This is a genomic window from Flagellimonas meishanensis (assembly GCF_019880545.1).
Lineage (GTDB): Bacteria > Bacteroidota > Bacteroidia > Flavobacteriales > Flavobacteriaceae > Flagellimonas > Flagellimonas meishanensis.
Genome location: NZ_JAINVW010000003.1, coordinates 173015 through 403700 on the forward strand (window position 1 = coordinate 173015; position 230686 = coordinate 403700).

A 230686-nucleotide genomic window follows, 5' to 3' on the forward strand; every position below is an offset into this window, starting at 1 on the left:
GTCTTTTCGGAAATCAGTTTATTTTTCTGAAATTCAAAACTTCTGATGTTCCCAATTAATTTTAGGTTCACGTTGTGATGAAATCCAAATTCGATGTCCTTAATTAATCTGCCTTTTCTATCAAAAATTTTCGTTTCTTTTCTTTCAGGCTCTTTAAATTCCGAGTGGTCAAAAAACCATTCTTGCGTTATTTCAACCGTGTTTTTTTGTCCAAATAATTCTTGAGAAAAGGATTTATTGAAAGTCGATAATATTAAAAATATGTAAAGAAGTTTTCTCAAAAAGTTCAATTTTCAAATTGGCTACAACTTAGGAATATAGATCATATGATCTATATATCTTTTATGTGTGGAACTAAGATAGGAGATCTTTGAGGTTCTTGAATGAGGTTTTGGTCACTGGGATTTCACGAAATCAAATGTTGTCGCGGCACCGGCTTGCCATGCCACCCGCTCGTGTCTCCGATTGATCAACAGCGGTGATTTCGAAGAACGGTAACCTTAGCTAACGGCACTCGATCAGAAAAACGACAGGGGAAAATTCCAAAACCCTGTAGGCGTAATAACCACTGGAGAGATCATCAACAGAATGGATGGTCTTAATTTAGATCAAACGGTAAGTCCTTAGACTTTAATTGTTGAATATCACTTGGTGATATTCCTTTCGGATCCAAAACTATGGAATGGAACCTCATTTCATGGATCAATCCATCGCGCGTGGGCAAATATCCCAAACGGTGCGCAAAGGGGACCACAATGCGATCTACCTTTCTAAAATCGTCGAAAACAACAAATCCGGCAGCTCTGGGATCTACTACTCTTACGGTATACTGTACAATCTCCAAAAGCTTGGTCTTCTTGTTTATCCAGTAGATATACTGGTCAAAATTGTCATTGGCCTTCAAGGTCTTCCAAGTGCCGAAAACCAAATGATAGGTCTTGTTGTTCAGCACTGTATCCTTCACATGGACAGCTATTGGCACCTTTTTTATCCAATAGGGTAGCTGTATGAAATATTCTTTACCCACCAATGCCGGGATCATGTTCGGATCGTCCACTTTGCCGATATCTCCATTTATTATCTTGTAAGGAACATTATTGTGGATGCCCCAAACTTCATCTTTGGCAGTGCCCTTGAGCAATGTTACTTTTGAATTACCGAGCCGAAAAGACAGAAAATCGTGTTGTAATTCTTGTTTTAAATTGGGCCAGTTGTTGTATGGGCGAAGCTGCTCAGGCGCCACGGACCAGTCATCGACATACTTTGTGGAAACTATGCGCGAACTTCCCCTGATCCATCCATGGGCTTCGGAACATTGGTTTAGAACTTGCCTTCCTTTTTGTTCCCTATCGGAGATTCCCGTGGTTACCCCATTGCCCATATGCATGATTTCCACAGGCCTAATGTCCACTGGTTCCGGAGGAGATTGCCCTTGGGCATTCATCAAAGCGCCTACGAACATCAGAAATATGACACAAATAGCTTCACTTTTCAATACAGTATTCTCCATTTTTATTGTTTGTGATTGTTGAACAAAGTTTTTAGCCCCCTGGGCAATGCACGGTTAAAATTGGTCACATGTGTTTCCTCGTAGAGCATCTCGCTCGTGAAGATGATTCCTTCGGGCTTGTTTTGACTGAAATAAGATGTCAATTCGACCCATTTCAGTAGCATTACTTGGAACGATTCTTCGGACCCAATGGCCGTGTAAATGGATATGGGCTTTTCGTTTTCCTTCAGTTTGATGCTTTCCATTTTTGGCAACGGTCCATCATACCACCAAAGCGAGGGACTGGATATCAGGTATTTATCAAAATTTTTAGTGTGTTTCAAGGCTACGTAGGTTGCAAACAGACCACTTAGCGATAGCCCCACCAGGGTTTCGGAATCTGTGTTGACGCGATAGTTTGTATTTAAATGATTTTTGACTTCGGCCACAAGAAAATCCAGAAACTGGTCGGCCCCTCCCGAGTCGTGCACATGGTTTACCCCGGAAATCTCAAAAATCTTCTGGGCAGGCCATTTTGTTGGCGTGAAATCCCTAAACCTGTTATTGTGGATGTTTTCGAAATCTTCCGAATAGGATATTCCCACTAATATCAATGGGGGAATCTCCTTCCCAAAGGACATAAGAACACGTGTGTTGTATGCAATTCCAAAGGTAAGATCCCCGTCCAAGATATATACCACGGGGAAGGTATCTTCCGAAGCGTTGTATTCTGGGGGCAAGCTGATGTATATTTCGTACTCTTGACCATATTTTGACTTCATTTTGACCACATCTGTCAATGGAAGGGTTACCTCGCTGTTGGACTGGCCCTGTGCAGTGTATTGCAGCAGTAGAAAAAGAGTCAATATATATTTGGCAAAATATTTCATGGGATTTTATGTTATGAAATCCCCTTTAATGATTTTCGATATTTAACCATCCCTATGGTTTGGAAAGTGGCAAACAACGCAACAAGTAGATTGGTAACTATTATCAGTACCGTACCACTAGCACTTAGTTCTGAATGCACCAATGACAGATTATAGAACCCAAGCAACACATACAGAATATCCAAAACAATGATTATCCATACGAGAACAACAGGCACTTTTTTTCGATAGGCCGCAATCAGTACCAAAGCCCCAAAAATGAACAACTGGATTGAAAAAACCGTGGGTTGGCCATTGGCCATTTCGTTGATGGCCAAAACCGAACTCCCCAGCAACAGGGTAAGCATTGCGGTAGCCAAAGAAAATAAACCGTTTGCTTTGAGAGCGGTTCTTAGTATTGTCAGTCCTTCCATATCAATTTTAGTTTGATTCGGAACAAGGTTAAGCCAAATAGTGGTGTTTATCGTACCCATAGATTGAGAGTGACCCATTTTATGGACCAGGGCGAGGTTATGGCCTCGAGTGCTTTAAATTTGTATCCTTAAAAAGTATCTTTGGGTATGGAACATATTACACTTGATATTTGGTCAGCGCTACTGGTTTTTGGGCTATTGCAGGGTTTGTTCCTAAGTATTGTCCTAATCACAGGTTTTACGAACAAAAAACCAAAATACTTTTTGATTTCCCTCATTGTGATCGTCTCCCTGAATTTGTTTAACTACCTCATTATCATTTCAGAGCTTTATGCGAAGGTTCCCCATTTGTCGTATCTGAGCCTCCCATTACTGTTTCTGATAGGACCTTTCTTTCTTTATTATATAAGGTCAATCATAGATCCGCGATTAAGATTGAAACTCTCCGACCTTTTGCACGCTTTACTATTTTTACTGGCTGTTGTGTTTATGCTACCTTTCTTTATGCTGCCTGGAGACATTAAGATTGAGCTACTGCGAGCCCAAATCCATCCAGAGGGTCAGACTTTTGATTTGGGCACTCAAATACTCACCCTGGCCCAAATTGTCCAAAGCTTTATCTATGTGGCAGTTTCGCTAAGAATACTTTCCCGGAAGATCGCTGGGAATGTGGACAGGGCCCAGGAAAACAAGCTAAGATGGATGAAAAAGTTTGCCATTGGATTTCTGGCCTTTTGGTTGGTTGATTTTTTGGCTGCACTGTGGTATCTCCAAAAGGGGTTTATAGATATTAGGGTATACTACCTTACCATGTTTTGTTGCGCCCTTGCAATAAATTTTTTGGTGATTCTTGCTATTACGAACAACAGAACATTCAAGGAAGTGTTCTTGGGAATGACAAGGATGAGGTACAAAAGTTCAAATCTTCTGCAATCCGATCTAAAAAGGCATCTTTCGGAAATAATAGCCCATATGGAAGATGAAAAACCTTATCTAGATCACGAACTGTCCCTGTCCAAACTTTCCAAAGACCTGGACAAACCCAAATATTTGATATCACAGGTATTGAATGTAGAACTGGGCAAAAGTTTTTATGAATTTTTGAGTGAATATCGGTATGAAGAAGTAAAATCCCGTTTGACCAATCCACAATATCGCAATCTTACCATATTGGCCATAGCTTATGACTCCGGTTTTAGCAATAAAAACACGTTCAACAAGGTGTTTAAAAAACTTTCTGGAACTACGCCCACGGAGTTCTTAAAATCGACTTCAAAAAGTGCATGATCGAACTATGTAAGTTTGGCCATTCCCAATTTGATGTGGTTTTCTTGTCACGCTCAACGCATCATGACGATTCCGAGCAATTCATACCATACATTTATCCAGGATAGGGGAGGGCGCATTAAGGCACTTTCACAGGAAAACTTAAGGATATATCACAAATAACATGATCAGCTTATATATAAACAAGGGAATGAAAAAAATGGGATTCGTCTATATGACGGGCTTTTTAATGTGTCTGTCAATAAGCCATGGGCAAAAGAACAACCTTCAACCTCCCGGAGAACTTGTGGACCTGGGCGGGTACAATCTACATTTTAATGTACAAGGCGATTCAAAAACTACAATGGTCATTGAAGGAGGTACCGGGTCCTGGAGCCTGCAATGGTTGGATTTTCAAAAGGAAGTATCCAAACAATTTAAAGTAGTTACCTATGATCGCGCAGGTTACGGTTGGAGTGATGGCTCACCATATTCAAGAACTGCGAGCAACATTGTGGAAGAGCTCAACAGTGGATTGGAAAAGCTGGGGATAAATTCATCCATAATTCTCATCGGGCATTCGTATGGAGGTATGATTTTAAGGGCATTTGCCAAAAAGTTCCCAGAGAAGGTAAAAGCACTCATTCTGGTTGATTCCGCTTCCGAATATCAATTTGACCATTTGCCCCCAATGATTTCCGCCATTTTGGAAGCGGGAAAAGAACAATTCAAAAAAACTGGAGCAATGGCCCGAATGGGACACCTTAAAGCGGATCATATCCCAATAGATTCCACCATAAATTCAGAATATTGGCAGGCCTATAGGCATAATTCAGCGAAACCTTCCTATTACGACGCGATGTACAACGAAATGGACCTATTACCAGTGACCTACGAACAATGTGAAATAGAAAAACCAATTGATATTCCACTGTTGGTCATCTCTGCCGGAGACAGTTTTGAAGCATTTTCCAAAATACCAAACCTGCCCAAAGAAGAGAGCAACAAAGTTTGGGCAACCCTTCAAAAAAAACTGCTGAACATATCAACAAAAAGCCAACACCATATTATTGCAAAAGGAAGCCACGATTTACTGTTGACAGTACCTGACGAGCTAAGAGCTATTATAATAAGCTATGCTTTGAGCCTGGAGTGACCTTTCTGGACTCCTATTTTTTAGGTTAATTGGGATGGATTTTTCGGCTTTCCTTCTACTCATTTCAATATGGGTTCTTGCAACTTCCCTCACCTTTTTATTCAGAGAATTGTATAAGATAAAAAAGGGAATCATAATTTAACCCAGAAGGTCCCGTTGGATCGAATCTCCAAGGAATAGTATTTTGTTCTGTCTTCAAAGGTTTTCACTAAACTTCTGTTAAACAAAGCAATAATTGGCAACATTTTGTAGTTTTGTAGTCGAATGCAACGATTTTTTCATCAAATAGTATCATCCCTGATGGCCCTTTTGGTGCTGGTTTCCACCGTATCATGGACAGTGGACAAGCACATTTGCATGGGCAGGGTGATGGATATTTCCCTTTTTGTACATGCCGACGATTGCGGGATGTCCCAAGACATGGAAAGCACCTGTTGTGACGATGAAACATTCACGGTCAAGGGACAGGACAACCTTAAAATATCCTTTGATGACTTTAGTTTGGATCACCAATATTTTGTTGTAAGTCTGATCCAGACATACCTATACCTTTTTGAAAGTGACAGAAAGGAACCCAGTTCATTTAATGATTATTCTCCACCCCCTCTGATACGGGACGTCCAAGTGCTCGATCAGACCTTCCTTATTTGATTTAACATTATCCGGTATACCCGACCATCTAGGTTGGGCCGACCCTATTGTGCAAAATTTTGCCCACAACTAATGTTTAAATCAAATTCAAATGCTCAATAAAGCAATAAAATTCTTAATAGAGAACAAACTTGTAGCAGTCCTTATGCTGACCCTCTTCGTGGGTTGGGGCATTGTACACGCACCCTTTAAATGGGATACAGGGATATTGCCAAGCGATCCCATCGCAGTGGATGCGATTCCCGATATCGGTGAAAACCAACAAATCGTTTTTACCAAATGGGATGGACGTTCCCCACAGGATATTGAGGACCAGATCACCTATCCACTTACCACTTCCTTACTGGGTATTCCTGGAGTTAAAACCATACGCAGCTCATCCATGTTCGGATTTTCCAGTATCTATATCATTTTTGAGGAAGATGTGGAATTCTATTGGTCAAGAAGCCGGATCCTCGAAAAACTCAATTCCCTGCCTTCCGGACTTTTGCCAGATGGCGTAAATCCATCATTGGGTCCTGATGCGACAGGATTGGGGCAAATTTTTTGGTATACCCTTGAAGGTCGTGATGATGATGGAAATGTAACAGGAGGTTGGGACTTGAACGAACTGCGCAGCATTCAGGATTATTATGTGAAATATGCGCTCTCTTCGGCCAATGGAGTTTCCGAAGTGGCTTCCATAGGCGGTTATGTGCAGGAATATCAAGTTGATGTGGATCCCGAACTGATGCGTCAATATGGTATCCATTTAGGGGATGTGGTAAAAGCCGTCAAACAATCCAATCAAGATATTGGGGCACAGACTTTGGAAATCAATCAAGCGGAATATCTGGTAAGGGGATTGGGATATGTAAAATCCATTGGGGATATTGAAAACGCAGTGGTCGCCTCCGAAAACTTCACCTCCATTAGAATAAAAGACGTGGCCAAGGTCAGCTTGGGTCCGGCAACCCGTCGTGGTTTGTTGGACAAAGAAGGCGCCGAAGTGGTCGGTGGTGTGGTGGTGGCCCGTTATGGCGCCAACCCGTTGGAAGTCATCAACAACGTAAAGGACCAGATTGCAGAACTTTCATCAGGTTTGCCTACCAAGCAATTAAAGGATGGTCGCACCTCTCAATTGACCATTGTTCCCTTCTATGACCGGACCGAACTGATACAAGAGACCTTGGGAACCCTCAATGAGGCCCTCACCCTGGAAATCCTCATCACGGTTCTGGTAATAATCGTTATGGTGTTCAACCTGCGCGCATCAATTTTGATTTCGGGATTGTTGCCGGTAGCGGTCTTAATGGTGTTTATTTCAATGAAGTTGTTTGGAGTGGATGCCAATATTGTTGCACTATCCGGTATTGCCATCGCCATAGGCACTATGGTCGATGTAGGAGTCATTCTTTCTGAGAATATTATAAGGCATTTGGACGAGAACAGCGAACGAGGGGAGAAGGAACAGCTTGCGATAAACGCTGTAGTGTACAATGCCACGGCTGAAGTTTCAGGGGCAATATTAACGGCGGTACTGACCACCATAATTAGTTTTATACCCGTATTTACCATGATTGGTGCCGAAGGAAAGCTGTTCCGGCCATTGGCATTCACAAAAACAATGGCGCTTACCGCATCCATTATCGTGGCGCTTTTCTTGATACCGCCTTTCGCCGCATACTTCTTTAGAAAGCAAAGCATAAAATCTTTATATAGGTATGTCATTAACGCTGCCCTGATTGTCTTGGGCATCTTGGCCATAATTTTTGGCTTTTGGCTGGGACTGCTATTGATTGCTTTTGGTGTTTTGGCCATTCTTTCCATGCGAGGTACACTATCGAAAAAGCAATACAACCTTGGCACTATCGCGGCCTCTGCCATTGCCATAGTCTTCCTATTGGCTGTGTATTGGCGACCGTTGGGTTTTGACCGAAGTGTGTTCATGAACCTCATTTTTGTGGGAATCATAAGCTTTGGCATCCTGGCCACCTTTTGGGTTTTCCGAATGTACTACACCCGTATACTAAGGTGGGCGTTGAGAAACAAGCTTGCTTTTCTGTCAATACCTACTGTAATTGTTGTTAGTGGCATACTGATTATGCGCAATACCGGCAAGGAATTTATGCCCTCCCTCAATGAAGGCTCCTTCCTATTGATGCCCACCTCACTGCCACATTCTGGGGTGGAAGAGAACAAGAGGGTACTGCAACAATTGGATATGGCCGTGGCCAGCATTCCCGAGATAGAGACCGTGGTTGGAAAGGCGGGAAGAACAGAGTCTGCCCTTGACCCCGCGCCCTTATCCATGTATGAAAACCTAATACAGTATCGCTCGGAATATGAATTGAACGCGGAAGGAAAGCCGCAGCGTTTCCGCATCAATAAAGATGGCCTTTTTGAGTTGAAAAATGGTAAAGTGGCCGCCAATCCCAATCTTGATTGGAGTAACGGCAGCGATTATGCGGGGAACAGCGTTCTTGATCCATTCCGAATAGACAGAAACCACTTGATTGTGGATGAAGATGGCGAATATTTCAGAAACTGGCGTCCCGAGATAACATCACCGGACGATATTTGGAATGAGATCATAAAAGTCACCAAACTGCCAGGAGTAACTTCGGCACCAAAATTACAGCCCATCGAAACCCGACTGGTGATGCTTCAAACTGGAATGCGTGCACCCATGGGAATCAAGGTAAAAGGACAGGATTTAAGGCAAATTGAGGCCTTTGGCCTGCAACTGGAAGCGATTCTTAAAACCGCTGAAGGCGTAAAGGAACAGGCTGTTTTTGCGGACCGCATTGTGGGAAAACCGTATTTGCTCATTGATATTGACCGGGAAAGATTGGCGCGTTATGGCATCACCATAGAAGATGTACAGCGTGTTATTTCCATTGCGGTGGGCGGGATGCCGTTGACACAGACAGTCGAGGGACGGGAACGGTATGCTGTAAGGGTTCGTTATCCCCGGGAACTCAGAAACAATCCAGAGGATATAAAAGGAATCTACGTTCCAGTGGCAAAGGGTAGCCCCGTACCCCTCGGGGAGCTGGTCACTATTAGATATGAACAAGGACCGCAGGTCATCAAAAGTGAGGACACTTTTTTGGTTGGCTATGTCCTGTTCGACAGTTTGGACGGTTTTGCCGAAGTTGACGTGGTCGAAAATGCCCAGGCTACCATTCAGGCAAAGATTGATGGCGGTGAGCTTGTGGTTCCCAAAGGAATAAGCTATGCCTTTACCGGAACATACGAAAATCAGCTTCGTGCGGAAAAAACCCTATCCGTTGTGGTGCCCTTGTCACTCATCATCATCTTTTTGATCCTTTACTTTCAATTTAGGAGTGTTTCAACTTCGTTGATGGTGTTCACAGGGATAGCCGTCGCCTTTGCTGGAGGGTTTATCATGATCTGGCTTTACGGACAGGATTGGTTCTTCAATGTCAATCTTTTCGGTGAAAATCTGAGGGGTCTGTTCCAAATGCGGATAGTCAATCTCAGTGTTGCCGTATGGGTAGGTTTTATAGCGCTGTTCGGCATTGCTACGGATGATGGGGTGGTAATGGCCACTTACCTAACGCAGACTTTTGACCGGAACAGCCCCGGCGACCTCCAAGGCATTCGGGATTCGGTGGTGGAGGCCGGCGAAAAACGTATTCGTCCCTGTTTGATGACCACCGCCACAACAATTTTGGCACTTCTTCCCATTCTCACGTCCACTGGAAGGGGCAGTGATATTATGATACCTATGGCCATACCAAGTTTTGGTGGAATGCTCATCGCATTGATCACACTCTTTGTGGTTCCCGTGTTGTTTGGATGGAAAAAGGAAGTTCAACTTAAAAGAGCCGCGAAATGAAAAACATGAAAATCATTATGAAAGTAGTCTTGGTTCTTGGCTCTTTGTTCTTCGTTCTCAAAAGTAATGCCCAACAATTGAGCAACTTTATTGAAGAGGCACAGGCGAACAATCCAAGTATCCAGGCATATGAAATACGCTACAATATTGCCCAAGAAAAAGTAAACGAGGCCAATTGGTTGCCAAATACCGAATTTGGGGCAGGGTATTTTGTAAGTGAACCGGAAACAAGGACAGGGGCGCAAAAAGCTCGGTTTTCTGCCAAACAGATGCTGCCCTGGTTCGGCACGGTTTCAATAAGGGAAAAGTATGCCAGGGCCATGGCGGAAACCGACTATGTGGACTACACCATTGCCAAAAGAAAATTGACATTGAATGTTGCCCAAGCGTACTACACCTTATATGGTCTGAAGGCCAGACAAGAAGTATTGGACCAGAATATCCAGTTACTCCGGACCTATGAACAATTGGCACTTACCTCCGTTGAGGTGGGCAGGGCAAGTGCTGTTGATGTATTGCGCCTACAGATACGGCAGAATGAACTGCAACAGCAAAAGGAGGTCCTGCAAGAGCAATTTTTGGCCGAACAGGCGGCCTTTAATGCTTTATTGAATAGAAGTGGGGGAATAGCGGTTGATGTTGTTTCAGAAATGGTCTTACCGGATACCGACCCTGTGGTGATGGATAGCCTGGAGTTGAATCCTGAACTGTTGCGCTTTGACAAAATGTATGAGTCCGTTGCCCAGGCAGAATTGCTGAACCAAAAGGAAAGTGCGCCAATGTTTGGGGTTGGACTTGATTATCTGCCCGTTCAGGAACGACCTGACATGACCTTTAGCGACAATGGCAAGGACATTGTGATGCCCATGGTGTCACTTTCCATTCCCATTTTCAACAGTAGCTTCAACTCCAGAACAAAACAAAATGAGCTTCGCAAACAGGAAATCGAATTCCAAAAACAGGAACGTTTGAACGCACTGGAGACCACCTTTGCCAAAGCGGTAGCGCAACGGAATGAAGCGAGAATTGCCTTCCGCACACAGGAGAAAAACTTGGAACAGGCTATGGATGCCGAGCAAATCCTGATAAAGAACTATGAAACTGGAACCATCGACTTTAATGATGTGCTCGATATTCAGGAACTACAGTTAAAATTTCAAATAAATCAAATACAATCGGTGCAGATGTACTACGTACAATCGGCCATAATCAATTATTTAATCAATTAATAAATCGTAAAAAATGAACACAAAAATCAAAACTTTCGTATCAATTGTTTTTGTAACATCACTTATGCTAACAGTATCTTGCAAAGGGAAAACAGAACAAAACAACAGCGCCCCAGCAGAGCAAACAGAAATCGCTGAAAAGCAGGGCAAGGAATACACTTCCGATTACGTTTGCCCAATGCACTGTGAAGGTAGCGGTAGCGACACGGAAGGAAACTGTCCAAAATGTGGGATGGCGTATGTGGCCAACGAAGACCACAAAAAAGATGGGCATAAACATTAAAAAAGCATTATGGTCAACAGACAGGCTTCAAAATGGATTCGAAAATCGCATAGATACCTGGGTATTTTTCTGGGCATTCAGTTTTTAATGTGGACAATCAGTGGGATATATTTCAGTTGGACGGACATTGATGAGATTCATGGAGACCATTTTAAAAATATGGACCATGAGCCACCTTCCTTTTCTGGATTGATGGCACCTTCCCAATTGAATGCCCCAAAAGGTATCAAATCGATGGAGATTCGAGACATTGGCAATGTTCCCTATTACTGGATCAATAACGACTGCTTGTACAATGCCCTGGATGGAAGACCAAAAACTTCGATAGACCAAGATGAAGCCCTGTATGTTGCCAAGAACCACATGACCGATGCACTGGAGGTGGAGGAAATAACACTGGTGGAAAAAGTGGACAAGCACCATGAATATCGTGAAAAACTCCTGCCAGCCTACGTGATTTCTTATAGTGGAGAGGAGAATTTAAAGGCCTATGTTTCCGTGGTGGATGGAAAATTTCAGACCGTTCGCCATAGGGATTGGCGCATTTTTGATTTTTTGTGGATGACCCATACGATGGATTATGAAGGCAGGGACAATTTCAATACCACGGTGCTCAGAGCTTTTTCCCTTCTGGGATTGATCACCGTTCTGAGTGGATTTTTGTTATGGTACATCAGTTCACCGTCCCTAATAAGATTTAAAAAACGATTAAAAGGAAAGAGATGAATAAGACCAATATTTATATAGGTATTGCCGCTGTTGTTGGACTTTTGGTGGGATACATGATCTTTGGTAGTGGCAGCTCCAAAAAAGATGCGATGGCTATCCATGACCACGCTACCGAAAAGGCCGACCAACTTTGGACTTGCTCCATGCATCCGCAAATTATGCAACCCGAACCCGGCGATTGCCCCATTTGTGGCATGGATTTGATTCCAGCCGAAGCGGGCTCCGATGGTTTGACTCCCGAACAATTCCGAATGACGGAGAATGCGCTGGCCTTGGCCAATATCCAAACTACCGTTGTGGGAGGCGCTATGGGGAGTACAGAAAATAGCATAAATCTTTCAGGAAAAATTGCGGTAAACGAGGAGGCGATTGCCATACAGGCCAGTTATTTTGATGGTAGGATAGAACAGTTGAAGGTGAACTATGAAGGACAGCAGGTCAGAAAGGGACAACTGTTGGCGACCATTTACTCACCGGAATTGGTGGCCGCACAGCAAGAACTATTGATGGCGGCTTCCTTGAAAGCATCGCAACCTCAATTGTACCAAGCCGTTCGAAACAAATTAAAGCTGTGGAAGCTGTCTGATGACCAAATCAACAACATGGAAAGCTCCGGAAAGATAAAGGAAAACTTCCCTGTGTATGCCACGGTCTCCGGTACGGTATCCGAGGTGATGAGCGCTGAGGGCGATTACGTAAAAAAAGGCCAGGCCATAGCCAAGGTCAGTAACTTAAACACGGTTTGGGCAGCGTTTGATGCGTACGAGAGCCAATTGTCCCAATTCAAGAAAGGGCAAAAAATAACCATTACCACCAATGCCTATCCAACTAAGACATTCAATGCCAGTATAACCTTCATTGATCCTGTTCTGAACAACGCCACCCGGACCGTCACAGTTCGAGCGGAGCTCAACAATAAAGATGGACTTTTTAAACCAGGGATGTTCGTTGTAGGCAATATTGAAACCGACGAAATTCCCAATGGTGAATCAAGATTGGTGGTGCCCTCCTCGGCGGTTATGTGGACCGGGGAGCGTTCCCTCGTCTATGTAAGGGTAAGGGCCGATGAACCCATCTTCGAAATGCGTGAGGTAATGTTGGGTTCAAGAAATGGAGAGGAACTGGAAATTATTTCCGGCCTTTCCAAAGGAGAGGAAATTGTGACCAACGGTACTTTTTCGGTGGATGCGGCTGCCCAACTCAAGGGTAAAAAGAGTATGATGAACAAAACTGGGGGTAGGACCATGACCGGACACGAAGGTCATTTGGGGATGCAGACCGGGGGTTCATCAGAAATGATGGAAATGAAGTTTCTGCCGGCATTCCAGGAAGGATTTGAAGAGGCGCTATCGGTCTACTTAAGGCTAAAGGATGCCTTGGTTGCCAGTGATATGCAGCAAACCATGAAAAACGCTAGCGAAATGTTGTCAGTCTTGGGAAAACTTCCTGTAGCTGGCCTAGGCGCAATGGAGAAAACCCATTTGTCCAAAAGTGTCGAGATGCTAGAGGCCATTGCCGCAACCAATGATTTAGCGAATCAAAGGGCACACTTTGTAGTCCTCAATGAAAATATGGTTGCCATCGCCGGAGGGCTGAAATCGTTGAAAAACACTCTCTATGTGCAGCAATGCCCCATGGCAAACAGCAACAAGGGAGCGGTCTGGCTAAGTGCCGAAAAGGAAATCCGCAACCCCTATTATGGCGATGCCATGTTGACCTGTGGTAGTGTAATCCAGGAGTTGTGAAAGCGGACTAAAAGTTGAAATGTTTCAAAAAGATTTCATCCTTGTTTATGGCTTGCTGAGCACCATTTGGAATATGCGAAATGTTTCTGAATAGGCTGGAATGCACTGTAGGTGCTCCAATATCAAAAACTTTTACCTATGCCGATAGCCTCCATAATTTGGTGTAACAACACCTAGTTACTAAAAGTCAGCAATAGACTTTGTATGAAATTGAGATTGCAACCTACTTATTTTCAGAATTTTGCATTTTATTCTGAAACTATGGAAAATTAAAGGTATCTTTGCACTATCAAAATTGGGAAAGCCCAGATTAATTAAGTCTTCTAAGATTCAGAATTCATTCAAGCTCTCTTCATTTTTTTAGTAATAGTGCAATAATAATTTTAAGCTAAAGGCAGGTACAACGACATCTTTTTAGCCGTTGTTCCGAAGAAGTGCAAGTTTTCTTTCTGAATATTCCTTGTTATCTCCGATCCTAGAACTTATTTGTAGTATTTGAACTATGCGCCAACAGGTTTGGGATAAAAAAACTATTCGTATCACAATCCTGGAGTTTTGAAAAGTGACAAATCCAAATACCCAATTATGGGGAAAGGGATGTAAACCGCCCTTCAAAACAAAAATCAAAGTAGAATAGTAAACAATAAACAGTAAGTAATGAAAGAAGGAACAGTAAAATTTTTTAATAACGCAAAAGGATTTGGATTCATCAAACCTTCAGATTCCGATGAGGATATTTTTGTGCACCAAAGTGGACTGATAGACGAAATTCGTGAGAATGACAACGTAAAGTTTACGGTCGAAAGAGGTCAAAAAGGTATGAATGCGGTCAATGTTGAATTGATTGACTAATTCACTTATTATAAAATGATCAAAAGCCATCTTTTTAAGATGGCTTTTTTTATGCCATTTTTTTTGTGCGTCAAACCCCTGAATTTTACCGTTTAAACCAATACGCTTGGCCAAAGAAGTTGGGGTCAAAATCGGTGTCGTTAAGCACCGGGTTGGTGTCAATATCCTTGTAGCGCTCCGTTTGTATGAGTTTGCCATCCACTTTGAACTCAATCCAAGTCTCTATCAAGTGCCCATCTATGTCCTGGTAATCGTCATAATTTACCTCATACAGGTCACCTTGTTTCCCTAGGCTAAATCGCCTCAGCACATACAGTTTTTCGGCATCCATCCATATTTGGGGCTTGTTCACCTCACCCGTTTTGGCCCCGATGATATAAATGGGCCTATCCTTATGGGTTGATTTACTTAAGACCGAGGTGTCTAACCCTAGTTTCTGGAGCCTGTTCAAGGTTTCCTCAATGGAATAATAGAACAAACCGCCCTCAAGGATAAGAAACTCCTGAATTTCGGGACCACTGTGCACAAGTTTGTTACCGCGATAGACATAGATGCTGTCGTTTCGGTTGATGTTGGCATTGCCATTCTGGGTATCACCAAAATCAATTCTGAAATCCTTGGGATACCGGATGGCCTCGTACCAGGTGGTCGTATCTGTGGGAGTGCCCCCATCATTGAACCTGATGGTCTCCTGAACAAAGGTGAACGCTTTCAAATGACCAGCGGAATGGTTTTCCTTTATGTGTGCGATAAGGGCTTTGGTATCCCCAAAATCGGAATTTTGCACTGTATTTTCCACTGAATCCTTAGGCTTTATAAGAAAATATACCGCTGCCAGGAAGAGTAGGATGGAAGCACCAGTGATTACAAAGAGTGATTTTGGTTTCATCTTGGATTTATCAATCATAAGGAAGTATTAAAAAAACCAAAAGTATGCACCGGTCCCTGTAACAAATTGTACTTTTTAGACACTAGTAAGGTTAGATAGGAACCGTATGCACCTAAAAGAGTATTATCCGGACGCTTTTTTCTCCAGATATATTGATAGCTACTTCACTGTGGATACTTCATTGGTGTACGAGGACATCACGGATCTTGTGGTCCCTGATGGCACCTTTGGACTTCTTTTTATTGATTCCCAGGATTCCATCAAAAGAAATGTGCCCACCCAGACTCCACCCATCACCTTGAAAAGGTCCAGTCTCTTTGGCCAAAAAACCAGACCGGTCAACTATTACTATTCTCCCGGTAAGACCCAATCTTTTGGGATCAAGATAAATCCTGAAGGGCTTCCCCTGTTCTTGAACGATAGCTCCAGGGATTTCAAAAACCTTTATGTTGAATTGGATTATATAATGGATAGGGGATTGAGGGAACTCGAGGAGCGTGTTTTGGACAAACCTCTTGTTAAGGAGAAAATAGCGGTTGTTGAAGATTTTTTGCTGAAACGCATTTCCAAGCTGAATGCAAACCCGGACTATCTTCTCTTTGTTGCGCTGGTGGAACACATCAAAGAGAAAAGGGGCGAATTGCGTTTCGATGCGCTTACCACCCGTTTTAACATGAACTACAAAAAGATAGAGCGGCTGTTCCAACATTATCTCGGTGTGAACCCAAAGACCTATATCCGAATAATTCGGTTCAATGCGACCATCCACCTCAAAAACCAACTGAAAGACCTCAGTCTTACCCAAATAGGCAATGAAGTGGGCTTTTTTGACCAATCCCATTTTATACGGGAGTTTAAATTGTTCTCCAATCTTACGCCAAAGGAGTTTTTTACCAAGGACCTATCATCCTCGGAGCAAATATTGATGGAGATGATTTCCAAACGCTGGATTGAATGATTGTCTAATTTTTACAATTATGCGTGTGGCACCTATCGTATTATTGGAGTTTTACAAACGATATCAATCAAAAATCAAAACAAAGTTTCTTTCATCACTCATGGAAGTCTTCCCAAAAGCTCAAAACATTTTCGGGGTTCTTCCAAGCCGTGGACCATCAATGGATAAATACCGATACAATTATGTTTAAAAAAAGCAGAACAGGCCTTGTGGCCCTATTTCTTGGTTTTTGCATGTTGAATGCACAGCAGGCGAAGGTTGCCCCTTCCGAAGATTTTTATACCTATGTGAACCAAGAGTGGATCAATGCCACACAAATCCCCGATGAGTATGGCTCATGGGGCAGTTTTCATGAAGTCTTTCAAAACAACCAAAATTACCTCAAGGAGATACTTTCCCAACTGCAAGCAGACAATTTGGACCCAGCCAAAGGCTCCGATAGGCAACTGGTGAAGGACTTTTATAATAGCGGAAAGGATACCATGGCGCTTGAGCAACTCGGCAAGAAACCACTTTTGCCCTATTTGGCGGAAATTGACAGTGTGAAGTCCATAGAGGATTATTTGACATTGCTCCCCAAGTTCTATGCAAAGGGAATACAGGCTCCCTTTGGAGTTTGGGCAAGTCCGGACGAAAAGAAAAGCACCGTATATGCGCTTTACATTGCCCAATCTGGACTGGGCATGGCCAACCGGGCCTACTATTTGGAGGACAATGACAACTATATAAACATTAGAAAAGAGTATGAGGCACATATTGCCAAAATGTTTCAGCTAGCTGGGCTCAATGCCGATAAGGAGAGCGAAAAGGCAAAGAAAATAGTTGAAATGGAAACCCTTATGGCCCGAGTACATAGAACACCTGTACAGGGGAGGGACAGTGAACGGAGTTATAACAAAAAGACCTTCGCGGAACTTGAAAACATGACGTTCAATATCAATTGGCCATCCTATTTCAAGGCTTTGGGCATTGAAAATGACGTGGAATATGTGATTGTCCAGGAACCAGAGTTCGTTGCCGTGATAGACCGGATGCTGGGCGACTACACCTTGGAAGATTGGAAGAATTATAGCCGATGGAAGCTATTGCAAAGCACTGGATACTATCTTTCCAAGGATTTCAGGGACCAGCAGTTCCATTTTTACCAAACCGTTTTTTATGGTACACCAAAACAACAACCCCGATGGAAAACGGTTCTGGGGGCGGTAAATGGCAACATTGGCCAGCCATTGGGCAAGCTTTATGTTGAAAAACATTTCCCAAAAAGGAACAAGGAGAAAATGTTGGACCTGGTGGCAGACCTTAAGGAAGCCCTCTCCACACGAATAGATGGTTACGATTGGATGTCCGAACCGACAAAAAAAGCCGCAAAGTTCAAACTGGAAAAAATGGGGATCAAAATGGGTTATCCCGACCAGTGGCTCGATTATTCCAATCTGGAGATAAGACCAAACGATTACTTTGGAAATATCATTCGCTCCGATGCGTTCAATTTTCATAGGGAAATTAACAGAATTGGAGGCCCAATAGACCCCAATTATTGGGGGATGACACCACCGACTGTAAATGCTTACTATTCGCCTACACGTAACGAGATTGTATTCCCGGCAGGCATTTTGAATCCCCCTTTCTTTGATTATGAAGCCGATGATGCTACCAACTTTGGTTCGGCGGGAGTGGTCATTGGACATGAAATCTCACATGGTTTTGACGACAACGGAAGTCTCTACGATGCCGATGGAAACCTAAAATCGTGGTGGACCAAGGAAGATCGGGAGAAGTTTGAAGAGCGTGCCAAAAAAATCGAGGAACAGTTCGATACGTATAAGGTGTTGGATTCAATCCATTTAAATGGAAAATTGACCTTGGGGGAGAACATTGGCGACCTGGGAGGTATGGCCATTGCCTTTGAAGCCATGAAATTGAACCAAAAGCGGAAGGGTCCAAAAATTATAAATGGGCTTACCGATGAACAGCGTTTTTTTATTGCCTACGCCAAAATGTGGCGTATTAAATTCAGGGACAACGTATTGGCCAATCAAGTGAAGACGGACCCACATTCCCCAGGAGAGTTCCGCACCAATGGCACACTATCCAATTTTGAAGAATTTTTTAAGGCCTTTGATATTAAGAAAGGATCAAAAATGAGAAGGGAAGAGATCGTCGAAATTTGGTAACCCACAAAAACCTCCGTCAAACCAAAACCAACTTCATGAAAAAACAGAGAAGAATAATTACTTTTTTTTGGATGCTCCTGGCATTATGGTCATTTCAGACAACCGTTGCACAAGATTTGTACCAAGAACTGGAATCTGAACTTCAAAAAGAACTGGACTCCATCGTACTGGACAATGGATTACCTGGAATCACTTTTTCCCTGTTGTTTGACCAGGACCATCAAATCAATTTGGCAGCCGGACTACAGGATAGGGAGCAGGGACCATCAATGCAAGCAGACAGTAAAATGCTGTCTGGTAGTGTGGGAAAAATTTTCTTCAGCACCTTGGCATTGAAGATGGTGCAGGATGGAAAACTGGATCAAGAAGATCGCATATCCAAGTTTTTGGGTGATAGGAATTGGTTCACGACCTTTCCTAATCACTCAGAAATCAAGATCATCAACCTCTTGAACCATACATCGGGATTGCCCAGACATTTGTTTCAACCTGAATTTTTACAGGAATTTGTGAAGGACCCGCTCAAGAAAAGGGATCCAGAGACATGCATACAATCCATAGCCAATAAACCCGCAGTGCACCCTGTAGGGGAGGGGTGGGCCTATTCGGATACGAACTATATCCTGCTCGGGCTGATCATTGAACAGTTAACGGGTAAGGATATCTATACTTTGGTTGATACAGAGTTTATACAGCCCTTGGGCCTGGAGCACACTGTTCCTTCCATCGATCTTAAGATAGATGGTCTGGTGCAGGGGCATATCGGGCCACAAAACCCCTTTCAGCTTCCCGGAAAGGTAATGAACAGCAACGGAGAACTGCTTGTGCATCCCGCTTTTGAATGGACAGGTGGCGGTTTTGCCACCACTCCCTCGGATCTCACAAAAATGGTAAAGTTCATCCACGAAAGCGACTATTTAAACAAGAAGACGAAGGAAGCGCTTACCTTGGCTGTGAATATGGCCACTGGAATGCCCTTTGATCAAGGTTATGGGTTGGGGTCTTTTGTCTGGAGCAAAATGGAGGATATCCGATATGGACATTCCGGCTTTTTTCCGGGATATGTTTCCCACGTAGAGTATTCCAAAAACCGCCAATATGCCATGGCCATTCAAGTGAACAACGATGGGGCATATCCCTATCTACAACAATTTCTATTCGATTTGGAGCAAGTTGTGGAGCACTATTTGGACCGGATTGACGACTTCAAAATCAGAAATAATTTCAAGAAACAAGAAGAATGTTGGAACCGGGCCGATATTGAATGCTATATGCGGGCCTACGCCACATCGGAACCCATCCAAACGGCATCCCGAGGGGGGATTACCCACGGTTATGACAACATCATTGGCGATTATCGCAAGTATTTCCCAAAAGAACGAATGGGAAAATTGTACTTTGACAATATAAATACCCGAAAGCTGAGCGATGAACTTTATTTTGTGACCGGGAGGTTCAACCTGAAATTTCCGGACCGCGAAGATGAATCAAAAGGCTGGTTTTCCGTCAACATGAAACGAATTGATGGGGAATGGTACATGATAACCGATCATTCAAGTTAAAAACATGAAAGTCAGATTTTTTGATTATTTCCTAGTTGCAATGTTGTTATGTGGTTGCCAAGAAAATGAGCAACTGGTGGGTGATACTTTAATCACAAATGTCAACATTGTCGATGTTGAAAGTGGTAAAATTATTCCCGAACAGGATGTCTTGATAAGCGGGGAACGCATCAAAAGCATCCGGCCTTCTAAAAAGGCAAGGTACACAGCCCCAAATCAAATAAATGGGGCAGGGAAATACATGATACCAGGCCTTTGGGATATGCACGCGCACCCGGATGACCCGGAAGTATGGCGCATGGACCCCAAAACTGAGGAAAAGGACCGGCTACTTCCCCTCTTTGTGATCAATGGGGTAACAGGGATCAGGGATATGGGTGGAGACATCGATCTTGTGAAGCGTTGGAGGGAAAACTATGCCAGTGGTGAGTTGTTCGCCCCAAAAATTTTTGCCGGAGGGCCATTGTTGGATGGTCCCAATCCCATGTGGGATGGTTCGGTTGGTATTGAAGGTCCCGAACAGGTCAAAAATGTGGTTGATTCCCTGATCAATGCAGGTGTGGATTTTTTAAAGGTGTATTCCCTGCTTCCCAGGGAAACCTACTTGGAACTCAGCAAGTATGCAAATGAGATTGATTTTCCATTTGTGGGACACGTGCCCTTTACCGTTCCCCCATCCGAAGCGGCGGCCACGGGTATGAAAAGTCAGGAACACCTATTGGAAATTCTTAAGGAATGTGCTGCTGAACCCAATGAGGAATTCATGAATGCCTTAGGAAAAATGGAAAACCGTATCGACCGCTCCAACAAAATGAATGATTTTAGGCTCAATACCTTTGACAGAATCAAGGCAGATTCGCTTTATACCACATTCAAGAAGCATGGAATCTGGCACTGCCCAACCTTGAGCATGTGGCAAAAAAATGCATGGTATGAACAAGAATGGGAAAAAGACTTGGGGCATACCGAGCTATTGCCACCCTATTTAAGAGCCTATTGGACACCCGAACATAACGACCACCTTCAGAATAGGGACAATGAAGACTATATAAAAACGAAACAGCGGCTGTATGGGCTTTATCAGGAAATGGTCCGTGAAATGAACAAAAAGGGAGTGTTGCTATTGGCCGGCACCGATGTGGGCGCAAATCCCCTTTGCCATCCAGGGGTTGGGGTGCACAATGAACTGGAGGCTCTTGTGCAAGCCGGGCTTACCCCTTCGGAAGCCTTAAAAACGGCTACTTTGAATCCTGCCATATTTTTTAAGATCCAGAACGACTACGGTTCAGTCTCCGAGGGAAAAATTGCAGATTTGGTTTTGTTGAACGGGAATCCCCTGGAACAAATGGACAATACCCGAAAAATTGACATGGTAATACGGGAAGGCAACGTATTGGGTTCAGAAAGGATTGCGGAGATAAAAAATGGGATCAGAGCGGCAAACCTGGGAACATGGGAAGAGTAAAACGTTGAATCTTCAGTAGGATGCACCTGCCAAAAAAACATAAGAGCATGATAAAAAATATGATGTATTGGGGAATATTTCTTGTTTTTGGGACGCAAGTATTCTCCCAGCAACTATCTTTTTCCAATATGACCGATGCAAATTTGCCGGAAGTTTCAAAATCCCAAAGAAACTCCATGGATGCCAAGGTGGGCGATATTGATGGTGACGGTGACCTGGACCTGATTGTGGCGGTTGAGTTCGTCAAGAACATCATTCTAATAAACGACGGAAATGGAAAGTTCTCGGATGAAAGCTTCAGACTGCCCGACATACAGGCATTGGCGTCGACAAAACCTTACCCCTACTATCCCTATCACGATACCGAGGATATTGCCCTGGAGGATTTTGACAATGATGGGGATCTGGATTTGGTGTTCGTTACCGAAGATGACAAGGTAAACGAATTCTACTTGAACAAGGGTAATGGACATTTTGAGGATAGGACATCTGAATTTCCAGTTCAAGGGGTTTCCAATGGGGTTTTGGCAGGAGATTTTGATAAGGATGGGTGGATTGACCTGATTGTTGGTAACAATGGCCAAAACAATTATCTCAAAAATGACAACGGAAAATTTATGGACATAACTTCTGAAAGATTACCTCTTGTGGAAGACATTACCCAAGATCTGCAAGCCGTTGATTTTGATATGGATGGCGACTTGGATATCATCGTAGCCAATGAAAAGGCCAATAGATTTTTATTGAACGATGGCATGGGAAAATTCTCTCATGCGACCCCAATTTTCTTTGATGATGATGTTCTGGGAGAGGAAACTCGTGAGGCCACTTTTGCCGATATTGACGGTGATGGCGATTATGACCTCTATTTTGCCAACGTTTATATGTTTCAGCAGGTGGAACCCATACAGCGCTTGTTGGTGAATCAGGGTTTCGGGAAGAAATTTGTTGATGAAACGGAAAAACGCCTTGGGTTCACCAAGGAATATAGCATAATTGATGGCACATTTGCCGATTTGGATGCTGATGGGGACCAGGATCTGGTGCTGCTTACCCATCTTGGGCCTAAACTCTTCCAAAATGATGGTTCGGGGCATTTTAAGGACATTACTAAATCCGCCTTTGGAGAATTGCAAGGTGATGGAGTTGATACCGAGATTGCCGACTTCAACGGAGATGGCAAGCTCGATATTTTCATTGGCTGTTTTAGGGGGAGTGACATGCTGTTGATCCAAGATTGATGGGGCAAAGACCTGAACAATTGCTGTTAAGGATTGGTTAATGTCTAAATTATACAATTCGTGCCGGGTTTGTGGAGCTAAGTTCGTTTGAAACTAGCTGCAAAACCATGAGAAACTATTTTTTATTAGCGGTTGCCCTCGTTTTTTCCTTTTCTACAAATGCGCAGGACGCATTGGCAAACTTGACACCAAAGTATTCCGTGCAATATATATGTCCCCCTTGCGGATGTCCCCAAGATGGAAATCACTTCGATGCACCTGGTATTTGTTCAGATTGCAATATGGCCTACAACACACAATTGAAGGGCTTGGAAGATAAGCCTCGCATTCCATCGCCACGAAGAACGGCGGCCATAGTGCTTTTTAATGGTGCAGACATAATGGATGTAACCGGACCAATGTCCGTGTTCGAACATGCGGGATTCAATGTTGTTACCGTAGCAAAGGATGGGGAACCAAAGCGCATAGGTATGCACATGCAGCTTGTTCCGGACCATACTTTTCAATCCCTTCCAGATGTTGATGTCATTATGGTCCCAGGGGGAGGGCCCGCAGAAAGCAATCAGGATATGGATATCGTAAATTGGTTGAGAGAACGGGATTCCCGAACGGATACCATGTTCTCGGTGTGCAGTGGAGCCTTTTTTTTGGGATTGGCCGGTATTCTGGACAATAACGAAGCCACTACGTTCGCATCCCTAATACCAAATCTACGAACCCAGTTTCCAAAAGCCAAGGTTTTGGACAATGTGAAATATGCGAATAATGGGCATGTAGTGACGTCTTCGGGCTTGTCCTCCGGTATCGATGCGTCCTTTGAAGTTGTGGCCAAATACTATGGAGTGGGTATCGCCCAGGATATAGCCAACCGAATGGAATATCCCTGGAAACGAAAAAACGACTATGCAAGGTCCCAGCTAGCGGATAATTTTATTGCTACCACAGGCAACTTGGTCAGACAGTTTGCAACCAAATACCACCACTCCGAAGGAAATATGAATGCCTGGGAATACAGGTATATCCTCTGGAAGGGCACTGATATTGATAAATTCATGGATTTAATGGCCGAGGAACTTCAAAAGCTGCCAAATTTTGAGTTGAACGCAAAACGGGAAAAAGAATTGAGCGGAACCTACACCCATCCAGTGGTGGGAAAAGGAGAAGTGTTCCTTGAACTTGTAGAAAAAGAAGGCGCTCATGAAGTCTCCTTGAGTGCAAAAAGACTGGATAATTATTCCATTCAATAAAACCAAAGACTATGGATTTTTTAATCAACAGGGTCAAGATTTTTTCCATTGTTTTGATGGGCCTTGGTTGTATGGGAAAGGCGCAGAACAGCCCGGAATTTGCCAATGTTGATGATTCCGAGGATGTTAGGTGCGGTGAAAACATTGCAGTGCCATCACAATTTACCGGTTTCCCCATTGTGGAACCGACAATAGCCGCCAACCCTGGTAATAACAAACAACTTTTGGCCGCCGCAATGGTGGTCACTGATTCGCAAAGACCATACGAAAGCTGCAGACTTTCAAGTTTTTTTAGTGATGATGGAGGCAAAACATGGGAAGAGACCGCACATGATTATTGGGGTTACGACCCCTGGGTGTCCCTATTGCCCAACGGCAACACTGCCATGAGTTGGCTGGGAACACCTCTGAGTTTTAAACATCAATTCCCACTGCAGATTTTTAGGTCGGAGGATGCTGGCGGAAGTTGGTCGGGCACCATTCAGGTTTTCAACGGTTTTGGACATGGACATGATGGAACCAAACTTGTTGGTTTGAATGACTCCTTTTATTTGACCACAGTACGTTTCAATGCGGATATGGGTGCCGATGTGGTTTTGTATGAATCAAAAAAAGGGGATGCTTTTAGAGAGGTTGCTGTCATCGATGGCAAGGGCAAACGATTGAATTTCTGCGAACCGTCCATACTTACCGATGGTTCAGTGGTAATCCCCACCATGCATGGGAGTGGAAAAATATGGGTAAACATTTATAATCCGGAAACTGGTCAAATGTCGGAAACACATATCATTTCAGAAAACCCAAAGTTGGGCAGGGGATATGCCAGAATGGCTTCGGACACCTGGACAAACTCCAAATTCAAGGATAGAATATATTTTGTAAGAGCCGTAGCTGATGGAACCAGCTCCCAGGGCGTATGGTTAAATTTTTCCAAGGACAAAGGAAAAACGTGGACCAACGAAAAAAGGGTGGACCTTTTCAAAAATGATTTGCCCAGCAAGGCCAATGTACCGAGTGTGGCTGTTAACAAAAATGGCGTAGTGGGTATTTCCTGGGTTGATGGACAGCATTCCGAGGACCAGAAATCGTACGATGTTTATTTTGCCATTTCCAAAGATGGAGGTGAAAGTTTTCAACGTCCAATCCGTGTCACGGAGGTGAGTTCCAATCCCAGAACCGAACAAAATGCCGATGTAGCCAACAAATTTATTGGAGGAGGGCACTATTTGGGAATTACAGCCCGGGAGGACGGAAGTTTTCAACTGATCTGGAGCGATAGTAGAACATGGATTTTCAAGTTGCAAACTTGTCAGATAACCATCAACTGAGCAGCAATCGTTTGTATTCCTCCCTTAAAAAACCTTGGAAAGTCCATCATCAATTTAAGACGACATAAAAATGAAAGCAAAAAGTAAAAAACTATTGGTTGTTTGTTTGATTGTGATTGTTGCCCATTCACCACATGTGGATGGGCAATCCACTATGCTTCCCAAGGCCTACGTAGATTCTTTGGTAGCTAAAACCAGCGCGCTTTTTGTCGAAAACTATGTGTTTCCGGACAAAGGGAAGGAGGTGGAGCAATATCTTTCACAAAGGCATCAAAATGGACTATACAGCGGGTTTGCAACCACGGACAGTCTTACAGCCCAATTAAAAAAGGACATTTTGCATGTCACAAGGGATAAACATGTCAATTTCATTATTAAAAAGCCAAGTGAAAAATCAAACCAAGACGAGGACCCCATGGCAAGCTTTTTTAATAGCTTGAATAATTTTGGATTGAGTAAGGTTGAAGTTTTACCGGGCGATATCGGACTGTTGGAAATATCTTTTTTTTACCCAATCCGGATGAATCCTAAAGCGGCGGCAGCTGCGGCAGCTGCCATGGAACGATTTCAGGACTGCAAGTCCATCATTTTTGATGTAAGAAATTGTAAGGGAGGAGATCCAGAAATGTTGAACTACCTGATTACCTATTTGTATCCAGAAGACCGTAAGGTACACCTGAATACGTTTTATTTTCGTCCCCTGGATCAATACGAAAAGACTTATACCTTGGATAAGGTGCCGGGTAAACGAATGGCGGACATTCCCGTTTACGTTTTAACCAGCAGTAGCACATTCAGTTGCGGGGAAGAGTTTGCTTACGACATAAAGCATCTCAAACGGGGAATTTTGGTAGGGGAGGTCACTGGAGGTGCTGCGCACCCAGTCCAACCCATGCGGGTGAATGAAGAAATACAGGCACTAATCCCCGTAGGTAGGGCAATCAACCCCATCACAGGCACAAATTGGGAGGGGATTGGCGTAAAGCCCCATTTAGAGACCAGCGGGGACCGGGCACTTGAGAAAACTTTGGAGTTAATAAACGCCAAATAAAACCTAAGGATATGTTCAAAATATTGCTTAAAACCAATGCCAATGACGTGACCGCGTTAATTTTGAGAGTGGTTCTTGGACTGATCATTTTTGCCCATGGGGCCCAAAAGCTTTTTGGAATATGGGGCGGCCATGGCCCAAGATGGACGGTGGAGGCATGGGGACAATGGTGGGGAATACCTGCTTTGCTCACCTATTTGGTAATCTTAATTGAATCCGCAGGGGCAATTTTGTTGGTTTTCGGATTTTTGACTCGGATTTGGACAATCTTAATGGGCGGTGTCATGCTAGTAGCGGTTTATCTGGTCCATTTCAGATGGGGATTCTACATGAACTGGTACATGCAACCGCAAACTGGGGAAGGTTTTGAGTATCACCTGTTGGTTCTAGCCATCCTGATTGTCTTATTCATCAAAGGCGCAGGAAAGTGGTCTTTGGATGGGCTTTTATTCCAAAAATTTGGGTAAATAATGGTTGTGAAGCTCTCTTTATAACATTGGAACTAGGAACCATTTGGGGGCTATACAATTGAATCAAGACCCATTCTTTTGTAACTTGCGCCATGCAGTGGTCACAAGTCTTGCTTAGAATTTATCTCCTCGGAGCTCTGTTCCTATTACAGTGCTGTTCTGCGCAGAGCCAACTGGTAAGCGACGAAATGCAAACAACATTGCATGAAAACCTCAAGTACTACTTGTATTTTCCAAAGGAATATGCTGCCCAACCAGAGTCCGAATTTGGCCTGCTACTTTTTTTGCATGGAGGAGGGGAGTCTGGTGGTGATCTGGAGGACATCAAAAAAAATGGACCCCCCAAGCTTTTGGTGGAGGGCAAACAGTTTCCCTTCCTGGTTTTGGCGCCCCAAAATCCACACGCCAGAAAATGGTGGAATACCGAGGCTGTTGTACAGTTGTTGGATTCTGTGATAGCATCAACCCGTGTGGATAGCAAGCGCATATATCTTTCCGGACTCAGTCGCGGGGGGAGCGCTGCCTGGGAAATGGCCACACAATATCCCAACAAATTTGCGGCCCTCTCCGTGGTATGTGGCATGGCTCCATTACCCTACGCCCATTGGATAGATAAAGATATGCCCATGTGGATTTTTCATGGGGACAAGGATGAGGTAATTGCTGTTGATGAATCGGATAAAATGGTCCGGAAACTTCGCAAAATGGGTTATGATGTGCGCTATACCCGCTATAAGGATGTTGGCCATAACTCTTGGGAACGAGCCTATACCACAGATTCACTTTATACATGGATGGCCAATCAAAAACGGATGGATTAGGGCGATGAGACAACTACTACACCTATGCATTGTATTTTTCATCTTTGGATGCCGAGGGAAAGAAGGCCCAGTCCAACAGACTGAAAAACAATCCATCTCCATTGTTGAAATTGATACTCCAAAAGTGGCGAATAAGAAGAAGGAACTGAAAAGTTTTGAAGGGTTGTCCGATACTGTTTTTGTACGATTGGCGGATTTTAGCTATGATTTTGCCTACGACATGCGCTATGCCACCGACAACAATTTTCTAAAGGCTAAGGTGTATGACTGTGCTGAGTGCTATACCCGGGTAAAAACCGCCAAAGCACTCATAGCGGCGAATGCCAATTTCATGCAAAAGGGTGTCAAGATCAAGTTTTTTGATTGCTACAGGCCCAATTCGGTGCAATATAAGATGTGGAAGATTGTGCCAAATCCACAGTATGTGGCCAGCCCTGTAAAGGGCTCCATTCACAACAAAGGTGGGGCGGTGGACATTACTTTGGTCGATTTGGAGGGAAACGAACTGGACATGGGAACGGACTTTGATTTTTTTGGTAAAAAGGCTTACCATGACAACCTGGAGTTGCCTGAGCAAGTCTTGAAGAACAGGAGGCTTTTGAAGGAAACAATGGAGGCACATGGATTCTGGTCTATTAGGACCGAATGGTGGCACTATAATCTTTCAGCGGCATCCAACGACCCGGTGGCCAACTTCAAATGGGAATGTCCAGACTAAACCTTTTTGCATTCCAAAACTGTTAAACCATCATTTAGGTCCGTGGTGAAAAACAGATAAGCATCACCCCCATCCTTGATTTTATGTTTTTTCCGGATTGCGGCCACGGATATCGGAAAGTTCCTTGTGGTAATGTTGGCCTTCGATTTCTCAAAAAGCTTCAAATCCTTTTTGGAATATGGAAAAACCTTTAAAACCTTGAATATCCTTCCAGGAAAATCCATCAACATTGAAGATGTGTAAAGATGCGAGTTTGGATGGAGTTTTTTCAGGCCGAACTTTTCACCCACCACTTTGAAGCCTCCTGATTTCATAATCGCTGCATTGGGCTCATACAAATACTTTTCGGGAGCTCCCAGATTTGATTCCACCATCATTTCTTCCTGCCAACTGAAAGCAAATTCCGCAAGCTTTCCAGATTTCAGGTTGTTCGTTTTCACGACCACTTCCCCGGTAAAATTTTGTTCCAAAACGAAAAGCAGTTCCTTCACTTCGTTCTTAAGGGCAACACAATGGATCTCTTTTACACATTGAAGCTCTTCCAAACCCTGTTTAATGTCCAAGAGGGGTGAGGTCTTCACCAAAACGTTTCTTGAATGTTTAAAAATAAGTGGAAGCTGTTCAGGGAGGTTGGGCAAACAATCCTTAAGCAAAAAAACTTTGGCCTTTGAGTCATCTCTTCGAGATGGATCCACATAGATCCAATCAAAAGAAAGTTGGCTTTTCTTTAGAAATGCAATGCCATCTTCTGCAACGCATCTTATATTTTGCCTTCCCAGCGTATTGAAATTATGTGCGGCAATCGCACTGAGATTTGCATCTATTTCGCAATGTGTGACCTGCCCCAATTTTTTTGAAAAGAAGAAGGAGTCCACACCAAAACCTCCGGTGAGGTCCAATAGTGATTTTCCATCAACGAGTTCAGCCTTGTAATGGGCCGTGATTTCCGAACTGCTCTGTTCAATGTTCAACCTATTGGGATAATAAATACCTGGTGTCTTGAACCACGTGGGCAACTTGTCCCTGCACTTCTCCCGGGCTTCCAGCTGCTCTACCAATTCTTTTTGGGAAACACCTTCAAAAAAAGGCTTTTTTAATAAAACTGACAGTATGTCAGCATTCTTATAATTTTTTATAAATTCTTGAACACCAGTATTTAATATCAATTTATTCAAACTGATGCTATAAGTTTTTAGTCAATTTTTTTACAATGGAATATTCCGCCAGAAACTCCTTTAAAACTACCTTGATCGCGGTATATCCGGGAACGGCCACCACCATGCCCACCACACCAAAAAGCAAACCTGCTATGATGATGATCAAAAATATTTCAAGGGGATGCGATTTAACGCTGGTGGAAAAAATGAAGGGTTGTGAAAAGAAATTGTCAATCAACTGGCCTATAACCAAACCTATCAAAACATACAGGGCCTTGGGTAAAATTACGGCACTGAAATCCGCACCCAAAAAGCTGGTCATGGTAAGGGTAAGCATAATTGCCCCACCAATCAGCGGGCCTATATAGGGAATGATGTTGAACAAAGCACACAAGAAGGCGATGACAATCGCATTTTCAACACCAACAATCAAAAGCGCAATGGTATAGATGACAAACAGGATGAACAATTGCAACAAGATCCCGGCAAAGTACCTGGAGAGGAGCCCATTTATCTTATCGATGGATTTTACCACTCCGCTTTCCCTAGTATCTGGAATGAATACCAGCATGCCTTTTTGGAACAGATTGCTGTCCTTTAAAAAGAAAAAGGAAATGAAAAGGACAGAGAAAAAGCCTATGCTGAAATTGCTAAGCATATTGACAAACGAATTCAGGAAGTTGGGAATGAATCCCAGGTCCAATCCTTGGAGCATATTTTCTTCCAATTTGGAATCCTTTAGCAGCTCGGTCACATTGCCCGAAGTGGCACCGAAGTAGTCCAGAATTTCAACATAAAGGGTATTGATATCCGACTTTAGACTTTCGATGTCCAACAAGGATAGATTTTTGCTTTGCTCCGCAATCAAGGGTACAAACAAGGCCAAAATACCGACGAATATGCCCAGCATAAAAATCATTGTGGCAACCACAGCCAGGGTATTTGGAAATTTCAGCTTTCTCCTAAGAAATAGGACTATCGGTCTTCCCAATAAGGCAATAACGGCTGCGATGATCAAATAGGCCACTACGGACCTCACAGCATAAAGGAAGTAAGCCAACAAGGCCACGCCCAAAATGACGGCAACGGCCCTAAGAATGCCATTAGCAATGATTCTTGAGTTCATTATTCAGTTTTTAAATGCGTATTCTAAAATATTGGCGCCCATTTGCAAAGCTTTGAGCCTAATGTCCTCGGGGTCGTTGTGTACTGTGGGGTCCTCCCAACCATCTCCCAGATCACTTTCGTAGGTGAAGAGCAGCAATAGTCTACCTTCATCAAAGATACCGAACGCCTGAGGTCTTTTGCCATCGTGTTCATGAATCTTGGGCAATCCTGTGGGGAAGGTATATTTTTGACTGAAGATGGGATGGTCCGCACCCAGTTCTTCCAATGCCCTATCGGGGAAAACCTTTATCAGTTCTTTTCTGACATAAGGCTCCATACCATAATTGTCATCAATATGAATAAATCCACCCGAAAGCAGGTAGATCCGTAGGTTCTGTGCCTCTTCCTCTGAAAAAAAGACATTGCCATGGCCGGTCATGTGGATATATGGGTATTTGAAAATGGTAGTGCTCCCGGCTTCAACAGTTTCAGGTTTTGGTTCTATTCGGGTTCCGATGTTCGCATTGCAAAATTGGATCAAGTTGGGCAAGGCCGTAGGGTTGGAATACCAATCACCACCACCCCCATATTTTAGGACCGCGATTTCCTGCCCTCGGGTTCCATGAAAGGTTAAAAAAGTTAAAAAAAACAGAATGCAGGTAAGTTGTTTCATGAATCAACGAATAACCATTTAACCAAAAATACAGCATTCATGTTTAAAAAAATCATAATTCTCTCACTGGTATTTTTTGGATTATCGGTAATGGTAATGGCCAAGATTCATATAACAAGTGAAAGTAATGAAGTACTCGTTGAAAATAAGGAATTGGCTTATCCACCGGTGGTGGTCCTAGAACTTTTCACCTCCCAAGGTTGCTCCAGCTGCCCGCCTGCGGATGCACTCTTACAAAAAGTGAGTAAAGAACATCCTGAGCAGGTGTTTGCACTATCCTATCACGTGGATTATTGGAACTACATTGGTTGGAGAGACCCTTTTTCAAAGGCTGCCTATACCAAAAAGCAAAGTGAGTACAATAGAAAGTTTGGTTATAGTGGTAATTATACTCCAGAGCTTGTCGTTAATGGAAGGGAACATTTTGTGGGATCTAACCGTGTGAAACTCTATTCGAGCATTGAAGACCATCGGCTCAAGACTTCTGAAAACAGTGTGATGATTTCCCGGGTTCATGTTGAGGGTGGAAAGGTGTCTTTCCATTATGCCATAAACGGGCCATTTTCAGGAAAACAGCTTCGAACAGTTCTGGTACTGGATGAAAAAACCACTCAGGTCACCCGCGGAGAAAACCGTAATCGAGAACTGCGCAACACCCATATAGTAGTTGCCGAGGATTATGTTCCCTTATTCGCTTCTGAAGGGACTTCCTCCATTCCCATTCCTGAAATGGCCAAGCGGGATAAAATTACCTTGATGATACTTGTGGAGCACGAGAACCTTGAAATTGTGGGAGCAGCAAAGGTATCCGTCCCTTAGCTGTTGATTAGGACAATGGTTGTGCAGGCAACCACGGCAGCAGTCTCTGTGCGCAACCGATTTTTACCCAATGAAATGGGAACGTAGCCCCGTTCACGTGCCAAATCTATTTCGTACTTGGAAAAATCACCTTCCGGACCTATCAGGATGGTGATGTCCTTGTCCGCCGGAGCCCTTCTTCTCAATTCCATTTTTTCGCCATCAGCACAATGGGCAATGAACTTAAACCCAGAATTCTCCTTATTGACAAACTCTTCAAGGGTTACCATAGGGTTGAGTTTGGGAAGAATGGTTTGAAGGGATTGTTTCATAGCGGATTGCAGCACCCGGTCCATTCTTTCCTTTTTTACTGTTTTGCGTTCGGAATGCTCGCAAAGTACGGGGGTGATCTCATCGACTCCTATTTCAGTGGCTTTTTCCAGGAACCATTCAAATCGGTCGTTCATTTTGGTTGGAGCCACCGCTAGGTGCAGGCTATATCTTTTTGGGACAGATTTTTTGGAAGATACAATTTCTGCCTTACATTTCTGTTGGTCTGCCACTACGATTTCCGCTTTAAAAAGATATCCCTTACCGTTGGTTATGTGGACAATATCCTTTTCCTTTTTCCGAAGCACCCGCACAATGTGTTTGCTTTCCTCTGGCCCAAAATGGAATTGCTTATAGCTGTTGTCCAAAGATGGATCATAGAATAATTGCATGGGCTAAAGTTTGCTTTTGGCGTGTTCCAATCCCAATTCCATCCATCGGGACAATTGTTCTTCGGTGCCAAAACCACCGGGAGAAACAAAGATAAATTCTTTCATGGGTTTCCCGGTAAAATCCATTGGCCTTACATGGTCCTCTTTCAAGACGGAATCCATTTTTGCGCTCAGGACACGGACAACAAGATCATCCTTCACCACTCCAATGGCCATCTTGCCTTTATACAAGAAGGCAATTCCTCCGAACATTTTCTTTTCCGACAATTCTTCGGAAAACAAAGTGCCAGCAACCCTAATTTGTCTGGTTGTTTCTTCGTTAAAGGGCATAAATTTTCTATTGTACAAGTAAGGTACTAAAAATATGTAAAGAAAACCGTGATCAACTGCCAATGGCAAAACGGGCCTTGGCCGCTACGCGCTGGTTGGAAAAGTGTCCTTTTAAATACTTTAGATATCCGGTGATTCCTATCATTGCGGCATTGTCGGTGCAATATTGAAACTTTGGGATATAGGTCTGCCACCCCAATTCCGCTTCCGCATTTCTTAAGCGTGCCCGGATTCCGGAATTGGCCGCAACCCCACCCCCAATGGCAATTTGACTGATACCGGTTTGTTCTGCCGCCAACTGGAGCTTTTCCATTAAAATGTCCAATATGGTTTCTTGTACGGAGGCACAGATATCATCGATGTTCTCCGAAATGAAATCAGGGTTTCTTTTGGTCTCCCTTTGCAGGAAATACAGAATGCCGGTCTTAAGACCGCTAAAGCTGAAATTGAGGCCATCCACTTTGGGTTTTGGAAAATCAAAGGCCTTTGGGTTCCCCTTTTGGGCGTGTTTGTCCACAAGCGGCCCTCCGGGATAGGGTAGTCCCATAAGCTTTGCGCTTTTGTCAAAAGCCTCACCTACCGCATCATCCAAGGTCTCTCCCATGATTTCCATATCAAAATAATCCTTAACCAATACAATTTGGGTGTGCCCCCCACTTATGGTCAGGGCCAAAAAGGGAAATTTGGGCTCGCCGGAATGTTCATCATCATCAATAAAGTGTGCCAAAATATGGGCTTCCATATGATTCACCGCAATTAAGGGTATATCCAACCCCAGTGCCAGGGACTTGGCAAACGAGGTCCCGACCAACAGGGAACCCATAAGGCCTGGTCCCTTGGTAAAAGCTATGGCCGATAGGTCTTTTTTGTCGATATTTGCCTTGGCCAAGGCCTGGTGTACTACGGGAACTATGTTTTGTTGATGGGCCCTTGAGGCCAACTCTGGAACTACGCCCCCATATTGCCTATGGATGTCTTGTGTTGCCACCACGTTGCTCAGGACCTTTTTGTTGCACAAAACGGCCGCGGAAGTGTCATCACAGGAAGATTCAATACCAAGAATATAAGTTTTTTTGGTTGTCACGGGTTTTGGAATAAAAATTGGAGGTCAAAGGTAAAACATAAAGCCCTATCAAAAAACTGCGTAAAATACTGTTTCGGTCTATCATGGTCATCTTGTTGATCATGGTATTGGGCTCTTTGATCCTGTCATTGCCGATAGTGCAGACACGACTGGCTAAATATGCAACGGATAGCATCAACGAAGAGTTTGGCACCAACATTTCCCTGGACCGGGTGAGCCTTTCCCTTTTCAATTTAAATGCAGGGCTTCGGGGCATCTATGTTGAAGATTACAAAAACGACACTTTGGTCTACATCAGGAAGTTGAACACCTCCGTTTTGAACTTGAAGAATATGGCCAATGGGAAAATGGAGTTTGGCGATGTGGAGATGGAGGGCCTCTTTTTCAATCTAAAGACTTATAAGGGCGAAAGCGATACCAATCTTGATGTGTTTGTGGACAAACTTGATGATGGACAGCCGCGCCAGCCAGGAACACCACCTTTTTTCCTGTCCGCCGATGGGATACAGGTGTTCCAAGGAAGGTTTTTGCTCACAGATGAGAATCTTGAAAAGCCGGAAGTGCTCAACTTCTCAAATCTTGAGGTGCTCGCCAAGGATTTTCAGATCCTGGGCCCAGATGTGAGCCTTGCCATTGAAGATCTCTCCTTGGACGCTGCCCGTGGGGTTCGGTTACAGAAACTTTCCACCAATTTTTCCTATACCAAGGAGAAAATGCAATTTGATGCACTACAGCTCAATACCAGGGAATCGCAGATCAACGGTGACCTTCAATTCTCATATAACCGGGAAGATTTTGCGGAGTTCACGGACCGCGTTCAAATTAACGGAGAGTTTACAGAGTCAATCGTGGCCCTAAACGACATCAACACTTTTTACAATGAGTTTGGCAAGGACATAAAAGTGACATTTTCCAGCAAGGTCAGTGGGGTACTCAACAACTTGGTGACAGAGGACCTTCTAGTCCAAACCGAGAACACCGGTATTTATGGCGATTTTGAGTTCGACAATATGTTCAGTGCCGAGGCTCCCTTCATTATGCGGGCCGATATTGACAACCTTACTTCCAGCTACTATCAGCTACGGGCATTGCTGCCGAATATCCTGGGAAGAAACATTCCATCATCATTCCAAAAAATGGGACAGTTTACCATCCGTGGTGATGCCGAGGTCACCGAGACCTCCTTGGACGTCCAGATAAACCTGAACACGGCCATTGGAAAAAGTTACACCGACCTGCAAATGACCAATATCCAGTCCATAGATAATGCATCGTACATTGGTTTTATATCCTTGGTCGATTTTGACTTGGGCAATTTTACGGACACAAAAAATTTGGGGCTCACTTCCCTGGATGTAAATGTGGAAGGCAAGGGCTTTATTTCCGAAAACCTGAACACTGAGGTCATTGGAGAGGTGCACAAGCTGGAATACAATGGGTATGAGTACAACAATTTGAGGGTATCTGGTATTTTGAAGGAACAGCTATTTGACGGTTCCTTGGTGAGCAGCGATGAGAACATCAATTTTGACTTTAAAGGGTTGGCCGATTTTGGGGAAGACCAGAACACATTCAATTTTATTGCCTCCGTGGCCTATGCCGACCTAAAAAAGCTCAATTTCATCAACGACAGCGTGTCCATTTTTAAAGGTGACCTGAACATGGATATTGAGGGAAACACCTTGGATGACATTATTGGGCAGATCCGTTTTTCCAACACCACCTATCAAAACAAAAATGACACCTACTATTTTGAGGATTTCTCCGTGACCTCCTCTTTTGAAACAGATTCAGTGAGGACAGTGGAGATCAATTCCCCGGATATTATCACAGGGTACGCCAAGGGAAGATTTAAGGTGGCCGAACTGGGTAGATTGGTCCAGAACTCTGTGGGAAGTATTTACACCAACTACAAACCCTACGAAATATCCAGTGGGCAGCGCTTGAATTTCAATTTTAGGATCTACAATAAAATTGTGGATGTTTTCTTTCCAGAAGTCACTTTTGACGCCAATACCTTTATACGGGGGAACATTATCGCAGACGAAGGGGATTTCAAACTGACCTTCAAATCACCAAGCATAAGTGCTTTTGGCAATGAGTTTGATAATGTGGAACTGAAGATAGATAACAAAAACCCGCTTTTCAACACCTTCGTTTCAGTCCAGGATATGTCAACGGTCTATTATAACGTAAAGGACTTCAGTTTGATCAACACCACCCTGAAGGACACGCTATTTTTTAGAACAGAATTTAAGGGGGGCAGTGGGTTTGATGACAGTTATAACCTAAACTTCTATCACACGTTCAATAAGGACAACAAATCGGTGATAGGGTTGAAAAAATCCGACATCAATTTCAAGGGAAATACCTGGGTATTGAACAAGGATGGAAACAATCGGAACAAGGTCATCATCAACAGGACTTTGGACAGTATCCAGATTGAAGATGTGGTAATGGACAATGAAAATAGGGAGCAGATAAGGCTAAGGGGCGAGCTTGCCGACTCCACATACAAGGATTTGGACCTGCAGTTCAAGATTGTGTCCCTCAACAAAATCACCCCGGTCATTGATAGTCTCAGATTGGATGGCTCCGTGGATGGATTTTTGAACATTTTGCAAAAAGAAGGAAAATATCTGCCCACATCAAGCTTGAATGTAAGTGACTTTACTGTCAACAATATGCGGTTGGGCGATTTGGAAGTAGGCATTTTTGGTAACAACGACCTTACCCAATTTGGAGTAAGCACCTGGTTGAACGATAATGGAAGGGAAAAAATGAGCATCAACGGCAAGGTGACCAACATAAACAATCAACAAGAACTGGATTTGGCCGCCAATTTTACCGATTTCAACCTAGAACCCTTCAGTCCACTGGGAGAGGATGTGATATCCAATATTCGCGGTCTCCTGAGTGGCAGTGTGAAGATTGAGGGAAGGGCCAACAATCCTTCCATCAATGGCAACCTGAGCCTGAACCAGGCGGGCATTGGCATTCCCTATCTAAATGTTGATTATGACTTTGCCCCCTATTCAAGGGTTCGCCTTTTTGACCAAACTTTTTACTTTGAAGAGGTTGGACTATCCGACGTGGCCGAAGGAACAAAAGCCACTCTGGATGGGACTATCAACCACGTTGCCTTTGGGGATTGGTCACTGGATTTGGATGTCAACACAGAGAACGGACGTTTTATGATATTGAACACGGAGTATAACGAAGAAGCACTGTACTATGGAAAAGGGTTCATCAATGGAACCGGAAGCATATATGGCTCAACGGATGCGCTGAACATTACCGTGGATGCGGCCACAGCAAGGGGCACTTCATTGAAGATTCCCCTTAGCGATGTGACCAGTGTCGGGGATTATTCCTTCATTAATTTCATAGAAAAAAGCGGTGTGGAATCCTTCAGCCAGGAACGCGTCCTAAAAGACTATCAAGGATTGGAGATGGCTTTTGATTTGGCCGTGACACCCGATGCAGAAGTGGAGATCGTGGTGGACCAGAACACAGGCAGTTCCTTAAAAGGAACAGGGGAGGGGATCCTGTTGATAGAGATCAACACCAACGGAAAGTTCAACATGTACGGTGAGTTTGTTGCTGTGACCGGGGAATACAACTTTAAATATGGCGGCGTAATTGATAAAACCTTTAAAGTAAGGCCCGGTGGTACCATTTTATGGGAAAGGGACCCCCTCGCCGCCCAGTTAAATCTGGAAGCCGTGTATTCCCTAAATGCAAATCCAGCGCCGCTTTTGGATAACCCAGGATTTACAGGAAGGATTCCTACGGAAGTCGTGGTGAGGCTGGACGGGGAGCTTGAGAGTCCTAACATCAATTTTGACATCGACTTTCCCGGGACCAATTCCGTGGTTCAATCCGAGTTGCAATATCGTTTACAGGACCCGACCGTAAAAGAGCGCAACGCATTTTTTCTTTTGGCCCAGGGGACTTTCGTGAATGAACAAACTGGAATCAACCAACAAGCTGTTACGGGAAATCTTATACAGACTGCTTCGGGTTTACTGAACCAGATATTGTCTGGAAACAACGATAAATTCAATTTTGGGGTTTCCTACGAGCAAGGGCTATTGGACCCCAATGCGGATATACGCACGGAAAATAGGATTGGGGTTACCGTATCCACCCAGATATCGGACAGAATTTTGGTCAACGGCAGGGTAGGGGTGCCCGTGGGGGGTGTCTCGGAGACCGTTGTGGCGGGCGATGTGGAAGTACAGGTACTGCTGAATGAGCAGGGTACCCTCAGCGCAAAAATATTCAACCGTGAAAACCAGATACAGCAATTTTTGTCAGAAAGACAGGGATATACACAGGGATTGGGGCTTTCCTACCAAGTGGATTTCAACAGTTTTAAGGAGTTGATGCAGAAAATTTTCAAGAAAAAGGAAAAACAAAGTCCACTGACACCTGAAAAAGCATCTACTGAGATCATGGGGAAGGATAGTTTGATCCGGTTCCGTTCCAAACCTAAAATCACCGGAAAATCTCAAAAATGAGATTGAATTTTTATCGATTCCACAGCAAAAAAACTACGAAAACGTTTGCGAAAATCCCTGAAAACAAATAAGTTAATAAGGCATTCCAATTTTGGATAAAGTTTCCTAGTTTTGATCTCTTAAAATTTTTGAATGGCTTCAGAAATCAAGAAAATTGGCGTGTTCACCTCCGGGGGTGATTCGCCCGGAATGAATGCAGCGATTCGTTCCGTGGTGCGTACCTGTGCTTATCTTAACATACAATGTGTGGGCATCTACCGTGGGTATCAGGGAATGATCGAAGGAGATTTCAAGCAATTGGACGCCCGTAGTGTCAATAATATCATCAATAAAGGGGGGACCATTTTAAAATCGGCCCGATGCGAAGAATTCCGTACCCCGGAAGGACGTAAGAAGGCTTACGACCAATTAAGAAAGGAAGGCATCGATGCTTTTGTGGTTATTGGGGGCAATGGAAGTTTTGCCGGAGCGGAAAAATTCAACCAAGAATTTGATTTTCCGGTCATTGGCATCCCTGGCACCATAGACAATGATATTTTGGGTTCCTCGTACACCATTGGGTTCGATACGGCCATTAACACCGTAGTGGAGGCCATCGATAAGATAAGGGATACCGCAAGCTCGCACAACCGACTCTTTTTTGTGGAGGTTATGGGCAGGGATGTGGGCCATATAGCACTGAATGCCGGAGTAGGGGCGGGTGCCGAGGAAATTTTGATTCCCGAACAGAATTTGGGACTTGAGCGCTTGTTGGATTCCCTGAAACGAAGCAAGAAATCTGGGAAATCATCCAGTATTGTGATTGTTGCCGAAGGCGATAAGATAGGGAAGAATGTTTTTGAGCTAAAGGAATATGTGGAGCAGCACTTGCCCATTTATGACGTAAGGGTTTCCGTATTGGGACACATGCAACGCGGGGGAAACCCAACGTGTTTTGATCGGGTCCTTGCCAGTAGAATGGGTGTAAAGGCAGTGGAGAGCCTTTTGGAGGGAAAAAGTAATTATATGGTAGGTATTCGCGACACAAAGCTAATACTGACGCCGATACACGATGCCATTAAGGCGCATACTGAAATTGATGAGGAACTCATCAAGGTTTCGGACATAATGACAACATAAATCAACTTAAATATTTTTTAAAATGTCAACATTGAAAATAGGAATTAACGGATTTGGTAGGATTGGAAGACTGGTCTTCAGGGCTACCGTGAAAAGGGATAATGTGGATGTGGTCGCTATTAATGACCTTCTAGATGTGGAGCATCTTGCGTATTTGCTTGAATACGATTCCGTACATGGGAGATTTGACGGCACTGTTGAAGTAAAAAACGGCAACTTGGTGGTCAATGGCAAAACCATCCGGATCACGGCCGAAAGGGACCCTAAAAATTTGAAGTGGGATGAAGTTGGTGCCGATATCGTGGCAGAATGTACCGGTATCTTCACCACTTTGGAAACAGCACAATACCATATTGACGGTGGGGCCAAGAAAGTGGTCATTTCCGCGCCATCCAAGGATGCGCCCATGTTTGTGATGGGGGTTAACCATAAGGAAGTGAAGCCATCCGATACCATTATTTCCAACGCTTCTTGTACCACTAACTGTTTGGCGCCAGTGGCCAAAGTGCTCAACGATAAGTTCGGCATTGAGGAAGGATTGATGACCACGGTTCATGCCACAACGGCTACCCAATTGACGGTTGATGGTCCTTCAAGAAAAGATTATCGCGGAGGAAGGAGTGCCTTGTTGAACATTATTCCGGCCGCAACAGGGGCCGCAAAGGCAGTGACCAAGGTAATACCCTCATTGCAGGGCAAACTCACCGGAATGGCTTTTCGCGTACCTACAGCGGATGTTTCCGTGGTGGATTTGACCGTGCGATTGGAGAAGGAAACTTCGTATGAAGAGATAAAAAAGGCATTTAAGGAGGCCTCCGAGGGAGAATTGGCCGGTATTTTGGGTTACACGGAAGATCTTGTGGTCTCACAAGATTTTGTGGGCGATGCCCGAACCAGCATATTCGATGCAGATGCAGGAATTGAACTGAATTCCAAGTTTTTCAAGGTAGTTTCTTGGTATGACAATGAAATGGGCTATTCCAATAAATTGGTAGATTTGGCAGAGTACGCAGCAAGCCTTTAATTTATTATCTTGAACCAATCCCGGAGGGTCTTTGGCTCTTCCGGGATACCAACCTTAAAAAAACCGTACCTATGATATTGATTGTGGATAGCGGGGCCACCAAGTCCGACTGGATAGCCTTGAACAACAATGGTGACAGGATTTTCCTAACCCAAACGTTGGGGCTGAGCCCAGAGGTATTGACCAGGGAGGTCATAGAAGACCGACTTGCCAACAATTTTGAACTGTCCCAGAATCGCGAGGCCGTTAGTCACTTATATTTTTATGGTGCAGGCTGTGGTACGGACCGGATGAAAAGATTTCTGAAAGATATATTCAAGGATTTTTTTCCAAAGGCAAAAGCCGAGGTTAGGGAAGATACCTTCGCCGCAATCTACGCCACTACCAAAATAGGGCATCAGGGAATTGTGTGCATTTTGGGCACGGGCTCCAACTGCAGTTACTACGACGGGCATCAGCTTTTCCAGAAAGTAACTTCTCTTGGCTATATATTGATGGACGACGGTAGCGGCAATTTTTTTGGAAGGAAACTGCTCAGGGACTATTATTTCCACAAAATGCCTCAAGACCTTGGGATTAAATTCGCAAAGGAGTATGACCTCGATGCAGACGTGATCAAGGAAAACCTATACAAGCAGCCCAATCCGAACACCTATTTGGCCACTTTTGCCCGTTTTATCATAGAGAATAAGAGCCATCCCTATTGCAAGGGCGTCATAGAGAAAGGATTGCAGCAATTTGTGAACAACTACATCATGCAGTTTGAACTGGCGACCAAGGTGCCCATCAGTTTTGTGGGCAGCATAGCCTATTTTTTAAGGGACGAACTAGCCACTGTCCTTGAACGCAACGATTTGATCTTAGGCGTTATAAGACAACGACCCATTGATGGCCTTGTGGAATTTCACCGGGAGACTATTTGACGGCAATCATAGAGATTTCAACATTCACAAATTTTGGTAGATTGGCCACTTCCACCGTTTCCCTGGCAGGGGCGGTATCCGAGTCAAAATAACTGCCATACACTTCGTTCACTTCGCCAAACTGGTGCATATCCTTTAGGAAAATTGTGGTTTTTATCACATGGTCAAAGGTCATGTTCGCTTCTTCCAGGATAGCCTTAAGGTTTTCCATGCTCCGCTTGGTCTCTTTTCTAATATCGCCTTCCACCAATTTGCCAGTGGCCGGGTCAATCGGAATTTGACCGGATATATACAAGGTGTCCTTGACCAGCACTGCTTGGTTATATGGGCCTATGGGGGCTGGTGCGTTCTGGGTGTTGATTATTTTTTTCATGGAGTCTGTTTATTTAGTTCAATTTAAGGTATTAAAAAATGAAATTGTTAGCGCCTATTACTAAAAGGCTGGCTTCTGTTTTCCCATTTAAGATCGCTGAGTATGGAGCTCTTTATACCAATGAAGAAGTACCACCGCTCAAACCTTCCAAAAGGGGTCCAATCAAAACTCAACCGGAAGCTGTCCAAATCCCTTCTAAAATTAAAACGGGTATCTGCAAATCCTTTGTTCTTAAAATCATAGCCCGAGTTAAACCCTACTTCCCATTTGGGAGTTAGCTGCACATTACCCGAAAACATTAAAGAGTGGTTGGTTATTTCCTTTTCCCTGTTCCTGTTGCTATAGGTTGCCACGTAGGTCAAACGCACATCCCAGGGTATTTTGTTACCGTACAGTGCATTGTCTGCATCCTCTGCTTCTGCATCCTTGTTTTCAAAAAATGGCTGCGCGTCCCTGGCCCCTCTCAGTTCAAAAGGATTGGCACCATAATTGGGATCCTGATTCTTGCCGTCTTGTTTTTGCTTTGCGCCTCCCTTGGTAAACATATCACTGTTCAAGGAGAATCCCGTATTGATCCGTGCTGATGTCAATCGCACCAAACCCCCGCCATTGGATATGTTAAAGGTGTTTATTCTTCGTCCATTGTTGTCGATGGCATAGGGATCAAAACTTGCTGAAAAGTTGATGGGCACATTCTTTATTATCTCGGTACCCCCTGTCATGCTGATGGGACTCAGTTTTAAAGAATCGGCCTCCAGATTGTAACTGGTGGAGAATGTAAGGTTGCTCAATATTTTGACCTTTCTAGGTTCCAGCACCGTCGTGTCCTTGTCCCGCACCTTGGCCTCCAAAGAGTTTTGCAGGGAAAAACTGAGGGAGCTGCCCCGGTTTAGCGAGGGTCTTCCATAAAGGCTCGTCTCAAAGGGCGTGTATTGCACTTCTTCTCCATCACCATCCACGTAAGATTCGTAAAACTGCTCAAATGATGGCGTGTAAGAGTACCCGATGGACGGGCTCATTACATGGCGGATGGCCTGAATTTTTTTATCCTCCCCAAAATTGAACGTCCCATACAATGTGGTACCGACACTTGCGCCCAAATTGTACCTATTAAATCGGTCAAAGCCAGCTATGGTATCGGTGACGACGGCCTGTTCCTCCTCATCAAACCTTCTTCTTATTGTTTCCAGGGCCCAAATATCCTCATAGGCCCCGTTAAGGGACATACTGAGGTATTTTGCCACTTTAAAATTGGTGCCTATCGGGATTCGATGGCGTGCACCTATTCTGGCCCCGTCGAACATTTCACTGGTAAAAAAATCCTCTTCCGTAGTGGTTATGCTGTTCTGGGCGTTTACATCATATTGGAAGTTGATATTGTCAATCAGTCCTTTTTTAATGCCATCCCTTTTAACAAATGGAAAAATACGTTCCATGCTGGCCTGAAAAGTGGGGAGGGACATGTTTACCGATTGCGTCCTGGAGTTCTGGGTGTGACTCAAGGTCATACTGGCATTCACTGAGGGATAAGCGGGAAAAATCTTGGAATAACTTATGGACGATTGGAAAACGTTGGTCTGTGTATTGTTTCGGTTTATTTGGTTCAGCGAATTGGTAAAGAACTCACTACTTCCCAAGTTGACCGATGCCGAAAATCGTGAATTGGGATTGGCCTTGGCGTCCTGGGTATGCCGTATTTGGATATTGTAGTTGCTCGTCCGGCTAAAGTCATCAAATCCCTTTTGGCTTTGTATCAGGTTTTCATAGTTGAAGTTGATGTTGCCCTGGAATTTATATCTTTTGGCGTAGATGGACTGTCCTCGGAAACCATAGCTCCCATTGGTATAAAAGTCACCCGTAATACTTAGGTCCACATACTCGCTGATGGGCAGGTAATATCCCCCATTCTGTAGAAAATACCCCCGCTGGGGGTCGTTCCCAAAAGTGGGGAACAATAGCCCGGCTACCCTGCCAGTGGTCAATGGAAAATAGGCGAAGGGAAGTGCTATCGGGGTAGGGACATCCACAATGTACATGTTGCTGAACCCAGCAATAATTTTCTTTTTGGGCACAAATTTGGCCTTACGGACACGGATATAGTAATCGGGGTTCACCGTGTCCTTGGAGGTGGTGAGCTTGCCTTCTTTCAAAAAATAGACGGAATCGTTCTCCTTTTTGGTGATTTCGGCATATACTTTCATGTTATCACTGCCCAGCTGGCCCAATCCAGCCTGCTGCTCGGTCCTGGAATTCCAGATAAGGGCTTTTTGGGTATCAAAATTAAAGCGTATCGAATCGGGCCTCACCTCGTTCTCACCTTGTTTAAAATAGGGGAGTTGTGAATAATTGCCCAAGGTATCCTTCAATCGTCCGGCATACACTTCGTTTCTCACATAGTCCATGATGATCACTCCCGCCTTCAACTCAGTGTCCTGATAATAGATCTCCGCCTCGTTGTACAAATAAATTTTGTTTTCACTCTGACTGAGCTTTACATAATCTTTCGCCTTATATTTGATTTTATCCAGCAGTAGGGGTTCCTTTCCAGCAGTGGAATCTACCTCAGCGGAATCAACTACTATGGAGTCGTTCAGAATGTTTGCGGGCAGCAAGGGAGCGGTAATGGAGTCCTGCATGGCCTTAATGGGCATGGGCTTTATAAGATCCTCCTGAGCCACTGCACTAAATTTGCCACAAAGAAGAACAAATAGGAAAACTAAAAGATGTTTGTTTGATTGCAACGTGATAAATCCTATTTTTGTGCTGGTTTGGCTCGATTTTTGGATCAAACTTACATATATTTTTCGTTCTGTTACTTGGGGATTACAATATTTTTAACCAATAAGGAACACCATAAATAAACAGTTCTTATGAATAAAAGTTGGATTACATTTTTCGTTTTATTATTCATAACCCCAACGCTGATTTCATTTAATATTGCTGATTTACAAAGACCTCCCAAGGACAAATTCGTTGTTGTTCTTGATGCCGGCCATGGTGGGCATGACCCTGGAAACTTGGGCAATGGCTATCTGGAGAAGAGCATTGCGCTCGGTATAGTGCTCAAGGCGGGAGAAGAATTGGCAAAGAACCCCGACGTAAAAGTCGTTTATACCCGAAAGGACGATACCTTCGTGGATCTTTTCAAGCGGGGAGAAATTGCCAATCAGGCCAATGCCGATCTTTTTGTCTCGGTGCACTGTGATTCCCACAGTTCCGACGCCAATGGCGCAGGCACTTTTGTTTTGGGGCTGCATGCCAATAGACAAAATTTTGAGGTGGCAAAGAAAGAGAACTCCGTTATCTATCTTGAGGATGACTATGAGAAAAGGTACGCTGAATATGACATAAACTCGCCAGAATCCATCATTGGGCTGACCATTATGCAAGAGGAATTTCTGGATCAAAGCATTCTTTTGGGAAAGAAGTTACAGGACAATTTCACAAAAAAGCTCAACCGGAAGGACAGAAAGGTGAAACAGGCCGGGTTCATTGTGCTGCACCAAACCTTTATGCCGAGTGTGTTGATAGAAACCGGATTTTTGACCAATAAGAACGAGGGCAGTTACCTGAACTCAAAAAAAGGCCAGGCCGAAATGGGCAAAGCCATTGCCGATGCCATTCTTGCTTACAAGGAAGACTTTGCAAAAGGAATTGCCCTAAGCGAGACTCCCAAATTGGAAGATGCCGAGGTAACGGTAAGTGTGCCCATCGAAAAAGAAGAGGTGAAACAACCAAAAAATGAAAGTACCGTTGTTCAGGCAAGTACAAATATGGGTTCAAAACCAGCCTCCGATACCAATTCGGGCACAACCGCTTCCAGTAAAAAAGATGTTGTTTTTAAGGTCCAGTTGCTGGCCAGTGCCAAAAATATTCCCTTGAGGGCCGAAAATTTTAAGGGATTGGATGTTTTGTCAAAGGAGCCTTATAAAAACCTGTACCGGTATATGTATGGTGAGGCAAGCTCTTTAGAGGAGGCCAAAAAGCTTAAAAGCAAGGCGGACGCACACGGATATCCCACCTCATATATAGTCGCCTATAAAAATGGAAATCGGGTTACCATTTCCCAAGCACTCAAATAGGTTGGCGAGGGAAGGCTTGCTTGTGAAAAATATTCCTAATTTTGTTTAAACCATAAACCGAATCTTTTGAAACTATCCAGGGAAGTCAAAACTGGGATTATAGTGTTGGCAGGAATAATAGCCTTTATTTTTGGGCTCAACTATCTAAAATCATCACCCTTTTTTGAAAACGACCAAATATTCTACGCAATTTACGATCATGTGGGCGGGCTGCAACCGGGCACCCAGGTATCCATCAACGGCCTCAACGTGGGCAATGTCCAGGACATAAAGTTCAAGGACAACTCTGGCAAGCTGGTGGTCACCTTTTCGGTGGGCAAGGACTTTGAATTTTCAAAGAACAGCGTGGCCGAAATATACGATACAGGCATAATAGGGGGAAAGGGCATCCAGATCAACCCTGTGTTTGATGAAGCCCCAAGAGCTAAATCTGGAGATACCCTGATATCCAACATCAAACCGGGGCTCACGGAATTGGTGCAACAAAAGCTTACTCCCTTACAAATGAAAATTGAGGGAGCCTTTTCGCATGCAGATTCCCTTTTGATGAATGTGAACGAAGTGCTGGACGACCCAACAAAAAGGGATTTAAGGCAAGCCATAGCTGCGTTGAGCGAGGGAGTGGGTTCCTTCAAGGAAAGTGCCAAAGAGTTGAACGTGCTGCTGAGCAATAACAAAGAACAGCTTGACAATTCCCTTAAAAATGTGGACAAGATTACCGGTAATTTTTCAAAACTTTCCGATTCCCTTGCCAAAGCAGGACTTGGGGAGGCGGTCACGAACCTAAAAACCACCGTGGAACGATTGAACGGGATATTGGCCAAAATTGAAAAAGGAGAGGGTACTTTGGGCAAGATGGCCCATGATGATGCCCTCTACATCAATTTGACCGAGGCGTCAAGGGAGCTGGATCTGCTTTTGCAGGACTTTAGGTTGAACCCAAAACGATATGTCAACGTTTCCGTCTTTGGAAAAAAGCAAAAAGAGTACGAACTTCCTGAAAACGATCCTGCCTCCGAAAAACAGAACTAAAATATGGACTACCTGCCCAATATCATCTTTACCATTGCCCTGTTCGTCGGGATTGGTTTTTTTGCAAGGAATGTAAAAAAATTGATTCGTAACATTAGGCTTGGAAGAGATGTTGAGGTTGGCGACAACAAGCCCCAACGATGGAAAAATATGGCGAAAATAGCCCTGGGACAGACCAAAATGGTGGTTAGGCCCATTGCTGGCCTCATGCACATCATCGTTTACGTTGGGTTTATTATCATCAACATTGAAGTACTCGAGATCATATTGGATGGGATATTGGGAACCCATCGACTTTTTGCGCCCCTGGGCAGCGCTTATAATTTTTTGATAGGGTCCTTTGAAATATTGGCATTATTGGTCATTGTGGCCGTAGTGATTTTTTGGATCCGAAGAAACGTCATCAAATTGGCAAGGTTCATTAAGCCCGAAATGAAAGGCTGGCCGGAGAAGGACGGCAATATGATCCTATACATCGAATTGGTATTGATGCTGCTGTTTTTGACCATGAACGCTGCCGATTTTAGCTTGCAGCAAATGGGAGCGGAGCACTACGCAGCTGCAGGGGCCTTTCCCGTGAGCCAGTTCATCGTTCCTCTTTTTGATGGCCTGTCCATCCCCACAATAATCGGTATTGAACGTACGGCTTGGTGGCTGCACATTTTGGGCATACTGGCCTTTTTGAACTATCTGTACTATTCAAAACACCTGCATATACTGCTGGCATTCCCCAACACCTATTACGGAAAGTTGAAACCACAGGGGGAATTTGACAATTTGGAGGCGGTCACCAATGAGGTAAAATTGATGATGGACCCTTCCGCTGATCCTTATGCCGCTCCCTCCGATGGTGCAACAGAACCGGAAAAGTTCGGTGCGTCCGATGTGATGGACTTGAACTGGGTCCAATTGCTCAATGCCTATACCTGTACCGAATGTGGGCGATGTACTTCCGAATGCCCCGCCAATCAAACCGGAAAGAAGTTGTCTCCCAGAAAGATAATGATGGATACTCGCGACCGTTTGGAGGAGGTGGGCAAAAATATGGATGCCAATAAAGGGGAGTTCGTTCCCGATGGAAAACAACTCTTGGACGACTACATCAGCCGAGAGGAGCTCTGGGCCTGCACTACGTGCAACGCCTGTGTTCAAGCTTGTCCCGTGAGCATAGACCCACTTTCCATAATCATGGAAATGAGACGCTTCCTGGTGATGGAACAATCGGCAGCCCCATTGGAATTGAACAACATGATGGGAAATTTGGAAAACAACGGCGCACCATGGCCGTTCAATCAAATGGACAGGTTGAACTGGGCACAAGAACCATAAAATGGAAAGAAAATGGCAAACGAAATGAATGTACCCACCATGGCAGCCCTTTTTGCAGAGGGAAAGCAACCCGAAATACTCTTTTGGGTAGGTTGTGCGGGCAGTTTTGATGATAGGGCCAAGAAAATCACCAAAGCCTTTGTGAAGATTTTGAACAGGGCCGGAGTAAGCTTTGCCGTGTTGGGCACCGAGGAAAGTTGCACCGGCGACCCGGCCAAACGGGCGGGCAATGAGTTTCTGTTTCAAATGCAGGCCATGACCAATATAGAGGTGATGAATGGTTATGAAGTGAAAAAAGTGGTCACCGCATGCCCACATTGCTTCAATACCATTAAGAACGAATACCCTGGATTAGGAGGCAATTATGAAGTGCTTCACCACACCCAGTTTCTGAAACAGCTGGTGGAAGAGGGCAAGATCACCTTGGAGGGCGGAACCTACAAGGGAAAACGGATTACCTATCACGACCCCTGCTATTTGGGCAGGGCCAACGACGTATATGAAGCACCACGGGAGCTTATCCAAAAATTGGATGCAGAGCTCTTGGAAATGAAAAATTGTAGAAAAAGGGGACTTTGCTGTGGAGCGGGAGGAGCCCAAATGTTCAAGGAGCCGGAAAAAGGGGACAAGGATGTGAACGTGGAGCGCACCGAGCAGGCCATGGAGACCCAACCCGAAATTATTGCCGCTGCATGTCCATTTTGCAATACCATGATGACAGACGGAGTAAAGAACAAGGAAAAAGAGACATCAATCGCTGTTTTGGATATCGCCGAACTGGTGGCCAATGCGCAAGACCTTTAAAAAATGTTGGTAGACTTTTCAAAATTGCCGGACAACGCTAGAATATGGATTTACCAATCCGAGCGTAGTTTTTCAGAACAGGAATTGGATGAAATCGAACAATCTGTTACTGATTTTTTGAAGGAATGGACCGCGCATGGCAACCAATTGCAGGCAGGTTTTGAGATCAAATACGACAGATTTATCATAATAGGCTTAGATCAATCCCTTGCAAGCGCCTCCGGTTGTTCCATTGATGCCTCCGTACATTTTATCCAAGGATTGGAAAAAAAATACGAGGTATCATTACTGGACAGAATGAACGTTTCCTTCAAACAGGGAGATTATGTTGCCTATAAGCCCTTAACCGATTTTAAGAAAATGGCCAAGGACAAAGCGGTTTCCAAGAATACCATTGTTTTCAATAATCTGGTGGCCACCAAACTCGATTATTTGGAAAATTGGGAAGTTCCCGCGAGCGAAAGCTGGCATGCCCGTTTTGTTTAAAAGAACCTCAATTAACCCAAAATTAGGTATTTACCTCGATGGAATGCAATAATTTTGCAGGTGATAAGTTCATGTCCTAGACCAATTGTTTATGCGGATAAACCTCTACATCCCACTTTTTTTCTTATTTGTTTCGGTGGCGCAGGGCCAGGGCAATCCCTTGATTGCGAAAGATTCTGTGGACCAATTCACATGGGTGGAGGAAAAATACGCCAGCTTGTCGCTTAAGGAAAGGGTAGCGCAGCTTTTCATGGTTAGTGTGGCTTCTGAAGGAGACAATGCGGCAGCCGATAAGGTAGAACAGCTTATAGAGGAAGAACAAATAGGCGGAGTGATTTTTTCCCGAGGCGGTCCCTTACGTCAGGCTAGGTTGACGAATAAATATCAGGCAAAATCGAAGATACCCTTGTTGATTGGAATGGACGCCGAGTGGGGTTTGGCCATGCGCCTTGATTCCACGTATGCCTTTCCATGGAACATGACACTAGGGGCCATTCAGGACAATGCTACGGTGGAGCAAGTTGGCTATCAAATTGGGAAACATGCCAGGAGGCTAGGGGTCCACATCAACTTTGCCCCGGATATTGACGTGAACAACAATCCCAAGAACCCTATTATTGGTAACCGTTCCTTTGGGGAAGATCCTGCAAATGTTGCCCAAAAAGGAATGGCCATCATGAAAGGGATGGCGCGCGCAGGTGTCTTGTCCTGTGGCAAGCATTTTCCGGGTCATGGGGATACCGCGACCGATTCGCATAAGGCTTTGCCCACCATCAACTCCAGTAGGGAACGGTTGGACTCCATCGAACTGTATCCGTTCAAAGAATTGATAGACAGCGGTTTAAATTCCGTAATGGTAGCACATTTGAATGTGCCGAGTTTGGAACAGAAGGAAGAACATCCATCCACATTATCCAGAAAAATTGTCTCCGGGGTATTACAGGGAGAACTGGGATTTAAAGGCTTGGTTTTCACAGATGCCCTGAACATGAAGGCGGTTTCAGAATTTGCTGCGGAAGGGGAAGTGGAGCTGGAAGCTTTTTTGGCAGGGAATGATGTACTGTTGATGCCATTGGACGTTCAGAAAGCCAAATCGAAACTTGTAGAGGCCTATGAAAAAGGCATTATACCGGAGCAGCGATTGGCCTATTCCGTAAAAAAGATATTGATGGCCAAATATAAGGCCGGACTAAGCCAGTTTCTCCCGGTTGAAATGGAAAATCTGGTTGAAGATTTGAATCAAGTGGAGAATGATGTGGTGTATGAAGATGCCATTGAAAAGGCAATTACCGTGGCAAAAAACAATTTTTCACTGCTGCCGATAAAAAAATTGGAAAATAAGAGAATAGCCTACGTGCAATTTGGTGAAGACCCTGGATCAACTTTTTTAAAAACCCTTTCCAAATACACAACCATCACCAAGATTGATGCCAAGGATATCTCCGGTTACAAGGACGCCCTTGCACAATATAATCTGGTGATCATAGGTGTCCATAAAAGCAATGAAAGCCCATGGAAAAACTATCAGCTTTCCAAAAATGAGCTTTTCTGGCTCCAAGAAATCTCGAAAATGAGGACGAGCAATACCATTTTGACCCTTTTTGCGCGACCCTATGCACTTTTGGATGTTTTTGATTTTGCTTCGATTGATGCCTTGGTGATGGCCTATCAAAATAGTGATGTTGCCCAAGAGAAGGCCGCCGAGGCTATTTTTGGCGCTTTCGGGGCCAATGGAAGACTTCCCGTTTCAGCACATCCTGAGTTTCCTGTGGGCACGGGGACCAACCTTCAGTCGTTGCAACGTTTGGGGTATTGCGTTCCGGAAAGTGTGGGATTGAGCTCGCATAGCTTGGCCAAAGTGGACAGTCTGGTGCAGATTGGTCTTGATTCCTTGATGTTTCCGGGAGCACAGGTGCTGATTGCAAGAAGGGGAAAGGTGATCTATGACAAAAGTTTTGGCAAGCCTACCTACACTTCCAAAGATACGGTAAGCGGGGAGCATATCTATGACCTTGCCTCTTTGACCAAGATTTTGGCCACTCTGCCGTTGATCATGAAAATGGAAGAGGACGGCAAAATCGCTCTCAATGACACCTTTAAAGAATTGATACCAGAATATGAAGAAACGGAATTGAAGGATGTTACGGTACTCAAGGCACTTTCCCATTATGGCAGGCTGCCGGCATGGATAGCCTTTTATTTGGAAACATTGAACAAGGATAGGAAACCTTCTTCGGATTTTTACAGAAACCATCCGGCTGAGGGGTTTTCGAATAAGGTAGCGGACCGACTTTATATCACCGATGCCTACAAGGATTCCATTTACAACAGAATAGGCCGTCAGAGCCTTAAATCCAATCGGTATAGGTACAGTGACGTGGGTTATTACGTATTTAAAAAATACATAGAGGAAACCTATCGGAAATCGCTGGATAAACTTATAGACTCTTTTCTGTTCACGCCCATGGGCTTGCAGCACACCACATTCAATCCACTGGCCAAGTTTACCAAGGAGAACATTGTCCCCACCGAAGAGGACGATTATTATCGATACCAGACTGTGCACGGTTATGTCCATGACATGGGAGCTGCTATGCAGGGTGGTGTGGGAGGCCATGCGGGCCTTTTTGGCAATGCCAATGATGTGGCCAAGATCATGCAGATGTACTTACAGGGTGGGACTTATGGTGGAGAACGTTTTTTGGATGATCGAACCATCAAAAAGTTCAATACGTGCTATTTCTGTAACAAAAATGTACGAAGGGGTGTTGGTTTTGACAAACCCCAACTGGAGGAAAGTGGTCCAACCTGTGGATGTGTGTCCAGAAAAAGTTTTGGGCACAGCGGATTTACGGGCACCTATACTTGGGCCGATCCGGAGGAGGAACTCATCTATGTGTTCTTGTCCAACCGGACCTACCCAAAATCTTCCAACACCTTGTTGATCAAATCAGGACTGCGCACCAGGATCCAACAAGCGATTTATGATTCCATTATAAATTAGTCAACAAATATTGCGTTAGATTTGTTACCATGAAGATAGCAATTGTATGTTACCCCACATTTGGTGGAAGCGGTGTTGTTGCCACCGAACTGGGGATTGCGCTGGCCGGAAGGGGCCATGAGGTTCATTTTATTACCTACAAACAGCCTGTGCGACTGGAGCTTCTGGGAAACAATATTCATTTTCATGAAGTGCATGTACCTGAATATCCCCTTTTTCATTATCAACCCTATGAGCTGGCACTGTCCAGTAAATTGGTGGATACCGTAAAACTGTACGGCATTGAACTTTTACATGTGCACTATGCCATTCCCCACGCCTATGCTGGATATATGGCAAAGAAAATGCTACAGGAGGAGGGCATATTCATACCCATGATAACCACCTTGCACGGTACCGATATCACCTTGGTGGGCAAACATCCCTTTTACAAACCTGCGGTCAACTTCAGCATCAATAAATCCGATGTAGTCACTTCGGTTTCTGAAGCGCTGAGGCAAAGCACCTTACAGATTTTTGATATCAAAAAAGAAATTGAGGTGGTTCCCAATTTCATCGATATCTCAAAATACAGTCAAGAATATACCGATTGCCAGCGTTCCCTAATGGCCAATGAGGATGAACGTATAATCACACATATCAGTAATTTTAGAAAGGTCAAGCGCATTCCGGATGTGATCAAGGTCTTTTTTAAGATTCAAAAAGAGATTCCCTCCAAGCTCATTATGGTGGGAGAGGGACCGGAAAAAGAGTATGCCGAACAGTTGTGTGACGAGTTGAAAATAAAGGACAAAGTGCTGTTTTTGGGAAATAGCACGGAAATAGACCGAATTTTGTGTTTCTCGGACCTCTTTTTGTTGCCTTCTGAATCGGAGAGTTTTGGATTGGCGGCACTGGAGGCGATGATCAACAAAGTGGCCGTGGTCTCCAGTAACGTGGGGGGCATACCGGAAGTCAACAAGCAAGGCGTTTCCGGTTATTTGACCGAGGTTGGGGACGTCGCGGGAATGGCAGCTAAAGCCCTAGAAATCTTAAAGGATGATGCGACACTTGAAAAATTCAAGGAAAACGCTTACAAGACCGCTACTAAGTTTGATATAGTGCACATATTGCCCTTATATGAGGAGATCTACGAAAAAGCATACAAATCCCGTTACAAGAACACCTATTGAAGTGAAGCAAGCATTGGCCATACTTTTTATTTGCCTTTTATCCTGCAAGGCCCAAAAGAAAGCAGATTTGCAGATGTTGGAGAACATGGAGGGGATGACCCTGCTCACACATGATTACTACAGTGGGTTTCAGGAATATGAGGTCACGGTAATAAAGGATACCAAAACATTGAACAAGCTTTATTCCCAAATAAACAAAACAAGAAAGCCAGGCCTTCCGGTGCCCATGGTCGATTTTACCGAAAATCAAGTCATCATGCTTTGTCTTGGAAAACTTCAAGGAGAAAAGACGCCGGTATTGGCCAAATCTGAAGAGACCGAGGACCATCTCTTGGTTACAGTTTCCCTGATGGCGGAAAAGGAAGGGAATCAGGCAGATACGAGTATTGTTTCGTACCCTTTCTATATTTATAAAATGCCATATACCTCCAAAACCATGGATTTCAAAAAGGTGGATTGGTAACCTACTGGACTTCCCAATTTTACTCCTTGTCGAAAATTAGGGCACTTGAAAGTACAAAATTCGCCTTTTATGAGGGTTGACCTAGTTTTGTCCCAATAAACCTCAAATCTTGTTTATGAAAACTTCAAGACCTCTATTGGCGGCTATATTCTTTGTTTTTTCCATAGCCATTTCCGCACAAGAGATAGAATTGACCAAAAAGGACAGCATTGTCCAAAGTTTTTGGATGGTGGGCCTTGGGATAAATATTGTGGACGATTCGGGTGATGAATTTGGTGACCTACTGGATTTGAGCGATGGATGGAACATGGTACCCTTTCCATCCAGAATCAGTATCGGGCGCTATTTCAAGAACGGTTTGGGCGTGGAGGCCATTGGATCATATAATCGATATAAAGCGGGCAAGATTGTTGACAACAACGTCAATCCCGAGGATGTGGACTACTTAGGTCTGGACTTTAGGGTGAGCTATGACCTGAATATGATTTTGGGAGAAACGGGCTTTTTTGACCCCTATATTGGTATAGGTGCAGGTTATACGGATGCGAACAACCAAGGAAGGGGCACCTACAACGCAGTTGTCGGTTTCAGGACATGGTTTTCGGAGCATTGGGGATTGGATTTCAATTCCACCGGAAAGTGGACCATGAACACGGAGAACTCGTCCAACCATATCCAACACGCCTTGGGGGTTGCCTATCGTTTTGAAGTTGAAAAGGGACTTTCAAGAAAAGGCGAGGAAAAATTGGCTCTGCTTAAGGAAATGGAGAAAGAACAGCAACGTGTTCTGGACTCCATAGCTGCCAAAGAAAGGGCGGATGAAGAGGCCCGCTTGCTTGCTGAACGCCTTAAAAAAGAGCAGGAAGCTGCAGAACTTGCCGCCTTGGAGAAAGCAAAAAGGGATGCGGAGGATGCGGAAAGGAACAAAATCAAAAGCGAGATAGAGCAACTTTCCAATGTATATTTCAAGCTAAACTCGTCGTACCTCACCACGCAGGACAAGGCCATATTGGACAAATTGGTCAGCTTGATGCAGACTAACCCGGACCTTGTCATCGAAGTAAGTGCACATACCGATTCCAGAGGTACTGATACATACAATCAATGGCTTTCGGAACGAAGGGCAGAAAGAACTGTTGAGTATGTTTTATCTAAAGGGATTTCGGGGGACCGAATTAAACGGGAAGCTTTTGGAGAGACCAAATTGACCAACGAATGTGAGGATGGGGTTAACTGCCCAGAGGAAAAGCACCGCAAAAACAGGAGGTCTGAGTTTACCATTTTAAAAATATGATTTCCTAAAAAAAACAAAGAAGCCGGAGGTTGTTCCCCCGGCTTCTTTGCTTTGGCCCAAATCCTAAAGTTTTATGGGCATCATTTTGTCATATTTTGAAAACATCTTGCCAGCTTCAAACGTATTGAACCTATCCACATCTTTTTCACCTCTGAGCCATGCCACATAGATTGCTGGCGTGTTTATGCCTGCTTCATGCGAAAAGGGATAACCCCCTCCAAACCTTGGATTCATTTCCAGATAATAGACTTGCCCGTCCTTCACAAAAAAATCACAATCCATATTGCCAATATGCCTGGTATTCTCAGCGATTATCCGAGCTGTTCTTGAAAATTCAGCATTGATCACGGATATGGCCTTGTCCGTTTCTCCGGAACGCATGGCCATTTTCTTTCTGATGAACGAGCCATAATGGTTTCCCTCAAAATCATTCAAGATATCTATCCCATACTCTTCACCATCTATTTTTTCTTGGATTAAGATGCTCCTTTCGATATCGGCGGCACTGGCATCCTTTAAGATGGATTTTTTCACCTTTAGGGTCTGAAGTATATAAGCGAGCCTTAGCTCATCCTCATTTTCCGCAATGTCAATCGCAATTGAAGCGCTTCCCCATCTCGGTTTGATGATCAAGGGATACGTTACCTCACCTTGCTCTATGGCTTGGACGACTTCATCCACGGTTAGGTATGTTTTAGGTGTGCCAATCCCAAGGTTCTTGAAAAAGTTGAATGTTTTGTATTTATCGAAGGCAATGTCAATTACTCCTGTATCTGAAATAATCACCTTGGCACCTTCGGATTCCAATGCATCCTTGTGTTTTGATAAGATGGGCAGTTCAAGGTCGTTTAAAGAAATAATGGCATCGATTTCATGTTCACGGACCAACTTCTTAAGGATTAAAATATAGTCTTTATTGTAGATTGATGGAACTTGTATCGCCAGGTCGGCATCGACCAATGCAGGTGCGGTAAGTTGGCTGTCGGCCGCCATAACCATACCCTTGCCTTCAAGAGCTTCTTTAAAATAGTTGATCAAGTAATTGCGACGACCGGCGCAGGTAAAAAGAATGTTGGTTTTTTTCATGAAACAAGACTCCTAATGGGTTAAGGATTTTTCTTTACGATTGTCTTTGGGGTTTTCAAGAAGCAAATTACGGGTGATTTTTCGTTTTTTGGAATTTAAAAGCGGGATTTCATTCACGTGCTCAACTGTAACCATTGCATCATCACCAATGATTTCCTTAAAGGACCGCACGAGTTCCATCTCCCTTGTGAAGGTTTCGTCAACGTTGAGTTTAATGGTGTATCTATTCTTTTCATTTTGAACAAATTGCACTTGATTCAGTTCGGGGAACGAGGGCAGGAGGCTCATATACTTATAGGGACTGGTCATTTTTCCTTTGGTGTCCATTAAAATGTCCGCTTTCCTTCCCTCAACCGATTTCAACACCGGGAATGGGCAGGAAGGTACCGTGATGAGTGCACCCACATCGCCAGTATCATATCGAATCATAGGGGTGGCGTGGTTATATAGGTCAGTGATCACGATACGCCCAAGTTGTCCATGTTTTGCAGGTTTGTCTTCATTAAAATCCAGGATTTCCACAACATAGCTGGCCCAATTGATGATGAAATAATCACCATCTATTGGTTGTTGGGCAATAATTCCATTCTCAAAATTGGAATATCGGGAAACCATGGGCGTGTTAAAATAGTACCACATTTTGCTTCGAACGTGGTCGCCGAGACTTTCGGACATTCCAATTATGGATCGCACATTGCATTGCAATGGTTTTGAATTTGTTTTATCCAAATAATCGCAAATCTTCTCCAAACCAGAGGGGTAGCCCAGCCAAGCTTTGGGAGAGGGGTCCTTCTGAAGTTTTAGGAGCAGGTTTTTGATGTAACCCTCGTTTTTCAAGGCATCAATATTGATTTGGACTATATTCTGCAAGAAAGCAGGCAGTTTCTTTTTTTTCAGGTTCTTGTTCCACAATCGTACGTAAAGTAACTTTTCACCAATGGTATATCCTGCTTGCGACGCAAAGTAGATGGTATCTGCTGTATTCCTTTCTTTTTTTCGCTGGGTTTGGTAGACCATAAAAGGAATTCCAGTGGACCCGCTGGTAAACATTTGATGGATCCTTTCCTTGGAAGCGTTTTTTATTAGCGTGCGATCAAAATTCGTTTTGATGATATTTTTATTGGTGATTGGAAAATCTTCGAGTGTGCTGTAATTTTTCAGGTCACTATAGAATTCAGAATGGGTTACCGCTTTATCAAGCAATTCTCGTAAAGGCTTTTCCGTCCTTTTTTGCAAAGAATCAAAAGAATTTTCACCAAGGGTTTTTTGTATGTCCAAGAAATCATGCCGAATATTTCTACCTTTTATTCTATCCAAGGTCCAGAAGGCATGATAGCGCAAGTAGTTAAGGAGGCTACGTGTCATTAATTTGAGGTTAAGGGGGCATTGTGACCGATAAAATAAACCCACATGTTGAAATTTCAATATAAATACAGTTTATACCTACCGATTGATGTAAATATAAGCCATCCCTGGCAATTTGTTTTAAAATCTGTTTGTTCGTTAAGAAACTAACGTTGCATTCGAAAAAAAATTATTTGGAATTTAACACGGCGAACATTTAGGTAGTACTACTTTTTCTTGACACTTAAAAGAATACGATAATAGTTTTTTTTTGCATTTCATCGATAATTTATGCCAAAAATAAGTGAGACCCTTTAGGTGCTATAACTTTGTTATAAACACTGTTTCCGCTTCAGCCTTAAAGCCAGAATTAAATGATAAAAAAAATACTCTACTCCTTTGTTTTTCTTGGGACTTCTTTTGCTTTTGCACAGAACCTATATGATGATTCCAATGCCGCTTCCCCAGCAAATGAAGCCGATGCAACGACCGGTTGGGCAGGAACCGCCAATATTTTCTCAGATAATACGGATGTACAGTCAGGGAACTTTTCCTTGAGGGCTGTATCAAATGGCAACAATGGAACCTATGTTGCCTACACTTTTGATGCAGTTGTGGGCCAGGATTACAACATTACCATTTGGGCAAGGAGAGGTGCACAGTTCAACAATCCAGCATTTGCCAATTGGCAGGGAATGGCTGGATTTAGTACTACGCCCATAGGAACTGGTGTATGGACTCAATATAATTGGACTGTAACAGCGAATTCTGCCACACCTCAAATACGTGTATACGTTAGTCCATGGTCTGCACGGCTGGTTGCTGGGAACACGGTATTTATTGATAATATTACTATTGTTGCTGATGGGTCGGATACTGAGGCGCCTAGCGCGGTAACGGATTTGTCGTCATCCAATACTACATTTAATTCCACTGATTTATCTTGGAGTGCATCCACGGACAATGTAGGGGTGACCAATTACGAAGTTTTTCAGGATGGAGTTAGCATTGGTAATACGGGAACTACAACCTTTAATGTTACAGGCCTTGCTGAACTGACCAGCTATGATTTCACGGTCTTTGCCCAAGACGCTGCCGGTAACACTTCTCCCGTTAGTAACACAGAAACTGTGCTAACCCTTCAAGCTCCCGATACCGAAGCTCCTTCTGCGATAACAGATTTGGCCTCAGCCAATACCACCACAACCACAACTGACCTTTCATGGAGTGCTTCCACGGATAATGTAGGCGTGACCAATTACGAAGTCTTTCAGGATGGGGTAAGCATTGCCAACACGGGGACGACCACAGCTTTTAATGTCACAGGTCTTGCGCCTAGCACGAGTTACGACTTTACAGTTTTTGCAGAAGATGCAGCAGGGAATGTTTCAACTGTGAGCAACACGGAAACGGTTGTTACGGCAGGTGTACCTGATACGGAAGCTCCAAGTGCTGTTACGGACCTGTCTTCAGCAAATACCACTTTCAACAGCACTGACCTTTCCTGGAGTTCAGCAATAGACAATGTGGGTGTGACCAACTATGAAGTGTTCCAGGATGGGGTGAGCATTGGTAACACGGGAACCACAACCTTTAATGTTACAGACCTTGCTGAACTGACCAGTTATGATTTTACGGTTTTTGCCCAGGATGCCGCAGGTAATACTTCCTTGGTAAGCAATACAGAGACCGTGGTAACGCTTCAGGCTCCTGATACAGAAGCACCAACATCAGTTTCGGATTTAACTTCCTCAAACACTACCGCAACAACAACAGATTTGACGTGGAGCCCATCCACAGACAATGTAGGAGTTACAAACTACGAAGTTTTTCAGGACGGGTTTAGTATTGCCAACACTGGTACTGCCACAACACTTAATGTTACGGGCCTGACCCCGAGTACCAGCTATGATTTCACTGTCTTTGCACAAGATGCTGCCGGAAATGTCTCCCCGGTCAGCAATACAGAAACGGTTAGCACCCAGGGCGTTCCGGACACAGAGGCTCCCAGTGCTGTGACTGACCTATCCTCCTCTTCCACAACATCCACAAGCACAAGTCTCTCCTGGAGTGCATCTACAGACAATGTCGCTGTCACCAACTATGAGGTTTTTCAGGATGGGGTCGGCATTGGAAATACTGGAACCAACACCACATTAAATGTAACGGGACTAACTCCAAACACTAGTTATGACTTCACCGTTTTTGCGCAGGATGCGGCATCAAATATTTCAACAGTGAGCAATACAGAAACAGTTGTTACCTTGGCTGGTACAGGGATTGTGGATTATACTTCCGAAAATTCCAACATGACCACTGTGGACTGGACGGCAAGGGATTTGTTCGCGAATAGAAATCTGGGAATTGGAACCACGGACACGCAGGGCTATCGATTGGCAGTTGCCGGGAATATGATAGCAGAAGGTGTTAGGGTGGAACTTCAAGGTAATTGGCCGGATTATGTTTTTGAGCCCGATTTTGATTTGAAAGCATTGGAAGAGGTGAAAAAGTTTATTGAAGAAAATGGGCATTTACCCAATATTCCTAGTGCAAAGCAAATTGAAAAGGAAGGTATTGATTTGGGCACGATGAACGCCAAGTTACTCGAGAAAATAGAAGAGCTTACACTTTATTTATTGGCTCAAGATGCCAAGATTAAGCAACTGGAGTTAAAGAATGCCAAAATTGAAGATCTTTTGAAAAGGATTGAACAATTGGAGAGGAAACAAGAATAATTGAGAAGATTGTCAAGAACTATACACATGCCCACTAAATCTTATTTATTTCAGGTAAAGCAAATGAAAGGGATCTTTTTTTTACTTGGTCTTTTAATTCTGCAATCCGGTTTTGGACAGAGTATCCGAAAAGGCTTTGATGAGATGACCGATTACGAAATCTCAGAATTGGTAGATGCCTTTTACGAGTTAAGAAATGGCCCAGACCTATTTAATGATTTGGCGACCTTTCACGGAAATTTCTTCAATTTTGACAATACTGCAGATCCAACGCGCCCGGACCTTCATTTTAATCTTCCCGATGAGTCGGAAAGGGAAATATTCCTGGCCTGGCACAGAAGACAAATGTTTGAAATGGAGCAAGCGGTGCAGGAAATCAATCCAGAAATTAGCTTGGGCTATTGGAACTCCATTATCTATCAATCACCGACCGATGCTATTTGGGATGAAAGCTTTTTAGGTAGTTTTAATGCTAATTGGTCATTAAATAGAAATCTTGCGAGTAACGGACCAATGCCAACTGCTACCGATCTTGACAACCTCATAACCGAAACCAATTTTTTTACTTTTTCAAATAGATTAGAACGGCAGGCAATTCACAGGGGAGCCCACGTTTGGACCGGAGGAGCTATGCCTACACCACTTTCGCCAAGAGACCCGGTATTTTATTTCCACCATTCTCACGTAGATAAAGTTTGGCAGGACTGGGAAGAAATTCACCAAAGTTCTTCTTATATAACGACTTCCATGTTACGGTATGATGGAACCTATGTATTTAATGGGGAGACAATTCCATTGGTTGACCCCAATGATATAACTGATTCAAGGGTCTATGGAGTGTTTTATGCCGAGAATGGTTTGGCACAGTTGGACAACTATATTGTAAGTAACACCTACAACCCTGAAGAGATTTTTTACTATCAATTTAATATCGAGGCTGGAAACAACTTCATAGTTCCAGCGGGCACTGTGGCACGTTTTGAATCGGTTAACGAAATTAATTTGACACCAGGATTTGAGGCAGCCCCTGGTTCATCGTTTGAGGCGAGTATAGATGTGGTAAATGGAGGATTAAACAAGTCCTTAAGCCCAAGTAGATTGTTTAAACCCTATCCTTTCTCTGAAAAGCTTTTTGAACCCATTGTTTGGGAAGAAGGAGGTGATTTGCTGGAGGATAAGCCTGTTATAATCACTGCCCATCCCAATCCATTTACTGAAAAGATTACCATCAAACTTAGCAAACGAAGGGACTGTGTTATAGAGGTATTCAACATGATGGGCATGTTGATCAGGGAAGAAGCTTTTCAAAACACCGATACTTTGGTCATCAAAGATCTCTACGGACTATCCTCAGGATTCTATGTCATACGTGTTACAGATGCTGAGGGAAACCTGCTTGTTGTAAAGCGCTTGATAAAAATGTAGGAAGCAGAATAATAAAAGGGAGAGAGAAAATCGTCTCCCTTTTTTTTGCTCAATGCTTTCCATGGTCCATATGCATGGTATTTGGATCCCTGTATTTACAACATTCGGGAAGACTATCATACACCTTCTGGGGAGCGGTAAATCCGTCAGAATCATGTCCCACAAGGGCAATTTCTTTTTTGATGGCATCAATGGAAGATTTATGCTCATCGATAATGGCATGGAATTCCTTGGTTTCGGAGTTCCAAGAGGCAAATTTGACCCCCTTAATTTTTATGGCAGCTTTTTCAATTCTGTTCTTGCACATACTGCAATTGCCCTTTATTTCAAAATTCACTGATTTATTCTTGTCCTGGCCGTGGCCAAAAGCGACCGTTAAAATCGTCAATAAGATGAGAAACGTATTTTTCATAGCTAAAAGTTAAATTTTATATCTGAATCCCGCATAGCAGGCACTACCCAAAACCGGACCAAACAGCACGGTACTGTCAAAAAAAGTTCCGAAAGGATCATTTGGCGCAATAATAGGGGAGGACTGGGTAAAGTTATTGATATTTTCCCCACCAATATAGAACTCCAACTTGTTGGAGAAAACTTTGGTGACTTGGGCATTGATCAAAGTATATGATGGTGCCCATCCATCCAATTGAAATTCACTTGGGTTTGACGAGGTATCTGGAAGACGCTGCCTTCCCAAGGTATTGGCAGTGAAATCAAAACGCCATTGGCTTTCATTTTTCATTTGTGTTTCATAGCCCAAATTAATAAAGAACCGATAGGATGGTTGAAGTGGCCTGTCCAATGTGCCACTGTTGTAATCTGTGACCACATCAAAATACTTGTACGTGGCCCTCAAATAAAAATCTTGGAGTATTTCGTAGTTCAGGTCAACCTGGATGCTGTTGGAATAACTTTTCCCAGAAAGATTATAGAAAGAAATTGCCCTTGGATTTTCCCAGTCCACCACCACTTGGTCCTCAAAATCGGTTCTATAGTAGTCAATCGAGATATCCATGACCCGATTCCACAGATACAATTTTTGGATGAAGCTAAGCCCGTAGTTCCAAGCTTTTTCAGGATTCAGGCCATAGTAGTTGCCATTGGTGCCGTTGATTACAATTTGTCTTGAGGAAGCGAACAATTGTTGGTTCTCGGCAAAAATATTTGCCCCACGTTTGCCGCGACCAAAGGAAGCCCTGAGGCTTGCCTTATCCCACAAGGAATATCTCATATGGAATCGTGGTGTGAGAAAAGTGCCCAAATTGTTATGATTGTCCACCCGAAGCCCGGCAACAAGGCTCAACCCTTCCAAATTGTCATAAGAATATTCAAAAAAAGCACCAATTGCGTTGTCATTTCTTCTAAAAGGGATAGTGTTCACCATCTCCTTAAAACCATCATAGGTGAAACTTGCCCCTGTTTTGAACTTATTCTGGGTACTTCCAATGATACTGCTAAATATGAAATTGGAGTAAAAGGATTGGTGGTCAATGTCGTATTGGTTCAAGCCATAAAAGGAATTTTGGTCGTGGTTGCTGTAAGCAGTTTGAAATCCAAAACTTTGATAGGGCAGCTCGGGAAACACATAGCCCACTTTGGCGGAAAGGTCCAATCTTGATGTGGCGATCTCGCTTCCCCAAGCATTGGTGGTCAGCTTATCGGTTTCCAAATCAAAATCAGTTTGGCCAATTTCTTTGGTATCCGAAAGATATTGGATATTGGCGTAGCCCACCCATCCGCTCTCGGAATCCACAAATTGCCAGCGGTTCATTAGATTGACCTGTCTGGACAGGGGAGTGTCGAAAAAAGAATCATCATTGTTATCAATATACCCATTTCTTAGATTGGCGTGAACGTACAAACCCACGCCCAACTCATCGGTAATGACATGGTTGAACCTGGAGTTGAATTCATAGCGTTCAAAATTGTTCGCGTACATGTTCAAAAAGAACCGTTTGTCCGTCAAGGGTTTCACCAATTCACTATTGATGTGTCCCGAGATACTCTCAAAGCCATTCAAAACACTTCCGGCACCCTTTGTGATCTGTATGCTCTCGATCCACGATCCGGGAATAAAGGAGAGTCCAAAAACTTGAGATGCTCCGCGAATTGCGGGCATATTCTCCTGGGTGAACATTAAATAAGGGCTGGTCAATCCCAACATTTGGATTTGTTTGGCGCCAAGAACGGCATCGGAAAGATTGACATCAACGGACGGATTGGTCTCAAAACTTTCGGAGAGATTGCAGCAGGCGGCCTTGAGCATTTCCCGACTGTCCACCGTGACCACATTCTGCGCCTTAAAAAGCGATTTTTGAAGCGGGGCCACCTGTTTTTCAACCACTACTTCATCCAGAACCACATTGGATATCAAAACAATGTTGCCCAAGTTAGGGCGGTTTACCGGAATGGTATCGGAACGGTAGCCCACAGAGCTGATCACAAGTTGTTTTAAACTGGGCTGATAGGAAATCTCGAACTTTCCCATGGAATCGGTGGTGGTGCCAATGGTACTGGACAGCCAATAAACATTTGCGTTAGGTAGAGGTATGGTTTTCCCCTTATCGTTGTATTCTACCACCCTTCCGTTCACCTGAAATTGCGCCTGGGCCTGCGAAAAAGCAAACATTATTAACAGAAGCAAAGATAATCTCATTCCAAAGAGGCTTTGAAGGTGTAAAATTAAAGGTTTGCACAGTCAAGATTGAATTATTGCCCAGTATTTAACACAGGGATGCAGTTCATAGATTTTTTTGACCTTTAACGGATTTTAAAATCTCTCGGATCCGTTTAGTGGTAATTTTACTTTGGATACGTGGGAACACTTCTGTTCGCATTATTTTTGTGTGTGATCAAGAATATCATTGTTTTTCTGTTGTTGGGTTGCACGATTTTGTTTTGGTGTTGTGGTGCTCATTTGTTTCAAAAAGAGAAATCGACCCAGATACGTGTGATCAACAGTTCAACGAATAGTTTTACCCATGTTTCCATGTTCTCCATGCCATTTAAGGATTTGCAACCAGGTGACAGTTCGGAGTTTAGGCTGCTCAGATATGATTCCTTAAGGCATGACCCGTTGATTTATTGTGTAAGTGGGGGCGTCAACTACGGGCGCTATTTAAAAATTCCCGAGGAGGGAGTTGATAAATACACTTACGTGATCGACAGTATCGGAAATGGACTGTTGCATATAAGCTCACGGGAGGGATTATAAGTTTTGATTTTTGATAACCATGTATAAAATGTTTCCCCACAAGTAGTTATACCCAATATGATAAGAACATTGGAAAAACTTCGCAAAGGTGCTTTTTGGACCCTCGATTGGCTTAAAGGTGCTCGAGTGTGGAAGCATTACAGGGAAATTACATATATTCAGGGCAACCCACTTTCCCAAAGAGCCACGGCAATCCGACAGGAACACCTTTCCAAAATATTGGACCATGCGGTGAGGACGGTCCCCTTTTATTCAGCACTGGCCGCAAGGAAAATGGACTTGGCAAAGTTTCCAATCGTTGACAAACAATTGATACGAGAAAACTTTGAGGCATTCCGGAGCGATTCCTATAAAGACAAACACACCCATCAGGTGTTGACGAGCGGTTCCACCGGTAAACCTTTTAAAATCCTTCAGGACAAAGCGAAGCGTGACCGCAACACTGCGGACACTCTTTTTTTCGCCAAGCGAGCAGGATACAATGTTGGTGCACGGCTTTACTATTTGAGATTATGGGATAAACAGTACCAAAAAGGAAAAATCAAGTCCTTTGTGCAGAATATGGTCACTTATTCCGTTGATGAGCTTAACGATTCAAATTTGGCCAAGCTAGTAAGTGAATTGAACAAGGACAGGTCTTGCATTAACATCTTGGCTTACACCTCAGCCTTGCAGACCATCTGCGATTATTTGGAAAAAAACAATGCGGAACCTTTAAAAGGAAGGTTTTGCTCCATAATTGCCGTTGCCGAGGCACTTGGAAACGACGTACGGGAACAGATTGGCAAATACTTTGGTGTGGAAGCCATATCTAGATATTCCAACAGTGAAAATGGAATTTTGGCGCAACGGTTTCCCAAAACCGAATCCACGTCATTTGAGATTAATTGGGCCAGCTATCATGTTGAACTTTTAGACCTCAATGAGGATAAACCGGTGGAGTTGGGGAAACCTGGCAGGATCGTGGTGACGGATTTGTTCAACTACTCCATGCCCATGTTGCGGTATGACACTGGCGATGTTGGGATTATGGAAAAGGATGTAATCAGTGGCCATCTTACGTTCACCAAAATTGAGGGAAGAAAGATGGATATGTTCACCAATACCAAAGGCGAGTATATTTCATCACATATCATTCACCATATCCTTCAATTTAGGGGGATTGAACAATTTCAGTTCATACAGGAAGATTTTGATGAATATGTGATCAAATTGAAAGCATCAAAAAAGTTGGATGAGGAAGACGAAGGGGCACTTGTGAGGCAATATCAGGGATATTTTGGTCCTGAAGCCCATATCTCACTCATTTATGTAGAGGATATTCCGTTATTACCATCCGGGAAAAGAAAGCTGGTATGGAACAATGCCATCCTTAAGCAGAAAAAATTGACAGAAAGGAAATCGGAGGAATTATCCGGGTCTATCCCTGAACTCAACCCATGAAAACCATATGGAGGCTTACCGTATTAGTCCGAGAGCTTCCCCTTCCTGTAGGTATCGAAGTCCGGCATTCCAGATTCCGCATCCAACGCCACATCTTTACGTGTCAAGACTTTTAGGGCTGTTTTAAAAATGATTTTAATGTCCAATGCAAAGGAAAGGTTTTGGACGTACTCAATATCCTTTTGCAGCCTGGTGTCCCAATCCAAATTGTTTCTCCCGGAAATTTGGGCCAGTCCAGTTATTCCTGGCCTAACCGTATGCCTAATCTGTTCCGCTTTTGTATAATAAGGAAGATATCTGACCCGCAAGGGTCTGGGCCCAACCAGGCTCATGTCACCTTTTATAATGGAAAGGAGTTGGGGAATCTCATCCAAGGAAGATTTTCTGAGGAAAGTTCCAAATTTGGTCACCCGAAGCTCATCTGGCAGTAAATTCCCTTTCTCATCTTTCTTATCCGTCATGGTCTTGAATTTTAGGATATTGAAAATCTTTTCATCCCTACCGGGACGTGGTTGCTGGAAGAAGGGCTTACCATTGTTTACGAATAGCAATAGGAACCAAATCAATACAAAAATTGGAAAAAGGAATATGAAACCAGTGGTGCAAAGAATAAGATCTAAAAGCCTCTTGAAAAAAACCTGGTACATTCTGTTGGGTTATTAATTGGGTCGTGATATCTTTACGGTACTAAAGTAAAAACTAAAACTAATCTGGAGCCATTTCCGTAGGATTTATGTCAACAAATAATTGACGAGGGAATTGGGGCTTGGCTCCCAGAGGTTGTTAAAAGGTGTTAAATAATACTGTATTTCATCGATAAACTCACTTCGCCGAAAACTTTTTTGGGGATATCTGCGTAAAGTGAATGTATTTCGTCGAATAATTGCGTTTTTGAACGAATTTACTTTTGAGTTATAGTATTTTTAAGACCCAAATGAATTTAACAACCTTATGAAAATTTCATATCCCCACCTACCTACTATGCTTTTTATGGTCGTTTTTTTGCTCACTTTTGCATCCTGTGAAAAAGATAGCGACCTTTTTTACGAGGCGATCATAGAACAAGAAGAGGAAATTGAGGAACAAAGTGATTCTCAAGATGGTACTTCAGATGGTTCAGACAACGATAATGAAGCCAATGGCGGAAACAGTGGTTCTGATGGTCCTCCTCCTCCTCCAGAGGATCCGAATTTTGAAAATACCAACAAAATTTCTGGAGTCTACTATCCTAAGTCTGCAGCGGATATTTCGGACCCGAATTATGCCGAGTATAAAGCGGTTATTAACAATTCTTTCGATTGTTCAGGTTGTACATTTTCTGAAAATCAGACCATCGAACCTGCAGGAGGTATCATTACCGGAACAAATATCAATTTGAACGGAGCTTTTATTGAGACCGCTTACAAGCAGGCTTTTTCTCCTGAGGTAACGTTTACGGAAATATACAGCAAATCCAGATTGACTCCCGAAATTTTTGGTGGGAATGGAGGGGACAACATTGCTGATGATGCTCCAATATTGGCTATGATAAGGAATAGTACTTATGCTTTGGGAGCAACAAATGCTGTTTACATAAAAAATCGAGAAGACACATATAATAGAGCTGGAGAATTCAATTGGAACATGAATGGAAGTATCGTAAGAACTACCAACTCTTCTAATTTGAGTCATGGAGGTGACGTCAGTAATCAAACTAAGTACCTGTTTAAATTCCAGATTCCCGTACTCGTTTTATATGATGGTGAGTTTGACGGTCAGGATTTAGCTAGTAGAGCCATTTACATTGTCAACAATGAGCGATATGATATTAGAAACATTCATGTCCATAACTATCTTGCACCTGCAGGGGCATACGCACGAGGCACGGGGATTAAGTGGGAAATTGGAGATAATTTTGTGGAAGGGCAGTTTCATGGAAACGTCATTGAAAATATAGGTGCTACGACTGATGGAAATGCAAACAATGCGCCCTATGGAATAGCTAAGGCAATTTCGTTTCATATAAAGACAAACAACGAATCAAATCTGTATTTTTCCGGAAACAGATATGAGAACATCTATGGTGACGATGCTGAGGGATTCATCAATAATCGAGGTTCTGGTTATAGTTATGCTAATAATAAAACCAACTTTTACTTTGAAAACGATCAGTTTATTGCATGTCAAAGGCGAGCGGTTAAAGTAAATGCTTCAAATGTTCATTTTAACAATTGTCTTTTTAGAAGTGCTACAAATCCACCTATATTCAATGGTGCCCAAGCGGCGTTGGTAAATGTTTTTTCCATTTCAAGCGGTCAGGAAATACGTAATATAAGAATGACAAATTGTGATGTTGAGATTGTTGGTGAATCATCAAATAGCGCGTTCGCTGTCACCGATGCTACCGATGCGGTATTCGAATACAATACATTTAGTGCGAATTATATAAGAAGTAGCGGTTCAGTCGGTTTTGCAGCCAACGGTACCCAAAATGGATTGTATGATGGGTACTTGGACAATTCTGTAATCTTTAGAAACAACACCATTGAAAATCTCCGTATTAATCTTGGGGTAGTATATAACCCTCAGAATGGAGGCCCAATTGTTGAAAATAATATCCAGAACCTTACACTGGATAGAAGTGTAGGATTGTACTGGGCGGCATTACGTCTTGTTTCAACTTCGGGACAGAGCAACGACTTCACATTGAAAGACCATACCGTAAATGTTGACATTCAATCAACTACAGGCCTTAATCTATTTGGCGGTGTTCTAAATACGCAAGGATCGGAACCAAAAAACTTAACTTTTGATAACGTTGCCATCAACTATAGTGGAGGTTCTCCTGTTTATGCATTTGCCTATACGGGAAAGAATAATACTTCAGCAGATTTTGATAACTCAAATATGATAAAGGATTGTTCCATTTCAGGTGCAAGTGGAAATGGAGCTATTTTTGTCAAAGGTTCAGATAAATCGGTAGTAATTCAAAATAGCTTTGGGGACAATAATTCTGCAATAACTACTAATTAATTGTTCGATGTATTTTTGATACCATTTCTTTGGTATTCTAAAAATAAACTTTTAAAAAAGAACTGCATAAATTGCAGTTCTTTTTTTATCCAATTGAGATCTAGTCCTTTTATATCTTCAAAACTAAAACTGCTTGTTTTTGAATGTAGACTTGAATAACTTAATTCATTGCTGAATTTGGCACAAACCATTTTTATTGGTTCTCCGATTATTTCAACCAAATAATTGACCCTTTAAAGTATTAAACTTTGGATAATGCGGTTTAATAATCATCTTTGTGTCTCAAAACAAAACAAAACGTGACAAAAAAAGCATTGATTACAGGGGTGACCGGCCAGGATGGCGCCTATCTTAGCGAATTTCTTCTGAAAAAAGGATACGAGGTACATGGTCTTAAAAGACGTTCTTCGCTATTCAATACAGACCGTATTGATCATCTATACCAAGACCCTCATGTAGAAAACCGAAATTTTATCTTGCATTATGGGGACATGACGGACAGTACTAACTTAATTCGGTTGATTCAGGAGATTCAGCCAGATGAAATATACAACCTAGCTGCTATGAGCCATGTCCATGTCAGCTTTGAAACTCCGGAATATACGGGTAATGCCGATGGCTTGGGGACTTTACGAGTTTTGGATGCGGTTAGGCTTTTGGGATTGGAGAAAAAAACAAGAATATATCAAGCATCAACCTCTGAGCTCTACGGAAAAGTGCAGGAAGTACCTCAAACTGAGACGACACCTTTTTACCCTAGAAGCCCATATGCCGTTGCGAAAATGTACGCCTATTGGATTACGGTAAACTATCGGGAGGCCTACAGGATGTTTGCTTGTAACGGAATTTTGTTCAATCATGAGTCGCCTATTCGAGGGGAGACTTTTGTGACAAGAAAAATTACTAGAGCCACTTCCCGAATCGCCTTGGGATTGCAGGATAAGCTTTATCTCGGGAATTTGGACGCCCAGAGAGATTGGGGTCATGCGAAAGACTATGTTCGAATGATGTGGATGATTTTACAGGCCGATGAGGCCGAAGATTGGGTTATCGCTACGGGCAAGACCACACCTGTTCGAGAATTTGTGCGAATGAGTTTCAATGAGGTAGGGATAGAATTGGAGTTTAAGGGAAAAGGCGTGGATGAAAAGGCCTATGTTAAAGCTTGCAATAACCCTAAATATCAAATTGAAATTGGTAAGGAAGTGTTGGCGGTAGATCCCAAGTATTTTAGGCCAACGGAAGTGGACCTTTTGATAGGGGATGCCACCAAAGCCAGAACCAAGTTGGGTTGGGTACCTGAATATGACCTGCAAGGACTTGTAAGCGATATGATGCAGAGTGATGTAAAGCTCATGCAAAAGGAGCAATATCTCAAGGAAGGTGGATATCGAATTCTCAATTATTTCGAGTAAGTATGGAGGTCGGCGCCAAAATTTATGTGGCTGGTCATCGAGGTTTGGTGGGCAGCGCCTTGATCAATAACCTTAAGTCCAAAGGATACACCAACATTGTTACCCGGACCCACTCGGAATTGGATTTGACCAATACCTTTGAGGTTGCTGAATTTTTTGAAAAGGAAAAGCCCAAGTATGTCTTTTTAGCCGCAGCCAAAGTAGGTGGTATTGTCGCCAATAATACCTATAGAGCAGAATTCATCTATGAAAACTTGATGATTCAAAACAACGTGGTGCATCAGAGTTATCTTCATGGGGTAAAAAAGCTGCTCTTTTTGGGGAGTACCTGTATTTACCCCAAGCATTGCCCGCAGCCCATGCGGGAAGACTATTTATTGACTGATGTTTTGGAATATACCAATGAACCCTACGCTATTGCCAAAATCGCTGGAATAAAGCTTTGCGAAAGTTACAACCTACAGTATGGGACCAACTTTATTTCGGTAATGCCTACCAATTTGTATGGGCCCAATGACAATTTTGACTTGGAAAGATCCCATGTGCTGCCGGCATTGATTCGCAAAATCCATCTGGGAAAAGCACTTGAGAAAGATGATTGGGACACCCTTAACCAGGATTTGGATAGACTACCCATTGAAAACATTTCTGGTACAGCTTCCGAGGGCGCAAAGTTGAAAATTTTGGAGAAATACGGCGTGCAAAGAAATCAGGATGGGGCTGTCACTGTTGAAATATGGGGTTCGGGAAAACCTAAACGAGAGTTCCTTTGGTCAGAGGAAATGGCCGATGCTTGCGTCTTTATCATGCAGGAGCGGGATTTCTCGGATACCTATGGAGAAAATCAGAAGGAAATTCGGAATACCCATATAAATATTGGAACTGGAGTTGATATTTCCATAGGGGATTTGGCCAACGAAATCAAAGAACAAATTGGTTTTAAGGGGGCTTTTAGTTTCAATACCGATAAACCCGACGGGACGATGGTAAAGCGCACCGACGTAACCAAACTGAATCGGTTGGGCTGGAAACATTCCATTGATATTTCAGATGGGATAGGACTAATGTATGAATACTATCTGGCTCAATAGCCATTTACAATTAAATTCAATTAACCTCTATCTTTCGCTAAATTGATTGCCAAACTCTCATCGTATTTAAGGAACAACTCGGGTTTTACAAAATACCTAAAAAACACCTCCTGGCTAATGTCCGAAAAGGTAATACGACTCTTGATTGCCTTGAGTATTGGAGTTTGGGTAACACGATATCTTGGTCCAGACCAATATGGAATTTTGAGCTATGCACAGAGTTTTGTAGCCATTTTTGGGGCCTTTTCCTCTCTTGGGCTCAACGATATCATCATAAGGGAATTGGTGAAATCCGATGAAAAGGAGAATGTTATTCTTGGATCCTCATTTGTACTTCAAACTTTGGGTTCAACGCTAATTATTGTTATGATTATGATTAGCATAATGCTGAACAACAATGAGCCAATAACCAATGAAATAATTGTAATTCTAGGTCTTTTGACATTTGTGAAAAGCTTTGACGTTATTGGGTCCTATTTCCACAGTAAAGTCAGAAGTAAGTTTATGGCAATCACGGGACTTGTAGGATTATTGATTTCTTCGGGAATGAAGATATTTTTAATACTCAATGAATTTTCATTGATATATTTTGTTTACGTTCTAGCGTTTGATGTAGTTTTCTTGGCATTTGGTAAACTATGGTACTATAGGAAGTTTGGAAAGTCGCTGTTAAATTGGCGTTTTTCATGGAGCATTTCAAAATCCCTTCTAAATGATTCCTGGCCTTTAATTTTGAGCAGTATTGTAATTTCAGTTTACATGAGGGTGGATCAGGTGATGATTAAAGAATTCTTGGAAAATAGTGATGTGGGTCAATATTCTGCGGCAGTCCGCTTAAGCGAAGCCTGGTACTTCATTCCAACAATTATTTGTAGTTCCCTCTTCCCTGCAATTATTAATGCTAAAATGCGAAGTGATGAGCTTTATAAAGAAAGGTTTCAACGACTTTATAACTTAATGGTTGTGCTTGGGCTTTCGATAATTCTGCCTGTGGTTTTTATAAGCGATTGGATTATTCAAGTGTTATATGGATCAGCATTCAGTGAGTCAGCTGCGGTATTAAATATCCATATCATTAGCAGTGTATTTGTTTTTCTTGGTGTGGCCAACCAGAAATGGTTTATAAGCGAGAACTTTCAAGCGTATAATATTATCTGTTTGGGATTTGGAATGGTCGCCAATGTCTTTTTAAATTTATTTTTGATTCCAAACTACGGTATTATAGGAGCTGCTTACGCCACTTTAATTTCGCAATTCATTGCCTCTGTTCTTGGACCTTTGGTCTTCTCGAAAACAAGAAGTTCATTTTTTATGATGATACGGGCACTCTTTCTTGTTCAGGTATTTAAAGATAAAAGGTTATTGTGATTTAAACAATGAGGATAAATGATTATAGGCTTAGAATTGGTTTTAGGTTGTTAAGTTTGTTCAATTATAGATTCTTATAAACAAAAATTAAAGAAAACAAAATGTGTGGAATACTAGGAACGGTCCCCTCCTCAGAAAATGAATTGTTTGAGAATGCACTGAACACCATGACCCATAGGGGTCCTGATAGCTATGGAATTGAAAATATTGCAGATGAAGTCTCCCTAGGGCACAGAAGATTGTCCATATTGGATGTTTCTGCTAATGGACACCAGCCCATGTTCCATGAAAGCAGGCGATATGCAGTTATTTTCAATGGAGAAATCTATAATTTTCTGGAAATACAAAAGGAACTGCAGACATTGGGTCATATTTTCAGGTCAACCTCGGATACCGAAGTACTGTTAAAGGCCTATATCCAATGGGGAGAGGACTGTGTCCTGAAGTTCAATGGCATGTGGGCCCTGGCCATTTGGGACGCAGAAACAAAAAAGCTGTTCATGTCCCGGGATCGATACGGCAAAAAACCTCTGTTCTATGCCCATATCAACGGAAAGTTTGTCTTTGCCTCTGAGATGAAGGCCATTTTTCCCTTCATGGTCAAACTGGAAGTTTCCGATGATTTCCATTGGATGAAGAAAAATATCTTTTTCTATGAGGCGACGGAAAAATGCCTGGTTAAAGGCATAAAACGATTTCCCGCTGGACATAGTGGACACTATCAAGATGGAGAATTAAAGTTGTATAGATATTGGAACACCTTGGACCATTTGGTGGAGGTTCCTAAGAGTTATGAAGACCAGGTCGAACTTTTTAGGGAATTGTTTATGGATTCCTGTAAGTTGCGAATGCGTTCCGATGTCACCATAGGAACGGCGCTCAGTGGGGGACTGGATAGCAGCGCAACCATAGCGGCCATGGCTAATTTGGCCAAGAACAATAACAGTTATTCCAACGATTGGCAACATGCCTTCGTAGCTTCCTTTCCTGGCACACCCTTGGACGAGTCCCACTACGCCAAATTGGTCACTGACCATTTGGGAATTGGGGCAACGTTTGTGGACATTGATCCATTGAAGCATTGGGACAAGTTGGAGCACTATTTTTATCTTTTTGAGGATTTATATATCACTTCACCCTTGCCCATGATCATGTTGTACGGCACCGTAAAAGAGAACGGTACCACGGTGACCTTAGATGGTCACGGAGCGGATGAACTTCTTAGTGGTTATAAGCAAGGAATACTCGAAAGCCTTTGGGATGCAAGATTCAATTTGAAGGATACCAAAGATATCTTGAACATTTACCAAGGAACCATGAATGAAAATAAAGACCAATTCACTAGAAATTCTTCATCAAGATTGTATTTTGATTATATAATAAGGAAGATGGGAAAAAAGATTATGGGAAAAAAGATGACTTCTATGGATAATAGTCATCCTAATTTCAGCAAACTGGATAATCTTTCCCAGTATCTATATAGTATGTTTCATGAAAATATCTTACCAACTCTTTTAAGAAATTATGATAGATATTCTATGATCAATGGTGTGGAAATTCGAATGCCTTTTATGGACCATAGGATTGTAAGCTTTGTAAATTCCTTGCCTTATTCCAGCAAAATAGGCAATGGGTATACTAAAAGAATAGTGAGAGATGCCCTGGACCCCTATTTGCCCAAAGAGGTAACTTGGAGAAAGACCAAAATAGGATTTAGTTCCCCAATAGTGGATTGGATGCAAAACGATTTGAAAGAATGGTTTTCTGATACTATTCATTCCTTGGATTTTAACAGCTCCGACCTTGTGACCGAGCATGAGCTGATCAAGGCCGAAGCCACCAAAATATTGGATGGTAGTACAAGTGATTACACCTTGGCCACAAAAGTTTGGAAAGAAATCTCTGCTTATATGTGGGAAAAAGCGATTTTAAAGAGTAGAACAAAAGTGTAGTATAAAGCTTTATAGTAATACAACCAAGCACAAATGAAATCTTTCTTAAAGAAAATAGTACTATCTAATCGAATACTTTCATACTTGGCGGTTTCAATAAGAAAAATACAATTGAGAAGAACAAAGCAAATCGTTTTTAAAAAGGGAAGCTTCATTGGTTTTTCCGTAAAATGTGAGGGAAAGAATGCATTTGGAAAAAATAGTGCCATAGTTGGCTCAAAAATAGGGTTTGGCTCTTATATTGCAGAAGGAGCCAAATTGGCCAAAGCCAACATAGGAAGATATTGTTCTATCGGGCAGAACGTTGATTGCATATTTGGCAGACATCCTGCCAACACATTTGTATCCACGCATCCTTCATTTTTTGCCCTAAAAACCCCCGTAGGTTTCACCTATGCAGATAAACAGTATTTCGAGGAGTTTGCGGCACGCCATGAGGGAGGTTTCAGTATAACCATAGGCAATGATGTTTGGATAGGAGCCAATGTATCTTTGATGGATGGTATAATAATAGGCGATGGAGCCATAGTGGCCGCCAATGCGCTGGTAACCAAAGATGTAGAACCTTACACCATCGTTGGCGGAGTACCGGCCAAACCCATTAAGAAAAGATTTACCGAAAACCAAATAAAGTTTCTTTTGCAATTGAAATGGTGGGAAAAACCTGCTTCCTGGATTGAAGAACACGCATCATATTTCAGAAATATCGAGGCCCTGGAAGAACATCTAAATACATAGAGTTGTGAGCACTCCAATAGTTGTTGTCGCATATAATAGGCCGAGGTCGTTGTCCAGATTGCTTCAGTCAGTATCGGAAGCGATATATTCTCATAAGGAAATTGATTTGATTATTAGCATAGATAGGGCTGACAATAACCAGGAAGTTTTTAAAATAGCCGAAGATTTTAAATGGGAATTTGGCTTCAAAAAAGTGGTTTATCAAGAAACGAATCTAGGATTGCGAAAACATATTTTAAAATGTGGGGATCTCAGCTTGAAATATGGGTCGGTGATTGTATTGGAGGATGACCTATTCGTCTCACCAAATTTTTATCTATTTGCAGAACAAGCACTCAAATTTTCTAAAAGGGAACCTAGAATAGGGGGAATATCCCTGTATTGTCATCAACTTAATGTACACACACGCCAAAACTTTAAAGCTTTGGAAGACGGTTTCGACAATTGGTATTTTCAATTTGCTTCCTCATGGGGTCAAGCCTGGACCAAGGATCAATGGGAGGGATTTATGGCTTGGTATGCAGAGAATCCGGATATAGACAATATCGAAAAAGTACCTCGCTATGTCCGAAGTTGGTCACCTAAATCATGGCTAAAGTACAACATCACTTACTTGATTGAAAAAAACAACTATTTCCTGTATCCAAGAGTAGCCGTCGCCACCAATTTTAGTGACGCAGGTACTCATGTGGGCAATGATAGCACAATCTATCAAGTCCCTTTGGATTACGCCACAAATAAAAAGTATCGTTTTTCTTCACTCTGTGAAGCGAAAGCCATTTACGATTCATTCTACGAAAGTGAGGTGCTTTATGAATCTTTGGGCATAGGAAAGGATGAGGTTTGCATTGATTTATACGGGTGTAAATCGAATTCCCATGAGAGATATTTGTTGACCTCTAAGCTGCTGAACCATAAGATAATAAGGTCTTACGGCAAATCACTTAAACCTCATGAAGACAACGTTATTAGAGGGATTGAAGGTAATGAGCTTTTCTTATATGACACGGCCATAGATGTCCAGAACCCAAATAAGCACCGCTGGGATAGGGATGTAAGTTACAATTACAAACAAATACCTTTCAGAACTGTAAGAAAGCTGTTTATTGAGCAGGCATTTGGCAAAGTGCAAAACCTAAAACGAAAAATCTTCAAAAAGCGCCGAAAGTGATTTCCGTAATGCAAAGAATTGGAGTTCCTTATGTGGGGTTGGTTTTTCTTTACCTGTTGAACCCCTACGGTCTTCACATTTATCTTGGTTATCTCTTAATTGGTTTGTTGATTCTTAAGAAAGATTTCTTAACAAGAAATCTAGATACGATTTTTTTAGTTTTACTGTTGTTTTCCATAACCTTCGCTGCTTTCTTTTCATTTGAGCCCAAAGCTGGAAAACAATACATTTTGGTTTATGCCCTGGTTCCCAGTGCTCTCTATTTGATGGGCAAGTATTTCGCCGAAAAACTTGAAGGCAATAGGAACCATCTTTTCTTCTTGTTACTTTTTGCCGGTTGTTTATTTGCTGTGACTCCTATTTTATCTGTCTTCTTTGATATACTTCGTAATGGTTATGGTGTGGTGGACCGGAATTTACCGAGCTTTTGGACCGGTCAGGTCATTTTGGCAACAATTATGGGGTCCCATTTTGCAATAGTTATGACCATACCGGGTTTATTGATACCTAAGGTTAAGAATCTAAGATTGATTTATCGCTTAGCACTACTTGGCATATTTGCGATATCGGTGGCTTGTGTGCTTCGCATTGGAAGTAGGACACAATTAAGCATTTTTTTTATTACGTTTCTTACTGCGTTGATTTATGTAATGCCGAGACAATCTTTCAGAAGAAATCTATTCATGTTCATGATGTTCTTCCTTTTGGTTTTTTATGCCATCAATACCATAAGCTTTGATTTGGATCAAGATTGGTTGTCAGCATTTGCCAACAGAATGGAAGATGGACAGGACTTTGCTTCTGGAGGTGGCCGTACAGACAGGTGGATGAAATCATTGGAGAACCTATTTGAAAAACCTTTGGGATGGAGTGAACATGAATTTGGTCATTCTCACAATCTTTGGTTTGATGTGCTCCGAGTGGGTGGTTTTCTTTCTTTTTTCCTGCTTATTTTTTTTACCACTAGCTCCTATATATCTGTATTCAAGTCTGTTATAAAAAACAAGAAAGCATACGCGCTCAATAACCAGATTATTATTTACACCTTGGCTTTTACCATGGTTTTTATGGTAGAACCAATAATGGAAGGCATGTTCAATCTATTTGCCTTTTTCTGCTTTTTTGTCGGTGTGGTCAAGAAGTATGGTGCAGATAATCCCGTAATTGAATAGTATCATCCAAAATATGCATGGACTTTAATTGTTTACTGTACTTTTGTGGCGGTAAAAAACGCATTTTTCAACCATTGACCAGTCCCCAACATATGAACAAACTTGCGGTTCTTCTTACCTGTTTTAACAGGCGGGAAAAAACAATAGCAGCACTTTCGGCTTTGTTCAAAGCCTATGAAAATTCGGGGAAGAACTGGAATATTTCAGTGTACCTTACGGATGATGGCTCTTCTGATGGAACTTCTGAAGCCGTGAAAACCAACTTCCCAGATGTAAATATCTTGCAAGGTGACGGGTCTCTCTATTGGGCCGGCGGTATGCGCAATTCTTGGGGCCAAGCCGTAAAAGGCGACTACGATGCCTACCTTTTGATGAATGATGATACAAATATCTATCCCCATGTATTTGAGGCAGTAGCGCAGACACATGAGTTTACAGTATCCAATTATGGTCAAGGTGGTGTTTATGTCGGCACCACGGTAGACTCAGTAACCAAAAAAATCAGCTATGGAGGCTCTGTGTTTAGAAACCGCTTTATGGCAACAATGAGACGTGTGAAGCCGGAAGACAAGCCCGTTCCATGCCAATTGGGTAATGCTAATATCATGTGGGTGAGTAAAAATGTTGTGGACCAAATTGGTATTTTATCTGAGGGTTATGTACATGGAATGGCGGATTTTGACTACACTCTAAAAGCTGTAAAAAAGAAAATTCCGGTGATGATTATGCCTGGAATCATTGGAGAATGCATCAATGATCATAGCAATAAATATCTTAAATTCTTTAAACTACCGTTAAAAGAAAGATTTAGGATGCTCTATAACCCTATTGGTTTTGATTTTATTTCCCAAAGCCACCATATGAGAAAGCATTTTCCCCTAAGATTCCCCCTTTTTTTGGCGACGGGATATTTTAAAGTACTGTTTCCACAATTATATTATAATCTATTATATAAAAATCGAAAGCGTTAACATATGTTGAAAAAGAACCTGATTGTATTCGGGACCAGGCCAGAAGCTATTAAGATGGCGCCGCTGGTCAAAGCTTTTCAAAAGACGGAGGAATTTGAAACCAAAGTATGCGTCACAGCCCAGCATCGGGAAATGTTGGACCAGGTTTTGGACTTTTTTGAGATTACGCCAGATTATGATCTTGACTTGATGAAACCCGGGCAGAATTTGTATGGATTGACCGCTACCATTATTACCAGTCTTCAACCTGTTTTGGAATCGTACAAACCAGATTTTGTATACGTGCACGGTGATACCACAACCACCATGGGTTCAAGTATTGCGGGATTTTATTCCGGTGCTAGGGTTTGCCATGTGGAAGCAGGGTTACGGACTTTCAATAAATGGTCACCGTTTCCGGAAGAAATCAATAGAAGAGTAACCGGCCATGTGGCAGATTTTCATTTTGCGCCAACCAATACTTCGCATCAAAACCTTAGGAACGAGGGTGTTCCTGACAAAACCATTACAATTACCGGGAATACAGTTATTGATGCGCTACATGAAAGTGTTGAACGGGTTAAAAATTTGGATTCCGAAGAATTGAACACACTTAAGGAAACCATATCTACGGACAAGCGAATAATTTTGGTTACCGGTCATAGAAGGGAGAACCATGGACAGGGCTTTATCAATATCTGCCAAGCGTTAAAGGAAATTGCTGAAACGTTTGATGATGTGGAAATCGTTTACCCTGTGCACCTAAACCCCAAGGTTCAAAAACCCGTATATGAGCTTTTAGGCGACATGGACAACATTAAATTGATAGATCCCTTGGCCTATCCGGAATTTGTTTGGTTGATGAACAAAAGCCATTTGGTGATAACAGACAGTGGAGGAGTACAAGAAGAAGCCCCAAGTTTAGGCAAACCGGTTTTGGTGATGCGGGATACTACAGAAAGACCGGAGGCGGTGGAAGCAGGAACGGTTATTTTGGTGGGTACTGACAAAGAAAAAATTGTTTCCGAGGCTTCAAAACTGCTTACAGATGACGAAATATATAAAAAGATGAGCAGGTTGCACAATCCTTATGGGGATGGGCAAGCTTGCAAAAGGATTGTAGAATACATGAAAAAGCAACAATAGTGGCAAATAAAAAAGTAACTATGATGGGCTTGGGCTATATTGGTTTGCCCACTGCGGCCCTGATTGCAGGGAAAAAGACCATGGTAAATGGAGTGGATGTTAATCCCAAAGTGGTCAATACCATAAACCAAGGCAAAGTGCATATAGTGGAGCCCGATTTGGAAGAGGCCGTATCAAAGGCGGTGGAAGAGGGATTTCTTAAAGCACATCTGGAGCCTAAGGAAGCTGATGCATATCTAATTGTTGTGCCTACCCCATTTAAAGAAAAAAACGAACCAGACATTTCGTATGTGGAGGCGGCGACAAAGGCCATTTTACCCCTTTTAAAAGAGGGTGATTTGTATATCATCGAATCGACATCACCCATCGGGACCACCGAAAAAATGAAAGACCTCATTTTCGACGCCAGACCTGAACTTGATGGTAAAATATATATGGCATACTGTCCTGAACGGGTACTTCCAGGAAATGTAATGTACGAACTGGTGCATAACGACCGGGTAATCGGAGGTATTGATGAAGCATCCACACAAAAAGCTGTAGATTTCTACTCAGAATATGTACAAGGTAAACTACACCATACCAATGCGCGAACAGCAGAAATGTGTAAATTGGTTGAAAACTCTTCCAGAGATGTTCAAATTGCGTTTGCCAATGAACTTTCCTTAATATGTGATAAGGCCGGCATCAATGTCTGGGAGCTTATTGAATTGGCCAACAAACATCCAAGGGTCAATATTTTACAACCCGGCTGTGGAGTCGGGGGGCATTGTATTGCAGTAGACCCCTATTTTATTGTTTCAGACTATCCCATGGAATCCAAAATAATTGGTACGGCCAGGGAAATAAACAACTACAAGTCCTTCTGGTGTGCTGAAAAAGTACAAACTGAAAAACTGAAGTTTGAATTGGAACATGGCTACAAACCAAGGGTTGCCCTAATGGGTCTTGCTTTTAAACCAAATATTGATGATTTACGGGAGTCTCCTGCAAAATACATTGTTCAAAAAGTTTTGCAGAATGTAAACAACGAGGAATACTTTATTGTGGAACCCAATATAGAGTCACATCACATATTCAAGCTTACCAACTATATGGATGCATTTGAAAAGGCAGATATCGTGGTCTATTTGGTGGCTCATGACGAGTTTAAGGAACTGCCGGGGAATACCTCAAAAAAAATCTTGGATTTTTGCGGGGTTTTAAAATAGAATCATTCTAGAAAATGAAAGCAGACCCAATCATATTTATCCACTCTGGAAAGCAAAGGCATCTGGAAATTGCCCTTGATCATTTAACCAGAAACAACAAAGAAGCGGAAATTATTCTTCTGGGAGATGAGTCCAATAAGGATATTACAAATGTTTCCCATCACTTAGTAAAGGACTACTTTAAAAGTGCTAAAGAATTCGAAGAGCTCCATTACATCCACATGTCAAAGAACACGTATCAGTTCGAACTTTTTTGTTATCAAAGGTGGTTTGTGCTCCAAGAATTTGCAGAAAGAAATAAGATCGAATATTTCTGGTATTTGGACAGCGATTTTTTGGTGTTTGACGATCTTACGGAATATCTCATGGAACAAGTTAGGGATTCTTCCTTGGATGTAGTTGGTTTTGATAGCACTAGATCGGGAGATGGAGATAGTTTCATGCCCTGCTTCAACAGAATGAGTTTAAAGGCAGTCAAAGAAATAACCCGTTTTTTTATCTGTTCCTATGAAGACAAGGAAATACTCTCAAAACTGCGTGCAAAGTGGAAAAACCATCACATAAAAAAACTTGCTGGCGGTATATGTGATATGACTCAACTAAAACTTTTTTTTGACTTATACAACACCTCATTAACCGTATTTGACTCTTACGATTTGAGTTTGGGTTCCGTTCCCGATGGAAATATCAATTCAGAACTAAACTATTTTCAGAATGGGGAACGATTCAAAACCTTTTTGGGGATGAAGTATGTGGAAATAAAAGACGGTAAGGCGTTTGGTTTTTTGGAAAATGGCAATCAAGTTCGATTTTTAGGAAGTCATTTCCAGGGAAGAGCTAAGGGGAAGATGGTTCATTATTCCAAAGAAAATTATACACCTAAGAATTTCTCCAATATCGCTACTTCTTTGTTCGAGAACTGGTATAAGAAACTAAGGATGTCCATGATAAAAAAGGCCAAAAGAATTATGGCAAGCTAAAAGAAGAAGCAATGATATTAGAAATGGGATTAGCACAATTGTTATTACGTGAAAGCGTTAAAAAACACAACCCTATTTCTCAAAGAGTTTTCAATCCAAGCTGAAATAGAATGCGTAGAGTCCTTTTCATAACATATAAACTACAAAACTATAGGATACCCATATTTGACCTAATAGGAAAAAGTGGAAATATTGACCTGACTATTGCTCATTCCGCTGAAAAATCAGACTATCGAGGAGAGAGTTTTGTGGAGACCATTGTGGACTATAAGAAGATTGGAAGTTTTACGTATTACGATAGAAAGTTTCAAGAATTTATCGGACAGTTCGATGTTGTAGTATGCATGTTCTATTTGTTTAACCTTTCCTTTTTGAAGCTGGCACTTAGAAGAAAAGTAAAACTGATTTTCTGGGGAATCGGTGTGCGTGCATCATATGATGAAAAATTTGATTCACCTACTTTTATGAACAACATCAGATATTTTTTGGCAAGGCGTTCGGATGCCATGTTATTCTATTCCGATTATGCCAGGAACAAGTACATTAAAAAAGGAATTCCCGCCGATAAGCTTTTTGTGATGCACAATACCGTTGAGGTCCTCCCTGCGGACAGCAAGGCTATTAAGGATAAGCTTTTGTTTATTGGGTCTTTATATAAACAAAAGAAAATATTCGAATTACTGGATTCCTATAAAAACGCCATGGGTAAGTTCGATGGGGAGCCCAAAAGTTTGCATATTATTGGAAAAGGTGCAGAGTTTGATCGAATAAACGAATGGATACAAAATCATCAACTACAAGAGCATATTATTTTGCATGGGGCCATCTTTGAAGAACATAGGTTAAAAGAACTTTTTTCATCGGCATTAGCCTGCATTTCTCCTGGACAGGCAGGTTTATCTGTACTGAAAAGTTTCGGTTACGGAGTACCATTTATTACCCACGAAGATGCTATTACTGGAGGGGAAAGATTAAATATTGCCAATAACCATAATGGAATCCTATTTAGGGAATATATAGTGCTGGATGACATCATCTTAGAAATATTCAAAAACCCGAACAAGTATGTAAGGATGGGAGAAAATGCAAAAGAATTCTACGACAGTCAGAGAACTCCTGAAATTATGGCAAAAGGGTTTGTCGAAGCGGTAAACTATGTAATGAAATAATGCGTTGAACTAAGTATACTTAAAAGTAAGACCTATGAGAGCTTATTTGTCCTCGTTCCTTTCTGCCAAAAAAATCACATACCCGTTAGTTTCTGTCTTTGCTTTCTGGACCAGGGACTGTCAATTCACTAAATCCTCAGAAATAAGAAGCTTTGCTGTACTTAATCGTTCAAAGGTGGGAAAGTACTCTAGAATAAATTCCAACTGTAAGTTGGTGCTTACCAAGGTCGGAAATTTTACAGCTATAGGCAAAGATTCCATTTTAGGATTTGGAAGACATCCGCTTAATTATGTGTCTACCAACTCTATCTTTTATAAAAAGGGTAGAATGCGAAACGATTGGTATACGCCTATCGACTTCATGACCAACCTTCCTATAACTATTGGCAATGATGTGTGGATAGGGCGAGATGTAAAAGTAATGGATGGGGTAACCGTTGGTGATGGCGCTGTAGTGGCCGCTGGAGCCATAGTGACTAAAGATGTCCCTGCGTACGCTATAGTAGGTGGTGTCCCGGCAAAGGTCATCAAATACCGGTTTGATGAGCAAACCATTCTAAGGTTGTTGGAATTACAATGGTGGAACTTTTCGGATGAAGAAATCACCAAGCACAAAGATTTTTTCAATGAGAAAGATTTGACACCTGAGAAAATAGATAAACACTTTAAGAAAGTATAAAGCCAGAAAGTTATGTTCAAAGGCAAAACATTGTTGATTACAGGAGGAACGGGGTCGTTTGGCAATGCCGTGTTGGATCGCTTCCTCACTACGGATATTGGTGAAATACGCATCTTTAGTCGTGATGAGAAAAAGCAGGACGATATGCGGACCCGATTGAAGAACCCCAAGATAAAGTTCTATATTGGTGATGTTAGGGATTTCAACAGCATCAATCACGCTATGCGAGGTGTGGATTATGTCTTTCATGCTGCGGCCTTAAAGCAGGTCCCGTCCTGTGAGTTTTTTCCCATCGAAGCAGCAAAAACCAATGTGTTTGGAACCCAAAATACCATCGATGCCGCGGTAGCCAACGGAGTAAAGCGCATTATTTGTCTTAGTACAGACAAGGCGGCTTATCCAATCAATGCTATGGGTATCAGCAAGGCTTTGATGGAAAAAGTTGCTGTGGCAGCTTCACGGAACATTGCCGAAAACTCTACCATCGTTTGTCTTACGAGATACGGCAACGTAATGGCTTCTCGGGGGTCGGTGATTCCTTTATTTGTTAACCAAATTAAACAAGATTTGCCCTTGACCGTCACAGATCCCAACATGACGCGTTTTTTGATGTCCTTGGAAGATGCGGTGGATTTAGTGCTTTTTGCTTTTGAGCACGGAAATCAGGGAGACCTTTTTGTGAACAAGGCACCCGCCAGTACCATTGGAGATTTGGCCAAAGCCCTAAAGGACATTTTTCAATCCGATAATGAAATAAAGGTCATTGGTACCCGACACGGGGAAAAGTTGTACGAAACACTCTGTACCCGAGAAGAAATGCAAAAAGCAGAGGATATGGGGGAGTTTTATAGGATACCAGCGGATAACCGTGATTTGAACTACAGTCGATATTACTCTGTGGGTGAGAAAGATATAAATGTCATAGAAGATTATCACTCCCACAATACGGAGCATTTGACTAATGAAAAGCTAAAAAACACCTTATTGAATCTTGATTTTATCAAAGAACAATTACATGATCAGTGATTTTCTGATAGAGGGAGATACATTTATGGATGATCGGGGTACGTTGCGGTTTGCAAATACCTTTGATATGTCCGAGGTGGTTCGGTTTTACGAGATTTTACCAAAAAATCAGGATTTCATAAGAGCGTGGCAAGGACATCAGTTCGAAAAGAAATGGTTCCATTGCATTTCAGGTTCCTTTGTAATCAATCTGGTGGAAATAGACAACTTTAAAGCTCCCTCAGAAGAGCTAGTTCCTGTTAGGATTGAACTCGATTCTTTCAAACCCAATGTTTTGGCAGTTCCTAGTGGCTACGCAACTGGAATTAGGGCAAATACGCCAAATTCAAGATTACAAGTGTTTTCAAACTTTGGATTGAGGGAATCTTCAGAAGATGATTACAGATATCCTTTGGAGAAATGGTCCGCACAATGGTAGATACAATGGAAAAACATAGGATAGGAATAACAGGGCAGGCGGGTTTTGTAGGTAACCACCTCTACATGACACTCTCACTTCGGGATGATGTGGAACTCGTTCCTTTTGAAAGGTCATTTTTCCACGAGATGGATGCACTTGCCCAGTTTGTCTCCAAATGTGACACGGTGGTGCATTTAGCTGCAATGAATAGGCATGAAGATGAAAATGTCATCTATGACACCAACATCAAATTGGTTGAAAACCTTGTTGCTGCCTGCAACAAAACAAACGCAACGCCACATATTGTTTTTTCATCATCATCCCAAGAACTACGGGACAACCTTTATGGACAATCGAAGAAAGAGGGAAAACAACGTTTTGTGGATTGGGCCGAGGAATCAGGGGGGAAATTCACCTCCCTGACCATTCCAAACGTTTTTGGACCATTCGGAAAACCTAATTACAATTCTGTCGTAGCCACTTTTTGTCATAAAGTAGCTCATAATGAGGAGCCTACAATCATTAATGATGGTGAGGTCGGGCTTATTTATATCAATGATTTGGTAAAGGTTTTTATCGACACCATTTATGGGTCTCAGGAAGAAAGCCCCATTGGACAAAACAGTTACGAGGTCAATATTGAACCGAAACATTATTTGAAAGTTTCCCGAATCCTTGAACTATTGAATAGTTTCAAAAAAAATTATATGGAAAATGGCATTTTTCCGAGTTTGGAGGATCATTTTGAAAAATCCCTTTTCAATACCTTTAGATGCTATATTCCAATCTCACATTATCCAGTGAAGTATACCAAACACACCGATCCAAGAGGAAGCTTTGTGGAAATAGCAAGGACCCAAACTTCGGGACAGTTCTCATTTTCGACCACGGTCCCGGGGATTACCAGGGGCAATCATTTTCACACGCGAAAAGCAGAACGCTTTGCTGTGATTAAAGGTAAAGCCCGTATACAATTGAGAAAAATTGGAACAACTGAGGTCATCAACTATGATTTGGATGGGGATGAACCTGCCTATGTGGATATGCCGATATGGTATACCCACAACATAACCAATACAGGAAATCGGGAATTGATAACACTTTTCTGGATCAATGAACCCTATGACCCCGAGGATGCCGATACATATTTCGAGAATGTTGAATAACCATTGCTAAAACATCAACGATTGAAAAAACTTAAAGTACTGACCGTAGTAGGTACCCGACCTGAAATAATTCGCTTGGCATGCGTGCTGAATGCTTTGGATGCCAATGAAGCCATTGAGCATACTTTGGTGCACACTGGTCAAAATTATGATTATGAGTTGAACGAGATATTTTTTGAGGATTTCGGTATTAGAAAACCCGACCACTTTCTTGGGGCTGCGGGAAAAAACGCTTCAGAAACTGTTGGCAAGATTCTCATCAAAATAGACCCTTTATTGGAGGAAATAAACCCTGATGCCTTTTTGGTCTTGGGTGATACAAACTCTTGTCTTTGTGCTATTCCGGCCAAAAAGCGCAAAATACCGGTGTTTCATATGGAAGCTGGGAATCGCTGTTTTGACCAACGGGTTCCTGAAGAAACCAATAGAAAAATTGTGGACCATGTGGCCGACATTAACCTAACATACAGTGATATTGCCAGGGAATATCTTTTGCGGGAAGGACTATCACCAGATAGGGTCATCAAAACGGGAAGTCCCATGTATGAGGTACTTCATCAGTTCAAGGACAAAATAGCGGCTTCCAACGTTTTGGAAGATTTGGGTTTAAAAAAAGGGCAATATTTTGTAGTTTCTTCACACAGGGAAGAGAATATCAACAATCCCAAGAATTTTGAGGGTTTGATTACGGCACTCAACCAAATTGCGGAGGCATATGATTATCCGGTGATTGTTTCCACACATCCCAGAACAAGAAACATGTTGGATTCCAAAAAGGTGAAGGCGCACAAGAACATCCAATTTTTAAAACCCCTTGGTTTTTCGGATTACAATGCCCTTCAAATAGATTCCTTTGCGGTTCTTTCGGATAGTGGGACCATTTCTGAAGAATCATCCATCCTAAATTTCAGAGCCCTGAATATTCGCGAAGCACATGAACGTCCAGAGGCCATGGAAGAGGCTTCTGTAATGATGGTCGGACTAAATCCCGAACGTATCATTCAGGGATTGAAAGCGCTCGAAGTACAAAAACGAAATCCTGACAGGAATTTCAGGGAAGTTTCAGATTACGCCATGCCCAACGTAAGTGAAAAGGTGGTGCGAATCATAATCTCTTATGTGGATTATGTAAATCGGGTTGTATGGCAGAAGTGAAAAAGGTGGTTTTTGTTGCTTTGGGGTTTCCCAATCCTGAGATGAGAAGATTTTTGTATTCCAATTTGATGCTAGAGTTTAGCAAAAGGGGCCATGAGGTCTTCGTGATAGCTGCAGATGACGAGGGGAAACAATCCAAAATCACCGTGGAAAGGGGATTAAAGATTCTTAGGGTACCCTCACTAAAGCTTTATGGAACCGGGAATTTGCTTAAGGGACTTTCAAATTTGTTGTTGCCGTATCTTTACAAACGGGCATTGAAAAAACATAAGATTCCCTTGGATTTTGATGTAATCATAATGCCAACCCCGCCCATTACTCTGATTGATGTGGCATTTTGGCTAAAGAAAAAATCAAAGGGAAAACTGTATTTAATCCTGAGGGATATTTTCCCCCAAAATGCAGTTGATCTTAAAATGATGAAACCCAATGGTCTCATACATTCTTTTTTCAGAAAGAAGGAAATCAAACTCTACAAAACTTGCGATGGCATTGGTTGCATGTCCCCAGCCAATGTAGAATATGTAAAAAAGCATAACCCCTATTTAGACCACTCCAAACTGCACTTACTACCCAATTGGGCCGATCTTCAGGAAATTGTAGAGGCGGATACCGAAGCTACCAAGGAAAAGTATGGTCTAAAAAATAAAGTGATTGCCATTTTCGGAGGAAATATGGGACTGCCACAGAAATTGGAAAATATCATCGACTTGGCGAAAAACTGTCAAGAGCTTAATGATTTGGTCTTTTTTCTTGTGGGAAAGGGCACCGAACAACAACGCATTGCTAAGCTGGTTTCGGAACTAAGCCTAGACAATGTCATTATCAAAGATCACCTACCGAAAAAGGAGTACAACGAAATCTTGCAACTTTCAGATATTGGGTTGATTTCCTTGAGTCAGGATTTTACCATTCCCAACTACCCTTCCAAAGTGTTGGCCTATTATCAGTTTAAAAAGCCGGTTCTGGCCTCTGTGGATTTGAATACCGATTTCGGTACCATGCAAGAGGAGATTGGTTGTGGCTTTTGGTCTGAAGCTGGCGACACAACGGCATTTAAGGAGAATCTTTTAAAATTATACAAGAACAAAAAACTAAGGGATAAGATGGGCCAGCGCGGATTTGATTATATGGTTGAAAACCTCACTCCAGCGCGTGCATTTGAAACCGTTTACGCAACTATTGAATAGTTCATTTTTTTTCAGTTGATTAGAAAATAGAAATCGTACCTCAATGATAAAGCACAATCCTTTCAACACTGACAGATTTGAGAAAATCTGGCTCAAGTATTTCAAGGGGTCCATACCTCCAGTACGATTTGATTTCATAAAAGGGGTTAGTTTTTATAAGGACAGCAAACTTCCACTCTATATCAATGTGGGGAGAAATGTTACCAAAGGATTTTATTATACCATTGAACAGGAGAAAATTGCCAAGTTTAGCCATGTATTGCTAATTCGAGACGTACCAACCTATTTTGAAGTTCCTGAAATAAAGGGCGTTAAGGGAATAAAAGCACTACGGGCCCGTCAGTACAACGGCTATCTGACTGATTTGACCAAATACCCGACATTTGATGATTTTCTTAAGGACAAATACACTTCGTCCAACAGAAATGTGTTAAGAAGAAGATCCAAGGGGTTGGCTGGAAGTTTTGATATCAAACACCAGTTTTATTACGGTTCAATAGATGCAGAAACTTATGATTTGGTCATGAACAAACTTCATGAGTTGCTGATAAAAAGGTTCTCCCAAAAACAGACCGAATATCATGTGTTGTCCAAGTGGGATTACTTTAAGGAGCTGATGTATCAGATGATTTTGGAAAAAGAGGCCCATTTGTATGTTATCTATGACGGTGAAGATCCCATAGGAATATATTTGAGTATAAGTTTTGGTGATATCATATCCGGGGCGATTCCCGTCTTTGATACAGATTATTCAAAGTTTGGACTTGGTAACATTTTGACTGTCAATTTGATAAAGTGGTGTTTAGAGAATCAAATAAAAATATTTGATTCTTCAAAAGGGGATTACGGGGAGAAGGATAAGATTAGTGATCTAAAATATTCCTTTGAGTACCACATTCTGTACAGTCCTAAGTCGCTTAAATCGATACTCGTAGCTAAAAGCCTATACTTCTTCTTCAGAACCAAGCAGTTTTTAAGGGAAAAACAACTGCATTCCGTTTATCACGACCTAAAGTACAGACTAAGACCAAAGAAAAGCTCCAAGGGAACGAATGTCGGTCCTAGATATGAGTTCTCAGAGATTGACAGTGTTGTTTTCGACATGGAGGGGATGCAAAAAATCGATATTAATGAGGAGGAATTCGCATTTCTGAGAAAGATGGTCTACAATTTCCTATACAAGACCAGTGACCATATAAACGATGTACAGATTTTTAAATCCAGCAGTGCTGATCATTATTGGATAGTCGGAAACAAAAAGATGCTACATGTAGAAGAACTCAAGGAATCTTGATAGAGCATCCCTATCCACACACTTGGAAAAATGCCACCCTACCGGGGATCACTTTTTTGCTAAACACTCCACCAAGGCAACGTACTGGTTATCGACCTCCTTGTTTTCATATACAAAATGCTTTACCAATCCCTTGTTCTGTTTGGATTTTTCTGGTTTTGACTTTTCATGCATTAAGGTTTCAAGGGTTGGTAGAAAATCGGTCATTTCCTTGATCCAAACATAATGCACATGTTTCAGTTGGCCTGTCTTCTCTGTAAATGACATATAAAAATCCACCATTTTTTTTACGATATCTTGCTGTTTCTCCCGAGGATATTCGTAAAAGTTGGAAAGATCTACACCAACAATATTTTTCCAAAAAAGTTCGTTAGTCCAGAAATAATTTTGTCGGTATCTTTTGATTTGATACCAATGGTTTACCACCGAAGTGACCCATGATGAAGGTTTTCTTAGGATACAGATGTAGGTAAGATCTTTTCCGATGGGATGGTTTGCCAATTTGTCAACATAGGCACTCCAAAATCCAGATGATTCCAATTTCAGGTTTAACGAGTTCAATCTTCGAATGAAGTAACCGTCAAAATCCTCTTCCATTTTCTTTACCGAAGCATAATGTATCGGTTCATGTTTGGAAATACCGTAGTCAAAGCATCCTGCCAAGAAGGTGGTTCCGGTTTTATAAGGGGATATACTATAAATGGTTCGATGATCAAGAATTTTTCTATTTTCCTTGGAAAAAGCTTTCCAGATTTTCTTTGCCTTTAATTGAATGGTGGTTTTGTGCAAAGGAGTGCGCACGATAAATTTGTTGATTTTTCGAATCACAAGTTTAAGGTATTGGTTAGGCACTCAAAATAGGAATTATCTTCAGAACCTGAGGCCATAAAACGATAAGGTGTTTAAAATATAGATTTAAGGTTCCCAGAGAACCGAAGTTTAAAGTATATTACCGAATAACAGGTTATGTACTAGCGGCCCTTTTTTCCAATTTGATAGTAAGTAAAACCCAATGTCCTTAGTCTATCACTGTCAAATTGATTGCGACCATCAAAAATTACAGGTTGTTTCAAGGCACTTTGCATCTCCATAAAATCAGGTGAGCGGAATTCCTTCCACTCGGTCAGCAACAACATGGCGTCCGCATTTTTCAAGGCAGCGTATTTGGTATCGGTGTAGGTGACACCCTCCACATCTTTTAGATAAAAATTTTGTGCCTCGTGTACGGCTTTGGGGTCATAAGCTTGGATTTTTGCACCCAATGATGTCAACTTTTTGATGATATATATCGAAGGTGCCTCCCTCATATCATCAGTGCCCGGTTTAAAAGATAGGCCCCAAACCGCGAAGGTCTTGCCTGACAGGTCTTTACCAAAATGTGAGATTACCTTGTCGGCAATCACAAACTTTTGCCGATCGTTCACATCTTCCACAGCATTGAGCAACTGTGCATGATAGCCTTCTTGTTCAGCGGTTTTTTTCAATGCCTTTACATCTTTTGGAAAGCAAGATCCCCCATATCCGCTTCCAGGATAAATGAAGCTGTATCCAATTCTACTGTCCGAACCGATGCCGATACGCACTTTGTTCACATCGGCTCCGACCAATTCACAAATGTTGGCCACTTCGTTCATAAATGAGATCTTGGTGGCCAACATCGCATTGGCCACATATTTGGTCATTTCCGCTGAACGCACGTCCATGACCAGCATACGGTCCATACTGCTTCTAAAGAACGGAGCGTAGAGTTGTCGCATTTTTTCCGCTGTTTCCTTGTTCTCCGTACCGACCACTACTCGGTCAGGTTTCATAAAATCACTGATGGCGTCCCCTTCTTTCAGAAATTCCGGGTTGGACACAACATGAAACTCAATTTTCTCTCCCCTTTGCTCCAATTCTTTTGAAATGGCCGCTTTCACTTTGTCTGCGGTCCCAACAGGTACTGTTGATTTATCGACAACTATCAAAGGAGTCGACATGTGCTTGCCTATTTCCGAGGCTACCTTTAACACATATTGCAAGTCGGCCGAACCGTCTTCACCCATCGGAGTGCCCACGGCTATGAACGCCATATCTGTATTGTGAAGGCAATCTTTCAGTTGGGTGTCGAAATGGAGGGTATTGTTGGCAACATTTCGTTGTACCATCGCCTCTAATCCCGGTTCGTAGATGGGAATGATTCCTTTTTTGAGGTTATCAATTTTTTGTTCATCAATATCAACACAGGTAACATTGTTTCCCATTTCAGCAAAACAGGTTCCGGTTACCAATCCGACATATCCAGTACCAACAATAGTTAATCTCATGTTTTTATATGTTACTAGCGGTGTCTTATTAAAATTTCACCGCAAAGATGCAATAAACTGCCCAAACCTAAGGAACGTTCCAGATGAACTTTTTATAAAACAGATGAAAGGTAACCTGGTATTGGAAATCTATTCTAGAAATTTCCTGAATCTGTTTTGTGGATGAACAAAATCAAATTTTATAGTACTTTTTGAACCATTCAACAAATTGATGAATACCTTCCGATACCAGCGTGTTTGGTCGATAGCCGTAGTCCCGGGTAAGCTCGCTAACGTCCGCCCAGGTCCTGAGTACGTCCCCGGGTTGTAGAGGCATCATACGCTTCTCTGCCCGCATATTGAGTTCTTTTTCCAAGGCCGAAATAAAATCCAATAATTTGACAGAATCACTGTTACCAATATTGTACAACTTGTATTTTCTGTTGGATTCGTAACCGCTTGTGTAGCTATCTTCAATGATTCTTGTAACACCTTCCACAATATCATCGATATACGTGAAATCCCGTTCCATTTCACCATTATTGAAAACATTTATGGGCTCACCGTTCAAAATCGCTTTGGTGAACAGAAACATGGCCATATCGGGTCGTCCCCAAGGCCCATAAACCGTAAAGAAACGAAGCCCAGTGGTTCGGAATCCATATAAATGACTGTAGGTATGGGCCATGAGTTCATTACTCTTTTTGGATGCCGCATAAAGGCTTATTGGGTAGTCCACATTATCCGTGGTTTTGAAAGGAACACTCTTCGCATTACCATACACGCTGGAACTGCTCGCATACAGCAAATGTCTAACAGAGTAATTTCTACAGGATTCAAGAACATTCAAAAACCCAACAATGTTGCTGTCGACATAGGTTTCCGGACTTTCAAGACTATATCTTACCCCTGCTTGAGCCGCAAGGTTGCAGACAACGTCAAATTTTTCTGTTGCAAAAAGTCCTGGAAGTTGCTCACGGTTTTCCAAGTTCATTCTAACGAAGCGAAAACGGTCAAATGTATTGCTCAGTGCTGTTTTATTAAAAACTTTTGCATCCTCTGAAGCGATTCCCAGCTGCTCCAATCTGGAAAGTTTTAGGGCCACATCATAGTAATCGTTCAGATTGTCCAGACCAACAACATGGTGCTGATTTTCCAATAATTTCCTGGAAACATGATATCCGATAAACCCAGCTGCACCAGTTACAAGAATTTTCATACAAATAGAATTTGTTCCATGCAAAGATTAAAAATGTAGGCCATATAGCTCTTAAATTTTGAGGCATTGTTGAATTTAGTCAATACCGAGATGTATTTGGTGCTTGGGAGCCTCAAACTCGCGATTAGGTTGATTTTTAGTTTTGTCAATGCGGTTTTCCCTAGCGTATTTCATCGATAAATGTAGGAAATAAGCGAAGTTTCTTGGTATATAGCTTTTTTTCGATTTTTTCATCTGTACACTTAATCGATTTTTTACCACCTTTAGCGAATTGTGAAACAAAATAATCGGTTGGCGCAGATTTACCATTATTTTTACTTCCTAGTTGAGTTTTGCTGACTCACTTTATCAACCCAAAACTTAAAATGGAAACCTCAGTCTTGAAAAAAATTTGGCTTTCCTCGCCCCACATGGGCGGCACGGAGGAGGATTACGTCAGAGAGGCCTTTGCTTCCAATTGGATAGCTCCGTTGGGCCCCAACGTACAGCACTTTGAGAACTCCATTGAGGAATTTATAGGAAACAATGTCCACGCTGCCTGCCTTAGTTCTGGCACAGGAGCCATTCATTTGGCTTTGGAACTTTTGGGTGTGGGACAAGGGGATGAGGTACTTTGCCAAAGCTTCACTTTTTCCGCATCCGCCAACCCAATAACATATTTGGGCGCCTCACCGATATTCATCGATAGTGAGGAAGAAACTTGGAATATATCACCCGAGCTTTTGGAAAAGGCCATTACAGATAGGTTGGATGAAGGTAAGAAACCTAAGGCCATTGTAGCCGTGCACCTGTATGGAATGCCTTATAAAGTAGATGAAATCAATACCATATCAAGAAAATATGATATTCCCGTGGTAGAGGATAGTGCTGAGGCCTTGGGAAGCACGTACAAGGGTTTCAAGTGTGGAAGTTTGGGGAATCTAGGTATTCTATCCTTTAATGGCAATAAGATAATCACCACCTCAGGGGGGGGCGCTTTGCTAACCAAAGATGATGCGATGAAAAAGAAAGCTGTTTTCTTGGCCACACAGGCCAGGGACAATGCACCGCATTATCAACATTCACATATTGGCTATAACTATAGGATGAGCAACGTTCTTGCTGGCATTGGGCGAGGGCAAATGGAGGTTCTTGGGGATAGGGTTGCCGCCAGAAGGCACAATTTTGAATATTATAAGGAACATTTATCAGCTATTGAGGGCATTTCTTTTTTGGAAGAAATGGAAGGCAGTAAGTCCAACAGATGGCTCACCTGTATTTTGACCCCATCCTTTGGAACAAGGGAGCGGATTAGATTGGCACTTGAAAACGAGAACATAGAGTCAAGGCCACTTTGGAAACCCATGCATCTGCAGCCGGTATTCAGCACCGCAATGAGTTATACCAATGGTGTCAGTAGGGACCTCTTTGAAAGAGGGCTTTGCCTGCCAAGTGGTTCCAATTTGGAACTCGCTGATTTAGAAAGAATTTGTGCGATCATTAAAAAGGAAGTTGCATGATCAGAAATTACTTCTTCAATAACGAAAGACCGTTTGCGTCAAAATGGACAGTGCTGTTGATAGATCTTTGCATTGTCTCTGTTTCTTTCGTATTGGCCTATTTCATCCGTTTTAACCTCAGCTTCAATTTTGATGTGAATAGACTTTGGGTACAATTACCCGTGGTGGTACTTCTATTTTTGTTCGCTTTTTTTATTTCTGGAAGTTATAAGGGCGTGGTCAGGCATACGGGCATCAAGGACGTTTACGCTATTTTCAATGCAATTTGTTTGGCAAGTATCGGAATAATAGCTGTAATCCTTTTTAATAGGTACATGGACGTGATGGGGGAGTTTACCATACCACTTTCCATTATCATCATCAACAGTCTCCTCACATTCATAACATTGACATCCGCCAGATATGTATTTAAGATTGGGTACGAACACTTGATGAACACGAATGAGATTCCAACAAAAAATCTCATCATTTATGGCGCGGGAGAATCGGGGATAATAACTTACAATACATTGACCAACCATTCCAAGATGAAGGTAAAGGTGGTCGGTTTTGTGGATAACAACCATCAAAAGGTTGGCAAACATATTAATGGGGTCAGGGTTTATGATAAATCCATATTGACCTATGACTTTGTCCGCTTCCACAACATATCTGAAATCATCTTTTCTATCCAAAGCATCAACCCAAAACAGTTGAGGACTTTGGTAAACGAAATAGTGGACCTACCAGTAAAGGTAAAGATTGTGCCTCCGGTGGAGGACTGGATAAATGGGGAACTCAAGGTGTCGCAGATCAAGCGGGTTCAAATAGAGGATTTGTTGGATAGGCCACCCATTGAAATCAGGAATAGCAAAGTTGCCAAGGATTTTGAGGACAAGGTAATAATGGTAACAGGAGGAGCGGGGTCCATAGGAAGTGAACTCGTTAGGCAAATTTGCAAATACAATTATAGGTCACTGGTGGTCATTGACCAGGCCGAATCAGCCTTATACGACCTCCAGCAGGAGCTGAAGCAGTCTGGTTTCTTCAATTTTATCCCAATTGTGGGTGACATCCGGGACAAGAACAAGATGCGGGTACTTTTTGAGGAATACAACCCAGACCGTATTTTTCATGCCGCGGCCTATAAACATGTTCCATTAATGGAGCAGAATCCGTATGAAGCCGTTAAGATTAATGTGGCCGGCACCAAGACCATTGTGGATTTGGCAGTGGATTATAGTGTTGAAAAGTTTGTCTTTGTTTCCACGGATAAGGCAGTGAACCCTACCAATATCATGGGAGCTACCAAGCGGATTGCGGAAATGTACATCAGCTGCAGACAGCAAGAAGGAAAAACAAGATTCATCACCACACGTTTTGGCAATGTGCTCGGCTCCAATGGCTCAGTGATCCCGTTGTTCAGAAAACAAATTGAGAAAGGGGGACCCTTGACCGTTACCCATAAGGACATAACCCGATACTTCATGACCATTCCGGAAGCTTCACAACTTGTTTTGGAAGCAGGGGCCATGGGCAAGGGAGGCGAAATCTTTATATTCGACATGGGAGAGTCCGTTAAGATAATGGACCTGGCCAAGAACATGATTCGGCTTTCCGGCTTGCATTATCCAGATGATATCGACATCAAGATTACGGGACTTCGGCCCGGAGAGAAGCTGTATGAGGAACTTTTGGCCAATGGGGAAAATACGCTGCCTACCTATCATGACAAGATAATGATCAGTAAGGTACGTGATATAGACTACATCGCTACACGCACCATGATTGATGAACTTTGCATTTCCAATCTTTTCTTCAAGGACAACGTGGTCAAGCTTATGAAAAGTATTGTCCCGGAATACATCTCCAACAATTCCGATTTTTGTAAATTGGATGGACAAAAGGAAATGGGTAATTCGAAGGGGAAATCCAAGCCCGAAATACCTCAACTCAATAACTAATACTTCAACCTTATGATTCGCAAAAAAATAATAGGAGCAAGCTATTTTGTTTTGGCTTGCTTTATTGTATCGTGTACCCCTCAAAAAGACGTGGTCTATTTTCAGGATGCCAACCAATTTGAAACCTTGATCAATGAGAACCCGGCGACAACAAAATTTAAGGTTGATGATTTGGTAAGCATCCATGTGTCCACGCTGGACCCGGAGGCAAGCGCTCCATTTAATCTTTTTAGGGGAGCCGAAGAAGGCGGTATACGGGCAGAACAGGTCAACTATTTGGTTGATAAGAATGGAGAGATTGATTTTCCGGTCGTTGGAAAGATCAAAATTGTGGGTTTGTCACCGAGCGAAACGAGAAACCTTTTAAGGGAGAAGCTTGCGGATTATCTCAAGGATCCCATAATAAATATAAGAATCAGGAATTTTACGGTGACGGTTCTTGGATCGGTGAACCGACCAGGCACGTATGAGGTGAATGGGGAACAAATCACCATAATGGAAGCATTGGGCCTTGCGGGAGACATCAATATCAAGGGTAGGCGAGACAATATAATGGTTATTCGGGATTTTGATGGCACCAAGGTTTACAACAGGATCAATCTCAACCAAAAGGATGCGCTGAAATCCCCCGTATATTACCTTACCCAAAATGATGTGGTATACGTGGAACCCAACAAGTCTGGCAAAACGGCTTCAAATTTGGACCAAAGGGCTTCAATCGCGGTATCCATCATTTCGGTGCTCGTAACTTCTACCGTGGTGCTGCTGACCAGGAACTGATATAAATGAACAACCCCCAAAACCTTATTTTAAAAAATGTCAAAAACCGCTGAACTAGACCTAAAGACTCTCTTTGATATTTGCCTGAGAAATTGGAAATGGTTCTTTCTTTCCGTGGTGATCTGCATTGGATTGTCGATGTTGTATTTGAGATATACCATTCCAGAATATAGTGCAACGGCAAAAATACAGATACTCGAGGAGTCCAGCCAAGCTTCCGAGTTGAGCGTATTGCAGGACTTGGACATTTTTTCATCAGGGAAGTCCATGATTGAGGATGAAATCCAACTTTTATCTGCCAGGGACAACTTCATCCATGTGGCAAGGGAGCTCAAGCTGAACATACAATATTTTGTTCTGGGGAACATCAAGGATACCGAGTTGTACAGGAAAGAAAACATTCCTTTCTCGATCAACTTTTTGGCCAACGACTCTATCGTCAATAATGCCAAAATAAGTTTTTACATAAAAATAAATTCCAATACTTCCTTTGGCTACAAAGAAGCGGAGGACCTTCCCGAAAGGAATTTTGACTTTGGAGACAAGGTAAAGACCGAAATCGGGGATATAATTCTTACCCCAAAACAAACACTGTCTACCTATAGGGGAAGGCAGATTAGGGTAGTCATTAGACCAATACAATTTGTTGCGGATTCGTATAGAAACAAGACGAACATAAGCGCAAATGATAAAAAGTTTTCCAATATCATCAACATATCACTGACAGATCCTATAGAGAAAAGGGCAATTGATGTGATCAATGAGCTTGTGGGAATAAACAATGCCAACGCAGTAGCGGACAAAAAGGCCGTTGCTGACAGGACCACCAAGTTCATCAATGACCGCATCACCGAAATATATTCCAGCCTATCCACTGTTGATGAAACCGCTGAGACCTTTAAATCGAGTAGAGGAATAGCGGATTTGGGTTCACAATCCAATGTGAATTTCACCATGAGTGCCGCGAGCGAGCAGGAACTGCAAAACGCAAACATTCAATTGAGCATCGCTGGTTCCATGAAGGAGTTGATAGATGGACAAGACAATTACGACATCATACCTGAGGTAGGACTGGCCGACCAAAGTATTTCATCCACTGCCCAACGCTATAACGAGCTTGTGGCACAGCGTAATAGGTTATTGGAAAGTTCGAACGAAAAGAACCCCGTAATCGTAAAACTGGACCAACAGTTGGAAGACCTAAAAAAAGGCATGCAATCCAGTTTGAACAATGTAACCAACAACCTTAACCTTCAGGTGAACAGCTTGAGCAAACAATTATCACAAATAAATTCTAGAATTTATGCCGCTCCAAGCAACGAGAGGGCTTTAAGGGATATTACGCGTAGGCAACAGACCACGGAATCGTTGTATTTGTATTTATTGCAAAAAAGGGAGGAATCGCAGATTACTTTTGCTTCGGCATCCCCTAAATCCAAGGTGGTCAATTCGGCCTATGGATCAAACTTTCCGGTTTCACCAAAGAAAAAAGCCATTTACTTGGCTTCACTTATATTGGGCCTTTTGGTCCCTTTCTCGGTAATCTATACCAAAGACCTTTTGGATAACAAAGTGCACAATAAAGTGGGACTGGAGAACATTGTGTCGAACAAGGCACCAGTGATAGCGGAATTGCCCAAGGTCGGGAGAAAGGAGAACAAGTTGGTCTCGGGCATGGACCGTTCGGTGCTGGGTGAGTCCTTGCGGATTTTGAGAACTAACTTGGATTACGTACTAAAGAAAAAAAAGAAGTCGGATCAGGGTAGCGTGGTTTTGATCACATCAAGTGTTTCCGGTGAAGGCAAAACCTTTTTGTCCTCCAATTTGGCCATGGTGTTGGCCAGCACCAAGAAAAAAGTGTTGCTTTTGGGCGCGGATATAAGAAATCCGAAGCTTCACAACTTTTATACTGACCTTGGAAAAAACCATACAAATGCTGTCAAAAAACTTGGAAATACCAATAAAGGGTTAACCGAATATTTGCACGATGATAGCGTACAGATTGAAAAGATTATCACACCTATGATGATCAATGAAAATAAGGTCGACATTGTCTTTTCTGGAAAGATACCGCCCAATCCGGCTGAATTGTTGATGAGCGATAGGGTGAAGACCTTTTTGGATTATGCCCGTTCCACATACGATTATATAATCGTGGACTCAGCACCCATGTTGGTGGTAACCGATACGTTGTTGATCACTGATAATGCAGACCATATCCTCTATGTTACCAAAGCGGGGGTCACCGAGCAAAAGGTATTGGAATATCCCATTAAATTGCTGGATGAAAAAAAGGTAAAGAATCTATCCTTTATTGTTAACGGAGTGAAGGAAACCAACTTGGGCTACGGCGGTAAATATGGCTATGGCTATGGAAAATCCGTTAAAAAGTGGTGGAGCTTTTCCTGATCAATAGAAGGTAAGAATTGTATTCTCTATAACCGGCAGCAAAAGCTTTAATCCTTTTTTGTCCACTCTCATTTCCTTAAGGGCAGACAACTGCCTCATGTTGTGTATATCCGTACCGACATATTCAAAAAGACCTCTTTCAAGTAGCTTTTCCGCCATTAGTTTTACTCTTTTTCCGTAGAACTCACCGAGGGATAACAAATTCAACTGAAATAGAATTCCCCGTGACTTGAATTCGGCATATGTTCGATGCCTATCGTGATAGTAGGCGTATCGCTCTGGGTGTGCCAAAATGGGAAAGTATCCCTGTTGGGCAATTTTCTCTATGGCCGTGTCAAAGCTGAACGAAGGCTGTAAATAGGACATTTCTATGAGTAAATACTCCTTTTTTAGCGGAAGCACATCCCCAGTTTCCAAAATCATCTCAAAGTTATCGTCGATCATATGTTCGGCGGCAAAATCCACTGAAACATCAACTTCTCTGGAATCGAGTTTTTCCATTAGCTCTTTGTGGGAAGCGATTATGGTTTTTGGCGTGTTGTCATAATAGTTGTGCATGATATGCGGTGTACAGATCATGGCTTTCATGCCAAACTCTGAGAAACCGTTTATTAGTTCCAAGGATTCATCCACGGTTTTAGCACCGTCATCAATCCCGGGAAGCACATGATTGTGTATATCCACAAAACCGTGCAGATAATCAACCAAAAATCTTTTTTGTTCAAAAAAATGGAACATGCGTAAAATCTGGACAACAAAGATAGGAGATAAGTTTTCTTTACAGGAACTTATTGCAACGCATCATGAACCTTTAAGGTAATATGCGACCATGATTTCATCCAATGTCCTACCTAAAGAACAAAATCTGAATAAAATATGAGGTTTGTGTGCATAAAACATATAATTTTCCACAGAGAATGAATGAACAATCATAGTCTAAAAGAAGAAACAATTCCACAGCGCATTGAAGACACATTTTGACGGTACAAAACAGCTGCAGACCATTGGCAGTGAAGAGTGGTGCATATTTGACAATTTGGGTATCCCCGCCATTAAGGCCCGGGTTGATTCAGGGGCCAAAACCTCGTCCATACAGGCAACTGACATCAAAGTATTTAGCAAAGGGGCCCAGGAATGGGTAAAGTTTGTGGTGAACCCGTTGCAGGAAAACCGCAGTATCAGCATATCCTGTGAAGCGCGTTTGGTGGACCGACGCATTGTCAAAAGTTCATCGGGCATTTCCGAGGAACGTTTGGTGGTCAAATCCCCTGTGACTTTGGGCAAGGACACCTTTGAAATTGAACTGACACTGGCCAGCAGGGATACGATGGAGTTCCGAATGCTCTTGGGACGGGAGGCCCTCTTGAACCGCTATGTGGTCAACCCGGCATTGAACTATCAGGCGCAAGGTTTCACAGATGATGAGATTGCAGAAAAATATGCTGCCTATCTTAAAGAAAAAACAGGCCTAAAGATTGCCCTGTTGGCAAGCAATCCTCAATTGTATAGCAATAATCGCATCATGGAGGCAGCGGAGGCACGGGGACATGAGATTGTTTTTTTGAACGTTGAACTGGCTTATATGAAATTGGATGCCCATTCACCGGAGATTCGGTATAGAGGGGGCAATATTTTGAACGAGTTTGATGCGGTAATCCCAAGAATAAAACCGGCGGTCACTTTTTACGGATGTGCCCTGATACGGCAGTTTGATAATTTGGGAGTCTACTGCCAAAACTCTGCGGAGGCCATTTCGCAATCCCGTGACAAACTATTCGCGTCCCAATTATTTTCCAAAAATGACATCCACATTCCCATTACAGGCTTTGCCAAGTCGCCCATGGATACCAAAGACCTTATCCGCATGGTGAACGGAGCCCCATTGATAATCAAGCTATTGGAAAGCACCCAGGGCAAAGGGGTTGTTTTGGCAGAGACCAATAAGGCCGCGGAAAGCGTGATCAATGCCTTCAAGAGTGTGAACACCAATATTTTGGTGCAGGAGTTCATCAAGGAAGCAAATGGGCAGGACATACGCTGCTTTGTGATCAACGGTAAAGTGGTGGCAGCCATGCAGCGCCAAGCAGAAAAAGGTGAGTTTAGGGCCAACATCCACCAGGGTGGGAAAGCATCCGTTATCAAAATAACCAGTGAGGAGCGTAAACTCGCCGTAAAAGCGGCAAAAATCCTCAATTTATCAGTAGCTGGCGTGGATATCATTCGTTCCAACCGAGGACCGTTACTTCTTGAGGTGAATTCCTCTCCAGGGCTGGAAGGTATTGAAAATGCCACGGGAAAGGATATAGCCAATGAAATGATCAGGGCAATTGAAAAGAAATTGAAGTTCAGTATTTGATCCTGAATGTTGAAAGGTATTCATTAAAATTCCCTGGCCACTATTTTGAAGGCAAAGTCCTTTTATGAAAAATTCGCCAACGAATACCATGCTTTGGTAAATTTTGGTTCAGGGAATGACTCTACAGGAAGTTTCAAAACCTCTACTTTCCGATGCAGAAGCTGGAAAATATGTGCCCAAGCAGGTCATCCGTGGTTACCTGACCTGTTATTTCCCCTAAATGAAAGAGGGCCTGCCTGATATCGATAGCCATAAGATCGCTTGAAAGTCCCATTTCCATGCCTTCCTTTACCTTTTGGATTTCCTCCAGTGCTTTTATCAGTGCATCATAATGTCTGCTGTTGGTAATGATGGTGTTATCACCGCTCAATGCCCCTGAATCCACCAAACTCAATAATTTTTCAACCAAAAGCTCAACACCTTCCTTATACTTGGCAGACAAGAACAGCACGTTGGGAATCTGCTCTTTTAGGCTATCAATTTCTGAAGGTGTCAATAAATCCATCTTATTGCATACCGGTAATAGTTGTTTGTTGGGATAACGATTCCGAATGCGTTCCAGTTCCGAGCGGTCAAAATCCATCGAATCAAAAAGAAAAATGATAAGACGTGCTTTCTCAATTTTGTCAAAGGTGCGTTCTATACCTATTTTTTCGACCACATCCTGCGTTTCCCTGATTCCGGCCGTGTCTATGAATCTAAAATTGATGCCATTTAAACTGATTTGGTCCTCAACGGTATCTCGGGTGGTGCCGGCAATGTCACTGACAATGGCCCTTTCTTCATTCAACAGTGCATTCAGCAAGGTAGATTTGCCCACATTGGGCTGACCCACAATGGCTACGGGAACGCCCTGTTTTATTACATTGCCAAGGGCAAAAGAGTCAATGAGCTTTTTTAGGACCTCGCTTATTTTGTTCAGCAGTAGGTTGAACTGTGTTCTATCTGCAAATTCCACATCTTCCTGGGAAAAATCAAGCTCCAATTCAATCAAGGAAGCGAAATTGAGCAACTCTTCCCTGAGTTTTTTAATCTCGTTGCTGAAACCACCCCGCATTTGTTGTAACGCAATATCGTGTGCAGCCTCGCTATCACTTGCTATTACGTCAGCAACCGCTTCTGCTTGGCTCAGGTCCATTTTCCCATTAAGAAAGGCCCGAAGGGTAAATTCACCGGCCGATGCAGCCCGACAGCCTTTTCGTAATAGTAGTTGAACAATTTGCTGTTGTATGTAAGGTGATCCATGACAGGAAATCTCAACAACGTCTTCGCCCGTGTATGAATTGGGTCCCTTAAAAAGGGAGACCAGGACTTCGTCCAAAATTCTACCATTGTCCACAATGTGCCCCAAATGGATTGTATGTGTTCGTTGCCGTTTCAGCACTTTCCCCTTTATGGAAACAAATAAGGAGTCTGCCAGTTGAATTGCATTGGGGCCGGAAATCCGAATTATGGCAATGGCCCCGGTTCCTCCGGGAGTGGCCAGGGCCACTATGGTATCGGTGTTTGACATGGTGCAAATTTACAAATTCGCCGACTAGGGGAGTTCGGACATTGAAAATGTGGGTAAAAAAAGTTCCATTATTTAGCGTCTTTTATATATTCGGGGCATCAAATATATTTTCTTGGAAAAGAGATGATCCACTGGTTCGAAACATTGCGGAGATTGGGATTTTGGTTCGCTGATCTGTGTCAGGGGGGCAAGGTGAAAGGACATCAAAAACAAATAGCCCAAATTTTGGAAAGTCCTGTTGATGCTAAGTCAAAGCTGGAAATGTCCAAAAATTTAAACAACTTGCTGAACCATGCTACTGAAAACACAGCTTTTTATAAACATTATCGAGGGTTTAGTGGGTTACGGGACTTTCCCATAATTAATAAAAATATCATTCTGGATAGGTATGGGGAATTCAAATCGAACAAATTTTTAAAATCCAAGCTATTCAAAGCCTCAAGCAGCGGATCCACGGGAATCCCCTTCAGTATCTATCAGGATAAGGGCAAGCGCGCCAGAAATACCGCAGATGTGATATATTTTTCGGATGTGGTGGGAAGTCGGGTTGGGGAAAAATTGGTTTATATTAAGTTGTGGGACCATACGAATAGGAAAAGTAATTGGGCTTTATTTGCCCAAAACATCTTTCCACACAATGTAACGGATTCATCACCGGAGGCTATGCAAAGGCTGCTCGAGCAGCTTGGCAATGATAATTCAAACAAGTCAATTCTTGGATATCCTTCCTTCTTTGAAGAATTGTGCGACTATTTGGATGGAAGGAGCGAAACACCCAAAATCAACAATGTGTCCAGCATCATTTCGATAGCTGAAGGATTAAAGGAGTCAGAGCGAAAAAGAATGTCCCATTACTTTGGTGCTAAGGCCTATGAGCGGTATTCCAATCAAGAAAATGGAATCTTAGCACAGCAGACACCATCAAGTGCTGGCGGCTATATATTGAATTGGGCCAGTTATCATTTTGAATTTTTGGCGTTGGAATCGGATGAGCATGTCATGGAGGGAGAATTGGGTAGGATAGTGGTCACGGACCTATTTAATTTTGCCATGCCGATGATTAGATATGACACAGGGGATATGGGCATATATAAGAAGAATGAAAATGGGTTGCCTTCGCTTGCAACGATTTATGGTAGGCGAATGGATGCCATTTTCGATACGCAGGGAAAAATTGTATCTCCCTTCGTTTTTTATCAAGTCTTGGATTATGCCAAGGTAAAACAGTTTCAATTTATACAGCAAGGAAAGAAAAACTATCTGTTCAGACTCAATGGCCGTTCAGAAAGTGTAGCGGAAAAGGAAATAGCAAGACATTTTGAGCCATATTTAGGGGCCGATGCACATATTGACTTCGAATATGTGGATGAAATTCCGCTATTGTCCTCAGGAAAGCGAAAAAAAATTGTGAACGATTATAAGTCACTTCCCTAAAGAATCGATTGGTCTCCCCTGTAACATTTCAGAGCAATATGCTACTAATGAGGTGTAATATCAAAATCAATCAAAATGGAAGTCATCAATCAAAAAGTGGTCAGAAAGGACAATACCCTGTTGTCAATAACCCACCTGACCCAACTCTTACATTATGTTACAGGGTTTGGAGGTTTTATAGTGCCGTTGGTTATTTGGCTCACCTCAAGAAAAACTGTGGAGAACATGGACGAACACGGGAAGAGCATTATCAACTTACAATTGAGCCTACTGCTTTATATTATAATCAGTATTCCCGCGATTTTATTGCTTGGTTTGGGAATTTTAGGACTGATAGGAGTGGGAATCTTGGGCTTTGTTTTGCCGATTGTAAATGCCGTAAGGGCATCAAACGGGGAATCCCCCTCCAATTTTCTAACAATTCCTTTTTTGTAAAGTTTGTTGTAATGGTAAATAAAAAGGGCGACCAAGTGGTCGCCCTTTTCAACTTTACTTAATTCGATGCTTAGTCGTTGTCATCATCATCATCATCGTCTCCCTCACCACAAACCACAGCATGGGCAATCACATAGATTTCACCCTCCAAGTCTTCACCAATAGTGTATTGACCTGGTGCAACAGTTAATTTTCCATTCTTGTCTGTTGGGAACATACCGTTGCCAGCATAGGTATGCGTTTCTGCCACAACGTAGTCATCATCAATATTGTAGACCACCGAGACCTCGCCATCTTCATAGCTAACGGCCACTGTACCGACCAAAGCTCCTTTGGATATATCGCATTGGCCAGCTCCAGCATAAATATTATAGGTTTCCTCGGTTCCATCGGTCAGCGGACCTATGGTCCAACCCCATCTACTGAATCCATTGCCAATAAAGCAGGTATTTCCGTCATTGCCCCGTGCAAACGCAGTTTCACAACCTCCTTTAGGTTCTTCTTCGCATTCTAAAGGTATGGGAATAAAGACTGGCTGCCTATTATTGTTGGGAATCAACACGACTGCCAACAAGTTTCCTTCACCGGGTTCGTACCCTTCACCATTGGCTACGGCCGCATCAACAATCTCTTGTGCATTTGCTTCGCTCCAATCTACACCTGGTGCACCCAGGAACGTACAAGCAACACAGTTTTGATTGTCAATCAGTTCCCATATGGCCCATTGAATTTCACCCATGGTATATCCTTGGGAGGCAAAGTCCTGATTGAGAATCCAGTTGACCAAGTCAAAATTTCCTGGATTTTCAAAAGCCCCGGCAGGAAGCTCAGCATAGCTTGAATAAACATCGGCATCGAAACATTCGTTACCGGTTAAGGATAGGTCAACATCAATACACCAGGCGCCATAGTTACCAGCAAGCTCGGTGTCGTTAATGGTCAAATCAAAATAGGTGCCACTGGCATCTAGTCCTTTGGCCGTGGTACAGGCGTTGACCATGGCTGGCAAATTGGGTAGAAGGGTGATATTGCACTCATCCTCTTTTTCATCATCATCATCATCATTTTTTTGTTTCTTTTTTAGCTTGCCCTTTCCATCAACACTTTCCAATGTGTCCGAACCTACTGGCTCTGTATCACAGGAGTAAAAAGCGATCATAAAAAAAGCAGCTACTGCTAGTGTAAGTTTTTTCATATTCAAAAGTTTAAGGTTGTGATTTACTAACCTTTAAAACTAGAAAACACTTGATAACTAACCATTTATAACCGACTAAATCTGTAATTTATCGATGAATGGATCAACGAACAGTTCGATTCACTTTACGGTATAAGATAAGGAGATGTTCTAATTGTTCAGCATCACCGGCATGACCAACATAGTGACCTGTTCGCCTTCATCCAATCCATCAATGGGGGTGAGGATACCCGCCCGGTTCGGAAGGCTCATTTCCAACGAAACCTCATCTGAGGACAAGTTGTTCAACATCTCTACCAAAAAACGGGAGTTGAAGCCAATCTGCATATCATCTCCTTGATAGGAGCAGGATAGGCGTTCTTCGGCCTTGTTGCTGTAATCCACATCCTCCGCAGAAATATTAAGTTCTGCACCCGCCATTCGCAACCGGATTTGGTGCGTGGTCTTGTTCGAGAAGATGGAGACCCTGCGCACCGAACTCAGGAATTGGTTTCTGGAAATGGTCAACTTGTTCGGATTTTCCTTTGGAATCACCGCTTCGTAATTGGGATATTTCCCATCAATGAGGCGACATATAAGCACGGAGTTATCAAAGATGAACTTGGCGTTGCTCTCGTTGTATTCAATGGTCACTTCGGATTCCGAACCGGCCAAGATGCCCTTCAACAGATTCAGAGGTTTTTTGGGCATAATGAATTCAGCAACTTGAGAAGCGGATACGTCCTGTCTTTGATACTTTACCAATTTGTGGGCATCAGTGGCCACAAAGGTCAAATTTTCAGGAGAAAACTGAAAAAAGACCCCACTCATTACCGGGCGCAGGTCATCATTGCCCGCAGCAAATATGGTTTTGTTTATGGCAGTGGCGAGAATATCCCCCATAAGTGTGGTGGAACTCGGATTGCTAACCTCTACCGCTTTTGGAAATTCAGCACCATCAGCATAGGCCAAGGCATATTTCCCATGATTGGAACTGATTTCCACGGTATTGTTGTCCTCGACCACAAAGGTCAAAGGTTGTTCTGGAAATGTTTTGAGTGTTTCCAACAATAAACGGGCGGGAACTGCAATGATGCCCTCGGAATCGGAATCCACTTTTAAAACGGAACTCATAGTGGTCTCCAAATCCGAAGCGGAAACGGTAAGCTGGTTCTTTTTGAGATCGAAAAGAAAATTATCGAGGATGGGAAGTGTGTTGCTATTGTTGATAACTCCTCCCAAAACCTGCAATTGTTTCAATAAATATGTGCTGGATACAATAAACTTCATTAAAGAAATTCTTTAGAATGTTTGCCCATGTCCATCAATCTTATCCAACATGGGCTTATAAAATCGACAAAAACAAATATATCTTAAAACGGTTTAGCAAAGAAACAAATTTATCAACACCTATCGGGTGAATTTTCTTTTTCTATACAGGTTAAAGAAAATACCAAAACACAGTGTCAATACCACTGGAACCCCAATGTTCAGTAGTTGCCATTTAGTTTTTTCTGCTGGAATTTTCTGTGCATCAAGCATGGGGATGGATACCTTTTTGTTTCTGATGTTTATAAGTCCATCATCGTCCAAAAGATAATTGGTGCAATTGACCAAAAACTCCTTGTTGCCATAAAAACTGTTGGTCCATTTATCGTAACCCAATTCCAGCGGCCTCCCATTTCTAAGCTGATTTTTTATGACGTCGCCATCGGATATAACCACCATTTTGTTGGAACCACCCACCTCCACATTTTTTTCAAGTTCCAAAGGTTTAATACGATTCTCGTACATGGAAACGAAGTTTCCTTCCACCAGTACCGCCAAGGGTTGGTTCCCTTTGTTATAACTTTCCCGGTCTGGAGGTGTGTTCAAAATATCGAGGCCAATCTGAGTTGGTACGCCCTCTGTTTTGGAAAGGGGGGAGCTCATCAAGAGCACTGTTTTCCCATAATCATTTTCCAAAATCTCCATGGGGGTGGCAAACTGGAACCTTACGGCTTCAATATTGGTGTTGATGGGGTGGCTGTTCCTGGAGAAAACCATGGGATGATAATACCAGGGCACGGGGTTGTACTGGGAGTCGTTACCCTCTCCCGTGGCCAGAACAATTTGGGTAAAATACAGGTCGTTGACCAGCACAGGATTGATGCGGAGACCATAATTGAAGAAGAAATCTTTCAGGTTCAACTCTCGGGGAAGAGCCATGGCACTGCCACCTCCTTTATAAATGCTGTCCATTTCAATGGCCACTTGATCTACCAACCAGATGGTTTTTCCTCCATTGACCATGAATTGATCCATGACATATTTTTCTTCATCAGAAAAAGGCTCAGTGGGTTTGGCGATCAAGGCCAAATCGAATCCCTTTAATTGGTCCAGCACTTTTTGTGGGTTGGTGGCAACAGAATCCAAGGTGATGGCACCAATATTGTAGTAATCCCGTATCGTGCTCAGGTAATCAGCAAGGTAGATATCTTCCAATTGGGCATTGCCCTTGATAACGGCCACACTTTTCTTTTCAATGGTGCTCAATTTCGTGAAGGCATCTGCGAAAGCATATTCCAGTTGCTGCACCGAGTTGTTGATGCGCTCTTCCGACGTGGAGCCCAACTTGTTTTTCAACAAGGGAACCTTTACCGTCTTATCCCTATAGTTTGCCAAAGCCCAAGGGAAGACCAACTCTTGGGAAACCCGACCATTTTCCTCAACGGTGACATTGGCCGGTTGCAATCCCAATTTTTGGAGTTCGGCAATAGTTTCCTGGACCTGGCCTTCATCTTGCAAGGGATCAACCAGGTTGTACTTTATGTTCTTGTTCTTGGAAGAAAAGGATTCCAACAATTGGATAGTCTCACTCTTGAGCCTGGAAAATTCCGGAGGAATGTTGCCATCCAAAAGAACATCAATAATCACGGGACCATCAAACTTTTGGGCAACTTCAACGGCAGGTTGGGACAAGGTGTACCTCTTGTCCTCGGTAAGGTCGAGTCGTGCATACACCAAACTTCCAAGAAGGTTCATTACCAAAACAAGGGCGATGGCTTTGAGGGCCGAAATCAACAATTTTCGGTTCATCGTGGCAATCGGTTTAAACGTTGGTGTGTAAGAAATAGAAAAAACAGGGTGATGGAAGCAAAATAGACCAAATCCCTGGTATCAATAACTCCGCGTGCAATACTGTCAAAATGCGATCTGGCACCCATGGCTTGTATCATTTGCTGTGAGTTTCCATTTGCAAAGAGGGTTGAAACCGCGTCAAATCCATAATAGAGCAAAAAACAGCATAAAATACCCACCAAAAAAGCCACTATCTGATTATCCGATAGCGTAGAGGAAAACACACCGATTGCGGTGTAGGCACTTATCAAAAACAACAATCCAAAATAGGATCCCAGCACAACACCAACATCATAATTACCCTCGTTGATTCCCAAACTGGAAATGGAAAGGACATATATAATTGTTGGTATAATGGCGATAATGCATAAAAGCAATGCGCCAAAAAACTTTCCGAGTACCAACTGCCAAACAGAAATAGGCTTGATCAGCAACAGTTCCAAAGTGCCCATTCTGCGTTCGTCTGAAAAGCTTTTCATGGTGATTGCGGGCACCAAAAAGATGAAAATCCAAGGGGCGAGTAGAAAAAAGTTGCCCAAATCAGCAAAACCATAGTCAAATATGTTGAAAGCACCTTTGAACACCCATAAAAAGAGACCATTGAGCAGCAGAAAAGATCCAACGATCAAATAGCCTATCGGGGAAGTAAAAAAGGATCGTACCTCTCTTTTGAAGATTGCAAACACTTTTATTCAGTTAACGGTTGTCAATTATTGGTTGTAGGTTGTCCGTTTTTGTTTTTCTATCATCCATCATTGTTCCTTGCCAATTGCTATTTGCTTAACGCTCCAGGCTTCGGGTTTTTCGGAAAACAACGTTTTTGTATTGCCCCAAACCCCTTTAAAAAAATCCGATGTTCTATAGTTTTCCAAATCTGATTCCTTTTCCCAAAAGCTGTATGTAAAAAAAATGCAGGGATCCTTCATATCTTGATATAGCTCCACCAGCCGACAGCCATTGAAGCCAAGTATACCCTCTTTGGACTCCCTGAATATGCGTTCAAAACTAAGGATATTTTCGGGTTTAAAGGTGAGTTTTACAATGCGAATCAGCATTTATATAAAATTTATGGTTACCGTGTCCCTGTAATTCAGACCGAGAAGGCTCGAAGCACCTCCCACGGAGCTCAGGTCACTTTTATAGATGGCCAATTCAATATATCCTGCAGAATTGAAAAGGGCAAGGGCATCGCCGGGACCTTTTCGCTGCTGCCTATCCAAGTCATAGTTCACAATGCCGTTATAGCTTTTATGGATCGTGTTCAGTTTGGTTGTTCTCGCCACCATTTCAAAATTACGTCCACTCCGATAAGCCTCAAAAAGGCTTCGTTGGATATTGGTGACCACATTGCCATAATTATCGATATAGATGACATTGCCTGAAATGGTCCTACCCTCGTTCAATATCCTTGGCTCAAAATCCTTGAGCTCCTTCAAAGCCTGAAAGGGTTTCCCGATCACCTCCAGTTTGCCGCCGCGTGAAATATGACAGGCGACCTGGGTAAAAATATCGAGTACGGGAAATGAACCGGAATCAACATTGGGGATTTGAATTTCAAACACCTTTTCTGGCTTTACCTCAGATGTGATCAAAGAGATGACACCGTTGTTGGCGCTAACAAAATGATGCCCGTCAACCAAAACAACAATATGTTCATTTTCCGGGGAAATTTCGGAATCCACGCCAACAATGTGTACCGTTCCTGCAGGAAACGACCTATAGGCGTTTTTGAGGATATAGGCACATTCTTGAATGTTGAAGGGTCCTATCGCATGTGAAATATCAACAATGTTGGCTTCGGGCAGATTGCTCAGTATTGTACCTTTTACAGCACCCACAAAGTGGTCCTTGAGCCCAAAATCGGTAGTTAAGGTTATGATTGCCATGCAATACTGTTGATATGTTTTTCTGCGCTCAAATTGATTTTTGGTTAAGTTTGTGCAGTAAAATTACATTAAAAAAGAAAGAATACAATTCTTCAAAAAATAACCATAAAACACACCCCTTTTTTTGAACGAACTTATTATAGAACTCACGGAAATCAGCCCCCAGGACTTTTTTGGGCAGCGAAATGAAAACATCGAACTACTCAAAAAATATTTCCCCAAGCTTAAGATAGTGGCGCGGGGCAGTAAGATCAAGGTCTATGGCGATGAAGAACTTTTGGAGGAGTTCGATAGACGTTTTGACATGCTTACCGGCCAGTTTGCCAAATACAACAAGTTGGATGAGAACATGATCGAGCGTGTGCTCACAAGCAATGGCAAGGAAGACTATACGGCATCCCAGAGCAGTGACGATGTATTGGTGCATGGTGTAAGCGGAAGGCTCATAAAGGCACAGACCGCCAACCAGCGTAAACTCGTGGATGCTTGTAAAAGGGACGATATGGTTTTTGCCATTGGCCCCGCAGGCACGGGTAAAACCTACACAGGGGTTGCCCTGGCGGTAAAAGCATTAAAGGAAAAACAGGTCAGGCGCATTATTTTGACCAGGCCGGCCGTTGAGGCGGGAGAGAACCTGGGATTTCTTCCCGGAGATCTAAAAGAGAAACTGGATCCTTACATGCAGCCCCTCTATGATGCCCTTCGGGACATGATACCCACTGAAAAACTGGCCAAATATATTGAAGATGGCACCATTCAGATTGCTCCGATGGCCTTTATGAGAGGACGTACATTGGACAATGCCTTCGTGATTCTGGACGAGGCCCAGAACACTACCCATGCCCAAATGAAGATGTTCTTAACACGAATGGGCAAGAATGCCAAATTTTTGTTGACCGGCGATCCAGGGCAAATTGATTTGCCAAGACGGGTCATTTCGGGTCTGAAGGAAGCATTGCTCATTCTGAAGGACGTAAACGGCATCAGCATAATATATTTGGATGACAAGGATGTAATTCGCCATGGACTCGTAAAAAAGGTCATCGATGCATACAAGAACATAGAGCATCAAAATCAATTTTAGCATGGCGGATAATACCTTAATGTCTACCGACTTCCATTTTGCCGGACAGCAATCGGTATATAGGGGAAAAGTAAGGGAAGTGTACAAGCTGGAAAATGACCTTTTGGTGATGGTGGCCACGGACCGAATCTCTGCATTTGACGTGGTGATGCCAAGAGGAATTCCATATAAGGGGCAAATTCTCAACCAGATAGCCACACACATGATGAAAGCCACTGAGGATTTGGTGCCGAACTGGTTGATGGCCACACCAGACCCCAACGTTGCCATTGGCAAGGCCTGTGAGCCTTTTAAGGTGGAAATGGTGATACGGGGATATCTTTCTGGGCATGCGGCCCGGGAATACAAAGCGGGCAAACGAATGCTTTGCGGGGTTCCCATGCCGGAAGGGATGAAGGAAAATGATAAATTTCCCAAGCCCATCATCACCCCGGCGACCAAAGCGGACAAGGGAGACCATGATGAGGACATTTCACGCGAGGACATCCTGAGAAAAGGTATTGTCTCCAATGACGATTATGAAGTCCTTGAAAAATATACAAAGGCACTCTTCCAAAGAGGTACGGAAATAGCTGCTAAACATGGACTGATTTTGGTCGACACCAAATATGAGTTTGGAAAGACCGCAGAAGGTGAAATTGTCCTCATTGATGAAATCCATACCCCAGATTCCTCTCGATATTTCTATGCAGACGGTTATCAAGAGCGGCAGGACCACGGAGAACCCCAAAAACAATTGTCCAAAGAGTTTGTGCGCCAATGGTTGATTTCCAATAACTTTCAAGGATTGGAAGGGCAAACAGTACCCAAAATGGACGATGCCTACGTGGCCTCCGTTTCTGAAAGGTACATTGAATTGTATGAAAGTATCTTGGGAGAACCGTTTCAAAAGGAGGACATTGCCAACATCCATGAACGCATAGGCCAAAATGTTTCCGACTATTTAAAAAGTCTTTCCTAAGTAAGGTATTTCGTTTTTACAACGGATTTCTTTGCAATGGATTTCCTATCTTTCTCTTCTTAAAGAAAAGAATGGATACCTCACAGCGAAAAAAATACTGGAAGGAGAACCTGCGTTACCTCACCATACTGCTTTCCATTTGGTTTTTGGTTTCCTACGGTTTCGGGATTCTTTTTGTAGACCAGCTCAACACCATTCGCCTGGCTGGATTCAAACTTGGTTTTTGGTTTGCCCAGCAAGGTTCCATATTTGTTTTTGTGATCCTCATTTTTGTATATGTCCGTTTGATGAACAAATTGGACAAAAAATACAAGGTAAACGAGTAGCGCATGGGTATTCAAACGTGGACCTTTATCATTGTCGGACTCACTTTTGCATTATATATAGGGATAGCTATTTGGTCCAGGGCCGGCTCCACCAAAGAATTTTATGTGGCTGGGGGAGGCGTTTCCCCTTTGGCCAATGGCTTGGCCACTGCTGCTGATTGGATGTCCGCCGCCTCTTTTTTGGGCATGGCGGGAATCATAGCATTTTCGGGATATGATGGCTCCGTTTACCTGATGGGATGGACTGGGGGTTACGTGCTTTTAGCTTTGCTATTGGCACCTTACCTGCGCAAATTTGGAAAGTTTACTGTCCCTGACTTTATTGGGGATCGGTACTACAGCAATGTGGCCCGTACCGTGGCCGTGGTGGCTGCGCTTTTTGTCTCCTTTACCTATGTTGCCGGACAAATGCGGGGTGTTGGAGTGGTTTTTTCCCGTTTTTTGGATGTTGAGGTCAATACCGGCGTCTACATTGGTATGGCCGTAGTGCTTTTCTATGCTTTTTTGGGAGGGATGAAAGGTATAACCTATACCCAAGTGGCCCAATATTGTGTTTTGATTTTCGCCTTTATGGTGCCAGCCATATTTATATCCATTATGGCCACGGGGAACCCTATTCCGCAAATGGGATTCGGTTCGGCAGGGGATGATGGCCTGTATCTATTGGACAAACTGGATGGATTGATGACCGAACTGGGTTTCACTCCCTATACCAATGGCACCAAATCGATGACAGACGTCTTTTTTATAACCGCTTCGTTGATGCTGGGTACGGCAGGCCTCCCTCACGTCATAATCCGTTTTTTTACTGTTCCCAAGGTTCGGGATGCTCGAAAATCGGCTGGATATGCGCTTTTGTTCATAGCGATTTTATATACCACTGCACCTGCCATTGCTGTTTTCGCAAGGACCAATTTGATGGAGACAGTCCATAACACCCCCTATGCTGAAATCCCCACATGGTTCACCAAATGGGAGGACACTGGATTGATTGCTTGGACGGACAAAAACGAAGATGGCAAAATCCAATACTTGCCAGGATCCGCCATTGTTGGAAAACAACCCGAGTTCTCGGAATCCAGGGGAGATCATGGGGAACGGATTATTTACAACTTCAGTCAGGGTATCAATGAGCTCTATGTAGATAGGGACATCACCGTTTTGGCCAATCCCGAGATTGCAGGATTGCCCGATTGGGTAATTGCCTTGGTCGCCGCAGGTGGTTTGGCGGCTGCATTGTCCACAGCAGCAGGATTACTTTTGGTAATCTCCACATCCATCTCCCACGATTTGATCAAAAAACAATTGGCCCCAGGCATTTCCGATAAAAAGGAACTATGGATAGCTCGATTTTCAGCTTTGGCCGCTGTGGTTGTAGCGGGTTACTTTGGTATAAATCCACCGGGATTTGTGGCCTCCGTGGTAGCCTTGGCCTTTGGTCTGGCGGCTTCCTCGTTCTTTCCGGCCATTGTGATGGGCATTTTCAGCAAGCGGATGAACCGAGAAGGAGCCATTGTAGGCATGGTGGTAGGATTGGGCATTACCTGCTACTACATTGCCCGGTTTAAACTCGGTTGGATAGGACAGCCAGAAACCAGTACGGAAGCATATTGGTGGTGGGGCATTTCCCCCGAAGGTTTTGGCACCGTGGGCATGCTTGCCAATTTTGCCATGGCCATTTTGGTTTCCCGATTCACCTCGCCACCATCCGAAGAAGTCCAAGAAATGGTTGAGAACATTCGCATACCGAGTGGGGCAGGGGAGGCGATTCAACATTGAAGCGGATGGACAACACTCGCCTGTTTTTTATAATTTTAGATTGATTTTAAAAAAATCCAATGAGCAACTACCATATCAAACATTTGGAGGAATATTTTCAGGTCTATCGTAAATCGGTCCAGAATCCGGAAGCGTTTTGGGAAGAGGTGGCGGAAGAGCATTTTTTTTGGCGAAAACGATGGGACAGGGTACTCGAATGGGACTTCACAAAGCCAGAGATCAAATGGTTTGAGGGAGCACAGCTCAACATTACCGAAAATTGCATAGATCGCCACCTTAGGAGCCGTGGCAACAAAACGGCCATCCTATTTGAACCAAACGACCCCGGAGAGGCAGCGGAACACATCACCTATAGACAACTGCACGAAAGGGTGAGCAAATTTGCCAATGTGCTGAAGGAAAAAGGGATCAAAAAAGGAGATCGGGTAATCATCTATCTGCCCATGATTCCGGAACTGGCCATCTCGGTATTGGCCTGTGCCCGCATCGGGGCCATTCACTCGGTGGTTTTTGCAGGGTTTTCATCCACCGCACTTGCAACCAGAATCAATGACTGTGGCGCTAAGATGGTCATCACCTCAGATGGTTCCTACCGGGGAAACAAAACCATCGACCTAAAGGGCATAGTGGATGAGGCTCTAAAACAATGCCCACATGTGGAAACGGTACTGGTAGCCAAGCGGACCAAGGAAAAAATCAGCATGAAGAATGGCCGAGATCATTGGCTGCAACCATTATTGGACAAAGCCTATGCAGACTGTGTGGCGGAGATCATGGAGGCGGAGGATCCTCTCTTCATTTTGTATACCTCTGGGTCCACGGGACGCCCCAAGGGCATGATGCACACCACGGCTGGGTACATGGTGTATACCGCCTATACTTTTAAGAATGTGTTCCAATACCGGGAAGATGATGTCTATTGGTGCACAGCCGATATCGGATGGATAACAGGGCATTCCTATATTGTTTATGGACCATTGGCCAATGGAGCCACCACGGTTATGTTCGAAGGGGCTCCTTCCTATCCCGATTTTGGACGGTTCTGGGAAATTGTCCAAAAGCATAAAATCAACCAGTTTTATACGGCGCCAACGGCCATACGTGCGTTGGCCAAGGAAAGTTTGGACTTTGTTACCAAATATGACCTTTCCAGTCTGAAGGTTTTGGGGACCGTTGGAGAGCCCATCAACGAAGAGGCTTGGCACTGGTACAACGATCATGTTGGGGATAAAAAATGTCCCATTGTGGATACCTGGTGGCAAACCGAAACTGGAGGAATTTTGATTTCCCCCATCCCATATTCAACGCCTACCAAGCCAACGTATGCTACCTTGCCCGTACCTGGGGTGCAACCCGCCCTTATGGACGAAAATGGAAAGGAAATCAAAGGAAACCAGGCCGATGGCCGCTTATGCATCAAGTTTCCATGGCCATCAATTGCTCGAACCATCTGGGGAGACCATCAACGTTATAAGGACACCTATTTTTCAGCTTTTGAGGGCATGTATTTTACGGGAGATGGTGCGCTGAGGGATGAGGTGGGCTATTATCGCATTACCGGCCGGGTGGACGATGTGATTATTGTATCCGGGCACAATCTGGGAACGGCACCCATTGAGGACGCCATAAACGAACACCCGGCGGTTGCAGAATCGGCCATAGTAGGCTTCCCGCACGATGTTAAGGGCAATGCGCTGTATGGTTATGTCATATTAAAGGAAACGGGGGAGTCCCGCGACCGGGATAACCTCAAAAAGGAAATAAACCAAATGATCACCGAACATATTGGCCCCATTGCAAAATTGGACAAGATTCAATTTGTACCGGGGTTGCCCAAAACACGAAGCGGCAAGATCATGCGGAGGATTTTAAGAAAAATAGCATCGAAAGATACCAGTAACCTAGGGGATACCTCAACGCTTTTGAATCCAGAAGTGGTGGAACAAATCATGAAGGAGAGTCTGTAAATTGGGATCATCGTAGATTGACCTTAAAAAAAGACCATCAAATTGATGGTCTTTTTTTGTAGCGAGAGGGAGACTTGAACTCCCGACCTCAGGGTTATGAATCCTGCGCTCTAACCACCTGAGCTACCTCGCCGTGGTTTGTTTTTGCGGGTGCAAATATAAAGTTTAATTTTTCCCGAATCAAAAATCGGTATTAATTTATTATTTGATCTTTATTTTTTTATCTTACCCAACTATATCAATCTTTAAAAAAGACTAACGGAACGCGATAATGAGTGATAAGATAAAATTTGAGATAGAATTTGTGATACAGTCATCGCCACAGTTGCTTTACCAATATATTTCAACCCCGTCAGGCCTTTCCGAGTGGTATGCCGACAATGTGAATTCCCGTGGTGAGATATTCACCTTTATTTGGGACGATTCTGAAGAGCGGGCCAAGATGCTCAAGCGAAAAAGCGACGAGTTTGTGAAATTTGCCTGGGAGGAAAACGATGACGATTCCTTTTTTGAGATGCGCATCATTGTTGACGAAATCACCAAGGATGTCTCGCTGTTCATAATCGATTTTGCCGAAGAGGATGAAGTTGATGAGGCCAAGATGCTCTGGTCAAACCAAATATCCGATCTAAAGCAAGTGCTCGGTTCCAAATAAAGCATTCTCAACTAAAACGTATCTTTGGTCCCGAATAAAATCGGGATTTTTTATGGTCAATTTTGATGGAAACCTGGTAGAAGACGATACACGGATTTTGGGCCACCACAACCGCGGTTTAAAGTATGGCGATGGGCTTTTCGAAACCATGCGTTGCATACATGGAAAAATCTTTTTTTGGGAAGACCACTATTTTAGGCTAATGGCCTCCATGCGGATCCTGAGAATGGAAATACCCATGACATTTACCCTGGAATTCCTTGAGGAACAAATCCTGCAAACGGTTAAGGCAAATGGCTTGGGGGACAGTGCCGCCCGTGTGCGGTTGACGGTTTTTAGAAAATCAGGTGGACTGTACAGGCCCGAAACCAATGATATCGCTTACATTTTGGAATGCCATGAGTTGGATGCCCCCTTTTATCTTATTCCAGAAACCCATTGCCAAGTGGAGCTGTTCAAAGATTTTTATGTGAATAGGGACATGCTTTCCAACCTAAAGACCACCAACAAATTGTTGAACGTAGTGGCCAGCGTATATGCGCAAGAGAATGGATACGACAACTGTCTTTTGATCAACACAGAAAAACAGGTGGTCGAGGCCATCAATGGCAACTTGTTTCTGGTCAAGGACAGCACCATTAAGACACCGCCCTTGATGGATGGATGTTTAGATGGCATTATCCGAAAAAAACTAAAGGAAATCATTACCAAAATGGAGGAAATTGACTTTCAGGAAAGTTCCATATCGCCATTTGAACTGCAACAGGCCGATGAACTTTTCATTACCAACAGTATTGTAGGGATACTACCGATCACCCGATATAGAAAAAAACAGTATGGCGGCAACATGGGAAAAAACCTGTTGGGCAAATTAAATGCGCTTGCCAGATTGGGTTAAAACGCGCTAGTTAAGTGCGGGGTTTTCTGGAGCGTTGGACCACAGAAGATAATCGCCCCCAAGCTCAATCATTTTTTCCTTCCAGAAAGCATTGGAAGCTTTTTTCAGGATATTGCTCTCGTACTCATTCTGGACCACTACCCAGGATTTGGACATTAGTTCTTGATCCAACTGTTCGGACCCCCAACCCGAGTAGCCCAAAAAGAATCGGATATCCTGTTCGGATATGGTTTTGTTGTTGATGAGCTCCACGGTTTTTTCAAAATTGCCTCCCCAGAAAATACCGTCTGAGATTTCGATACTGTCATCAATAAGGTGCGGTACCTTATGGATAAAATAGAGGTTGTCCTGCTCCACCGGCCCACCGTTGAATACCTTAAAGGGAATCGTGATTTCCGAGATAAGATCACAAATGGTATAGTCCAGCGGTTTGTTCAGGATAAAACCCACGGAGCCCTCCTGATTGTGCTCGGCCAATAAAACCACAGATCGGTTAAAAGAAACATCTCCCGACAATGTGGGTTCGGCGACAAGTAATTTACCTTTTTTGGGCTCGTGGCTCACCATCTTTGAAAGAATCTTGTTTCTAAATGTAATATAATCTGGGATAATTACAAAAAACTAAAAAATGGATAAAAAAAAGAGCACCCCTTGCGAGATGCTCTCTTCATATATTTTAACCAAATTGAACTAGTTTACCGCATTGCTCAATTCTGCTCCAGCTTTGAACTTTACAACATTCTTAGCTGCAATCTTGATGGTTTGACCGGTCTGTGGATTTCTACCCTCTCTGGCGTTTCTTTTGGATACGGACCAAGAACCGAAACCAACTAAAGAAACCCTGTTTCCTTTTTTAAGAGATCCCTCTACATTTCCCAAGAAAGATTCCAATGCCTTTTTGGCGGCTGCCTTAGTGATGCCAGCATCAGCTGCCATAGCATCGATTAATTCTGTTTTGTTCATAATGGAATTAAATTAATTGTTGTTAAAATAATTTTAATGCTCAACAAATTTATACGGATTTGGGTTTAGCGCAAGTAAAACCAAGGGAAATAGGACTTTTTGTTGATAACTTAAAACGTTTGTTGATAAAGTGAAGCCAAAAAGTGGAAATCAAGCCAGCCCAATCATAGCAAGGGCTTAGCGAAGATGGGCATTTTTGTCCACGTCCAGCCCATTCAAAACCTCGCTTACCTCCATTTTTCGTTTTCCCGGCATTTGAATTTCCAGCAAGTGCAAATAGCCGCCCTGTACGGCCACTTTCAATTCTTTTTTGCCGGCAATTAATTTGCCTGTGGGGAGGTCATGTACCATGGCTTCCATTTGGGTTTTGTAGATTTTGATAGGCTCTTGTTGGTCCCCATTCACGAATTGGGTCCACGCCGTGGGATAGGGACTCAACCCCCGGATATGGTTGTGGATTTTGTTCATGGGCAGTGTCCAGTCTATCCTGCAGGTTTCTTTATGGATTTTTGGCGCACCCTTTAATTCCGTGGCTTGCTTCTGGGGTCTGCTTTGCGCGGCTCCGTTTTGGATTTGGGCACAGGTTTCCACTACAAGCTCACCACCCAGTTCCATTAACCTGTCATGTAGTGTACCAGCATTGTCCTTCGGACCAATACCGCATTTCTTTTGCAGGATGATGCTCCCAGTATCAATTTCTTCATCAATAAAAAAAGTGGTGACCCCGGTTTCAGTTTCTCCGTTGATAATGGCCCAATTTATGGGTGCGGCCCCTCGATATTGGGGCAGGAGTGAGGCATGAAGATTGAAGGTGCCGTGGGTGGGCATAGCCCAAACCACCTTGGGCAACATCCTAAAGGCAACCACTACCTGCAAGTTGGCCCTTAAATCCCTTAGTGCTTTTAAAAACCCTTCATCCTTCAAATTGGTGGGCTGCAAAACGGGCAGTTTGTGTTTCAGGGCAAATTCCTTTACCGCCGAGGCTTTCAGCTTTCTCCCCCTACCAGCAGGTTTATCGGGGGCGGTAATCACCCCAACTACATTGAACCCTGCCTCTAGGAGTTGCCTTAAGCTTGCCACTGCGAAATCGGGCGTGCCCATAAATACAATGCGAAGTGGATTATGTTCTGAGGGTGTATTCATTTTTATGGTTTAGGAAAATAAAATCGTCTTCCAGTAGTTTTTGCAATGTTTTCAGAAGGGCAGTTTCATTTGCTCCGGACATTTTTTCCAATGTTCGGGACGAATGTGGCCCCAATTTTAGCAACTCAATCAATTTCTCTTCTAGATTTTGGTCCGAGTTCTGTTGATTCTGTCTGGTGCAAATATCGCAAGTACCGCAATTTTCCGCACCTTTTTCGCCAAAATAGTGGAGCAGATAAACACTTCTACAGGTATTGGATAAGTTCAGATATCTTAGCATGGCCCCCATATTGTCGTGTTTCACCTGCACTTGCGCATCGATCTTTTTAGCCAGGGGATTTATTGTGCGCTCATCTTCCCGGGGGACCAAAAAATGTATTTCCAGATCGCTTGTTTCATGGGAGAACTCGGCAATTCCGTCCTGGTGCAACTGATCCAATATCTTTTTAAGGCGCTTTTCAGTTTCCCCCGTCTTCTGGGATAGCAGGTGCAGGTTTATTTTGGTCTCATGTTCCGTAATACCACCATACGTCCTTAAAATGGTCTGGATTATGGATGCCGATTTCTTATTGTTTTCCAAATAATGGAAAATACCGGCCCGTGAGGCAACAAATTTGAGGGTAATCTTTTCATTGAAAAGCTCGGAAAGGGAAATAATGGAATTTTGGTCCAGTATGCGGAGCGCGTTCAGCGCCATGTTGGGGACAAAGTGGTAGCGCTTGCAAAACGCATTGAACTTACTGGCGAGGGCTTCCGTGGGACATTCACCATAGGAAATCTGGAAGTAGTTGCAAAGTTTCAGGTAGAGTTGCTTTATGAACGAAACTGTTGGCAATGCTGATAAAAATTGCTGTTTTGCACGTTCTTGGTCGTCCAAATTGGTCAAGATTATAGCGGTGGATGGCTTTTGGTCCCTACCCGCACGACCGGCTTCCTGAAAATAACTTTCCAGACTATCGGGAATTTGATAGTGTGCCACCAAACGGACATTTGGTTTGTCCACACCCATACCGAAGGCATTGGTGGCTACCATTACCCGAGTCTCATCCCTTAGCCAGTGGTCCAGTTTTTCGTTTTTGTCCGTTTTTGACAGTCCACCATGAAAAAAACCGGAACTGATATTATTTTGGTTTAGATAGTCGGAAAGTGTGACGCTCATTTTTCTCGAGCGCACATATATGATGGAACTTCCTGGAATGGTATTCAAATATTTTTTAAGCTGATAGTGTTTGTCCTGGGTCTGTTTTACCTTAAATACAATGTTTGACCTGGAAAAGGAGTCCTTGAAAATTTGAACGTTCGCCAACTCCAGATTTTCAACAATGTCATCCATCACCTTTGGTGTTGCCGTTGCGGTAAGCGCGATCATTGGAGCTGAAGGAACCAATTCACGCACTTTGGCACATTCCAGATAGGCAGGCCTAAAATCGTTGCCCCATTGTGAGATACAATGTGCCTCATCCACTGCGATCAGGTTCACGTTCATCTGTTGCAGTCTTTCCTGAACCACGGACTGTTGCAACCGTTCCGGAGATAGATATAAAAATTTGTAATTGCCGTACACGCAGTTGTCCAACAGATCATTGAGCTCTCCATAGGGAATGCCCCCTGTCAATGCAATCGCCTTTACGCCCATTTTGGCTAGTTGGCTCACCTGATCTTGAATGAGGGCCACCAAAGGGGAAATTACCACACAGATGCCTTCCATGGCCATTGCAGGGACTTGGTAACAGACTGATTTTCCCCCACCTGTGGGCAATAGGGCCAGAACGTCCTTCCCTGAAATAACAGCATCTATGATCGCTTTTTGGGAGCCCCTGAAATCATCGTGGCCCCAAAACTGCTTCAAAATGGCCTTGGGTTCCTTTTGCACTACAAATGATTAAGGGTTTCCAAAATAAAAGAAATGCGTTGGGAGATTGAAGCTTTGGGTACCTCCACAGGATCGTAGCCGAACTGTATATAGGTGTTCAACAAAGCATGGTGAATATTTTCAGCTTCCTCAAAGGATTCAAGGCGTTCATTATCGGAAATATAGATTTCCTTCCACGGAGGAACAATAAAAACCTGGTCGTATCTATGGGCTTTACAGGTTTTCACAAAATCATTTCCATAGGATTGTCCAAAAAAGTCCATATACGCAAGCACATCAGGCATCCCCCGATCAAAGAAACTGATCGCCACATCCGTTTTCTGTGCCTGTTTGTAGTGCTGGGCCCTACCTTGAAGCAAATCCTTGTTAAATTGGTGGGCATCTTCCACAAACATCAGGGGGTTTGATACAAAATCCACACCATTCCCCTCCATTTTCGCTTTGGAAGTCATATCGCGAATAATCTCGTGATAGCAATGGAACCCTTTTTCCTCCAATCCTTTGACTAGGGATGTCTTTCCTGTTCCGGGGGCACCGGTTATCACTACTTTTTGCTTTCCCAATGACACTGTTTAAGTGTACAAAGTAATGAAATAGGGGTAAGGAAAAAAAATCGGACGCTATCCTATATATTTGTAAAAAAAATAGACCATGGACAAGGATGACACGGAGGCTTTTTATGCCCGGCTTAAGGAACAGTTGTTGGAAAACACCTCATGGCCTTCCACCTATCTGTATAAGTTTATTGTACCCACTGATGAAAAACGCATCGACCAAATCCATTCCATCTTTGATAATACAGGAGCTGTGATCGAGTCTAAAAAGTCAAAAAAAGGGACATACACCAGTATTTCAATAACGGTGCATTTAAAAAACCCCGACGAAGTAATTGCCAAATACAAGGAAGTTTCACTCGTGGAGGGTGTAATTTCACTATAGACGCTCCAATTGGCATAATTTTAGTAATTTGCGGGCGTTATCAATTGGACTTCCCAATACATAATTTCATTAAATCTTTTTAATTTGAACTTAGTAGAGAATTTAGAATACAACACGGAGCGACCCATGCTCCATATTCCAGAATATGGCCGTCACTTTCAAAAAATGGTGGACCACGCTGTGGCGATAGAGGATAGGGAGGAAAGGAACCGAGTGGCCAAGGCCATTATCAGCGTGATGGGAAATTTGCAGCCCCATTTGAGGGATGTGCCTGATTTTCAACATAAACTCTGGGACCAATTGTTCATTATGTCCGATTTTAAATTGGATGTGGACTCCCCATTCCCCATAACATCCAAAGAGGTGTTGCAACAGCGACCAGAACCCTTGGAGTATCCACAGAACCATCCAAAATATCGTTTCTACGGAAACAACATCAAACGCATGATCGATGTGGCCATAAAATGGGAGAAGGGCGACATGCGCTCAGGGCTTGAATATGCCATAGCCAACCACATGAAGAAATGCTACCTAAACTGGAACAAGGATACCGTGGAGGATGGCGCTATCTTCGCCCACTTGAAGGAGTTGAGCAATGGCGAGATTGATTTGGCGAGCAAAGGCGAGAACCTAACCGAAAGTGGGCAGTTTCTAAAAAGCCGACAAACCAAACCCAACAGGAATGGCGGCACCAAGAAAATCCACCGAAACAGGAAAAAAAGGCACTAAACTCCAACACTATCCATGGGAACATTTCGCATAGAGGGTGGACATCAACTACATGGTGAAATAACGCCCCAAGGCGCAAAGAACGAGGCACTTCAGATTCTTTGTGCGGTTTTACTGTCCGAAGAACGTATTACAATAAATAACATTCCAGACATTATCGATGTCAATAAATTGATTACGCTTCTGGAAGACCTTGGGGTGAAAATCCAAAAGAAAGGCAAGGGCTCGTATACGTTCAAGGCGGATGATATCAATTTGGATTATCTGCAATCGGCCAAGTTCAAGAATGACGGTCGTGGCCTACGTGGATCTATCATGCTGGTTGGCCCGCTTTTGGCCCGGTTTGGAAAAGGCTATATTCCCAAGCCCGGAGGTGACAAAATTGGAAGGAGGCGTTTGGATACCCATTTTGAAGGCTTTATCAAATTAGGGGCAAAGTTTAGATACAATCGTGAAGAGCATTTTTATGGGGTTGAGGCCAAGAAACTGAAAGGCACCTATATGCTTTTGGATGAGGCATCTGTTACGGGGACGGCCAATATTGTTATGGCGTCCGTTTTGGCAGAAGGGACCACAACCATATACAATGCCGCTTGCGAACCTTATTTACAGCAATTGTGCAAAATGTTGAACCGCATGGGGGCCAAAATATTAGGAATCGGTTCCAATCTGCTCACCATTGAAGGGGTTGACCAACTGGGTGGTACCGAGCATACCATGCTACCCGACATGATTGAAATAGGTAGTTGGATGGGACTTGCCGCCATGACCCAAAGTGAACTGACCATCAAAAATGTAAGTTGGGAAGATCTAGGACAGATTCCCAATGTATTTAGGAAGTTGGGCATTACCGTGGAACGCAGGGGGGACGATATTTTCATCCCCAAGCACGCCAAGGGCTATGAAATACAAAACTTTATCGATGGTTCCATTTTAACCATCGCAGATGCGCCTTGGCCTGGACTTACACCAGACCTTTTAAGTATCATTTTGGTGGTTGCCACACAGGCCAGGGGAGAGGTACTCATTCACCAGAAAATGTTTGAAAGTAGACTTTTCTTCGTTGATAAGCTACTGGACATGGGAGCTAAGATCATTCTTTGCGATCCGCATAGGGCCACAGTGATTGGGCACGATTTTAAGTCCACATTAAAGGCAACGACCATGGTATCACCAGATATAAGGGCAGGCGTTTCCTTGCTCATTGCTGCCCTTTCGGCCAAAGGCACCTCTACTATCCACAATATTGAGCAAATAGATCGTGGGTATGAGAACATCGATGAGCGATTAAGGGCGATAGGTGCGAAAATAGTGCGGGTCTAACCATCAAAGGTTAGTAAACATCTTGTTTTTACGAAATTTGGCAGAAAATGGGATTTATCATTCCATTTCGATCACATTTTTAGCGGCAAGATTTTCAACATGATGTTCCTCTTTGGGCACTAGTATGGTCACTCTTGTGCCTGTATTATCACCACTGTTCAAACTTTCAATTTTTAGTAGTTCTTCATTCGAAAACTTTTCCAGACCCGCTATTCGCTTGGCCGTAATGGACATCCCTCTGGAGGGGCCCTCAGATCTGTTTTGATTGGATTTTGAATCAACACCCACACCATTATCCTCAATGATGCACTCTATAAATCTATCTTTATCATTAAACGAGATGGAAAGCTTTTTCGGTCCCTTTTTTGGCATTAATCCATGTATTATTGCATTTTCAACATAAGGTTGAATGAGCAGCATAGGAACTTGATGTTCATTTACATCCAATTTTTCATCAACCGTGATTTTGTAGTTGAACGAATTATCAAATCGTAGGGATTCCAGGTCGAGATAGATTTGGAGCAAATCCAATTCCTCACGTAGTGAGAGATTTACGTTAATGGAACTTTCCAACACTTGACGAAGCAATTTTGAGAATTTTGAAAGGTATTTTAGGGCATTTACCCTATCGTCCGAATTGATGAGATGTTGTATGGAGTTCAAGGAATTGAAAACAAAATGGGGATTCATTTGTGCCCGCAGCATGCGCTTTTCCAATTCTACGTTCATTTCCTCGATGACTTCTTTTTGGGCAGAAATGAGCTCGTTCTTTTTCCGTAATGTTTCGTTGGATCTTTTCTTGCTTCGATACCTAAAATAAAGCAATCCAGCAGAAAAAAATAAAAGCAACGTGATGATAACAAGATACACAATGCGCTTATTGTTCAATGAAAGTGTTGTGTTCAACAGAGCCAGTTGCAGCTCATTTTCCCTGATTTCCTTATCTTTTAAATAAACATTGTGCTGTACTTGTAGGTTCTGTATTTCTTTGATCTTGGTCTCATTTAAAAGACTATCCTTATAGGCCATCATTTGGTTCAGGTGATAAATGGACTTGGGAAATTGATTCGTTGCTTCATATATTTTGTAAGCGGTTTCATGCGCCCTGACCTTTTGGTCATAAGCACCCATACTTTCGAGGCCCTCAAGATTTTTGTTGGAATAGACCGTGGCTTCATCATATATCCTTTGTTGTAGCTTCAAATCGGCCAGATTGTTATAGGCATCGGCAATTTCCTGTTTTATGGATAGCTGCTGTGCCAGTTCCAATGATTTTTGAAGATATTCATTGGCAAGCGACCATTGCTTTAATTTCAGATAACAATCGCCGATTCTTGAATAAATAGTGCATAGTATGATATTCTGATCGGTTTTTTGGTAGTAGGCACTGGTTTGTAAAAATTTGTTTAGGGCCACTTCATATTCATCATTTTTGAAGTCTATCTCCGCTAGGTTATCCAGTATGTTATTTTCAAACGATTCACGATCATCTCCTCGATACATTTCCAGGGCTTTGTTATAGCTTTCAATGGCCCTTTGTTGATCATCCATCAAATCATACAGAACCCCAAGGTTCAGATATGGGGCAGAAACATCCTGATCTAATTGTAAAGAATCAATAAGCTGGATTCTCTTTAGATAATAACTTTGGCTTTTTGGATAATCCCCGATGCGTTTGTAGACTATGCCCATGGCATTGTAAACGGAATTGCGCGTTTCAAAATCTCCATGTTCAATGGCCAGCTTGAGACACCGGTTTAAATAATCCAACGACTCTTCGTAACCTCCTGTCATTCCATGGGTAAGCCCCAGAGAATATAGTCCATTGATCTGTCCGTATACAAAGCCAGTTTCCTCAGATTTTTCCAAACTTCGGGAAAGATAATCTAGAGCCTTTTCCCTGTCGTGCGAACGGAGGCGTTGGCCCAAAAACCGCAAAATATTGACTTCTGTGGTGTCCGTTGCTGTTTTTAATAGGTTCTGAAGGCTGTCAATTTCCTTGGTTTGCCCTAGGGACCGTTCAATGGAAACAAAGGATAGAAGCAAAAAAATTGGTAACGAAAATCGGTATCCCATTTTGTTTGAAAAGATAAGAAAACCTCAACAAATTATAATTAAGCCTTTGAAACTATCACTTTTTCGAAAAATAACTGATATCCGAAACGGGGTTGTTCCTATAAAAGAATAAAGCCACTCCCTAGCTGAAATGATTGGGAGGCCATAGTGCCAAAACTAACCTTTCTCCACCAACTTCCCGTCGGGATAGAGCGCAAAACGTCCCCTTTCCTTCTCATGGACGTTGTCTGGGTAGGGCCAGGGCCATCCACCAAATTGGGTCAACCGATACTCTTCCATGGCCTGATGGATTTCCTGTTCCGTGTTCATGACAAAAGGCCCATATTTGGCCACGGGTTCGTCAATGGGTTTGCCCTGCAGCAGCAGAAAATGCGCTTTGGACCCCCCAATAGTTATGGAAGTTTCTTGCGACGCATCCAGCGAGACCCCAAAATTGGGGTTTACCTTTCTGTCACCAAAGTGTATTTCGGAACCTTCATAAAAATATAGGGTGCGCGTTACCTTCGAATCTGCTTTGGGAAGAACGTACACGGTGTTTGGGTCTACATGGATATTCCAAATGGCGACTTCGTTTTCTTTCTGTGCGGCCCAGGAATCGGGAGCAGGGGAGGTGGCCCATGTGCCCTTGTAATTTCCGGCGATCACCTTTATTTGCGCATTTTCTTCCTCGACGTAAGGGATATCCTCATGCCACAACATCTTGAAATGCGGTGCGGCAAACTTGCTTTTTTTGGGAAGATTGAGCCATATCTGGAACAATTCGAGTGGATTGTCCTTATCGTCATTGAGCAAAGGGAACATTTCCGAATGCTGCACGCCATTACCAGCGGTCATCCATTGCACATCTCCCTCACCAAACCTTCCTGCGGCGCCCAAAGAATCAGAATGATCACAGTACCCCTTGTTCACAATGGTAACGGTCTCAAAACCACGGTGGGGGTGGTATGGGAACCCAGGGATGGTCTGGCCGTGGTACATTCGCCATTTTTGACTGGGATTAAAATCATTCCCCAAACTACGGCTCTTTAGCAGCTCCGGGTCCGGGCCCATATTGCCATTTCCGTTTGGATAATGATCCAGATGGTACACACAGAACAAAAATGGGTCTTGGGTCTGCCAAGGGAATCCAAGTGGAAAAGTTTGAAGCACGGTACTTGCCATAATTTAGTGTTTTGCATCATTTATTTCAATCCAATATCCTTCAGGATCCTGGATATAGATTTGTTTGACCCCATCGGGCCTACGATCTGAAATTGAATTCTTGTTGCCGGGCCAATCGTAAAAATCAACACCCTTAGCCATTACATGTTCGGTAAAACCTTCGAGGTTTTGGGTGGACAGACAAAGATGGATGTTTTTGTCCTTTTTGAATTCGATTCCTTCTTTTTCGATTAAGTGCAGTTGAGTGCCATTGTTCATTTGAAACCAACGATAGCCAGGAGCAAAATTGGGAGCTGGGATTTCGGTCAAACTGAATACATCACGATAAAAATCTCCTGTTTTTTCCAAATTGGCGACCAAAATGGCATAATGGTCAAATTGAAATTCAAAGAAGGGTTCTTCGGAAAGAAACTGGGTTTTTAAATAGGTTTGCTCCCAAGTACCATCCTTATAACTCCCTACTATAAAATTATAGGTACTATCATCCACGTATTCCCAATAATCCGTAATTGTGGACTCCCCATAGTCATATACATACATTATGTCCTTACCCTTACTTTTAACGGTACCTTCAGTCACTCCGCCAAAAACATCAAATTCCCAAAATTTGACGCTATTGGTTTGAGGGTCAAACTTGCGAATACCATGATTTCTGGGACCAAAAGTAGTTTGGGCCCTATCGGTGAATCCTTCCGATTCAGCAATAATCAAGGTACTGTCCAAACTGTATCTGAAGCTTGTTTCCTGTTTAAACTTCGTGCCATCACCCCATTCGCCCTCTGCTTTCCAGGTTTTTCCCATCAAATGGTCAAAAATGGCCAATCTGTCTTGCTGTGCACTGAGGGTCAGAAAAATCAGTCCAAAAATCAACGCCAGGTACATTTTCATTGGAATAGGTGGTCTTTTGTATTTTAAATTAATTGATTTAATTGTCTCCAATAGGAGGTGGACCGTCAATCATGGCCTCATACTTTTCATCACCTTTTCGGGTCTTGTATTCTTCCTTCACTTTTTCCACCAACTTTGGATTTTCAAAAAGATCCAGCATGGTCATGCTCATGGCCTTTGCGGCATATACCATACCCTTGTGCCCAATACTCATTCCTCCGCAGGCGACAACCGCCCAGGAGTGCCATGGTGTGTCTTTTGGGGCAACGGTTACGCTAAGGTTGATGTTGGGCACATTCCAACTCACATCGCCCACATCGGTAGATCCCCCACCGGGCAGGTCCTCAGTTTCGCGTAAGGGCTCTATTTTGCTGTCCATCCCCACTTCTGGCTTTCCGGTGGCTTTTTGAATGGCTTTTCCGAAGGCCAACTCTTCCTCGGTATAGGAAATTGGGCCCAATAGTTCCAAATTGTTCTGCATGATCTCACCTCCGGAGCGATTCACCAAGGTCTCATAAATTCCGGACACCAATGAGATTTTGTAATCGACATTGGCCATGATCGCGGCACCTTCAGCCATTTTTTTCACTTGTTCATAGGTGGGCAGCATTACCTTCCGTTTGGGATCACGGACCCTGACCCAAATTTTGGAATAGTCCGGTACCACATTCACCACTTGCCCGCCATCTTGGATATGATAGTGTATGCGGGAGGAGGGTCTAATGTGCTCACGATAGTAGTTAATGCCCGTAGTATAAAGTTCCAATGCATCCGAGGCACTTCGTCCGTTCCATGGATCTGCGGAAGCGTGTGCTGCCTGACCATAGAATTCCACGATAAAATCAATCAAAGAAAGGCCACTTTGCACATCGGCTTCAATATTAGCCCCAGGATGCCAACTTACGTTTACATCAACATCATCCCAAAGCCCAGCTTGGACCATCCACACCTTGGCGAAATATTTCTCTTCCGCAGGTGTACCCAAAAACTTGACTGTCCCTTTTATTTTCCCAGCCTCAATCTGTTCTTTTATGGCAATTGCTGCCCCCAAACTGGCCGCTCCGAACATATTGTGGCCACAACCATGCCCAGGCGCACCATCCACCCTCGGGTCTTTTACCGGCACCGTATTTTGGGACAAGCCTGGAAGGGCGTCAAATTCGCCTAAAATACTTATCACTGGTTTTCCAGAACCGTAGGTGGCAGTAAATGCTGTTGGGATGTTGGCTACTCCACGGGTGACCATGAGCCCATTTTTTTCTGCATATTCCGCCAGGACCTCGGCAGATTTTGATTCGTTGAAAGCAGTTTCCGCCAATGCCCATATGGAATCACTGATACGGATCAGGTTGTCTTTGTGGGATTCCACAGCAGCGATTACGGCTTTTTTGTTTGAACTCAGTTTTTGTGCATGCATTGACAAGGATATAGAACACAAAACAAGCAGAAGGGCAATTCTTTTCATTATAATAATGTTTGAGTTAGTTGGCATTTGTTAAAAATGCGGTTTGTTGGTTTAACGGGTCACCATTGTCCAATCGGACTTTTTTTGACAATCCTAAAAATACTGAAAATGCATCAACCAACCGCCTCTTTGTAAACTTTTAAACATCGCTCCCGGGCTTCTTTGTGATCCACCATCTTTGAGGGGTATGAAGGGTCATTAAATTCGGGCACCCATTTTTGGATGTACTTCTTTTCCTTGTCAAACTTGTCCACTTGTGTCATGGGGTTGAATATGCGAAAGTACGGGGCCGCATCCACACCACTCCCGGCTGCCCATTGCCAATTGCCCACATTGCTTGCCATTTCATAGTCCAGCAATTTTTCAGCAAAATAGGCTTCCCCCCATCGCCAGTCGATCAGCAAATGTTTGCAAAGAAAGCTTGCTACCAGCATGCGGACCCGATTGTGCATATACCCGGTCTTGTTTAGTTCCCGCATGCCCGCATCTACCAACAAATACCCCGTTTCCCCTTCTTTCCAACGCTCAAACTCCTCTTCGTTGTTTCTCCATTCAATCCGATCATATTTGGGTCTAAAAGCCTCATTAACGGTGTTCGGATAGTGCCATAGTATTTGCATGAAGAATTCCCTCCAAATCAACTCGTTCCAAAACACCTCGTTTTTTTCTTCAATGGCTTTTTTTACCATTTTTCGGATGGATACCGTACCAAACCTAAGATGGGGCCCCAAGTGCGAAGTCCCGTACTCCTTAGCCGGATAGTCACGGGTATCTTCGTAATTTTTGATGAGGGTAGGGGTAACCTTGTAATCGGGCACCTCAATTTTTGATGGGGAAAATCCAATATCCTTAAGCTGCAACGACGGCAACCCTTTCTTTTTTAGCAATTTACCAAAGTTGGAACGGGTATCATACACTAGCAAATCGACGGAAGGTTTAAAATTCTCCTTCCACCGATTCATATAGGGCGTATAAACCACATAGGGGTCACCATCGCTTTTGACCACTTCGTCCTTTTCGAAAATTACCTGGTCCTTGAAAGTTTTAAAAGCTATGCCATTTTCCTCAAGGGCGGATTTGATCTCAGAGTCCCTTTCCTTGGCATATGGCTCATAATCGTGGTTGGTGTAAACAGTTTTTATTTGGTATTCCCCAAGCAGTTTTTCAAAAATAACGACAGGTTTGCCATGGTATATGCCAATGCCACTGCCAAAATCGTTACGGAGTTCCTTGTCCATTTTGGTCAATTGGCGATGTAGAAACGTGACACGGGCATCATCTTTGGGCAATTTTTTTAGAATGTCTGTATCAAAAATGAAAATGGGCAGCACGGGATGCCCACTCTGAAGGGCTTGATACAAACCGACATTGTCTTCCAAACGAAGGTCTCTGCGAAACCAAAAAATGGAGATCCTTTCCTTCATGAGTTGGTGTTTAAAGCTGACATTCCACCATCAATGCTGAAGACCTGCCCTGTGATCCAGGAATTTTCCGCATCCAATAAAAATAGGGCCATATTAGCAATATCCGTTGCTGAGCCAACACGCTTTAAAGGATGTCGCTGGGCCATTTGCTCCCGTTTTTTTTCGTTGTTGAGCAAACGCTCGGATAAGGGGGTGTCCACAAGCGAAGGTGCAATGACATTTACCCTGACTTTTGGCGCATATTCTGCCGCAAGGGCCTTGGCAAAGCCCTCCACAGCTCCCTTGGCAGCAGAAACACTGGTGTGGAACGACATTCCGGTGTCTACAGCAACAGTGCTGAAGAATACCATACTGGCCCCATCGGCCATTCTTTCCATTACGGATTTAACCACATTTACCAGAGCAAAAAAGTTGATTTCCATGTCGTTTCTGAAGGCGTTCAGGTCCAACATCTTCAAGGGTTTTAGATTGATGCTGCCAGGACAAAATACAAAACCGTGGATTTCCTCGGGGATGTTCTTTTGGCCAATGTCATCGGCCAAAACATCGAAAGGAATATGGGTGGCGCCTACGTTTGAAAGACCTTCCGAGCTTCTGGAGGCAATGTATACATGATGTTTTCCAGTCAGTTTCTTAGCAATTTCTAGGCCAATGCCATAGGAACCACCAATGAGTAAAATGTTTTTTTTCATTTTAAAATGCGACCAATTCTATAGTACTTTTTTCTCCTTCCACTTTGCCAAAAAGGGCATTCAGTTTTTGCTCCCGGTACTCAAAGATTTTCCTCAATTGCGATTTCACCAGAAAAGGATGTGCCATTTGCCCAAGGATACCCAAAGGCAACTTATAATCAATTATGTCTTCCATTTTCACGCCCTGCGCAACTTCTTCCAGGAAATGTTTGTGGTGCCAAAGGGCATAGGGGCCAAAACGTTGTTCATCCACAAAATAGGAACCTTCCACTACGTGGGTTATCTCCGTGACCCATTTGGTGGAATAGAATGGAAATGGTTTCACCCGGTATTGAATGATCTGGCCGGGGTACATTTTTCGGTCGGATCCTGATATAATGTCAAATCCCATGTGATCTGGGGTGATGGTTTTCAGATTCTTTGGACTGGATAAGAAATCCCAAGCTTCTTTTTTGGATATGGGTAAAATCTGGGTTGCTCTTAATTGATATAGTCTCATTCAACAGGTTTTCACAAAGATACAATCAATTTGTTTAATCAAAAATTAAAAAAGTTAAACAAAACTAAATATCACCAAGCGAGATTTCATGTGGACGTTCTTTTAAGGCTTTCTTAACAAACGGGGCAAGGCATTATATTTAGATTTGCTGCATACGTAACATTGTTTAAAAACACTATCCTATGAAAAAATTAGTATTATTTGTTTTCGTGGCCTTGCTGACCGTCTCCCTGGAGGCCCAATTGCAAACACCACAGCCCAGCCCTTCTTCAACATTGAAACAGACCGTAGGTCTTACCGATGTTGTTGTGGAATACTCAAGGCCTTCCATGAGGGGCAGGACCATTTTTGGTGACCTAGTACCTTATGATGCCCTATGGAGAACTGGAGCCAATAAGAACACGACCGTCACTTTTAGTGATGATATTGTTGTGGGTGGAAAAGAGGTCAAGGCTGGTTCTTATGCCATTTTTGCCAAACCAGGCGAGGCGGTTTGGGAAATTACCTTTTATTCTGACACCAATAACTGGGGAACACCGAGAAACTGGGATGCTTCAAAGGTTGCTGCGGTTGTAAAGACAGAGGTTCAGGAAATGCCCATGCCTGTTGAAACCTTTACCATTACCATTGATGATTTGCACAATAATGGAGCGACCTTGGGCATACTTTGGGAGAACACTTATGTTGGTGTAAAATTTGAAGTCCCCACCATGGCAAAGGCAAGTAAAAGCATTGAGGCCGTTATGGCGGGTCCAAGTGCCAATGATTATTTTGCTTCTGCTTCCTATTACTTTGCTGAAGAGCAGGATATGGAAAAAGCGAAGGAATGGATTGACAAAGCTGTCGCCTTGAATGAAAACGGTTTTTGGATGATGCGCCTACAATCCCTTATCTATGCAAAAATGGGGGACAAAAAAGGAGCCATTGAAGCTGCAAAACGCTCCATGGCCGTTGCTGAGGAAGCCGGTAATTCCGATTACGTGAAAATGAACAAAGACTCTCTTAAAGAGTGGGGCGCCATGTAAGCTTCCCAATTTTGAAAGCAAAAAAGCCCGCTTATTCAGTGGGCTTTTTTACGTTTCAGCGGGAGAACGGTCCAAAAAATTATCAAAGGTCTGGACCAATATTGCCAACAAAATTACCAAAATACAACCAAAGGCGTTGAGCCACAAATAGGACATCCAATCCAGGTACCATCCAATGATCACCAATACTTGGGTAACAATGGCGGCTACAAAAACGGCATTGCCCCTAACGAACTTAAAAAAGAAGGCCAAAAGAAATATACCCAACACGTTGCCATAAAAAATGGAGCCGATAATGTTCACCAACTGTATCAGGTTATCGAACAAGCTTGCCACACAGGCAATGATTATGGCCAAAACGCCCCACAATAATGTGAATCCCTTGGCTGCCTTCAGATAGAATCGTTCATCATACTCCTTTTTCAGATTTCGTTTGAAGAGATCTAGGGCAGTTATGGTTCCCAGTGCATTCAGTTCCGAGGCCGTGGAAGACATTGCTGCGGAGAGAATCACGGCCAAAAGCAACCCAATGAGCCCTACAGGCAGGTTTTCAAGGATAAAGTGTATAAAAACATAGTCTTTGTCATTGGTCTCTACGGTGCCATTTGCTTGGGCTATCAATTCCTTGGCCGTATTCCTATTGGCACGTTCCCTTTGATTGATTTTTAATATATTCTGCTCCGCCTGTTCCACGGCATTATATTCTTTAAGGGCGAGGGCTGAGGAAAATGCCTCTTGCGCTATCTTTTTTTCCATTTCCAGTTGCTGGTGGTCCTCTTCCAAGGCTTTATAATCATCAGCATAGGACGATTGCATAACCGCTTCCGTAGCTGCAGGATTAAAATTGAGGGGTGAGTGGTTGTATTGATAAAAAACAAATACCATCGCTCCCACGAGCAGAATGAAAAATTGCATCGGAATTTTGAAAACACCGTTGAAAACCAGACCCAACTGGCTTTCTCTCACAGATTTTCCGGACAGATACCGCTGCACCTGACTTTGGTCCGTGCCGAAGTAGGCCAGTGCCAAAAAGAACCCTCCGGTTATACCGCTCCAAAAAGTGTAACGGTTGTTGGTATCAAGACTGAAATCCAAAATTTGTAGCTTGTCGTTGGCCCCTGCAATTTTCAGTGCTTTTCCGAAGGAAACATCCGTGGGGAGGGAACCCAAAATGAAGAAGAACGCAAAGAACATCCCCACCATGATAATGAACATCTGTTGTTTTTGGGTGACACTTACTGCCTTGGTACCCCCGGAAACCGTGTAGATGATTACCAATATCCCAATGATTATGTTGAGGGTTCGCAAATCCCAACCCAAAACGGCGGATAAAATGATGGACGGGGCAAAAATGGTTATTCCCGCCGCCAAACCGCGCTGCACCAAGAAAAGTATGGCGGTAAGGGTACGTGTTTTAAGATCGAATCGGTTTTCGAGCATTTCATAGGCGGTGAAGACCTTCAATCTTTTATATATGGGTATGAAAACAAGACAAATGGCAATCATGGCCAATGGAAGGCCGAAATAGAACTGCACAAAGCCCATTCCATCGTGGAAAGCCTGCCCGGGCGTTGATAAGAAGGTGATGGCACTGGCCTGTGTGGCCATTACGGAAAGTCCTATGGTCCACCATTGGGCATCGTTGCCACCACGCACATAATCGTCCACATTTTTGCTTCCGCGGGTTTTCCAAACCCCATACACTACAATAAATAACAATGTACTACCGAGAACGATCCAATCGAGTAGACTCATCAAACTTAGTTGTTAAAAATCATGATAAAGTAAAAGATCAGGATATAGGCCACATTCAAAAGAACCACAAGCGTGTATTCTTTTTTCCATTGGGTATCCACTTGGTTATCCTTTGACATTGTTATCTGTTTTCACTTCGTTTTTTCCTATGGAAAGCATGTTGGCAAATAGTTTGTATGCTCCGGAAACACCAGCCGGAAGTTCCCTAAAAAAACTTAGGCCGGTATAAATATAGTGACCTTTTCCATAGGGCGCTGCCAACAGGGCACCTTGCGAAGGGGTCTCATCCTCGTCGTGCATGGAGAGTATAGGGGTGAATCTATCGTCCCATTCGTTAGGATAGTACAAGCCTCTTTCCTGTACCCAACCTTCAAAATCTTTTTCCTTTATCTTATTGGGAAAATTCACCAATGCATGGTTTTTTGCGATGATTTCCACTGGAGCATTTTCATCCGTAACGCGATCTCTGGAAAGCGTCAAAGGGTACGGGGCAATATTTTCAAACTGCCTTGCCCATCGGTTAGCGGTATTGTATTGCACTATCATATTGCCTCCATTTTTTACATATTCAAAGAGTAGGGGCTGCTTAAATTTGAGCGCATCAACAACGTTGTAGGCCCGTATACCCACTACCACGGCATCATATTTGTCCAAGGCACCTTTTTGAATGTCCTCTGGCTGCAAGGCGTGCACCGTATATCCAATTTGCTCCAGGCTCTCAGGAACATTATCGCCCGCACCCATAATGTACGCGATGTGCTCCCCCGTTTTTTGAATGTCCATACGGACAACTTTGGCGGTGGATGGCAGAAGTATCGACTGTTTGGGAACGTGTTCGTAGTCAATCTGGACAAGTTCCTTATCAAAATCCTTTTCGCCTATGGTTATCAAGGAAGAGACATGGCCTTCACTCTCCCCGTTTGGTGCTGTAATCGTAAATGTAATTGCCTGTTCCTGCCCTTTTCTAGCAATCGAAATAGGAACAAGACTAGGTGAAAAACTCCATCCATCCGGAAGCACCAATGTAGCATTACCAGAAATACTATCCCTTCCTGCCTTGACCATCACACGAATATCCTTTGATGTTGCGGAGGAAAAAATCAACACTTTTTCCTCAAAACGCGATGTAGCTTCTGGTATTACCACAAATGGCTCATATAATTCTCCTTTTTCCGGTTTGGAATAGCGGTGGACCACTGGCTTTTCAAAAGTAATTTCCACACCCTCAAAGTCGAGAACAAATTGGGTGCTGAATGCAGTGGGAGTTTCTGGAATTCCTATAATTTCTGGTCGCTCTACCTGGTACATGCCCAAAGTTCCCGGTTGGTTCAACCAATACGGATTGGAGTAGGGGGTTTGTGGAGGGATTTCCAAGTCCAGTTGTAGTTCTTCTTTTTTGTTATGGGCAAGGATTTGGTTTACCTCGAGCGTTTTACCTGTTTGTGTTATGTGCACTTCTTTTAATAGAATGTGTTGCGGGCTTCTGTTTACCGCTTCAATTTGAAGGGAAACCTTACCGCCCGGTGTGCCGGACTCGGTTGATGAGCTGGATTCGAGATACAGCCCAGCACAATCCAATATGATGGATTTGAGTTCTTCGGATTTAATTTTTTTCCAATGTTCATCCCTTACTTGCTGCAAAAGTTGGTAGGCTTCAACAAGATCCGGTATATGCTTTGATGGATTCTTAAAATCAAAATTGTTTTCTACTTTGTAAAGAATGGCCCCAACGGCTTCACCACCTTCAACCCGGGACCAAGAGGTTTCTATGCCATCAAACAGATAATTGGTGGATGGCAAATCCCCTTTAAGCAGCTCTACATATTCATCCTGCGTACCTCGGGTAGTGACCCTCCCAAACCCTTGACATAAATGTTGGCTACTGGCGACGGAGGCAATTTCGTTGTTTGAGAGTCCCAATTCTGGGTAAAAAACGCCAACATCCAACTTTAGCATTTTGGATTTATCGGCCTTTTCAAAATTTTCTTCGCTTCCATAAAACCACCAGGAAGTATTGAAAAATGCCCTTCTTGGCTGCCACGTGGCTGCCAACTGCAACTGTTCAGGATAGGCTTGCGGATCGTTGGCCAGGTCAAAGGCCTCCAAACCGAGCATGGCAGAGGAGGTGTGATGACCGTGGTTGGTTCCAGGGGTCCTGTGGTCGAATCGATTGATGATCACGTCAGGTTTTAAGGTCCTGATGGCCCAGACCACATCGCCCAACACCTTATCTTTGTCCCAAATTCTCAGTGTTTCCTTTGGATGTTTGGAATATCCAAAATCGTTGGCCCTGGTAAATCGTTGTTCCCCACCATCAACCCGCCTGGCCGCCAATAGTTCCTGGGTACGAAGGACACCCAACAATTCCCTTAATTCAGGACCGATCAAATTTTGTCCACCGTCTCCACGGGTTATGGAAAGATAGGCCGTACGGGCATGGTCGTGATTGGAGAGATAGGAAATCAAGCGTGTGTTCTCATCATCCGGATGGGCCGCAATGTATAGTGCGGTGCCCAGAAAATTCAACTTTTGAAGGTCGTGATAAATCTCTGCTGAGGTCGGTTTGTTCGGTTCTTGGGCCAGTAGGCTTGGAATAACTGTGACAATGGCCAGCAAACTGACCCAAAAGTAGCGCATAGGTGGTTTTTTAGTACTAGTCCCAAATATAGAAAGTTTACCACCAGCCGTTGTGTAATTTAGAACATCTTTAACAGGAAAAAACAAAAGGCCTTTAGCCGCAGTTTTACAATCCCAAACTGTCCCTGAGCCTTACATCATCATTGGAATTTTGCCCCCAATAAGCGGTTTTTATACTTTTTCTTTTTGTTGCTGTTGAGGTCATGGGTTTAGCATTGGGGCCAAACCCGCTTATGAAAGTCTCCTTCCAACCTTCAATGGTATGAGGAAATTGGGCAGAGAAATCAATGCTGAGGGACCTTTCCAAATCTGGATAAGAAATTGTGTAGGTTTGAATGCCATCTTGGTTGGTTAGGGTAGCGGTGGCCCTATACGCCTGTAGTTTTTGATGCCGTAGCCTGATAAATTCCAATGAGGGAATCATCTGGATTTCTCCAGTTGGCAGATTGTCCGGATTTATTCTTATTCTGTTCCATATTTCATTTTCCAGGTGTTCTTTTTCCAATGTAGATTGTTGGTCGGCTTCGCCTTCAAAATAGGAATGGGAAATAAACTCAAACTTGTCCCTATTATTGAGTTGTGAGTATACATGCCCGCACCATTCCTGCACTGACTGGCTTACTTTTAATGCATGTTGGTTGTCATGAATGGGATAAAAAGTGCTCCCCATGATGGAGTAAGGGTAAATTCCGGTCAAATATTTTTTTGTGGCGTTCAGCTTCAAAACGGAAACATTTTTGGGGTTGCTTTGGTTGGCCTTTACTTGCTCCTCTGGCAAAAAAGGCTCGGTAACATAAACGAGCACGGCATGTCCATCCCTAATTTCTCCGTATCTGGCCTGCTCCAAGGTATAGGAAGTCACCTCTGCGTTGCCCGCATACCAATAATCCTTGAAGGCTTGGGATAGCTGTTTTTTAGGGACCATTGTCTCAATTGCGTCATTGGTGCTATTTAAGGCCAGCGCAGTTTCTGTATTTTTATTGGAAGCCTCCTTGCAGGAAACTGGAAAGAAGATCAAAAGCGAAAGTATGGCTGCAATTAGGCTGAATGAACGTATGGATCTCATCAAAATAGGGTTTTCCAGTAAAGGTAATGATACCCAACTAGGAAACCATGTCCATTAACGTTTTGTAAACCAAATGGGTAGGTAGCCCCACCACATTGGTATAGGAACCCCGAATCTCCGATATGCCTATCATACCGATCCATTCCTGAATGCCGTAGGCACCGGCTTTATCAAACGGCTTGCATTTTTCTATATAAAATTCAATTTCCTCCTGGCTAAATTCCTTGAACTTAACTTCGGTGATCGCACTTACCACTTTCTGGGTTGTTACTGTGGTGAAGCATACCGAGGTGATTACCTCATGCCACTTACCAGAAAGCTGTCCCAACATTTTGGAGGCTTCAAAGGCATTCTCGGCTTTGGCCAAAGAGGTATTTTCATGCCATACGACTGTATCCGAGGTGATCACAATTTCCTTTTCCCGAAGTTCTGGCAGGAAAACGGATGCCTTTAACTGGGCCAGATATTCTGATATTTCACTTCCCTTTAAATCGAGAGGATGGATTTCGTCGACGGGTTTGGCCCTAACTTCAAAATCCAGTCCCAATTCTTCCAAAAAAGCTTTGCGTCTCGGAGAACCGGAACCCAAAATAATCTTTCGGTCCTTTAGTTTTTCCTGGAGCGGATTAATCATTTTTGGCGCTGAAATTATCGTTCCAGTCCCCGCGGACCTTCAACACCTGTTCAATAATATCACGGACACAACCATCGCCACCATTTTTATGCGAAACATAATCCGCTATGGCCTTTACCTCTTGAACGGCATTCTGCGGAGCAGTGGCAACGGCCACCATTTTCATGGCAGGGATATCGGGCAGGTCATCACCCATGTAAAGCACATTTTGTGGCTCAATCTTATAAATGTCCAGATATTCTTCCAGGGGTTCTTGTTTTAGATGTGCCCCCAAATAGATATCGGTCACGCCTAAACCTTTCAACCGTTCCTTAACCCCTTGATTAGTCCCTCCGGAAATGATACAAACGTTATATCCTTTTTGAATTGCGGTTTTGAGCGCATAACCATCCTTGACACTCATTCTGCGCAACATCTCACCACTGGTGGTTACCAGAACCGTGCCGTCCGTCAGTACGCCATCAACATCTAATATAAAGGTGGTGATGTTGCCCAATAGCTCTTTATAGTTCTTTTTCATAGGCTTTTTGAATTGCTTCGCTCAAATGCTTATATAATTTTTTTAGTTCTTCTCTTTCTATCAATTTTAAATGGGCCTGCATGCTTGCTATGTCCCCTCTTTTTGCCGGACCTGTTTGGGCAGCTTTTGGGGAAAGGTCTTGTACTTTTTCGGCGGTTTCCAGTATCAAGGGCTTTAATAAATCAAAAGCGAGTCCCTCGGACAAGCAGATTTCTTCACCTATACCATACAGATAATTGGTAAAATTATTGACAAAAACAGCTGCAAGATGCAATTTTTTCCTTTGTTCCGAATTGATTTCGTGCACGCTGTCGGACAAGAGTGAGGCCAATTTTTTCAGTTTGCCCAACGAATGATGATCCTGGGCTTCCACACAAATGGGGATTTGGCTAAAATCCATAGGTCGCTCCTTGCTAAAAGTCTGCAGGGGATAAAAAGCGCCCCTATTGAAATTAGAAATGGCATGCATGTCAACCACACCGGATGTGTGCACCACAAGGCCTTTTTTATCAGCAAGATGGGCGGACACTTCCCCAATGGCATCATCCTTCACCGCTATTAAGTAAATATCGGCATCCAGAACGTTATCAAAATCGGTAGTGGTTGAAGTGTGCTGTGCAAACTTTTGAAGCTTTTGCGCACTTCTTCCTACCACTTGGGCCACAACCACATGGTCCAATTTTTCAAAAGCATCGAACAAATGGTTGGCTATATTGCCAGTACCTAATATGACCAGGGAAAGCATGCCCAAAACTACAAATTTAACAGGACAAGCTTTTGACAAAGAATTAACAGATAACGTTGGCTTTTTACGAGCAATGTCCTGTTAAAATCTTAAAAAAGGCCGTAATTTTGCAAATCGAAAGGAAGACCTGATTTTCATGATCGACATTCTCAAAAAAACCCTTTTTTCCACAAAACTTATGGCAGTCCTGTTCCTGATATTTGCAGGGGCAATGGCCATTGGGACCTTTGTGGAAAGTTGGTACAGTACTGAAACGGCCCGAATTTATATCTACAATGCCACTTGGTTTGAGGCCATTATGGTTTTTTTCGTGATCAATTTCACGGGGAATATTTTTCGGTACCAGCTGCTGCGCTGGAAAAAATGGCCGGTTTTGCTGCTTCACCTGTCGTGGATATTGATTATTATGGGTGCATTTGTTACCCGATATATAAGTTATGAGGGGATGATGCCCATTAGGGAGGGCGCCTCTGAAAACAGATTTTATTCCGACAAGACCTACCTGACCACTTTTGTGGATGGCGATATCAACGGAGAGACCAAAAGAAGGGTTTTGGAAGACGATTTGATAGTTACACCGGAGGGGATTAGGTCTAGCCTTCCATGGAAATCCGATTTTAACGGTCAGCCCTTTTCAATTGCTTTTGTGGATTTTATAAAAGGAGCCAAAAGGGGGTTGATCCCGGATGAGCAAGGAAAGGAATACCTGAAGATCGTGGAGGCCGGTGATGGACAACGGCACGAACACTATTTGGAGAACGGGCAGATTGCCAGTATCCACAATGTGCTCTTTGCACTCAACAACAAAACCGATGGGGCCATCAATATTCTTTATAACGATGGCGAATATCAAATTCAATCACCGTTTGAAGGGAGTTTCATGCGCATGGCGGACCAGTTTCGCGGCAATCTCGTAAAAGACAGTCTACAATCGTTACAGCTGCGCTCGCTCTATACTATGGCCGGGATGCAATTCGTGATTCCAGAACCCCTTGTTACTGGGAGCTATGGTGTGGTAAAGGTCCCTGAAGATGAGATCACCGATTCCACCCTGGATGCCTTGGTAGTTTCCATTTCCGCCAATGGGGAGACCAAAGAAGCGAAACTTTTGGGCGGTCAGGGGACCACGAACTTTTCTGACAAAATACAGGTGGGCGGATTGGATTTTTCGCTCAGCTATGGGTCCAAGGTATATGAACTTCCCTTTTCCATAAAATTGAATGATTTTATTGCCGAAAAATATCCCGGGACTGAAACAGGATACTCTTCTTTCATGAGCAAGATCACGGTAAATGATGAACGTTCCTTCGATTATGACATCTTCATGAACCATGTGTTGGACCATAGGGGCTATCGTTTTTTCCAGTCCAGCTTTCACCCCGATGAAAAAGGAACCGTGCTATCCGTGAACCACGATATGTGGGGAACATGGATCACATATATAGGATACTTTTTGCTCTACATCGGGTTAATGGGCATCATGTTCTTTGGAAAGACTCGCTTTAGGGATTTACAGGAAATGCTGGAGAAAATCAAGGTTAAAAAAGCGGCGTTGACTTTATTCGCTCTTTTTCTTGCCAGTGGCCACATGACCGCGCAACAAAATGATTCAAACCATGACCATTCCCTATTGCCCACACAAGACCAAGTGGATTCCATTATACAAACTACCAAGGTAGATCAGGCTCATGCCGAAAGGTTTGGTGCTTTGGTCATTCAGGATGAAGGAGGAAGGATGAAGCCCATCCATACCTTTGCCTCGGAATTGCTACGCAAATTGAGTGGCAAGAACAGTTATAAGGATTTGTCCGCCAATCAGGTATTTCTTTCCATGATGCTGAACCCTGGGGCTTGGTACAACACAGAATTCATTGCACTTGGTAAAAAGGAAAATGACAGCATTAGAAAAATAATCGGTGTTCCGCAGGGAACCAAGTATGTCAAGGCCACGGACTTTTTTGACCAGAAAGGGACTTACAAACTGCAACCCTATTTGGAAAAGGCCACTTCCACCAACAACCCATCCAGTTTTGAAAAGGATTTTAAAAAAGTGGGTGAAAGGCTCAGCCTGCTGAACATAGCGCTAAGTGGACAGATTGTCAAGATCTTTCCTTTGCTGAACGATGAGAACAACAAATGGATATCGGCCATTGAATATAGATCGGGGCAATATCAGGTGCAAGATTCCCTGTATTCCAATTTTATAAGAAATGCCCTGCCTTTTTATCTGACCTCGCTTCAAGATGCGGTCACCACCGGGGATTATTCCCAGCCGGACAAGTTGCTTGAAGCCTTCAAGCAAAACCAGAAAAACCATGGTCAGGAAGTCCTGCCTTCCGAAAAGAAGGTTAAAACGGAAATCATCTACAACAAGTTGGATATTTTCAACAGGCTTTATAAATACTACGCTCTTGTAGGTCTGCTCTTGTTCGCCGTACTGATATTTAAGATTTTTAAGGACCGGGAGTTTTTAAAGGCGATTGCCTATGTGCTAAAAGGAACAATTATCCTGTTCTTTATTTGGCACACAGCCGGACTGGTCCTACGCTGGTATATATCTGGGCATGCCCCCTGGAGTGATGCCTATGAAAGTATTCTATACGTTTCTTGGGCCACAATGGGCATAGGGTTGGCGTTGGGAAGAAAAAGTGAGTTGACCATTGCCGCAAGCGCCTTTGTGACTTCCATGTTGCTTTGGATAGCCCATCAAAGTTGGGTAGACCCTTCAATTGCCAATTTGGTACCCGTTTTGGACAGCTATTGGTTAATGATTCACGTTGCGGTTATTGTGGGCAGTTATGGTCCGCTTACCGTGGGCATGATTTTGGGGGTGGTTTCCCTGTTGTTGATAGTATTGACCACGGACAAGAACAAAGCCAAAATGGACCTCAACATCAAAGAAATTACCATTATAAATGAGCTGGCTTTGACAACGGGATTGGTCATGTTGACGATAGGAAACTTCCTCGGTGGACAATGGGCCAACGAAAGTTGGGGCCGATATTGGGGTTGGGACCCCAAGGAGACATGGGCCTTGATTTCCATTATGATCTATGCTTTTGTGCTGCATATGAGGTTGGTGCCCGGTCTTCGTGGAAAATGGACCTTTAATTTTGCCAGTATCCTTGCTTTTGCCAGCATCATGATGACCTATTTTGGGGTAAATTTCTACCTAGTTGGATTACATAGCTATGCTAGTGGGGACCAGGTGATCACCCCAAGTTTTGTGTGGTACACAGTATTCGGGGTCTTCGTTTTGGGCGGGGTAAGCCTATGGCGCTACCGGGTTCATTATGCAAAATAATGCCATTCGTCCCCCTTTTCTTTAAAAAAAAGTTGCATATTTGCTTCATCATGAAGCTATAAGAATTATGTACACGATAGATGTCACCTTTTCGCCAGGGCGAAATAAATAACCGAAAGACTTTTCGGAAAACTTGACATCACCTCCTCTTTGTTACACATAATTCTTTTAAAATGACACGCTTAAATACACACTCTTTTAAAAAATTCATCAATTATTTCTGGATAGCCGTGTCCGGAAAAGAAACCGAATTTACTTCAGGAAGCATCCGGAAGGCCATATTCATGCTATCCATTCCCATGATTTTGGAAATGTTGATGGAATCCATTTTTGCTTTGGTGGACATCGCCTATGTTTCCCAAGTAAGCGTAAATGCGGTGGCTACCATTGGCTTAACGGAATCCGTAATCACATTGGTCTATGCCCTTGCCATTGGGCTGAGTATGGCCGCCACGGCGATAGTTGCTCGCAGAATAGGGGAAAAGGACGTCCAGGGTGCCCGAATTGCAGCAGTGCAAGCCATTAGCCTTGGAATTTTGGTCTCGGTGGTTCTTGGAACCGTTGGTATCCTGTATCCAAAGGAAATTTTGGCCTTGATGGGTGCTGAACCAGAACTTATTGAAGAAGGGTATGGGTATACCCAATTTTTGATAGGAGGAAACATTACCATTGTGCTGTTGTTCATGATAAATGCCATTTTCAGGGGAGCTGGGGATGCCTCCATTGCCATGTGGGCATTGATTCTTTCTAACGGACTAAATATCATCCTAGATCCCATTTTCATTTTTGGATGGGGTCCTGTCCCAGAATATGGGGTTATGGGCGCAGGAATTGCGACCAATATTGGCAGGGGAAGTGCGGTGTTGTTCCAGTTGGGGATTTTGTTCTTTGGATGGGGCAGGATCAAGCTGGCTGTGAACGATTTGGTCCTGAACCTTAAGGTAATGGTCAACCTGATTAAAGTTTCCTTGGGTGGAATCGCCCAATTTTTGATTGGGACCTCCAGCTGGGTTTTCCTTATGCGGATCATGTCAGAGTTTGGGAGCGAAGTTTTGGCAGGTTACACCATTGCCATACGCGTAATGTTGTTCACCTTGATGCCTTCATGGGGCATGAGCAATGCGGCTGCTACCCTTGTGGGCCAGAACTTAGGGGCCAAACAACCCGAAAGGGCGGAAATATCGGTCTGGAAAACAGGAAAATACAATGCGTATTTCATGGCCTTGGTTTCCGTGGTATACTTGATTTTTGCCAAAGATATCGTTGCCGCCTTCAATGCCACACCAAGTGTGGTGGAAAATGGGGGACTTTGCCTGCAGATCATTGCCATGGGCTATGTGTTTTATGCCTACGGCATGGTAGTTACCCAAGCGTTCAATGGGGCAGGGGACACTAGGACTCCTACCAAAATCAATTTGGTTACATTTTGGATATTTCAGTTGCCTTTCGCCTATGTGGCCGCACTTGTATTGGGATGGGGAGCCACAGGTGTTTTTGTGGCGATTACCCTCGCCGAAGTGCTGTTGGCCATTATCGCCATGGTTTGGTTCAAAAAAGGAAAATGGAAGCAGGTCCAGGTATAAGTCATTTCTTTATCTTTAGGACAAAGTTTTTGTATCATGAAGTCTAAATATAAAGGAACAAATACCATTTGTACCCATGTTGGTGAGTTGGAGGATAAGCAGTTCAAGGGTGCTGTTTCCCCCCTGTACATGAGCACCTCATATGCCTTTGAGGATGTTCCTGTAAAAAGATACCCGAGATATTTCAACACACCCAACCAGGAAGCACTGTGCAAAAAACTGGCTGCCTTGGAACACGCCGAGGCAGCATTGATTTTTGGAAGTGGCATGGCTGCCATTAGCACGGCCCTTATGACCTTTTTGAGGGCGGGTGATCATATTGTGCTGCAACAGACGCTGTATGGTGGAACCTACAACTTTGTGGTCACGCAGTTGGAAAAGTATGGGATAGTCTATTCCTTCACCACAGGATGGGAGGTAGAGGACTTTGAAAAAGAAATCAAGCCTAACACCAAGGTCATATATATTGAGACCCCATCCAACCCACTTTTGACCATTACAGACCTAGCGGGGATTGCCAAACTAGCCAAAAAACACAGTGCCATATCCCTAATTGACAATACATTTGCCAGTCCAATCAACCAAAACCCCATTGATTTTGGTATTGATATGGTGCTTCACAGTGCCACAAAGTATATGGGGGGACATTCCGATATATGTGCCGGTGTTGTCGCAGCCTCGGAAGATAAAATCAAGGAAATTTTCCATAACGCCATCTGTTTTGGAGGTAGTTTGAGCGATTACACGGTATGGCTTTTGGAACGAAGTATCAAAACCATGGGATTGCGGGTCAGGGCCCAAACGGAGAATGCCATGAAAATGGCCAATTACCTGAGTGCACATGATGACATTGAAAAAGTCTATTATCCCGGGTTGCAGGACCATCCTGGGCATAAACTGGCCAAATCCCAAATGAAGGGTTTTGGGGGCATGCTCTCTTTTGAAATGAGAAACGATATCGATGTATCCCAATTTTTCAAGGAATTGAAGCTCATCAAGCCTTCCATGAGCTTGGCAGGAATAGAGACCACCATGCTCTCCCCCACAAAAACCTCACACGCCCTAATGAGCCCTGAGGATAGGGAAAAACAGGGAATAAAGGACTCTCTGATACGCTTTTCCATAGGTATTGAGGAGATGGAGGATTTGGTTGAAGACATTGAACAGGCTTTGGCTAAGGTGAAGAAACAGAGCAGGGTACACGCATAAGCAATTTTTATAATGAAGTTAGATATTTTAGTATTTGGCGCCCATCCCGATGATGCGGAGTTGGGAGCAGGGGCAACCATTGCCAAGGAAGTTTCCAAAGGAAAGAAGGTGGGCATCATCGATTTGACCCGGGGCGAACTGGGAACTCGTGGTACCGCCGAGATACGGGATAAAGAAGCCATCCGGGCAGCAGAAATACTTGGCATTGCCGTTCGCGAAAATTTGGAGTTTGCCGATGGATTCTTCACCAACGACCGGGAGCATCAGTTGGAAATAATCCGAATGATCAGGAAATATCAACCGGAAATAGTTTTATGCAATGCCATAGAGGATAGGCATATTGATCATGCCAAAGGCAGCAGTTTGGTCAGCGACGCCTGTTTTTTGAGCGGTCTGGTCAAGATTGACACCAAAATAGACGGGGACGACCAATGGCAGGAACCCTGGAGGCCCAAGGTGGTCTACCATTATATCCAATGGAAAAATTTGGAACCGGATTTTGTGGTCGATGTTTCTGATTTCATAGATAAAAAAACGGAAGCAATCTTGGCGTATGGCTCCCAGTTTTATGACCCCGATAGCGGGGAACCGGAAACCCCCATCAGTAGTAAAAATTTTATAGAAAGTGTGAACTACAGGGCCAGGGACTTGGGCAGATTGGTGGGTGTGGAATATGCCGAGGGCTTTACCACGGAGCGTTTTGTTGCGGTGAACAGCCTGGATGACCTTATCTAAGACCTAACTGGCCCACTGGTATTTTTTCTCGCCCTTGGGAACGGTAAAGTAGAATGATGAGCCTTTGCGCTGCACACTTTCCACCCATATTTCTCCTTTGTTCTTCAATACCATTTCCTTGCAAAGGGAAAGCCCCAGACCGGTGCCCCTTTCATTATTGGTGCCGTATGTGGTGATGTTGGTATCCTCAAATATTTTCTTCTGCATTTCTTCATCCATACCAACACCGGTATCACGGATCATGATCTGCCACATATTGGTTTTCTCCTCTGCCTCTATGGTAATGAGTCCATTTTCCGGAGTAAATTTAATGGCATTGCTAAGCAAATTCCGGATAACGATGTCTATTTGGTTCTGATCGGCCCAAATCAAGGGATTCTCAGGGAGCTGGTTCATTATTTTTATGGACTTGGAGGCCGCAATTTCGGATAGTAAGCTTATGTTGTTTTCAACAAGTTTGTCCAACTGAACATTTTTGGCCTTTGTGATCACACCGTTCAATTGAGTCTGTCCCCATGAAAGCAAATTGTTCAATGTAAAGGATATGTTTTCCACATCGGCCTTTAATTTTGGGATAAAGGACAGGAACTCATCTTTCTCGATATCGCCTTCGGTAAAGAGTTTCAACATGCTCTGCAGTGCGCCAATGGGGCCCCGTAGGTCATGACCGATTATGGAGAACAATTTGGTCTTGGTTCGGTTTATCTCGTTGAGCTGGTTTTCCCTTTCACTGATGGCCTGCGATTTTTTGTGCAGTTCCTTGTTGAGTTTTTTCTGGATTTTTTCACTGCGCCTTACCACAAATATGATGATGCTCAAAATAATCAGGATGATGACTGAAAAATAAATGTAGTTCCTTTGCTTGGCCAGTGCCAATTGGTTGGATTCTATCAGCTCTTGTTTCTCCTGTTCATACTGAAGTTTGGTTTCCAAAAGGGATAGACTCTGTTTGTTCTTGTCCCGGAAAAGGGAATCGGACAATTTCTTGAAATTTTCCATATAGGCCAAAGCCACAACATGGTCTCCCTTGTTCTTGTGCACTTTATATAAGGTTTCAGAGCAATCAATTTGCCCCTGAAGGGATTGTATTTTTTTTGACAGTTCCAATCCTTCCATGGCATATTCCATGGACAGCTCGTCCTTGCCCAGCCCTAGATATACCTTGGACATTCCATTGAACAACTGGATTTTTTCCCGGTCGTCATCCAATTGTTGGTTGTGCAGCATATTGCTTTGGTCGTACCAGTAGAGCGCCCATTGGTATTTTTCCTGTTCTAGATAGATACTTCCCTTCACTTCATAGGCGTAGGCCAACCAATCGTATACTTTGTGCTTTTCAAATGCGGCAATGCTCCTGTTGATGTTGAACATGGCATGCTTAAAGTCTTTTGCGTCCTTGTAGAGTGATGCCATGTTACTTTGCGTCTCGGCATAAATGATCTCATCATTGAGTTCCCGGTTTATCTTTTGGACGGTATCATAAAAGATGAGTGCATTTTTAAAATCTTTCTGGTCGGCATACAGACCCGCTATATTTTCATTGAGAATTGACAGCATTTCCTTGTGGTCCATTTGCTTGGCAATGTCAATACCCTTCAAATAAAGATTAAGGGCCTCGGCATAATCTCCCTCATAACTGAAGTTCTGCCCCAAGGCGTTCATGATGTCCAGTTCACATTTTTTGGTGTTGATTTCCTTGGCCAATTTCAGTCCTTTTTTAAACGTTGCCATGGAATTTTTTCTATCCCCTACATCGGAGTAGTAACTCCCAAGTGCATACAATGCCTTCACCTCACCACGTTGGTAATCTATGGCCTGGCAGTACTTGAGCACCCGCTTGGCTATGGAATGGAGGCTATCGTTGTTCACAAAGCGATAGGAAAAGGCAACATTGGTCAAGAGTTTTATATGGGTAGTGTCCCTGGGGTTGAACCTTTTGCTGGATTCCAATCGTTTAAGTCTGTATAGAAGACTATCCTTTGTGGAAACTTGGGCCTTTAGGGGCATACTTAGCATAAACATGCATAGCAAGAGTGCTATGAGCCACAGTTTTTGGTCAAGTTGAAGCGGTCTGTTCTGTTGGGGCATTGGTATATGCTATTATCTAAAGGCTTAAAAATACCTTGGCTCCATTTTATTAGGAATTAAATGTTGTGAAACACCGAATATTGTGTGTTTTATCGCAAAAAATGGGTATTTCATCGGTGTTTTGAATATAAAATGGGATTTCCTACGAATCAAAACCTAAAAGGTTTTCGTTGGGGAGGGAATCGGACTAGTATATTTTCAAAAATGGGATTATGTAAATTCTTTTTTCGTTTGGTTGGATCGATACAAAAAAGTATTTTTGCATCCGCTTTACATGGTGGTTGTAGCTCAGTTGGTTAGAGCGCTGGATTGTGGTTCCAGAGGTCGCCGGTTCGAACCCGGTCTTCCACCCAGAAATTTATAATTGATCCCAAACCATCTTTTGGTTTGGGATTTTTTTTGGATGTAAGGTAGAGAAGTCTGCTCCGAGCAAGGCCGAGGTGACTCCGGGCTGCTACTTAACAAAAAAATCCCGAAACAACATGGCTCGGGATTTTTTATACGATTTTATGTGACTTAATTATTGGGAGTGGACCGGATGTAGGTTATGGAATTTCCCATACTTACGTGAGGGATATCTATTATGGTCATCGTAAAATAGATGTTTTCCTCAACTAACCATACACCCAAGGTAATGTCCTTCAAATGATTAACCGAAGACATAGAATAATCGATGGCTTCATTCTGTATCTGCTGGGTGTTATCAACACCAAAATCATCAACAATATTTGTGGGTGACTCATTGTCATTTAAGAGGGAGCAAATGGTCACGATATTGTTAAGGCTATAAAAATGTGTAGGATCTCCTAAAGTACCGTACCAGTCAAAATTGTCCCAAGCTTGGCTGTTGCCCCCTTGTTCCAAAATGGCCCAACGCACGCCTTGGGGACCACCGTTGGGAATGGCATTGCCTACGGGAGCTATTGGGGCGTTCTGGGCTTTTCTTCCCAAATATTCCCATGGCAGGTCTTCATTTTCCGAGGGTACGAAATTAACCACATCTAGCCACCAGGCAATATTGGTTATGTATCCTTCGGTGGTTCGGGTCAGTGTAACGTTATCAGTTAATACATCCCAGGAGGCATTCGCTCCTTCGGCTGCCCAATCGTCATTTGCCAATTTACTAAACTGAAAATCTGGTCCGGACCAAATTACGGTTTCCATTTGCCCATCACAATTGCTATCAATACCATCGTTGGGGTTGTCTTCTGCATCTGGGTTTATGGTAGGGTCTTGATCATTGCAGTCCCCTGCCATTAAAGAGGAGTTTTCTGGAACTTCTTCACAAGGCTCGACAATGTTATAAATTTCTTCATTTCCATAGCCATCGTTATCCAAATCAAGATAATAAGTGATCTGCCCAGCACCGGGATTGGCGCCGGCATTGGTGTCATCACAATCATCACCGTTGGCTGCATACCCCTCGGGCGTGGGATCGCAGATAGGTACGGAAATGGTTTGTCCCAAGCCATCGCCATATCCATCATTGTCCAAATCGGGATAGTAAGTGGCCAAAACACCGGGATTTATGCTTGAGTCATCGTCATTGCAATCAAAGGCACCATCAAAATCGGTGTATTTGTTTGGGTCAGGGTTTACGCAGAACAGGATTGGGTCTCCAGTACCGAAACCGTCCCCATCATCATCCAAATAAAATGCAAGGGCGCATCCGGGATTTACGTTTGCGTCATTGTCATCGGCATCGCCGCCTTGAAGGACATATTGCCCAATATTGGTCTTAGGGGGACTGCACGCGGTGGCGGGTTCTCCGGCACCAAAATTGTCCTTGTCCTTATCAAGGTAATAGAGTTTTGTTTCGCAGTCGTCATCTTTGCTGCAAGAGAGCAGCACAAAAAAACTCAGGACCATTGTAAGTGCCAATGCCCTGATAAAAATGTTCTTTTCCATGATTTACTTGTGTAAAGAGGTTAATAATGGTGTAAAAGTAGATTTCATGGACTCCCTAATATGAGAGTAATTGACGGTTGGTGTTTTCGGGTTGATCAATGATGCGATTTGGCCAATAATCGGGTGAAATGTTCATAATTTTCGACGAACAACCTTATTTTCATTCCTTGAATGAGGTTTCGGCTGGGAATAAAAAGATAACCGACACCATCAAAAACAAAAAAACCTGCCAAACGGCAGGTTTTGCTAAAAAAATGGATCTGTATACTATTTTGTGGCCTTATCCACCTCCACTTTGTCATCCCTGTTGGCAACTTCCCAAGCGGTATGAAAAACGAGCCTTGTTCTGTTTTGCAATAGGTCATAGTTTATTTTGTCCGGGGTGTCGCCAGGACGGTGATAATCCTCGTGGGTACCATTGAAGTAGAATATGATGGGAATATTGTTCTTGGCAAAATTGTAGTGGTCGCTTCGGTAGTAGAAGCGATTGGGGTCGTTTTCATCGTTGTAGGTGTAATCCAATTCCAGGTTTGCATATTTTTGGTTCACTTCTTCCGACAGCTTGTGAAGCTCTGTGCTCAATTTATCCGACCCAATCAAATACACATAGTTTCGGTCTCCATCCCGTTTGGGGTCAATTCTGCCGATCATGTCTATGTTAAGATTGGCAACGGTCTGGGCGAGCGGAAAGACAGGGTCAAAGTCGGTGTAGTAACGGGAGCCCAGTAAGCCTTTTTCTTCTCCGGTAACATGTAAAAAAACAATGGACCTTTTAGGTCCTTCGCCCGCTTTGGACGCTTCTTTGAATGCTTCTGCTATCTCCAACAGGGCAACAGACCCAGAACCATCATCATCGGCACCATTGTTTATTTGTCCGTCCGCGGTAATGCCAATGTGATCTAGGTGGGATGAAATCACCACATACTCATTGGGTTTTTCTGTCCCCTTGATCACGGCGACCACATTTTCAGAGTCAACGATGTCGTTTCCGCTGGTGATGGCCAATTTTATGCTGACCAAGGCGGCTTTTGGATTATGGTCCTTATCGATATCATCCTTTAATGCCCTTGCGGATTTTTCATTCAATATGATGATGAAGTTGTCATCATTATCCCCCGCCAGCTGCATTTTGCCACTGTTGTTGGCTTTCATGTAATCAAAGTACCGTTTGAAGCGTGGAAAATTTGCGGTATCATAATAGAGCACTCCAGCGGCACCTTTTTCAGTGGCAAGCTCTGTTTTCTTTTGCATTGCTTCGGACATATTGCTCCAAACGGATTGTTCGGCAGTTCCCGAGACAATATAGTTTCCACTTTCATCCATAGGTTCGCCAGCCTTCATCAAAACCAGTTTACCTGTGACATCCACCCCGTCATAATCGGAATAGTTGCCTTCTTCCACACCATATCCTACATAAACAAGCGCATCATAATCGCCTTCGGCTGCAGAGAATGTCAAGAAGTCCTCACCCAGCGCCAGGGTAGCATTACCAATAATAATGTTCCCTACGGGAACGTTGGAAACCTCCAATGGCACTTTTTGAAAGTAGTCACCGCTGGTCTGGGCGGCAGGAACCCCCATGGCCTCATAGTGACTTTTAAGGTATTCCACGGCTTTCTTTTGTCCAGGCTTCCCCGTTTCCCTGCCCTCAAAGTCATCGGAAGCATAAATGTAAAGATGCTCCTTCAGTTCTTCTTCGGTAATGGTCTGCGCATAGGCGACCGGATTAGTGGGTTTTTGAGTCTGGGCCGTTTCAGAAACGGTCTTTTGGGACGTATTGCAGGAAATGGCTAATCCAAGGACGAGTAGTGCAGTGTGCTTCATGGATGTCATATTTTTATGAAATTTCCCAAAAGTAGTCAAAAGATCAATAAATAAGTGCTTTTTGGATTCTGGCAGATATTGGGAAAACACCTCAAAAAAAATTCGCTACGGTGCTTCCGCATCCTGGGACGGCGCTTTAACTTTGTCCGCGTATTTGGTAAAATACCATAAGGCCTAAAATTATTTTTAATCCCTATTTGCCTAAGGATTACTTTTACCAACTGTAATAAATCATTGAGTGTATTGTACCACTTTTTATTTCGATTAAATGGGAAGCAATAAGAATATTGTGGTTATTGGCGGGGGCATAATGGGGCTTTCCGCAGCGTATTTTTTGCAAAAGGAAGGCCATTCCGTCACGGTGCTGGACAAGTCGGAGATCAATTCGGGAGCCTCTTTTGTAAACGCGGGCTATATCACCCCGAGCCATATTGTTCCCCTGGCGGCTCCCGGGATGATTACCATGGGAATGAAGTATATGTTCAATTCTTCCAGTCCATTTTACATGCAACCCAGATTGGATCTGGATTTTATGAAATGGGCCTGGTATTTCAAGAAATCTTCTACCAAGGCCAAGGTGGAGCGGGCCATGCCCATAATCAGGGACATCAATCTGCTTAGCAGGGAATTGTATGAGGGGATGAAGGCTTCCAAGGAATTGGGGGATTTCCATATTGAGAAGAAAGGTCTTTTGATGATTTACAAAACGGAAAAGGCAAGGGACCATGAAATCCCGGTCGCAGAGAAGGCCGAGCAGATGGGCTTGGAGGTAAATTATTTGGATAGGGAAGGCCTTGGAAAAATTGAACCCAATATTGAGTTGGATGCCCTGGGTGCCGTGCATTATGAATGCGATAGGCATACCACCCCCGGCGAGTTCATGGAAAGAATGCTTGCCCATCTTCAGGATAAGGGAGTTCGCATCGTAAAAGGGGAACATGTGGTCGAGTTTGAAACGCAGGGGCAAAAAGTAAGGGCTATTCGAACCGATAAGGGAAAATATGCTTTGGATGAAGTGGTCGTGGCAGCAGGCTCTTGGAGTTCCCAATTGCTAAAAAAGTTGAATCTGAAATTGCCTCTTCAAGCTGGCAAGGGCTATCGCATCAATGTTGAAGCGCCCACCCAAATATCCATGCCCGCAATTTTGATGGAAGCCAAAATGGCTGTCACACCCATGAAGGGATTTACCCGTTTTGCCGGAACGATGGAATTTTCAGGAATAAACCATCAAATAAGAAAAGAAAGGGTGGAAGCCATTGCCAAAGGTGCGGAACGTTATTACAGGGGACTCAAAATCTCCGAGGACGACAAGGACAATGCCCAATGCGGGCTACGGCCCGTAACCCCTGATGGACTTCCATATATCGGGCGCATAAAATCCCATGACAATGTGGTGATTGCCACTGGGCATGCTATGATGGGTTGGAGTTTGGGTCCTGTTACCGGTAAGTTGGTGACCGAGCTGATTTCCGGCCAAAAAACTTCCTTGGATTTATCCCCTTTTGATCCAGAGCGAAAATTTTAGCGTCCTGTTTCCATATGTGGATATAATTTAGGCACGATGTGTGCATTAAATTTTTTAGTTGCCTGAATTCCAACTAATTTTGCCCTATGATGAAAAACTACGTCCCAATACTTCTCATCCTTCTTCAAAGCGTATTTCCGATTCATTCCCAAGAATTACGGATTTTTACGGTTGCAGACTATGACCTACACGGAAAGGTCAAGTCCTGTCTCGTGATTACCGACTATGGCAGGGAATTGTTTGAATTTAACGAAGCAGGACTACTGACAAAGACCGTTACCCAGTACAATGAATCCGACCAGGACATCACCATATATAGGTATGATGGTAAAGAGTTAGTGGAAAAACGAATGGAAAGCTACAAGAACAACGTACTGGATGAAGCCACTTCCATAGCCAATTTTTATTCGGTGGACAGCCTGCCCGAACGAAGGATTTTTGAAAAGATCATTTCGTATGACAAAGAGTTCTTGGAGCAACAGGAATACCAATACGATGATTTGGGCCGGTTGACCAAAATAGTCACATCAAGTTCTGGAGGCGTTGATGAAACCACTTTTGAATACACACCCTATAAGAACGAAATGACCACCAGTATTTTCAATAACGGGGTGCTTGAGAAATCAGTGAGGACTTCTGAAAGAAATGTGAAGGGTCGTATTCAACAAGTGGTGCTGACCAAGGAATATTTGGATGGTGAGCCGGATAGCGCCTTGGAGGAAGTCTATGACCAAAATGAAAAACTGGTCTCCAAAGAGCGCTTTCAATATGACCACGGCACAAAAAAATTCGCACCCGAGGAAAAACTGTTGTATCATTACTCAGATGGGATTTTGCAAAAAATCGTGACTGAAACCGTTACCACCAAATCCGTGGAGGAGTATATATTTCAATTTGATAACAGTCCGACAAAAAACTGGGTAAAACAAATAATCACTCCCAACAACACCTACACCACTCGGGTAATCACCTATTATCCGGAGGATAAAATCGCAGAGGACTCCAATCGCTGATGGACCAGCGTTTTAAATCAGGGTAGGGAGCAGCTCGGGTTTCATTTCGTGACCACCTTCAAAAGTAACGAGCTGCGCATGTCCCTTAAAGAGTTTTTCAATCTTTGTTTTTTCCAACTTCAATCGCTCAGGAAGCAGATAGGCGTCTTGGCTTCCATAGACCATTTTTATTGAAGTAAAGTTCCAATCGATAAAATCAAAGTCTTTTGGGGTCAATTCATTTGGAATGCCGCCGGCATATAGAATAAGTTCCTTACAGCGTACTTTGGTATGGGCCAACCAGCGCGATGCTATGGATACGCCCTGTGAAAAACCGAAAACTACCAGGTTCACCGAAGGCAGAATGTTTTCAGCTTCAAACACAGCATCCAGATAGCGGAGCACATTATCGATTTCCATTTGCGTGTTTTCCTTGGTCAGCCAACTCGCCCCCACATACTTATAATCGTTTTTCAGGTAGTATTTGGAAGGCGCTTGCGGAATCACCAGATAGTTTTCCTCGGGATCCAGGCTATCAAAATATTTCATGAAATATTTACTGAGATAGCCAATGCCATGAAATATCAACCAGACATTTTTGGTCTTATCGCCAAAGGTGTTTCCCGTCAAATAGATGTTTTGGGCCGTATAATCAACGGTCTTTTCATTTGAAACCATAAAGTCTGCATCCATGCGTTCGTTTGCCATAGCTTTGTGTAATTTTACAAAAAAATGGAGGATGGAAGCGCATAAAGAGAAAATTCTGTCGGTTTGTAACGAAATCTGCAAAGGGACGTTGATGGAGACCTTGGACATCGATTACATTGATGTTGGAGAGAACTTTTTGTTGGCCCGGATGCCCGTTACTCCAAAAGTGCACCAACCGGACGGCGTTTTGCATGGAGGCGCTTCTGTGGCCCTAGCCGAAAGTGTGGGAAGTGCGGCATCCTATATTTTTTTGGATGGCAAACAGTTCTTTGTCCGGGGAATCGAGATTTCCGCTAACCACGTTAAATCCATTAGGGAAGGATATGTCTATGCACGTGCTTCCCTGCTGCACAAGGGGAGGACCACACAACTGTGGGAAATCAAGATAACCAATGAGGAAGGTCATTTGATCTCCAACTGTAAATTGACCACCATTGCCCTGCCCAGAACCTAAAACTTTGGATACTATTTTTGACAAAATGACCGCTTCGTTAAAAGCGGACCTTCCATTTGTTGGCTATAGAAAACCAGGAGAAAAGCAGATAACAGTTATTTATCAGGATGGCAAGGTCCTGCATTGCGCCCCGAACTTCGAAGAGCGAGGGTTTGTGTTCGCACCGTTTGATAAGCGAAAGGAAATTGTTTTGATCAAGGCAGATGAAATCCAAACAGGAATTTTTGCAGAACCACCCTTTTCAGAAACAAAAAGCGTAAAACAGATTCCTTCAGGAAAACAGTTTCATATGGACCTGGTGCAAAAGGGGATAAAGGAAATCCAAACTGGAGGATTGGAGAAAGTGGTACTTTCTCGAAAGATAACAACCAAAAAGTCAAAAGGTGCGATTGAGATTTTCCAAGATCTTTTGCGAAGCTATCCAAGAGCGTTTACCTACTTGCTGCATCATCCCAAAGTGGGTCTCTGGTGTGGCGCGACCCCGGAAACTCTGGTCCAAATAAAGGATAGCAGAATAAAGACCATGTCCCTGGCGGCCACCATGGCATTTCAAGCAGGCAGTAAACCAGTATGGGGGACCAAGGAAATTGAAGAACAACGCCTGGTTTCGGAATATATGAAAACGAGATTGCTCCCTTTTACCACAAAACTGGATTTGGGAGAAGCTACATCCATAAGGGCAGGCAATCTATGGCATCTGCAATCAGAATTTATTGGGGAACTACTACCCAATGCGGATTTGGGCAAGCTGATTACGTCCCTACATCCAACCCCGGCCGTTTGTGGCATACCCGTGGCAATGGCAAATAAATTTATCAATGAAAATGAGGGCTATAATAGAAGCTTTTATACTGGATTTCTTGGAGAGCTAAACTTATGGAGTACTAAGGACCTGTCACTTTTTGTGAATCTACGGTGTATGGAACTCCACCACGAAACAGCCACAATTTTTGTCGGAGGGGGTATTACAGGGGCATCCGAACCGGAAAGTGAATGGATGGAGACACAGCACAAAAGCCAGACCATGCTAAGGGTACTCTAATTTGATGCTCGCCAAATTGGGGATTATTGTTTTGCAATGTATTTTTGCAATCCATGATGTACTCTTCCATTCCCTCTGCCCAAACATTGGTCCTTTATTTTCAATCCAGGGGGATCAAGCATATTGTTATTTCACCAGGTTCTAGAAATGCGCCACTGACCTTGGGTTTCACCAAAAATCTATACTTCAACTGTTATAGCATTGTGGACGAACGGTGTGCTGCTTTTTTTGCCCTGGGAATGGCACAGCAATTAAAGGAACCAGTAGCTGTTATCTGTACCTCGGGCAGTGCCTTGTTGAACTTTTATCCAGCCGTTGCCGAGGCATTTTACAGCGATATTCCCCTTATCGTGGTGTCTGCGGACAGACCAAGCTACCGGATTGATATAGGGGATGGACAGACCATCAGGCAGGAAGATGTGCTGGAAAAGCACATTGGATATTCGGCCAACCTCAGGTTGGATGTTACGCATGCATCAGAGGTCATAGCCAAGTTTGCCCCAGTTCTAATGCAGGAAACCCAGGAAGCGATACAAGCCTATAATGAACAAGAACTGTCAATTGCACTTGATGTTGCCAAATACGATAGCAGCCCGGTACATATCAATATTCCCTTTGAGGAACCTTTGTACGGACTTATGGAATCCCCAAACATAAAAATCGCTTCAGGGACTGAAAAGTTTACGGCATCCGAGCCAGATGAAAATTGGGACGAACTGGCAGCCAAATGGAACACCAGTCACCGGACAATGGTATTGGTTGGTGTGAATATCCCTGGAACCATGGAAAAGGAAACCCTGGAGGCCCTGGCAAAAGGTGGTTCAACCCTGGTTTTTACGGAAACCACTTCCAACATGCACCACCCGGATTTTTTTCCAAGTATTGATAGTATAATCGCTCCGATTGAAAAATCTGCGGATAGGGAACAACGGTTCCAAGCACTGCAACCCGATCTATTGATAACCTTTGGGGGAATGATTGTCTCCAAAAAGATCAAGGCCTTCTTAAGAAAATATGGTCCCAAGGCGCATTGGCATGTCGATTCGAAAAAAGCGTACGACACTTTTTTTGGATTGACCAAGCACATGAAGATGGACCCCAATGATTTTCTAAAGAAAATCAAACCGTCTGCCACTCCCAAAAGTCCGTATCGAATCCAATGGGAGGGGGTGAAAAGGAGCTATGAGGCTAGGAAGGAAGCCTATCTCAAACAGATTCCGTTTTCAGATTTTCTGGTTTATGATGAAATCATCAAATCCATTCCCGCAAATTTTCAGGTACACCTTGCCAACAGTTCCACGGTTCGTTATGCACAACTGTTCCCGATGGACCCTTCGCTGGCGGTGTTCTGCAACAGGGGGACAAGCGGTATTGATGGCAGCACCTCCACGGCGATTGGCAGCTCCATTCATGCCACAGCCCCGACCTTGTTGATTACGGGCGACCTAAGTTTTTTTTATGACAGCAACGCACTTTGGAACACCCATGTCCGAAAGGATTTCAGGATCATCATAATAAACAATGGCGGGGGAGGCATCTTTAGAATACTTCCGGGGAACGAGGACACAGAGGAATTTTCCACTTTTTTTGAGACCAGTCACCATCTCAATGCCGAACATTTGGCAAACATGTATGGATTTGGATATAAAAGTGCCTCCTATGGGGAATCATTGAAAAAGTGCTTGCACGACTTTTATGGACCATCGGACCGGCCTTTTATCCTGGAAATTTTTACCCCTAGCAAAGTCAACAATAAAGTTTTGCTCGACTATTTCGATTTCATATCTTAGGCCTATCGTATATAAACCGAAGAACACTGACAGTTATGAGCAAAAGGGATGAATTGATTGAAAAATACGCAGCGGACATCAAGGACAAATTTGGGGAGACACCGGACATGGAATTATTGACCAAGGTGGCCGTAGGATTAGGTCCCGCTATTTATAATTTGGATGCCTCTAAGGTTTCGGGCTCTGATGAAAAGGAATTGGAGACTGTAAAAAACAACTTTTTGATCAAAAAATTGGGTCTAAATGATAGTCCGGGCCTATTGGATGCCATCAATTCGGTAATTGACGGCTATGGCAGATCGGAAAAGAACAAATATCGCGCGGTGATTTATTATATGCTCGCAAAGTATTTTGGAAAGGAATCCGTATACAAGTAGAAATTATACCTTTTAAAGGCAAGCCGTCCGCTCGGGCGGTTTTTTTATACCTATCTTTTGGTTTCATTGTCGCTACATGATAGAACTGGGAAATTATAATAAATTGAAGGTCATACGCAGTACAAGCGTAGGTGTTTTTCTTAGTGATGATGAGGGAACCGAGATACTGCTTCCCAATAAGTATGTGCCCGAAAACATACAACTGGACATGGAACTGGAGGTTTTTTGCTACCTGGACCATAATGAGAGGCCAGTGGCAACCACTTTGAAGCCAAGAGTAATACGCAACGGTTTTGCCTTTTTGCAAGTGGCACAAGTATCAGATCACGGCGCATTTGTGGATTGGGGATTGGAAAAGCACCTTTTGGTACCTTTTAGGGAACAGGTCACTAAAATGGAGGAAGGCAAAAAATACGTGGTACATTGCTATTTGGATGAGAAATCGTTTCGACTTACCGGGTCAACGCGGACCAACAGATTCCTTTCCAATGAAGATGCCTCCTATGATATAAACGAAGAAGTAGACCTTCTTGTGGGCCGAAAAACACCATTGGGCTGGGAGGTCATCATCAACAACAAACACAAGGGATTGGTTTTTGCCAATGAGGTATTTGCACCTTTGCACATTGGAAGTGAATTGAAAGGCTACATCAAAAATGTAAGGGAGGACAACAAAATTGACGTGTCATTGCAGCCCATTGGCGCCAAGATGCTTGAACCCACAGCAAAGCGCATTCTTGATAAACTCCATGAGAACAAGGGGTTTCTGCCATTGCATGATAAGTCGTCACCGGATGAAATCAAAAAAGAACTGCAATTGAGCAAGAAAGCGTTTAAAAAGGGTGTGGGGGTCTTGTACCGGGAACGCAGAATAGCACTTGTGGAGGACGGTATTCGCTTGCTGTAACAATATATTCGGAAATTGCCCATTTAAGTTTTTTTCTTTCACCAAAAATTTTACATTTGTTGAATCCTGCATTAACTTATTGACAACTATGCTTTTAGCATGGTTTTTAACCAAATACCAAAGATTATATGCCTTTTATTGAAGAAAGTGATTTGTTGGACCTGCACAAGGACATAGATAAGGCCCAGATAATCAATGAAAGACTTTTAGATCAGATAAAGTTCAAAAACAAAGATCTGCGTAGATTAAAGCTGCAACGAAATGTACTGATGGGCATAACAGCACTCTTTTTGATCAGCGTCTTGGCCATCACTTCGTTCACTGCCGGCCTTAGCAGCAAGAAATCCTATGAAAACCAAAACAATCTGTTGGTTTCCATTGATAGCCTGGATGCGATAAAGACACGGATAGACAACCTCAGGACACAGAACGAAGAATTGAGTCTTGTTCGGGAGTTTTATCTTGCCAGAGCATTTTTGGACAAGGAAAAAATCTATTCCGTTCAGGTCAAATCCTTTGTGGACAACAACATCACTTTGGCGTCGGAAGCGCTCACCAATACACTTTTTGTAAAAACAAATCCCTTTTACGCCTATTCCCTAGGAAATTTTGAGACATTGGATGAGGCCCAATCCTTCAGGAAGCAATTGGTTGCCATGGGCTTCAAGGATGCATTTGTAGCATCGTACAAGGACGGGAAGCGTATAAAAATTGAAGACCCTTATTAATTTGGGATCATTAAAAACCTGGGTGCAGGCGGCAAGATTGCGCACCCTTCCATTATCACTTTCAGGGATTATCGTGGGCACCGCCCTTGCCATGAAACAGGGTTTTTTTGACCTGGGTATTTTTGTGTTGGCCCTATGTACGACCGTGGGGTTTCAGGTGACCTCCAATTTTGCCAACGATTATGGTGATGGGGTAAAGGGTACTGACAATGAGGATAGAATCGGTCCCGCCCGAGTGCTCCAAAGCGGACTTCTTTCCCGAAAAGCCCTAAAAAAAGGTATTTTGATTGCCATAGGCGTTACCATGGTTCTTGCTATTGGTCTTCTCTATAGGGCTTTTGGAAATGATAATTTCGGCCTGTTTTCCTTCTTTTTTATACTGGGGGTATTGAGTATTTGGGCTGCCGTTCGCTACACGGTGGGGTCCCACGCTTATGGTTATATGGGCTTGGGAGATTTGTTTGTATTTCTCTTCTTTGGATTGTTGGGGGTACTGGGCAGTATGTTTTTGTATACAAAATCGATTGGTTGGAGTGCATTGCTTCCGGCGATAGGAATAGGACTCTTGTGCGTTGGTGTGCTTAATCTCAATAATCTTAGGGACATACATTCTGATAAGAAGCATGGAAAGAACACCTTGGTCGTCAAAATGGGATTTAAGAAAGGCAAGCGTTACCATGTTTTTTTGATTGCAATGGCATTTATCTGTTTTTCCATGCATGCATGGGTTGAACATTTGAGATGGAAGGATTCCTATTTTCTGCTGGCATTTTTGCCCATGGCCATCCATCTAAAAAAGGTAGTGTTTACCGAAGAACCAGGGGAACTTGATGGAGAACTTAAAAAATTGGCACTCAGCACTTTTTTACTATCCCTGTTGTACTGTTTTGCTGTAAATAATTTTTTGTAATTTTGAGATGCAACCCACTAAACTTTGAACGATTTGGAACATCCGATTAAAATATTGATTGTAGAGGACAATGTGATCATCGCTGATGACATGCAGTCCATGCTGGAAGAGATCGGCTATGAGATCGTGGACAATGTTATTGTATATGAACAGGCCGTTGATGTATTGAAGAACAATCACGTGGATTTAGTGCTCATAGACATTATATTGGCTTCCGATAAAACAGGCATAGACCTTGGAAAGCACATCAGGGACAATTATAACATTCCATTTATTTTTGTCACCTCAAACTCCGATAGGGCCACCGTCGAGAATGCCAAAACGGTCAAACCGGACGGTTATTTGGTCAAACCCTTCGAGCAACAGGACCTATATACCTCAATTGAGATTGCACTTTCCAATTTCAACTATAACTCAAAAATGAGGGATAACATGACGGATGACAGTGGTGATGGCGAAGGTATTGTCTCCAACTCCATCCTAAAGGATTCCATCTTCGTAAAAAAACAACATCTATATTATAGAATTCAGTTTGAGGATATCCAGTTCATCAAAGCGGACAATGTATACCTAGAGGTAAATACGGTGGACAAGAAATTTTTGGTGCGCTCTCCACTCAAGGATTATTTGGAAAAATTGCCACGCAACAAATTTTATAGAGCACACAAATCCTATATCGTAAATGTGGACCATATTGATGCCATCAATTCCAAGGACATCATGATCAACAATAACCTGATTCCAATTTCCAAGGATTTTAAGGAGTTCATCATCTCGTCCATGAACAGTTGATACAATTCGTAAGAAACCATGAAGAACGCCCCAATCTCTGGGGCGTTTTTTTGTTTTATGGTCCTTAAAAAGGCCATCACCACAATTATCAAGGGCTTCGCAACAATAATTTCCATCTACGGCGGCAGTGGTATACTTTAGCTATGTAATTGATTCAGAAAGTAATTTTTTCATTTTCATATAGTGTTCTCGTAAAAGGGTCTTGTGGTAAAAGCAAGGCCTTTTTCAATTGTTATAGGGCCGTAAATCGCCCAACTCCGTGAAATGCACAAAAACATCGACCAATTGCACTTTAACATACGGCCAAGTAACTTTCACAACAGAAATTGAAGGTTTCACAACAATCCCAATCAAGTCTCTCCCAATGAATCTAATTTTGAAAGTAATATAACGTTCTTTATATACCCCATACGTTGACCAAGAGTGCATTTTCAAACAGGTTTTGTACAACCTTTTAAAACAGCGCAGAGTTACATTCAACAATAAGGGGCTATTAGCAGTAAAGGGCACATAAACAATAGCATTTCGGGTTTTTTTGAATGTACTATCAGGTAAATTAATGGAACGTTACGCCAGATTCTTCTTCATTTTCCTTTTAATGGCATCCGTGCAGATGGCCACGGCCCAATCCTTGGAGGGAGAAAGGCAAAACGTGCTTGATGACTTCCAGTCTACACAGGGCGCCCCGGAAAGATTTAGAGTGTTTTTTGGTTCAGTGAACCGATATGATATCAATTCCGCTTACGATTGGTTGGATACCGTGAAGGTATACCTGGCCAACTCCGAAAAGACCAAGGATACCTTTGCCATGCGATTGTACAAGGTAATGCAGGCACAATTGTACAACGACCTGGGAGAATTCGACAAGAGTACCGCCCTGGCCAAGGAACTTCATACCGAATTGGATTCCCTGGATTCCGATTCCAGAAAAGTCGTGCTGAACGTGTTGGATGATAACTATGCCAACCTGCAGTTGTTCGACAAGCAAATCGAGATAAGAAAGCAAAAAAGGGAGCTGGGCATAACGGAGAATGTCGCCTTTTACGATATATACAGCAACCTAGGGCTCTACAGAAAGGCCAGGAACCAATACATCATGGAGGTTAAGCCCACCATTGCCGACAACGATTCCTACGGGTTGGCCAGATACCATGGAAAGGTGGGCAATTATCTGCGATTGGACAATTCGGCGCCAACAGCGATGAGCGAACTGAAAAAGGCAAAGGCCTATTTGGATGTTTTTATCAACGATATTTCCATACAAAAATCCGAAGAACAGCTTTTTGAGAGCGATCTTTTAAAAGCGGAAATAGAGGGCAATATCGCCAAGTGCCATGTGATGTTGGGCGAATATGAAGAAGCTATCCCTCTTTTGGAAAACAGTATTGAGGTTCTGAACGGATCACCCAAGAACAACCATAAGAGTGAGGTGGTGGACAATACCCTGTATCTGGCCGATGCCAACCTGCAGTTGGAAAAGTTCCTGGCCGCAAAGCGAATGTTAGACATTGATTTTGACAATATCAGCGTACTTCAGAACATCAAGAGAAACAGTTTGCTCGCAGAGTACTATGACAAGGTGGAGAATTATAGAAACGCTGCCACCTACTACAAACGAAATGAACGGATCAAGGATTCCTTGGCGCAAAAGCAGTCCGCACTTATAAAACAACAATTGGTCACCATTGTGGCCAACGAGGATTTGGAGAATTCCCAGCGTTTGATTGACGAACAGAAACGAATCAACGAACTGGCACGTAGCGAAATGAAGGCCAAGGATGAGAGGATCAATTTGGTGTTCATTTCCCTCATCTTCACCTTGCTCGGTTTCGCGGGATTGGTCTATGCCTACTTAAAAAGTATCAAGAACCAACGTTTGATCGCGGAACAGAAGCACATAATCGAGAACGCCCTTATCGAAAAAGATTCCTTGTTGAAGGAGATTCACCACCGGGTGAAGAACAACCTGCAAATGGTTTCCAGCCTGTTGAGCCTCCAAACCAAGAATACCCGAAGCAAATCGGCCATAGAAGCCTTGGAAGAAGGAAAGAGCCGGGTAAAGGCCATGGCATTGATCCATCAAAAGCTTTATCAAAATGATGACCTATCGGTGATAGAAATGCAAGGGTATATCGAAAGCCTCATCAACAGTGTGCAATCCGTGTATAAAAAAGGAGGGCATAACATCAACATCACCATTGATGCGGAGGGCACAGAATTGGATATTGACCGGGCAATCCCATTTGGATTGATTTTGAACGAATTGGTCTCCAATTCCTTCAAATATGCGTTCCCGGGCAATGACGATGACGGAAAAATATACATCCATTTGAGAAAAAATGGCAGCCAGGGCTATTTTGAATATACCGATAATGGTGTGGGACTTCCGGAGGATACCGACGACCATAGCCACTCTTCCATGGGAATACGACTGATCAACCGATTGGTGAACCAATTGCAATCCAAACTGAACATTGACAAGAATGTGGAGGGGGTACGCTTTTGGTTTAATTTCAGTTAAGGCCCAAAATCCGCTTTATTTCTCCCTTGTTTTGGATTCAAAAAAGCTAAATTTGAATCCATCGAATGAAAGCTACCTACACAAAGTACAATCTTGATTTTAAGGTCCCAAGCGGTACTTCCCGAGGAGTGCTTGCCCAAAAGGAAACCTGGTTCATACTTTTGGAAGAAGAAGGTAACATGGGGGTAGGCGAATGTGGAGTTTTGCGTGGCCTTAGCTTTGATGATGTGCCGGATTATGAGGAGCAACTGGCTTGGACCTGCCAGAACATTGCATTGGGAGAGGCTGAACTTTTGAAACGATTGACCTTGTTTCCTTCCATACGTTTTGGTCTGGAACAGGCTTTTTTATCCCTCAGATCCAAAGATCCTTTCAAGCTTTTCCCCTCTAACTTCACTGAGAAAGAAGAACCAATAGCCATCAATGGACTGATTTGGATGGGTGATGAGACATTTATGCTCTCGCAATTGGAACAAAAACTGCAGGAGGGTTTTAAGTGCATCAAAATGAAGATAGGGGCCATCGATTTTGAGAAAGAACTGGCAATCCTTCATTCGATAAGAAATCGCTTTTCTAAAGAAGAAATTGAACTTCGTGTGGATGCGAACGGAGCTTTTGGCCCTCATGAAGCGATGGGAAAGCTGCAAGAATTGTCCGCATATCAAATCCATTCCATAGAACAGCCCATAAAACCCAGGCAATGGCATGCCATGGCCCAACTGTGTGAAGATACCCCTTTGCCAATTGCACTGGATGAAGAATTAATTGGCATATTTGATGTAACCGAAAAGGAAAGAATGCTACAAACCATTAAGCCACAGTACATCATTCTGAAACCAAGTCTGGTGGGTGGTTTTGCTGCCTGCAGCGAATGGATTTCCCTGGCGGAACAGAACAACATAGGTTGGTGGATCACGAGCGCCCTGGAAAGCAATATCGGGCTCAATGCCATAGCCCAATGGACCTATACCCTTGAAAATGAAATGCCGCAGGGTTTGGGCACTGGCAGTTTGTACACCAATAACTTTACATGTCCGCTGGAAGTTGCAAATGGAAACTTATATTATAGAAAAGAAAGGAACTGGAACTTGGATTTAATCAAACAACTATGTATATAGAACAAGGATATAAGGGAAACATCGGTCTTTGGAAATATGCCATTATCCCTGTGGCATTTATTGCATTTATGGCCTTGAACTACATTGCCACCATTACTTCCCCGGTGAGTGTGGAGGAAACAATGGCACAAATAATTGAGAAGTTGGGTTCCAATCTGGTCTTGATCATTTTACTGGCCCCCCTTGCGGTTGGTCTTTTGGTTGTGCTATTGTGGACCTATATTGTTCATCAACAGTCCATTACGTCCCTGACCACCTCACGAAAGCGAATTGATTGGAAGCGGGTTTTTTTCGCCTTTGCCTTTTGGGGAGGAATTACCGTTTTGCTCACGGGAATCGACATTTACTTCTCACCCGATGACTACGTGCTTAATTTTGATGCCCAAAAGTTCATTGTGCTGCTCATTATTGCCATGATCTTGATTCCTATGCAGACAAGTTTTGAGGAATATTTGTTTAGGGGGCACATGTTGCAGGGGCTCGGCATTTGGGCCAAGAACCGTTGGGTTCCCTTGGTCGTCACCTCGGTTTTGTTTGGATTGATGCACCTTGCAAACCCAGAGGTTGAAAAATTGGGTTATGGTATTATGGTATACTACATTGGAACGGGTTTCTTTCTTGCCATTTTAACCCTAATGGATGAAGGATTGGAACTGGCCCTGGGTTTTCATGCCGCCAATAATTTGATAACGGCCCTACTGGTCACCGCGGACTGGACAGCTTTTCAGACCCATTCCATCTATCGCGATGTGTCCGAACCGGCCTTGGGTTGGGACGTTTTCATTCCGGTGCTTGTGATTTATCCCCTTTTATTGCTGTTTTTTGCCAAAAAATATGGTTGGAAAAATTGGAAAGAAAAACTTTTCGGGAAGGTATTGGACCAACAGGAATTTCTAACTAAAAACGATGAACAGTCCCACATGGCTTGATGTCCATCCCAGTTTCAAACTCAATGGAATACATTATTCCGCCATGGATTTGGGAGAGGTGGGCTATAGTTTGATAAAAGAGGGCGAACCTTTTGAGATGGCCATAGGCGAGTTCCTACTGGACTGGATTTCTCCGAACGAACATATCGATGTCTTTACCTCTGGTTCAACTGGTAAACCAAAATCAATTCCAATTAAGAAGGTATGGATGATGGAATCTGCAAGGGCAACCGGAACCTATTTCCATTTGGGGCCAGGAACCAAAGCCCTCTTATGTTTGTCCTGTTCAAGTATCGCTGGAAAGATGATGTTGGTCCGTTCAATGGTCTTGGGTTGGCAACTGGATTATGTAGAACCTAGTATTGACCCCCTTTCTCTTATAACTAAAGAATATGATTTCACGGCCTTGGTTCCCTTACAGGCCCAAAACTCCTTGGAGAAATTACCAAAAATAAAGAAGTTGATCATCGGCGGAGCACCTATTGGGGACCGCTTAAAAAAAGAACTGCTGGGATTGCCAACAGAAGTTTATGAGACCTATGGAATGACGGAGACCATAAGCCATGTTGCCATTAAAGATTTAAGGAAGAATAAGGACGGATTCCACGCATTGCCCGATATAAGTTTTGAACAGGATAAAAGAACATGTTTGATCATACACGCGCCCAAGCGCTCACCACACCCCATCGTCACCAATGATTTGGTGGAACTCCATGATGAAACCCATTTCAAGTGGCTGGGTCGATACGATTCCATCATCAATTCCGGTGGAATAAAGCTGATTCCAGAACAAATCGAAAAAAAACTGGCCACCATTATTCATGCTCGTTTCTTTGTTGCCGGCATCGAGGATGAAGCTCTGGGTCAACGCCTGATTCTGGTCGTTGAAGACCCAAAATGCAACAAGGACAAGCTGTTTCATCAAATAAGGGCGTTGCAAGCACTTGATAAATACGAAGTGCCGAAGGATATCTTCTGTTTGGATTTATTTATAGAGACCAGCACTGGAAAAATTCAACGTGATAAAACTTTGTCCCTTATAGTCTGAGTTTCGTAACTTTCCTGTATAATCATATCCGATGAAAAAACTCATATTGACGCTCCTTTTAGTGGTATCCCATAATGCTTTTTCGCAACAAATCTTACCGGAATCCGAACGAGCACGGGTGGTGGATGAAATTCTTGAAGAACGTTTCAATTTGCTGCTTCCACAGCTCATGGATGATACGGGCATCGACTTGTGGGTGGTCATATCCAGGGAATACAACGAAGACCCTGTGTTGAAGACCATGTTGCCCGCAACATGGCTTAACGCCCGCAGAAGGACGATTCTCGTTTTTTATAGGGACAAGGAGAAAAAAATCATAGATAAACTGGCGGTGGCCCGATACAACGTTGGAAAAAGCATTGTCTCGGCCTGGGACAAGGAAAAGGAACCCAATAAATGGAAACGTCTTATGGAGTTGATTGAAGAGCGAGATCCAAAAAAAATAGGACTCAATTTTTCCAAGGACCACAACATCGCAGATGGATTGGACAAGACGGATTATGACGAATTTATGGCCAATCTTCCCAAAAAATATCATTCAAAGGTCATGTCCGCCGAGCAATTGGCTGTGCGATGGATTGAAACCAGAACACCAAGGGAAATGACCATTTACAGCCAATTGGTCGATATCACGCACGATATAATTGCCGAAGCTTTTTCCGAGAAAGTGATAACCCCTGGAATAACCACGACCACTGAAGTGGAGTGGTGGATGCGTCAAAAAGTCACCGATTTGGGCCTTGAAACCTGGTTTCATCCCACCGTGGATATCCAAAGGAGCAGTGGAGAATTGGTGGGACATCTGTACTCGTTCTCTGGAAGACCGGACAATATGGTCATTCAACCAGGGGATTTGCTGCATTGCGATTTTGGCATAACGTATTTAAGGCTGAACACGGATTGCCAGGAGTTGGCTTATGTGTTGAAGCCGGAAGAAACCAAGGCACCGGATTTTTTGATAAATGCGTTAAAGGATGGCAATAGGGTGCAGGATTTCTTGACCAAAAACATGATTGAGGGGCGAACGGGGAATCAAATTTTAGCGCAGGCCCTAAAAGAAGGAAGGGAAGCAGGGTTGCACCCTGCCATATATACGCATCCCTTGGGCTCCTATGGCCATTCTGCGGGCACTACCATTGGCATGTGGGATTCCCAGGGAGGGGTAATGAAAGATGACGGGGAGAACTATCCATTGAATCCGAACACCGTGTATGCCATAGAATTGAACACCACGGTAAACATTCCTGAATGGAAACGGGACATTCGCATTATGCTGGAAGAGGCCGGTTTTTTTGGCGAAGAAGGATTTCGATATGTCAATGGAAGACAAACGGAACTGATGTTGATACCCAGACCCAAACAACAGCTTTCAAACTAGCTGCTTATTAAGGTTGGGAAGACGCTCACAAATCCTTAAAAAAATCATAAATGCGTCAAAAATAGTACAGAAAACCTTAGCTTAAAGAGCAATTAATCAATGCCAATCCAAACAATGTTTTAATGGTATGTGCTCTGGCTCCTCAATACTTTTATTGCTATGAAATCTAAGTTATTATTTGTTTTGCTGTTCTTTTCAATTTTAGCATTCTCACAGCACAAGAAACTGGTTACCATTTGTTGGGATGTTTCCCTTTCCATGCAGGATCGGGATACCTTTAGGGAATTCTATTTTTTGGATGCCTATTTCCAGACCGTAAAAGAAGCCGAGGTCACACTCCTTACGTTTAGTGATAAAGTGTTATCCAAAGATGTTTTTACAATTTCAAATGGAAACTGGGATGGTTTGAAGCAAAAACTTTCCGCTCATTTTCACGATGGAGCCACATCGTACAAAAATTTGGGGGAATATGCTGGACAAGACGAGGTGCTGCTCTTTACCGATGGCCGTCAAAATATGTATTCGGGCTCCCCACAATTTAAAGGTGAACTCTTCATCATCAACGGCAAAAAGGATTTTGACAGGGCCAATCTAAACCTTTTGGCCATTATGAATAATGGAAATTTGGTCAATCTTCCAGAAAGAAAAGACGTGGAGGAAAAGGATAATGATCTAAACCAGTATTCTGGGGTTGTTTACAGTGGGACCACCGGAGTTTCAAACACTTTGGTATACATAAAGGGTGATGTCCAAAACCAGGTTTACACTAACGATCAAGGGGCATTCAACATCAATGGGGTTATTGGTGACACTTTGGTTGTTTCCAAAGATGGGAGGGCCGCGGAGTTTCCCTTGGAAGAAAATCGAAACCTCGTATTTTCTTTTGAAGAAACTGAAATACAGCTGCAAGAAATCGTTTTAAAGGGAGAGGCCATTGAAAAACCTAGCGAGAACTTCGCTACCACGGGCTTTGGAAAAGAAAACAAGGATAAAATAGGTTATGCGGTCCAATCGATAACCGAAGATGATATTTCGGATATATCGTACACTGTAAATAATGCGGTGCAAGGTAAGTTTTCCGGAGTTCGATTAGGGCAAAATGATGATTTGAGCCAAGTGATCATGAGACCTAGTAATTCCATATTGGGAAACAATTATGGACTAATTGTAGTTGATGGAGTTCCCATTGAAAGGTCTAATTCATTTTCAGGAAAAATTTCAGACACTGATTTCATTGACCCGCAAAACATTGCGGAAGTCACAGTGTTGAAAGGTCTTTCCGCTACCAATCGTTTTGGCAGTCTTGGCGCCAATGGGGTACTACTAATAACTACCAAAACAGCCACGGTTTCTGGTTCTTCTAGTGAAGGAAAGGATTTAGCAAGATTGAAGAACAATATATATGATGGAAAGGTCCAGGTAAACAACAAAACATTGGTTACACCGTACCTGAGGGAACTAAAAAAAGGTAAGACACTTCAAGAAGCCTATGATATTTACCTATCCCAGCGGAAGAATTACCTAGAAAACACCGAATATTTGTTGGATGTCTTCGAGTTCTTCCATGCCTCCAGCCCTGACATTGGGGAAAGAATCGTATCGAACATTTTAGAAAAGGACAATCCCAATTATGAAGAGTTGAGCGGGATGTTCTTGAAATGCTCAGAAAAGGGCAGTCATGAATTGGCCCTATTGGCAGCGCAGCGAAAATTGGAGCTGTTTCCCAATAAAATACAATCGTATTATGATGTGGCCCTTGCCGAAGGGAATAACGGCCATTATCAGGAGGCCCTAAACACGTTAAATGCGATGATCACAGGAGAAGCGAACCCCAAAGTGGATTTTAGCAGGAACGAAAAACTTATTGGAACGGAAATACGTAATTTAATTAATAGAGAACGAAGCCAATTGGACGTCTCAAAAGTAAACCCAAGTTATTATAACAACCTTACTTATAATACCCGAGTGGTCCTGGACTGGAACAATCCTGATGCGGAATTTGTGGTCCAGTTCGTTAATCCCCAGAAGCGATTTTTCAATTGGGAGCATACGGAAATGGTTGATAGAAGTGGGATAATTGATGAAATTCGTCAAGGATTCTTCAATGAACAGTTCGAAATTGTGGGCGCAGAGACTAAAGGGGATTGGCTATTGAATGTTACCTATATGGGCAACCGAAATCCCAGCAAGCAAGCGCCGACATTTTTGAAATGCAGGGTTCAATACAACTTTGGAAAGCCCAATCAGCGAGAGGAGGAGTTCCTGGTGCGCCTTCAAGATGTTGGACAGGTGCAGGAACTGGCCAAATTTAAGGTGGACTGATTCTTTCCAAACAGGTTTCCCTTCATTATTCTTGACAAGGCAAACCTTACCTCAAAATTATATTAAGTAAAATTTGGGAAAATAAAATTGGCGATTTGCTGCCATTTCTATAACTTAATGGTTATAAGTGTTTCACTTTCAACATTTTGTTGTTAAATAAATGGTATTGCTATGAAAAATTTCCTTACTCTTCTCATCCTTTTCGCATTTGTTGCCCAAGCCCATTCACAAAATGGTACTCGAACGGTTACCGGAACCGTTTCTGACGATGATGAACCTTTGACCGGCGTAAGCGTGCAGGTATTGGATAAGGATGTTAAAACAAGCAGCCAGAAAGATGGCCGGTATCAGGTTCCCGTGGAGACCGGTGATATAATCGCATATACGGCACGGGGTATGGAAACCCTGAAAATAAAGGTAGAAGATGTTACAAGAGTTTTAAACGTTGACCTTTCCCCAAAAGTAAAGCAGTTACAAAACGTCACGGTTACCGAGGTTGATAAAAAGGCAGAATCTGTAATGGATCAGGTCAAATTGAGAAAACAGAAGAAAAAGATTCTCACGGCTTTTGGAACCTTGGACAAATCCAGAGCGGGTTATGCAATTCGAATTTTGGACCAAGAAGATTTTCTTCCTGGCGAATACAATCTCGTCAACTTACTGCGGGGCCGTTTTCCAAACTTGAACTTCGGTTTTGCCATGCCTTTTACAAGAGGTAGGGGAAGAGGACCACAAGGCACCCCGTTTACCGGTTCAAACAACATAAATTCTGTTTTTTTAAGGGGCAATGTACCCGTGGTCTATGATATCGACGGTCAAATTTTCACCGATTTTCCCTATTTCTTGGACGTACAAAACATTGAGCGTATTGCATTGATTCCATCCCTGACTGGCACTGTGCGTTATGGAACATTGGGCAAAGGGGGAGTGATTGTGATCAATACAAAGACTGCCAGTGGAAATTGGTATGATGAAAATGACACCTATGATGAAATGGGCAGACTGCGCAACAACATCTATGATGGCACCGCCCTAACCGAGAATGATCTAAATCAAGGGGCGCCAACATATTTAAAACAGTTGCAAGCCAGTACATCCTTGAGTGAGGCCAAAAATATTTATGAAACGAATATGGCAAAATATGCAACTTCTCCATTCTTTACCTTGGATGCATATCGATATTTTTATGAATCAAGAAACGAAAACGATTTTGCGGACGACATCATCGAAAGGAAATATGGGCTCTTCAAAAACAATGCAGTACACCTTAAAGCATTGGCCTATATGTATGAGGCCCAAGGCCGTTATGAAAAAGCCTACGAGGCATATAAACAAGCCTTTATCCTGAGACCGCAATACGCCCAATCCTATCTGGATCTTTCCAACAGCAACCGAAACTTAAATAAGGATAAAAGAGCTGCCGTGTTGTACTCCCGATATTTCTATTTGTTGAAAAAGGGAATGATGGAAACAGATTCTGCGGGCTTTTCAAAAATTATAAATAGGGAGTTCAACAATCTCTTGGCCTTGAAAAAGGCTGAAATGCTCAATAAGGATAAAATAGGAAAAATTAAAGTGGACAATGAAGATTTTGAGGGAACCCGTTTGGTTTTTGAATGGAATGATGGCGAAGCAGAGTTTGATCTACAGTTTGTGAGTCCCAAAAATCAGTTTTACACCTGGGAGCATACCCTGGCAGAAAACAAGGCTACAATTATGCAAGAAAAAGAAATGGGGTATTCCTGCGCAGAATTTCTAATTGATGATTACTTGCCCGGCAATTGGAAGATCAACATTAATTATATGGGCAACAAAAGCTTGACCCCCACCTACCTAAAGGCAACAATTTACCACGATTATGGTTCCAAAATGCAGCGAAAGGAGACCAAAGTATTCAAGTTGGATATTAAAAATGTAAACAGGGAGCTGTTTCAGCTTAATAAAACAGCCGCAGTTGCTTTAAGATAGTCTTGGAAAGGCTTCACACCTGAAGCACACCCATATTGAATTTTTTCTCAATGGGCGCATGGTTTGCCGATGCTATTCCCAGTGAAATCCATTTTCGGGTTTCCAGGGGATCTATGATGGCATCTGTCCATAGTCTGGCAGCTGCATAATAGGGTGAAATTTGATTGTCGTACCGTTGTTTTATCTTATCGAACAGCGCCTTTTCCGTTTCGGTGTCCAAGGGTTTTCCTTTTCCTTCCAACGATGCCTTTTCAATTTGCAATAAAACCTTGGCAGCAGAGTTTCCGCTCATAACCGCAAGTTCTGCACTGGGCCATGCCACTATCAATCTTGGATCGTAAGCCTTGCCACACATGGCATAATTTCCGGCACCATAGCTGTTGCCAATTACAATGGTAAACTTGGGGACCACTGAGTTACTAACGGCATTGACCATTTTGGCACCATCCTTTATGATACCGCCATGTTCGCTTTTGCTGCCCACCATGAAACCAGTGACATCCTGAAGGAAAACCAGGGGAATTTTCTTCTGGTTGCAATTGGCGATAAATCGTGTTGCTTTATCCGCAGATTCCGAATAAATGACGCCCCCAAACCGCATTTCCCCCTTTTTTGTTTTCACCACTTTACGCTGGTTGGCCACAATCCCGACCGCCCAGCCGTCAATCCTGGCATATCCCGTAAGCAAGGTTTTTCCATAACCTTCCTTATACTGTTCAAATTCCGACTTGTCCACCAACCTCTTTATGATTTCGAGCATATCATACTGATCGGCCCGTGAAGCGGGCAAAATGCCATATATGTCTTCGGGGTTCTCAACGGGTTCTTCCGATACAATTCGATTAAAACCCGCTTTTTCAAAATGCCCCATTTTGTTAACGATGCTCTTAATCTTGTCCAACGCATCCCTGTCATCCTTAGCCTTGTAGTCGGTAACACCACTGATTTCAGAATGGGTAGTTGCCCCGCCCAGGGTCTCGTTGTCAATGGTCTCACCGATGGCCGCTTTAACCAGATAACTGCCTGCCAAAAAGATGCTACCCGTCTTCTCTACGATCAAGGCCTCATCACTCATGATAGGAAGGTAAGCACCCCCTGCAACACAGCTTCCCATAACCGCGGCTATTTGGGTGATGCCCATGCTACTCATTACGGCATTGTTCCTAAAAATTCGGCCAAAGTGCTCCTTGTCCGGAAAGATTTCATCCTGCATTGGTAAATAAACGCCCGCACTGTCCACTAAATAAATGATGGGCAACTTGTTTTCGATGGCAATCTCCTGCGCCCTAAGGTTCTTTTTTCCGGTGATGGGGAACCAGGCACCGGCTTTTACCGTGGCATCGTTGGCCACAACCACACACAGTCTTCCTTGCACATGGCCAATAATGACTACAACGCCACCAGAGGGACACCCTCCGTGTTCCACGTACATTCCTTCGCCCGCAAAGGCACCGATTTCAATAAATTCCGAGCTGTCATCCAATAGATATGCTATCCGCTCACGAGCGGTCATCTTGCCTTTGGCATGGTGTTTTTCAATCCGGGTTTTACCACCTCCCAATCTCACTCTTGACAGGTTTTTCCGTAGCTCGGAGAGCTTCAACTTATTATGGTCCTCGTTTTTGTTGAAATTAATATCCATACTGAATTGCCCAATTACTTACAGTTGGCTAAAGATAAGGAGTTATAATCATTACTTTTGATTTAATATGGATGCAAAGATCAACTGGGGGATAGTCGGTCCCGGAAACATTGCCACCAAGTTTGTGGAGAATTTAAAGCTCTTCAATGATGCAAATATCATGGGGGTCGCTTCCAGGTCGTTGGCAAAGGCGCAAGAGTTCTCAAAGCTCCATCATATTCCACATGCATTTGGAAGCTATGGGGAACTTTTTTCCAACGATGCCGTGGATGTGGTCTACATCGCTACACCCCATAGGTTTCACAAAGAACTGGCAATACAGGCCATGGAGGCAGGCAAACATGTGCTGTGCGAGAAGCCCCTGGGGGTGAATCGGAAAGAAGTGGAGCAGCTCGTGGAATCTGCCCGCAAGAACAACGTTTTTTTGATGGAAGCCCTTTGGTCCCGCTTCAATCCCTCCATTAGGGCGGCCAAACAACACATAGATGAAGGAATGATTGGCGAAATAACCTATTTAAACGCCGATTTTGCCTTCTACGCACTGGATCGTGATGAACAATCCCGACTGTTCAACCCCGAATTGGCTTCCGGTTCGCTGTTGGATATTGGTATTTATCCCATTTTTTTGGCTTACCTGCTTTTGGGAAAACCGGATGATATCCATGCGGTCTCAAGCTTTCATCCCAATGGTACGGAACTACAGACTTCCATGATTTTTACCTATCCCAAATCCCAGGCCGTTCTGTTCAGTGGATTTACCTGCAATTCCCAAATGAAAGCAGGAATTTTTGGAACGGATGGTGAACTTTACATTCACCCCAGATGGCATCAGGCCCAGGAGTTCTCTGTGGTGAAGAATGGTAAAGAGGAACTATATAAACATCCTTTGCAGGGCAATGGACTTTTCTATGAAATTGAAGAGGTACACAAGTGTCTGAAAGAGCACAAAACGGAAAGCAGCCTTTGGACCCATCAAAACAGTCTGGATTTGGTGGATTTGTTGGATACCGTTCGAAGGAAAAGCGGCATTGTATTCCCTTTTGAGTGATTAAACCTGCTCGGGCTATCGGATTATTTCATTTTTTACGATATTTGGGCTTCTTCTGAATTATAACTATGGGAATGAACAAAAACACCGTGCTCGCATGGGCCACTTGGATAATGATATTTGTTGGAATGGGAATGATCGCTTTGGGCGCATTCAAGTATGATGAAGTGGCCGGATATGGTTTTGGAGCCGTCGGAATTGGCTTTTTTGCCGTTGCCTGGGTTTTCAACGCATTAAAAGGAAGGGTATAGGCTCCTTTAACTAAATTTTCAATTACATGTCAGACGATAAAAAGGTCATTTTTTCAATGTCCGGGGTCACCAAGACCTATAAGACAGCGAACACACCGGTTCTAAAGGGTATCTATCTCAGCTTCTTTTATGGTGCAAAGATTGGCATTCTGGGATTGAATGGTTCCGGAAAGTCCACCTTGCTGAAAATTATTGCCGGGGTGGATAAGAATTTTCAGGGAGATGTGGTCTTTTCTCCAGGCTATACCGTCGGTTATTTAGAGCAGGAACCCCAATTGGATGACAACAAGACCGTTCTAGAGGTGGTGAGGGAAGGCGTGGCGGAAACTGTTGCCATTTTGGACGAATACAATAAGATCAACGATATGTTTGGTCTTCCCGAGGTCTATGAGGATGCCGATAAGATGCAAAAGCTAATGGACAGGCAGGCCGTTTTGCAGGATGAGATTGATGCCGCGAATGCCTGGGAGCTTGATACCAAGCTTGAAATAGCGATGGATGCGCTTCGAACTCCCGAGCCTGATAAAAAGATTGGGGTGCTTTCCGGGGGAGAACGCAGAAGGGTGGCCCTTTGCCGTTTGTTGTTGAAGGAACCTGACGTGCTTTTGCTCGACGAGCCCACCAACCACCTTGATGCCGAATCGGTTCATTGGTTGGAACATCACTTGGCACAATATAAGGGTACCGTCATTGCAGTAACCCACGACCGTTATTTCCTGGACAATGTGGCCGGGTGGATCCTGGAACTTGATAGAGGCGAAGGCATTCCCTGGAAGGGCAATTATTCCAGTTGGTTGGATCAGAAAGCCAAACGACTGGCCGTTGAAAGCAAACAGGCTTCAAAAAGACAAAAGACCCTCGAGCGTGAGTTGGAGTGGGTACGACAAGGTGCGAAGGGAAGACAGGCAAAACAGAAGGCACGTTTAAACAGTTATGATCGACTTTTGAGCCAAGATCAAAAACAGTTGGAAGAAAAACTGGAAATCTATATACCCAATGGTCCAAGACTTGGCGCCAATGTTATTGAGGCCAAAGGGGTGAGCAAGGCCTATGGGGACAAACTCTTATATGAAGATCTCAACTTCAATTTGCCGCAGGCAGGGATTGTGGGCGTTATCGGACCCAATGGGGCTGGCAAGACCACCATTTTTAGAATGATCATGGGCGAGGAAACCCCGGATAAGGGTGAGTTCGTTGTTGGGGAAACGGCCAAGATTGCCTATGTGGACCAGAGTCATTCCAATATAGATTCCAATAAAAGTATTTGGGAAAACTTCAGCGGGGGTCAGGAATTGGTGATGATGGGCGGGAGACAGGTCAACTCAAGGGCCTACCTGAGCCGGTTCAATTTCTCGGGAAGCGAACAGAACAAAAAGGTGAACATGCTTTCTGGCGGCGAAAGAAACCGCTTGCATTTGGCCATGACGCTCAAGGAGGAGGGCAACGTGCTACTTTTGGACGAGCCTACCAACGATTTGGATGTAAACACCCTGCGGGCCTTGGAAGAAGGACTCGAAAATTTTGCGGGCTGCGCGGTCATCATTTCGCACGACAGGTGGTTCCTGGATAGGATATGCACCCATATTTTAGCCTTTGAAGGGGATTCACAGGTATACTTTTTTGAGGGCTCCTTTTCAGATTATGAAGAAAATAAAAAGAAACGCTTGGGAACAGATATTATGCCCAAGCGAATCAAGTATAAGAAACTTATCCGGTAGAACGTAGGAGCGTTATTTTTCTCCACCTAGTTCTTTCATTCCCTCTTCGAGAAGTTTTTTGGCTTTGTCCATGTAGACTTCCTGGTGTGCGGATAGGCTATTGGGGTCATTATTGTCTTCAATGGGAATACTCCCCATGCTTTTTGAAAGCGCCACCAGTTCCTTTATGGCCTTTTCGGCAGCGGATAGTTTTTCACTGGCATGTTTTTCAAAAACCCTGATCATTTCCATTTCCATTACATTTTCGGAGTCAACGGAATCATCTTCCTTGCCATGGGCCTGGTGTTCCAGCATCACTGTGTCACTATCTTCAACAGATTGGGGGTAGGACACTCCCATTGTGCAATTATCCAAAATGGTAATCAATTCGTTGATTTGCCCCATGGCCTTTTTGGTAAAGAATCGTCCAGCTTCCCAATCCACCGGTTCAAGGGCCTTATCCAAAGTCTCCATGGTATCCAGTGTTTTGTCCTTGGCTTTTTCACAACTACAGTCGTCCATGAACGGTTTTCCTTTTTCCAGAGCGGCCAATGCCCTTTCGGCATAATACATTTGATGCTCAAAGTTTGTCGCGGACAAGCCTTTTTTTGTATGGTTCAGGGCATAGGTGACCTTGGAGTAAAAACTGTCACATTGATTGGAGAAAGAAGCCTGCATGCCAAGAACGCACGCCAAGGCACATAACACACGTAATTTTGTATTCATTGGTCAAGTATTGATTTGGGGTCGATTATACTCTAAACGATCTAAACACCATAATATTTTAAATGGTCAAAAATCATCTTGGGGATACCAGTCCAATTTTACCACTTTTATATTGGAATCCCCTGAATTGACCAGTTGTTCAAATAGCCCTACATCACTGACTTCCGGCCGTCCTCGGTAATGGTAGGGGTAGACCTCCTTAGGCTTAAACTCCAATACGGCATCGGCAGCACTTTCAACAGTCATGGTATACGGCAGGTTCATGCAGACAAAAGCTTTGTCAATGTTTTGCAAGGCACGCATTTCGGGAATATCTTCCGTGTCGCCGGAAAAGTAAAGTCGCATACCATCGAGGTTAAGCACATACCCATTTCCTCTTCCCTTTGTATGAAAATCAAGGGCTTCCTCCCTTAAATTATACATGGGTATTGCCTCCACCATAATTTCATAGCGCTCTTTGGTCTCCCCATTGTTGAGCACATCAATTTGGGGAGCGAACTCATCCGGCATTCTATCCGCAACGGCCTGTGGCACCATAATCTTGGCCTTATGGGTATCAAGTTCTTGAAGTGTTTCCAAACTGAAATGGTCACCATGAATGTCCGTGACCAAGATCAAATCTGGAGGTTTTTGTCCCGAAAATGCAGTTCTACCTCCCACGGGGTCGACATAAATGACAACTCCGTTCCACTCCAAAACGGCTGTGGCATGCTGGATGGGTATTATTTTAATGTCATTTGAAGTGCTTGTCCCTGATTGGGAATCTGCCTTCAATGTAACTTCCTTTTCCTTTTTGGTTTCTTTACATGCTAACGCAAAAAGCAGTGACAAGGTGAAATAAACAGCAATTTTTTTCATGATCAGGTTTTTGGCATCCAATTAAAAATAGGGCAAAAAGGAATCCACATGAATTTTTCCAAGAAAATTTTGTTTTCAAAAATCCAAATTGGAATGGAATGCGTATATAAACCAAGTGAGATTGATTAATAACCCTTAACGAGAATCAATTAATTATTAAAGTTATGACTGAAACAAAAAGTAACAATGGATTAAAGGTAATAGCAGGACTACTTGGTGTAGTACTTCTTGGAACCATTATTTACACGGTAAGCCTTTACCAAGATAAGAAGAAGACCACTGAAGCTCTTCAAAGTGAAAAAGAAGTGGTTGTTGAAGACTTGAACAACTTGAAAGCCGAGTACGACAAAGCCATTTTGGAAAGCAATGCTACCAATGAAGAATTGGTTGCCGCCAGGGACAACATTGCAAAGTACATCGATTCTGTACAAAGCATGAAGGCCGATATCGCCACGCTTTCCCGATACAGAAGGCAAGTTAGCGTACTTAAGGAAGAAAGGGAGAAATTGTTGAAACAAGTTGACTCCTTGACACAATCCAACACCTTGTTGGCCATGCAAAGGGACAGCACGTTCGTAGAGTTGGAAAAACAAACTGTTTTCAACGATTCTTTGATTGTACAGAACACCCAATTGGCCGATGCTGTTGAAAGAGGTTCTGCACTTAGCCTTTCAAAATTTTCTGTGGATGCCGTAAAGGAGAGAAGCGGAGGAAAATTGGTTTCTACTTCCAGAGCTAAGGCCACTGATAAATTCAAGGTATGCTTCACTGTAGCGGATAACGTTATCGCTGAGGCTGGCGACAGGGAGTTTTATATTGAAGTATTGGATCCCCAAGGCAATGTTTTGGGTGACAGCTTCTCCAAATCCACTGAGGAAGGTGCATCCATTACCTATAGCAAGGAAACCAATTTCTACTATGAGAACAGTTCCTTGGACGTATGTGACTATATAAACAAACCTGCTTCTGAGTTTCCAAAAGGAAACTATATGGTAAACGTATATGACAGCAAGTTGAAATTGTTGGGCACCTCCAAGTTCATACTAAAATAATATACACTATCCATTATTTTAAGACAAAAGCCCGGTTCAATTAGGAACCGGGCTTTTCTTTTATCTTACTCTGAAGGAGCATTTATTTGATCTCTCCAACCATATCTTCAGGTTTTACCCACTCATCATATTCTTCAGGGGTAACATAGCCCAACTTTACCGCTTCCTCTTTCAATGTGGTACCATTGTTATGTGCGGCATTGGCAATCTCCGCAGCTTTGTAGTACCCTATTTTTGTGTTCAGGGCAGTCACCAACATCAAGGAATTGTTCAATAACCTTTTTATGACCTCGTGATTGGGTTCTATTCCCACAGCACAATTTTCATCAAAACTAACACAGGCATCACCGATAAGCTGGGCAGATTGTAATATGTTGGCCGCCATGACCGGCTTGAACACATTGAGTTCATAGTGTCCCTGGGTGCCACCAATGCTTATGGCCACATCGTTGCCCATAACCTGCGCACATACCATGGTCAAGGCTTCACATTGGGTCGGGTTTACCTTGCCGGGCATAATGGAACTTCCTGGTTCGTTGGCAGGGATTAAGATTTCTCCAATCCCCGAGCGTGGACCCGAGGCCATCATCCGGATATCATTGGCAATTTTATTCAGCGAAACGGCCAATTGTTTCAATGCACCATGACTTTCCACAATGGCATCATGCGAGGCCAATGCTTCAAATTTATTTTCTGCCGTTTTAAAGGGAAGCCCTGTGAATTCGGCAATATACTTGGCCACCAATACGTCATAACCTGCAGGGGTGTTCAGTCCAGTGCCCACTGCGGTTCCTCCCAGGGCAAGCTCGCTCAGGTGGTCCAGCGTATTGTTCAGGGCCTTCAAGCCATGATCCAATTGTGAGACATATCCCGAGAATTCCTGGCCCAAGGTCAGGGGAGTGGCATCCATCAAGTGGGTACGTCCAATTTTCACCACCTTTTGGAATTGCTTGGACTTTTTGGCCAAAGTATCACGTAGTTGTTTGACCCCGGGAATGGTAACCTCCACAATTTTCTTGTAAGCGGCAATATGCATTCCCGTGGGAAACGTATCGTTGGAAGATTGGCTTTTGTTCACATCATCGTTGGGTTGAATCGTCTTTTCACCTTCCCCAATTTTTTTACCGGCAAGTTCATGGGCCCTATTGGCAATCACCTCGTTAACGTTCATATTGCTCTGGGTACCCGAACCTGTTTGCCAAATGACCAAGGGGAATTGGTCATCGTGCTTGCCTGCCAATATCTCGTCACACACGTTGGCTATCAAATCCCTTTTTTCCACAGAAAGCACTCCGAGTTCGCAGTTGGTGTGGGCGGCCGCCTTTTTTAAGTAGGCAAAGCCATAAACCACTTCTAAGGGCATGGAAGCTGGAGCCCCTATTTTAAAATTGTTACGGGACCTTTCAGTTTGTGCACCCCAATATTTGTCCGATGGCACTTTAACCTCGCCCATGGTATCTTTTTCAATTCTAAAGCTCATAGTTCATATTTTATTGGTACAAATGTAGGGGTTAGGGCATTTATTTGGTAGCCTATCTTGGCAATTCCAATTTTTTGAATGGAGATTTGCTTTTTTTGTCCAAACTACGGTATCTTTGTTGGGACAAAAGAAAAGAACAATGTTCGAATTTGACCAATATTTAGGTTTTTTAGCTTTTTTGACCATCCTCACCATTGGGTTTTGGTTGATGATTTTCTTGTTGACCTTTGTGGTTCCTTATTGGTTGATAGGTAACCTTAGGGAAATGTTCAAGGAAAGAAGAGAGGCCAAACAGGCGGAACGTAATGCATAATCATAAAAAAAGAGGCTCATAGCCTCTTTTTTTAATCCTTGTTCTTTTTTTTCTTCTTTTTCTTTTTCGCTTTGAACTTATTTTCCTGTAGTTCCAAATACGCATCAAACTTTTCAGGGGGAAGCCCAGCTTTGATTTCCTCGTCCTGTCTTTTCTTTATTTTTTCCACTTCCTCTTGCATTTTAAGCGGCTCCAAGCCCAAAATTTCCAGTTCCATCCGCTGTTGAACAGATTTGACCAATGTTGTCCTTACAACAGCTTCTTCAAATGGGTCAAGTGCCAATTCTTCCGTAATGGATGGCATTTGCTCATCCACCAATTCTTCCGCAGTAAGAGGAGTGGTCTCCTCTGGAGCGCTTTGGGATTGTGGTATAATACTGCGCTGCCTGCCAAAACCAGCTCTTTGACCATAGGGATTTCCATATCCAAATTGCGCTACTAATTCATGGGTTGAGATTAACCCAACAAAGCATGAAAGTATGACAAGTGTCTTATATTTTTTCAAATTAGGGGTATCTATCATATATGTAAAGTTAGCAAAGTTTTGTCCCAAAGCCTCCGAAAGTGGACTAAAAGCATTCCGTTCGCCATCAAAGAGCAAAAACCCTACCAAGTTTCACAGCAGGGGCTTTATTTTTTCTGTAGGTCTTCCAATAACAGCCGTTTTATCCCTGATCACTATGGGTCTTTCGATTAGTTTTGGGTACTTGACCATGGCCCGAATGATTTCATCGTTCGAAAGTGATTTTCCTTTATAGTTTTCTTTCCAAATAGATTCACTTTTTCTAACCAAGGCCTCTGGTGCAATCTCCAAATATTGGATTATCGTTTTCAATTCCTCCTCGCTTGGCACATCATCAAGATAGTGGACCACTTCAAATTCATGCCCCGATTTTTGAAGTAATTCCAATCCTTCCCTTGACTTTCTGCATCTAGGGTTGTGATAGATTTTGATCATACTCTTTCTATTATTGCTCTTCCTTTTGCCCCATCATCATAAGGTAGGCCTTTAAAAATGCGCCAATTTCCCCATCCATAACGGCATCCACATTACCGGTTTCCTCCCCGGTGCGCACATCTTTCACCAATTTGTAAGGATGCATCACATAATTCCTTATCTGTGACCCCCATTCTATCTTCATCTTGGAAGATTCAATCTCAGCACGTGCTTCCTGTTTTTTTCTCAGCTCGATTTCGTACAATTGGGATTTCAACATCTTTAAGGCCGTGGCCCTGTTGTCGTGCTGGGAACGGGAATCACTGCATGAAATTTGGATACCGGTGGGTTTGTGCACCAATTGCACCTTGGTTTCCACCTTGTTTACGTTTTGCCCACCGGCACCACTGGACCGTGCCGTGGTAATCTCAATATCGGCTGGGTTAACCTCTATTTCGATGGTGTCATCCACCAATGGATAAACATAGACCGATGCAAAGGAAGTATGCCGTTTGGCATTGCTGTCGAATGGTGAAATCCTTACCAAACGGTGGACACCGTTCTCTCCCTTCAACCAACCAAAGGAATATTCGCCATCAATTTGCAGGGTAACCGTCTTTATTCCCGCTACATCACCTTCTTGGTAATTAAGCTCCTTTACCTTGTAGCCGTTTTTCTCGCTCCACATAATGTACATGCGCATGAGCATGGCAGCCCAATCACAGCTCTCGGTGCCTCCTGCCCCGGCGGTGATCTGTAGCACAGCGGTCAACTCATCGCCCTCATCAGAAAGCATGTTCTTGAACTCCATTTTTTCGATGGCAAGCAAAGCCCTGTCAAATTGTTGTTCAACTTCCTCTTGGCTCACTTCTCCCGCTTGATGGAATTCCATAAAAACCCCCAGGTCGCCCACCATGCTTTCTGCGTCATGGTAGTCCTGGACCCATTTTTTCTTGGATTTAAGGGCTTGCATCTTTTTTTGGGCCTCTTGCGGATTGTCCCAAAACCCCGGTGCCAACGTTTTTTCCTCTTCGTTCTCTATTTCAATCAATTTGGCATCTATGTCAAAGATACCTCCTTAACGCGCCAAGGCGTTCAATAAGATCTTTTTGTCGATCTGTGGTCACCATATAGTAGAATTTCAGGCAAAAATAAGCTTTCGCCCTAGTCAAGCAACGAAATTTATATAATTTTAGCTAGAACTATTCACAATATGAAAAACTACTTCCTTTTAGCATTTGCAGCTTTACTTGTAATCACCAACGCTTGGGCACAGGATTTTGAAAAAGTCAAGGATTTTCAAAAGTTCAATGGCTACTTTAATTTCTATTATGATGATAAGACCGACAAGATCTATTTGGAGGTGAACAACCTTGAACAGGAGTTTCTTTATGTTTATTCGCTCAGCAGTGGTATAGGAAGCAACGATATTGGTTTGGACCGTGGGCAGTTGGGCAATGAGCAGGTGGTCCATTTCAAGAAAGCGGGAAACAAACTGCTTCTTGTCCAACCCAATATGAAATATAGGGCCATTACCGAAAATGACCTGGAGCGCAAATCTGTGGAGCAGGCTTTTGCCAAATCGGTGCTCCATGGTTTCAAGATAGAGGAAAGTTCCAAAGGAAGCTATTTAATAGACATCACTGATTTTTTGATGCGTGACGCCCATGGGGTTTCCGACCGCTTGAAGGACACTAAACAGGGGACCTATGCATTGGATGCTTCAAAAAGTGCTTTAGCCTTTGAGCGGACCAAGGCTTTTCCAAAGAATGTGGAGTTTGATGTTACCCTTACTTTTAAGGGCAACCCCACTGGGGACTGGATACGCTCAGTAACGCCCAATCCAGATTTGGTAACCGTGGCGCAGCATCACTCGCTTATTGAGTTGCCTGACAACAATTACCAGAAGCGTGAATTTGACCCCCGTTGTGGTTCTTATCCATTTTCTTACTATGATTACGCCACACCCGTTCAGGAACCCATTTTGAAACAGTTTATCACCCGTCACCGCCTGGAAAAGAAAAACCCGAACGCAACAGTGAGCGAGGCTGTGGAGCCCATTGTTTACTATTTGGACAACGGAACCCCAGAACCGGTAAGGTCTGCCTTGTTGGAAGGAGGCAAATGGTGGAACCAAGCCTTTGAGTCCATTGGATACAAAGACGCCTTTCAATTGAAAATACTTCCCGATGATGCTGATCCGCTTGACGTACGCTACAATGTAATCCAATGGGTACACCGTTCCACTAGGGGATGGAGTTACGGTAGTAGCATTACCGACCCAAGGACAGGGGAAATAATAAAGGGACATGTAAGTTTGGGAAGCCTACGCATACGCCAGGATTTTATGATAGCCCAGGCCCTTATGAACAAGCCTTTTGCCGACCGGGACGATAACCACGGACCTATGCTGGAAATGGCTTTGGCCCGAATAAGACAATTATCGGCCCATGAAATAGGCCATACGTTGGGCTTTGCCCATAATTTTGCGGCCAGTACCAATGGCCGGGCATCCGTAATGGATTATCCCCATCCACAATTAACGTTGAATGGTGACCAAATAGATTTTGCCAATGCATATGACACCGGTATAGGGGAATGGGATAAAGTCACCGTGGCCTATTCCTACATGGACATGCCCGACGGTGCCGATGAGAAAGAGGTGCTTAAGGCCATTCTTAAAAAAGCACAGGATGATGGACTGCGCTATATCTCCGATCAGGATGCAAGGCCTAGGGGAGGCGCCCACGCCCTGGGACACCTATGGGACAATGGCAGGAATGCCAGTGAAGAACTTAACAGGGTTATGGAAATAAGAAAAGTGGCCATCGACAATTTTTCAATGGACAATATCCGATCTGGTGAAGCCAACTCAGTACTGGAAGATGTTTTCGTGCCGCTGTATTTCTTTCATCGATATCAAGCGGAGGCGACGGCAAAACTCATTGGGGGGCTGGACTATAATTATGCGGTAAAAGGAGATGGGCAACGGGTTGTGGAACCTATCAGCGTATCGAGCCAAGAAAAGGCCCTTGGAACTCTATTGCAGACGCTACAGGCCGACAAAATTGCCATTCCAAAGGAAAAATTGAACCTGTTTCCCCCAAGAGCCATTGGTTATCAAGGTACCAGAGAATCCTTTAAAGGAAGAACTGGGGTAAGTTTTGATGCGCTGTCCGCAGCGGAAACGGCAGCAGATATGACTTTGGGGCTGTTATTGCATCCTGAAAGGGCCTCTCGGCTCATACAGCAGAAAAGTGTGGACAAAAACCAGTTGGGTTTGGAACAAGTCCTTGAACAGGCCATAAAGGAGAGTTTTGGTTTGTCACATAAAGACGAATATTGGGATGAGGTACAGCAGACCATCAACTACAGGGTGCTCTACCATTTGATGAACCTTGCGGCACATACCGATGTGCATCCACAGGTCAATGCCATTGCCATGAAATCAATAAAGGATGTGAAGACACGTCTACTGAGCAATGGAAAAAGTCCTGTTTCGGTGGATATGGTGCGTAGGATAGACGATTATATCAAAAAGCCATCGGATTTCAAGGTAATTGAAGCCCCAAAAATTCCAGATGGATCACCCATTGGAATGGATTGTATGAACTAGATGGTACAAGCTCGGACAGGTAATCTATGAACTCTAGAAAACAATAATGAAACAGACGTTACTTTATTCCACCATCGGCATCGGGTTACTATTTATCTCCTATTCTGTTGTGAACGGGAATATGCAATCCAATGATAGCCCACATGAGGTTTTTCGTGTGGATCTTGATTCTGAATTCAATACATTGATATGGTCAGACGAGTTCAATGGCACAGGAGAAATCGATTCTGAAAAATGGTTTCACCAAACACAGCTGCCCCCGGGCGGAAGTTGGTGGGGTGGTTTAATACAACATTATACCAATCGAGAAGAAAACACGTATCTGAAGGATGGATACCTATATCTAAACGCCAAAAAAGAGAAATTCGAAGATCAAGGGGAAACCAAGTACTATACATCGGCAAGACTTAATTCCAAATTTGCCTTTACCTACGGAAAAGTGGCGGTTAGGGCCAAAATGCCCGAAGGAGTAGGTACTTGGCCAGCAATTTGGATGTTGAACAAGAATATTGATGAAGATGGGGCTTACTGGGATAACAAGGGCTTTGGAAAGGTGAAATGGCCCAAATGTGGGGAGATAGATATTCTTGAACATTGGGGAAAGAATCAGAATTATGTCTCAAGTGCCGTGCACAATGGGTCAAGCTACGGGTACAACGTCCAAAACCTTGGCGGTCAAAAAGTAACGGATGTTGCCAAGGAATTTCACATTTATACCCTTGAATGGACCGAAGATAAAATGACCTTTAGCGTCGATGGGGTTGAACATTTTCGATACAATCCAACCACAAAGAATTTGAGTACCTGGCCTTATGATTCTGATTACTACTTCATTTTCAACGTTGCAATAGAGCCGGATATTCATTCGGAATTTATTGAAAGTGCAATGGTGGTCGACTATATTAGGGTATATCAATAAGCCCATAGGATGATTCAAAAGGCACGAATGCCTAATTCAAACCTTGAATTTAATTTTAATGCAAATAAATCTTATCAGCGACACGGTAACACGACCAACGCCGGGCATGTTGGATGCCATGATGTCGGCCAAAGTTGGCGATGATGTATTTAAGAACGATCCTAGCGTGAATGCGTTGGAGGACAAAGTGGCGGATTACTTTGGAATGGAAGCAGCACTGTTCTTCCCCAGTGGCACCATGACGAACCAAACGGCAATAAAACTGCATACCCAACCTGGTGAACAGCTTATCTGCGATAAATATGCCCATGTTTATAACTATGAGGGCGGTGGCGTGAGTTTTAACAGTGGGGTGTCCTGTAAATTAGTGGATGGGCAACGGGGCATGATGACCGCAGAGCAGGTTGAGGAATCCATAAACCCTCCCGATTTCTACCATAGTCCGCTTACATCATTGGTCTGTATCGAAAACACCACAAACAAGGGAGGCGGTGCCTGTTGGGACTTTGAAGAGCTCAAAAAAATCAGGAAGGTTTGCGATGACCATGGATTGAAGTACCATTTGGACGGTGCAAGGCTATGGAATGCCTTAGTGGCCAAAAATGAGGATCCAAAAGCATACGGGGCACTTTTCGATACCATTAGTGTTTGCTTCAGCAAGGGTTTGGGATGTCCCGTGGGCTCCGTTTTGGTTGGAGATCAAAAATTGATTGATGCGGCCCTCCGTGTTAGAAAGATACTGGGTGGGGGCATGCGGCAATCTGGCTATTTGGCTGCTGCAGGTATTTACGCCTTGGAGCACCACATAGACCGATTGTCCCAAGATCATGAAAGGGCCAAAGCGATAGGGAAGGTGCTCAATACGTTGGAATTCATCAAAAAAGTGGAGCCAATAGAGACCAATATCATCATTTTTGAATTGGATGAGTCCAAATTGACCTCCACGGACTTTTTGGCGAAATTACAGGAAAACCAAATCTCTATTATTGGAATGGGGCAGGGCAAACTGCGAATTGTCACCCACTTGGATTACGCGGATGCCATGCACCAGCATTTTTTGGGTGTTTTACAAAAAATTGGATAGTTGGATGCAACTTTTACTTCAAGTTCAGGCTAGAATTTATTCAAAGTTGCTGTTAAAAAGATTGTGACTGTGCTGGGCCTCAATTAAATTCTACTTCAGAAATGAATCCATTCCTGGAATGTTAGGCATGCCCTCCTTGGCCACAGCGGCCAATTCCGTTTCATTCACGCGGGTGGCCTTTTCAATGGCCTTGTTCAAGGTGAGTATCAGATAATCTTCAAGCTGCTCCTTATCCTGCAAAAGAGAATCTTCTATAGTGATGGATTTGATCTCCCTATTGGCGGTGATGGTCACTTTCAACTTGCCATCGGAGGATTCCTCATCCAACAGAACCGTGTTCAACCGTATCTTGGTCTCTTCTACTTTTTTCTGGGTCTCCTTCAATTTACCCATCATTCCCATAAAATCTCCAAACATAACATGCTATTTTGACTTCAAAAGTAATAAATTGGCATAAACCAAAGCCAATGAAACATCTCATATCGGGCTCTTGTTTTCTCACAATATGCCTTATTTTTGCGGCCTCTTGCCAAAACAATAAAAAAGAATCCATGGACATAATACCCCCAATGGCCAAAAAAGTCCCAACAAAGCTTGAAAAGCATGGCGACGTGAGGATCGATGACTACTATTGGATGAACAATAGGGAAGATCAGGAGGTTATAGATTATCTGAACGCCGAAAACGAGTACTACAAAAGAATGACGGCGCATACCGAAAAGTTTCAAGAAGAACTTTATCAGGAAATGAAATCGAGGATAAAGGAAGACGACTCCTCGGTCCCTTATAAGCTGGACGGGTATTGGTATATCACTAGGTATGAGGAGGGTAAGGAATATCCCATTTATTCAAGAAAGAAAGATAGCTTGGAAGCGGATGAGGAAATTATGTTCGACTGTAATGAAATGGCCAAAGACCATGAATACTTCAATTTAAAAGGAGTCTCCGTTAGCCCTGATAACACATTGGCGTCCTTTGGCACCGACACGGTGTCCCGCAGACAATACGACATTCAGATCAAGAACCTCAAAACAGGGGAGATCTATCCCGACAAAATTGAGAACACCACTGGGGGTTCCGTTTGGGCCAATGATGGAAAAACGCTTTTTTATACCAAGAAAGATCCAGTGACTCTCCGCTCGGACAGGATTTTCAAACATACGCTGGGTACTCCCGCTGAGGAGGATGAAGTGGTTTTCCATGAAAAGGATTCCACCTACAATACGTTTGTTTACAAATCCAAGTCCAGAAAATACATCGTTATAGGTTCGGTGAGCACTTTGACCACTGAATATCGGATTTTGCATGCGGATGAGCCCAATGGCGACTTCAAGGTATTTTCTCCACGTGAAAAGGGTGTGGAGTATTCCATTTCGCACTACGATGGGAATTTTTATATCCTTACCAATAAGGACGATGCCACCAATTTTAAGCTCATGAGGACCGATGAGAAAAACACGGCATCAGAACATTGGAAGGAATTCATATCCCATAGGGCCGATGTGTTGCTGGAGGACGTAGAGATTTTCCGGGATTACTATGTGCTTTCCGAGAGGGAAAACGGGCTTAACACCATGAAAATTTCACGTTGGGATGGTAAGGACAGTTATTATTTGCCTTTCGATAGTGAAACCTACGTGGCAGGACCCTCCGTGAACCTCGATTTTGACACCAATGTGCTCCGCTACTATTACAATGAAATGGGGGCTCCTTATGCCATAATCGACTTCAATATGGAAACCAAAACGGCCATGATCCTAAAGGAACAGGAAGTTTTGGGCGGCAAGTTTGACAAGGCCAACTACAAAACAGAACGCTTGTGGGCAACGGCAGAGGATGGCATTAAGGTGCCCATTTCCCTAGTATACCGAAAAGATACTCCACTGGATGGTTCCAGTCCTTTGTTACAATACGCCTACGGTTCTTATGGACATACCGTGGATCCTTATTTTTCATCCGTGCGGCTGAGTTTGTTGGATAGAGGTTTTATATATGCAATAGCCCATGTTCGGGGAGGGGAATATTTAGGCCGACCATGGTATGAGGATGGAAAATTGCTTAAAAAGAAGAATACCTTCATCGATTTTATCGATTGTTCCAAATTCCTTATTGCGCAAAAATATACCAGCCCAGAGCATTTGTACGCCAGCGGTGGCTCTGCTGGTGGCTTGCTGATGGGCGCCATTGTTAACATGGCACCCGAACTTTATAAAGGTGTTATTGCCTCAGTTCCCTTCGTGGATGTGGTCACCACCATGTTGGACGACACCATCCCCCTTACCACAGGGGAATATGATGAATGGGGCAATCCCAATGAGAAAGACTATTACGATTACATGAAATCCTATTCGCCCTACGACAATGTGCAGGCAAAGGCGTACCCAAATCTCTATGTGACCACCGGGCTGCACGATTCCCAGGTGCAATATTGGGAACCTGCCAAATGGGTGGCCAAGCTAAGGGACCACAAAACGGACCATAATCTGCTATTTTTGGACACGAACATGGAAGCAGGTCACGGCGGTGCATCAGGGCGTTTTGAGACTTTGAAGGAAACCGCAAAGGATTACACATTCATTTTAGATCTTGAAGGAAAGGTCCCATAAAAATAAAAATGCTATTTTTGTCCCGAATAAATCGTGTTTTGAGCACAAGATTTGTTCCTTACCTAATACCAGTTATGAAAAAACAGATAAATGCGCATAGCAGTATCCTTGACTTAATTGGAAATACCCCCTTAGTTAAGCTAAACGAAATCGCGGCTCCCCTTACCGGAAATTTTTATGCAAAATTGGAGGCCTTCAACCCTGGACATTCTTCTAAGGACAGAATTGCTGTCTATATCATCGAGGAAGCAGAAAGGAAGGGGATCCTTAAGCCGGGGAGTACCATTATAGAGACCACTTCAGGCAATACGGGTTTTAGTCTTGCCATGGTCAGCATAGTAAAGGGCTATAAGTGTATTTTGGCGGTCAGTTCAAAATCATCCCCAGATAAGATAGATATGCTTCGTTCCATGGGGGCCAAAGTGTATGTGTGCCCTGCCCACGTGAGTGCCGACGATCCGCGATCCTATTATGAGGTGGCAAAGCGCTTGCACAGCGAAACCAAGGATTCCATCTATATAAACCAATACTTTAACGAGCTTAATATAGAGGCCCATTATCAAACAACTGGTCCTGAGATTTGGGAACAGACCAATGGTTCTATAACGCATTTGGTGGCCTGTAGTGGAACAGGAGGCACCATTTCCGGTATTGCCCGTTTCTTAAAGGAGAAAAACCCTGAAATAAAGATTTTGGGGGTGGATGCCTATGGTTCCGTGCTTAAAAAATATCATGAAACTGGCGTGTTCGACCACAACGAGGTTTATCCATACAGGATAGAGGGACTTGGAAAAAATTTGATACCTGCCGCTACAGATTTCAATGCCATAGACCGATACGTGAAGGTAACCGATGGTGAAAGTGCCCATATGGCGCGTAAAATTGCACATACCGAAGGTATGTTTGTTGGTTATACCAGTGGAGCCGCCATGCAGGCCCTATATCAGTTGAACACGGAGGGAGAGTTCAAGAAGGATAGCAACGTAGTGGTTATTTTCCCCGACCACGGATCTAGGTACATGAGCAAGGTGTATAGTAACGAATGGATGGAAAACCAAGGGTTTTATGACATCCAGAATGCCGATGTCCCCGAAAAAATAGAGTACATCAAATAGTGACATAAAATATTCGATTGGAGAACGACAATGGCTTTCATTGTCGTTTTTTTATGTGTAAATTTCGTTATGTGGGCTTCACAAAAATCTATACTTTTGCAGTTGAATCAATTTTACGGTAGATGAGAGATTTATTCGACAGAATCATTGAGAACAAAGGGCCATTGGGAAAATGGGCCTCACAAGCAGAAGGATATTTCGTATTTCCGAAGTTGGAGGGACCGATCTCCAATCGAATGAAATTTCAAGGTAAGGACGTGATCACATGGAGCATCAATGATTATTTGGGACTTGCCAATCTACCTGAGATCAAAAAAGCGGACGGCGATGCAGCCTATGAACATGGTTCCGCCTACCCAATGGGTGCCAGGATGATGAGTGGGCATACCGATTACCATGAGCAGTTGGAAAACGAACTCGCCGAATTTGTCAATAAAGAAGCTTCTTACCTTCTAAATTTTGGTTATCAAGGATTCATGTCGGTGATTGATGCCTTGGTTTCCAAGGATGACATCATCGTTTATGATGTGGATTGCCATGCATGTATCATAGACGGGGTGCGTTTGCACATGGGCAAGCGATTTACTTTTAAGCACAATGATCCTGAAAGTTTGGAGAAAAACCTGGAACGTGCCACAAAAATGGCCCAAGAGACAGGTGGTGGCATTTTGGTAATTTCCGAAGGTGTCTTTGGTATGCGCGGAGAGCAAGGTATCCTTAGGGAAATTGCAGCTTTAAAGAAAAAGTTCAATTTCCGGTTTTTGGTGGATGATGCGCACGGATTCGGAACCCTTGGAAAAACAGGTGCCGGAGCAGGCGAGGAGCAAGGCGTTCAGGACGATATTGACGTTTATTTGGCCACTTTCGCCAAATCCATGGCTGGAATTGGAGCTTTTGTGGCAGCCGACAAGGAAATCATTGAATACCTAAAATACAACCTAAGATCCCAGATGTTTGCCAAATCCCTTCCCATGATCTATGTAAAGGGAGCCTTGAAACGTTTGGATATGCTCCGTAACAGACCAGAGTTGAAAGCAAAACTTTGGGAAAATGTAAATGCCCTGCAAAATGGACTTAGGGAGCGGGGCTTTGACCTTGGCACCACCTCAAGTTGTGTTACCCCTGTCTATTTGAACGGGAGTATTCCGGAGGCCATGGCCTTAGTTAAGGATTTGCGCGAAAACCACGGTATTTTTTGCTCCATTGTGGTGTATCCCGTTATACCCAAGGGATTGATTCTTCTACGCTTGATACCCACGGCAACACATACCATGCAGGACATTGCCGAGACTTTGGATGCCTTTTCTGCCATCAGGGAACGGTTGCAAAACGGTACATATAAAAGGTTATCGGCGGCCGTAGCTGCGGCTATGGGGGAGTAGACCAGTGCTTTTAAGAAGGATTTTACTGGATTAGCGGTCCTTATTTTGCTTCATGGAGGAGCTGCTTTTGCTTTTATAGTATCGATATTCATCTACTTGAAGCTTTTTTCCAGTTCCTATTTCGTAGGTATCATGAATGCTTAGTCCGAGATCCCGGATGAGTTGAGTGCTGCGCTTATTTCGGTTGTCAACAGGATATTTGATGTACTCCACATCCAAGTTCTCTATGCCCCACGCAAGCATGTGATGAACTACTTTTTTACCGAGGCCCTTTCCCTGCATTTCTTTTCTTATCCAAAGGCCAAAATGGGGTTGTTTGGTCTGTATGGAATGAATGCCACAGCACCCTGCAAACTCTTCATTATGGAGAATTGTCCAGACATAGTCCGTTCCTTTCCTCCCTTGTTCCATGGAGGAATTTATAAAGGAAATCGTTTCATCAATGTTTTGGGGTGGTTCATCAAGTGGTAGAAATTCTATGATGTCCTTGTCAAAAGTATCAAAGACCTCTTGGGCGTAATTTAAGCATATCGAAACCAATTTGATTTGCCCATCAATACGAACACATTCAAAACTCATTTATAGCAAGAATTCCGTGTGATTTTGAAAAAACTTGACTTTCTATCCCTTAAATTCTATGGTCTTGTGCGAGCCATCACAATAAGGCTTGTTTTCTGAGGCGCCACAGCGGCAAAAGGCGGTTGACCTTTTCTTAGTTTCCACTGTGCCATTGGCAAGGGTAACTTTTAGGTCACCGCTTATCAAAAGGGGACCATTTTCAACTATGTTGCACTCGGTAATCTGGGTTTCTTCCATCTGGGTTTCTCCTTTGGTTTTATAGGACAATGCGCCTGAAGGGCATTTGTCGATTTGGGACTTTAAAGCCTCCACACTGGCGTTTTCAGGTTGTATCCATGGCTTTTCCTTGGGCCTGTAGACTTCGGGAAGGGTATGCCAACACACTTCCGAGTGGATACATTTTTTAGGTTTCCAGACCACGGTAAAATCCCCTTTGGCGTATTCTTTTACAATTTCTTTTTCCATACTACCTATTATGCGATATTTATTCCTTTTAAAACCAGTTCTTTGTATGCGGGGTTTCGTTTTATGAAAAGCGCCACGAAGGGGCATAGGGGTATAAGCGTCAAATCTTTTTCCCTTATGTCATCCAAGGTTTTTTTCACTAAAGCCGTTCCAATTCCCTTTCCCTCCAATCCTATGGGTATTTCGGTATGGGTCAAATATATTTTATCCTTTGCGCGGATATACTCAATTTTAGCAATGGCACCATCCACATGAAATTCATATTGCTTGGCCTCTTCGTTATTTATAAGTTGATATTCCATATTGCATTAAAAGATACGAATTTTATAGACGCCACTTTCCAGCATGAGTGATTCATTTTTTAGGTGTTGCATGAGGTTCAGAAGTTTTGGTTGGGTGGTTTCTCCCATTAGGATGTTCAGGCTTACTTTTTGGTTGCCAATGTTCTTTATGTTGGGGATAAGCCCCTCAAAGAAGGATATTCCAGCCTCGGTTTGGTCCACGGTCGAGATTTTTTCAAATCCCAAATTTGTGAGGATGAGTTCCATATCGTTCTTCCTGAACAGAAAGCTATACTCGCTGGTGGATGCCCAGGGCATGGGATACTCCACTTTTTTGTCATTCTTCTTGAAAATGTCATAATACAAAAAGAATCCTGAGGGTTTCAACACCCTTTTTATTTCCGTGTAGAACATTTCCTTGTCGGGGACGTTCATTTGAACGTGCTGTGTCCAAACCACATCAAAAGAGGCATCGGGAAAAGGAAGGTTGGTTGCCTCGGCAACGAAAAATCGGGTCTTATGATCCAGCTTTACCAATTTGGACAGTGCATTTGCGGTCTGGACATACGCTGTGGAAAGATCAACTCCCGTGGTGTTGCAATCGAATTCGTCCGAGAGCATTCTACAAGCTCCTCCGAGCCCACAGCCCACATCGAGCACTTCAAGGCCACGAAGGTCTATCTGTTGCGCAAGTTCGCGCGACACAGCGGCACCCCGCACGTGGAATTCGTCCACCCCCGCAATATGTGCTCGTTCTACGGATTCCAAATCAATTCCGTTTTGTTTTAACCGATTTAGAATGGCTTCAAACAGCCCTTTTTTGGAATAGTGCTGCTCAATCTGGAGGTTTAGGTCACTCATTTGCTTTGATTCTGTGGATGTAAAGTTACAATAGTATCAACAACAGCCCGAGGACAAAAGGAGATATACTTCCGAATTGACAGCCAAGAATCAGGATCCTGCTAAATAGTTAGCCGCATCTTCAAGCGTCTTTATAGAGTCATGGGAAGTATCAAAATACTTCATCCCATTTGTTTTACATGATTTTTTAATTTGTTCACTATTCACTACCATATTTTGGATATGATCCAAAATATGGGCATATGACTTGTCCTTCAGCCAATCGTTTTTCTCCTTGCTTTATGAGCGTATTTTGACCAATTTTTTGTCAACATCCTTTGATGTGTGGTTTTCAGTCTTGGTCAAATTTCATGTTCTCTGTTATTGCTTTTTCAAAGATGGGGCTGGGCTCCATTTTCAATTGAAGCGTTCCACATTTCCGTTTTGGATCACCGCCTTGATTGCGAGTGTATTTCTAATGTTCGACAAGGGGTTGTTGGTCAATAAAACCAGGTCCGCATAATAACCTTCGGCAATTTTACCGTGTTTTTTTAGGTTGAAAAAACGGCAGGGGTTCACTGTGGCGGTTTGAAGCGCCTCCAGGGGGGAAAGGCCAGCTTCTTCTACCATTAGAAAAAGTTCTTCGTGTAGGGAGTAGCCGGGTAATCCACCTTCGCAAGCGGTATCGGAACCTGCCAATAGCCCAATTTCTTCCATACTGAACCGCTTTACCAGCTTGGTAAGCGCCATCCACCACAAGGAATCCCCTTTTTTGTCCATTGAAGCTGACATGGATTCCATGTGTGCATGCATGCCTTGGTTCACGGATTCTGGTAGCTGATCGCGAATTGGATGTGAAATCCATGGTTCATCATTATAGCGAAGTCTCGCATATTGAACGGCCATTGTTGGTGTAATCCAGGCTTGATTTCTCTTAAACGCTTCAACGACGCGTTCGGAATCATGCAACCAGGGTTGCACTATTTTTCGGTCTTCTTCACTATACCCATCTGCCATCATGAATTGCTCCAGTTCCAAGGAATCCTTGGTAAAACTGTACAGCAGGGGTTCTCTTATATGCTCTATACTCTTTTGACCGAGATCCAGAATGTCGGAAAGCAGAAAAGGCTCAGAAACATGTCCTACAAAATCCAGCCCATGTAGTTTGGACAACCGAGCAATCTCTTTATACGATTCCCACGGAATTTTCTCATATACTTTTATGAAATCCACTTGATCCTCTAGGTTTTGTTGAAAGGCGACCGCAACTTCCTCCTTGTTTGAAACGGAAAGTGATGTGGGCCACCCGGTGCCAGAAAGGAGGTACCCAGCAATAAAAAGCCTCGGACCACGCATTTTTCCTAGCCGCATATCAGATTTCCATTGATTCAGGTACTCCGCACATAGGGATTCACATCCGTCGGTTGGTTTGTGCACGCACCCGCCCATATCCCTTACCCCGGTAACGCCATGGTCTAAAAATAGACGTAGATACGAGCTGTCCTGAATGTGCACATGCATGTCCCATAGCGCTGGGATCATATAATTATTGGAACCATCGATATGGGTTTCAGCATTGTTGGCAATGGTTCCCGGCTCCGCTATCTTGACGATTATGGAGTCCTTAATGACTATGTCACTCACAGTTACCTTCCCAGTTTCAATGTTAATAACGCTTACGTTGGTTATCAGCAAATCGTGGTTGGAAGAGCATGAAAAACAAAGAATGAAAAAAGGAAGCAGAAAGTGTCTCATCATAAAAGGATGCTGTTGTGGCCCAGGATTTATTTTGGTATAGAAGTTACTATTTTTTGTGCTTACATGAACTTACCAAATTCCAATCTTCCATCAGAGGTTAAGCACATGCAAAGCACCTCCCATTTGACCAAGATGTTAGGTGTCCAACAATATCAAGGAAATTCATAGCTTATAAATAAGTATATTTCCCAGGTTAAAGAACCACAGCTATATTAAGGAACAGGATGAGAAACCCATTGTATTATTTCTTGCTTTTGCCGATTTTTCTTTCGGCACAGATCAATGAAAGTGATACGCTAAAATTTAAAGCAAACCTATCCTTGACCGGTTTTTGGCAAGGAGGGAACGTGGAGACCCTTATTTTTAGGGCACAATCTGATGTGAGTTTTATTCCTTGGAAGAAATGGGTCTTTAAAACCAACAACTCCTATGTTTACCAAGAGTTTGGAAAGGAAAAGGCGGATGAGGATATTTTGAGCCTCAATTTTTTGTATTTCAATCCTGAAAAGAAAGTTTACCCGCTGGTGTTGGGATTTGTGAGCACCAATTTCCGTCGCAAAATTGATCTGCGCTACCTGCTCGGGGCGGGGGTTACATTTCGAATTCTGAACAAAAAGGACCATTGGCTCAAGTTTTCAATATCGAGTGAATACGAACGGACGGATTTTTCCGAGGCGGATTTCAATAATTCCGATTATGATGGGAGTTTTTCCATCAATACATTTCGCGGCACTTTGTGGATAAATGGAAGTTACCATTTGTTCAAGGGCAAAGTCATTTTAAACCATGAAAGTTATTTTCAGCCCTCCCTAGAACGCAGCAATAATTTTCGTTGGCGGTCCGATATTGGCTTGGAGCTTCCTGTGTGGAAGTTTTTGAGCTTCAAGATCAACTACCTCAATACCTTTGAAAGTGTGGTGATAGAAAACCAGAAGCAGGAGGATAAATTTTTGACCTTTGGCTTTACACTGAAAAGTTATTAGCGACGGCAAGCATTTTTCAGAAGAGTTGGATTGTTGCCTTCCCTAAAAATGCATGAATCTTTCTTCTTTATTTATTGCCATCCCAGGTTTTATTCCGGTCTCTTTCTTTCTTTTAAAATTATCAGGGTAATAATATAGATCAACACAATTGCGAAAGGAATGGCTATAAATCTATAGTGAGGTAAAAGATACCAAAGGGCCAGCACTGTAATTGTCCGTACCAATGTGTGAAAAATGCCCACCCAATGCTTTATGATCCAGGAAAAAGGCAACCACATCAATCCCGTTAAAATGCCCACTGTCATTGGGAGAGAGGAATAGTCAACGAGAAAAAATGGAATTGCGATTGAGTAAACCAATATTGCCTGTGCAGCCGTGAAAAGAAAAAGGGAGTCGAATTCGTTCTTCGGCTTACTTTTATCAAGAAAATCTTCACCTGTGAATTTTGACAGGAACAGACCCAAATACACAATGCTCCCAGTTCCAATAAAAATTGCCCAAACGGCAACGAAGTCAGAGAAAAAAATCCCGATCAATCCGACTATAGCCCAAATAATCAATCCGGCCAGTGGGGTAGCTAGAAATTTTTGATTGATAAACTCAATCCGCTGTTGTTCAAGTGTCCTCTCGTTCATAAGTAATTTGTTCAGTATTTTCTAATGGTATTCAATTTTTTTAGGCGTCCATGTTTTACGAATGCATTTAGGAGCACCATAACGGTCTCGGTTAATAACAGTCCTCTATTCCTATCATTATCGGATTCATTGGTAGGCGGAAACGGACAATTAGGTATAGCCTGTTTAAGCATAGTTTTTACCTATAATTTTTAGGTATTCTTTAGGAAAGTTCAATTTTTCAGCTAATCTATGAAGAGATTTTGCATATGATTCATTTTTTCCTTTGAGCAGCTCGAGTGGCAGGTTATAGCATATTGCCGTTATATGTTCATTGGTTTCTGAAATAATAGTCACTTTTTCAGGAACATAATCGGAAACACTTTTTTCAGAATATAGTTTGGCAATTTCTTCTTCGGTTAAGGTCATTATGACCCCATAGGCTTTTTCTGTTTTACTCTGTATTAAGGAAGCCCGATTTCCTATTTTTAAAGCGTAGTTATTTAAGTATCCTTTTCTAGGATTTAATGGATTTACTCCATTTCTGATAAGTAGATCTTTATCCATAAATAAACCATAAAAAAACACTTCCATATCGTTTGGTTTAATTACACCTAACCGCCTCGGCCATAATTTTTTTGAGTGGTGGAAATGCGGAGCATTTTCCAGTATGAAATCCAGCGGTGTTGATTGCTAATGGTTTAAATTTAGAAAGAAAACTGCAATGAATTATGGCCAAGTTGTACGTTCGTTTTATGGTTGCACATCAATTACCACGTTACCTCTTTTTCTGCCTTTATCAACATATTCATGGGCTTTTACTATTTCATCAAGTTTGAAACATCTGTCTATGAAAGGTTTTAATTCTTCATTTTCTGCCATTGTTTTTATTCGTTCAAGATTTTCATCCTTCTCAGTTGTTAGCATACGTACTGAAACGAAATGGCCGCCAGTTTTTAAAACTTTTTTGGCTTCGGATTTCTTTGTCTTTCCAACGGCATCAAAGATGATATCAAATTTTTCTTCGCCCTTGGAATAGTCTTCTTTATTATAGTCTATCAAACTTTCAGCACCCAATGATCTTACCATTTCAAAGTTTGGGGCTCTGCAGACTCCCGTTACTCTTGCACCTTTTTGATTGGCCATTTGTACAGCATAATTTCCAACGCTTCCAGAAGCACCATAAACCAATACGTTTTGTCCAGTTTTCAAATTGGCCTTGTCTAAAAGGTACATTGCTGTCATGGCCCCAACCGGCAATGCAGCTGCTTCCCGATAAGTCAAGTTAACCGGCTTAAATCCAATCACCCCACTTTTCCATTGCTGTGGTAAGCATATGTATTCTGCGTAGGAGCCTGTTTTTAGCATTGTAGTGGTACCAAAGACATCGTCACCAACATTAAATTTAGTTACATTTTTGCCTGTTTCTTCAACTATTCCGGCGAACTCATGACCTAAAATTTTCTTTTTAGGTTTAAAAAGTCCAAATAGTAATCTGGCAGGAAGCCAAAACAAAGGTGGAAAATCAGAAGCACGAAGTCTTATGTCTCCGGAAGTAACGGTAGCAGCATGTATCCTTACAAGGATTTCATCATCTTTAGGTATCGGTTTTGGAATATCCTTTAGCTTAAGGACTTTGGGCGAACCGTATGCTTCATATACTACAGCTCTCATATTGATTTTTTGTTTTTTTTTAATAACTGCTCGTAGGGACATCCATTTTTTAAGTGTAAAGTGAAATGGCCCAAGCCACGTAAAACCAGGCCAAGCCAATCCAGCTAATGGGATGTATCCGCTTTAATGTTTGCCAATCGTACACAAAGAACGATGCCATGAGTATATGCCACACCAATATGTAGAACAATACCCAATTTTCAACTTGTAGTATGTCAGAGACCCTTCCCATTATGGGTTCTATGGGTAGCGCAATGGCCCAAAAGACAAATCTCTTGTGTTTTACCGCATTTCTTCTGTACACATAGGCCAATAGGATAAACGTGGCAAAGCTCAGCATCAAAAGTCGATTGGCCCTTACAAAGGGTTCCATACTGCCCCATCCTTTGTATACGGCAATAAAAACATAAAGTGTACTGACAAATACTCCTATTGCCAATATAAATCCTATTCTTCCCCATTTCATATGGGTGTTGAACTTTTTCCTTAGAATGAAATACGTTTGGGCGGCAAAAGTGCCAAACCAGGCAAACATGAAAAGCCCATGTACAATGAATTTGGGATCACTGTTGCTCGGTTGGTCGATATCGGTAATCAAATTGTCCGAGAATGCGACAAAAGAAAAAAGTAAGAGGAGGGAACTAACAACGGGAAAGTAATATTTTTTCATATGAGTAGTTCTTAATGCTGTTCACCGTGATTGCCCCTAGTGGTCTCGTATTTTTGTAGTGCACCGTTTATGGAGCTTTATCGCATATGTAATGTAGCGGTCTTTTTAATCGTTATTCAGTTTCTGGGTAATCAATAAATACTATCCTATCAGCCTCGTCAAGATATACCGTAGTGTAAAGTGTTTTCTTTCCGTTTAAACGGTAGTATCTTAAGGTGTGAATATTGACATTGAAAAAAATTACATCTTCGTTTTGGACATTTCTTTCACCCAAATACGTAATGGACTCGGTTTGCGCTATGGATTCTTTTAGATTTTTGGAATAATAGGAAAATGGGAATTGCTCATGAACATGTGTATTTTCTACCTTGGAATCTATGGTTCGAAAGAAACCCAGATGAATATTGGTTAAGCCTGTATTGGTATCTTCAGCGGGTGTTTTTTTTGACAATTGCCCCAATACAGGGTAGTACAATGCCGCAAGTTCCTTAGCCAAAGAGAAACTGGCACCACTGTAAGAACTGTCGGGCCCTTTCAAATTGGTCAGGACAATCACCACAAATTTATCTTTTGGGATAACCAAGGACTGACTGCTAAACCCAGTTCTAAAACCTCCACTGTGTTCTGAAATGGCAATACCTCCAAGCGGCCAATTCATCCATCCCGCTCCCGTTGAAATATAATTGCCATTATCCAGTTTTGCAGGCTCGAACATCATCTTCCTTGATGGCTCACTAAGAATAGTTGTTGTAAAAAGGGCATTGTAAAATTTCAGCAGGTCATTGGCAGTTGTTCGAATGCCTGAATCTCCTCTGCCATGGGCAACCGGCGCAATGGTAATTCCATTTCCCAATCCGGATATTGGACTATGGATTATATCCTGGTCATAGTTAAAGTAACCGGAAACCCTATGAGGGATAATCTTATAAGGGTGGTCTACGAACGTTTCATTGAGGGCCAAAGGCCCGAAGATGTTCTTTTCAAGGTAAGCCCCATAAAATTCACCTGTAATCCGCTCAATCACAATTCCTAAAATGAAGTGTCCACTTGTGTAGGAAACGTCGGTTCCGGGTTTAAATTTCAGTGCTTCCTCAAAATGAATTTTAAGAAAGTCAGCATCCGTCTGCGTTTTCAAAAACAGTTCGTTCGACGTATTCCAGTCATATAGACTCCAATCCTCTACCAAACCGGATGAATGCGTAAGAAGGTGCTTTATGGTAATGGGTTCCCAGTAATCAGGAGCTTCGGGGATGTATTTTTTGACGGAATCATCCAAGCCTAACAATCCTTTTTCCGCCATCAATAAAATTGCAGCGGCAGTATAGGTCTTGCTCATGGACGCTATGGCAAAGACCGATTTTTCCGTTACATCGGCACCTACTTCCAGGTTTGCTTTTCCATAATACCCTTCGTCAAGTATTTTTCCATCTTTGGCTATCAGAAAAGCCATTCCTGGAATGTTTTTAGATTCCATTCTTTTCTTAATGATCCGATGTGCTTCACTTTGGGAAATGGCAATGCAACACGTTAGAAAAAATACGGTAAGGAGTAATGTATTTCTCTGCATCGATTCTGATTTTTGATGGCTACTAACGGTCTCGTATTAGAATAGTAGCGGATTTTTACACACTAACTTTTCGATTAAACACCGACCTTTTTATATTTAATTACATTCATTTTAGCGATTAAACCGCTATTGTTTTATACATTGTTGGCATGAGTTATTTCCAATTCTAACGCCTTTTCAAATGATTTTACAGATTTAGCTATGTCTTTTTCTGTTGTGGCCCAAGAGCATATACTGACTCGCATAACCTTTTTGCCAAACCACATTGAACCACCAAGCCAGCATTCTCTTAGCATTTGAATAGTACTCAATACCCGCTCCGTTATTTTATCTGAATCACATCTTACAAGTACTTGGTTAAAAACAATGTCATTTTCAACATGGAAACCATTTATTTTTTTTATTTCTTCTGCAAACTGTTTAGCCCTTTGATGCATGGTTAAAATCATTTCATCAATTCCGTTCTTCCCTAGGTACTTCATTATAGACCATAACTCAATTATTCTAGCTCTCCGAGACATTTCGGGCGTGTAAAACATACCGTCTCTTTCTGTACTTTCAATAATATAGCTTCCAGACATATGAAGTGCAGAAGTCATAGCCTCTTGGTCGGAACAAAGTATGATTCCACAATCATAAGGCGTGTTCAACGTTTTATGACCATCTACAGCCCAGGAAGTGGCATTTCCAATTCCTTTTGTTAAGTATTTTAATTCATTCACTGCCTCAGCCCACAAACCAAAAGCACCATCGATATGAACCCAAGCATTGGCTTTCTTCGCTTTCTTACAAATAATTTCAAAGTCGTCAAACGCACCGCTATTTACATTTCCAGCTTGTAAAATCAAAATGGTGTTTTCATCTAATTCTGGAATTGACTCCGAGATAATTCTACCTTGTTTATCAACATCTACCCATTCGATGTTTTCTTTTCCTAAACCTAAAACACCTATAGCTTTTAAAACTGTTGAATGTGCCTGTTTACCAGTTACAACTCTTATTGGAGGTGAATTTCTAAGACCTTTTTCATTTATATCCCAATTGTTCCTTTGAAGAATACGATATCTGGCGGCAGCCAAACCACATAAATTGGCAGTAGATGTTCCGCTTACAAATCCTGCGGTAGTGTTTTGTGGTAAGTTAAATAAATCTACAAGCCATTTTTCTACAACAGATTCTAACTTACTTCCTATTGGTGATAAGACATGCATTGCTGGTGCTTGGTCCCAATAGGTCCCCAAGTTTTTGGCTGCTAATCCTACAGGAACGGCACTTCCACACACAAATCCGAAATATCTTCCACCCAATGTTGCAGTTGTTGCAGGGCTCCCATATTTATTGAGCTGTTCTAGTACACTTTTGGCATTTGTTGAATCCAAAGGAAGTTCTTCATCGAATATGGATAGGTTATTAAGTGCTTCTTCTGTTGGATAAACATTTCGGTCAAAAACACTTTCCAAATATTCAAATGAATATAGTTGTGCTTGATTAAATATTTCCTTGTTTCTAATTTCTAGAAACATTTTGTCTTGTAGTTTACTCATTTTTTCTAATTGATGCCAATGGCCACGCGGCTATAGCCGTAGTTGGTAAAAGTGCTTCTTTCCCTTAGCGGCGCGCTGGCCATTTTTTTGTTAAACGTTGGATAAATATAGCGAATAAGCGGTCGTGCCGTGTGGCCATTGGGGAAAATAGCTCGGGGGGATGTGCCGCTTGCGGTACTGGCCTAGCGGCCGCAGGCATTTTTCCCAACGGTCTCGTGTATGGTGTCGTAGCATCCCGAAGGGTGCTATGTACTATACACAATGTTAGCGCCAGTTTTATTTCTTTTCCTCTCGTAAAATATTCTCCATTTTACGACCTTTTGCTAATTCATCAACCAACTTATCTAAATATCTGACCTGTCTATAAATTTCAAATTCATCCTCAATTTCTTCAATTCGATAGCCACAAATAACTCCTTTAATCAGGTATGCATTGGAGTGTATTTTTGCTTTTTGAAAAAATGTTTCAAAGGTTGCTTTCTCCCGAATAAATCCTTGTAAACTCTTTTCATCAAAACCGGTTAGCCATTCTATGACCTGTTGAAGTTCTTCTTTTGTTCTTCCTTTCTTTTCCACCTTGGTCACATAATGAGGATAGACAGATGCGAAGGTCATTTTTGCAACTTGTTCGTTTTTTTCAGCTGTCACTTTCATTTTGATACTATTTCAATGTCTATTACTTTCTCATAAAGTCAAATGCGCCTTTTGGTAGTTGTATTCCATATTCTAAATAGGCTTTCATACAAGCAAGAAAATTTGCCCATCCCCCGGAATTTTCTAAAGCCCATTTCAGATCTGCTTCATTAAGCTCCTTTCCTTTTTCGTTTACCCTTACTATGGTACTATCATCCGGCAATTTTTCTAATGTGATTTTTACTATAGTTTCCGGGTCCCAAACAAAAGAAATTGCACTAGTATTTTCAATTTTAATTTCTTTAATAGGAAATTTATCTTCAAACTCAGGAAATTTCCAAATCACTTCTTTTCCCGTTTCAAGTCGCCCGCTACTTTCAGATATAAAATATTTTGTCATTTTCTCCGGATTAACAATCCCTTCAAAAACTTCCTCAATTGATTTTTGAATTTGAATAGTTACGTTAGATTCAAGTTCCATGATTATTCTTTCGTGTCTTGATTTATTCAAATTGTTGCCAACGGTTAGTATAAGAGCAGTAGCGGATTAAAGCGCAACTTCCTTTCGAAAACCAAGATACTGAATTTAACACAATAGCGGTTCGAGTTTCCACTCGAACCGCTATTGCTTTTAAACATTGTTAGCAACTGTTTATTTATTCTTCGTGTGTGAATAGTTTATTTACAATTTTCCAACCATTATTAACTTTAGCTAATGACAGGTAGTCATAGTAATTATACCCTAACATGGGAACATGTAATTTGGCAATTGCGATTTTACCCATGATATCTATTCCTATGATTTTCATTTTGAAGGGCTCATTTAAATCTTTGGGGTTTCGTCTGTTTTTTACTCCCCCAAGATATTCTTTAGCGCTTTTTAAGTATTCAACCCCTTTAATGTCTCCATATATTGTCAGACTTTCATGGAAACAAGCTTTAAGTTTAGTTACATCTCCGAAAAAAATTCCTTTGAAATAATTGGAAATTACATTCTCAATTTCTTTCATGCTTTCTTTATACATAATCTATTTTTTAGATAGCGTGACCTACTGTATGACCCCCAGCTATGTTAATCGTTTCTCCTGTCACAAAATTTGAAGTAGCCAAATAGTAAGCTGCTTCAGCAATTTCAACGGCCTCCCCAATTCTGTTTAGCAAGTGTAACCCAGCTAAGCTGTCCGCATTCTCAATTCCTATTTTTTCTTGCAACGGACTTCTGATAATTCCGGGAGCGATGGTATTAACCTTAATATTGTTTTTCCCAAATTCAGCAGCCAATTGTCTCGTTAAAGAATGGATAGCCCCCTTACTTGTTAATGGTGCTGTTGCCGGAAATCCATCTATGGCGTGGTCTACCAAAACAGTTCCTATGTTTATTATAGAACCATTTTGTTGTTTCATCATTTGAGGAATAACTGCTTGAGAGGTAAAATATGTACCCTTTAAATTTATACCCCAATAAAGCTCTAAATCCTTTTCTTCAACGTCTAGAAAGGGTTTTGGGGCAAATACTCCAGCATTATTGATTAAAACATCTACAGAATTAAATTTTTCCAATGCCAGAGCAACAAGTTTTTGACCGGTTTCTTTTTTGCTAATATCTCCGGCCAAGTAAATAGCATTGGAGGGAGCACCAAATGCGTTGTAAGCTTTTCTTAAATTTTCTTCATTAGAAGAGTTCATTACAACATTACTCCCGCGTTCTATAAAATATTTTGCAATTTCTTTACCAATTCCTGTGGATGCTCCGGTAATGATTATGGTTTTATTTTTCATTTTCGTTATTTTTTTGTTCCTAAATACTGTTTCCCATTTACTCCCCAATTGGCCATAGGTACTTCATCAATAACTACATGGGTTGTTTGTGGATTTTTGTTAAGTATGTCAACTACCAGTTTTGTGGCACCTTCTATTAATTGACGTTTTTGTTCTTGTGTTACCTGTTCGTCAGTAACCCTAATGTTAATGTATGGCATGACTTTTTGTTTAAATTAATTGTCATACAAAGTTGATGGGAACCTTAAATTTCGAAAAGGAGGTTTGTCACTTCTTTAAAGTGATGCAGGTCACATTAAGTAATAATAGAAAGGTATAGTGTTATGAGTTTAATCTGCTAAGCGTTTCCCTAGAAACACCTAAATAGGCTGCAATCATTTTTTTAGGAACACGTTGGAACAGTTCTGGATATTGTTCGAGGAGTAAGTCGTACCTCTCCTTAGTTGAATTTTGTAACAATGATAGAATCCTATTTTGAAGTGCAATGCGACCGATTTTACTTTTTTTAGCCCAAAAACGTTCCATTTTGTGCATTTGAGCTGTCAGTTTATCTCTATCTTCAAATGATATATAGAGTAATTCACTATCTTCTATACAGTCTATATAAGTTTTTGATTTGGTTTGTTTTACAAAAGATTCATAATCCGTAATCCACCAATTTTCCATTCCAAATTGAAGAATATGTTCTTTTCCTGTATTGTCAACAAAGTAATTTTTCAAGCAACCCTTTATTATCCAGTATTCTTTATTTACAATTTCTCCTTCTTGAATAATATATTGATGTTTACGTTTCTTGACTTGCTTAAAATGACTCAAAACAAAATCAAATTCCTCATCGGTAAGTCTAATTACTTCTTCTATATGTTGTCTTAGAGGATGTGTCATTTTGATTGCTGCTAACGGTCCGGCTATGATTTCGGCTAGGGAAATCCGGTAGGATTTTTCAAGTGAGAAATCGAGCTATTTTATTAGTTAAAGTTATTCAATTTGGTTCTAAGGTAAGGCTGAATTATAGCTATTGTTATGCGCTTTATTTTAAAATCAATCGGTTCTTTTTTAAATAAGAATTGTTATTGATTTCATCTGGTATTTTATTGTCTACCCAGAAGTTTGGTCGGTATGTCTTTTCTATTCCCGTTAATTTGGCCTTATGGCTAAGCTTTTTGATTCGGTTGGTCAGTTCCATAAAAAGTTCATATCCGCTATATTGGTCCGTTTCGTATAGGTATTCATGTCCTTCGGAACCAAAACTGACTACTTTAGGATAAGATAGTTCCAGTCCCAAAATTCCTTCATCATTACTTGTTTCGATTGAGAACTTTCCATTTTTAAGATAAAGATAGAAAGGTCTAATATTTATAACTGGTTCTATCGGTTGAATAGATTTGTATTCGAGTGAAATTTCCCCTTTTCGATTTTTTATATCTTCAAATATTATTGTTTCCAAGTCATTGATTACGGAAATCCTAATGGCGCTTTCGTAAGTCCAATCTTCTTTTCGGTTCCAGTCCTTTCCAGAAACAATTCTGGTGAAAAAAGCCCTGTAATCATCAAATAATGATGTTTCCTTAGACATTTCGTAATCGATGGCAACTCTACTGTTGGTAATAACAAACCAATACGTCATATTTTGGAAAACTTGCGATAAACTTTCTGGTTTTAGGACGAATTTAAATTTGTGCCATCCTCTTCCTGCACTAAGTCCTCCATAATAGCTCATACGTTTCGATAATAAGGTTTAGAGATTTCAATATTGCGCATAACGGTCCCGGCTATGAGTAGTTGCGTGAATTAGCACTTAACTTTGCAAGTACACACCAAACTGAAAATCCGTGAGGATTTTCCGAGTAGGCCAGAACCTGTCTGCCGACAGGCAGGCAAGCAATTACTTATACCCATTGTTGTACTTTCGTTATTTATATTTTCTTTTCGCAATTAAATATTCTTTTCCGTCAACAGTTTTAAACTTTTTAGTCCAAAGTCCATTTTTGTTGTATTTGTATCTAAAATACTCATATTCATACAAAAATGGTCCCCCTGTAATTGCGATTGGAAATTCTTGCTTTGGTTCATATTTTCTGTTAATTTCAATAACATTATTTCGGTCGTCATATTTGTATGTTATTATACATTTTTCATTCTCTGGTTTTGGTGAAACAGGACTATCTCTATAATCGGTAAACTCCGTTGATTTGATAATATTTCCTTTATCATCATATTCAATTTGTTCTTTAGAAAGGGCTTTTAATAAAACTTCGTCTTTTTTCTCAATAAGTTTTGGTTTACCTAATTCAGTGAAATCAGAATATTTTTCGGTTGTTCCAAAATCAAATGTCTTTCTTACAAGCAATGAGTCATCATATTCCAATTTTAGATTTGAAATATCGTTTATCTGTCCCTCGTTGATGTCATAGGTATTTATTTCACGTTCTACATTTCCAAATCGGTCATATTTATATTCAGTTCGGCTTCGTAGTTCATTTTTCCAATAACTTTCTCGGACTGAAACAAGTCCATTTGTGAGATAAAATTTAGTACTCCATTTTCCCATTTCTATATTTTTCTCAACATAGGAGCCATAGTTTTTCAGTAAGTCATTTTCGTTTTTTTGAGCCAAAGAAGCACCAAAAATCAAAAGGGTTAATATGGTTGCATGCAGGTTTTTCATAATGGTGTACAACGGTCTCGGCTATGAGCAGTAGCGGATTTTAAGCGACTACTTTTCAAATTACAATATACTTTAATTCAATGAAAAAGCGGTTTGAATTAGCACCCAAACCGCTATTGCTTATACACATTGTTGTGCTTAGTACTTGTTTTGTTTTTTTGTTTTCTTAAAGCTTTTTATCATTTTTCCAAAATCCTTGTCCTTTCTCCGTTTTTCGGCTACAGTTGATTCATAATGTTCTTTCTCTCGTTCCATTTTCATAAAGTTTTCAAAATGCGATATCTCTATCTGTCCATTATCTATAGCTAGTTGAACTGCACAATCTGATTCAGAAGTGTGTGTGCAATCTGAAAACTTACAGTTTTGTGCAAAGTCATATATTTTTTCAAATGTACTTTCAATTCCCAGTACACCGTCCGTAATACCGACTTCTCGCATTCCTGGATTGTCAATAAGTATGGCCCCGTTTATCATAGGAATTAATTCGCGATGTGTTGTAACGTGTTTACCTCTATCAATGCTTTCGCTAATAGCAGCTGTTTTCATTCGACTTCCTCCAATCAAGTTGTTAATCAGGGATGATTTCCCCACACCTGAAGAACCAAGAAGACAATATGTCTTTCCTTTATAGAGAAGTTTTTTCAATTTGTCGATTCCAACCTTTGTTTTATTACTTACGTGGATAAGAGGAACACTTTCAACTCTGACTTTTATTTTGTTCAGCAAATCATTCAAGTTATGTTCGTCCGTTAAGTCTGTTTTAGTTATAACAATTATTGGCTCAATGTTAGAACTGTAGCACAGGGTTAAATATCGTTCCAATCGGTTAATGCTAAAATCTCTATTTACGGATTGCACAATCAAGCCATAATCGATATTGCTGGCAATTATTTGTAACTCACCAAATTTGTTCACAGCTTGTCTGGATAGCATAGAAAGTCTAGGTAGAATGCTATGAATAATTGCAAAATTTGGTTCATAATTTATCAAAGAAACCCAATCTCCAACGGCTGGAAAGTCTTTACGACTTTTGGCAGAAAATCTTAAATTTCCCGTAATCTCTGCTTCAAATTCACCTTTTTCATTCTTTACAATGTACCTTTCCTTGTGTTCGGCTATTACACGACCAATTCCAAAACCCTCAAGATTATTATCGAGTCTTAATTTTTGGAAGTAATCATTATATCCTAAATCTTGAAGTGTCATATTTCTTTGATATTCTTACTTTACTTCTCTAGTTTAATTTAATGACGTTGGTTCTTTTGTTTACCAAAGTTTCAAACCGATTCAATTCTTCTACGTTTTTTATTTCATAGTGCATTGGAATAGTAACTTTAGGTCGAATCTTATTTACAATCTTGGCAGCTTCCTCTTCATTCATGGTTAGGTTATCTCCTCCAATTGGAACCAAAGCAACATCAATATCATTTAGGTCTTCCAATTCAGTGATATAGTCTGTATCTCCTGCGTGGTATATTTTTAGACCATTTTTTAATGTAAGAACATAGCCTACATTATCTTTCGATCTAGGGTGTGCTTTAATCCATAAAAAAACTGATTTTGTATTGTACGCAAAAGTTGTCTCGATGCTTAAACCCTCAAGTTCTATTTGATGATTAGGCTTTACGACTTGGATTTCATTTTTGAAATCTAACAGTTTTTTTGAAACACCCTTTGAACAAATAATCGTTGTTTCATCTTTTAAAAGACTTTTTATATCTTCAAAAGAGAAATGGTCTGGATGCGCATGTGTTATCAAAATATAGTCTGCATATTCGGCATTCACAAGTCCTACAGGATCGATGTAAATAAGCACATCATCAACTTTAATCTGAAAACTTGAAGGGAAAAAGTGAGACTTGTTTACTTTGATTGCCCCCCAAGTTTTTATCTTACTGTTTTCTCCAATTGTTACTTGTTGCGGAATTGGATTTCTCTTTTCGCTTATTGTTATTTTAACCATAGTGCAGCCTTGATTAATTATTAATGCTATACAAAGCATCAACATGTGTAATTTGTTAAACTCCATATCCGATCTGCCTTTCAGACAAAATTAGAGAAGCTGAACGTCAGATTTTAGACGTTACCGTCCAATTGGCCTTTAAAGAGGAAAACCATTTGCCGAATATCAGCAAAGTATGCCTTTAGCCACGACTCGTTTAGGGTCTCGTCTGTAATTTGAAGATAAAAATTCTCCAAACTAAGATGTAAAACCATTTGTGCTAAAGCACTATTCTCTGATAAGGAAATTATGTTTTTCCATACAGGAAGTAACCCCTGAACGGAAAATTGCATGATACGATCTAGGTATTCTTTGAATTCAGGGTGGTTTCTATGGATTCTAAGTTGACGGTTAAATAATAAGTCAGTTTTATGTTCGATGATAATGGATATTAATTCTTCTTCATTCTTTGCATTTGATTCTTTTGATGAAATATTTTTTGCTCGGCTCAAGTGAAACTCCAATAAACCTTCCGTAAAAACTTCTAAATCAGCAAACAAATGATAAAATGAAGATTTATTTTTCCCGACTTCTTTAGATAATCGTTCTATCTTAAGTCCTTTTGGACCTTCATAAGCAAAACATTTATAGCCTGTTTCTAACCATATTTTTTCTATTTCTCTCATTTAAAAACAAAGAAAAATTCTAGCTGATTTATATTCATTGAATGCGGTTTTTTTTATTAAACACAATGGCTCGTATAACCATCAGTTACGGGTTAATATGCGTTATTTTTCGGTTTAGCACAGACGTTAGCAATTCCGAGTGGATTCTAGCCTGCCCCGAGCACAGTCTAGGGGTAGTCGAATCCGCCGTAATTGCGGTTATACATTGTTGGCAACTGGCTTTTATTCCGATTAACAGTTTTCGCAAGTTTCATTTGGTTCAGCGTTAAGTAATTCCGTTCCACATTTTTCACATTTCCGTTTTTCGTCAGTCCAATATCCAGTTCGAGTAAATAACTCAATCGATTCAGTCCATTTTTTGTATTCCACACTTTCAAAATCAACATCTCCATTTGAGTCAGCTGGCGGTTCAGGTTGATTTCCGTTTAAGAATCCGTTTATCCAATATTTTGAATATTCCGACATATTTTCAATTTCCGATAAAGACACAAAAAAACTCCGTTCTTTTTTTGGACACCAAGCATAAATTCGTCCGCGAAAAGTATGTGGATTTCCAATCAGATAATGTTTTCCCTCACAACCTTTGTGATTAAACCACAGATTTTCGTCAAATTCAATTTCGTTTGTCATTTTTTAGCTTGTTGCCAACGGTATCGTATAACCGTCAGTTACGGGTTAATATGTGTTAATTTTCGGTTTGGCACAGACGTTGGCAATTCCGAGTGGATTCTAGCCTGCCCCGAGCACAGTCGAGGGGTAGTCGAATCCGCCGTAATTGCGGTTATACATTGTTGGCAAATCGTTTTTTATTTTCATAATATTTTAATTCCGATAAATAGAGTAGCCACAATTATAATCAAAAGTCCAAAAGAAAATAATTTGTCAGAATCTTTTACGTGAGGATTTTTTGCTCCAAGTCGGTCATTTATTTCGTCCGAATATCTCAAAAAGAGAATAAAGTCTCTTTTATGTATGTTTTCACTAATTTTTTTAAAAAGTCGGTCAAAAATCCAATAAACTATTGGAACACAAAATCCGAAGTACATAACCTTGTCATCTTTAAATTCAGATTTTGAGTATAAAAATCCAAATATTCCGAATGCTAAAAGTCCGATGCAAATCAGCCACACTATTTTTTCGGTCATCCATTTCTTTTTCCTTGTGTAAAGAATAAAGAAACTAACTCCGAGTGCAATTCCAATTCCGATTATGCTATTATCCAATTCAGTTTATTTTCTTTTCCGTTAAGTTGCTTTTAAATGTTTGCCAACGGTTGGGCTATGAGTAGTTGTGTAGTTTTGCGGTTAATTTAGCAAGTACACACCAAACTGAAAATCCTCGTGGATTTTCAGAAGTAGGCGAGGACAAGCAATTACCTATAGCCATTGTTAGCCACTGTTGTTTTTTAATTTTATATTCCATAAATCGTCCAAGGCATTATCTAATTCATCTTCAACTTTTAGATTCCCTTTAGTTTTATCCATAAATTCCAAAGAAAGACTGAACTCACAAAGAATATCATAACTTTCTTGAGAGGTCAAATTGTTTGAATTAGTCCATTCCCATATGCTTTTATTGTCTGATAATGCAATATCAATTAATTGCTCTTTGTATTTTGAAAATTCCTTACTCCTTTTTACTCGTTTTCCTAATTCAGATTTTATGGTTTCGTTTGTTTCTTCTTCGTATAGTTCCGTGATTGTCAAAATTCCATCTTCATATCCCTGTTCGGTTAGAATCGCATTAACCATACGAGTTGTCGGTTCCGTTTGCAGTGGATATTGAAAAGCCAATAGGTTATGCAAAAAAACATTTAGAGCAGAAATGTCAAGATAATGATGCCTGTTCACCTCTTTTTCGATACATATTTTATCAATCCACTCTGGTAGACTTTCATTCCAATCAGAATCATTTAAAATATGAAAAATTTTATTTTTATACTTTTTCCAACGCTGTTCATATTCGGTTCTTCTTTGGATAAAAAGTTCGTGATTTTCTGATATTTCAAAGTCAGTTATTTGTTTCTCAACATAGTTAACAAGTTTTTGAACTGAATCTTTAATTTCAGTCAACTTATCAATTTCTTTTCTTGTTAATTGTAGGTGTTGCATTCAATTGCGGCTAACTAGGGTATAAAAGCACTCCCTAAATGGTTGTTGAAAAAGTACAAAAAACCTTGCAATTCCTGCGGATAGGCTGCTTTAAATGCTTCCAAGCGTTTTTAAATGGGAATAATCGCTTGAAATCGGGTAGTGCCGAGGATAGAACGCCTATAAATTCTTTCGGTAGGTACGCCGGCGTTTGTGTGTTACGGGATCAAAATGCTTCCACATTTGCCGTATGGCCACATTGTCCTCCAGTTCGGGAGTGCGGATGCAGTTCACAATGCCCTTTTGCGTAAACGTCTGGTGGTATTCATTAAAAATAATGGCGGTTACCCCCTTGTTTTGATAATTGGGATGTATGCCAATAAGATAAAAGATTACATCCTTGCTGTGCCTTTTGGCCTTTAGCAGATGAAAGATTCCCGTAGGGAACAAGCGGCCCTTCGCTTTTTGCAGGGCTTTGGAAAAAGAGGGCATCACAATGGCAAAGGCCACCAGTTCGTCTTTTTCATCCACCACAAACTTAATGTACTCCGGGTTTATAAAGCTGATGTACTTCTTTTTAAAATATTCCTTTTGCACATCGGTGATCTTCACAAAGGACGACAGCCGGGAGTAGGTGTCGTTGAACAGGTCGAACATCTTGTCCACCCAGGGCATGATGTCCTTGCTCTTTTCAAAATTGATCTCCCGGAGGCCATACCGTTTTTTTACCAGCAAATTGGCCTTGTAGAACAGTTTGGGGTCCGCTTTTGCGGCCAAAAACTTGTTTTCCAAATATTCTTTTTCCTTCACAAAACTATGCGCCTCATAATGTGATTGGTAATAGGGATGGTTGTACCAGGTGATCATGGTGCCAATATGGTCAAAGCCCTCGGTGAGCACACCCACCTTGTCCAGGTTGGAAAAGCCTACCGGCCCCTCCATATAGTCCAGTTCATTTTGTAGGCCAATTTCTGCCACTTTATCCAACAGGGCCTTCGACACTTCTAGATCGTCCACAAAATCGAACCAGCCAAAACGCATTTTCTTGAGGCCCTGTTCCTTCACCTCCAACCAATTGATGATGGCGGCGACACGTCCCACCAACCTATTGTCCTTGTAGGCCAAAAAGAATTGCGCCTCCGCATTCTTAAAAACAGGGTTTTTGGTCGCATCAAAAGATTCCATTTCATCTTTGATGATAGGGGGGACCCAGTAGAGGGAATCCTTGTACAGTGCAAAGGGGAATTTTACAAACTTTTTTAGGTCCGCTTTGGAGCCGACCTTTTTAATGTGGACCATACATTGAGTTTTGCAAGCCCAATATTAGGAATATTCCGAACAGTAGAAAAGGGAATGTGGCAAAACTTAAAAGTCGATTTCGTCCTTCTTTTTTCTCTTTTGTTTTTTGCCCTTCTTCTTTGAAGCGTTTCTTTTGATCTTCCCATTTTTTCCCCCACTTTGTTGGTCGATGGGAATCAGCACGTCCTTGTGGAAGTCCAATCGGTAGGAAACTCCGGCAACGGCGAACAGGCGGGAAGGCGAATCCTTGAAATTGGCCCCGAGATGAAAATCGGCCTGAAAATTTTCGTTGAAAAGATGTGCCAATCCAGTGCGCAGCAATAAATCGGACCGACGATCACTTTTGATGCCCTGGTTTTCCACAAAAACACTCCATTTGGGGTTTCTAAAAGAGTGTGTAACGGAAACCGCATAACTCCATTCCGGAAAGTCCGTACCGATTCGGTCGTACGCAATGTTGGAAATAAGCACGAAACGGGGGGAGAGCCTGCTTTGCGTGGCCACCGCACCGCGATAGGAAATATTGGGATCGCCCAAGTAAAACGGATTGTCGCCCAAAGTAAAAGTGGCCCCTCCATACAGTGAAACCGCTGGAATCAGGTTTTTCCATTGAAAAACATTGTTGGCCCTCCAGCTATATAGGTTGGGCTTGTTGGCCTCAGGATTTTTAAAGGGATCAAAGATCAAATATTTGGCCCCAATCCGGTTGCGGGTAAAATCCGTTAAGGTCTGGTCCGCCGTCAATCCTGAAAAATCTATGCTTTGGGTAATAAAGGAACCTTCGTACACAAGCTCCAGCTGCTCAAAAAACAGTCCGTAACGCAGGGCAATGTCGGTCCCGAAAATATTGGAGTCGAAATTGAGGTCAGCGTCATCCTGTTGCTCATAAAACAGTCCCACCTCGGCCTGCACCACATTCTTCCCCACAGCGTAGGCGCTGACCGCCCTTCCGGGTCTGTTGGAATTGATCACATCCGTGTATTGCGCCGACAGGGCCATTGGAACCATTACGAAGGCGAAAAGTGTCTTTCTGACCAGGGAAAAATCCATATAACTTATTTTAATACTATTTTATGATACGTTTCAGGTTTGTAAAGGACTAACAATGTAATTTTGCCGCAATAGCTAAGGTTATATGGTTATACTACAAACGATATTACTCTTAATATTAGTATACTACGGTCTCAAATTACTGTTGAAGTGGTTGGCGCCCAAACTCTTCAATTATGCCATGAAGAAGACCCAAGAACGTTTTGGGCGACAGTTTGACGGGTATGGTACTTCGCAAAAGAGGCACGATGCGGAAGGGGAGACCACCATTTTTAAAAACCCTTCCCAAGGGTCCAGACCCACAAAAAAAGTTGGAGAATATATAGATTTTGAAGAAATTGACTAATATTTGTCGATTCAAAAGCTATCCATGAACTTTTCTCCCAAAGGCCTTATCACCCACGGTTGCGTAATTGCCTTCTTCATACTTGCAGCGCTTGTATACTTTTATCCCGTGTTGCAGGGCAAGGCCATATATCAATCCGATATTGCGCAGTACAAGGGCATGGCCAAGGAAAGGAACGACCACAAAGAGTTGACGGGGGAAGAGTCCTACTGGACCAACAGTGCTTTCGGGGGCATGCCAACCTATCAGTTGGGAGCCAACTACCCGCATGATTATATCAAAAAATTGGACCGTTTGATTCGGTTTTTACCCCGACCTGCAGACTATTTGTTTTTATACCTACTCGGTTTCTACATCTTAATGTTGAGTTTAAAAGCAGATTTTCGCTTAGCTGTTTTGGGGGCATTGGCCTTTGGGTTTTCAACATATCTGATCATTATTTTAGGTGTTGGACACAATGCCAAGGCGCATGCGCTGGGGTATATGCCCATGGTTTTGGGAGGAATTGTATTGGTGTTCCGAAAAAAATACTTGCTTGGATTTATTCTGACCGCACTGGCCATGGCGCTCGAAATCAATGCGAACCACTATCAGATGACCTATTACTTTATGTTGTTGGTCCTGATTTTGGGTTTGGTGCAATTGATTTATGCCATTAAGGACAAAAAACTCAAACATTTTTTTGCTTCTATCGGAATTTTGGTCCTGGCCGTGGTGCTTTCCATTGCCACCAATGCCACCGGCCTGATGGCCACAAAGGAATATGCCGACTGGAGCACGAGGGGAAAATCGGAACTGACCGTAAACCCCGATGGAAGTCCTAAAGAGCCTTCCGCTGGATTGGACAGGGAATACATTACCCAATACAGTTATGGAATCGCCGAATCACTCAACCTTTTTGCACCGCGATTGTTCGGGGGGTCTGGCAACGAGGATTTGGGCAAGGATTCCAAGGCCTATGAGTATTTGACCGATCAGGGACTGCCTCCAAGCAAGGCGTTGGAACTGTCCACCGGATTGCCATTGTATTGGGGAGACCAACCCATTGTAGCGGCACCGGCCTATGTAGGGGCCATTGTGTTCTTTTTGTTCATTTTGGGATTGTTCTTGGTCAAGAGCAAGCACAAATGGTGGCTCTTGGCGGGAGCTGTGCTGTCTTTGCTTTTGTCCTGGGGGAAAAACTTTCCGACGCTTACCGATTTCATGATCGATTATTTTCCACTTTATAACAAATTCAGGGCTGTGTCTTCGGTACAGGTGGTTTTGGAACTCTGTTTGCCGGTTTTGGGCATACTCGCCGTTCACAGACTTTTTAAATCTTCCGTAGGAAATAAAGAGAAACTGAATGCGCTTAAATGGAGTTTTTTCATCACCCTAGGATTGGGGGTTTCCATTTTCTTGCTCAAAGGCTTTTTCGATTTTGAAGGCCTAAGGGATGATACGTACAGGAGGTATTTTGGCGACGAATTGATGACCATGATTCAGCGGGACAGAGAGGCAGTGTATATCCATGACACCTTCCGTTCCATAATTTATGTTGTGCTGGCTGCTGCCACTTTATGGTTTTTCGTTAAGGAGAAGATTGGGAAGAACTTGTTTGTCTTTATTTTGGGCGGGTTGATTTTGTTTGATTTGGTCGGTGTGGGACGCCGCTATGTGAACGAGGATGATTTTGTACGTCAGCGAATAATGAACACTCCGTTCCAAGCCAGTCAAATTGATGAGATGATACAGCAAGATCCAAGGGTATTCCGCGTCTTTGATCCGCAAGAAGGGTTGAATGGTGCACGAACGTCCTATTTCCATAAATCAGTTGGTGGGTATCATGCGGCGAAGCCAAGGGCATTGCAAGAGTTGTTCGATTACCATTTGTACCAAAACAACTTGTCGGTGTTGAACATGCTGAACGTAAAATATGTGATCCAACAGGATGAAGAGGGGAAAAGCTTCCCTGCCCTGAACGAGGACGCCAATGGCAATGCTTGGTATGTGGAGCGTTTGGTTGCGGTAGGTTCACAAAATGAGGCGATTTTGGCCCTGAGGGATTTTGATTCAAAGGATGAGGGCATCATCAACACCAGGGAATACCCTCAGGTGACCAAGCTCAGCTTCGAAAAGGATTCTTTGGCCCATATAGAACTGGTGGACTACCGACCCAATTATCTCAAATATAGAGCGACCAACACCAACGATGGATTTGCCGTTTTTTCAGAAATGCATTACCCGAAGGGATGGAAAGCCTCAGTGGATGGCCAACCCCAGCCTATTTATAGGGTCAACTATGCTTTGCGGGGCATAAAGGTACCGGCCGGGGAACATGAAATTGAATTCACATTTGAGCCCGAGGTGGTGCAAATGGGAAGTCAAATTGCCTTGGGGGGATGCATCGTTTTGGGCTTGATCATAGTAGGAGGGATAGGGTATTCGCTTCGACCCAAAAAATCCAAAAAGGAATAATGCAAAAAGTTTTGGTCATAACGTATTATTGGCCTCCCGCTGGAGGACCAGGGGTACAGCGGTGGCTGAAATTTGTGAAATACCTGCCGGATTTTGGTGTGGAACCCCTTGTTTATGTTCCCAAGAACCCAAATTACCCGATACTAGATGAGCAATTGGCAGCGGATATCCCGCAAGGGGTCCAAGTGATTCAACAGCCGATTCGGGAACCTTATCGTTGGGCGTCCCTGCTGTCCAGAAGCAAAACCAAAAGCATCAGTTCCGGGATGATCTCGGAAAAGAATCCGTCCATATTGGAAAAACTGTTGCTGTGGATCCGTGGCAATCTCTTCATACCCGATGCCCGTAAATATTGGGTAAAACCTTCCATACGAGTCCTTTCATCGCTTATTGAAAAGGAGGGGATAAGGACCATTATTACTACGGGACCTCCCCATAGCCTGCATCTCATCGGTTTGGGTTTAAAGAGAAAGTTCGATATACAGTGGATAGCAGATTTTCGAGATCCCTGGACGTCCATTGGATATCAAAAAAAATTGGGATTGACCCGGGCTTCGCAAAAAAAGCATGAGCACTTGGAGCGTGAGGTGCTGAACACTGCCGATAAAATCATCGTCACCAGCCCCACCACCCAAAAGGAATTTGAGCGTATCACGAGTAAGCCCATTCGGGTCATTACCAATGGCTTTGATGGGAGATTGGTGCCGACCGCATTGGATGATGCGTTTACCATCTCGCATTTGGGATCTTTGCTCACGGGACGGAATCCCATTTCGCTTTGGGAAGTACTGGGCGATTTGATTCGTGAAAACAAACGCTTCGGCAATGCACTGAAAATCCAGTTGGCTGGTGTGGTAGGGGGAGAGACGCTTTCATCCTTGGAAGATTTTGGTCTGATGCCCTATTTGGAACTTATGGGCTATCTATCCCATGACCAAGTGGTAAAAGTGCAGCAGAAGTCGCAGGTGCTGCTTTTGTTGGAGATTGATTCAGAGGAAACAAAGGGCATAATACCAGGAAAACTTTTTGAGTATCTGAACGCTGGACGTCCCATCCTGGCCGTTGGACCCGAAAATTGGGATGCGGGAGCGATTGTTTCTGAAACCCAAGCCGGCAGGGTTTGTGTCCATGGGGACAAAGCCACCATAAAAGCTGTACTTTTGGATTGGTTTGAAAAGTATGAATCGGACCGATTGCAGATTGACGCCAAAGGGGTGGAAAAATACCATCGAAAAAAACTTACGGGTGCCTTGACCAATATTATACAATGGGAATTGTCTTAAAACAGTCCATCAACAATGTCGTGATCACTTATGCGGGCTTTCTTGTTGGTGCCGCGAACACCTTGTTTCTATATACCCATATTTTATCGGATTCCCACTATGGCTTGGTCACCTTTATCTTGGCTTCTGGTGCCATATTGATGCCGCTCCTGGCTTTTGGCGCCCATAATGCGATGGTTCGTTTTTATAGTCAGTACAAGGATTCGGAAAAGGACCGTTTTCTAAGTTTGATGCTGATGGTGCCACTGCTCGGCATACTCCCTGTGGCAATCTTGGTTTGGTTGTTCCAAGAACCGCTTGGCGCACTGGTGTCGAGGGTGAACCCCATGGTAAAGGATTATTTGTGGTTTGTGGTTTTGATTGGCATTGCGATGGCCTACTTTGAGGTGTTCTATTCGTGGTGCAAGGTTCATTTAAAGTCGGTTTTTGGGAATTTCATGAAGGAGGTTTTTGGACGAATTGGGGTGACCGTATTGCTTATCATTCTTTATTTTGAGATCATTTCCTTGGACAGTTTTTTCATTCTTTTGGTAGGTTTATATGTGCTTCGGACCTTGATCATCAAGATATATGCATATAGCATTCACTGGCCACGTTTCAGCATTGCATTTCCATCCAACACCAAGGATATTCTTTGGTATTCGCTGTTGCTTATTTTGGGCGGTTCCGCTGCACTCATTTTGTTGGAGATCGATAAGGTGATGCTCAACCAGTTCGTGAAGATTGAAAATGTGGCATATTATGGAGTGGCCGTTTACATTGCCACAGTTATCATAGTCCCGTCAAGGGCTATGCACCAAATTACATATCCATTGACTGCCGAGCTACTCAATTCAGGGGGCAAAGACGGGCTGGACAGTTTGTACAAAAAGACATCGTTGACCTTGTTTATTGCCTCAGGGCTTGTTTTTCTCTTGATCATATTGAACTTGGAGGAACTGTACCTATTGCTTCCAGCGTCGTATCGTGGCGGTTTTTTGATTGTTTTTTTGATAGGGTTGGCCAAGGTTTTTGACTCACTTTTGGGAAACAACAATTCAATTTTGTTCAATTCAAGGTTTTACAAGACCATATTGCTATATGGAATTGGGCTCGCCGCACTTACCATTGCCCTTAATTTGGTATTGATTCCCAGATATGGCATGGAAGGGGCCGCTTTGGCAAGCTTTGTCTCCATTGTACTTTTCAATTTGGCAAAACTGTACTTTGTCTGGAAAAAATTTGGATTTCTTCCCTTTACCGCGGCCACGTTCAAGGTTTTGTCCACACTTTTGTTACTGGGAGCCTTATTTTGGCTGGTCGATTTTTCCTTTCATCCCGTGTTGAACATAATCTTGAAGTCAGGATTGATCGTGATGATGTATTTGGGGATTTTGTACCGATTTAATATATCTGACGATATCACCGGATTTCTTTCAAAATGGCTGAAAAGAAAAACCCCGTAGCGGACGTATCCAACTACGGGGTAAACAACTAACCAACCTAAAAACAATCTTTATTGTTTCCTGGAGCTTCTACCTTTGGCTCCAGTAGAATTACTTCTGCTATATCTTGAAGCGTTTCCAGAATCTCGTTTGACCGTTGTTCTGGTCGCTTTGGAAACTGACCTCTTTTGGGTATTTCCTCTACTTACCACTGACCTTTCTGTACTTCGCTGTTGGGCCTGGGGCCTTTTATAAGTACTTTTGGTGGTCCGTGAGACTGTTGTTCGATTTGGACTCTTGGTAACCTGTCTGTTGGTTACGGTTCTCCTGTCCGGGGTTTTTGTCACCCTTGTTTGTTCAACAGTTCTGCTGCTTCGCTGCGATACGGCATTTCCTTTTCTATAATCGTTTCGTTCAACATTTCTATCTACAGTCGAGGCTCTCCTGGCACTATTGTTAGATCGAGATATCCCTTCGCCTTTTCTGTAACCATTACGATTTACATCCCTATCTACATTGGCAGTTCTCCTCACACTGTTGTTTGATCGAGCTACCTCGTTACCTCTTCGGTGATCATCATTCCTTCTGGAAACATCATGGCCACTTCTGGCATAATCTCCCCTTCTAAGGACATTGTTGTCGCGGACGGACACTCTTCTATCATTTCTATAGATATCGGCCCTACGGCTGTGATACCTGTTGTCGTTTCTATATACCCGTCCAACTTGAGCGTATGATCTACGGAAATTGTTCCTGTACGGGCCATAGTATGTATATCGAACCGGGTTGTAATACCTTCTATAAGGGCTAGTGTACACATTACAGAAACCAACGGTAGGTCTTATGAACCATCTATGGTATGGCCTATACACATAATGTCTATTGTATATGTTGATGAATCCGGTATGGTGACTAAAAACACCACCTCTATAAAAGATATTCAGTCCACCAATACGTCTTACAAATCCATTACGATACCAGATGTTTACATCACCAATTTGATTTACCCTTCCATAGAAGTCATAAAATATGGGGATATTTTCAACCTGCACCACTGCACCAAAATCATCATATTGTACAAAAGGGTTATAATCATATCCGGAATTGAAGGTAACTCCAACATTCCCGATTCGAGCCCCAACACCAATATTGACCCTATTGTCCATAAAGAAATCAAACTCACCATCGGGATATACTGAAAAAGTCACCCCATTTTCTACGAAGATGAATGAGTTTCCGTAACCAAAAGTTGTTGCTACGGCTGAGTGATCCAATTTGGCAGCTTTGGTACCCAGTGTACCGAAAGCGACCGCTGCTATCAAGAGTACTAACTTTTTCATATTCCAAAGGTTTTAAGTTCAAGATGCAATTATTTGCATCCACCTAGCTAGTAGCAATCAGCGTGCCAAAAATTATATATAATTGATAATCAGTATATTATAATTTATAAGTTATTCTTTTATGATGAACATGGATCTCCTGTTCAATTGGTGTTCTGCATCGGAGCAGCGTACGCCATTGGAGCATTTGTTCAGCAATCGGGTTTCTCCATAACCTTTGGCCGAAAGTCTGGAGCGCTCAATTCCATTGTTGACGAACCATTGCAAGGTGGCCTGCGCTCTTCTGTGCGACAAGCGCATATTGAAACCATCACTGGACCTGGAGTCGGTATGGGACTCGATGTGGATCTTCAATTGTGGATATTCTTTCATGGCCTCAAGGATTTTGGCCAGTTCCACTTCGGCATCGGGTCTGATGGCATATCGACCGTAATCAAAATAGATGGGTTGAAGCGTCAATCTGCATCCAAGGTCGTTAGGTGGACAATCAGAAGGTGACAGTTGTAAATCTACTACTTCCTTAGTTTTATCCCCACGAACCGTTATTGTTTTCTCGGTGGGACTATATTCCATTTCCTCGTATTCGCCCCGCACACTGTACTGTTTATTGCAACCGACAAGATCATCGAACGTATAGCTTCCGTCCGCACTTGATATGGTCTGTGCAATTTTTTCATTATCCTCGTTCAGCAAGGTCACCAAGGCACCCTGCAAGGGCAGTTTGGTCTTGGCATCGGTGATTACTCCCTGTACCGATTGCACCGCACAGGACTCCCTTACCTTATATATGTCATCGGACGCACTGCCTTCGCCACCAGTTCGATTGGAAGAGAGAAAACCGATTTGTTTTTCCTCATCCATGATGAAACCAAAATCGTCGTAATTGGAGTTGATAGGTTTTTTTAGGTTGGTCACATTTTGGTAACGGCTGTCCCCGTCCAATGAGATTGCAAAAATATCCAAGCCTCCCAGACCAAGATGACCATCACTGGCGAAGTATAGGATGTTGTTCTTGCTGATATAAGGAAATGTTTCCCTGGCTT

The 230686-nt window shown here is 42.8% G+C and carries 201 protein-coding genes and 2 tRNA genes (2 of these 203 cut by a window edge); 114 read left to right on the forward strand and 89 right to left on the reverse strand.

Annotated elements, in window-relative coordinates:
* From K7G75_RS08750 to K7G75_RS08765, 4 genes are all read right to left on the reverse strand, one after another.
* A protein-coding gene (locus tag K7G75_RS08750; protein WP_222983873.1) for a hypothetical protein crosses the window boundary here: on the reverse strand, nt 1-281 show its 5' end (the start). Its footprint begins 676 nt before the window's first position; only the first 281 of its 957 coding nucleotides appear in the window; its start codon is at nt 279-281; the stop codon falls past the left edge of the window.
* Between the two features lie 317 nt (nt 282-598).
* Entirely contained in the window at nt 599-1510 is a 912-nt protein-coding gene (locus K7G75_RS08755) for a DUF6503 family protein (RefSeq protein ID WP_222983874.1), read from the reverse strand.
* Nucleotides 1511-1512: 2 nt separating this feature from the next.
* On the reverse strand, nt 1513-2379 hold the full coding sequence (locus K7G75_RS08760) for an alpha/beta hydrolase (protein WP_222983875.1): 867 nt from the start codon (nt 2377-2379) through the stop codon (nt 1513-1515).
* Between the two features lie 11 nt (nt 2380-2390).
* A complete protein-coding gene (locus tag K7G75_RS08765; protein WP_222983876.1) occupies nt 2391-2792 on the reverse strand; it encodes a hypothetical protein in 402 nt (133 codons plus the stop codon).
* A gap of 147 nt (nt 2793-2939) precedes the next feature.
* Here K7G75_RS08765 and K7G75_RS08770 point away from each other — a divergent pair, with 147 nt between their 5' ends.
* The 9 genes from K7G75_RS08770 (at nt 2940) to K7G75_RS08810 (ending at nt 14547) form a co-directional block, all read left to right on the forward strand.
* Nucleotides 2940-4079 (forward strand): helix-turn-helix domain-containing protein, encoded by a 1140-nt coding sequence (locus K7G75_RS08770; protein ID WP_222983877.1) that lies wholly within the window; start codon nt 2940-2942, stop codon nt 4077-4079.
* A 163-nt stretch (nt 4080-4242) separates the two neighbouring features.
* A complete protein-coding gene (locus tag K7G75_RS08775; protein ID WP_222983878.1) occupies nt 4243-5214 on the forward strand; it encodes an alpha/beta fold hydrolase in 972 nt (323 codons plus the stop codon).
* Between the two features lie 264 nt (nt 5215-5478).
* Nucleotides 5479-5865, forward strand: coding sequence for an HYC_CC_PP family protein (locus K7G75_RS08780; RefSeq protein ID WP_262420301.1), 387 nt, complete (start codon nt 5479-5481; stop codon nt 5863-5865).
* Between the two features lie 91 nt (nt 5866-5956).
* A complete protein-coding gene (locus K7G75_RS08785; protein ID WP_222983879.1) occupies nt 5957-9709 on the forward strand; it encodes an efflux RND transporter permease subunit in 3753 nt (1250 codons plus the stop codon).
* 17 nt (nt 9710-9726) lie between these two features.
* Nucleotides 9727-10938 (forward strand): TolC family protein, encoded by a 1212-nt coding sequence (locus tag K7G75_RS08790; protein ID WP_262420302.1) that lies wholly within the window; start codon nt 9727-9729, stop codon nt 10936-10938.
* Between the two features lie 13 nt (nt 10939-10951).
* Entirely contained in the window at nt 10952-11221 is a 270-nt protein-coding gene (locus tag K7G75_RS08795) for a heavy metal-binding domain-containing protein (RefSeq protein WP_222983881.1), read from the forward strand.
* Between the two features lie 9 nt (nt 11222-11230).
* Nucleotides 11231-11947, forward strand: a complete 717-nt coding sequence (locus K7G75_RS08800; protein WP_222983882.1) for a PepSY domain-containing protein — start codon at nt 11231-11233, stop codon at nt 11945-11947.
* Nucleotides 11944-13695: an efflux RND transporter periplasmic adaptor subunit gene (locus K7G75_RS08805; RefSeq protein ID WP_222983883.1), complete on the forward strand. Its 1752-nt coding sequence runs from the start codon at nt 11944-11946 to the stop codon at nt 13693-13695. The genes K7G75_RS08800 and K7G75_RS08805 overlap by 4 nt, the downstream gene beginning before the upstream one ends.
* Before the next feature lie 657 nt (nt 13696-14352).
* A complete protein-coding gene (locus tag K7G75_RS08810; RefSeq protein ID WP_222983884.1) occupies nt 14353-14547 on the forward strand; it encodes a cold-shock protein in 195 nt (64 codons plus the stop codon).
* 85 nt (nt 14548-14632) lie between these two features.
* On the opposite strand, the gene K7G75_RS08815 is transcribed toward K7G75_RS08810, so the two are convergent.
* Entirely contained in the window at nt 14633-15454 is an 822-nt protein-coding gene (locus K7G75_RS08815; RefSeq protein ID WP_222983885.1) for a hypothetical protein, read from the reverse strand.
* Nucleotides 15455-15542: 88 nt separating this feature from the next.
* On the opposite strand from K7G75_RS08815, the gene K7G75_RS08820 reads away from it, so the two are divergent.
* From K7G75_RS08820 to K7G75_RS08870, 11 genes are all read left to right on the forward strand, one after another.
* Nucleotides 15543-16394: a helix-turn-helix domain-containing protein gene (locus K7G75_RS08820; protein WP_222983886.1), complete on the forward strand. Its 852-nt coding sequence runs from the start codon at nt 15543-15545 to the stop codon at nt 16392-16394.
* 182 nt (nt 16395-16576) lie between these two features.
* The gene (locus tag K7G75_RS08825) at nt 16577-18571 is read left to right on the forward strand and encodes a M13 family metallopeptidase (protein ID WP_222983887.1); all 1995 of its coding nucleotides are present in this window, start codon (nt 16577-16579) and stop codon (nt 18569-18571) included.
* Between the two features lie 35 nt (nt 18572-18606).
* Nucleotides 18607-20133 (forward strand): serine hydrolase, encoded by a 1527-nt coding sequence (locus K7G75_RS08830; protein ID WP_222983888.1) that lies wholly within the window; start codon nt 18607-18609, stop codon nt 20131-20133.
* A gap of 4 nt (nt 20134-20137) precedes the next feature.
* Nucleotides 20138-21598: an amidohydrolase family protein gene (locus K7G75_RS08835; protein ID WP_222983889.1), complete on the forward strand. Its 1461-nt coding sequence runs from the start codon at nt 20138-20140 to the stop codon at nt 21596-21598.
* Nucleotides 21599-21645: 47 nt separating this feature from the next.
* A complete protein-coding gene (locus tag K7G75_RS08840) occupies nt 21646-22839 on the forward strand; it encodes an FG-GAP repeat domain-containing protein (protein ID WP_222983890.1) in 1194 nt (397 codons plus the stop codon).
* A gap of 107 nt (nt 22840-22946) precedes the next feature.
* The gene (locus K7G75_RS08845; protein ID WP_222983891.1) at nt 22947-24086 is read left to right on the forward strand and encodes a DJ-1/PfpI family protein; all 1140 of its coding nucleotides are present in this window, start codon (nt 22947-22949) and stop codon (nt 24084-24086) included.
* 11 nt (nt 24087-24097) lie between these two features.
* Complete coding sequence (locus K7G75_RS08850; RefSeq protein ID WP_222983892.1) at nt 24098-25414, forward strand: sialidase family protein; 1317 nt, start codon at nt 24098-24100, stop codon at nt 25412-25414.
* Nucleotides 25415-25484: 70 nt separating this feature from the next.
* Nucleotides 25485-26465 (forward strand): S41 family peptidase, encoded by a 981-nt coding sequence (locus K7G75_RS08855; protein WP_222983893.1) that lies wholly within the window; start codon nt 25485-25487, stop codon nt 26463-26465.
* A gap of 11 nt (nt 26466-26476) precedes the next feature.
* Nucleotides 26477-26932, forward strand: coding sequence for a DoxX family protein (locus K7G75_RS08860; RefSeq protein WP_222983894.1), 456 nt, complete (start codon nt 26477-26479; stop codon nt 26930-26932).
* Between the two features lie 191 nt (nt 26933-27123).
* Nucleotides 27124-27756: a carboxylesterase family protein gene (locus K7G75_RS08865; RefSeq protein ID WP_262420303.1), complete on the forward strand. Its 633-nt coding sequence runs from the start codon at nt 27124-27126 to the stop codon at nt 27754-27756.
* Between the two features lie 4 nt (nt 27757-27760).
* Nucleotides 27761-28474: a M15 family metallopeptidase gene (locus tag K7G75_RS08870; RefSeq protein WP_222983896.1), complete on the forward strand. Its 714-nt coding sequence runs from the start codon at nt 27761-27763 to the stop codon at nt 28472-28474.
* Here the strand turns inward: K7G75_RS08870 and K7G75_RS08875 are convergent.
* The 3 genes from K7G75_RS08875 to K7G75_RS08885 form a co-directional block, all read right to left on the reverse strand.
* Nucleotides 28471-29532 (reverse strand): THUMP-like domain-containing protein, encoded by a 1062-nt coding sequence (locus K7G75_RS08875; RefSeq protein ID WP_313777825.1) that lies wholly within the window; start codon nt 29530-29532, stop codon nt 28471-28473. The two genes, K7G75_RS08870 and K7G75_RS08875, sit on opposite strands and share 4 nt — an antisense overlap.
* 124 nt (nt 29533-29656) lie before the next feature.
* Nucleotides 29657-30757 carry an AI-2E family transporter gene (locus K7G75_RS08880; protein WP_222983898.1) on the reverse strand — a complete coding sequence of 367 codons (1101 nt, stop codon included), beginning with the start codon at nt 30755-30757 and terminating at the stop codon, nt 29657-29659.
* Nucleotides 30758-30760: 3 nt separating this feature from the next.
* Nucleotides 30761-31411 (reverse strand): DUF4159 domain-containing protein, encoded by a 651-nt coding sequence (locus tag K7G75_RS08885; RefSeq protein ID WP_222983899.1) that lies wholly within the window; start codon nt 31409-31411, stop codon nt 30761-30763.
* Nucleotides 31412-31450: 39 nt separating this feature from the next.
* Here K7G75_RS08885 and K7G75_RS08890 point away from each other — a divergent pair, with 39 nt between their 5' ends.
* A complete protein-coding gene (locus tag K7G75_RS08890) occupies nt 31451-32230 on the forward strand; it encodes a DUF1223 domain-containing protein (RefSeq protein WP_222983900.1) in 780 nt (259 codons plus the stop codon).
* Here K7G75_RS08890 and K7G75_RS08895 read toward each other — a convergent pair.
* The 3 genes from K7G75_RS08895 to tsaD are packed head-to-tail and all read right to left on the reverse strand — an operon-like array spanning nt 32227 to nt 34345.
* Nucleotides 32227-32931, reverse strand: a complete 705-nt coding sequence (locus K7G75_RS08895; protein WP_222983901.1) for a 16S rRNA (uracil(1498)-N(3))-methyltransferase — start codon at nt 32929-32931, stop codon at nt 32227-32229. The two genes, K7G75_RS08890 and K7G75_RS08895, sit on opposite strands and share 4 nt — an antisense overlap.
* Before the next feature lie 3 nt (nt 32932-32934).
* Nucleotides 32935-33261: a TfoX/Sxy family protein gene (locus tag K7G75_RS08900; protein ID WP_222983902.1), complete on the reverse strand. Its 327-nt coding sequence runs from the start codon at nt 33259-33261 to the stop codon at nt 32935-32937.
* 52 nt (nt 33262-33313) lie between these two features.
* Complete coding sequence (gene tsaD, locus K7G75_RS08905; protein WP_222983903.1) at nt 33314-34345, reverse strand: tRNA (adenosine(37)-N6)-threonylcarbamoyltransferase complex transferase subunit TsaD; 1032 nt, start codon at nt 34343-34345, stop codon at nt 33314-33316.
* Between the two features lie 83 nt (nt 34346-34428).
* Between tsaD and K7G75_RS08910 the strand changes: the two genes are divergently transcribed.
* From K7G75_RS08910 to K7G75_RS08925, 4 genes are all read left to right on the forward strand, one after another.
* Entirely contained in the window at nt 34429-38868 is a 4440-nt protein-coding gene (locus K7G75_RS08910; RefSeq protein ID WP_222983904.1) for a translocation/assembly module TamB domain-containing protein, read from the forward strand.
* Between the two features lie 132 nt (nt 38869-39000).
* Nucleotides 39001-39987, forward strand: coding sequence for a 6-phosphofructokinase (gene pfkA / locus K7G75_RS08915; protein ID WP_222983905.1), 987 nt, complete (start codon nt 39001-39003; stop codon nt 39985-39987).
* A gap of 22 nt (nt 39988-40009) precedes the next feature.
* Nucleotides 40010-41011, forward strand: a complete 1002-nt coding sequence (gene gap, locus K7G75_RS08920) for a type I glyceraldehyde-3-phosphate dehydrogenase (protein WP_222983906.1) — start codon at nt 40010-40012, stop codon at nt 41009-41011.
* Between the two features lie 71 nt (nt 41012-41082).
* A complete protein-coding gene (locus tag K7G75_RS08925) occupies nt 41083-41934 on the forward strand; it encodes an N-acetylglucosamine kinase (RefSeq protein ID WP_222983907.1) in 852 nt (283 codons plus the stop codon).
* Here the strand turns inward: K7G75_RS08925 and K7G75_RS08930 are convergent.
* Nucleotides 41927-42307, reverse strand: coding sequence for a RidA family protein (locus K7G75_RS08930; RefSeq protein WP_222983908.1), 381 nt, complete (start codon nt 42305-42307; stop codon nt 41927-41929). The genes K7G75_RS08925 and K7G75_RS08930 overlap by 8 nt on opposite strands.
* A 47-nt stretch (nt 42308-42354) precedes the next feature.
* Nucleotides 42355-45048, reverse strand: coding sequence for a putative LPS assembly protein LptD (locus K7G75_RS08935; protein ID WP_222983909.1), 2694 nt, complete (start codon nt 45046-45048; stop codon nt 42355-42357).
* A gap of 129 nt (nt 45049-45177) precedes the next feature.
* Here K7G75_RS08935 and K7G75_RS08940 point away from each other — a divergent pair, with 129 nt between their 5' ends.
* The 9 genes from K7G75_RS08940 to K7G75_RS08980 all read left to right on the forward strand — a co-directional run bounded on the left by K7G75_RS08940 (nt 45178) and on the right by K7G75_RS08980 (nt 55973).
* Complete coding sequence (locus K7G75_RS08940) at nt 45178-46389, forward strand: N-acetylmuramoyl-L-alanine amidase family protein (RefSeq protein WP_222983910.1); 1212 nt, start codon at nt 45178-45180, stop codon at nt 46387-46389.
* A gap of 66 nt (nt 46390-46455) precedes the next feature.
* Nucleotides 46456-47421 carry an MlaD family protein gene (locus K7G75_RS08945; protein WP_222983911.1) on the forward strand — a complete coding sequence of 322 codons (966 nt, stop codon included), beginning with the start codon at nt 46456-46458 and terminating at the stop codon, nt 47419-47421.
* A gap of 3 nt (nt 47422-47424) precedes the next feature.
* A complete protein-coding gene (locus K7G75_RS08950; protein ID WP_222983912.1) occupies nt 47425-48750 on the forward strand; it encodes a 4Fe-4S dicluster domain-containing protein in 1326 nt (441 codons plus the stop codon).
* 12 nt (nt 48751-48762) lie between these two features.
* The gene (locus tag K7G75_RS08955) at nt 48763-49554 is read left to right on the forward strand and encodes a (Fe-S)-binding protein (protein ID WP_222983913.1); all 792 of its coding nucleotides are present in this window, start codon (nt 48763-48765) and stop codon (nt 49552-49554) included.
* A 3-nt stretch (nt 49555-49557) separates the two neighbouring features.
* Nucleotides 49558-50040 carry an ABC transporter ATPase gene (locus tag K7G75_RS08960; protein WP_222983914.1) on the forward strand — a complete coding sequence of 161 codons (483 nt, stop codon included), beginning with the start codon at nt 49558-49560 and terminating at the stop codon, nt 50038-50040.
* 91 nt (nt 50041-50131) lie between these two features.
* A complete protein-coding gene (locus K7G75_RS08965; protein ID WP_222983915.1) occupies nt 50132-53044 on the forward strand; it encodes a glycoside hydrolase family 3 N-terminal domain-containing protein in 2913 nt (970 codons plus the stop codon).
* Nucleotides 53045-53073: 29 nt separating this feature from the next.
* A complete protein-coding gene (gene bshA / locus K7G75_RS08970; protein ID WP_222983916.1) occupies nt 53074-54216 on the forward strand; it encodes an N-acetyl-alpha-D-glucosaminyl L-malate synthase BshA in 1143 nt (380 codons plus the stop codon).
* A 1-nt stretch (nt 54217) separates the two neighbouring features.
* Nucleotides 54218-54679, forward strand: coding sequence for a hypothetical protein (locus K7G75_RS08975; RefSeq protein ID WP_222983917.1), 462 nt, complete (start codon nt 54218-54220; stop codon nt 54677-54679).
* Between the two features lie 115 nt (nt 54680-54794).
* Nucleotides 54795-55973 (forward strand): OmpA family protein, encoded by a 1179-nt coding sequence (locus K7G75_RS08980; RefSeq protein ID WP_222983918.1) that lies wholly within the window; start codon nt 54795-54797, stop codon nt 55971-55973.
* Nucleotides 55974-56036: 63 nt separating this feature from the next.
* Here K7G75_RS08980 and K7G75_RS08985 read toward each other — a convergent pair whose 3' ends face one another.
* Together K7G75_RS08985 and K7G75_RS08990 are read right to left on the reverse strand one after the other, a co-directional pair.
* Nucleotides 56037-57059, reverse strand: coding sequence for an ATP-grasp domain-containing protein (locus tag K7G75_RS08985; RefSeq protein WP_222983919.1), 1023 nt, complete (start codon nt 57057-57059; stop codon nt 56037-56039).
* A 12-nt stretch (nt 57060-57071) separates the two neighbouring features.
* Nucleotides 57072-58424 carry a phenylacetate--CoA ligase family protein gene (locus K7G75_RS08990; RefSeq protein WP_222983920.1) on the reverse strand — a complete coding sequence of 451 codons (1353 nt, stop codon included), beginning with the start codon at nt 58422-58424 and terminating at the stop codon, nt 57072-57074.
* A gap of 353 nt (nt 58425-58777) precedes the next feature.
* Here K7G75_RS08990 and K7G75_RS08995 point away from each other — a divergent pair, with 353 nt between their 5' ends.
* Nucleotides 58778-61138, forward strand: a complete 2361-nt coding sequence (locus tag K7G75_RS08995) for a fibronectin type III domain-containing protein (RefSeq protein WP_222983921.1) — start codon at nt 58778-58780, stop codon at nt 61136-61138.
* A 63-nt stretch (nt 61139-61201) separates the two neighbouring features.
* Nucleotides 61202-62563, forward strand: coding sequence for a tyrosinase family protein (locus tag K7G75_RS09000; RefSeq protein WP_222983922.1), 1362 nt, complete (start codon nt 61202-61204; stop codon nt 62561-62563).
* Between the two features lie 49 nt (nt 62564-62612).
* Here K7G75_RS09000 and K7G75_RS09005 read toward each other — a convergent pair whose 3' ends face one another.
* Nucleotides 62613-62975: a heavy-metal-associated domain-containing protein gene (locus K7G75_RS09005; RefSeq protein ID WP_222983923.1), complete on the reverse strand. Its 363-nt coding sequence runs from the start codon at nt 62973-62975 to the stop codon at nt 62613-62615.
* A gap of 9 nt (nt 62976-62984) precedes the next feature.
* Nucleotides 62985-65219, reverse strand: coding sequence for a TonB-dependent receptor (locus K7G75_RS09010; protein WP_222983924.1), 2235 nt, complete (start codon nt 65217-65219; stop codon nt 62985-62987).
* Nucleotides 65220-65513: 294 nt separating this feature from the next.
* Here K7G75_RS09010 and K7G75_RS09015 point away from each other — a divergent pair, with 294 nt between their 5' ends.
* Together K7G75_RS09015 and K7G75_RS09020 are read left to right on the forward strand one after the other, a co-directional pair.
* Entirely contained in the window at nt 65514-65777 is a 264-nt protein-coding gene (locus K7G75_RS09015; protein WP_222983925.1) for a hypothetical protein, read from the forward strand.
* Nucleotides 65778-65834: 57 nt separating this feature from the next.
* On the forward strand, nt 65835-67220 hold the full coding sequence (locus K7G75_RS09020; RefSeq protein ID WP_222983926.1) for a phenylacetate--CoA ligase family protein: 1386 nt from the start codon (nt 65835-65837) through the stop codon (nt 67218-67220).
* A 23-nt stretch (nt 67221-67243) separates the two neighbouring features.
* Here the strand turns inward: K7G75_RS09020 and K7G75_RS09025 are convergent, their stop codons facing one another.
* Complete coding sequence (locus K7G75_RS09025) at nt 67244-67867, reverse strand: sugar transferase (RefSeq protein WP_222983927.1); 624 nt, start codon at nt 67865-67867, stop codon at nt 67244-67246.
* A gap of 304 nt (nt 67868-68171) precedes the next feature.
* Here K7G75_RS09025 and K7G75_RS09030 point away from each other — a divergent pair, with 304 nt between their 5' ends.
* The 20 genes from K7G75_RS09030 (at nt 68172) to K7G75_RS09125 (ending at nt 91505) form a co-directional block, all read left to right on the forward strand.
* Nucleotides 68172-70232 (forward strand): hypothetical protein, encoded by a 2061-nt coding sequence (locus K7G75_RS09030; protein ID WP_222983928.1) that lies wholly within the window; start codon nt 68172-68174, stop codon nt 70230-70232.
* A 299-nt stretch (nt 70233-70531) separates the two neighbouring features.
* Nucleotides 70532-71647 (forward strand): GDP-mannose 4,6-dehydratase, encoded by a 1116-nt coding sequence (gene gmd, locus K7G75_RS09035; RefSeq protein ID WP_222983929.1) that lies wholly within the window; start codon nt 70532-70534, stop codon nt 71645-71647.
* A gap of 2 nt (nt 71648-71649) precedes the next feature.
* Nucleotides 71650-72738, forward strand: coding sequence for a GDP-L-fucose synthase family protein (locus K7G75_RS09040; RefSeq protein WP_222983930.1), 1089 nt, complete (start codon nt 71650-71652; stop codon nt 72736-72738).
* A 42-nt stretch (nt 72739-72780) separates the two neighbouring features.
* Nucleotides 72781-74106: a flippase gene (locus K7G75_RS09045; RefSeq protein ID WP_262420305.1), complete on the forward strand. Its 1326-nt coding sequence runs from the start codon at nt 72781-72783 to the stop codon at nt 74104-74106.
* A gap of 101 nt (nt 74107-74207) precedes the next feature.
* On the forward strand, nt 74208-76058 hold the full coding sequence (gene asnB, locus K7G75_RS09050) for an asparagine synthase (glutamine-hydrolyzing) (protein ID WP_222983932.1): 1851 nt from the start codon (nt 74208-74210) through the stop codon (nt 76056-76058).
* A 111-nt stretch (nt 76059-76169) separates the two neighbouring features.
* A complete protein-coding gene (locus K7G75_RS09055) occupies nt 76170-76796 on the forward strand; it encodes a CatB-related O-acetyltransferase (protein ID WP_262420306.1) in 627 nt (208 codons plus the stop codon).
* 424 nt (nt 76797-77220) lie between these two features.
* Nucleotides 77221-77967, forward strand: coding sequence for a hypothetical protein (locus K7G75_RS09060; RefSeq protein WP_222983934.1), 747 nt, complete (start codon nt 77221-77223; stop codon nt 77965-77967).
* Nucleotides 77968-77975: 8 nt separating this feature from the next.
* Nucleotides 77976-79139, forward strand: coding sequence for a hypothetical protein (locus K7G75_RS09065; protein ID WP_222983935.1), 1164 nt, complete (start codon nt 77976-77978; stop codon nt 79137-79139).
* A gap of 92 nt (nt 79140-79231) precedes the next feature.
* The gene (locus K7G75_RS09070; protein ID WP_222983936.1) at nt 79232-80110 is read left to right on the forward strand and encodes a glycosyltransferase family 2 protein; all 879 of its coding nucleotides are present in this window, start codon (nt 79232-79234) and stop codon (nt 80108-80110) included.
* Between the two features lie 6 nt (nt 80111-80116).
* Nucleotides 80117-81235 carry a non-hydrolyzing UDP-N-acetylglucosamine 2-epimerase gene (gene wecB / locus K7G75_RS09075; protein WP_222984995.1) on the forward strand — a complete coding sequence of 373 codons (1119 nt, stop codon included), beginning with the start codon at nt 80117-80119 and terminating at the stop codon, nt 81233-81235.
* Between the two features lie 20 nt (nt 81236-81255).
* A complete protein-coding gene (gene wecC / locus K7G75_RS09080) occupies nt 81256-82446 on the forward strand; it encodes a UDP-N-acetyl-D-mannosamine dehydrogenase (protein ID WP_222984996.1) in 1191 nt (396 codons plus the stop codon).
* A gap of 14 nt (nt 82447-82460) precedes the next feature.
* Entirely contained in the window at nt 82461-83426 is a 966-nt protein-coding gene (locus K7G75_RS09085) for a hypothetical protein (protein ID WP_222983937.1), read from the forward strand.
* A 110-nt stretch (nt 83427-83536) separates the two neighbouring features.
* Nucleotides 83537-84595, forward strand: coding sequence for a glycosyltransferase family 4 protein (locus K7G75_RS09090; RefSeq protein WP_222983938.1), 1059 nt, complete (start codon nt 83537-83539; stop codon nt 84593-84595).
* Nucleotides 84596-84923: 328 nt separating this feature from the next.
* A complete protein-coding gene (locus tag K7G75_RS14770; RefSeq protein WP_262420307.1) occupies nt 84924-85274 on the forward strand; it encodes a CatB-related O-acetyltransferase in 351 nt (116 codons plus the stop codon).
* 12 nt (nt 85275-85286) lie between these two features.
* Nucleotides 85287-86300, forward strand: coding sequence for a polysaccharide biosynthesis protein (locus K7G75_RS09100; protein WP_222983940.1), 1014 nt, complete (start codon nt 85287-85289; stop codon nt 86298-86300).
* Nucleotides 86290-86718, forward strand: a complete 429-nt coding sequence (locus K7G75_RS09105; protein WP_222983941.1) for a sugar epimerase — start codon at nt 86290-86292, stop codon at nt 86716-86718. The genes K7G75_RS09100 and K7G75_RS09105 overlap by 11 nt, the downstream gene beginning before the upstream one ends.
* A gap of 5 nt (nt 86719-86723) precedes the next feature.
* Nucleotides 86724-87866 carry a polysaccharide biosynthesis C-terminal domain-containing protein gene (locus K7G75_RS09110; protein WP_222983942.1) on the forward strand — a complete coding sequence of 381 codons (1143 nt, stop codon included), beginning with the start codon at nt 86724-86726 and terminating at the stop codon, nt 87864-87866.
* A gap of 21 nt (nt 87867-87887) precedes the next feature.
* Nucleotides 87888-89021, forward strand: a complete 1134-nt coding sequence (gene wecB, locus K7G75_RS09115; RefSeq protein WP_222983943.1) for a non-hydrolyzing UDP-N-acetylglucosamine 2-epimerase — start codon at nt 87888-87890, stop codon at nt 89019-89021.
* Nucleotides 89009-90211: a glycosyltransferase family 4 protein gene (locus K7G75_RS09120; RefSeq protein WP_222983944.1), complete on the forward strand. Its 1203-nt coding sequence runs from the start codon at nt 89009-89011 to the stop codon at nt 90209-90211. The genes wecB (K7G75_RS09115) and K7G75_RS09120 overlap by 13 nt, the downstream gene beginning before the upstream one ends.
* A gap of 43 nt (nt 90212-90254) precedes the next feature.
* Nucleotides 90255-91505 (forward strand): GNAT family N-acetyltransferase, encoded by a 1251-nt coding sequence (locus K7G75_RS09125; protein ID WP_222983945.1) that lies wholly within the window; start codon nt 90255-90257, stop codon nt 91503-91505.
* A gap of 48 nt (nt 91506-91553) precedes the next feature.
* On the opposite strand, the gene K7G75_RS09130 is transcribed toward K7G75_RS09125, so the two are convergent.
* From K7G75_RS09130 to K7G75_RS09140, 3 genes are all read right to left on the reverse strand, one after another.
* Nucleotides 91554-92333, reverse strand: a complete 780-nt coding sequence (locus tag K7G75_RS09130; RefSeq protein WP_222983946.1) for a hypothetical protein — start codon at nt 92331-92333, stop codon at nt 91554-91556.
* Between the two features lie 143 nt (nt 92334-92476).
* Nucleotides 92477-93811, reverse strand: a complete 1335-nt coding sequence (locus tag K7G75_RS09135; protein ID WP_222983947.1) for a UDP-glucose dehydrogenase family protein — start codon at nt 93809-93811, stop codon at nt 92477-92479.
* 172 nt (nt 93812-93983) lie between these two features.
* Nucleotides 93984-95009, reverse strand: coding sequence for an NAD-dependent epimerase (locus tag K7G75_RS09140; protein ID WP_222983948.1), 1026 nt, complete (start codon nt 95007-95009; stop codon nt 93984-93986).
* A gap of 365 nt (nt 95010-95374) precedes the next feature.
* On the opposite strand from K7G75_RS09140, the gene K7G75_RS09145 reads away from it, so the two are divergent.
* From K7G75_RS09145 to K7G75_RS09160, 4 genes are read left to right on the forward strand one after another with little or no spacing between them, the layout of a single operon-like run.
* Nucleotides 95375-96508, forward strand: coding sequence for a DegT/DnrJ/EryC1/StrS family aminotransferase (locus K7G75_RS09145; protein ID WP_222983949.1), 1134 nt, complete (start codon nt 95375-95377; stop codon nt 96506-96508).
* Nucleotides 96505-98451, forward strand: coding sequence for a polysaccharide biosynthesis protein (locus K7G75_RS09150; RefSeq protein ID WP_222983950.1), 1947 nt, complete (start codon nt 96505-96507; stop codon nt 98449-98451). Before K7G75_RS09145 ends, K7G75_RS09150 begins: the two co-directional genes overlap by 4 nt.
* A 12-nt stretch (nt 98452-98463) precedes the next feature.
* Nucleotides 98464-99231 (forward strand): polysaccharide biosynthesis/export family protein, encoded by a 768-nt coding sequence (locus K7G75_RS09155; protein WP_222983951.1) that lies wholly within the window; start codon nt 98464-98466, stop codon nt 99229-99231.
* A 36-nt stretch (nt 99232-99267) separates the two neighbouring features.
* Nucleotides 99268-101640 carry a GumC family protein gene (locus tag K7G75_RS09160; protein ID WP_222983952.1) on the forward strand — a complete coding sequence of 791 codons (2373 nt, stop codon included), beginning with the start codon at nt 99268-99270 and terminating at the stop codon, nt 101638-101640.
* Here the strand turns inward: K7G75_RS09160 and K7G75_RS09165 are convergent, their stop codons facing one another.
* Entirely contained in the window at nt 101641-102378 is a 738-nt protein-coding gene (locus K7G75_RS09165; protein WP_222983953.1) for a tyrosine-protein phosphatase, read from the reverse strand.
* A 226-nt stretch (nt 102379-102604) separates the two neighbouring features.
* On the opposite strand from K7G75_RS09165, the gene rimK reads away from it, so the two are divergent.
* Nucleotides 102605-103996: a 30S ribosomal protein S6--L-glutamate ligase gene (gene rimK / locus K7G75_RS09170; protein WP_262420308.1), complete on the forward strand. Its 1392-nt coding sequence runs from the start codon at nt 102605-102607 to the stop codon at nt 103994-103996.
* Between the two features lie 142 nt (nt 103997-104138).
* Here the strand turns inward: rimK and mnmE are convergent, their stop codons facing one another.
* Nucleotides 104139-105509, reverse strand: a complete 1371-nt coding sequence (gene mnmE / locus K7G75_RS09175; protein ID WP_222983954.1) for a tRNA uridine-5-carboxymethylaminomethyl(34) synthesis GTPase MnmE — start codon at nt 105507-105509, stop codon at nt 104139-104141.
* 261 nt (nt 105510-105770) lie between these two features.
* On the opposite strand from mnmE, the gene K7G75_RS09180 reads away from it, so the two are divergent.
* Together K7G75_RS09180 and K7G75_RS09185 are read left to right on the forward strand one after the other, a co-directional pair.
* Nucleotides 105771-106943, forward strand: coding sequence for a phenylacetate--CoA ligase family protein (locus K7G75_RS09180; RefSeq protein ID WP_222983955.1), 1173 nt, complete (start codon nt 105771-105773; stop codon nt 106941-106943).
* Between the two features lie 75 nt (nt 106944-107018).
* Nucleotides 107019-107378, forward strand: a complete 360-nt coding sequence (locus K7G75_RS09185; protein ID WP_222983956.1) for a DUF4870 domain-containing protein — start codon at nt 107019-107021, stop codon at nt 107376-107378.
* 70 nt (nt 107379-107448) lie between these two features.
* Here K7G75_RS09185 and K7G75_RS09190 read toward each other — a convergent pair whose 3' ends face one another.
* From K7G75_RS09190 to K7G75_RS09215, 6 genes are all read right to left on the reverse strand, one after another.
* Complete coding sequence (locus tag K7G75_RS09190; RefSeq protein ID WP_222983957.1) at nt 107449-108573, reverse strand: hypothetical protein; 1125 nt, start codon at nt 108571-108573, stop codon at nt 107449-107451.
* 150 nt (nt 108574-108723) lie between these two features.
* Nucleotides 108724-109842 (reverse strand): DNA polymerase III subunit beta, encoded by a 1119-nt coding sequence (dnaN, locus tag K7G75_RS09195; RefSeq protein WP_222983958.1) that lies wholly within the window; start codon nt 109840-109842, stop codon nt 108724-108726.
* 120 nt (nt 109843-109962) lie between these two features.
* Nucleotides 109963-111630 (reverse strand): gliding motility-associated ABC transporter substrate-binding protein GldG, encoded by a 1668-nt coding sequence (gene gldG, locus K7G75_RS09200; protein WP_222983959.1) that lies wholly within the window; start codon nt 111628-111630, stop codon nt 109963-109965.
* Entirely contained in the window at nt 111627-112358 is a 732-nt protein-coding gene (gene gldF / locus K7G75_RS09205; protein WP_222983960.1) for a gliding motility-associated ABC transporter permease subunit GldF, read from the reverse strand. Before gldF ends, gldG begins: the two co-directional genes overlap by 4 nt.
* Before the next feature lie 66 nt (nt 112359-112424).
* Nucleotides 112425-112727, reverse strand: a complete 303-nt coding sequence (locus K7G75_RS09210; protein ID WP_222983961.1) for a putative quinol monooxygenase — start codon at nt 112725-112727, stop codon at nt 112425-112427.
* Nucleotides 112728-113558 carry an SAM hydrolase/SAM-dependent halogenase family protein gene (locus K7G75_RS09215; protein ID WP_222983962.1) on the reverse strand — a complete coding sequence of 277 codons (831 nt, stop codon included), beginning with the start codon at nt 113556-113558 and terminating at the stop codon, nt 112728-112730.
* A gap of 124 nt (nt 113559-113682) precedes the next feature.
* Between K7G75_RS09215 and K7G75_RS09220 the strand changes: the two genes are divergently transcribed.
* The 5 genes from K7G75_RS09220 to acs all read left to right on the forward strand — a co-directional run bounded on the left by K7G75_RS09220 (nt 113683) and on the right by acs (nt 119675).
* Complete coding sequence (locus tag K7G75_RS09220; protein ID WP_222983963.1) at nt 113683-114642, forward strand: PhoH family protein; 960 nt, start codon at nt 113683-113685, stop codon at nt 114640-114642.
* A 1-nt stretch (nt 114643) separates the two neighbouring features.
* Entirely contained in the window at nt 114644-115603 is a 960-nt protein-coding gene (locus K7G75_RS09225; RefSeq protein ID WP_222983964.1) for a phosphoribosylaminoimidazolesuccinocarboxamide synthase, read from the forward strand.
* A 71-nt stretch (nt 115604-115674) separates the two neighbouring features.
* Nucleotides 115675-115929 carry a DUF4212 domain-containing protein gene (locus K7G75_RS09230; RefSeq protein ID WP_222983965.1) on the forward strand — a complete coding sequence of 85 codons (255 nt, stop codon included), beginning with the start codon at nt 115675-115677 and terminating at the stop codon, nt 115927-115929.
* 3 nt (nt 115930-115932) lie between these two features.
* A complete protein-coding gene (locus tag K7G75_RS09235) occupies nt 115933-117708 on the forward strand; it encodes a sodium:solute symporter family protein (protein ID WP_222983966.1) in 1776 nt (591 codons plus the stop codon).
* A 59-nt stretch (nt 117709-117767) separates the two neighbouring features.
* On the forward strand, nt 117768-119675 hold the full coding sequence (gene acs, locus K7G75_RS09240) for an acetate--CoA ligase (protein WP_222983967.1): 1908 nt from the start codon (nt 117768-117770) through the stop codon (nt 119673-119675).
* Nucleotides 119676-119734: 59 nt separating this feature from the next.
* Here acs and K7G75_RS09245 read toward each other — a convergent pair.
* Nucleotides 119735-119808: transfer RNA gene (locus K7G75_RS09245), tRNA-Met, on the reverse strand.
* A 138-nt stretch (nt 119809-119946) separates the two neighbouring features.
* Here K7G75_RS09245 and K7G75_RS09250 point away from each other — a divergent pair.
* On the forward strand, nt 119947-120330 hold the full coding sequence (locus K7G75_RS09250) for an START-like domain-containing protein (RefSeq protein ID WP_222983968.1): 384 nt from the start codon (nt 119947-119949) through the stop codon (nt 120328-120330).
* Between the two features lie 52 nt (nt 120331-120382).
* On the forward strand, nt 120383-121228 hold the full coding sequence (locus tag K7G75_RS09255; RefSeq protein ID WP_222983969.1) for an aminotransferase class IV: 846 nt from the start codon (nt 120383-120385) through the stop codon (nt 121226-121228).
* A 6-nt stretch (nt 121229-121234) separates the two neighbouring features.
* Here the strand turns inward: K7G75_RS09255 and K7G75_RS09260 are convergent, their stop codons facing one another.
* From K7G75_RS09260 to K7G75_RS09280, 5 genes are all read right to left on the reverse strand, one after another.
* On the reverse strand, nt 121235-121795 hold the full coding sequence (locus K7G75_RS09260) for a YqgE/AlgH family protein (protein WP_222983970.1): 561 nt from the start codon (nt 121793-121795) through the stop codon (nt 121235-121237).
* Between the two features lie 123 nt (nt 121796-121918).
* Nucleotides 121919-122191, reverse strand: coding sequence for an HU family DNA-binding protein (locus tag K7G75_RS09265; RefSeq protein ID WP_222983971.1), 273 nt, complete (start codon nt 122189-122191; stop codon nt 121919-121921).
* 177 nt (nt 122192-122368) lie between these two features.
* Nucleotides 122369-123334, reverse strand: coding sequence for a methionyl-tRNA formyltransferase (gene fmt / locus K7G75_RS09270; protein ID WP_222983972.1), 966 nt, complete (start codon nt 123332-123334; stop codon nt 122369-122371).
* Nucleotides 123312-125207, reverse strand: coding sequence for a RecQ family ATP-dependent DNA helicase (locus tag K7G75_RS09275; protein WP_222983973.1), 1896 nt, complete (start codon nt 125205-125207; stop codon nt 123312-123314). Before K7G75_RS09275 ends, fmt begins: the two co-directional genes overlap by 23 nt.
* Entirely contained in the window at nt 125207-125770 is a 564-nt protein-coding gene (locus K7G75_RS09280) for an AAA family ATPase (protein WP_222983974.1), read from the reverse strand. The genes K7G75_RS09275 and K7G75_RS09280 overlap by 1 nt, the downstream gene beginning before the upstream one ends.
* A gap of 88 nt (nt 125771-125858) precedes the next feature.
* Here K7G75_RS09280 and K7G75_RS09285 point away from each other — a divergent pair, with 88 nt between their 5' ends.
* The 3 genes from K7G75_RS09285 to murA all read left to right on the forward strand — a co-directional run bounded on the left by K7G75_RS09285 (nt 125859) and on the right by murA (nt 128198).
* On the forward strand, nt 125859-126146 hold the full coding sequence (locus K7G75_RS09285) for a DUF493 family protein (protein WP_222983975.1): 288 nt from the start codon (nt 125859-125861) through the stop codon (nt 126144-126146).
* Nucleotides 126147-126230: 84 nt separating this feature from the next.
* The gene (locus K7G75_RS09290) at nt 126231-126875 is read left to right on the forward strand and encodes a DUF4290 domain-containing protein (RefSeq protein ID WP_222983976.1); all 645 of its coding nucleotides are present in this window, start codon (nt 126231-126233) and stop codon (nt 126873-126875) included.
* Between the two features lie 15 nt (nt 126876-126890).
* Nucleotides 126891-128198, forward strand: coding sequence for a UDP-N-acetylglucosamine 1-carboxyvinyltransferase (gene murA, locus K7G75_RS09295; protein ID WP_222983977.1), 1308 nt, complete (start codon nt 126891-126893; stop codon nt 128196-128198).
* A 57-nt stretch (nt 128199-128255) separates the two neighbouring features.
* Here murA and K7G75_RS09300 read toward each other — a convergent pair whose 3' ends face one another.
* The 7 genes from K7G75_RS09300 to K7G75_RS09330 form a co-directional block, all read right to left on the reverse strand.
* Nucleotides 128256-130274, reverse strand: a complete 2019-nt coding sequence (locus tag K7G75_RS09300; protein ID WP_222983978.1) for a tetratricopeptide repeat protein — start codon at nt 130272-130274, stop codon at nt 128256-128258.
* Nucleotides 130275-130430: 156 nt separating this feature from the next.
* Nucleotides 130431-131435, reverse strand: a complete 1005-nt coding sequence (locus tag K7G75_RS09305; protein WP_222983979.1) for a pirin family protein — start codon at nt 131433-131435, stop codon at nt 130431-130433.
* A gap of 3 nt (nt 131436-131438) precedes the next feature.
* Complete coding sequence (locus K7G75_RS14775; protein WP_262420309.1) at nt 131439-132323, reverse strand: VOC family protein; 885 nt, start codon at nt 132321-132323, stop codon at nt 131439-131441.
* A gap of 37 nt (nt 132324-132360) precedes the next feature.
* Nucleotides 132361-133788 carry an amidohydrolase gene (locus K7G75_RS09315; RefSeq protein ID WP_222983980.1) on the reverse strand — a complete coding sequence of 476 codons (1428 nt, stop codon included), beginning with the start codon at nt 133786-133788 and terminating at the stop codon, nt 132361-132363.
* Nucleotides 133789-133901: 113 nt separating this feature from the next.
* Nucleotides 133902-135212 (reverse strand): cryptochrome/photolyase family protein, encoded by a 1311-nt coding sequence (locus K7G75_RS09320; RefSeq protein ID WP_222983981.1) that lies wholly within the window; start codon nt 135210-135212, stop codon nt 133902-133904.
* Entirely contained in the window at nt 135209-135904 is a 696-nt protein-coding gene (locus K7G75_RS09325; protein WP_222983982.1) for an SDR family NAD(P)-dependent oxidoreductase, read from the reverse strand. Before K7G75_RS09325 ends, K7G75_RS09320 begins: the two co-directional genes overlap by 4 nt.
* A gap of 1 nt (nt 135905) precedes the next feature.
* On the reverse strand, nt 135906-136403 hold the full coding sequence (locus K7G75_RS09330) for an SRPBCC family protein (protein ID WP_222983983.1): 498 nt from the start codon (nt 136401-136403) through the stop codon (nt 135906-135908).
* A gap of 182 nt (nt 136404-136585) precedes the next feature.
* Here K7G75_RS09330 and K7G75_RS09335 point away from each other — a divergent pair, with 182 nt between their 5' ends.
* Nucleotides 136586-137428: a DUF2911 domain-containing protein gene (locus tag K7G75_RS09335; RefSeq protein WP_222983984.1), complete on the forward strand. Its 843-nt coding sequence runs from the start codon at nt 136586-136588 to the stop codon at nt 137426-137428.
* A gap of 48 nt (nt 137429-137476) precedes the next feature.
* On the opposite strand, the gene K7G75_RS09340 is transcribed toward K7G75_RS09335, so the two are convergent.
* The 6 genes from K7G75_RS09340 to K7G75_RS09365 form a co-directional block, all read right to left on the reverse strand.
* Nucleotides 137477-139183: a sodium:solute symporter family protein gene (locus tag K7G75_RS09340; RefSeq protein WP_222983985.1), complete on the reverse strand. Its 1707-nt coding sequence runs from the start codon at nt 139181-139183 to the stop codon at nt 137477-137479.
* Nucleotides 139184-139288: 105 nt separating this feature from the next.
* Entirely contained in the window at nt 139289-141820 is a 2532-nt protein-coding gene (locus K7G75_RS09345) for a PIG-L family deacetylase (protein ID WP_222983986.1), read from the reverse strand.
* Between the two features lie 106 nt (nt 141821-141926).
* On the reverse strand, nt 141927-142886 hold the full coding sequence (locus K7G75_RS09350; RefSeq protein ID WP_222983987.1) for a septum formation inhibitor Maf: 960 nt from the start codon (nt 142884-142886) through the stop codon (nt 141927-141929).
* 37 nt (nt 142887-142923) lie between these two features.
* Nucleotides 142924-143520, reverse strand: a complete 597-nt coding sequence (locus K7G75_RS09355; protein WP_222983988.1) for a Maf family nucleotide pyrophosphatase — start codon at nt 143518-143520, stop codon at nt 142924-142926.
* Nucleotides 143513-144040 carry a KdsC family phosphatase gene (locus K7G75_RS09360; protein WP_222983989.1) on the reverse strand — a complete coding sequence of 176 codons (528 nt, stop codon included), beginning with the start codon at nt 144038-144040 and terminating at the stop codon, nt 143513-143515. The genes K7G75_RS09355 and K7G75_RS09360 overlap by 8 nt, the downstream gene beginning before the upstream one ends.
* The gene (locus K7G75_RS09365; protein WP_222983990.1) at nt 144024-144785 is read right to left on the reverse strand and encodes a Rossmann-like and DUF2520 domain-containing protein; all 762 of its coding nucleotides are present in this window, start codon (nt 144783-144785) and stop codon (nt 144024-144026) included. Before K7G75_RS09365 ends, K7G75_RS09360 begins: the two co-directional genes overlap by 17 nt.
* A 136-nt stretch (nt 144786-144921) precedes the next feature.
* Here K7G75_RS09365 and K7G75_RS09370 point away from each other — a divergent pair, with 136 nt between their 5' ends.
* The 4 genes from K7G75_RS09370 to bshB1 all read left to right on the forward strand — a co-directional run bounded on the left by K7G75_RS09370 (nt 144922) and on the right by bshB1 (nt 151616).
* Nucleotides 144922-148089, forward strand: coding sequence for a cytochrome c biogenesis protein (locus K7G75_RS09370; RefSeq protein WP_222983991.1), 3168 nt, complete (start codon nt 144922-144924; stop codon nt 148087-148089).
* Between the two features lie 173 nt (nt 148090-148262).
* Nucleotides 148263-149672, forward strand: coding sequence for an MATE family efflux transporter (locus K7G75_RS09375; RefSeq protein ID WP_222983992.1), 1410 nt, complete (start codon nt 148263-148265; stop codon nt 149670-149672).
* 36 nt (nt 149673-149708) lie between these two features.
* Complete coding sequence (locus K7G75_RS09380; protein WP_222983993.1) at nt 149709-150881, forward strand: trans-sulfuration enzyme family protein; 1173 nt, start codon at nt 149709-149711, stop codon at nt 150879-150881.
* A gap of 12 nt (nt 150882-150893) precedes the next feature.
* Nucleotides 150894-151616 (forward strand): bacillithiol biosynthesis deacetylase BshB1, encoded by a 723-nt coding sequence (bshB1, locus tag K7G75_RS09385; RefSeq protein WP_222983994.1) that lies wholly within the window; start codon nt 150894-150896, stop codon nt 151614-151616.
* A 3-nt stretch (nt 151617-151619) separates the two neighbouring features.
* On the opposite strand, the gene K7G75_RS09390 is transcribed toward bshB1, so the two are convergent.
* Nucleotides 151620-153704 carry a tetratricopeptide repeat-containing sensor histidine kinase gene (locus K7G75_RS09390; protein WP_262420310.1) on the reverse strand — a complete coding sequence of 695 codons (2085 nt, stop codon included), beginning with the start codon at nt 153702-153704 and terminating at the stop codon, nt 151620-151622.
* 276 nt (nt 153705-153980) lie between these two features.
* Here K7G75_RS09390 and K7G75_RS09395 point away from each other — a divergent pair.
* Nucleotides 153981-154056: transfer RNA gene (locus K7G75_RS09395), tRNA-His, on the forward strand.
* A 164-nt stretch (nt 154057-154220) separates the two neighbouring features.
* On the opposite strand, the gene K7G75_RS09400 is transcribed toward K7G75_RS09395, so the two are convergent.
* Together K7G75_RS09400 and K7G75_RS09405 are read right to left on the reverse strand one after the other, a co-directional pair.
* Nucleotides 154221-155612, reverse strand: coding sequence for a putative metal-binding motif-containing protein (locus K7G75_RS09400; protein WP_222983995.1), 1392 nt, complete (start codon nt 155610-155612; stop codon nt 154221-154223).
* Nucleotides 155613-155879: 267 nt separating this feature from the next.
* Nucleotides 155880-157436 carry a M28 family peptidase gene (locus K7G75_RS09405; protein ID WP_222983996.1) on the reverse strand — a complete coding sequence of 519 codons (1557 nt, stop codon included), beginning with the start codon at nt 157434-157436 and terminating at the stop codon, nt 155880-155882.
* Nucleotides 157437-157704: 268 nt separating this feature from the next.
* Between K7G75_RS09405 and K7G75_RS09410 the strand changes: the two genes are divergently transcribed.
* Together K7G75_RS09410 and K7G75_RS09415 are read left to right on the forward strand one after the other, a co-directional pair.
* Nucleotides 157705-158961: an NAD(P)/FAD-dependent oxidoreductase gene (locus tag K7G75_RS09410; protein WP_222983997.1), complete on the forward strand. Its 1257-nt coding sequence runs from the start codon at nt 157705-157707 to the stop codon at nt 158959-158961.
* A gap of 89 nt (nt 158962-159050) precedes the next feature.
* Complete coding sequence (locus tag K7G75_RS09415; RefSeq protein WP_222983998.1) at nt 159051-159974, forward strand: hypothetical protein; 924 nt, start codon at nt 159051-159053, stop codon at nt 159972-159974.
* 12 nt (nt 159975-159986) lie between these two features.
* On the opposite strand, the gene K7G75_RS09420 is transcribed toward K7G75_RS09415, so the two are convergent.
* Nucleotides 159987-160661: an alpha/beta hydrolase gene (locus K7G75_RS09420; protein ID WP_262420311.1), complete on the reverse strand. Its 675-nt coding sequence runs from the start codon at nt 160659-160661 to the stop codon at nt 159987-159989.
* Nucleotides 160662-160692: 31 nt separating this feature from the next.
* Between K7G75_RS09420 and K7G75_RS09425 the strand changes: the two genes are divergently transcribed.
* The 15 genes from K7G75_RS09425 to K7G75_RS09495 all read left to right on the forward strand — a co-directional run bounded on the left by K7G75_RS09425 (nt 160693) and on the right by K7G75_RS09495 (nt 178945).
* Nucleotides 160693-161115 carry a PaaI family thioesterase gene (locus K7G75_RS09425; RefSeq protein WP_222983999.1) on the forward strand — a complete coding sequence of 141 codons (423 nt, stop codon included), beginning with the start codon at nt 160693-160695 and terminating at the stop codon, nt 161113-161115.
* 4 nt (nt 161116-161119) lie between these two features.
* The gene (locus K7G75_RS09430) at nt 161120-162157 is read left to right on the forward strand and encodes a chorismate-binding protein (RefSeq protein WP_222984000.1); all 1038 of its coding nucleotides are present in this window, start codon (nt 161120-161122) and stop codon (nt 162155-162157) included.
* A 53-nt stretch (nt 162158-162210) separates the two neighbouring features.
* The gene (menD, locus tag K7G75_RS09435; protein WP_222984001.1) at nt 162211-163947 is read left to right on the forward strand and encodes a 2-succinyl-5-enolpyruvyl-6-hydroxy-3-cyclohexene-1-carboxylic-acid synthase; all 1737 of its coding nucleotides are present in this window, start codon (nt 162211-162213) and stop codon (nt 163945-163947) included.
* Nucleotides 163948-163982: 35 nt separating this feature from the next.
* Nucleotides 163983-164324, forward strand: coding sequence for a DUF2853 family protein (locus tag K7G75_RS09440; RefSeq protein WP_222984002.1), 342 nt, complete (start codon nt 163983-163985; stop codon nt 164322-164324).
* Between the two features lie 76 nt (nt 164325-164400).
* Nucleotides 164401-165231 (forward strand): CvfB family protein, encoded by an 831-nt coding sequence (locus K7G75_RS09445; RefSeq protein ID WP_222984003.1) that lies wholly within the window; start codon nt 164401-164403, stop codon nt 165229-165231.
* Nucleotides 165232-165359: 128 nt separating this feature from the next.
* The gene (locus tag K7G75_RS09450; RefSeq protein ID WP_222984004.1) at nt 165360-165959 is read left to right on the forward strand and encodes an SPOR domain-containing protein; all 600 of its coding nucleotides are present in this window, start codon (nt 165360-165362) and stop codon (nt 165957-165959) included.
* 1 nt (nt 165960) lies between these two features.
* On the forward strand, nt 165961-166869 hold the full coding sequence (menA, locus tag K7G75_RS09455; RefSeq protein ID WP_222984005.1) for a 1,4-dihydroxy-2-naphthoate octaprenyltransferase: 909 nt from the start codon (nt 165961-165963) through the stop codon (nt 166867-166869).
* Between the two features lie 33 nt (nt 166870-166902).
* Nucleotides 166903-167661 (forward strand): LytR/AlgR family response regulator transcription factor, encoded by a 759-nt coding sequence (locus K7G75_RS09460; protein ID WP_222984006.1) that lies wholly within the window; start codon nt 166903-166905, stop codon nt 167659-167661.
* Between the two features lie 559 nt (nt 167662-168220).
* Nucleotides 168221-170182 carry a sensor histidine kinase gene (locus tag K7G75_RS09465; RefSeq protein WP_222984007.1) on the forward strand — a complete coding sequence of 654 codons (1962 nt, stop codon included), beginning with the start codon at nt 168221-168223 and terminating at the stop codon, nt 170180-170182.
* A 65-nt stretch (nt 170183-170247) separates the two neighbouring features.
* Entirely contained in the window at nt 170248-171300 is a 1053-nt protein-coding gene (locus tag K7G75_RS09470) for an o-succinylbenzoate synthase (protein WP_222984008.1), read from the forward strand.
* Entirely contained in the window at nt 171291-172229 is a 939-nt protein-coding gene (locus tag K7G75_RS09475) for a CPBP family intramembrane glutamic endopeptidase (protein ID WP_222984009.1), read from the forward strand. The genes K7G75_RS09470 and K7G75_RS09475 overlap by 10 nt, the downstream gene beginning before the upstream one ends.
* Nucleotides 172207-173277 carry an AMP-binding protein gene (locus K7G75_RS09480; RefSeq protein WP_222984010.1) on the forward strand — a complete coding sequence of 357 codons (1071 nt, stop codon included), beginning with the start codon at nt 172207-172209 and terminating at the stop codon, nt 173275-173277. Before K7G75_RS09475 ends, K7G75_RS09480 begins: the two co-directional genes overlap by 23 nt.
* Before the next feature lie 31 nt (nt 173278-173308).
* Nucleotides 173309-174655, forward strand: a complete 1347-nt coding sequence (locus K7G75_RS09485; RefSeq protein WP_222984011.1) for a M24 family metallopeptidase — start codon at nt 173309-173311, stop codon at nt 174653-174655.
* 159 nt (nt 174656-174814) lie between these two features.
* Entirely contained in the window at nt 174815-176977 is a 2163-nt protein-coding gene (locus tag K7G75_RS09490) for a TonB-dependent receptor plug domain-containing protein (RefSeq protein WP_222984012.1), read from the forward strand.
* 171 nt (nt 176978-177148) lie between these two features.
* Nucleotides 177149-178945, forward strand: a complete 1797-nt coding sequence (locus K7G75_RS09495) for a carboxypeptidase-like regulatory domain-containing protein (RefSeq protein WP_222984013.1) — start codon at nt 177149-177151, stop codon at nt 178943-178945.
* Between the two features lie 13 nt (nt 178946-178958).
* Here the strand turns inward: K7G75_RS09495 and K7G75_RS09500 are convergent, their stop codons facing one another.
* A complete protein-coding gene (locus tag K7G75_RS09500) occupies nt 178959-180587 on the reverse strand; it encodes an acyl-CoA carboxylase subunit beta (RefSeq protein ID WP_222984014.1) in 1629 nt (542 codons plus the stop codon).
* A 67-nt stretch (nt 180588-180654) separates the two neighbouring features.
* On the opposite strand from K7G75_RS09500, the gene K7G75_RS09505 reads away from it, so the two are divergent.
* The 3 genes from K7G75_RS09505 to ettA all read left to right on the forward strand — a co-directional run bounded on the left by K7G75_RS09505 (nt 180655) and on the right by ettA (nt 183604).
* A complete protein-coding gene (locus K7G75_RS09505) occupies nt 180655-181635 on the forward strand; it encodes a Gfo/Idh/MocA family protein (RefSeq protein ID WP_222984015.1) in 981 nt (326 codons plus the stop codon).
* A gap of 74 nt (nt 181636-181709) precedes the next feature.
* Nucleotides 181710-181886 carry a CAL67264 family membrane protein gene (locus K7G75_RS09510; protein ID WP_166522517.1) on the forward strand — a complete coding sequence of 59 codons (177 nt, stop codon included), beginning with the start codon at nt 181710-181712 and terminating at the stop codon, nt 181884-181886.
* Nucleotides 181887-181912: 26 nt separating this feature from the next.
* Nucleotides 181913-183604: an energy-dependent translational throttle protein EttA gene (gene ettA / locus K7G75_RS09515; protein ID WP_222984016.1), complete on the forward strand. Its 1692-nt coding sequence runs from the start codon at nt 181913-181915 to the stop codon at nt 183602-183604.
* 12 nt (nt 183605-183616) lie between these two features.
* Here the strand turns inward: ettA and K7G75_RS09520 are convergent, their stop codons facing one another.
* Complete coding sequence (locus tag K7G75_RS09520) at nt 183617-184309, reverse strand: hypothetical protein (RefSeq protein ID WP_222984017.1); 693 nt, start codon at nt 184307-184309, stop codon at nt 183617-183619.
* A gap of 66 nt (nt 184310-184375) precedes the next feature.
* On the reverse strand, nt 184376-185167 hold the full coding sequence (locus tag K7G75_RS09525) for an MBL fold metallo-hydrolase (RefSeq protein ID WP_222984018.1): 792 nt from the start codon (nt 185165-185167) through the stop codon (nt 184376-184378).
* A gap of 164 nt (nt 185168-185331) precedes the next feature.
* Here K7G75_RS09525 and K7G75_RS09530 point away from each other — a divergent pair, with 164 nt between their 5' ends.
* A complete protein-coding gene (locus tag K7G75_RS09530; protein WP_222984019.1) occupies nt 185332-186219 on the forward strand; it encodes a hypothetical protein in 888 nt (295 codons plus the stop codon).
* A gap of 82 nt (nt 186220-186301) precedes the next feature.
* Here K7G75_RS09530 and fumC read toward each other — a convergent pair whose 3' ends face one another.
* The gene (gene fumC, locus K7G75_RS09535; RefSeq protein ID WP_222984020.1) at nt 186302-187699 is read right to left on the reverse strand and encodes a class II fumarate hydratase; all 1398 of its coding nucleotides are present in this window, start codon (nt 187697-187699) and stop codon (nt 186302-186304) included.
* Nucleotides 187700-187838: 139 nt separating this feature from the next.
* On the opposite strand from fumC, the gene K7G75_RS09540 reads away from it, so the two are divergent.
* The gene (locus K7G75_RS09540; RefSeq protein WP_222984021.1) at nt 187839-188012 is read left to right on the forward strand and encodes a hypothetical protein; all 174 of its coding nucleotides are present in this window, start codon (nt 187839-187841) and stop codon (nt 188010-188012) included.
* Between the two features lie 31 nt (nt 188013-188043).
* Here K7G75_RS09540 and K7G75_RS09545 read toward each other — a convergent pair whose 3' ends face one another.
* From K7G75_RS09545 to prfB, 3 genes are all read right to left on the reverse strand, one after another.
* Nucleotides 188044-188535 carry a hypothetical protein gene (locus K7G75_RS09545; RefSeq protein WP_262420312.1) on the reverse strand — a complete coding sequence of 164 codons (492 nt, stop codon included), beginning with the start codon at nt 188533-188535 and terminating at the stop codon, nt 188044-188046.
* Between the two features lie 93 nt (nt 188536-188628).
* The gene (arsC, locus tag K7G75_RS09550; protein WP_222984022.1) at nt 188629-188970 is read right to left on the reverse strand and encodes an arsenate reductase (glutaredoxin); all 342 of its coding nucleotides are present in this window, start codon (nt 188968-188970) and stop codon (nt 188629-188631) included.
* A gap of 10 nt (nt 188971-188980) precedes the next feature.
* A protein-coding gene (prfB, locus tag K7G75_RS09555; protein ID WP_222984023.1) for a peptide chain release factor 2 occupies nt 188981-190079 on the reverse strand; the annotation gives its coding sequence in 2 pieces (ribosomal slippage) (nt 188981-190015 and nt 190017-190079; 1098 coding nt in all).
* Nucleotides 190080-190162: 83 nt separating this feature from the next.
* Between prfB and K7G75_RS09560 the strand changes: the two genes are divergently transcribed.
* Genes K7G75_RS09560 through K7G75_RS09570 form a run of 3 tightly spaced genes read left to right on the forward strand, consistent with a single transcriptional unit; the run spans nt 190163 to nt 194568 of the window.
* Entirely contained in the window at nt 190163-192565 is a 2403-nt protein-coding gene (locus tag K7G75_RS09560; RefSeq protein ID WP_222984024.1) for a zinc-dependent metalloprotease, read from the forward strand.
* Between the two features lie 46 nt (nt 192566-192611).
* Nucleotides 192612-193484 carry a glycoside hydrolase family 16 protein gene (locus tag K7G75_RS09565; RefSeq protein WP_222984025.1) on the forward strand — a complete coding sequence of 291 codons (873 nt, stop codon included), beginning with the start codon at nt 192612-192614 and terminating at the stop codon, nt 193482-193484.
* Between the two features lie 58 nt (nt 193485-193542).
* Nucleotides 193543-194568: a threonine aldolase family protein gene (locus tag K7G75_RS09570; protein WP_222984026.1), complete on the forward strand. Its 1026-nt coding sequence runs from the start codon at nt 193543-193545 to the stop codon at nt 194566-194568.
* 90 nt (nt 194569-194658) lie between these two features.
* Here the strand turns inward: K7G75_RS09570 and K7G75_RS09575 are convergent, their stop codons facing one another.
* Nucleotides 194659-194985, reverse strand: coding sequence for a YbaB/EbfC family nucleoid-associated protein (locus tag K7G75_RS09575; RefSeq protein ID WP_222984027.1), 327 nt, complete (start codon nt 194983-194985; stop codon nt 194659-194661).
* A 134-nt stretch (nt 194986-195119) separates the two neighbouring features.
* On the opposite strand from K7G75_RS09575, the gene K7G75_RS09580 reads away from it, so the two are divergent.
* From K7G75_RS09580 to K7G75_RS09590, 3 genes are all read left to right on the forward strand, one after another.
* Entirely contained in the window at nt 195120-197174 is a 2055-nt protein-coding gene (locus tag K7G75_RS09580; protein WP_262420313.1) for a S9 family peptidase, read from the forward strand.
* A 74-nt stretch (nt 197175-197248) separates the two neighbouring features.
* Nucleotides 197249-198289, forward strand: a complete 1041-nt coding sequence (locus K7G75_RS09585; protein WP_222984029.1) for a cysteate synthase — start codon at nt 197249-197251, stop codon at nt 198287-198289.
* Between the two features lie 122 nt (nt 198290-198411).
* Nucleotides 198412-199671: a cysteate-C-fatty acyltransferase gene (locus K7G75_RS09590; RefSeq protein WP_222984030.1), complete on the forward strand. Its 1260-nt coding sequence runs from the start codon at nt 198412-198414 to the stop codon at nt 199669-199671.
* 30 nt (nt 199672-199701) lie between these two features.
* On the opposite strand, the gene K7G75_RS09595 is transcribed toward K7G75_RS09590, so the two are convergent.
* From K7G75_RS09595 to K7G75_RS09615, 5 genes are all read right to left on the reverse strand, one after another.
* Nucleotides 199702-200250 (reverse strand): GNAT family N-acetyltransferase, encoded by a 549-nt coding sequence (locus K7G75_RS09595; protein ID WP_222984031.1) that lies wholly within the window; start codon nt 200248-200250, stop codon nt 199702-199704.
* A gap of 42 nt (nt 200251-200292) precedes the next feature.
* A complete protein-coding gene (locus K7G75_RS09600) occupies nt 200293-200715 on the reverse strand; it encodes a (4Fe-4S)-binding protein (protein ID WP_222984032.1) in 423 nt (140 codons plus the stop codon).
* A gap of 8 nt (nt 200716-200723) precedes the next feature.
* Entirely contained in the window at nt 200724-201017 is a 294-nt protein-coding gene (locus K7G75_RS09605; RefSeq protein ID WP_222984033.1) for a GNAT family N-acetyltransferase, read from the reverse strand.
* 6 nt (nt 201018-201023) lie between these two features.
* Nucleotides 201024-201857: a methyltransferase domain-containing protein gene (locus K7G75_RS09610; RefSeq protein ID WP_222984034.1), complete on the reverse strand. Its 834-nt coding sequence runs from the start codon at nt 201855-201857 to the stop codon at nt 201024-201026.
* 396 nt (nt 201858-202253) lie between these two features.
* Nucleotides 202254-203594, reverse strand: coding sequence for an amidohydrolase family protein (locus K7G75_RS09615; protein ID WP_222984035.1), 1341 nt, complete (start codon nt 203592-203594; stop codon nt 202254-202256).
* A gap of 224 nt (nt 203595-203818) precedes the next feature.
* On the opposite strand from K7G75_RS09615, the gene K7G75_RS09620 reads away from it, so the two are divergent.
* Nucleotides 203819-204577: a DUF481 domain-containing protein gene (locus K7G75_RS09620; RefSeq protein ID WP_222984036.1), complete on the forward strand. Its 759-nt coding sequence runs from the start codon at nt 203819-203821 to the stop codon at nt 204575-204577.
* 89 nt (nt 204578-204666) lie between these two features.
* Here the strand turns inward: K7G75_RS09620 and K7G75_RS09625 are convergent, their stop codons facing one another.
* The 22 genes from K7G75_RS09625 to K7G75_RS09730 form a co-directional block, all read right to left on the reverse strand.
* Nucleotides 204667-205212, reverse strand: coding sequence for a DUF7010 family protein (locus K7G75_RS09625; protein WP_222984037.1), 546 nt, complete (start codon nt 205210-205212; stop codon nt 204667-204669).
* Nucleotides 205213-205377: 165 nt separating this feature from the next.
* Complete coding sequence (locus K7G75_RS09630; protein ID WP_222984038.1) at nt 205378-205785, reverse strand: gamma-glutamylcyclotransferase family protein; 408 nt, start codon at nt 205783-205785, stop codon at nt 205378-205380.
* A 159-nt stretch (nt 205786-205944) separates the two neighbouring features.
* On the reverse strand, nt 205945-206865 hold the full coding sequence (locus K7G75_RS09635) for an NAD(P)-dependent alcohol dehydrogenase (protein WP_222984039.1): 921 nt from the start codon (nt 206863-206865) through the stop codon (nt 205945-205947).
* Between the two features lie 49 nt (nt 206866-206914).
* Nucleotides 206915-207535, reverse strand: a complete 621-nt coding sequence (locus K7G75_RS09640; protein WP_222984040.1) for a hypothetical protein — start codon at nt 207533-207535, stop codon at nt 206915-206917.
* A 112-nt stretch (nt 207536-207647) separates the two neighbouring features.
* Nucleotides 207648-209102, reverse strand: coding sequence for a serine hydrolase domain-containing protein (locus K7G75_RS09645; protein WP_222984041.1), 1455 nt, complete (start codon nt 209100-209102; stop codon nt 207648-207650).
* A gap of 134 nt (nt 209103-209236) precedes the next feature.
* Nucleotides 209237-210646, reverse strand: coding sequence for a pyridoxal phosphate-dependent decarboxylase family protein (locus tag K7G75_RS09650; RefSeq protein ID WP_222984042.1), 1410 nt, complete (start codon nt 210644-210646; stop codon nt 209237-209239).
* 276 nt (nt 210647-210922) lie between these two features.
* Entirely contained in the window at nt 210923-211300 is a 378-nt protein-coding gene (locus K7G75_RS09655; RefSeq protein WP_222984043.1) for a DUF2200 domain-containing protein, read from the reverse strand.
* Between the two features lie 22 nt (nt 211301-211322).
* Nucleotides 211323-211760 (reverse strand): SRPBCC domain-containing protein, encoded by a 438-nt coding sequence (locus K7G75_RS09660; protein WP_222984044.1) that lies wholly within the window; start codon nt 211758-211760, stop codon nt 211323-211325.
* A gap of 175 nt (nt 211761-211935) precedes the next feature.
* Complete coding sequence (locus K7G75_RS09665; RefSeq protein ID WP_222984045.1) at nt 211936-212289, reverse strand: nuclear transport factor 2 family protein; 354 nt, start codon at nt 212287-212289, stop codon at nt 211936-211938.
* A gap of 25 nt (nt 212290-212314) precedes the next feature.
* Nucleotides 212315-213058, reverse strand: coding sequence for an SDR family NAD(P)-dependent oxidoreductase (locus K7G75_RS09670; RefSeq protein WP_222984046.1), 744 nt, complete (start codon nt 213056-213058; stop codon nt 212315-212317).
* A 5-nt stretch (nt 213059-213063) separates the two neighbouring features.
* Nucleotides 213064-213258 (reverse strand): tautomerase family protein, encoded by a 195-nt coding sequence (locus K7G75_RS09675; protein WP_222984047.1) that lies wholly within the window; start codon nt 213256-213258, stop codon nt 213064-213066.
* A 121-nt stretch (nt 213259-213379) separates the two neighbouring features.
* Nucleotides 213380-213943 (reverse strand): Crp/Fnr family transcriptional regulator, encoded by a 564-nt coding sequence (locus tag K7G75_RS09680; protein WP_222984048.1) that lies wholly within the window; start codon nt 213941-213943, stop codon nt 213380-213382.
* A gap of 145 nt (nt 213944-214088) precedes the next feature.
* On the reverse strand, nt 214089-214778 hold the full coding sequence (locus K7G75_RS09685) for a hypothetical protein (protein WP_222984049.1): 690 nt from the start codon (nt 214776-214778) through the stop codon (nt 214089-214091).
* Between the two features lie 192 nt (nt 214779-214970).
* Complete coding sequence (locus K7G75_RS09690) at nt 214971-215726, reverse strand: hypothetical protein (protein WP_222984050.1); 756 nt, start codon at nt 215724-215726, stop codon at nt 214971-214973.
* A gap of 138 nt (nt 215727-215864) precedes the next feature.
* Nucleotides 215865-216932, reverse strand: a complete 1068-nt coding sequence (rsgA, locus tag K7G75_RS09695) for a ribosome small subunit-dependent GTPase A (RefSeq protein WP_222984051.1) — start codon at nt 216930-216932, stop codon at nt 215865-215867.
* 28 nt (nt 216933-216960) lie between these two features.
* Nucleotides 216961-217755, reverse strand: coding sequence for an MBL fold metallo-hydrolase (locus K7G75_RS09700; protein WP_222984052.1), 795 nt, complete (start codon nt 217753-217755; stop codon nt 216961-216963).
* Between the two features lie 47 nt (nt 217756-217802).
* Complete coding sequence (locus tag K7G75_RS09705) at nt 217803-218354, reverse strand: TetR/AcrR family transcriptional regulator (protein WP_222984053.1); 552 nt, start codon at nt 218352-218354, stop codon at nt 217803-217805.
* Between the two features lie 231 nt (nt 218355-218585).
* Nucleotides 218586-218984, reverse strand: coding sequence for a hypothetical protein (locus K7G75_RS09710; RefSeq protein WP_222984054.1), 399 nt, complete (start codon nt 218982-218984; stop codon nt 218586-218588).
* Between the two features lie 182 nt (nt 218985-219166).
* Nucleotides 219167-219577 carry a hypothetical protein gene (locus K7G75_RS09715; protein ID WP_222984055.1) on the reverse strand — a complete coding sequence of 137 codons (411 nt, stop codon included), beginning with the start codon at nt 219575-219577 and terminating at the stop codon, nt 219167-219169.
* A gap of 165 nt (nt 219578-219742) precedes the next feature.
* Nucleotides 219743-220465 carry a hypothetical protein gene (locus tag K7G75_RS09720; protein WP_222984056.1) on the reverse strand — a complete coding sequence of 241 codons (723 nt, stop codon included), beginning with the start codon at nt 220463-220465 and terminating at the stop codon, nt 219743-219745.
* A 159-nt stretch (nt 220466-220624) separates the two neighbouring features.
* Complete coding sequence (locus K7G75_RS09725) at nt 220625-221743, reverse strand: GTP cyclohydrolase (protein ID WP_222984057.1); 1119 nt, start codon at nt 221741-221743, stop codon at nt 220625-220627.
* Between the two features lie 66 nt (nt 221744-221809).
* A complete protein-coding gene (locus tag K7G75_RS09730; protein WP_222984058.1) occupies nt 221810-222793 on the reverse strand; it encodes a transporter in 984 nt (327 codons plus the stop codon).
* Nucleotides 222794-222878: 85 nt separating this feature from the next.
* Between K7G75_RS09730 and K7G75_RS09735 the strand changes: the two genes are divergently transcribed.
* From K7G75_RS09735 to K7G75_RS09750, 4 genes are read left to right on the forward strand one after another with little or no spacing between them, the layout of a single operon-like run.
* Nucleotides 222879-223139, forward strand: a complete 261-nt coding sequence (locus K7G75_RS09735) for a DUF4834 family protein (RefSeq protein ID WP_222984059.1) — start codon at nt 222879-222881, stop codon at nt 223137-223139.
* Between the two features lie 24 nt (nt 223140-223163).
* A complete protein-coding gene (locus K7G75_RS14890; RefSeq protein WP_222984060.1) occupies nt 223164-225596 on the forward strand; it encodes a YfhO family protein in 2433 nt (810 codons plus the stop codon).
* Nucleotides 225596-226879, forward strand: coding sequence for a glycosyltransferase family 4 protein (locus K7G75_RS09745; protein WP_222984061.1), 1284 nt, complete (start codon nt 225596-225598; stop codon nt 226877-226879). Before K7G75_RS14890 ends, K7G75_RS09745 begins: the two co-directional genes overlap by 1 nt.
* Nucleotides 226864-228324, forward strand: a complete 1461-nt coding sequence (locus K7G75_RS09750; protein WP_222984062.1) for a lipopolysaccharide biosynthesis protein — start codon at nt 226864-226866, stop codon at nt 228322-228324. Before K7G75_RS09745 ends, K7G75_RS09750 begins: the two co-directional genes overlap by 16 nt.
* Before the next feature lie 50 nt (nt 228325-228374).
* On the opposite strand, the gene K7G75_RS09755 is transcribed toward K7G75_RS09750, so the two are convergent.
* Together K7G75_RS09755 and K7G75_RS09760 are read right to left on the reverse strand one after the other, a co-directional pair.
* Nucleotides 228375-229643 (reverse strand): hypothetical protein, encoded by a 1269-nt coding sequence (locus tag K7G75_RS09755; protein ID WP_222984063.1) that lies wholly within the window; start codon nt 229641-229643, stop codon nt 228375-228377.
* Nucleotides 229644-229754: 111 nt separating this feature from the next.
* On the reverse strand, nt 229755-230686 hold the final stretch of the coding sequence (locus K7G75_RS09760) for an OmpA family protein (protein WP_222984064.1). The gene runs 1009 nt beyond the window's last position; the window shows 932 of its 1941 coding nt (coding positions 1010-1941); the start codon falls outside the window, past its right edge — the gene reads right to left on this strand; its stop codon occupies nt 229755-229757.

Coding starts and splice junctions, on each gene's coding strand:
- K7G75_RS08755 (WP_222983874.1), bottom strand. CDS start 1,510: ATGGAGAATACTGTATTGAAAAGTGAAGCTATTTGTGTCATATTTCTG.
- K7G75_RS08760 (WP_222983875.1), bottom strand. CDS start 2,379: ATGAAATATTTTGCCAAATATATATTGACTCTTTTTCTACTGCTGCAA.
- K7G75_RS08765 (WP_222983876.1), bottom strand. CDS start 2,792: ATGGAAGGACTGACAATACTAAGAACCGCTCTCAAAGCAAACGGTTTA.
- K7G75_RS08770 (WP_222983877.1), top strand. CDS start 2,940: ATGGAACATATTACACTTGATATTTGGTCAGCGCTACTGGTTTTTGGG.
- K7G75_RS08775 (WP_222983878.1), top strand. CDS start 4,243: ATGATCAGCTTATATATAAACAAGGGAATGAAAAAAATGGGATTCGTC.
- K7G75_RS08780 (WP_262420301.1), top strand. CDS start 5,479: ATGCAACGATTTTTTCATCAAATAGTATCATCCCTGATGGCCCTTTTG.
- K7G75_RS08785 (WP_222983879.1), top strand. CDS start 5,957: ATGCTCAATAAAGCAATAAAATTCTTAATAGAGAACAAACTTGTAGCA.
- K7G75_RS08790 (WP_262420302.1), top strand. CDS start 9,727: ATGAAAGTAGTCTTGGTTCTTGGCTCTTTGTTCTTCGTTCTCAAAAGT.
- K7G75_RS08795 (WP_222983881.1), top strand. CDS start 10,952: ATGAACACAAAAATCAAAACTTTCGTATCAATTGTTTTTGTAACATCA.
- K7G75_RS08800 (WP_222983882.1), top strand. CDS start 11,231: ATGGTCAACAGACAGGCTTCAAAATGGATTCGAAAATCGCATAGATAC.
- K7G75_RS08805 (WP_222983883.1), top strand. CDS start 11,944: ATGAATAAGACCAATATTTATATAGGTATTGCCGCTGTTGTTGGACTT.
- K7G75_RS08810 (WP_222983884.1), top strand. CDS start 14,353: ATGAAAGAAGGAACAGTAAAATTTTTTAATAACGCAAAAGGATTTGGA.
- K7G75_RS08815 (WP_222983885.1), bottom strand. CDS start 15,454: ATGATTGATAAATCCAAGATGAAACCAAAATCACTCTTTGTAATCACT.
- K7G75_RS08820 (WP_222983886.1), top strand. CDS start 15,543: ATGCACCTAAAAGAGTATTATCCGGACGCTTTTTTCTCCAGATATATT.
- K7G75_RS08825 (WP_222983887.1), top strand. CDS start 16,577: ATGTTTAAAAAAAGCAGAACAGGCCTTGTGGCCCTATTTCTTGGTTTT.
- K7G75_RS08830 (WP_222983888.1), top strand. CDS start 18,607: ATGAAAAAACAGAGAAGAATAATTACTTTTTTTTGGATGCTCCTGGCA.
- K7G75_RS08835 (WP_222983889.1), top strand. CDS start 20,138: ATGAAAGTCAGATTTTTTGATTATTTCCTAGTTGCAATGTTGTTATGT.
- K7G75_RS08840 (WP_222983890.1), top strand. CDS start 21,646: ATGATAAAAAATATGATGTATTGGGGAATATTTCTTGTTTTTGGGACG.
- K7G75_RS08845 (WP_222983891.1), top strand. CDS start 22,947: ATGAGAAACTATTTTTTATTAGCGGTTGCCCTCGTTTTTTCCTTTTCT.
- K7G75_RS08850 (WP_222983892.1), top strand. CDS start 24,098: ATGGATTTTTTAATCAACAGGGTCAAGATTTTTTCCATTGTTTTGATG.
- K7G75_RS08855 (WP_222983893.1), top strand. CDS start 25,485: ATGAAAGCAAAAAGTAAAAAACTATTGGTTGTTTGTTTGATTGTGATT.
- K7G75_RS08860 (WP_222983894.1), top strand. CDS start 26,477: ATGTTCAAAATATTGCTTAAAACCAATGCCAATGACGTGACCGCGTTA.
- K7G75_RS08865 (WP_262420303.1), top strand. CDS start 27,124: ATGCAAACAACATTGCATGAAAACCTCAAGTACTACTTGTATTTTCCA.
- K7G75_RS08870 (WP_222983896.1), top strand. CDS start 27,761: ATGAGACAACTACTACACCTATGCATTGTATTTTTCATCTTTGGATGC.
- K7G75_RS08880 (WP_222983898.1), bottom strand. CDS start 30,757: ATGAACTCAAGAATCATTGCTAATGGCATTCTTAGGGCCGTTGCCGTC.
- K7G75_RS08885 (WP_222983899.1), bottom strand. CDS start 31,411: ATGAAACAACTTACCTGCATTCTGTTTTTTTTAACTTTTTTAACCTTT.
- K7G75_RS08890 (WP_222983900.1), top strand. CDS start 31,451: ATGTTTAAAAAAATCATAATTCTCTCACTGGTATTTTTTGGATTATCG.
- K7G75_RS08895 (WP_222983901.1), bottom strand. CDS start 32,931: ATGCAATTATTCTATGATCCATCTTTGGACAACAGCTATAAGCAATTC.
- K7G75_RS08900 (WP_222983902.1), bottom strand. CDS start 33,261: ATGCCCTTTAACGAAGAAACAACCAGACAAATTAGGGTTGCTGGCACT.
- K7G75_RS08910 (WP_222983904.1), top strand. CDS start 34,429: ATGGTCATCTTGTTGATCATGGTATTGGGCTCTTTGATCCTGTCATTG.
- pfkA (WP_222983905.1), top strand. CDS start 39,001: ATGGCTTCAGAAATCAAGAAAATTGGCGTGTTCACCTCCGGGGGTGAT.
- gap (WP_222983906.1), top strand. CDS start 40,010: ATGTCAACATTGAAAATAGGAATTAACGGATTTGGTAGGATTGGAAGA.
- K7G75_RS08925 (WP_222983907.1), top strand. CDS start 41,083: ATGATATTGATTGTGGATAGCGGGGCCACCAAGTCCGACTGGATAGCC.
- K7G75_RS08930 (WP_222983908.1), bottom strand. CDS start 42,307: ATGAAAAAAATAATCAACACCCAGAACGCACCAGCCCCCATAGGCCCA.
- K7G75_RS08940 (WP_222983910.1), top strand. CDS start 45,178: ATGAATAAAAGTTGGATTACATTTTTCGTTTTATTATTCATAACCCCA.
- K7G75_RS08950 (WP_222983912.1), top strand. CDS start 47,425: ATGGACTACCTGCCCAATATCATCTTTACCATTGCCCTGTTCGTCGGG.
- K7G75_RS08955 (WP_222983913.1), top strand. CDS start 48,763: ATGGCAAACGAAATGAATGTACCCACCATGGCAGCCCTTTTTGCAGAG.
- K7G75_RS08960 (WP_222983914.1), top strand. CDS start 49,558: ATGTTGGTAGACTTTTCAAAATTGCCGGACAACGCTAGAATATGGATT.
- K7G75_RS08965 (WP_222983915.1), top strand. CDS start 50,132: ATGCGGATAAACCTCTACATCCCACTTTTTTTCTTATTTGTTTCGGTG.
- bshA (WP_222983916.1), top strand. CDS start 53,074: ATGAAGATAGCAATTGTATGTTACCCCACATTTGGTGGAAGCGGTGTT.
- K7G75_RS08980 (WP_222983918.1), top strand. CDS start 54,795: ATGAAAACTTCAAGACCTCTATTGGCGGCTATATTCTTTGTTTTTTCC.
- K7G75_RS08985 (WP_222983919.1), bottom strand. CDS start 57,059: ATGAAAAAAACCAACATTCTTTTTACCTGCGCCGGTCGTCGCAATTAC.
- K7G75_RS08990 (WP_222983920.1), bottom strand. CDS start 58,424: ATGACACGTAGCCTCCTTAACTACTTGCGCTATCATGCCTTCTGGACC.
- K7G75_RS08995 (WP_222983921.1), top strand. CDS start 58,778: ATGATAAAAAAAATACTCTACTCCTTTGTTTTTCTTGGGACTTCTTTT.
- K7G75_RS09000 (WP_222983922.1), top strand. CDS start 61,202: ATGAAAGGGATCTTTTTTTTACTTGGTCTTTTAATTCTGCAATCCGGT.
- K7G75_RS09005 (WP_222983923.1), bottom strand. CDS start 62,975: ATGAAAAATACGTTTCTCATCTTATTGACGATTTTAACGGTCGCTTTT.
- K7G75_RS09010 (WP_222983924.1), bottom strand. CDS start 65,219: ATGAGATTATCTTTGCTTCTGTTAATAATGTTTGCTTTTTCGCAGGCC.
- K7G75_RS09020 (WP_222983926.1), top strand. CDS start 65,835: ATGATAAGAACATTGGAAAAACTTCGCAAAGGTGCTTTTTGGACCCTC.
- K7G75_RS09025 (WP_222983927.1), bottom strand. CDS start 67,867: ATGTACCAGGTTTTTTTCAAGAGGCTTTTAGATCTTATTCTTTGCACC.
- K7G75_RS09030 (WP_222983928.1), top strand. CDS start 68,172: ATGAAAATTTCATATCCCCACCTACCTACTATGCTTTTTATGGTCGTT.
- K7G75_RS09040 (WP_222983930.1), top strand. CDS start 71,650: ATGGAGGTCGGCGCCAAAATTTATGTGGCTGGTCATCGAGGTTTGGTG.
- asnB (WP_222983932.1), top strand. CDS start 74,208: ATGTGTGGAATACTAGGAACGGTCCCCTCCTCAGAAAATGAATTGTTT.
- K7G75_RS09065 (WP_222983935.1), top strand. CDS start 77,976: ATGCAAAGAATTGGAGTTCCTTATGTGGGGTTGGTTTTTCTTTACCTG.
- K7G75_RS09070 (WP_222983936.1), top strand. CDS start 79,232: ATGAACAAACTTGCGGTTCTTCTTACCTGTTTTAACAGGCGGGAAAAA.
- wecC (WP_222984996.1), top strand. CDS start 81,256: ATGATGGGCTTGGGCTATATTGGTTTGCCCACTGCGGCCCTGATTGCA.
- K7G75_RS09085 (WP_222983937.1), top strand. CDS start 82,461: ATGAAAGCAGACCCAATCATATTTATCCACTCTGGAAAGCAAAGGCAT.
- K7G75_RS09090 (WP_222983938.1), top strand. CDS start 83,537: ATGCGTAGAGTCCTTTTCATAACATATAAACTACAAAACTATAGGATA.
- K7G75_RS14770 (WP_262420307.1), top strand. CDS start 84,924: ATGCGAAACGATTGGTATACGCCTATCGACTTCATGACCAACCTTCCT.
- K7G75_RS09100 (WP_222983940.1), top strand. CDS start 85,287: ATGTTCAAAGGCAAAACATTGTTGATTACAGGAGGAACGGGGTCGTTT.
- K7G75_RS09105 (WP_222983941.1), top strand. CDS start 86,290: ATGATCAGTGATTTTCTGATAGAGGGAGATACATTTATGGATGATCGG.
- K7G75_RS09110 (WP_222983942.1), top strand. CDS start 86,724: ATGGAAAAACATAGGATAGGAATAACAGGGCAGGCGGGTTTTGTAGGT.
- K7G75_RS09120 (WP_222983944.1), top strand. CDS start 89,009: ATGGCAGAAGTGAAAAAGGTGGTTTTTGTTGCTTTGGGGTTTCCCAAT.
- K7G75_RS09125 (WP_222983945.1), top strand. CDS start 90,255: ATGATAAAGCACAATCCTTTCAACACTGACAGATTTGAGAAAATCTGG.
- K7G75_RS09135 (WP_222983947.1), bottom strand. CDS start 93,811: ATGAGATTAACTATTGTTGGTACTGGATATGTCGGATTGGTAACCGGA.
- K7G75_RS09140 (WP_222983948.1), bottom strand. CDS start 95,009: ATGAAAATTCTTGTAACTGGTGCAGCTGGGTTTATCGGATATCATGTT.
- K7G75_RS09145 (WP_222983949.1), top strand. CDS start 95,375: ATGGAAACCTCAGTCTTGAAAAAAATTTGGCTTTCCTCGCCCCACATG.
- K7G75_RS09150 (WP_222983950.1), top strand. CDS start 96,505: ATGATCAGAAATTACTTCTTCAATAACGAAAGACCGTTTGCGTCAAAA.
- K7G75_RS09155 (WP_222983951.1), top strand. CDS start 98,464: ATGATTCGCAAAAAAATAATAGGAGCAAGCTATTTTGTTTTGGCTTGC.
- K7G75_RS09160 (WP_222983952.1), top strand. CDS start 99,268: ATGTCAAAAACCGCTGAACTAGACCTAAAGACTCTCTTTGATATTTGC.
- K7G75_RS09165 (WP_222983953.1), bottom strand. CDS start 102,378: ATGTTCCATTTTTTTGAACAAAAAAGATTTTTGGTTGATTATCTGCAC.
- mnmE (WP_222983954.1), bottom strand. CDS start 105,509: ATGTCAAACACCGATACCATAGTGGCCCTGGCCACTCCCGGAGGAACC.
- K7G75_RS09180 (WP_222983955.1), top strand. CDS start 105,771: ATGTCCAAAAATTTAAACAACTTGCTGAACCATGCTACTGAAAACACA.
- K7G75_RS09185 (WP_222983956.1), top strand. CDS start 107,019: ATGGAAGTCATCAATCAAAAAGTGGTCAGAAAGGACAATACCCTGTTG.
- K7G75_RS09190 (WP_222983957.1), bottom strand. CDS start 108,573: ATGAAAAAACTTACACTAGCAGTAGCTGCTTTTTTTATGATCGCTTTT.
- dnaN (WP_222983958.1), bottom strand. CDS start 109,842: ATGAAGTTTATTGTATCCAGCACATATTTATTGAAACAATTGCAGGTT.
- gldG (WP_222983959.1), bottom strand. CDS start 111,630: ATGAACCGAAAATTGTTGATTTCGGCCCTCAAAGCCATCGCCCTTGTT.
- K7G75_RS09210 (WP_222983961.1), bottom strand. CDS start 112,727: ATGCTGATTCGCATTGTAAAACTCACCTTTAAACCCGAAAATATCCTT.
- K7G75_RS09215 (WP_222983962.1), bottom strand. CDS start 113,558: ATGGCAATCATAACCTTAACTACCGATTTTGGGCTCAAGGACCACTTT.
- K7G75_RS09225 (WP_222983964.1), top strand. CDS start 114,644: ATGGCGGATAATACCTTAATGTCTACCGACTTCCATTTTGCCGGACAG.
- K7G75_RS09230 (WP_222983965.1), top strand. CDS start 115,675: ATGGATACCTCACAGCGAAAAAAATACTGGAAGGAGAACCTGCGTTAC.
- K7G75_RS09235 (WP_222983966.1), top strand. CDS start 115,933: ATGGGTATTCAAACGTGGACCTTTATCATTGTCGGACTCACTTTTGCA.
- acs (WP_222983967.1), top strand. CDS start 117,768: ATGAGCAACTACCATATCAAACATTTGGAGGAATATTTTCAGGTCTAT.
- K7G75_RS09250 (WP_222983968.1), top strand. CDS start 119,947: ATGAGTGATAAGATAAAATTTGAGATAGAATTTGTGATACAGTCATCG.
- K7G75_RS09255 (WP_222983969.1), top strand. CDS start 120,383: ATGGTCAATTTTGATGGAAACCTGGTAGAAGACGATACACGGATTTTG.
- K7G75_RS09260 (WP_222983970.1), bottom strand. CDS start 121,795: ATGGTGAGCCACGAGCCCAAAAAAGGTAAATTACTTGTCGCCGAACCC.
- K7G75_RS09265 (WP_222983971.1), bottom strand. CDS start 122,191: ATGAACAAAACAGAATTAATCGATGCTATGGCAGCTGATGCTGGCATC.
- fmt (WP_222983972.1), bottom strand. CDS start 123,334: ATGAATACACCCTCAGAACATAATCCACTTCGCATTGTATTTATGGGC.
- K7G75_RS09285 (WP_222983975.1), top strand. CDS start 125,859: ATGGACAAGGATGACACGGAGGCTTTTTATGCCCGGCTTAAGGAACAG.
- murA (WP_222983977.1), top strand. CDS start 126,891: ATGGGAACATTTCGCATAGAGGGTGGACATCAACTACATGGTGAAATA.
- K7G75_RS09300 (WP_222983978.1), bottom strand. CDS start 130,274: ATGGGATACCGATTTTCGTTACCAATTTTTTTGCTTCTATCCTTTGTT.
- K7G75_RS09305 (WP_222983979.1), bottom strand. CDS start 131,435: ATGGCAAGTACCGTGCTTCAAACTTTTCCACTTGGATTCCCTTGGCAG.
- K7G75_RS14775 (WP_262420309.1), bottom strand. CDS start 132,323: ATGAAAATGTACCTGGCGTTGATTTTTGGACTGATTTTTCTGACCCTC.
- K7G75_RS09315 (WP_222983980.1), bottom strand. CDS start 133,788: ATGAAAAGAATTGCCCTTCTGCTTGTTTTGTGTTCTATATCCTTGTCA.
- K7G75_RS09320 (WP_222983981.1), bottom strand. CDS start 135,212: ATGAAGGAAAGGATCTCCATTTTTTGGTTTCGCAGAGACCTTCGTTTG.
- K7G75_RS09325 (WP_222983982.1), bottom strand. CDS start 135,904: ATGAAAAAAAACATTTTACTCATTGGTGGTTCCTATGGCATTGGCCTA.
- K7G75_RS09330 (WP_222983983.1), bottom strand. CDS start 136,403: ATGAGACTATATCAATTAAGAGCAACCCAGATTTTACCCATATCCAAA.
- K7G75_RS09335 (WP_222983984.1), top strand. CDS start 136,586: ATGAAAAAATTAGTATTATTTGTTTTCGTGGCCTTGCTGACCGTCTCC.
- K7G75_RS09340 (WP_222983985.1), bottom strand. CDS start 139,183: ATGAGTCTACTCGATTGGATCGTTCTCGGTAGTACATTGTTATTTATT.
- K7G75_RS09345 (WP_222983986.1), bottom strand. CDS start 141,820: ATGCGCTACTTTTGGGTCAGTTTGCTGGCCATTGTCACAGTTATTCCA.
- K7G75_RS09350 (WP_222983987.1), bottom strand. CDS start 142,886: ATGAGATCCATACGTTCATTCAGCCTAATTGCAGCCATACTTTCGCTT.
- K7G75_RS09355 (WP_222983988.1), bottom strand. CDS start 143,520: ATGATTAATCCGCTCCAGGAAAAACTAAAGGACCGAAAGATTATTTTG.
- K7G75_RS09360 (WP_222983989.1), bottom strand. CDS start 144,040: ATGAAAAAGAACTATAAAGAGCTATTGGGCAACATCACCACCTTTATA.
- K7G75_RS09365 (WP_222983990.1), bottom strand. CDS start 144,785: ATGCTTTCCCTGGTCATATTAGGTACTGGCAATATAGCCAACCATTTG.
- K7G75_RS09370 (WP_222983991.1), top strand. CDS start 144,922: ATGATCGACATTCTCAAAAAAACCCTTTTTTCCACAAAACTTATGGCA.
- K7G75_RS09375 (WP_222983992.1), top strand. CDS start 148,263: ATGACACGCTTAAATACACACTCTTTTAAAAAATTCATCAATTATTTC.
- K7G75_RS09380 (WP_222983993.1), top strand. CDS start 149,709: ATGAAGTCTAAATATAAAGGAACAAATACCATTTGTACCCATGTTGGT.
- bshB1 (WP_222983994.1), top strand. CDS start 150,894: ATGAAGTTAGATATTTTAGTATTTGGCGCCCATCCCGATGATGCGGAG.
- K7G75_RS09390 (WP_262420310.1), bottom strand. CDS start 153,704: ATGCCCCAACAGAACAGACCGCTTCAACTTGACCAAAAACTGTGGCTC.
- K7G75_RS09400 (WP_222983995.1), bottom strand. CDS start 155,612: ATGGAAAAGAACATTTTTATCAGGGCATTGGCACTTACAATGGTCCTG.
- K7G75_RS09405 (WP_222983996.1), bottom strand. CDS start 157,436: ATGAAGCACACTGCACTACTCGTCCTTGGATTAGCCATTTCCTGCAAT.
- K7G75_RS09410 (WP_222983997.1), top strand. CDS start 157,705: ATGGGAAGCAATAAGAATATTGTGGTTATTGGCGGGGGCATAATGGGG.
- K7G75_RS09415 (WP_222983998.1), top strand. CDS start 159,051: ATGAAAAACTACGTCCCAATACTTCTCATCCTTCTTCAAAGCGTATTT.
- K7G75_RS09420 (WP_262420311.1), bottom strand. CDS start 160,661: ATGGCAAACGAACGCATGGATGCAGACTTTATGGTTTCAAATGAAAAG.
- K7G75_RS09425 (WP_222983999.1), top strand. CDS start 160,693: ATGGAAGCGCATAAAGAGAAAATTCTGTCGGTTTGTAACGAAATCTGC.
- menD (WP_222984001.1), top strand. CDS start 162,211: ATGATGTACTCTTCCATTCCCTCTGCCCAAACATTGGTCCTTTATTTT.
- K7G75_RS09440 (WP_222984002.1), top strand. CDS start 163,983: ATGAGCAAAAGGGATGAATTGATTGAAAAATACGCAGCGGACATCAAG.
- K7G75_RS09445 (WP_222984003.1), top strand. CDS start 164,401: ATGATAGAACTGGGAAATTATAATAAATTGAAGGTCATACGCAGTACA.
- K7G75_RS09450 (WP_222984004.1), top strand. CDS start 165,360: ATGCCTTTTATTGAAGAAAGTGATTTGTTGGACCTGCACAAGGACATA.
- K7G75_RS09465 (WP_222984007.1), top strand. CDS start 168,221: ATGGAACGTTACGCCAGATTCTTCTTCATTTTCCTTTTAATGGCATCC.
- K7G75_RS09470 (WP_222984008.1), top strand. CDS start 170,248: ATGAAAGCTACCTACACAAAGTACAATCTTGATTTTAAGGTCCCAAGC.
- K7G75_RS09475 (WP_222984009.1), top strand. CDS start 171,291: ATGTATATAGAACAAGGATATAAGGGAAACATCGGTCTTTGGAAATAT.
- K7G75_RS09480 (WP_222984010.1), top strand. CDS start 172,207: ATGAACAGTCCCACATGGCTTGATGTCCATCCCAGTTTCAAACTCAAT.
- K7G75_RS09485 (WP_222984011.1), top strand. CDS start 173,309: ATGAAAAAACTCATATTGACGCTCCTTTTAGTGGTATCCCATAATGCT.
- K7G75_RS09490 (WP_222984012.1), top strand. CDS start 174,815: ATGAAATCTAAGTTATTATTTGTTTTGCTGTTCTTTTCAATTTTAGCA.
- K7G75_RS09495 (WP_222984013.1), top strand. CDS start 177,149: ATGAAAAATTTCCTTACTCTTCTCATCCTTTTCGCATTTGTTGCCCAA.
- K7G75_RS09500 (WP_222984014.1), bottom strand. CDS start 180,587: ATGGATATTAATTTCAACAAAAACGAGGACCATAATAAGTTGAAGCTC.
- K7G75_RS09505 (WP_222984015.1), top strand. CDS start 180,655: ATGGATGCAAAGATCAACTGGGGGATAGTCGGTCCCGGAAACATTGCC.
- K7G75_RS09510 (WP_166522517.1), top strand. CDS start 181,710: ATGAACAAAAACACCGTGCTCGCATGGGCCACTTGGATAATGATATTT.
- ettA (WP_222984016.1), top strand. CDS start 181,913: ATGTCAGACGATAAAAAGGTCATTTTTTCAATGTCCGGGGTCACCAAG.
- K7G75_RS09520 (WP_222984017.1), bottom strand. CDS start 184,309: ATGAATACAAAATTACGTGTGTTATGTGCCTTGGCGTGCGTTCTTGGC.
- K7G75_RS09525 (WP_222984018.1), bottom strand. CDS start 185,167: ATGAAAAAAATTGCTGTTTATTTCACCTTGTCACTGCTTTTTGCGTTA.
- K7G75_RS09530 (WP_222984019.1), top strand. CDS start 185,332: ATGACTGAAACAAAAAGTAACAATGGATTAAAGGTAATAGCAGGACTA.
- fumC (WP_222984020.1), bottom strand. CDS start 187,699: ATGAGCTTTAGAATTGAAAAAGATACCATGGGCGAGGTTAAAGTGCCA.
- K7G75_RS09540 (WP_222984021.1), top strand. CDS start 187,839: ATGTTCGAATTTGACCAATATTTAGGTTTTTTAGCTTTTTTGACCATC.
- K7G75_RS09545 (WP_262420312.1), bottom strand. CDS start 188,535: ATGATAGATACCCCTAATTTGAAAAAATATAAGACACTTGTCATACTT.
- arsC (WP_222984022.1), bottom strand. CDS start 188,970: ATGATCAAAATCTATCACAACCCTAGATGCAGAAAGTCAAGGGAAGGA.
- K7G75_RS09560 (WP_222984024.1), top strand. CDS start 190,163: ATGAAAAACTACTTCCTTTTAGCATTTGCAGCTTTACTTGTAATCACC.
- K7G75_RS09565 (WP_222984025.1), top strand. CDS start 192,612: ATGAAACAGACGTTACTTTATTCCACCATCGGCATCGGGTTACTATTT.
- K7G75_RS09570 (WP_222984026.1), top strand. CDS start 193,543: ATGCAAATAAATCTTATCAGCGACACGGTAACACGACCAACGCCGGGC.
- K7G75_RS09575 (WP_222984027.1), bottom strand. CDS start 194,985: ATGTTTGGAGATTTTATGGGAATGATGGGTAAATTGAAGGAGACCCAG.
- K7G75_RS09580 (WP_262420313.1), top strand. CDS start 195,120: ATGGACATAATACCCCCAATGGCCAAAAAAGTCCCAACAAAGCTTGAA.
- K7G75_RS09585 (WP_222984029.1), top strand. CDS start 197,249: ATGAAAAAACAGATAAATGCGCATAGCAGTATCCTTGACTTAATTGGA.
- K7G75_RS09590 (WP_222984030.1), top strand. CDS start 198,412: ATGAGAGATTTATTCGACAGAATCATTGAGAACAAAGGGCCATTGGGA.
- K7G75_RS09595 (WP_222984031.1), bottom strand. CDS start 200,250: ATGAGTTTTGAATGTGTTCGTATTGATGGGCAAATCAAATTGGTTTCG.
- K7G75_RS09600 (WP_222984032.1), bottom strand. CDS start 200,715: ATGGAAAAAGAAATTGTAAAAGAATACGCCAAAGGGGATTTTACCGTG.
- K7G75_RS09605 (WP_222984033.1), bottom strand. CDS start 201,017: ATGGAATATCAACTTATAAATAACGAAGAGGCCAAGCAATATGAATTT.
- K7G75_RS09610 (WP_222984034.1), bottom strand. CDS start 201,857: ATGAGTGACCTAAACCTCCAGATTGAGCAGCACTATTCCAAAAAAGGG.
- K7G75_RS09615 (WP_222984035.1), bottom strand. CDS start 203,594: ATGATGAGACACTTTCTGCTTCCTTTTTTCATTCTTTGTTTTTCATGC.
- K7G75_RS09620 (WP_222984036.1), top strand. CDS start 203,819: ATGAGAAACCCATTGTATTATTTCTTGCTTTTGCCGATTTTTCTTTCG.
- K7G75_RS09625 (WP_222984037.1), bottom strand. CDS start 205,212: ATGAACGAGAGGACACTTGAACAACAGCGGATTGAGTTTATCAATCAA.
- K7G75_RS09630 (WP_222984038.1), bottom strand. CDS start 205,785: ATGGAAGTGTTTTTTTATGGTTTATTTATGGATAAAGATCTACTTATC.
- K7G75_RS09635 (WP_222984039.1), bottom strand. CDS start 206,865: ATGAGAGCTGTAGTATATGAAGCATACGGTTCGCCCAAAGTCCTTAAG.
- K7G75_RS09640 (WP_222984040.1), bottom strand. CDS start 207,535: ATGAAAAAATATTACTTTCCCGTTGTTAGTTCCCTCCTCTTACTTTTT.
- K7G75_RS09645 (WP_222984041.1), bottom strand. CDS start 209,102: ATGCAGAGAAATACATTACTCCTTACCGTATTTTTTCTAACGTGTTGC.
- K7G75_RS09650 (WP_222984042.1), bottom strand. CDS start 210,646: ATGAGTAAACTACAAGACAAAATGTTTCTAGAAATTAGAAACAAGGAA.
- K7G75_RS09655 (WP_222984043.1), bottom strand. CDS start 211,300: ATGAAAGTGACAGCTGAAAAAAACGAACAAGTTGCAAAAATGACCTTC.
- K7G75_RS09660 (WP_222984044.1), bottom strand. CDS start 211,760: ATGGAACTTGAATCTAACGTAACTATTCAAATTCAAAAATCAATTGAG.
- K7G75_RS09665 (WP_222984045.1), bottom strand. CDS start 212,289: ATGAAAGAAATTGAGAATGTAATTTCCAATTATTTCAAAGGAATTTTT.
- K7G75_RS09670 (WP_222984046.1), bottom strand. CDS start 213,058: ATGAAAAATAAAACCATAATCATTACCGGAGCATCCACAGGAATTGGT.
- K7G75_RS09675 (WP_222984047.1), bottom strand. CDS start 213,258: ATGCCATACATTAACATTAGGGTTACTGACGAACAGGTAACACAAGAA.
- K7G75_RS09680 (WP_222984048.1), bottom strand. CDS start 213,943: ATGACACATCCTCTAAGACAACATATAGAAGAAGTAATTAGACTTACC.
- K7G75_RS09685 (WP_222984049.1), bottom strand. CDS start 214,778: ATGAGCTATTATGGAGGACTTAGTGCAGGAAGAGGATGGCACAAATTT.
- K7G75_RS09690 (WP_222984050.1), bottom strand. CDS start 215,726: ATGAAAAACCTGCATGCAACCATATTAACCCTTTTGATTTTTGGTGCT.
- rsgA (WP_222984051.1), bottom strand. CDS start 216,932: ATGACACTTCAAGATTTAGGATATAATGATTACTTCCAAAAATTAAGA.
- K7G75_RS09700 (WP_222984052.1), bottom strand. CDS start 217,755: ATGGAGTTTAACAAATTACACATGTTGATGCTTTGTATAGCATTAATA.
- K7G75_RS09705 (WP_222984053.1), bottom strand. CDS start 218,354: ATGAGAGAAATAGAAAAAATATGGTTAGAAACAGGCTATAAATGTTTT.
- K7G75_RS09710 (WP_222984054.1), bottom strand. CDS start 218,984: ATGACAAACGAAATTGAATTTGACGAAAATCTGTGGTTTAATCACAAA.
- K7G75_RS09720 (WP_222984056.1), bottom strand. CDS start 220,465: ATGCAACACCTACAATTAACAAGAAAAGAAATTGATAAGTTGACTGAA.
- K7G75_RS09725 (WP_222984057.1), bottom strand. CDS start 221,743: ATGGTCCACATTAAAAAGGTCGGCTCCAAAGCGGACCTAAAAAAGTTT.
- K7G75_RS09730 (WP_222984058.1), bottom strand. CDS start 222,793: ATGGATTTTTCCCTGGTCAGAAAGACACTTTTCGCCTTCGTAATGGTT.
- K7G75_RS09735 (WP_222984059.1), top strand. CDS start 222,879: ATGGTTATACTACAAACGATATTACTCTTAATATTAGTATACTACGGT.
- K7G75_RS14890 (WP_222984060.1), top strand. CDS start 223,164: ATGAACTTTTCTCCCAAAGGCCTTATCACCCACGGTTGCGTAATTGCC.
- K7G75_RS09745 (WP_222984061.1), top strand. CDS start 225,596: ATGCAAAAAGTTTTGGTCATAACGTATTATTGGCCTCCCGCTGGAGGA.
- K7G75_RS09750 (WP_222984062.1), top strand. CDS start 226,864: ATGGGAATTGTCTTAAAACAGTCCATCAACAATGTCGTGATCACTTAT.
- K7G75_RS09755 (WP_222984063.1), bottom strand. CDS start 229,643: ATGAAAAAGTTAGTACTCTTGATAGCAGCGGTCGCTTTCGGTACACTG.